Origin of the sequence: Rhabdobacter roseus (genome assembly GCF_014202275.1) — a bacterium.
GTDB classification, from domain to species: Bacteria; Bacteroidota; Bacteroidia; order Cytophagales; family Spirosomataceae; genus Rhabdobacter; species Rhabdobacter roseus.
The window spans coordinates 115,343-310,700 of the sequence record NZ_JACHGF010000006.1 but is presented as its reverse complement, the minus strand read 5'-3'; the positions used below and the strand labels follow the sequence as shown (position 1 = coordinate 310,700).

The 195,358-nt window shown below is 55.5% G+C and carries 142 protein-coding genes (1 of these 142 only partly in view); 55 read left to right on the top strand and 87 right to left on the bottom strand.

From position 1 onward, the window contains the following. Nucleotides 1–85: 85 nt before the first annotated feature. From HNQ92_RS19145 to HNQ92_RS19125, 5 genes are all read right to left on the bottom strand, one after another. Nucleotides 86–430, bottom strand: a complete 345-nt coding sequence (locus tag HNQ92_RS19145; RefSeq protein ID WP_184176209.1) for a hypothetical protein — start codon at nt 428–430, stop codon at nt 86–88. Between the two features lie 197 nt (nt 431–627). Next, nucleotides 628–1,743 (bottom strand): sensor histidine kinase, encoded by a 1,116-nt coding sequence (locus HNQ92_RS19140; protein WP_184176207.1) that lies wholly within the window; start codon nt 1,741–1,743, stop codon nt 628–630. A gap of 172 nt (nt 1,744–1,915) precedes the next feature. After that, nucleotides 1,916–3,745 (bottom strand): sulfatase-like hydrolase/transferase, encoded by a 1,830-nt coding sequence (locus HNQ92_RS19135; protein ID WP_184176205.1) that lies wholly within the window; start codon nt 3,743–3,745, stop codon nt 1,916–1,918. A gap of 243 nt (nt 3,746–3,988) precedes the next feature. Then, nucleotides 3,989–4,327 (bottom strand): hypothetical protein, encoded by a 339-nt coding sequence (locus HNQ92_RS19130; protein WP_184176203.1) that lies wholly within the window; start codon nt 4,325–4,327, stop codon nt 3,989–3,991. 75 nt (nt 4,328–4,402) lie between these two features. Further along, the gene (locus tag HNQ92_RS19125; protein ID WP_184176201.1) at nt 4,403–4,675 is read right to left on the bottom strand and encodes a hypothetical protein; all 273 of its coding nucleotides are present in this window, start codon (nt 4,673–4,675) and stop codon (nt 4,403–4,405) included. A 588-nt stretch (nt 4,676–5,263) separates the two neighbouring features. Here HNQ92_RS19125 and HNQ92_RS19120 point away from each other — a divergent pair. The 9 genes from HNQ92_RS19120 (at nt 5,264) to HNQ92_RS19080 (ending at nt 18,533) form a co-directional block, all read left to right on the top strand. Continuing rightward, nucleotides 5,264–6,826: a glycoside hydrolase family 140 protein gene (locus HNQ92_RS19120; protein WP_184176199.1), complete on the top strand. Its 1,563-nt coding sequence runs from the start codon at nt 5,264–5,266 to the stop codon at nt 6,824–6,826. A 473-nt stretch (nt 6,827–7,299) separates the two neighbouring features. Then, nucleotides 7,300–9,765, top strand: coding sequence for a glycoside hydrolase family 95 protein (locus HNQ92_RS19115; protein ID WP_184176197.1), 2,466 nt, complete (start codon nt 7,300–7,302; stop codon nt 9,763–9,765). A gap of 62 nt (nt 9,766–9,827) precedes the next feature. Next, the gene (locus HNQ92_RS19110; RefSeq protein ID WP_184176195.1) at nt 9,828–10,337 is read left to right on the top strand and encodes a VOC family protein; all 510 of its coding nucleotides are present in this window, start codon (nt 9,828–9,830) and stop codon (nt 10,335–10,337) included. 80 nt (nt 10,338–10,417) lie between these two features. Further along, on the top strand, nt 10,418–12,091 hold the full coding sequence (locus HNQ92_RS19105) for a GH39 family glycosyl hydrolase (protein WP_184176193.1): 1,674 nt from the start codon (nt 10,418–10,420) through the stop codon (nt 12,089–12,091). Nucleotides 12,092–12,113: 22 nt separating this feature from the next. Further along, entirely contained in the window at nt 12,114–13,274 is a 1,161-nt protein-coding gene (locus HNQ92_RS19100) for an esterase (RefSeq protein ID WP_184176238.1), read from the top strand. Nucleotides 13,275–13,290: 16 nt separating this feature from the next. After that, nucleotides 13,291–14,229 carry a ThuA domain-containing protein gene (locus HNQ92_RS19095; RefSeq protein ID WP_184176191.1) on the top strand — a complete coding sequence of 313 codons (939 nt, stop codon included), beginning with the start codon at nt 13,291–13,293 and terminating at the stop codon, nt 14,227–14,229. 41 nt (nt 14,230–14,270) lie between these two features. Further along, the gene (locus HNQ92_RS19090; protein WP_184176189.1) at nt 14,271–15,350 is read left to right on the top strand and encodes an alpha/beta hydrolase; all 1,080 of its coding nucleotides are present in this window, start codon (nt 14,271–14,273) and stop codon (nt 15,348–15,350) included. 40 nt (nt 15,351–15,390) lie between these two features. Beyond that, on the top strand, nt 15,391–16,509 hold the full coding sequence (locus HNQ92_RS19085; RefSeq protein WP_184176187.1) for an alpha/beta hydrolase-fold protein: 1,119 nt from the start codon (nt 15,391–15,393) through the stop codon (nt 16,507–16,509). A gap of 95 nt (nt 16,510–16,604) precedes the next feature. After that, nucleotides 16,605–18,533, top strand: a complete 1,929-nt coding sequence (locus tag HNQ92_RS19080) for an alpha/beta hydrolase-fold protein (RefSeq protein WP_184176185.1) — start codon at nt 16,605–16,607, stop codon at nt 18,531–18,533. Between the two features lie 255 nt (nt 18,534–18,788). Here the strand turns inward: HNQ92_RS19080 and HNQ92_RS19075 are convergent, their stop codons facing one another. Then, nucleotides 18,789–19,649 (bottom strand): CE1 family esterase, encoded by an 861-nt coding sequence (locus HNQ92_RS19075; protein WP_184176183.1) that lies wholly within the window; start codon nt 19,647–19,649, stop codon nt 18,789–18,791. A 223-nt stretch (nt 19,650–19,872) separates the two neighbouring features. Between HNQ92_RS19075 and HNQ92_RS19070 the strand changes: the two genes are divergently transcribed. Next, entirely contained in the window at nt 19,873–22,755 is a 2,883-nt protein-coding gene (locus HNQ92_RS19070) for a PVC-type heme-binding CxxCH protein (protein ID WP_184176181.1), read from the top strand. Between the two features lie 43 nt (nt 22,756–22,798). Further along, the gene (locus HNQ92_RS19065) at nt 22,799–24,010 is read left to right on the top strand and encodes an FG-GAP repeat domain-containing protein (RefSeq protein WP_184176179.1); all 1,212 of its coding nucleotides are present in this window, start codon (nt 22,799–22,801) and stop codon (nt 24,008–24,010) included. 89 nt (nt 24,011–24,099) lie between these two features. Here HNQ92_RS19065 and HNQ92_RS19060 read toward each other — a convergent pair whose 3' ends face one another. From HNQ92_RS19060 to HNQ92_RS19040, 5 genes are all read right to left on the bottom strand, one after another. Further along, nucleotides 24,100–24,540, bottom strand: a complete 441-nt coding sequence (locus tag HNQ92_RS19060) for a DUF1810 domain-containing protein (protein WP_184176177.1) — start codon at nt 24,538–24,540, stop codon at nt 24,100–24,102. A gap of 144 nt (nt 24,541–24,684) precedes the next feature. After that, on the bottom strand, nt 24,685–28,164 hold the full coding sequence (locus HNQ92_RS19055; RefSeq protein ID WP_184176175.1) for a PVC-type heme-binding CxxCH protein: 3,480 nt from the start codon (nt 28,162–28,164) through the stop codon (nt 24,685–24,687). A 5-nt stretch (nt 28,165–28,169) separates the two neighbouring features. Continuing rightward, nucleotides 28,170–29,405 carry an SGNH/GDSL hydrolase family protein gene (locus tag HNQ92_RS19050; RefSeq protein ID WP_184176173.1) on the bottom strand — a complete coding sequence of 412 codons (1,236 nt, stop codon included), beginning with the start codon at nt 29,403–29,405 and terminating at the stop codon, nt 28,170–28,172. 286 nt (nt 29,406–29,691) lie between these two features. Continuing rightward, nucleotides 29,692–31,632, bottom strand: coding sequence for a tetratricopeptide repeat-containing sensor histidine kinase (locus HNQ92_RS19045; protein ID WP_184176171.1), 1,941 nt, complete (start codon nt 31,630–31,632; stop codon nt 29,692–29,694). 233 nt (nt 31,633–31,865) lie between these two features. Then, on the bottom strand, nt 31,866–32,507 hold the full coding sequence (locus HNQ92_RS19040; protein WP_184176169.1) for an SOS response-associated peptidase: 642 nt from the start codon (nt 32,505–32,507) through the stop codon (nt 31,866–31,868). Between the two features lie 245 nt (nt 32,508–32,752). Here HNQ92_RS19040 and HNQ92_RS19035 point away from each other — a divergent pair, with 245 nt between their 5' ends. The 4 genes from HNQ92_RS19035 (at nt 32,753) to HNQ92_RS19020 (ending at nt 35,800) form a co-directional block, all read left to right on the top strand. Further along, nucleotides 32,753–33,388, top strand: a complete 636-nt coding sequence (locus HNQ92_RS19035) for a hypothetical protein (RefSeq protein WP_184176167.1) — start codon at nt 32,753–32,755, stop codon at nt 33,386–33,388. A 27-nt stretch (nt 33,389–33,415) separates the two neighbouring features. Beyond that, on the top strand, nt 33,416–34,120 hold the full coding sequence (locus tag HNQ92_RS19030) for a 3-keto-disaccharide hydrolase (RefSeq protein ID WP_184176165.1): 705 nt from the start codon (nt 33,416–33,418) through the stop codon (nt 34,118–34,120). Between the two features lie 47 nt (nt 34,121–34,167). Next, nucleotides 34,168–34,932 carry a type I methionyl aminopeptidase gene (gene map, locus HNQ92_RS19025; protein WP_184176163.1) on the top strand — a complete coding sequence of 255 codons (765 nt, stop codon included), beginning with the start codon at nt 34,168–34,170 and terminating at the stop codon, nt 34,930–34,932. A 259-nt stretch (nt 34,933–35,191) separates the two neighbouring features. Beyond that, nucleotides 35,192–35,800 (top strand): pentapeptide repeat-containing protein, encoded by a 609-nt coding sequence (locus tag HNQ92_RS19020; RefSeq protein WP_184176161.1) that lies wholly within the window; start codon nt 35,192–35,194, stop codon nt 35,798–35,800. Between the two features lie 38 nt (nt 35,801–35,838). On the opposite strand, the gene HNQ92_RS19015 is transcribed toward HNQ92_RS19020, so the two are convergent. Next, nucleotides 35,839–35,976, bottom strand: coding sequence for a hypothetical protein (locus HNQ92_RS19015; protein ID WP_281380764.1), 138 nt, complete (start codon nt 35,974–35,976; stop codon nt 35,839–35,841). A 344-nt stretch (nt 35,977–36,320) separates the two neighbouring features. Here HNQ92_RS19015 and HNQ92_RS19010 point away from each other — a divergent pair, with 344 nt between their 5' ends. Next, nucleotides 36,321–36,620 carry a helix-turn-helix domain-containing protein gene (locus HNQ92_RS19010; protein ID WP_343063018.1) on the top strand — a complete coding sequence of 100 codons (300 nt, stop codon included), beginning with the start codon at nt 36,321–36,323 and terminating at the stop codon, nt 36,618–36,620. A 330-nt stretch (nt 36,621–36,950) separates the two neighbouring features. Here the strand turns inward: HNQ92_RS19010 and HNQ92_RS19005 are convergent, their stop codons facing one another. From HNQ92_RS19005 to HNQ92_RS18965, 9 genes are all read right to left on the bottom strand, one after another. Further along, nucleotides 36,951–38,624, bottom strand: a complete 1,674-nt coding sequence (locus tag HNQ92_RS19005) for a sensor histidine kinase (protein WP_184176157.1) — start codon at nt 38,622–38,624, stop codon at nt 36,951–36,953. A 318-nt stretch (nt 38,625–38,942) separates the two neighbouring features. Beyond that, nucleotides 38,943–40,241 (bottom strand): kynureninase, encoded by a 1,299-nt coding sequence (gene kynU / locus HNQ92_RS19000; protein WP_184176155.1) that lies wholly within the window; start codon nt 40,239–40,241, stop codon nt 38,943–38,945. Between the two features lie 161 nt (nt 40,242–40,402). Continuing rightward, nucleotides 40,403–41,884: a hypothetical protein gene (locus HNQ92_RS18995; protein WP_246440445.1), complete on the bottom strand. Its 1,482-nt coding sequence runs from the start codon at nt 41,882–41,884 to the stop codon at nt 40,403–40,405. 75 nt (nt 41,885–41,959) lie between these two features. Next, a complete protein-coding gene (locus HNQ92_RS18990) occupies nt 41,960–42,313 on the bottom strand; it encodes a heavy-metal-associated domain-containing protein (protein WP_184176153.1) in 354 nt (117 codons plus the stop codon). A 54-nt stretch (nt 42,314–42,367) separates the two neighbouring features. Next, on the bottom strand, nt 42,368–42,934 hold the full coding sequence (locus HNQ92_RS18985; protein ID WP_184176151.1) for an AraC family transcriptional regulator: 567 nt from the start codon (nt 42,932–42,934) through the stop codon (nt 42,368–42,370). Between the two features lie 10 nt (nt 42,935–42,944). After that, nucleotides 42,945–45,167 (bottom strand): TonB-dependent receptor, encoded by a 2,223-nt coding sequence (locus tag HNQ92_RS18980; protein WP_184176149.1) that lies wholly within the window; start codon nt 45,165–45,167, stop codon nt 42,945–42,947. Nucleotides 45,168–45,268: 101 nt separating this feature from the next. Beyond that, nucleotides 45,269–45,721: an HYC_CC_PP family protein gene (locus HNQ92_RS18975; RefSeq protein ID WP_184176147.1), complete on the bottom strand. Its 453-nt coding sequence runs from the start codon at nt 45,719–45,721 to the stop codon at nt 45,269–45,271. A 97-nt stretch (nt 45,722–45,818) separates the two neighbouring features. After that, nucleotides 45,819–46,028 (bottom strand): heavy-metal-associated domain-containing protein, encoded by a 210-nt coding sequence (locus tag HNQ92_RS18970; RefSeq protein ID WP_184176234.1) that lies wholly within the window; start codon nt 46,026–46,028, stop codon nt 45,819–45,821. Nucleotides 46,029–46,152: 124 nt separating this feature from the next. Then, nucleotides 46,153–48,453 (bottom strand): heavy metal translocating P-type ATPase, encoded by a 2,301-nt coding sequence (locus tag HNQ92_RS18965; protein WP_184176145.1) that lies wholly within the window; start codon nt 48,451–48,453, stop codon nt 46,153–46,155. A gap of 243 nt (nt 48,454–48,696) precedes the next feature. Between HNQ92_RS18965 and HNQ92_RS18960 the strand changes: the two genes are divergently transcribed. From HNQ92_RS18960 to HNQ92_RS18940, 5 genes are all read left to right on the top strand, one after another. Beyond that, the gene (locus tag HNQ92_RS18960) at nt 48,697–49,914 is read left to right on the top strand and encodes an ABC transporter permease (RefSeq protein ID WP_184176143.1); all 1,218 of its coding nucleotides are present in this window, start codon (nt 48,697–48,699) and stop codon (nt 49,912–49,914) included. A gap of 59 nt (nt 49,915–49,973) precedes the next feature. Then, nucleotides 49,974–51,071 (top strand): lactonase family protein, encoded by a 1,098-nt coding sequence (locus tag HNQ92_RS18955; RefSeq protein WP_184176141.1) that lies wholly within the window; start codon nt 49,974–49,976, stop codon nt 51,069–51,071. Nucleotides 51,072–51,237: 166 nt separating this feature from the next. Then, nucleotides 51,238–53,811 (top strand): cation-translocating P-type ATPase, encoded by a 2,574-nt coding sequence (locus tag HNQ92_RS18950; RefSeq protein WP_184176139.1) that lies wholly within the window; start codon nt 51,238–51,240, stop codon nt 53,809–53,811. 130 nt (nt 53,812–53,941) lie between these two features. Beyond that, complete coding sequence (locus HNQ92_RS18945) at nt 53,942–55,246, top strand: aminotransferase class V-fold PLP-dependent enzyme (RefSeq protein ID WP_184176137.1); 1,305 nt, start codon at nt 53,942–53,944, stop codon at nt 55,244–55,246. 118 nt (nt 55,247–55,364) lie between these two features. Then, the gene (locus HNQ92_RS18940) at nt 55,365–56,234 is read left to right on the top strand and encodes a sensor histidine kinase (protein ID WP_184176135.1); all 870 of its coding nucleotides are present in this window, start codon (nt 55,365–55,367) and stop codon (nt 56,232–56,234) included. Nucleotides 56,235–56,240: 6 nt separating this feature from the next. Here HNQ92_RS18940 and radA read toward each other — a convergent pair whose 3' ends face one another. Beyond that, nucleotides 56,241–57,608, bottom strand: a complete 1,368-nt coding sequence (gene radA / locus HNQ92_RS18935) for a DNA repair protein RadA (protein WP_184176134.1) — start codon at nt 57,606–57,608, stop codon at nt 56,241–56,243. Between the two features lie 211 nt (nt 57,609–57,819). Here radA and HNQ92_RS18930 point away from each other — a divergent pair, with 211 nt between their 5' ends. After that, nucleotides 57,820–58,539, top strand: a complete 720-nt coding sequence (locus HNQ92_RS18930) for a porin family protein (protein ID WP_184176132.1) — start codon at nt 57,820–57,822, stop codon at nt 58,537–58,539. Nucleotides 58,540–58,776: 237 nt separating this feature from the next. On the opposite strand, the gene HNQ92_RS18925 is transcribed toward HNQ92_RS18930, so the two are convergent. Next, on the bottom strand, nt 58,777–59,181 hold the full coding sequence (locus HNQ92_RS18925) for a LytR/AlgR family response regulator transcription factor (RefSeq protein WP_184176130.1): 405 nt from the start codon (nt 59,179–59,181) through the stop codon (nt 58,777–58,779). Between the two features lie 333 nt (nt 59,182–59,514). Here HNQ92_RS18925 and pheS point away from each other — a divergent pair, with 333 nt between their 5' ends. Both pheS and HNQ92_RS18915 read left to right on the top strand, forming a co-directional pair. Continuing rightward, on the top strand, nt 59,515–60,561 hold the full coding sequence (pheS, locus tag HNQ92_RS18920; RefSeq protein WP_221307488.1) for a phenylalanine--tRNA ligase subunit alpha: 1,047 nt from the start codon (nt 59,515–59,517) through the stop codon (nt 60,559–60,561). A gap of 235 nt (nt 60,562–60,796) precedes the next feature. Next, complete coding sequence (locus HNQ92_RS18915; RefSeq protein WP_184176229.1) at nt 60,797–62,287, top strand: outer membrane protein assembly factor BamB family protein; 1,491 nt, start codon at nt 60,797–60,799, stop codon at nt 62,285–62,287. Nucleotides 62,288–62,355: 68 nt separating this feature from the next. Here the strand turns inward: HNQ92_RS18915 and HNQ92_RS18910 are convergent, their stop codons facing one another. Continuing rightward, nucleotides 62,356–63,087 carry an esterase family protein gene (locus HNQ92_RS18910; protein WP_184176128.1) on the bottom strand — a complete coding sequence of 244 codons (732 nt, stop codon included), beginning with the start codon at nt 63,085–63,087 and terminating at the stop codon, nt 62,356–62,358. Between the two features lie 527 nt (nt 63,088–63,614). On the opposite strand from HNQ92_RS18910, the gene clpB reads away from it, so the two are divergent. Continuing rightward, the gene (gene clpB / locus HNQ92_RS18905) at nt 63,615–66,221 is read left to right on the top strand and encodes an ATP-dependent chaperone ClpB (RefSeq protein WP_184176126.1); all 2,607 of its coding nucleotides are present in this window, start codon (nt 63,615–63,617) and stop codon (nt 66,219–66,221) included. Between the two features lie 53 nt (nt 66,222–66,274). Here clpB and HNQ92_RS18900 read toward each other — a convergent pair whose 3' ends face one another. Together HNQ92_RS18900 and HNQ92_RS18895 are read right to left on the bottom strand one after the other, a co-directional pair. Then, the gene (locus HNQ92_RS18900; protein WP_184176124.1) at nt 66,275–66,706 is read right to left on the bottom strand and encodes a CHRD domain-containing protein; all 432 of its coding nucleotides are present in this window, start codon (nt 66,704–66,706) and stop codon (nt 66,275–66,277) included. Nucleotides 66,707–66,916: 210 nt separating this feature from the next. Then, the gene (locus HNQ92_RS18895) at nt 66,917–67,405 is read right to left on the bottom strand and encodes a CHRD domain-containing protein (protein WP_184176122.1); all 489 of its coding nucleotides are present in this window, start codon (nt 67,403–67,405) and stop codon (nt 66,917–66,919) included. Between the two features lie 507 nt (nt 67,406–67,912). Between HNQ92_RS18895 and HNQ92_RS18890 the strand changes: the two genes are divergently transcribed. Together HNQ92_RS18890 and HNQ92_RS18885 are read left to right on the top strand one after the other, a co-directional pair. Next, nucleotides 67,913–68,476, top strand: coding sequence for a type 1 glutamine amidotransferase domain-containing protein (locus HNQ92_RS18890; RefSeq protein ID WP_184176120.1), 564 nt, complete (start codon nt 67,913–67,915; stop codon nt 68,474–68,476). 213 nt (nt 68,477–68,689) lie between these two features. After that, complete coding sequence (locus tag HNQ92_RS18885) at nt 68,690–69,274, top strand: type 1 glutamine amidotransferase domain-containing protein (RefSeq protein ID WP_184176118.1); 585 nt, start codon at nt 68,690–68,692, stop codon at nt 69,272–69,274. A gap of 36 nt (nt 69,275–69,310) precedes the next feature. Here HNQ92_RS18885 and HNQ92_RS18880 read toward each other — a convergent pair whose 3' ends face one another. Both HNQ92_RS18880 and HNQ92_RS18875 read right to left on the bottom strand, forming a co-directional pair. Further along, a complete protein-coding gene (locus tag HNQ92_RS18880) occupies nt 69,311–70,996 on the bottom strand; it encodes an ATP-binding protein (RefSeq protein WP_184176116.1) in 1,686 nt (561 codons plus the stop codon). A 4-nt stretch (nt 70,997–71,000) separates the two neighbouring features. Then, nucleotides 71,001–73,643 (bottom strand): response regulator, encoded by a 2,643-nt coding sequence (locus HNQ92_RS18875; RefSeq protein WP_184176114.1) that lies wholly within the window; start codon nt 73,641–73,643, stop codon nt 71,001–71,003. 289 nt (nt 73,644–73,932) lie between these two features. Here HNQ92_RS18875 and HNQ92_RS18870 point away from each other — a divergent pair, with 289 nt between their 5' ends. The 3 genes from HNQ92_RS18870 to HNQ92_RS29205 all read left to right on the top strand — a co-directional run bounded on the left by HNQ92_RS18870 (nt 73,933) and on the right by HNQ92_RS29205 (nt 76,933). Beyond that, a complete protein-coding gene (locus HNQ92_RS18870) occupies nt 73,933–76,212 on the top strand; it encodes a GH92 family glycosyl hydrolase (RefSeq protein ID WP_184176111.1) in 2,280 nt (759 codons plus the stop codon). Nucleotides 76,213–76,389: 177 nt separating this feature from the next. Next, on the top strand, nt 76,390–76,617 hold the full coding sequence (locus HNQ92_RS18865; protein WP_184176110.1) for a hypothetical protein: 228 nt from the start codon (nt 76,390–76,392) through the stop codon (nt 76,615–76,617). A gap of 130 nt (nt 76,618–76,747) precedes the next feature. Then, on the top strand, nt 76,748–76,933 hold the full coding sequence (locus HNQ92_RS29205) for a PIN domain-containing protein (RefSeq protein ID WP_184176108.1): 186 nt from the start codon (nt 76,748–76,750) through the stop codon (nt 76,931–76,933). Between the two features lie 211 nt (nt 76,934–77,144). Here HNQ92_RS29205 and HNQ92_RS18855 read toward each other — a convergent pair whose 3' ends face one another. After that, nucleotides 77,145–78,617, bottom strand: a complete 1,473-nt coding sequence (locus tag HNQ92_RS18855; protein WP_184176106.1) for a gluconokinase — start codon at nt 78,615–78,617, stop codon at nt 77,145–77,147. Between the two features lie 113 nt (nt 78,618–78,730). On the opposite strand from HNQ92_RS18855, the gene HNQ92_RS18850 reads away from it, so the two are divergent. After that, complete coding sequence (locus HNQ92_RS18850) at nt 78,731–78,919, top strand: hypothetical protein (protein ID WP_184176104.1); 189 nt, start codon at nt 78,731–78,733, stop codon at nt 78,917–78,919. 12 nt (nt 78,920–78,931) lie between these two features. Here the strand turns inward: HNQ92_RS18850 and HNQ92_RS18845 are convergent, their stop codons facing one another. Next, nucleotides 78,932–80,167 (bottom strand): metallophosphoesterase family protein, encoded by a 1,236-nt coding sequence (locus tag HNQ92_RS18845; protein ID WP_184176102.1) that lies wholly within the window; start codon nt 80,165–80,167, stop codon nt 78,932–78,934. A gap of 176 nt (nt 80,168–80,343) precedes the next feature. On the opposite strand from HNQ92_RS18845, the gene HNQ92_RS18840 reads away from it, so the two are divergent. After that, nucleotides 80,344–81,426: an endonuclease/exonuclease/phosphatase family protein gene (locus HNQ92_RS18840; protein WP_184176100.1), complete on the top strand. Its 1,083-nt coding sequence runs from the start codon at nt 80,344–80,346 to the stop codon at nt 81,424–81,426. Here the strand turns inward: HNQ92_RS18840 and HNQ92_RS18835 are convergent. After that, nucleotides 81,423–83,057 carry a lectin-like domain-containing protein gene (locus HNQ92_RS18835; RefSeq protein WP_184176098.1) on the bottom strand — a complete coding sequence of 545 codons (1,635 nt, stop codon included), beginning with the start codon at nt 83,055–83,057 and terminating at the stop codon, nt 81,423–81,425. The genes HNQ92_RS18840 and HNQ92_RS18835 overlap by 4 nt on opposite strands. An 84-nt stretch (nt 83,058–83,141) precedes the next feature. Between HNQ92_RS18835 and pgeF the strand changes: the two genes are divergently transcribed. The 5 genes from pgeF to HNQ92_RS18810 all read left to right on the top strand — a co-directional run bounded on the left by pgeF (nt 83,142) and on the right by HNQ92_RS18810 (nt 96,233). Further along, complete coding sequence (pgeF, locus tag HNQ92_RS18830) at nt 83,142–83,912, top strand: peptidoglycan editing factor PgeF (RefSeq protein WP_184176096.1); 771 nt, start codon at nt 83,142–83,144, stop codon at nt 83,910–83,912. A gap of 246 nt (nt 83,913–84,158) precedes the next feature. Then, a complete protein-coding gene (locus HNQ92_RS18825; RefSeq protein WP_184176094.1) occupies nt 84,159–87,446 on the top strand; it encodes a SusC/RagA family TonB-linked outer membrane protein in 3,288 nt (1,095 codons plus the stop codon). Nucleotides 87,447–87,503: 57 nt separating this feature from the next. After that, nucleotides 87,504–89,249: a RagB/SusD family nutrient uptake outer membrane protein gene (locus HNQ92_RS18820; protein WP_184176092.1), complete on the top strand. Its 1,746-nt coding sequence runs from the start codon at nt 87,504–87,506 to the stop codon at nt 89,247–89,249. 89 nt (nt 89,250–89,338) lie between these two features. Next, nucleotides 89,339–92,890, top strand: a complete 3,552-nt coding sequence (locus tag HNQ92_RS18815) for a VCBS repeat-containing protein (RefSeq protein ID WP_184176090.1) — start codon at nt 89,339–89,341, stop codon at nt 92,888–92,890. A gap of 97 nt (nt 92,891–92,987) precedes the next feature. Then, nucleotides 92,988–96,233: a cyclic nucleotide-binding domain-containing protein gene (locus HNQ92_RS18810; protein WP_184176088.1), complete on the top strand. Its 3,246-nt coding sequence runs from the start codon at nt 92,988–92,990 to the stop codon at nt 96,231–96,233. Here HNQ92_RS18810 and HNQ92_RS18805 read toward each other — a convergent pair. The 5 genes from HNQ92_RS18805 to HNQ92_RS18785 all read right to left on the bottom strand — a co-directional run bounded on the left by HNQ92_RS18805 (nt 96,213) and on the right by HNQ92_RS18785 (nt 100,480). Continuing rightward, nucleotides 96,213–96,824 carry an HD domain-containing protein gene (locus HNQ92_RS18805; protein ID WP_184176086.1) on the bottom strand — a complete coding sequence of 204 codons (612 nt, stop codon included), beginning with the start codon at nt 96,822–96,824 and terminating at the stop codon, nt 96,213–96,215. The two genes, HNQ92_RS18810 and HNQ92_RS18805, sit on opposite strands and share 21 nt — an antisense overlap. 96 nt (nt 96,825–96,920) lie before the next feature. Further along, nucleotides 96,921–98,633 (bottom strand): lamin tail domain-containing protein, encoded by a 1,713-nt coding sequence (locus HNQ92_RS18800; protein ID WP_184176084.1) that lies wholly within the window; start codon nt 98,631–98,633, stop codon nt 96,921–96,923. A 293-nt stretch (nt 98,634–98,926) separates the two neighbouring features. After that, nucleotides 98,927–99,289: a cupin domain-containing protein gene (locus tag HNQ92_RS18795; protein WP_184176082.1), complete on the bottom strand. Its 363-nt coding sequence runs from the start codon at nt 99,287–99,289 to the stop codon at nt 98,927–98,929. Between the two features lie 48 nt (nt 99,290–99,337). Further along, nucleotides 99,338–99,835 carry a hypothetical protein gene (locus HNQ92_RS18790; protein WP_184176080.1) on the bottom strand — a complete coding sequence of 166 codons (498 nt, stop codon included), beginning with the start codon at nt 99,833–99,835 and terminating at the stop codon, nt 99,338–99,340. 123 nt (nt 99,836–99,958) lie between these two features. Further along, the gene (locus HNQ92_RS18785) at nt 99,959–100,480 is read right to left on the bottom strand and encodes an RNA methyltransferase (RefSeq protein WP_184176227.1); all 522 of its coding nucleotides are present in this window, start codon (nt 100,478–100,480) and stop codon (nt 99,959–99,961) included. A gap of 352 nt (nt 100,481–100,832) precedes the next feature. On the opposite strand from HNQ92_RS18785, the gene HNQ92_RS18780 reads away from it, so the two are divergent. Beyond that, nucleotides 100,833–101,192 (top strand): hypothetical protein, encoded by a 360-nt coding sequence (locus HNQ92_RS18780; protein WP_184176078.1) that lies wholly within the window; start codon nt 100,833–100,835, stop codon nt 101,190–101,192. Nucleotides 101,193–101,254: 62 nt separating this feature from the next. Here HNQ92_RS18780 and HNQ92_RS18775 read toward each other — a convergent pair whose 3' ends face one another. Further along, nucleotides 101,255–102,244, bottom strand: a complete 990-nt coding sequence (locus tag HNQ92_RS18775; protein WP_184176076.1) for a nucleoside hydrolase — start codon at nt 102,242–102,244, stop codon at nt 101,255–101,257. A 41-nt stretch (nt 102,245–102,285) separates the two neighbouring features. Continuing rightward, nucleotides 102,286–105,285 (bottom strand): TonB-dependent receptor, encoded by a 3,000-nt coding sequence (locus tag HNQ92_RS18770; protein WP_184176074.1) that lies wholly within the window; start codon nt 105,283–105,285, stop codon nt 102,286–102,288. A gap of 368 nt (nt 105,286–105,653) precedes the next feature. On the opposite strand from HNQ92_RS18770, the gene HNQ92_RS18765 reads away from it, so the two are divergent. Next, nucleotides 105,654–106,949 (top strand): OmpA family protein, encoded by a 1,296-nt coding sequence (locus HNQ92_RS18765; RefSeq protein WP_184176072.1) that lies wholly within the window; start codon nt 105,654–105,656, stop codon nt 106,947–106,949. A 345-nt stretch (nt 106,950–107,294) separates the two neighbouring features. Here HNQ92_RS18765 and gltX read toward each other — a convergent pair whose 3' ends face one another. Both gltX and HNQ92_RS18755 read right to left on the bottom strand, forming a co-directional pair. Then, nucleotides 107,295–108,836, bottom strand: a complete 1,542-nt coding sequence (gene gltX, locus HNQ92_RS18760) for a glutamate--tRNA ligase (protein ID WP_184176070.1) — start codon at nt 108,834–108,836, stop codon at nt 107,295–107,297. Between the two features lie 91 nt (nt 108,837–108,927). Further along, nucleotides 108,928–109,299 carry a RidA family protein gene (locus tag HNQ92_RS18755; protein WP_184176068.1) on the bottom strand — a complete coding sequence of 124 codons (372 nt, stop codon included), beginning with the start codon at nt 109,297–109,299 and terminating at the stop codon, nt 108,928–108,930. Between the two features lie 48 nt (nt 109,300–109,347). On the opposite strand from HNQ92_RS18755, the gene HNQ92_RS18750 reads away from it, so the two are divergent. Continuing rightward, on the top strand, nt 109,348–109,965 hold the full coding sequence (locus HNQ92_RS18750) for a TIGR04282 family arsenosugar biosynthesis glycosyltransferase (protein WP_184176066.1): 618 nt from the start codon (nt 109,348–109,350) through the stop codon (nt 109,963–109,965). A gap of 126 nt (nt 109,966–110,091) precedes the next feature. On the opposite strand, the gene HNQ92_RS18745 is transcribed toward HNQ92_RS18750, so the two are convergent. The 6 genes from HNQ92_RS18745 to HNQ92_RS18720 all read right to left on the bottom strand — a co-directional run bounded on the left by HNQ92_RS18745 (nt 110,092) and on the right by HNQ92_RS18720 (nt 119,305). Further along, on the bottom strand, nt 110,092–111,894 hold the full coding sequence (locus tag HNQ92_RS18745; RefSeq protein ID WP_184176064.1) for a RagB/SusD family nutrient uptake outer membrane protein: 1,803 nt from the start codon (nt 111,892–111,894) through the stop codon (nt 110,092–110,094). A 28-nt stretch (nt 111,895–111,922) separates the two neighbouring features. Continuing rightward, the gene (locus HNQ92_RS18740) at nt 111,923–115,492 is read right to left on the bottom strand and encodes a TonB-dependent receptor (protein ID WP_246440441.1); all 3,570 of its coding nucleotides are present in this window, start codon (nt 115,490–115,492) and stop codon (nt 111,923–111,925) included. A 152-nt stretch (nt 115,493–115,644) separates the two neighbouring features. Then, nucleotides 115,645–116,739 carry a FecR family protein gene (locus HNQ92_RS18735; protein WP_184176062.1) on the bottom strand — a complete coding sequence of 365 codons (1,095 nt, stop codon included), beginning with the start codon at nt 116,737–116,739 and terminating at the stop codon, nt 115,645–115,647. Between the two features lie 69 nt (nt 116,740–116,808). Beyond that, nucleotides 116,809–117,372: an RNA polymerase sigma factor gene (locus HNQ92_RS18730; protein WP_184176060.1), complete on the bottom strand. Its 564-nt coding sequence runs from the start codon at nt 117,370–117,372 to the stop codon at nt 116,809–116,811. Nucleotides 117,373–117,716: 344 nt separating this feature from the next. Beyond that, complete coding sequence (locus tag HNQ92_RS18725) at nt 117,717–118,235, bottom strand: acyl-CoA thioesterase (RefSeq protein ID WP_184176059.1); 519 nt, start codon at nt 118,233–118,235, stop codon at nt 117,717–117,719. Between the two features lie 224 nt (nt 118,236–118,459). Continuing rightward, complete coding sequence (locus HNQ92_RS18720; protein WP_184176057.1) at nt 118,460–119,305, bottom strand: porin family protein; 846 nt, start codon at nt 119,303–119,305, stop codon at nt 118,460–118,462. A 153-nt stretch (nt 119,306–119,458) separates the two neighbouring features. Between HNQ92_RS18720 and HNQ92_RS18715 the strand changes: the two genes are divergently transcribed. Further along, nucleotides 119,459–120,019 (top strand): RNA polymerase sigma factor, encoded by a 561-nt coding sequence (locus tag HNQ92_RS18715; RefSeq protein WP_184176054.1) that lies wholly within the window; start codon nt 119,459–119,461, stop codon nt 120,017–120,019. A gap of 84 nt (nt 120,020–120,103) precedes the next feature. Here the strand turns inward: HNQ92_RS18715 and HNQ92_RS18710 are convergent, their stop codons facing one another. The 3 genes from HNQ92_RS18710 to HNQ92_RS18700 form a co-directional block, all read right to left on the bottom strand. Next, nucleotides 120,104–120,796, bottom strand: a complete 693-nt coding sequence (locus HNQ92_RS18710) for a head GIN domain-containing protein (RefSeq protein ID WP_221307487.1) — start codon at nt 120,794–120,796, stop codon at nt 120,104–120,106. A gap of 105 nt (nt 120,797–120,901) precedes the next feature. After that, the gene (locus HNQ92_RS18705; RefSeq protein WP_184176052.1) at nt 120,902–123,460 is read right to left on the bottom strand and encodes a PspC domain-containing protein; all 2,559 of its coding nucleotides are present in this window, start codon (nt 123,458–123,460) and stop codon (nt 120,902–120,904) included. A 36-nt stretch (nt 123,461–123,496) separates the two neighbouring features. Beyond that, a complete protein-coding gene (locus tag HNQ92_RS18700; protein WP_184176050.1) occupies nt 123,497–123,856 on the bottom strand; it encodes a PadR family transcriptional regulator in 360 nt (119 codons plus the stop codon). A 289-nt stretch (nt 123,857–124,145) separates the two neighbouring features. On the opposite strand from HNQ92_RS18700, the gene HNQ92_RS18695 reads away from it, so the two are divergent. From HNQ92_RS18695 to HNQ92_RS18685, 3 genes are read left to right on the top strand one after another with little or no spacing between them, the layout of a single operon-like run. Beyond that, on the top strand, nt 124,146–124,646 hold the full coding sequence (locus tag HNQ92_RS18695) for a dihydrofolate reductase (RefSeq protein ID WP_246440432.1): 501 nt from the start codon (nt 124,146–124,148) through the stop codon (nt 124,644–124,646). A 51-nt stretch (nt 124,647–124,697) separates the two neighbouring features. Beyond that, on the top strand, nt 124,698–128,618 hold the full coding sequence (porU2, locus tag HNQ92_RS18690; protein ID WP_184176046.1) for a putative type IX secretion system sortase PorU2: 3,921 nt from the start codon (nt 124,698–124,700) through the stop codon (nt 128,616–128,618). A gap of 26 nt (nt 128,619–128,644) precedes the next feature. Then, nucleotides 128,645–129,808, top strand: coding sequence for a hypothetical protein (locus HNQ92_RS18685; protein WP_184176044.1), 1,164 nt, complete (start codon nt 128,645–128,647; stop codon nt 129,806–129,808). 60 nt (nt 129,809–129,868) lie between these two features. Here HNQ92_RS18685 and HNQ92_RS18680 read toward each other — a convergent pair whose 3' ends face one another. Further along, entirely contained in the window at nt 129,869–130,168 is a 300-nt protein-coding gene (locus HNQ92_RS18680) for a HigA family addiction module antitoxin (RefSeq protein ID WP_184176042.1), read from the bottom strand. 504 nt (nt 130,169–130,672) lie between these two features. Here HNQ92_RS18680 and erm point away from each other — a divergent pair. Further along, nucleotides 130,673–131,488, top strand: coding sequence for a 23S ribosomal RNA methyltransferase Erm (gene erm, locus HNQ92_RS18675; protein WP_184176040.1), 816 nt, complete (start codon nt 130,673–130,675; stop codon nt 131,486–131,488). 130 nt (nt 131,489–131,618) lie between these two features. On the opposite strand, the gene HNQ92_RS18670 is transcribed toward erm, so the two are convergent. The 5 genes from HNQ92_RS18670 to mazG all read right to left on the bottom strand — a co-directional run bounded on the left by HNQ92_RS18670 (nt 131,619) and on the right by mazG (nt 135,078). Next, complete coding sequence (locus tag HNQ92_RS18670) at nt 131,619–132,374, bottom strand: arylamine N-acetyltransferase family protein (RefSeq protein WP_184176038.1); 756 nt, start codon at nt 132,372–132,374, stop codon at nt 131,619–131,621. A gap of 133 nt (nt 132,375–132,507) precedes the next feature. After that, a complete protein-coding gene (locus tag HNQ92_RS18665) occupies nt 132,508–133,098 on the bottom strand; it encodes a Uma2 family endonuclease (protein WP_184176035.1) in 591 nt (196 codons plus the stop codon). A gap of 36 nt (nt 133,099–133,134) precedes the next feature. Next, nucleotides 133,135–133,443 carry a HigA family addiction module antitoxin gene (locus HNQ92_RS18660; protein ID WP_343063021.1) on the bottom strand — a complete coding sequence of 103 codons (309 nt, stop codon included), beginning with the start codon at nt 133,441–133,443 and terminating at the stop codon, nt 133,135–133,137. A gap of 126 nt (nt 133,444–133,569) precedes the next feature. After that, nucleotides 133,570–134,232, bottom strand: a complete 663-nt coding sequence (locus tag HNQ92_RS18655; RefSeq protein ID WP_184176031.1) for a thiamine diphosphokinase — start codon at nt 134,230–134,232, stop codon at nt 133,570–133,572. Nucleotides 134,233–134,238: 6 nt separating this feature from the next. Beyond that, nucleotides 134,239–135,078: a nucleoside triphosphate pyrophosphohydrolase gene (gene mazG, locus HNQ92_RS18650; RefSeq protein ID WP_184176029.1), complete on the bottom strand. Its 840-nt coding sequence runs from the start codon at nt 135,076–135,078 to the stop codon at nt 134,239–134,241. Nucleotides 135,079–135,238: 160 nt separating this feature from the next. Between mazG and HNQ92_RS18645 the strand changes: the two genes are divergently transcribed. Then, nucleotides 135,239–136,054: a DUF4595 domain-containing protein gene (locus HNQ92_RS18645; protein ID WP_184176027.1), complete on the top strand. Its 816-nt coding sequence runs from the start codon at nt 135,239–135,241 to the stop codon at nt 136,052–136,054. Between the two features lie 116 nt (nt 136,055–136,170). Here HNQ92_RS18645 and HNQ92_RS18640 read toward each other — a convergent pair whose 3' ends face one another. Then, entirely contained in the window at nt 136,171–137,274 is a 1,104-nt protein-coding gene (locus HNQ92_RS18640) for a hypothetical protein (protein ID WP_425504301.1), read from the bottom strand. 69 nt (nt 137,275–137,343) lie between these two features. Between HNQ92_RS18640 and HNQ92_RS18635 the strand changes: the two genes are divergently transcribed. After that, entirely contained in the window at nt 137,344–138,072 is a 729-nt protein-coding gene (locus HNQ92_RS18635; RefSeq protein ID WP_184176025.1) for a hypothetical protein, read from the top strand. 281 nt (nt 138,073–138,353) lie between these two features. On the opposite strand, the gene HNQ92_RS18630 is transcribed toward HNQ92_RS18635, so the two are convergent. After that, nucleotides 138,354–139,601: a cation:proton antiporter gene (locus HNQ92_RS18630; RefSeq protein ID WP_184176023.1), complete on the bottom strand. Its 1,248-nt coding sequence runs from the start codon at nt 139,599–139,601 to the stop codon at nt 138,354–138,356. 98 nt (nt 139,602–139,699) lie between these two features. Here HNQ92_RS18630 and HNQ92_RS18625 point away from each other — a divergent pair, with 98 nt between their 5' ends. Beyond that, nucleotides 139,700–141,094, top strand: coding sequence for a TIGR00341 family protein (locus HNQ92_RS18625; RefSeq protein ID WP_184176021.1), 1,395 nt, complete (start codon nt 139,700–139,702; stop codon nt 141,092–141,094). 149 nt (nt 141,095–141,243) lie between these two features. Here the strand turns inward: HNQ92_RS18625 and HNQ92_RS18620 are convergent, their stop codons facing one another. The 16 genes from HNQ92_RS18620 to HNQ92_RS18550 form a co-directional block, all read right to left on the bottom strand. Continuing rightward, a complete protein-coding gene (locus HNQ92_RS18620) occupies nt 141,244–143,046 on the bottom strand; it encodes an acyl-CoA dehydrogenase (RefSeq protein ID WP_184176019.1) in 1,803 nt (600 codons plus the stop codon). A gap of 333 nt (nt 143,047–143,379) precedes the next feature. After that, nucleotides 143,380–143,715: a hypothetical protein gene (locus HNQ92_RS18615; RefSeq protein WP_184176017.1), complete on the bottom strand. Its 336-nt coding sequence runs from the start codon at nt 143,713–143,715 to the stop codon at nt 143,380–143,382. Nucleotides 143,716–144,062: 347 nt separating this feature from the next. Beyond that, a complete protein-coding gene (locus HNQ92_RS18610; RefSeq protein WP_184176015.1) occupies nt 144,063–144,863 on the bottom strand; it encodes a pentapeptide repeat-containing protein in 801 nt (266 codons plus the stop codon). An 81-nt stretch (nt 144,864–144,944) separates the two neighbouring features. Continuing rightward, entirely contained in the window at nt 144,945–145,649 is a 705-nt protein-coding gene (locus HNQ92_RS18605; protein WP_184176014.1) for an outer membrane beta-barrel protein, read from the bottom strand. A 164-nt stretch (nt 145,650–145,813) separates the two neighbouring features. Then, entirely contained in the window at nt 145,814–148,225 is a 2,412-nt protein-coding gene (locus HNQ92_RS18600; protein WP_184176013.1) for an ABC transporter permease, read from the bottom strand. Nucleotides 148,226–148,525: 300 nt separating this feature from the next. Beyond that, on the bottom strand, nt 148,526–150,955 hold the full coding sequence (locus HNQ92_RS18595) for an ABC transporter permease (protein ID WP_184176012.1): 2,430 nt from the start codon (nt 150,953–150,955) through the stop codon (nt 148,526–148,528). 130 nt (nt 150,956–151,085) lie between these two features. After that, nucleotides 151,086–153,479 carry an ABC transporter permease gene (locus HNQ92_RS18590; protein ID WP_184176011.1) on the bottom strand — a complete coding sequence of 798 codons (2,394 nt, stop codon included), beginning with the start codon at nt 153,477–153,479 and terminating at the stop codon, nt 151,086–151,088. 135 nt (nt 153,480–153,614) lie between these two features. Next, nucleotides 153,615–156,005, bottom strand: a complete 2,391-nt coding sequence (locus HNQ92_RS18585) for an ABC transporter permease (RefSeq protein ID WP_184176010.1) — start codon at nt 156,003–156,005, stop codon at nt 153,615–153,617. A gap of 102 nt (nt 156,006–156,107) precedes the next feature. Beyond that, nucleotides 156,108–158,477 (bottom strand): ABC transporter permease, encoded by a 2,370-nt coding sequence (locus HNQ92_RS18580; RefSeq protein ID WP_184176009.1) that lies wholly within the window; start codon nt 158,475–158,477, stop codon nt 156,108–156,110. Nucleotides 158,478–158,705: 228 nt separating this feature from the next. Then, nucleotides 158,706–161,114, bottom strand: coding sequence for an FtsX-like permease family protein (locus tag HNQ92_RS18575; RefSeq protein WP_184176007.1), 2,409 nt, complete (start codon nt 161,112–161,114; stop codon nt 158,706–158,708). A 137-nt stretch (nt 161,115–161,251) separates the two neighbouring features. Beyond that, nucleotides 161,252–161,374: a hypothetical protein gene (locus HNQ92_RS28955; RefSeq protein WP_281380763.1), complete on the bottom strand. Its 123-nt coding sequence runs from the start codon at nt 161,372–161,374 to the stop codon at nt 161,252–161,254. 18 nt (nt 161,375–161,392) lie between these two features. Continuing rightward, a complete protein-coding gene (locus tag HNQ92_RS18570) occupies nt 161,393–162,427 on the bottom strand; it encodes a DUF4097 family beta strand repeat-containing protein (RefSeq protein ID WP_184176005.1) in 1,035 nt (344 codons plus the stop codon). A gap of 237 nt (nt 162,428–162,664) precedes the next feature. After that, a complete protein-coding gene (locus tag HNQ92_RS18565; RefSeq protein ID WP_184176003.1) occupies nt 162,665–163,033 on the bottom strand; it encodes a hypothetical protein in 369 nt (122 codons plus the stop codon). A 35-nt stretch (nt 163,034–163,068) separates the two neighbouring features. Continuing rightward, nucleotides 163,069–163,287, bottom strand: coding sequence for a Kazal-type serine protease inhibitor family protein (locus HNQ92_RS18560; protein ID WP_184176001.1), 219 nt, complete (start codon nt 163,285–163,287; stop codon nt 163,069–163,071). A gap of 64 nt (nt 163,288–163,351) precedes the next feature. Beyond that, a complete protein-coding gene (locus HNQ92_RS18555; RefSeq protein ID WP_184175999.1) occupies nt 163,352–164,758 on the bottom strand; it encodes a GH1 family beta-glucosidase in 1,407 nt (468 codons plus the stop codon). Nucleotides 164,759–164,863: 105 nt separating this feature from the next. Beyond that, the gene (locus tag HNQ92_RS18550) at nt 164,864–165,151 is read right to left on the bottom strand and encodes a hypothetical protein (protein WP_184175997.1); all 288 of its coding nucleotides are present in this window, start codon (nt 165,149–165,151) and stop codon (nt 164,864–164,866) included. A gap of 342 nt (nt 165,152–165,493) precedes the next feature. Between HNQ92_RS18550 and HNQ92_RS18545 the strand changes: the two genes are divergently transcribed. The 4 genes from HNQ92_RS18545 (at nt 165,494) to HNQ92_RS18530 (ending at nt 172,409) form a co-directional block, all read left to right on the top strand. Continuing rightward, entirely contained in the window at nt 165,494–166,114 is a 621-nt protein-coding gene (locus HNQ92_RS18545; protein WP_184175995.1) for an RNA polymerase sigma factor, read from the top strand. A gap of 62 nt (nt 166,115–166,176) precedes the next feature. Continuing rightward, a complete protein-coding gene (locus HNQ92_RS18540) occupies nt 166,177–167,280 on the top strand; it encodes a FecR family protein (RefSeq protein WP_184175993.1) in 1,104 nt (367 codons plus the stop codon). A gap of 194 nt (nt 167,281–167,474) precedes the next feature. Further along, on the top strand, nt 167,475–170,960 hold the full coding sequence (locus HNQ92_RS18535) for a SusC/RagA family TonB-linked outer membrane protein (RefSeq protein ID WP_246440413.1): 3,486 nt from the start codon (nt 167,475–167,477) through the stop codon (nt 170,958–170,960). A 12-nt stretch (nt 170,961–170,972) separates the two neighbouring features. Next, the gene (locus HNQ92_RS18530; RefSeq protein WP_184175991.1) at nt 170,973–172,409 is read left to right on the top strand and encodes a RagB/SusD family nutrient uptake outer membrane protein; all 1,437 of its coding nucleotides are present in this window, start codon (nt 170,973–170,975) and stop codon (nt 172,407–172,409) included. Nucleotides 172,410–172,568: 159 nt separating this feature from the next. Here HNQ92_RS18530 and HNQ92_RS18525 read toward each other — a convergent pair whose 3' ends face one another. After that, nucleotides 172,569–173,252: a hypothetical protein gene (locus HNQ92_RS18525; RefSeq protein WP_184175989.1), complete on the bottom strand. Its 684-nt coding sequence runs from the start codon at nt 173,250–173,252 to the stop codon at nt 172,569–172,571. 163 nt (nt 173,253–173,415) lie between these two features. On the opposite strand from HNQ92_RS18525, the gene HNQ92_RS18520 reads away from it, so the two are divergent. Next, the gene (locus HNQ92_RS18520; protein ID WP_184175986.1) at nt 173,416–174,351 is read left to right on the top strand and encodes a response regulator transcription factor; all 936 of its coding nucleotides are present in this window, start codon (nt 173,416–173,418) and stop codon (nt 174,349–174,351) included. A gap of 32 nt (nt 174,352–174,383) precedes the next feature. On the opposite strand, the gene HNQ92_RS18515 is transcribed toward HNQ92_RS18520, so the two are convergent. From HNQ92_RS18515 to HNQ92_RS18460, 12 genes are all read right to left on the bottom strand, one after another. Then, nucleotides 174,384–175,265 (bottom strand): hypothetical protein, encoded by an 882-nt coding sequence (locus HNQ92_RS18515; protein WP_184175983.1) that lies wholly within the window; start codon nt 175,263–175,265, stop codon nt 174,384–174,386. A 339-nt stretch (nt 175,266–175,604) separates the two neighbouring features. Beyond that, on the bottom strand, nt 175,605–177,143 hold the full coding sequence (locus tag HNQ92_RS18510) for a DUF5060 domain-containing protein (RefSeq protein ID WP_184175981.1): 1,539 nt from the start codon (nt 177,141–177,143) through the stop codon (nt 175,605–175,607). A 194-nt stretch (nt 177,144–177,337) separates the two neighbouring features. Beyond that, nucleotides 177,338–178,582, bottom strand: a complete 1,245-nt coding sequence (locus HNQ92_RS18505; protein WP_184175979.1) for a hypothetical protein — start codon at nt 178,580–178,582, stop codon at nt 177,338–177,340. 121 nt (nt 178,583–178,703) lie between these two features. Continuing rightward, nucleotides 178,704–179,015, bottom strand: coding sequence for a winged helix-turn-helix domain-containing protein (locus HNQ92_RS18500; protein WP_184175977.1), 312 nt, complete (start codon nt 179,013–179,015; stop codon nt 178,704–178,706). Nucleotides 179,016–179,046: 31 nt separating this feature from the next. Beyond that, entirely contained in the window at nt 179,047–179,679 is a 633-nt protein-coding gene (locus HNQ92_RS18495; protein WP_184175975.1) for a hypothetical protein, read from the bottom strand. A gap of 251 nt (nt 179,680–179,930) precedes the next feature. Beyond that, complete coding sequence (locus HNQ92_RS18490; RefSeq protein ID WP_184175973.1) at nt 179,931–182,327, bottom strand: ABC transporter permease; 2,397 nt, start codon at nt 182,325–182,327, stop codon at nt 179,931–179,933. Between the two features lie 149 nt (nt 182,328–182,476). Further along, the gene (locus HNQ92_RS18485; RefSeq protein WP_184175971.1) at nt 182,477–182,821 is read right to left on the bottom strand and encodes a hypothetical protein; all 345 of its coding nucleotides are present in this window, start codon (nt 182,819–182,821) and stop codon (nt 182,477–182,479) included. A gap of 11 nt (nt 182,822–182,832) precedes the next feature. Continuing rightward, entirely contained in the window at nt 182,833–185,220 is a 2,388-nt protein-coding gene (locus HNQ92_RS18480; RefSeq protein ID WP_184175969.1) for an ABC transporter permease, read from the bottom strand. Between the two features lie 29 nt (nt 185,221–185,249). Beyond that, a complete protein-coding gene (locus HNQ92_RS18475; protein ID WP_184175967.1) occupies nt 185,250–187,670 on the bottom strand; it encodes an ABC transporter permease in 2,421 nt (806 codons plus the stop codon). Nucleotides 187,671–187,773: 103 nt separating this feature from the next. After that, a complete protein-coding gene (locus HNQ92_RS18470) occupies nt 187,774–190,188 on the bottom strand; it encodes an ABC transporter permease (protein ID WP_184175965.1) in 2,415 nt (804 codons plus the stop codon). Between the two features lie 159 nt (nt 190,189–190,347). Next, complete coding sequence (locus tag HNQ92_RS18465; RefSeq protein WP_246440410.1) at nt 190,348–192,807, bottom strand: outer membrane beta-barrel family protein; 2,460 nt, start codon at nt 192,805–192,807, stop codon at nt 190,348–190,350. Between the two features lie 319 nt (nt 192,808–193,126). After that, on the bottom strand, nt 193,127–193,471 hold the full coding sequence (locus HNQ92_RS18460) for a DUF6249 domain-containing protein (RefSeq protein WP_184175963.1): 345 nt from the start codon (nt 193,469–193,471) through the stop codon (nt 193,127–193,129). Between the two features lie 150 nt (nt 193,472–193,621). Here HNQ92_RS18460 and HNQ92_RS18455 point away from each other — a divergent pair, with 150 nt between their 5' ends. Together HNQ92_RS18455 and HNQ92_RS18450 are read left to right on the top strand one after the other, a co-directional pair. Continuing rightward, complete coding sequence (locus HNQ92_RS18455; RefSeq protein WP_184175961.1) at nt 193,622–194,173, top strand: RNA polymerase sigma factor; 552 nt, start codon at nt 193,622–193,624, stop codon at nt 194,171–194,173. A gap of 18 nt (nt 194,174–194,191) precedes the next feature. Continuing rightward, on the top strand, nt 194,192–194,680 hold the full coding sequence (locus tag HNQ92_RS18450; protein ID WP_184175959.1) for a hypothetical protein: 489 nt from the start codon (nt 194,192–194,194) through the stop codon (nt 194,678–194,680). A gap of 138 nt (nt 194,681–194,818) precedes the next feature. On the opposite strand, the gene HNQ92_RS18445 is transcribed toward HNQ92_RS18450, so the two are convergent. Continuing rightward, on the bottom strand, nt 194,819–195,358 hold the 3' portion of the coding sequence (locus HNQ92_RS18445; RefSeq protein WP_184175957.1) for an ion channel. Its footprint extends 426 nt past the window's final position; the window shows 540 of its 966 coding nt (coding positions 427–966); its start codon lies beyond the right edge, outside the window; its stop codon occupies nt 194,819–194,821.

The window sequence follows — 195,358 nt, the reverse complement described above, 5'->3', positions numbered from 1 at the left end:
TACCAAGAAAGCACTGTGATAGTAGATTATTCAAAGAATATTAACTTGTACCAATTTGTAGAATCCGACTCCAAGAAATAGGGGGTTAGACCAAATGCACTCGCAGTTCTCCGATAGCCTTGCTTCTAGCAGAAGAAAGCACCTTGGCCGCCTGGCGATCCGCTGCGGCATACCAGCAGACCATCCGGTTTAGCTTGCGCCGGACGCGAGCTTTCTGGATGTTGAGCCGCACCGCCGGGAACTCCTCCTCGTACACGAGTTGGTTTTGCCGGGAGTAGATCCGTACGATGGTGTAGGGCTGCTCGGCGGGGCCTACTTCTACCACCCAGTGGTGGGTAGGTACTTGGCCAGGGATAGCCGCCGAGCCGGGGCTCGTGGCCAAGCCCAGCGCCATGAGCAGGCACAGGGCACTTAGGGTTACTTTTTTCATGGCTATGGTAAAGTTGCTTTTCTACTCCGAAAGGAAGACCTCTCGTAACGCAAACAAAAATGGCGGAAGCAACCCGCGAAAGCCAGCCCTAAACGACCAGGCCCGGCAAAAGCGTACTCAATTGGTGGTATTGAAGGATGAATTGTGCATAGAAGCTGGAGAGAAAAGCCTTTGAAAAGTACCTGTAAAAGTACTCACTAGCGGTGCAGCAGTGGCAGTAGCACGGTAAAGTACTGCTCCGACTCCTCAATGAAAATCTCTGCTCCCGGAGCGGAGGCTCCTTGAAGTACCCTGGTGGGTGGTACTTCGGCCGGGCGCTGGGTCAGGAGGCGGTACTTCAAGGTGATGTTGGAGAGCCCTACCTGGTTGGAAGGTACCCGCAGGACGCGCTTCTGCAGGTTGTTCCGAACCATCAGCTGCCCCTCGGGCGTCACGCCGATCAGGATGTGGAGCGGGCGACTGGCCAGCGTCACGTTGTGCTTCACGGCATTTTCTACCAGCAGCTGTAGCGTTAGTGGCGGCAGGAAGGTACTTTGGTAGGGCTCGGGTACGTCGATCGTCACCAGTACGCCCTGGCCGTAGCGGGTGGTGAGCAAATGGGTGTAGGACTGAATAAAGGCCAGCTCGGTGGCCAGGGTCGTGAGCTCGGCCTGATTGGTTTGCAGCAGGTACCTGTACACCTTCGAGAGCTCATCCACGAAGCGCTCGGCCTGGGCGGGCTCTTCGGCAATGAGAGACGAAAGCGAGTTGAGGGAATTGAAGAGAAAATGCGGATTGACCTGGCTCTTGAGGCTATCGAGCTGGCTTTGCAAATTGCTTTTTTCCAGCTGCTCGTTTTCCAGCTTATGCTCCCGCCACTGGTCGGTGGTATAAAAGCTTTCGTAGATTCCGATCGAAATCAGGTTGGCGACGAGGTTCATCAGCAGCAGTTTCTGCAACGACTCCGGATTATAAATGTACCCAAAGAGCGAAAAGTAGTCGTAGAGGAAAACGGAGCTAAGTACCGCGCCGGTCGTGACGCCTATCACCGCCAGGAGGGTCCAGAGCACGCGCGGCCGGGTCTGGCGGAGGTCGGGGAAGCTCGTTGTGATTTTCTCGATGAGGTAGTCGAGTGAAATAAATACGCCACTCACCAACAGGAAATTAAACGCAGTGATTAGCACAAAAACCTTCGGCTCGTGCAGGTACCTATCGCCCACAAAAAAGTAGCTGGCCAGCACGACGTACCAGGGTACCAGCAGCAAATACTGCCACTTTGTTCGTCTTAAAAAACGTAACCAGTGCATGCGGAGGAAATCGGTAATCGTGGCCATGTTAAGCACCTAAATGTCGTTAGGATACCGGGCTTGGGCTACCTCTTCCCCGCTAAATTGCTCGAAACCGTGCCTGAGCTGTGGTAATCGGTGGTTGGGGTGGGTACCTTTAAGTCGGATTCTGGGCCCAAAAATACACCGAGTAGGAGGATTATCCCGCACAAATAGCAAACTACGGTTTCAGCTTCTGTACCAGACTTTCCGCCGACCGCACGTCGTAGTCGCGGTTGGGCGACAGGACCGCCGGAACCAGCGCCTGCACCAGCGCGAGCGCCGGGCGCGCCTCTTCGCCCATGTCGTCCAGGATGTTCAGCGCCAGTACCCGCGCCATGAGGTTGTCGGTTTGTAGGGCCGCCGAAAGTACCTCCAGCGGTTTTTGTTTTTCGCCCAGCCGGTAGGCGGCTTCCGCCGCCGCCAGCCGTACGCTCAGGTCGGGGTCGTCCAATTGCTTGAGTAAGGTACCTTTCAGCGGCGCGGCTTTTGAGCCCAGTATCGTACAGCCCAGCGCAGCCCAGTATCGCACCGTCGGGTCGCTATCCTGCAAGCCTTTCTTCAAGGCCGCCTGGTTTTTCTCCTGCCCCTCCGAGGCCAGCTCGGCCATGCGAAGTACCCGGTCGAGGGGGTACTTGTCGCTGCGGGCAAAAGTGTAAAGAGGTACCTGGGCGGCAAGCTCCACCATGCGCGGCTCGGGGATAAAACCCGCGTCACGCGAGGTGAGCAGCCACTGACGGTTGGCCTCGCGCAGGTTTTTGAGCGTGGCCTGGTACTTCGGATCAGCGGCCAGGTTATGGACGTTATGCGGATCGGCGGCGATGTCGTACAGCTCCTCCACGGGCTTGCTTTGCCAGAACCGCGCCTGCACTTCGTTGAGCTCGCCCCGGCGGTACGCCTCTTCCCAGGAAGCCATCGACGGTGCCCGCCAGAGGTACTCCAGGTACTGCCCGTAAATCTTGTGGGGCATGTAGTGGCGCACGTAGCGGTACCTCCCGTCCGTGACGGTGCGGCTCAGATCGAAGCGCTCGTCCATGCGGCCCCGAAACCCAAAGGCGTAGCGGGCGGGCGGGGTAGTTTGTGCCCCCAAAAAGGCCCTCCCCTGCATGTAGGCCGGAATAGGTACCTGCGCCAGGCTCAGGATGGTGGGCGCAAAGTCGGCAAAGGTCACGAGCCGGTCCTGGGTACTGCCGGGGCCACCGGGAGCCAGCGCGGCGTACGGCTCCGGAAACCGGATGATCAGCGGCACGTGCAGCCCCGACTCGTACAAAAACCGCTTGCTGCGCCCCAGCACACCGCCGTGGTCGCTGTAATAAAACACGATGGTGTTTTCGGCCAGGCCCGACTCCCGCAGCTCAGCCAGGATTTCGCCCACGCGCCGGTCCATCATTTCTACCTTGTCGTAGTACTGGGCCCAGTCGTGCTTCATGGCGGACGTACGCGGGTGGTAGGGCGGGATAGGTACCTGCTCAGGATCGTGGCGCAGGGCAGGGAGCGGCTCGTGCAGGGAGCTCTCGTGCGAAATCTCGATGTTGAAAACGGCGAAAAACGGCTGGCCCGGCTTCCGGTTTTTGTAAGTAGCTGTCTTGCTGGACTCGTCCCAGGCGTCGGGTTGGTCTTCGGTATTGTAGTCCTTTTTGGCGTTGTTGGTGGTGTAGTAGCCCGCCTGCCGTAAGTACTTGGGGAAGAAGGCGATCTCCGTCGGCAGCGGATAGGTACTTCGCATGTTTAAAGTACCCAGCGAGGTGGGATACACGCCCGTGATGAGCGTCGACCGCGCCGGAGCGCACACGGGTGCCGTGGCATAGGCTTTGGTGTAGCGCACGCCCTCGGCGGCCAGTTGGTCCAGGTGCGGCGTGGTGGCAAACGCATCGCCGTAGCATCCCAGAAGCGGACTGTTGTCTTCACTGACGATCCAGACGATGTTGGGCCGTTGCTGTGCCTGGGCGTGAACGCCACTCAGGAGTAGCCAAACGAAGCCCAGCAGGCCGAAAAGGTACTTTGAGTTCATGCTTTGATCCATTTTACTTTTACCTAAACCGCAACCTGTTGATAAAGGCAATTGCGCCGGTCTCCTACTTGCCGTAGGGTTCAAGGTACTTTCATTGATTGGCTCGCGCAACGGCAACTCGAGCGCCTTCTGCCCCGCCTAGCAGACAGCAGCGTGGAGCCGAAAGCGCGCGCGGCCAAGGCGATCAAAATGATTTACCAGGAACAGCACAACCACAAAAACGGAGAAGTCTGGTAGGGCTCCTTACTTCTCCTTTTCACTTTTCTTCCTTTTCAGCAAAAAGTAGCAGGAGGTTTGATGGGAAGAATCCTGCATGGTATAGGCCTGGACAAATTCATAGCCTTGGGCGCTCATGAAGTTCAGGGCGTCTATCATGGAGTTGAACTTCACTGGCTTATTATTCTCGTCCCTGACCTCCGTATCTTTTAATACTAAAGCTCTGTCTCGTTGGCCATAGTCGATGTCAATACTAAGCTTGGGTGATAAGAGCACATGAGTACCCTCAATTTGAAGGTACTCAGCTTCCAGCTCCTTAATAGGAATACCGTTGACGGTCTGAGCGATGGTGGGTAAGTACCGCACCAAAGTGAAGCATGAGAGTAATAGAATAGTACTTTTTTCATGGGTTGTATGGATGGAAAGATAACTAATTGTGCATCATTGTTGAATACCACTCATCAAGGGGGACAGCATAATGATGGATTCGGGTACCTGATCTGTTACACTTATTTCCCCAATCCTCTTTAAAGATATAGATTCGGGTTGAAGTACCAGATCTTGAAATGATTGCTCGTTTGTCGTCTCTATGCTGTTTGGTTTTACTTCACGGGCTTCAACTTCAAATGGGACTCCACCGGTCGTTTCTAACCTGCCTATGGGAGTAGCGCTTCTACTGAGCTTTTCATATAACTGCTCCAATGTATTTTTCATTGAATTCTTGATTAGAATATTTATCTGTAAAATCACTAGGGTAGTGAATGCTTAATCTCCTTCTGGTACCGCTTGACGTTGGAGGTACTTATAGCGGTCAGGCTTACGATTTCAGCCACAGAAAGCCCTTTGTCAAGACCTCAGCGGGGCCGCTTTGTAATACCTAAGTACCTATTCTCCCTTACTCCCCTGCCCAAGCGTCCGCACGAAATTCAGGGATGCGTTCGCCCATTTTCTTGGTTTGCCGGAGCCTTCCCGCGGGCACCAAATCCGGATTTGTGGCGACCAGGGTACTTTCGTCATTCTGCTTAGCAAGCGCGGACAGCAGAGCGGTCTATTTGGGCGCGTGGAGCTGGTTGAGACAGCGTACTGTAAAAAGTTAACAGGGTCGCGGCATTAGACCGCCCTATACTATAGCTTTATATCCCATAAAACCGTTTTTGCCTGATTTTCCTACTTGACTCTAAACCCATTGGTGTGATGCCTTTTAAAATGTACAAACATTCTTTACCGACTGCACTTGCCCTTTTCGTTTCTCTGTTTTTTCAGGCAGCCCAAGCCCAATCCGTTTTATCAAAAAACAGCCCCATGGCCCTGGAAAGAGGCGTGTATGAAGTCGCCCTGGATGCCAGTGCTACGGAAGCCAATCCTTACTATGCGATTCGATGTACCGTCACGTTCCGCAAACCCGATGGAAAAAAGGTAAAGGTAGATGGTTTTTTTGACGGGGGATCTTCCTTCAAGGCCAGAGCCTACTGTGAGCAGCCCGGAAAATGGCAGTGGGAGTCTGCTTCTGACAATCCGGGGCTGGATGGCCGAAGGGGTACCTTTGAGGTAGTACCCTCGAAACTCAAAGGAAAATTACGTGTCCACCCCGCCGATCCCCATCAGTTTGCCTATCACAATGGCGACTGGTTCCTGCACATTGGAGACACCGGCTACCGGTTCGTAGTCGCTTCCGAGCCCCACTGGCAAGCCTACATCGACCAGGCCAGCCAGATGGGCGCGACCAAAGTCCGTACCTGGTTTGCCATGGACAGGGGTAAAGTAAACAGCCTCTTTACCCACAATGGAAAAGACCTTTCGCTTTTTTACTGGAAAGAGATGGAGCGGCGAATCCTGTATACCCTCGAGCATCATCCGCATCTGATTCTGCAACTGATTCCCTACGCCGAAGACACGGACCTGATCCGAAAATACAGCGAAGGGGACTCCGCTTCACAACTGGTGGCCCGGTACGCCCAGGCGCGCTGGTCTTCCTTTCCCAATGTGCAGTGGACCATCACCAACGACCGGCAGATCAGCCGAAGTGATACGTTGAGCGGGCGGGAAGTACACTACGAAACCATCAATGCCATGGGCAAGGACATGGCGGAGCGCGAACCCTGGGGCACGCTGCTCACCAACCACCAATCGCGCTACAAAGGCTACGATCACCTCCAGGAACCCTGGTCGGATCTGATTTCTCTGGAAGACCTGGATCAGGTGACGGGCGCCCTGATCGCTGAGTACCGGCAGAAAAGAAAGCAGCCGGTGGTGTTGGATGAAGACCGGTATGAACTCTATCGCCCGGCGGCCCACCGGAGGTACTATTTCCGTCGGCTGATGTGGGCTTCGCTCCTATCGGGTGGTCATGCTACCTACGGAGGATTAAATACCTATGAACCCTACGGGGGACAGCTGTACGAAGGTCCGGAGAGTCGGGTAAAAATTGACTACCAAGCCCATGAAGGGGAATTTAAGGGGGTTTCCGGCTATTTTGATGCAAACCAAAAAGGCATATTGCACCAGGGGGGTCATGACTTTCGCCATATTCACGCTTTTTTTGAAAAAACCGGTCTTACTTTGGTCAACATGAAGCCCGACGATGCGCTGGTGGGCAACGATCCCGCCCGTTGGAAATGCAGCCACCAGGAAGGTACCTACCTCATTTATCTGGCCAATCCCAGCGGCAGGGAACCCGGTACTGACTTCCCCGGTCTTAAGCCCCCTTCCGTCTCGCTTAACCTGAAAAAAGGCCCTTATACGGTCAGCTGGTTTGATCCCGACTCGGGTTCCTGGGTATATGGAAGTACTAGCCAGGGCGGTGATACTACCCTTACGGCGCCCGGGCCCGAAGACTGGGTCGTACTCATTCAAAAGCAGCCCTAAGGGAAAAGAGAGAAGTTCGGTTCTCAGGGTTTCGCGGTTTTATAATCCGCAAAGAGTTCGCTCCTTAGGCGTTCCCCGAATACGGGTCAAGCTCAAACACGTTACACTTTTTGTAAATCTCATACGGGTATTTGAAAGGTACCTGTACACTGCATTCGAAGATTTTTGAAAGTAACGAGATGGAAGGCTTCAAGGTACCTCCAAGCCGCCTGATCCTGGCAACCGGTTATTTTTTCTGAAATAGAAAAGTAGGATCGGGGAAGAATCACATTTTATCTCTGGCACGGGAAGGTACCTGTATCCAAAGTGGCCAGGTACCTGCTGTGTGCATAAATTTAAAGTACCCTGCGGCCTTTTCGCTATTCGACGTATAGGAGCAGGGTTTAGTCACCGGTGTAACTTACCTCGGATTGTCAGTATAAACAATGTGTGGGTGGGAGCCATCACAAAGCGTAACAATCTACCTTCAACCTATGAAACTACTTTATTGCTTTTTAGTAACGATTGCCTTATCTACCGTTGGTTTTTCTCAAACTACCTCCCCACTAAAACTTTGGTACGACAAACCCTCGGGGGCTACCTGGGAGAATGCCCTGCCCGTAGGCAATGGTCGGCTCGGGGCGATGGTCTACGGGAATGTAGAAAAAGAAATCATCCAACTCAACGAGCACACGGTATGGTCTGGTAGTCCGAATCGGAACGACAATCCGGCGGCGTTGGCATCGCTACCCGAAATCCGCCGGTTGATTTTTGAAGGAAAACAAAAGGAGGCCGAAAAACTGGCCAACCAAACCGTCATCTCCAAAAAATCGCACGGGCAGATGTTTCAGCCGGTAGGTAGCCTCCGGCTCACCTTCGACGGGCACGAGGCCTATACCAACTACTACCGCGAACTGGATATTGAGCGGGCGGTTGCCAAAACGACCTATACCGCCAAGGGGGTAACCTACAGCCGGGAGGTCCTGGCATCTTTCCCCGACCGGGTCGTGGTCGTACACCTAACGGCCAGCCAACCGGGCAGCCTGTCGTTTACGGCTTCGTTGGCTACGCCCCATCCAAACGCGCTGGCAAAAACCAACACCCCTCACGAACTAACCATAGCCGGGAATACATCTGACCACGAAGGAGTAAAAGGTCTGGTGAAATTCAAAGGCATTGCCCGTATCAAAACGGAGGGAGGGCGCTTGGTGGCCGGAGATACTACCCTCACCGTAAGCGGAGCCAACACCGCCACCATCTATATTTCCATTGCTACTAATTTCAACCATTACCAGGATGTAAGCGGTGACGAGCAGGCACGGGCCGCTACCTACCTGGACAAAGCCGCTAAGAAATCCTTCCGGGACATTCTAAATCCACACGTCGCGGCGTACCAGCGCTATTTCAACCGGGTCCAGCTGGACCTGGGTACCACCGAAGCGGCCAAACTACCTACCGACGAGCGCCTGCGCAATTTCCGTACAGCAAATGACCCCCAGCTGGTAACCCTCTACTACCAGTACGGACGCTACCTGCTGATTTCTTCCTCCCAGCCCGGCGGCCAGCCCGCCAACCTCCAGGGTATTTGGAATCACCGGATGAGGCCGCCTTGGGATAGCAAGTACACCATCAACATCAACGCCCAGATGAACTACTGGCCCGCCGAAAAAGCCAATCTGGCCGAACTGCACGAGCCATTTTTGCGCATGGTGCAGGAACTCTCGGAAACGGGTCAGGAAACGGCTCGCGTCATGTACGGAGCAAGGGGCTGGATGGCCCACCACAATACCGACATCTGGCGGGCTACGGGTGCCATTGACGGCGCTTTCTGGGGCATGTGGACGGCCGGAGGCGGCTGGACCAGCCAACATCTCTGGGAACACTACCTCTACGGTGGAGATGCGGCCTATTTAGCCACCATCTATCCCGTACTCAAAGGGGCGGCGCAGTTTTACGTGGATTTCCTGGTGCAGCATCGCAACTACCCCTGGCTGGTGGTCAATCCGGGCTCATCGCCGGAAAACGCGCCCCAGGCCCACGGAGGTTCTTCGTTGGACGCCGGTACCACGATGGACAACCAGATCGTCTTCGACGTGTTTAGTACCGTAATACGGGCCGCAGCGATCCTGAAAAAGGATGCTGCTTTTTCCGATACGCTAAAACAAATGCGAAACCGACTGGCTCCCATGCACATCGGGCAGTACGGCCAGTTGCAGGAGTGGCTCGATGATGTAGATGACCCGAATGATCATCACCGACACGTGTCGCATCTGTATGGCTTGTTTCCTTCGGCACAAGTTTCTGCCTACCGCACCCCTGAACTCTTCAGCGCGGCCCGAACGACCCTCCTGCACCGGGGCGATGTCTCGACCGGCTGGAGCATGGGCTGGAAAGTAAACTGGTGGGCCCGCATGCAAGACGGGAATCACGCCTTTGCCCTCATCCAAAATCAACTCTCGCCGGTAAGAGCGAATCCCGAAGGAGGTGGCTCCTACAACAATCTGTTTGACGCCCATCCTCCCTTCCAGATCGACGGCAACTTTGGCTGCACCTCGGGCATCACCGAAATGCTCCTGCAAAGTGCCGATGGTTCCGTGCACCTCCTGCCCGCCCTACCCGATGTCTGGAAAGAAACGGGGCAGATCGGTGGCCTACGAGCGCTGGGTGGCTTCGAGGTAGTACATATGGAATGGAAAGCGGGTAAGCTGGTCAAGGTAGCTATCAAATCAGCCCTCGGCGGGAACCTGCGCCTGCGGGTTCCGAATGCCTTGCAACTGAGCAAAGGAGGTACCTTGAAAAAGGCCAGCGGGCAAAATCCCAATCCGTTTTTTTTCACCGAAGCTACCCCAACGCCTGTGATTTCCAGCCAAGCCCAGGTGTCAGCCATGGCGTTAAAAGAAACCCTCCTGTATGATATCCCTACGCAGAAAGGACAGGTGTATACCCTCGTGGCCCGGTAACGGACGGGCCTCGTACAATCAGCAAGAAAAAGAAAATTCCATTTAAAATTTCACAAAAACGTATGCTCCGAATTTCTCTCCTACTAGGTATCGTACTGATGCATTATGCGGTACAGGCACAATCCAATTTCAGCAGTAAACTAATCGGTGTCGGCGTGGTTGTCTCGGACATAGACCGCTCCCTCGCTTTTTACGTCAATGGTATTGGTATGGTAAAAACCGGCAGTTTTACCATTAACGATGAGTTTGGTAAACGCTCCGGCCTTACCGACGGGGTAGCCGTTGCGGTGACGGTATTAAAGCTGGAAAACAGCCCGGAGGCCAATGAATGGAAACTGATGAGCTTCGGAAAAAAAGCCACGCATCCTGCACAGAAAAACATTCAGGATGATACCGGCATGCAGTACATTACCATTCAGGTAAAATCTCTGAAGCCCATCATAGAACGGTTAAAGCAACAAAAGGTCGTTTTTCTGGGCACTACCCCCACCCCGCTCAACAAAGATGTACATTTTGTATTGGTGCAAGATCCGGACGGAACCTTTGTGGAGCTGATCGGGCCGCTTGAATAAAAAGAAGCAGCCAGAAAGTACCTTCGGTTTATGGGTAGTTTATTCCCAGCATGTGTATCTTTCATCAAATAACATCCACCATGAAGTACTCTTTCTTACGGGTTTGTCTGCTGCTTGGTTTCGGCGTTTGCCACGCCCAGCAAGTACCCGTGGCCATCCAGGTGGATGCTTCCACGCCCGTCGGTGCCATGAAACCCTTCTGGGCGTACTTCGGGTACGATGAGCCCAACTACACCACCCGGCCGGACGGACAGAAACTCCTGACCGAGCTGCAACAATTAAGTCCCGTGCCGGTCTACGTAAGAGCCCACAACCTACTTACTTCCAAAGGCACGAGTCCGGGCCCGGACCTCAAGTGGGGCTTTACGGATGCCTATTCAGAAGATGCCAAGGGCAATCCCGTGTACAACTGGACGGTCGTGGACAGCATCCTTGATACGTACATCCAGCGGGGCATGAAGCCGCTGATGGAAATCGGTTTTATGCCGGAAGCGCTCTCTTCTAAACCCGACCCCTACGCGCATAGCTGGAGCCAGGGCGGCAACCTGTGGACGGGCTGGACCTACCCGCCCAAAGACTATTCCAAATGGCGTGAGCTGGTATACCAGTGGGCGAAGCATTCCGTGGAGCGCTACGGGAAAGCAGAAGTAAGTACCTGGCTGTGGGAAGTATGGAACGAGCCGGATATTGCCTACTGGTCAGGTACCTTTGAAGAGTATTGTAAACTCTACGACTATGCCGCCGACGGCCTGAAACGGGCCTGCCCCGAATGCATCATCGGCGGGCCACATACCACCAGCCCGCGCAGCGAAAAGGCCTATAACTACCTGACCCGCTTCATCGAGCATTGCCTGCGCGGTAAAAACTACGCCACCGGCAAAACCGGTACGCCCCTGCAATACATCGGCTTTCACGCCAAGGGGAGTCCGGAACTGGTAGACGGACACATCCGCATGAATATGGGGGCTCAGCTAAAAGACATTCAGCGGGCGTTTGAAGCGGTCAATTCCTTTTCCGAGTTAAAAAACATTCCCATCATCATCGGCGAATGCGACCCAGAAGGCTGCGCGGCCTGCTCCGAAACCCGGGAGCCGAAATACGGGTACCGAAACGGCACAATGTACTCCAGCTACACGGCGGCTTCCTTTGCCCGCATCTACGAGCTGATGGATCAGTATCAGGTAAACCTGCAAGGGGCCGTAAGCTGGTCGTTTGAGTTTGAAGACCAGCCCTGGTTTGCGGGCTTCCGCGACCTGGCCACCCACGGGGTAAACAAACCCGTACTAAACGTATTCCGGATGTTCGGTATGATGTCCGGCCAACGGGTGGCGGTCCGTTCCACCAGCGGATTGAACGCTTCCGATATTATTGCCAAAGGGGTACGGGCCGAGGCGGACGTGCAGGCGATGGCCAGTAAAAACGGACGTTCCGTGTGGGTGATGCTCTGGCACTACCACGATGACAACCTACCTGGTACCGCTTCCCCAGTTGCCTTAACCGTGAAGGGACTGGAGGCAGGCCCGGTACAGGTACATCACTACCGGGTGGATGGACAGTTCAGCAATTCTTTTGAGAAATGGAAACAAATGGGTAGCCCCCAACAGGTAGGTACGGAACAGTACCAAGAACTGGAGCGGGCTGGTCAGCTGCAGCTCCTTACGTCGCCAGCCTGGAAGGTGGCCACCGACGGTACCATGACCCTTCCCGTTGAGCTACCCCGGCAGGCCGTATCGCTGATTAAACTTAGCTGGTAATTTCTAAACAACGCGACCTATGATGACTAAACCTTTGATGATTCTCCTGTTTGCGGGGGTACTTGGCTGCTTGGGCCCGTTTGCCGCAGCCCAGCCACCCCGCGGTCCGCTGGTGGTATCGCCGCAGGTACATGCCAACAAAACCGTCACCTTCCGTTACCTGGCTCCCTCCGCCCGGGAGGTTCTGCTCAACGGGGGGCAGTTTGGGGCATCGGCCGTGCCCATGACCAAAGAAGCCCAGGGTATCTGGAGCGTAACCGTGGGGCCGATCAAGCCGGATATATACCCGTACAGCTTTCAGGTGGATGGCGTGACGGTGATGGACCCGGCCAACGTGGCCTTCTTTCCCAACGAACGCTTTAAAGCCAGCCTCGTGGATGTACCTGGCGACACCCCGCTGGTACACGCCCTGAGGGAGGTACCCCACGGCACCGTCACCTACGAGTATTACCCCTCGGTGTCCGGCACGACGGGATCGGTGGTCATTTACACGCCGCCGGGCTACGATAAAAATACCTCCCAAAAGTACCCGGTTTTTTACCTCATCAGCGGCACCACCGACACCGAAGAAACCTACTTCAAGGTGGGCAAAACCAACTTCATTCTGGATAATCTCCTAGCCGAAGGCAAAGCCAAACCCATGATCGTGGTGATGCCCTACGGCAACGTGGCGGCCCGGATCGCCGAGCAAACCGGCAAACCCAAACCCGCCGACCCGGTGGTCAGGGACGATGCCGAAGCCGTAAGCCGGGCCAAAGCCTTTGAGACGGATTTACTCACGAACATCATTCCGTACGTCGAGAAGAACTACCGCGCCATTCCTAACCGAGAAAACCGGGCCATTGGCGGCTTCTCCCGCGGCGGTGGCCAAACCCTGCGGGCGGCTTTCGGGAATATGGACAAGTTTGCCTGGGTATGCAGCTATAGCTCCTACCTCTCGCCGCAGGAAATGGACCGTAGCTTTCCGCAGATCGGGGCCAATCCGACCAACACCAACAAGCAATTCAAATTGCTGTGGGTGAGCGTGGGCTCCGATGACTTCCTCTATCAGGGTACACTGGAGTTTATGGACTACCTGAAGGCGAAGAACGTGAACTTCAAAAGCCGGATCACGGACGGCGGCCATACGTGGATGAACGTCAAAAAGTACGTAGCCGAAACAACTCCTATGCTTTTCCAATAAAAACCCGATCGGGCCTATGAAAATGAAATCAATATTGGGCGCTTGTCTTTTTATCGTTCTTACGGGATTTTATTCAACCCTTACGATAAACCAGCAAGCTAAGCGGATCGAGGTGTTGATTGTGGATGGATTTAGCAACCACGACTGGCAACAAACTACCGCGGTTACCAAATGGATTCTGGAAAAAAGCGGACGTTTTAAGGTGGATGTTTCTACCATTCCTACCGACAGCGCCGCTCGGGCCGCCTGGTGGCCTGAATTCAAGAACTATGCGGTTATCATTCAAAATACCAACAACATCCAAAATCCGCGTTTGCGCTGGCCGCGAAAGGCCGAAGAGGCCCTGGAAGCGTACGTAAAAAAGGGCGGAGGCTTGTATATTCTTCACTCGGCCAATAATGCGTTTCCACACTGGGAAGCATACGACAAAATGATCGGACTAGGCTGGCGGCCCAGTAGCGTAGGCTATGCCCTGGAAATTGACGACGACAAAAAGATAGTCCGTAGTCCTCCCGGAGTCGGAAAAGGGACCGGACACGCGGAGCGATTTAATGCGGTTATTGAGATTCTCAACCGGCATCCGATCAATCAAAACTACCCTGACCAATGGCAAACGGCCAACACGGAGGTGTACTACTTCCCGCGCGGACCCGCCGAAAACATCACCGTGCTATCCTTTGCTTATGACAGCACGGGTACCCACAAAACGTGGCCCGTGGAATGGACGGTTCGCTACGGCAAGGGGCGCGTGTACAACTCCAGCCTGGGGCACCTCTGGAAGGGCGAAACGTATCCGCCCGCCTACCGGTGCGTCGGGTACCAAACTACCGTCATCCGGGTTACGGAATGGTTGGCTACCGGCAAGGTAACCTATCCGGTACCCGCCGATTTTCCTACCAAAGATTCCCAGAGCCTTTCCAGCGAGCAGGAGTTTATCACCCCCGGCAAGCCCTAAAAAAGGCACCCTTTCATTTTCAATCTTTCACGCTGATCCGCATGAAACACGTTCTTTTATCCCTACTAACTACCCTGCTTTTGGTGAGCCTTACCAGTGAGGCCCAAAGGCCCCCGGCGCTCAACTCGCCCGAAGTACACCCCGACCGGAGCGTTACCTTCCGCTATTTTTCCAAGAAGGCCCGTAAAGTGAGCTTGAGCGGCGAGTTTCTGAAAGTACCCCTGCCCATGAGCCAAGATACGGCCGGTATCTGGAGCGTCACGGTACCACCCGTCTCGCCGGATATCTACCCGTACAGCTTCTCGGTAGATAGCGTGCAGCTAGCCGACCCCAACAATACCTACCTTTTTGCGAACGAACGCTTTAAGCGGAGCATCGTGGATGTACCCGGTGAGCAGCCCCTGGTTCATTCCCTGCAAAACGTACCGCACGGCAAAATCAGCTACTGCTATTACCAATCCGCCACCCTGGGCACCACCCGGCCGTTGCTGGTATACACGCCGCCGGGCTTCAATCCTAACGGCAAAACCAAGTACCCCGTGCTGTACCTGATCCACGGCGGCTCGGATACCGAGGAAACCTGGACGAAAGTAGGCCGGGCTCACCTCATTGCCGATAACCTCATCGCGCAGGGCAAAGCCAAGCCCATGCTCATTGTGATGCCCTACGGCAACGTACGGCCCGCCCCCATGCCTGATTTTACGAAAGACGTAGTGAACGACCTCGTGCCGTTTGTGGAGGCCAACTACCCGGTCTTGAAAGAAAGCACGGGCCGGGCCATCGCCGGTTTTTCCGTAGGGGGCGGACAAACCCTCAACATCGGATTTACCAATCCCGGTACGTTTGCCTACGTGTGCTCGTACGCCCCCTACACCGCCACCGAAGAATTCAAGAAAAACTTTACCGACTGGTCGCCCAATGCGGATCAGCTCAATAAACAACTGAAGCTATTTACCATCAGCGTAGGTACCGACGATTTCCTTTACGAACCGGTAAAACAGAACATAGCGATGTTTCAGGACAAAAAAGTGGCGGTAAAAAGCTACATCGGGCCGGGTGGGCATACCTGGATGAATTGCAAGCAGTATTTGGCCACCACGTTGCAGGAAGTATTTAAATAAGTACCTTAGTAATACCTTAACAATCAATCAACCAACCAAGATGATTCGCTACACCCTAACAACCTTGTTCGCCTTTGCGCTGGCTAGTGCAGCCTGTCTGGCGCAGGCTGGCCAAACGGCCATCGCCGAGGATTTCAAGCCCTCCACCCTCAATCAGCCGGGGCAGGAGTACCCGCAGGTCAACTCCCAGGGCTACGCCCGTTTTCGAATCCATGCCCCCAAGGCCGACAGTGTGCGGGTAAGTCTGGGTCTGGGTGGACGGGGAGGTACCATTCTCACCAAAGGCGAAGATGGCTTCTGGATCGGCACCACGGCCGGACCGATGGATGAAGGCTTTCACTACTACAACGTAACCATCGACGGCGGTAAATTCAACGACCCCGGCGCGTTGAATTTCTACGGCTCGGTGCGGTGGGAGAGCGGCATCGAGATCCCCGCCCACGATCAGGACTTCTACGCCCTCAAGGACGTTCCCCACGGAAAAGTGGAACAGATTCTTTTCCCTTCCAAAAGTACCCAGACCTCCCGCCGGGCTTTTGTGTACACCCCGCCGGGCTACGATAAAAATACCTCCCAAAAGTACCCGGTACTCTACCTGCAGCACGGCTGGGGCGAGGACGAAACGGCCTGGAGCAACCAGGGTCGCGCCCATCTGATCATGGACAACCTGATCGCCGAGGGCAAAATCAAGCCGTTCATCATCGTGATGACCTACGGCATGACCAACGAAGTGAAGTGGGGCCGCATCCGGGATTTCAGCATTGAGCCCTTTCAGACGGTCCTGATCGACGAGTTGATTCCCTACGTGGATAGCCATTTCCGCACCCTGGCCAACCGCGACAACCGGGCCATGGCGGGCCTGTCGATGGGCGGTATGGAAACCAAAACCATTACCCTCAATAAGCCGGACGTATTTGGGTACTACGGCCTGCTCAGCGGTGGAGTATATAGCCCCGAAGACCTCAACGGCAAAGCCAAGCCAAAGCTCGTGTTTCTGAGCTGCGGCAGCAAAGAACGGCCCGACGGCGTAAAGAAGGCCGTCACCGACCTGAAAGCCGCCGGTTATAACTCCGTTTCGTATATCTCCGAAAATACCGCCCACGAGTTTCAGACCTGGCGTCGCAGCCTGCACCAGTTGGCCCCCTTGCTGTTTAAATAGCCCGAACTCAGTACAAAGTACCCTAGCGTGCTTTTCAACCTCATTGATGAATCTTGCCGGGTACCTAAGCGGCCCCGGCGCAACCCAAAAACACCATGAAGAAACGAATCATGCTGCTCATGGCCATCGTGGCGGCTAGTCACTTTGCGTTTTCCCAACCCCGCGAAAAAGAAGCGCCCAAGGGCTTCGATCAGGTACGTGCGGGGATCCCCACCGGAAAAATTGACACCATTCAGTACCCATCAAAAACGGTAGGTACCTCCCGGAAAGCGTTGATCTACACGCCGCCCGGCTATTCGGCCAAGAAAAAATACCCCGTGCTGTACCTGCTGCACGGCATCGGGGGGGATGAAAAAGAGTGGCTCCGGGGCGCCCAGCCGCAGGTGATTCTGGACAATCTGTACGCCGACGGTAACATCGAGCCCATGATCGTGGTCATGCCCAACGGGCGCGCCATGAAAGACGACCGGGCCGTGGGCAACGTCTTTGAACAGGCCAAGGTAGAGGCCTTTGCTACTTTTGAGAAAGACCTGCTCACCGACCTGATCCCCTTCATCGAGAAAAAGTACCCCGTGCTAAAAGACCGGGAAAACCGGGCCATCGCGGGCTTGTCGATGGGCGGTGGGCAGTCGCTGAACTTTGGCCTGGGCAACCTCGACCGTTTTGCCTGGGTAGGTGGTTTCTCCTCGGCTCCTAATACCAAAAGGCCCGAACTGCTGGTGCCCGATCCCGAGGCCGCCAAAAAGCAGCTGAAACTACTCTGGATTTCCTGCGGGGACAACGACAACCTCATTTCGTTCAGCAAACGTACCCACGACTACCTCTACGAACATAAGGTACCCCACGTGTACTACATCGAGCCGGGCGTTCACGACTTCAAAGTCTGGAAAAACGGTTTGTACATGTTTTCCCAATTTCTGTTCAAGCCCGTTGACCCCTCCCAATTTTCAAAATACACCCTCTTAGGTACCCCCGCCGCTACCAACGTGCGCTCGGCCAGGTACCCGCAGCTTCTGCCCGACAGCCGGGCCGTTTTTCGGCTGAAAGCACCCGACGCGCAGCGGGTACAGCTGGATCTGGGGAAGAAATACGACATGACCAAGGATGCCGAGGGCTTCTGGACCGTCACCACCGACTCCCTGGGGGAAGGTTTTCACTATTACTCGCTCGTGATCGACGGCCTGGCCGTCGCCGATCCCGCCAGCGAAACCTTTTACGGCATGGGCCGCATGGCGAGTGGCATCGAGGTACCTTTTCCGGGAAGTGGCTACTACGCCCTCAAGGACGTACCCCACGGCGATATTCGGATCAAAAGGTACTTCTCTACGGTAAGCAATTCCTGGCGTCAGTTTTACCTCTATACGCCACCGGGCTACGATGCCAATCCCAACGAAAAGTACCCCACGCTGTACCTGCTGCACGGCGGCGGCGAGGACCAGCGGGGCTGGGCTACGCAGGGAAAAACGGACTTGATTCTGGATAACCTCATCGCGGCCCAACAAGCGAAACCCATGCTGGTGGTTATGCTGGACGGCAACATGGGCGGAGCCGGTGGCCCGGCGGGTTTCAACGAAAACGTGCTACGCGCCTTCGAAAATGAGCTAAAGCAGGCCGTCATTCCCTTTGTGGAAGCCAACTACCACGCCGCCCCCGGTGCGCCAAACCGGGCCCTGGCCGGGTTGTCGATGGGGGGCTTACAAACCCTGTACGCGGGCATCAAAAACACGGATTTGTTTTCCGCCCTGGGGGTATTTAGCTCGGGCTGGTTTGCCAATAACCCTACGTTGTCCGACCCGCAGTATGCCTTCATGAAAGACAACGCCGCGACCATCAATGCAAACCTGAAACACCTCTGGATTTCGATGGGCGGCCAGGAAGACATCGCGCACGAGAACTGCCGGGTCATGATGAAGAAGTTTGATGAGCTGGGCGTAAAGTACCAGTACAGCGAATACCCCGGCGGGCATACCTGGCCCGTGTGGCGTCATAATCTGTACTCGTTTGCGCCCTTACTATTTCAATAAGGTACCTGGGGTACTTTGTACCTTAGCCTGGCTTTTACCACGGCACATTCTCCCTTTCTTTAGCAAGTGACTCACCCCAAGTACCCTCGGCCGAGGGTACTTGGGGTGAGTCACTTAAAGGTACTTTCAGGGAGCGAACCCTGGCCAGAAATATGTTTCGCACCATTCCCTTTTCAAGTACCCTCTTCCCACAGGTACCTACCCAAGGTACTTAGCTCAATCCAAAGTACCTCCCAGCCAAGGCCACCCTGGCGGCTAGAATTGCCGCTTAAAAAAGGCCCAGGCTTCCAGGTACACGTCGATGTCGCCGGGGTAGTTGTGCTCGCCACCGATCACTTTCAGGAGCGTCACCTCGGGTTTTCCACGCTTGCGAAACGTATACTTCTCGATGGTCTTGCCGTCGGTCGGGTCGGTATCGGGGAGTAATTGTTTTTTGGGCTTCCCGCGGTAGCCCGCCAGCTCCGACCAGTACCGGAAGGTACTTTCGGTGGAGCGTACCAAGCCCAGGCTAATGCTCCCCGTGCGCACTTCGCCGCCTTCGTAGGGGTTGGTGCCATCGGCGGTGCCGTTCACGATCAGGACCGGCAGCGGTACCCGTTTTTCCGCGCAGTCGAGGTTGCTGGTGTCGGGCAGGCTGGCGATGAGCGCCGTAATAGCCCGAAACTTCTCGGGTAGGGTAAGCGCCAGCTTGTAGGCCATGTGGCCCCCGCCCGAAGTACCTATCGCCACCACGCGGCGGGGGTCGGTCTGGTACTTTTGCTCGAAATAGGTAATCATGGCCTGGAAAAAGGCCTCTTCGTTGATATTTTCCAGGTTGGCCGCCGACTGCGCCGTGCGCCGACACTCGTTCCAGAACCGCTGGTAGCCGTCGGGGTACACCAGCAGGATATTTTCCTGCAGAGCCATGGCTTCCAGCTTTTGGGCACCGTTCCGGACACCCCGCCCGTTCCCGCCCGAGCCATGCAGCGCGAAGCAGAGCGCCGCTTGGGGCCCGGCGGGTTTCAGGAAATGAAAAGTACGGTAGTGGCCGTCGATCTGCACCGAATCGCTGATGAGCTGGCACCGGGCCGTAGTGGCTACCAGCACAAAAAAAGTACCTAGCAGTACGTGTTTCATGGCGTTATCTTGTCTGTCTCTAGTTAAGCACCTAAGGCTCCTGGCCCCACAGGCGGGGCGCGCAAACCGCTCCGGCAAATGTAGCAAAAAAGGGGTAGCGGCGGTCTGCCCCTGGTAGTTTGTCGCATGAATAAGTAGGTCCTGAGCTGGGGGTACTTTAGTTTTCGAAACATCCTTTTACATTAAGCTTTTACCATACTTTCTGAAAATACGTTTTTTCTTTATGTATACTTTTCGTCTTCTTTTACTGGCCCTTTTGCCGCTCTTTTTTACAACGACCTCCCGCGCCGAGCGGCCCACCCGCTTCGTGCAGGATACGCTGAAATACGACCGCGACTACGCCCTGGAAGCCACCATGCTGGGGTACTTTAGCAAAGACGGCGCCCGCAATCCTACCCTGCGCGCCAACAAAGGCGACCGGGTACGGATTACGATTACCAACGGTGAGGTCATGACGCACGACATCGCCCTGGACAAGCTGGGCCTCAAGAGCAAAACCATCCTGGAAAAAGGGACCAGTACCAGCATTACGTTTGTGGCCCAACAAAGCGACACCTACTACTGCTCGGTGCCGGGACACCGCGCGGCGGGCATGGTGGGGAGCTTTGAGGTGGTGGAGGGAGCCATTTCGGACAAAACGGTGGCCGGACAAGTACCTGCCCGCAACGGCCAGCCGCTGAACCTGAACTTTGAAACGGGTACGTTGAAAGACTGGACCGCCACCGGCGACGCTTTCGTCAATCCGCTCTTTAACCAGGACCCTTCGCCGGTGCACGAGAAGGAGATGAACATTGGCTTTGAAGGCAAGTACTTCCTGAGCAGCGGCGGCACGGTAAACGCCAAGCAAACAGGTACCTTAACGTCCGTTCCCTTCAAAATCATCCAGCCTTTTGCGGCCTTTCGGGTGTCGGGCGGGGCCTTGGTAGACACCCGCGTGGAGCTGGTGCTGGCCAGCCGGGATAGCATCATTTACCAGGTGACGGGCCAGGGCCGGGCTACCCTACAGCCCGTGGTGGTGGATCTGCAACCGTACCTGGGCGAAGAAATATTCATCCGCATTGTCGACAACGAGACGGGGATTTCGCAAATTCCGTACATCGCCGATGACAAGTGGGCGCACATCAATTTTGACGACTTCCTCTTCTACCCTAGCCGCCCCGAGTTTCCGAACGAGCTGCTGAAAAAGGATATCATCATCCTGCCGCCGCTGGACCCCGTCCTGAACGCCGGTCTTTCCGGTCCGGAAGCCGCCAAAGCCATGACCCCGCCGCAGGGCTTCAAGATAACCCTGGCCGCCGCCGAGCCGGATATTGTTCGTCCGATCGCCTTCACGATCGACGCCCGCGGTCGGCTCTGGGTAGTGGAAGCCCACACCTACCCGATTCCCGCCCCCGAAGGCCAGGGTAAAGACCGCATCCTGATCCTGGAAGATACCAACGGCGACGGAACCCTGGACAGCCGGAAAGTCTTTATCGAAGGCCTCAACCTGGTGAGTGGGATTGAGCTGGGTATGGGCGGCGTGTGGCTGGGTGCGGCACCTAACCTGCTGTATATTCCCATCGATGCCAAGAATGACAAGCCCGCCGGTCCGCCGCAGGTACTTCTCAACGGCTGGGGTACCCAGGATACGCACGAAGTACTTAACAGCCTGCGCTGGGGGCCCGACGGCTGGCTCTACGGCACGCACGGGGTGTTTACGCATTCCAACGTGGGCAAGCCAGGTACCCCCGACGCCCAGCGTACCAAGATCAACGCCGGGGTGTGGCGCTACCACCCTACCACGCAGCAGTTTGAGGTTTTTGCCGAAGGCACCAGTAATCCCTGGGGCATTGATTTCAACGACTACGGGCATCCTTTCATTACCGTCTGCGTGATTCCGCACATGTACCACGTCATTCAGGGTGCGCGCTACAAGCGGCAGGCCGGGAAGCATTTTAACCCCTACACCTACGACGATATCAAAACCCACGCCGACCACGTACACTTTGTGGGCGAGCGCGGTCCCCACGCGGGCAACTTCCGCTCGGCCTCAGCCGGAGGCGGGCACGCGCACGCCGGGGCGATGATCTACCTGGGCGGCAGCTGGCCCAAGGAGTACCGCAACGATATTTTTATGAACAACATCAACGGGGCCCGGCTCAATATCGACCACCCGATGCGGGCGGGCTCGGGCTACCAGGTCACGCACCGGCCCGACTTCATGGCCATGAACGACTCCTGGTCGCAGTGGCTGAACTTCAAGTACGACGCCAGCGGCTCGGTGTACGCCATCGACTGGTACGACAAGAACCAGTGCCACAGCAACAACCCCGACGTGCACGACAAAACCATGGGGCGTATTTTTAAGATTACCCACGAAAACGATAAGTGGGTAAAAGTGGACCTCACCAAAGCCTCTGACCTGGAGCTGGTGAAGTACCAGCTCCACCAAAACGAATGGTACGTACGACAAGCCCGGGCTCTCTTGCAGGAACGCGGCCCCAATAAAAAGGTACACAAAGCCCTGAAAGACATACTGGCGAAGAATCCGGATGAGACGCGCAAGCTGCGGGCGCTCTGGACGCTGCACGTCACCAAGGGGCTTACCGACAAGGAGCTCACCGCGCTGCTGAGCCACGAAAGTGAGTACGTAAGAAGCTGGGCGATCCAGCTATTGGCGGAAGACAAGTCTGTTTCGCCGGAGGCACTGAAACAGTTGGAAGCCCTGGCCCAAAAAGACCCCTCCGCACTCGTACGCCTCTACCTGGCCTCCGCCCTGCTGAGGCTGGAGCCCGGCCAGCGCTGGGGTGTGCTGGATGCGCTCGTGCAAAAGGTGGAAGACCAAAACGACCACAACCTCCCCCTGATGCTGTGGTACGCCGCCGAGCCCCTGGCCGAACTGGACATCAAGCGAGCCATCCAACTGGCCGAAAAGTCCAAAATGCCCAAAATACTGACTTACACCATTCAGCGCGTGGCGGCCATGGATACCGACGAGGCTAAGAAAATCCTGAAAGAACTCAACGAGCGGCTGGGTAAGCTTGATTCACACGATACCCACGAGAGTCAAATGCTGCTGGGCAAGCTCCTGGGAAGTACCCCAAACACCGCGCACCAGCACGACTAAGCAGTACCCTTTTTTCCTTTTGGGTAGTTAAAATGACCAACCAATGAATACGAAACATCACCCAACCTGGAGGTACTTGGCGGGCACCATCCTGCTGCTGGGGTACTTCTGGACGGCCTCGGCCTACGGCCAAGCGAAGCCCGCTCCTTTTACGTCCAAGGACTTCAAGAAAACCAAGCTCACCGGCGACTTCATCTCCGAAGGGGTAGCCGTGGCCGACCTCAACAAGGACGGTCGGCTGGACATCATCGCGGGCTACTACTGGTTTGAGGCCCCCACCTGGAAGCGCCACGAGCTGGCTCCTTCGCGCACCTTCGAGCCGCGCAAGGAATACAGCAATTCGTTCCTGAACCTGGGCATGGACGTGAACCAGGACGGCTGGGACGACGTCGTGATTATCGACTTTCCGGGCAAGCCTGCCTTTTGGTTCGAGAACCCCAAAAGTACCTCCGGTACCTGGAAGAAGCACATCATCGCTGACTCGGTGGGCGTAGCCAACGAATCGCCGGCCTTTGTGGACATCGACGGCGACGGGCGGCTGGATATCCTCTGCGGCGACAAAGACAAGAAGCAGATCATCTGGCTGAAATCGCCTTCCAAGCCGGGCGATACCACCTGGAAGCGCTTCGCCATGAGCCGGGAAAAGGTACCTGGCACGGAAGCTTTCTCGCACGGCATTGGCTACGGGGACGTCAACCACGATGGCATCAAGGACGTGGTGGTGCGGGAAGGATGGTTTGAAGGTACCTCTGACCCCACGGCGGGCAACTGGGTGTTTCATCCGGCCAACCTGGGCGAAGCCTGCTCGCACATGCAGGTACTGGACGTCAACGGCGACGGCAAAAACGACGTGGTGAGTGCCTCGGCCCACGCGCTGGGCGTTTGGTGGCACGAGCAGGTAGTGGACGAGCAAGGTACCCTCAACTTCGTGACCCACCTCATGAGCACCACCACCGCCCAAACCCACTCCTCCCTCATGGCCGACCTCAACGGCGACGGCCGCGCCGAGTACATCACCGGCAAGCGCTTCCTGGCGCACCACGGCCGCGACCCCGGCGACGCCGACGCGGCTATGCTGCTGTACTTTACGTTTACGCCCGGAAAGACGCCCTACTGGCAGGAGCACGTCATCGACAACGACTCGGGTGCCGGGCTCAACATCGTGGTGCAGGACATCAACAACGACCGAAAACCCGACATCGTCGTTGCGAACAAAAACGGGGTATATTTATTTGAAAACCGAATGAAGAAGTAGGTACCTGCGGTAACTCGCTCGTCCTGCTGTGCCAATCAGGGCGAGCGCCCTTTTCCTTTTTGGGGTACTTTGATCAATGACAAAAGGAGTTATCCTTGCGCCTGCATCCGGTTCAGGATCTGCTTCGTTTTATCGTCTTCCTCGCCCGCAAAGTACCGGTCAAGTACCCTTTGAAAAACCGACCCTTCCTCACTCACGGCACTAAACAACGTCATACTCGATTTCAATTTCAGATCATCGGGATAGCCAAAAATCGCTGAGGCGGTTTTGTTTTCAACCGTCAGCAAGGCTTCGGAGATTTCAACCAGCCGCTTGCCCAGCACCGGGTGATGAAGGTACCTTAGCGCTTCCTCGCGGCTCTGGATGCCGTAGTACCTGGACGTTTCGGTCTGGCCCAGCCCGACTACCTGCGGAAAGACAAACCACATCCAGTGGCTCCGCTTCCGTCCGTTTTTTATTTCCTGTAAGGCTACCGGATATACATTCTCTTGGCCCGTCAGAAACCGCTCCAGTTCATCGCTTGCGTGCATGGTAAGGGAAGTAGGGATAGGTACTTCGTAAAGTACCCTATAAATGCCATGCCAAGGGGAGGCAGTGCCCCCCTTCTTGGCTGCGTTTAAAATCCTCGGTACATTAAAAAAACTAATCAATAGCAAGTTTACACCAAAGTACCCCTACCGCCCCATAATCAACCGGGTTTGGGCCGTGCCACCGTCTAGCAGCTGCACGCTGAGGGTACTTTCTTTGAAGGTACTTCTATCCAGCGCCAGCGTAAGGACGTGGGTACCTTGCGGCAGCTCCGCCACCAGCGTTTGACCCGTTGGCTTGAGGGCTTTTGAGCCCGCCCAGGCCGTTATTCCGGCGGTGGAATTCAGCGCCAAACTCAAGGTACCTGGCGTAAGTACCTCCACCTCAAACCGGACGACGCTGTACCGCTTGTTGGGGCCTGCTTCCACGACGGGTAGCTCGGCCAGGGGCAAATCCCCGGCTACCTGGCTGTAAGCGGGCAGGTAAGGTACTTTGGTCTGGGCTTTGACAAGGTACCCCAGCCCCTCGTCCCGGAGTTTTTTGGCCAGCTCTTTGCTGTCTGGAGCGGCCTCCCAGCGGCGCACAAACCGCGCCGTAGGTACCCGGAATGATCCCGATTCGCCTAGCTTGGAGAGGTACCCTACCAGATTGACAAACTCCTCTTTTTCCAGGCTGGCGGTCAGCCCGGCGGGCATCAGCGAGCCGGGTACTTTCTCCAGTACCTGCACCTGGCTCTTGGCGATAGACACCTCTCGGCCCGACACGTCGCGCATCACGATCTCCGAGGTACCTTCACTCACCAGGTACCCCATTAGTTCGCCGCCGTCTTTTTTCACGGCCCGCTTCAGTTCGTAGCCTTCCTTGATGGATTCATTGGGGTACACGATCGAGCGAATGATGGTCTCGACCGGCGAACTGGTACCCAAGCTGCTTAGATCCGGACCGATAAGCCCCCCGGCCCCGCCGATGGCGTGGCAGGTCAGACAGCTCAGGGTACTTTTCCGAAAGACGAGCTCGCCCTTAACCGGGTCGGCGGAAGTTTTAACGGCATTGGCCAGGTTGATAATATCGCGCTCGTTCAGTTCCTGCGGCATGCGTTCCGGGGGCAAAGTACCTCCGGACGCCTCCAGTGCCTTGATCAGCAGTACAATGTTTTCGTCTTTTTGCCGGTTAAAAGGTACCTGGCGCTGCAACGTTTGCCGTCCCGCCTTGGCCATGCTTTCCGGTATTTTTTGGGTAGTGAGCTGCTCAGCCAGCGCGCGGGTTCCTTGTTTATTGGCCAAAAAAGCCTGAAAAAGATCCGACACATCCGTCTGTGGCGGCAGGGTACGCAGGAGCTCTGCTCCGATCCGCGCCGCCTCAGTCGCATTCAGCGCGACGAGCTGCGCCGTGGCCAGTTGCCGTAGCTCGGGGGTATTTTTTCCGGTGGCCATCTCGGTCAGTACCGGTTGGGCTTTGCTCTTATTCATCGCCGCCAAAGCGCCTAAAGCCGCCTTTTTCCGGTTTTTATCGCCCGTCTGCGCCAGGCGCGTCAGGCGGTCGCTCAGGGCTTCCAATTGCCAATAGCCAGTCAGCCGCAGGGCGCTGAGGGCCACGGCTTCGTCTTCATGTTCTAAAAACCGGGCAATGCGGTCCAAGTCCCGGTTGGGCTTGACGCCGCGCTGGCGGGCGGCCTCTTCGAGCGCTGCCAGTTGTGCCGCTACGTGGTTGTTTGGCGAGGTACCTGCACCTACGGCCTTATCAAAAAGCACCGTCAGATCGGCGGCGGTACCCCATTTGGCCAGCGAGCTCAGGACGTCTTTCTGGTACTCGTCGGGTACCTGGTCTTTTTGGTAAAGCTGAACCAGCTGCGCCACGGCCTCGGGCTGGCTCACCGACTTCAGCGCAAAGGTCGTTTTGCGGGCGTCGCCCAGGAAGTTCGGCTCGGCTTTCTGTCGGGCCATCCAGGCGGGTTGTAGCTCGCGCAGGGTTTGCCAAAGGGCAAAATCGAGGAATTCATCCATGGGGGCATCCAGCGCCGCCAAGGCCGTACGGGCGGCCTCCGCAGTAGGTAGTTGGCGCAGCGCGATCACGGCCTCCAGCCGTACCTGCGGGTGCGGATCGGCCACGGATTTGGTGAGTATGGCCGGTACGTCATTGATTTTGGGAGCCCACAGTTGCAGGGCCCGCAGCGCCGCCGCCCGGGCCTGGTGGCGTTGGGCGTTCAGTAGGCTTCGCAGCAAGGGCTCATTCACTACCTCCAGCGCTTGGTATACCCACAGGGCCTCCAGCAGGTGGTGCTCGTACTCCGCATCCTGCTTGTTCAGGCCATTTATCCATGTTTGTAGCGTAGGTACTACCGCCGTGGCGCCGCGTTCCTTAAGTACCTGCCGGGCCTGGTTGCGGGTCCAGTCTTCGGGCGACTTCAGGGTTTCCAGTAGCTCCGTCACGGAAGCTTTGCTGAGGGCGGGCTTTTTGACCAACGGGCGGCCTTTGGCCGTAATCCGCCAGATCCGGCCGTGCTGCTGATCGCGGCGCGGGTCGTGAAAATCGACTTCGCCGTGCTGAATGATGGGATTGTACCAGTCGGCTACGTAGATGGCACCATCGGGTCCCACGGAAATATCCACCGGACGAAACGCCACGTGATCCGTCCAGAGCAGATCTTCGGCCTGCTTGGAGGCGTAGCCACTCCCCTGCTCTTCGAGTTTGAAGCGGTTGATGCGGTTGGCCCGGAAGTCGTTGGTGATCAAACTACCCTGCCAGGCCTCCGGCAGGTGCCGGCCCGAAATAACCTCCAAACCACTGTGCTTGGGCTGGCCGGGATTGAGGCCCCGAATGATCCGCTCGGCTCCGGGGGCCGTAACGAAGGTAGCGCCCGGAAAAGCGTAGTTGATGCCTTCACCGCCCGCGCCGTCGGTCAGGAAAGACTGCCCCCAGCGGTCGAAGAGTAAGCCCCAGGGATTGATCAGCCCCTTGGCGTACACGTCCAGCTCCAGGGTTTGGGGCTGTAATTTCCACACCCCGCCACCTTCCAGGCGCTTGATGCCCGCGGGCGTCTCGACGTGGCTATAGATGTAGATCGACTGGTTGAAGTAAAGCCGCCCCTCGGGCCCCCAGCGAAAAGTATGGATGAGGTGGTGGGTATCGGCGGTACCGAAGCCGGTAAGTACGCGGCGTTTCTTGTCGGCTTTGCCATCGCCATCGGTATCCATGAAGTGCAGGATTTCCGTCGAATTGGCCACGTACACGCCGCCATCGCCGGGCAGAATGCCGGTGGGCGTCAGCAAGCCCTCGGCAAAAATGGTGGATTTGTCGGCCTTGCCGTCGCCGTCGGTATCTTCCAGAACAAATATCTTGTCGTTGGCCTGTTCGCCCGTCTTTAGGTGCGGATAGGCCGTGCTGCTCACGACCCACAGCCGCCCGTCGGCGTCCCAGTTCATCTGGATGGGCTTGGCTACCAGCGGCTCCGCCGCAAAGAGCGTCACCTCAAAGCCTTCCGCCACCCGAAACGACTCCAACTCGCGCTGGATGTCCGGACGGGGTACTTCCTTTTGGTAATTCTGCTGAATCAGGGCCGTAACAATCAGTAACACCGGAATACTAAGTACCCCGTAAAAAAATCGTTTATTTTTTATTTCTTTCATGATAACTACTTGAGGAGGGTAAGCTCATAAACGGGTGATTTCGGCTGGCCTTGCAACGCAATTTGTCCTTCCAGCCATTTGATAATAAGACCCAGCTCCGCCAGACCCTGCACGTGCCGGCCTTGCTCATAGGAGCGGAACCCCAGGATGTAGGTGCGGTTTTGGGGACGATACTGGTGAAAAAACAATTCGTTCTTTTTGAAGATCATTTCCTGTAGCTGGCTCACCTGCCGGTAGGATGGCGCGTGGCTCAGCGCTACGCCCGCCGCCCAGTCCTGAGCCGAGGCCGTCGCCACCGGCGCGCCGTCGGCCGTGAGCGTATAGAATCCTTTCTTGAGCCCAAGTACCTTAAGTACCTGTTCCTGACGGACCGGGGTACCGCCTTCTTTCGGTAGTGGGAGGGGTAGGTTTTTTTCTTCGATGGTGAATCTCAGGCTTTCGCCCGGCTTGGTAGCCGCCAGGATTTTGGCCGGAGCCGAGGCCTGCGCACTGTTTTTACTGACGGTCAGGGTCGTTTGCCCGCCGCGCTGGGCCAGGCCCAGCCCTTTTTCCAGCGCCAGCGCCAGGTAGTAGTAGCCGGTTTCGTTGAGGTGAATGCCGTTGTCGGACACAGGTACCTGCGCGGCCGCTTCCCGCATGGGACCGTACAGATCAATGAACGGCTTTCCGCGCTCCACGGCCATTTTGGCCACCGCCGAGGCGTACATTTCCAGCTTGGCGTTGCGCTCGGCGGCCGTCGCCACGGCGGCCGTGGCCGTCGTGACCGGAATGGGCGACAAAAGTACGGCTCTAGCTCCGAGCTCATCTACCTTGTCGAGTAGTTTTTGGAGGCCTTCCCGGAAGCGCGGCAGGCCCGCTTCGCCTTCCAGGGCCTCGATGCCGCCGTAGGCAATGAACACTACCGTGGGCTGCGCCTTGGTCAGCTGATCCATCAGCAGGTCGTAGGCGGTAGGTGGATTGGTAAAATAGCTGCGCGCCTCGCCCCAGACCGTGTCGCCGGTCCAGCCGAGGTTGCGGTAAGTTACGTTGCGGTGGGGCCAGCGGGTGGCCAGAGCCAACTCCAGGTACCCGTACGGCAGGTCGTTTTCGAACAGGGAATTTCCCAGAAAAACCACCCGGTCGCCGTCTTTGAGCTCAAAAGTACCCGGAGGCTTGGGCTGGGCCAGGACCGAGGCGGTTGGAAAAGCAATGAACCATAGTAGCATATAACCGAGCGCGGTCGATGCCTTTTTCTTTTTCATGCAGGCGTTAGAAATAGGAATGAATGGAAGTAAGCGTATGACAATTTGGTAAAGTACCCGGCCGGAGCCGCTGCTTTTGGACAAGGGTGTACTAGTTAAAGACTGAAAAAGCCGGAAATTAACCTTATTCCCATAAAAAATAAAATGAGAGGTACCGGGATTCCCGCTCCTGAACGGCGACGTCGAGCAGGATTTAATTTGCAAATCGCGGCGGGAAGTTGCGGTTTAAGATACCGCAGGCTACGATTTAAAACACGGCTGGAATGCTATCGGCACGAGATCGGCTTCACGGCTCGCTGACCACCGTTTCTGATTCCTCCTGCGGCTGACATGCGGGCAGCTTCACGTAGAAAGTACTACCCTGGCCGGGGGTACTTTCTACCTTGATGGTTCCTTGGTTCAAATCGAGCAAATCGCGCCCTATTTTCAAGCCCAGGCCTGTTCCTTTCTCGTGAGCCGTTCCGGGGGTACTTTCTACTTTGAAGGAAAATAACCTTGTGAGTTGCTCCTCGACCATGCCCACGCCGGTGTCGTGCAGGGCTAGGGTTACATCCGACCCTGACCGGTACCCTTTTAGTTCAATGAGTCCACCCTGGGGCGTAAATTTAATGGCGTTGACCAGTAGATTCCGGACTACGATCCGGATCATATCCCGGTCGGCCCAGGCGACCAGAGACCCTGGGATAGTGCAAACTACCCGTAGTTCTTTTTCACGAATCTGAACCTGAAGTACCTCCACTGTATCTTGTACTAAAGCGCTCAGGTTGAGTTCTACGGGCCTCAGCTGAAAGCCGTTCATCTGGCTCTTTGACCATACCAATAGATTATCCATCATGTCCAGCGTTTGGCGCGATTCTTTGTTCAGGGCGGGTAAGAAATCGGTAAGTTCTTCGAGGCTGATGAGTTGATTTTCCATCATATCCAGCAGATTGATAAGCTGTATGAAAGGCCCTCTTAGATCATGAGCTACTACGGAAAACAGCTTATCTTTAACCCGGTTGGTTTCTTCCAGCTGATCGTTTTGTTGCACGACGAGCTGATTACTCTTTCGTACCTTCTGGTGGAGGTTTTTTAGTCGAAAAAAGGATATTCCTACCACGGCCAGGCTGATAAGGGTCAGGAAAAGTACCAGGCGTTGGTAAAAAATAACCTTCTCGTCCGTGCTTCGGGCCAGTAGCAATCGTTTGTTCTCACTTTCGTGTTCTTCGAGCGCAAATCGAACCTTATGAAGCGCTATAATGGTATTTTTATTTTCGTTCAGCAGGCTATCGGTAATAAGCTGATACCGCTTAAAATACTGAAGAGCGCTGGCATGGTTGCCGGCAATGGAATCTAGCAGGTGAAACTTGTAATACACCGTAGCCATGTTTTCCCGGCTGTTCATTTGTTGGGCCAGCACAGCACTCTTTTCGTAGTACTCCCGAGCCCGCGGGTAGTGCCCAAGTTGGTAATTAATATCGCCTAGCAAAAGATGAATGGCCTGGACATTGCGGGGGCTGATATTCTGTTTGTTGATGAAATACAGCGCTTCGGTGCCTATTTTCAGGGCTGTTTCATATTTCTTTCGAGCCACAAGAAGCGACGCCGAATGATAGTAAGAAACAACGACCCAGTCGTTTTCTTTTACGGCCTGAGCCAGTTCTTTTACGCGTTGATAGTACTTTTCCGCCTTTCCAAATTGCCTTAGATCTTCGTAACAAGAGCCCGTGTTGGATAAAATCGTCAGCCGGATCGGGTGTGTACGGTTTCCCAATAGCTTTTCGGCTTTCAGAAAATACGGCAACGCCTGCTTATAATCTTTTAGCGTAGCATAGTAGCAGCCTATGTAGTTTACGGTTCCCGCCAGGCCCACGGTATCGCGCAGCGCTTGAAAAAGCCGTTTAGAATGCTCCAGGTACCGTAAGGCCGTTACGTCTCCGTGGATGAGCATATAGGATAACGCCAGGTTTTTGTAGGCGGTTGCTTCGCCACGCGGGTAGTTGAGTTTTCTGGCCAACAGCAGCGCCTGCTGACTATACGCAGCCAGGTCCTTGGCATCGTAAGAAAAGCTTTTATAAGCCAGTTCGTTGAGTTGAATCACCTTCAGCGTATCCTCCCGAGGGTTGTTCCGCACAGCGTCCCGGAGGCTATCGAGCGCATCCTGCTGGCCGTAGCTTTTTGGGCAAAACAAAATCAGGAGAGGCAGTATCGTCCATACTACGAGCCGTTTGCTTTTAGCTGTACTCATGCCGTTTGGAAAGAGATCCTGTAGTCTAAGGGGTGAAAATCAGTTATGTATCTAACAGTGCGGTTGGCCGCTGACTAGTCTTGGGCAAAGGGCGTCGCCAGCGGCTACGCATACGATCAAAAGAGGCTCAATACAAAAGCATTTCTCGGCCACAAATGTAGCCTATAGGTGAATAGAAACAAAAAATCCTGGAAGAGACCAAGGCTTTTCCAAAACCCAGGAAATAGGCCAAGCTACCCCTCCATGACCTCCGCCCGCATGAGTTCCTCGGGCAGGGGCTGCATCAGGGCTTCGATCTCGGCGCGGGGCAAGTCGCGCGCAATCCAGCGGCGCTCGTGCTCCGGCGGCAAGATGAACGGCATCCTTTCCTTGGTGTTATGGATGTAGGTCATCAGCGGGTTGGCCGGGGTGGTGATGATGGAGCAGGTTTGGTAGGTTTGGTGGGTGGTGGGGTGCGTCCAAAGGGCATAGAGCCCGCCCAGCGCCAGGGGCTGCTCCGCTTGCAGCCGAATGAAATAGGGTACTTTCTTTTTACCCTCGTGGCGCCATTCGTAGAAACCATCCACCAGCACCAGGCAGCGGTGGTACATAATCGAGCCCTTGAAACTGGGCTTCTCAAAGAGCGTTTCGCTGCGGGCATTGAGCGTCATGCGGGCCAGCTCGTCGGCTTTGTCGGCCCGGGCCCAGACGGGGATGAGCCCCCAGCGCATAAACTGGATGTGTTGGGGAAACTCCGTGGTAATGACGGGTACCGTCGGCAGCGAAAAACCCGACACCTTACCTTCCGGCTCGTAGGCGTCGATCTCAACCGCCTGGGCCCGAAAGCGCTCCTCCAGCGCCTCCTTTTTGGATTGACTTAGGATATAAAAACACATAGCCTTAAAGGTAGCAATTCTCCCGGATTTATTCAACCGTGCCAATCACCCTAAGCGATACCCCTTTATCTTTGTGTTCAAAGTACTGAGGTACCTAAAGGTATTTGCGAGGTACTTTGTCGCGAAGTACCTCGAGGCCTTACGAATAAATTCTTCCCCACCAACTCGATACCTCCGGCAAAACAATTTACTTTGGGTAAAAAAACGCAAGCTCCCTCACTGTAGCACCCGAGCCGGAAGTACCTATGGAGAATCCGTACCGCAATTACAACCCCCTCGCCAAGTTGTACGAGTACCTCAAAACCCACGAACTGGGTATCACGATTTCGGTGGGGGCCTACCTGCTGCTGGTTTCCATCGGGATGGTATTTAGCTTTTTTTATTACATCACCTTTAAGATCAACATCTTCCGGTTTTCCAACCTCAACGACTTCATCATGGCGCCCTTCCAGGAGATCGCCGCCATTTTGTTTGTGGCGGCCAGCCTGCTCATTTTGGGGGGACTTTACAAGCTCAACGAGATCCTGTATGACAAGTTTCCGGTCATCCGCAAGTGGACTTTTTACAAGAATAAATCCGAAGCACACCGCAACAAAATCCGGGACCGGATGGGGTTCGCCATGATCGGCCTGTACGTCTTCGTGGCCGTGCAGTACTACGCGCTCTACCAGGCCAACCAGGTTCGGCACGATACCCGGAAGTTTAGCTACCAGGTACTTTACGAAGATTTTCCCGCCGACAGTACCCACTACCAGTACCTGGGCGACAACTCTACCTACTTTTTTTTGTACAATCCCAACATCAAACAGGCCGTCGTAGTACCGCTGGGAAAAGTAAAGACCGTCTCGATCCATAAGAATCCCAACGGTTCCTTCTTTTAACCAAAGTACCTTACTGAAATTGCTTCCATGAAAAAAACAACAACCTGCCTGGCCCTGCTCCTGGGGGTACTTTGGGCCTGCCAGCTGCCCGCCCAGGGCCAATCCAAAAGCCTCTTCAACGGCAAAGACCTCAGCGGCTGGCACGCCGACGTGCCGGATATGGACAAAAATCCGAACCTGAAAACGCCTTTCCTGGTGCGCAACGGCCTGTTGGTAAGTATGGGCACGCCCGGCGGCCACCTCATCACCGACGCTACCTACCAGAACTACCGCCTCGAGCTCGAGTACCGTTTTGCGGCCAAACCCGGCAACTGCGGTGCGCTGGTCCACGCCTCGACGCCCCGGGCGCTGTACGACATGTTTCCGAAGTCCATCGAAGTACAAATGATGCACCAAAACGCGGGCGATTTCTGGTGTATTCAGGAAGATATCACCGTGCCCGACATGGAAAAACGGCGCGGCCCGCGCGAGAACTGGGGCGTCAACGGCAATAAGCTTCGCCGCATCCCGAACCTCACCGACGGTTCCGAGAAGCCCGTGGGCGAGTGGAACGCCCTGACCATCGAGTGCCTCAACGACGAGGTCAAGGTTTGGGTCAACGGTGATTTTGTCAACCACGGCTTTAATTGTACCGTACGGTCGGGCCAGATTGCCCTGCAAGCGGAAGGCTCGGAGGTGGAGTTCCGTAAGGTACTTTTAACGCCCATCGCCAAGCTTTCTGAACAGCCATAGCGGCGCGTTTTTTATCTTTGTTAGAAATAATTTTAAAAAAAGTACCTATGTCCATTACGTCCCAAGCCGAACTCGACGGCATGAAGGCCATCAGCGAGGCCGTCGGCGCTACGCTCAAGCAAATGCGCGACTACGCCCAACCCGGCATGTCCACCCAGGAACTGGACGATTTTGGCGGGGAACTCCTGCGGCAGTACGGGGCGCGGTCGGCCCCGCGGCTTACCTACGGCTTTCCGGGCTGGACCTGCATCAGCCTCAACCACGAAGTAGCGCACGGCATCCCCTCGCGGCGCAAGATCCTCCAAGAAGGCGACCTGGTCAATATCGATGTATCGGCCGAGCTGAACGGCTACTGGGCCGACAACGGCGGCTCGTTTGTGCTCGGACCCGACCTGCACGGCCACCAGCCCCTCGTGGATGCCTCGCGGGCCATTTTGCGCAAGGCCATCGGCCAGATCAAGGGCGGCGTGCGGATCGCCGAGATCGGGCGGCTCATCGAGACCGAAGCGCGTAAGGCGGGCTTCCGGGTGATCCGGAACCTCGTAGGCCACGGCGTGGGCCGAAGCCTGCACGAGGAGCCCAGCGAGATACCCTGCTTCTACGACTCCCACAATACCCGGCGCTTCAAGCGCCACTCAGTAGTGGCCATCGAGACTTTCATCTCCACCCGCGCGGCCTACGCCCACGCCACCAACGACGGCTGGACGCTCATGACCAAAGACCGTAGCTACGTAGCCCAGCACGAGCACACCATCGTCATTACCGACGCGGAGCCTCTGATCCTGACCGCCGCCAACCAGCTCTGGGGTTAAAAAGTACCCTTGTCACCCTCTTTTCTTTAAAAAAATTAAAAATAGCTCGTGATTTTTACAAAAAAACCCACAAAGCTGACTTTTATCAGTTATTGTAACTTTGATTTTTAGTTACTTGCACCTTACTATTTTGTAACGTTATAGTGTGAACAGCCCGGCCGTCTTATGATCGGGCTTGTTTTTTTGTAAAAGGTACCTGCTGAAAGTGCTGGGCGGCTATCTTCCGCACCCTATTTTAGGTACTTTTCTTCTTCAAAAAATGAAGACTGACGGCTATCTTTGCCGCTCTACCAGCTACTTCTCTGTGGAATACTACGACCAGATTTTTGAAAATATCAACTACGCCGGACAGGTACTGGCCCAGCTGGAATTTGAGCAATGTACCTTCATCAACTGCACGTTTGAAGGAGTGCGGTTTCCCAAAACAACCTTCATGGACTGCGTCTGCCAAAACTGTAACTTCGGGCTGGCTGACTTCAAAGGTACCGGCCTCAAGAATGTTACCTTCGAGCAGTGCAAAATTACGGGCGTGGACTTCGGACAGTGTCAGGATTTCATGCTGGCGTTTACCTTCGTCGGCTGTAATTTGAGGTACTCAAGCTTTGGCCCACAAAAGCTCAAAAAGACGCGCTTCCAGGACTGCGACATCCAGGATGCCAACTTCCTGAACGTGGATCTGACCCAGGCTACGTTTCAAAACTGCAACCTCGACCGTTCCGTTTTTTCACGCTGTGTGCTGAAAGGAGCCGATTTCTCGACCGCCTACTCGTTTGTCATTGATCCCGAAGACAACCAGCTCGAAAAGGCCCGCTTCGCGCGCGACGGCCTGGCCGGACTGCTGCAAAAGTACCGGCTCCAGATCGTGTAGGGGTACTTAGAAGAAGGGTACTTTAGGTACCAAGTACCTCAGTTGACGCTTTCCAGCATCGGGAACTGCTGCTTCCACATGTCGTAGTACTTGCCTTTTTTGCTCAGCAAGCGCTTGTGGGTACCTTCCTCGACGAGTTTGCCCTGGTGAAGTACCACGATCTTGTCGGCGTTCATGACGGTGCTGAGCCGGTGCGCAATGATGATGATCGTTTTCTGCTTCTTCCGCAGCGACTGTACCGCCAGCTGAATGTGCTGCTCGGAGTGGGCAACGGCCAGGTACTTCCGGCTTAGTGGGTCAGTGACTTGGGCATCCCTCCAGATCCAGGGCTCAGGCCGGCGTCGGTTTTGAAACTACCTGCTGGAACCGCAAACAAGCCTGGAAAGAGAAGTCCTGGGTATAAGGTACTTGCGGATTAATTATTTATTTCTTCCCGTCTGTTTTCATCTAAGTACTTTACCTGGGCCGTATGTTTAAGTAAACTATGTTTCACCAATAAAAGTACCTTATGCAAGTTTTCGTGGAATCAAAAATACGATCAGTAGCCGCCAACATAAGGAAAATCAGGGAGTTTAGAGATTATACGCAGGAGTACCTGGCCATGAAACTGGGGATTTCGCAGAATGCTTACAGCAAGATAGAACTCGCCTACACACGCCTTACCCTGGAACGTTTGCTTCAGATAGCCTACATTCTGGAAGTAGATACGCTGGATCTGATCCGGTGCGAGGGAGAAGAACTACTCCAGCTCCGCTTACGAAACGACGCCACGAGTGATTCCCTCTGCGGCCTGAAACCTTTGGTTGCCAGCCAGGCGTAGCAGGTAGGTACCTGGCTGCCTGCTGGGAGAATAAAAAAACGTAGGTACCTTTTCATCCTTAAATAAGAGAAGAGGTACCTACAAACTCGGCGGGGATATATAAGATCGTTTTATTGTCTTTTCGGCCAATAAAGTACCCACGGCTAACAGAAGTACCTATCAACGCTCTTACTTTCGTAAAGCAACGGACGGCACACTCCTAGTCAGACCCCGTTTCGAGCCAAAGGGTTGGAAACGTCTTGCTTTTTTTACAGAATAGTATTCTTAGGATAATGGCTGCGGCCAAAGAAAACACAAGGAAGGTACCTGCACTACTGAGCTGGCAAGTACCTAGGCCGGATGGCGCAGGGGCAGGTAGATGAAGAAGGTAGTCCCCTCATTTAATTCGCTTTCGGCAAAAACAACGCCCTGGTGATTTGCCACTATTTTTTTGCAAAGGGCCAGTCCAATGCCGGTACCGCTGTAGGCTTTGCTGTGGTTCAGTCGCCGAAAAATGGTAAAAATCTGCTGCGCGTACTTTGGCTCAAAGCCAATGCCGTTATCCTTAAATATGATCTCTGCGTAGTCAACGCCTGGCCGCAGGCCGAGCTGGGCGTCCATTTCTGGGCCGGAAAGTACGCGGGCCGAGATCTCGATGGCTGGCTTTTTGTCCGAAAATTTGAGGGAGTTGCTCAGCAAATTTGAAAACAGCTGGTTTAGCTGACGGGGAATGCTGTCAATCACCGGAAGCCGGTTCAGCTGAATGGACGCCTGTTTTTGTTCGATCATCAACTCGAAGTCTACCAGCACCGTCGCCATGATCACGTTCAGGTCCGTGGGTACGTACTGTTCGTCTTTTTTGGCCAAACGTGAATAGTCGAGTACATCCTTGATGAGCTCGACCATACGGCGGGCCGACGAATTGATCTTGCCGAGGTAGGTTTTGGCCGTTTCTTCGGAGTGCAGGTTATCTCCCAGCAGCTCGGAAAAGATCTGGATCTTGCGCAGGGGTTCCTGAAGATCGTGGCTGGCGATGTAGGCAAACTGCTCCAGCTCCTGGTTGGTTCGGAGCAGCGCCTCGTTGGACGTATAGAGCTCCCGGGTTCTTTCTTCCACGAGCTTTTCCAGCCGCTGCTCGTTTTCTTCTAGCCGTTGCCGGGCCAGTACCTGGTCCGTTACTTCCGTAGCCACCACCATAATCCCCCTTACGCGATTGCTTTCCTCCGTAATGGGCTCGTACAAAAAATTAACGTAGATGGTTTCCATGATCCCGTTACGGAGCAGCTCCAGCGGGCGCTCGTAGGCCACCACGCGCTGCCCGGAAGTGTACACGTTGGCCAGCAGCGCTTCCAGGCCCTGGCCTTTGGCGTCGGGTAAGCCTTCAAAGATGGGCTTGTTTATAACCTGTTTGGGCGACTTCCCCCATATTTCCAGGATCCGATCGTTGGCAATTTCCACCACGTGCCGGGGCCCCATAAGGGTAGCAATGGCCACCGGAGCCTTCACAAACATTTCGTTGATTTGCTGCTGGTGCAGCGCCAGATCAAGCCGGGCCTTTTCGCCTTTTTCCTTCAGCAGGATCTGCTCGGTAATGTCCGTAGTGGTATTGAGAATATACGCTACCTGACCGTCCTCGCCCAGAATCGGGACGTTGCAGTTGGACCAGTAAAATGGCTCCAGTTTACCGCTGGCGGGTGAAATTATTTCGTACTTATAAATGGGCAGATCCACCTGTTGCCTGGTTTCGATCACCTCCATGAAGGCCCGAAACGCGCTGAGTGCGCCGCTGGGATCGGTTTCGTTATCCGTAAAGACTTCAAAAACGCCCTTCCCGATCAGGTCTTCCCGCTTACAGGCCGTCATCTTCAGGTACTGATCACTCACCGCCAGCATGGTGAAGCGGGGCGGGTCGGCCTTAATGACCAACGAAGCGGCCGATTTTTCAAATACGGCTAAAAAATTAATGTCTTTCCACGGCGCGCTTGAATCCTTTTCTCGTTCAAATGGATTGGATTTGTCGTTCATAGTGAGGGTTATTTCATTAGGAAGCTTAGTAGCATGAAAGTCATCCGCTTACTAAGCAAAAAGAGTGTGCTACTCTCAATATGATTGCACCAGTATAAAAAAAATGGGGCAAATCGGCTAGCCAGCAAGCCAGTTAGGGAACTATTTCCACAATGCTTCTTACATATATGGAAAAAGAGATCAAAACGATGTTGGTTACGGTTCATCCGCACTCGTTCAAGGGTACTTCCGGCAGCTGTTAATATTCATGTACCGCTAATTTGAAAAAATGTTGGGTTTGAACCTGCGTGAGTCCCAAAAGGCCCCTTACGAAAAAGCCTAGAAAGGGTACCTGGGTCGTGAAGCCGCATAAAATGTATCCAGTGCCTCCCCTACCCGCCATACCTCTTCAAAGGTATTGTAGAGCGGTGCCGGAGCCAGGCGAATGCAGTTGGGCTCGCGCCAGTCGCCCACGATCCCGCGCTGCCCGAGGTAGTCAAAAAGTACCTTTCCTTCTGCCCGTACCAGCCACGACAGCTGACACCCCCGCTCTTCGGCGCGTGGCGGCGTCATGAGCGTGATGGGCGCGCCGTAGCGCTGGTTGATGTCTTGTAAAAGAAACTCCAGGTAGCCCGTCAGGCGCAGGCTTTTTTCCCGTAGGCGCTCCATCCCCCCCGCTTCTTCAAAGAGCCCCAGCGCCGCCCGGTGCACGGCCAGCGGCAAAATGGCCGGGGTACTTAGCTGCCAGCCCGCCGCCCCCGGCATAGGCACGAAGCCTTGGGTCATCTCGAAACGCCGCGCTTCGTCGTAGCCCCACCAGCCCGCCAGGCGAGGTGCCTGGGCCTTGTGGTGTTTTTCGTGCACGAAGAGTCCTGCCACCCCGCCCGGCCCCGCGTTGAGGTACTTGTAAGAGCACCATACCGCAAAGTCCACGTCCCAGTGGTGCAGGTGCAGGGGTACATTGCCCACGGCATGAGCCAGGTCGAAGCCCACCGGAATACCCAGCGCACGGGCCTTTTGGGCCAGCGCCTGCATCGGAAGTACCTGCCCGTTGTAGTAGTGCAGCCCACTCATCACCACCAGCGCCAGGGTGTCGGCCTGCTGGTCCAGGACTTGCAGGAGGTCTGCTTCGCGCCAGTGAAACTCGCCCGCCCGCAGGGGTACTTCTACCAGTACCTCCGCCGGGTCCAGGCCCCGGCTGCGCACATGGGTTTCGAGGGCGTACTGGTCGGAGGGGAAGTCACCCGCCAGCGTCAGGATTTTGGTGCGGGTACCCGTTGGCCGGTAAAAGGTAGTCAGCATCAGGTGCAGGTTCACGGTGAGGTTGTTCATGGGGCACACCTCCGCGGGCCGCGCACCCACCAGTCGGGCCAGCGGCTCCTGGCAGCTGCGGTGGTAGGACAGCCAGGGCGCGTCGCCCTCAAACCAGCCCTCTACGCCCCGCTGTTGCCAGCTCATTAGCTCCCGTTCCAGCGCTTGCCGAGCCCGCCGGGGCTGCAAGCCCAGCGAGTTGCCACAGAGGTAGGTAAGCGGCTGGCCGTCCCGCTCGGGTACCAGAAACTCGGCCCGGAAGTGCCGCAGTTCGTCGGTTTCGTCAAGGTACCTGGCGTAGTCGAGGCTGTTGAGGTAAGTGGTCATGAATGGGGTCGTTGAATAAATGGTGAAAGAAACGATACTGGCCGCATTGCAAAGTACCCCTATTTTCTGCAAACCTACTTTCTCTATTTTTTTTACAAGACTAAAAAAAAACGCCCCCGAAAAATCCGGAGGCGCTGTGCGGCTTGCTTCGGTCAAGTACCCTAGTTCATGCGCATGCGGGCGGGGGTGAGCCGCAGGTACACTTGGGCCGACACGGGATTAGCTCCGTAGAAAGGTACCAGGGCCTCACTCTGCCGGTGAAAAGTACCCTGTGCGCCCAGCTGCAACAGCGTATGGGCCCAGTACCCCAGCTGACGGTTCAGCCCCAGGGTCAGGCCCTGCACCACAAAGACGTCGTCGTGGTGGAAGCCCGCGGGCTCCTGCACAAAGAGCTCCTCCGCGGTTTTCTGAATCCACTCGTAGCGTCCGTACACGGCCCATTTATTGAGCTGTAGGTTCGACTCCAGCAGCAGGGCGTTGTCTTTATGATCAGCCCCTGCGTCGTTGAGCCCCCACACCAGCGAGGTAGCCAGCCAGCGGTCTTCGCCGGTCAGCGGCAGCGAATGCTGCACCGAGGCCGTAGTACGGATCACGTCTACGTCGGGATGAAGTACCTCGGGGTTTTTGATCCAGCCGCGCGAAACCTGCAAGGCCCAGGCAGCCGAGGGATTAAAGAGCAGCCGGTAGCTGTGCGAATCGAAACGGGGTTTGTCGAAGTTATAGCGGTTTTCGTCCGGCTCGCGGCCCGTGAAGCGCGAGGCCTCCGCCTTAAATTTGCCGTAGCGCACGCCCGCCGTCACTACCCCAAAAGTGATGTGGGTGGCGTCCTGCCAGTGGTGGCCCAGCACGGCGTCGGGGTTGTTAAAGGCCGACATACGGTGCATGAAGGCCGTCGGACCCAGGGCGGGCTCTCCGGGGTACCCGGCGTAGAGCGTTAGGTCCAGTTTCGGGCCCAGCCGCTGGGTATAGGCCACGGCCAGCTCCGAGACCAGGTCGTGTGGGTGCTGCCGGTCGATGAGCGGCACGCCCCGCCACGTCTCGCCCGACTGGTACAATAGCGGGTACCCGGCCCCGCCGTCGAAGGGGCGGTCCAGCGACATCATGCCGCGCAGCGTCAGCAGGCCGTTTTGTCCCACCTGCCGCTGCGCCATGCCCATCACCCAGTTGGGTACGCTCACGCGCGCATCGGCCCCTTTCCGGCCTGAGTTGTTGAGATTCTGGGCTGTGTAGCGCAAAAAAACGCTGGCGTGCAGCATGTAGTTCCAGCGGGAGCCGTGCCGCATGTAGGCGTACATGGGGGTGGCGTCGGGCTGCCAGCCGGTACCGGAGCCGTTGCGGGTCATGGGTAGGCTCAGGGAAAAGGCGTGCGTCATGGTGTATTCGCCCGCCATCGTGGTATCCACCGTGGCGGTATCCACCGTGGCCGCGTGGTCGTGGTGTTGGGTGTGGTCGGTGGTATCGGGCCGGGTAGGATGATGGTGCTCGTGCTGCGCATAGCCCGAGGGCATGCCGACTACCAGACACAAACCCGCGCCCAGCGCAAGTACCTGACCGGTCCTACGAAGTACCTGCCACAGCGAAAACGAGAAGCGGGGGGTACTTGAGCGAGCCTCAGGTACCCCTTTCGGGTTCAATACTGTCATTTTTTTTATGCGTTGATGAAGAAGTCAATAGCCGTTTGGGCCAAGTACCTTAAACTAAGTACCCCTGCCGGGTACTTAGTCTACGTGCGGAGCCGCCGTTTTTTGGCAGCACTTGGGTAGTTTGTCGTGCGCTTTTTGGTCAGCCACGAGGTCGTTGGCGTCGTAGCCGGTCTTCACGATGGTGGCCTTGATGGCGGCCTCGTCGGTTTTGCTGGGGTTATACTTCACCGTCATCACCTTTGTTTTTAGGTCCAGGTTGGCTTCTTTTACGCCTTTAGACAGCCCCAGGTTACGCTCCAGGCGCGACTTGCACATGCCACAAATGGCCGACGTTTTGACTTTCACTACCTTCTCCTTGTCGTCGGTGGCGTGGGCCGCGCCCAGGGTCATGGCAAAGGCAAAGAGTACAGAAAAAAGAATGGTCTTCATGATCGTTGGATTACATTAGGGTTATAAAAATAAGATTAAAAGGTACTTGCTACATTAAATTTCGTCCAGCGCTTTGCGGCGGGTACTGGCGTTTTTTCGGTACTGGCCGGGCGTTTGGCCCGTTACTTTCTTGAACTGGTTGGCCAGGTGCGCCGCGCTGCTATAGCCCAGCCGCCAGGCCATTTCGCTGATGCTCAGCTCCCCGTACGAAAGCCACTCCTTCACCTTTTCGATGCGCTGGGCAATCAGGTACTGCTCGATGGTCGTGCCCGTTTCGGCCGAAAACAGGTGGCTCAGGTACGAGTACTCGTAGCCGGTTTTTTCCACCAGGTAGTCCGAGAAATTCATGGCTCCGGGCTTGTTTCCTTTCAGGTGCTGCACTTCCTCGATGATGAGGGTTTTGATGAATTCCACCAAGGCCCCGCGGCGATCGTCGAGGAGTTCGAAGCCCGCCTGCTCCAGGGCCGCGCGCACGCGGGTACGTAGGGGATCTTCCAGGGTACCTTCTACTTCTACCTCCCCCAGCTCCACGCGCAGTACGCGCAACCCCAGCCCCTCCAGCTCCTCCCGCACTACCCGCTTGCAGCGGTCGCACACCATATTTTTGATGAGTAGTTTCATGGATCTGCTTTTACTTGATCTTGTACCGAATGCCCGCGTAGAGCGTACGCCCCACTACCGGCCCCCACACCTGCCCCGCGTCAAAATCGCGGCCAAAGGGATTGCTAGCGCCCAGAATGGGGTTGGCCTGCCGAAAGTTGTTCAGGTTTTCGCCCCCCAGGTACACGTCCCACTTCGGAAACGTACGGGTCACCTGGGCGTTCAGGTTGTAGAAAGCCGGTGCCAGCTCCGCGGCCATGTTTTGGTAGGTAAAAGTACCGTGTTCATGTTCCGTCCCCATTCTCGGAATGCGCCGCGTACCGTTCCACTGCACCGTCAGGTCAAACTTCCACTTGTCGTAGGGCAGCGCGTAGCCCGCGTTGAAAAGTACCCGGTCGCGGTTGATCATCATGCGAGGCAAAAGTATCTGCTCGTCAAAAGGTTTACCCAGGGTTTGTTTTACATCAAACAACCGATAGGCTAGTTTTAATTCAAACCGCTTGGCCGGAGTCACGTTCAGCTCGGCCTGAAAGCTGTTGGCGTAGGCCTGATCCTGCAAATTATAAAAGTACAGGTACCCCGGCCGCTCCATGTCGGCCACGAGTTGGTTCTCAAACTGGGTGCGGTAGTAGTCTACAATGAACGTAGCGTGCATCCCGCCCAGGTGCAGGTCGCGCGTCAGGCTCAAGCCGTAGTTCCAGGACACCTCGGGCCGTAGCTGCTCTAAGAATACCACCGTGCGCGAGCTCACCAGGTTGCCGTAGTACTCGGCCAGCGGATTGGCCATCCTAAAGCCCCGCCCCGCCGAGGCGCGTAGCGTCGTGTGGGCGTCGAGGTCGTACTTGAGGTGCAGGCGGGGCGTAAACTGAGTACCGACTAAATTATGGACATCCAGGCGCGTACCCGCCACCAGCACAAACTTGTCGAGGTAGTTGTAGGTATATTCAAAGAAAGTACCCGGTACCGACTCGGTGCGCGCCAGCGTGGTGTCGCGGTAGGTCTCGTGGTAGTCGTCCAGGAGGTAGCTCAGGCCCGTTTTGAACGAGTGGTTGGTATTGCTAATGATGGACTGGTACACCAAATTGCCGTAGAAGGTACCTTGGCGGCCGTCGTAGCGGGTGCGGCCAAAGTACGAGCGACCGTCGTAGACCGAGGCGTTCACGATCAGCCCCAGGCCTTTGTAGGGCTGGTGGGGGAAGAGCTTCGCTACCTTGGAAAATACCTCGTAACGGCTGACGTTGTTGCCAAAGCCATAGACCGGCGAGGTACCTTCCTGCCCCGGCCGAAAGGCCATTTGTCCGCCCTGGCGGGTTTCGTGCAGGGCCTTCACGCCAAACTGCGCCATCAGGCCTTCGCTCTGGTACTTCCAGCGGTTTATGGCATTAAACTGTGTGTAGAGCGGCAAATCCAGGAAACCGTCCCGGTTGTTATCGACGCGGTTGCGGAGGGTACTGGCGTGCGAAAGCAGCCCCACGCTCCATTTATCGGAAAGCTCGTGCGCCAGGTTGAGGTTGAGCTCGCCCCGGCCAAAGTTATTGACGTAGGCATTGAAGTGCAGCTTTTCGAGGCCGTCGGGCTTTTGCAGCTCCACGTTGATCTGCCCGGTCATGCCTTCGTAGCCGTTCACGACCGAGCCTGCGCCCTTGCCGATGTCGATGGACTCGATCCAGGTACCTGGCACGTAGTTGAGGCCAAAGGTGGTGGCCAGGCCCCGGATGGCCGGGATGTTCTCGACGTTGGTTTGGATGTAGGTACCGCTCAGGCCCAGCATCTGGATCTGCTTCGCGCCCGTCACGGCGTCGCCGTACGAGACTGACACCGAGGCGTTGGTCTCGAAACTTTCCGATAGGTTGCAGCAGGCGGCCTTGGCCAGCGCGCGGCTGGTGATGATCTCGGTTTGGGTGGGCGAAAGGCGGTCTATAGCCGTGGAGTTTCCTTGTACTACCACTTCTTCGAGCGTTTGCTCGCTCTTAAGTACCACTTCCCACTCGCTTTCGGCACCGATGGTTAGGGTATCGTTGATGTACCCTACAAAGCTGACCACGAGGCGGTTGGACTGGGTACTTCGAGGCATGGAGAAGCGTCCCTGCTCGTCGGCCGAAGTACCCAGGGTGGTACCGGCCCAGTAGACGTTGGCACCGGGCAGGGGTACTTTCCCGGTTGGTCCTTGTTCGTATACGGTACCCGTTACCCGCTGTGCCTGGGTTAAGGTACCTAGCAGGACCAGTAGCCCCGCCAGTAAATAAATGCGCATGGTTTGGATTTAGATTCGTTGAAGAAAGCAGTAAAAGCCGGGGCGCTGGCCATCCCGGGCGGGATTAGCCTAAAGTACCTCAGCCAACCAGTGCTAACGATCTAAATCAGGAAGGATTGAACGAACGACAGCATACTGCGCCCGTGAAGTAAGGAAGAAAAGGAAACCGCGACGGACGAACTACCCGAAGCCGGAAGCAGCCAGCCTACCAGCGTCAGTACTACCGCTTTCACGGCCGCAAACACTGCTTCAGCAAAGGCTTTGAGGAGCTTGGCCAGCAGCTGCGAAAACGAAGACACCACGTCTACCTTCTGGTAGCTTTGGTCGTCTTTGCAGCAAGCGGCTTTCTGAAGAGTAGGTTGTTGGGAAGCAGAAGCGGCCACCTGGCTTTTGGAAACGCAGTGCTTGCAGCTATCGCCTTTACCAATCGTGACAAACTGCGTAGACTTACCGCGCATCATACAGTGATGCTCCACCAGCCCCACGCCGGTGCTGGTTAGCAGCACCACGCAGGTCATAAGTACCGTCAAGCATCTGTAGATAGCCGTTTTCATAACAGTTCAAAAGTAGGCAATAACCGCGGTAAGCGCAAGTATTTCAACCCGTTTGTTTTTGTAAAGAGTACATCTGATGGCGTTGTCCACCAGGCACCTAGCTCACGGGCTCGGCCGTATAGCCGGCCTGGTTCACCACGGCCCGCACCGCCTCGGCCGGTTGTTCGGTTTGTACCGTCAGGGTGCGGTCGGGATTTTGCAGGTCAACCTCCCAGCCTTCAATGCCTTCGGCGGCGTCCAGAAAGGGTTTTACGGTGGCTACGCAGCCGCCACATTTAATATTGGTTTTAAATTTCAGCGTTTTCATGGTCATGTTTTTTTATTAAAATATAGGTACCTGAAGTACCGGGACAAAGTACGGGAATTTATTCAGGGGCATTATTACACAATTTTTGCTTAGGGTTATAGAATTTTCGATTGCGCGGACCAGGTTACAGCTTCAGGCCGCGCAGCCGCAGGCTGTTGGTCACGACTGATACGGAGCTCAGGGCCATGGCTGCTCCGGCGATCATGGGGTTGAGCAGGAAGCCGTTGAGCGGATAAAGTACCCCCGCCGCGATGGGAATGCCGATGAGGTTGTAGATAAATGCCCAGAACAGGTTTTGCCGAATGGTCGTCACCGTGCGGCGCGAGAGCCGCAGCGCCTGGGGCAGGGCCAGGAGGTCGGAGGTCATGAGGGTCATTTTGGCCACGTCCATCGCGATGTCGGAGCCTTGGCCCATTGCCACGCTGAGGTCGGCCTGGGCCAGCGCCTGCGAGTCGTTGATGCCGTCGCCCACCATGGCCACTACCTTTCCCTGCTGCTGGAGCTGCTGCACAAACTGCATTTTGTCGTCGGGCTTCACCTCGGCCTGATAGTGCCGGATACCCACCTGCTGCGCCACGGCGGCGGCGGTTTGGGGGTTGTCGCCGGTGAGCATGTACACCTCAATGCCGTTTTTCTGCAAGGTACCTACGGCCTCTGCGGAGGTACTTTTGAGCCGGTCGGCGATGGCAATCAGGGCTATTTGTTCCTGCTGCCACCCTACTCCGATCACCGTTTCGGCCCGTTGGCGGTGTGCCTCGGCCGCTTTTTGCAAATCAGGATCTAATAGAATCCCTTCTTTTTCAAGAAAAGAAGGCGTACCGATCAGGTAGCGCTCGCCGCGCACCTGCGCCACAACCCCACGGCCCGTCACCGACCGAAAATCGGAAATATCGCCCTCGGGTGCCGCTTCGTGCAGGTACCTCACCACGGCCTGCGCCAGGGGGTGCTCCGAGCGGGCTTCTACGGCCCGGATCGCCGCCGCGTGCGCGGAGGTACTTTCCAGGCCCGTCTGCCAGTGCCAGGCCGTCACCTGCGGGTGCCCTTCGGTAAGGGTACCCGTTTTGTCCAGAATCACGGCGTCTACTTCGTAGGCTTTTTCCAGGCTTTCGGCGTCGCGGATCAGGATGTGGTGCTCGGCCCCCTTGCCTACCCCTACCATGATGGCCGTGGGCGTAGCCAGCCCCAGCGCGCACGGACAGGCAATCACCAGCACCGACACCGAGGCCAACAGCGCGTGCGTAAGGGCATTCTCGCCCCCTACCAGCAGCCAAATTACGAAGGTGAGTACCGCGATGCCAAGTACCACGGGCACGAAGATCCCGGCGATTTTGTCCACCAGGCGCTGCACGGGTGCTTTGCTGCCCTGCGCGTCCTGCACCGTGCGGATGATCTGCGCCAGCACGGTACTTTTCCCGACCTTCTCGGCCACAAACCGAAAACTACCCTGCTGGTTGAGAGTACCTGCGTACACCCGCGCGCCGGGCTGCTTCTCGGCGGGCATGGGCTCGCCCGTCATCAGGCTTTCGTCCACGTAGGAGCTGCCGCTTACCACCCGGCCGTCGACGGGGATTTTCTCGCCCGCCCGTATCACCACTTCGTCGCCCCGAAGTACCTCTTTGACGGGTACCTCGCGCTCCTGTCCGTCGCGGAGTATGCGCACGGTTTTGGGTTGCAGGCCCATGAGCTTTTTGAGGGCCGAGGAGGTGTTGGTTTTGGCGCGTTCTTCCAATAATTTTCCCAAAAGAATAAAGAAAATAATGGCCGCGGCGGCCTCAAAGTACACGTGCGGCTCCAGGCCCCGCCGCAGCCAAAACGCGGGATAAAACGTATTGAAGGCGCTGAACAAAAAGGCAATGCCCGTACTGAGCGCCACCAGGGTATCCATGTTGGCCCGCCCGTGGCGCACCTGCTTCCAGGCATTCACGAAAAAATCCTGACCAAAAACAACCAGTACGGGTAGCGTCAGCGCCAGCATGAGGTAGTTTACGTACGAAGTACCCCCATGCCCGGACATGTCCGACATGCTATCCATGAAGGCCATGCCGAGTACGACAACCGGCAGCGCCAGCGCTCCGGCCCAGAGGGTACGTTTCTTGAGTTGTTGGTAATGTGCCTGCTGGATTTTTTCCTGCTCCTCGGCGGCTTCGTCTTCCTCCTCGGCCAGGATCAGCCCGTAGCCCATGCCCCGAAGTACCTCGTCGAGCTCGGGCAGCGTCACGACACCGGGCTGGTACGCCACCGTGGCCGACTGGTTGGCGTAGTTGACCCCGGCCTCAAGTACCCCTTCGGTATGCTTCAGCATGGACTCCACGCTGGCGGCGCAGGCCGCGCAGCTCATGCCCGTCACGGGCAGCGTGAGGCGGCGGGCTTCCGGCGAGGCTTCCTGGTGCCGGGTCTTTTTTTGTTCTATTATAGTCTCTTTCATGATCTTCGGTTCCTACCTTTTTACGAACACAAAGGTACCGGGCTTGCGTTCGGGAAGCGTTACAGAATTTGGGCCGGGCGTTGTAAGGTTTTGCTTTTTACAATTGAATTAAAAACGGGCTTTGCCAAGGGTACTTCCCCCCCTTCAGCCCGCTTAGCGTACGTTTATCCCAAGTCCGTAGGAAATGTGCCTGCGAATGAATATCATAGCCGTCTCGTTCACACGCCTACCGACTCGATTCCTATGCTCAAAAAAACCTTACTTTCCTTTGCCCTGGCGGCCCAGACCATCCGCACGCGCTTTTTCCATACGGTGCTGTCGGTGCTGGGCATCGTCATCGGCGTGGCGGCGCTGGTCTCGACCCTCTCGCTGATCGACGGCCTGGAAGAATACGCCAACGAACAGATCAGCCAGACGACCTCCCTGAAGGCCATCGCGATTTACACCAAACCCTTCAAAACCATCAACAACGTGCGGGTACCCAAGGAAAACTTTGCCATGCTGAGTCCCGCCCAGATCAACCAGCTGCACGCGTCGCTGAGCCAGCCCAGCCAGCCCTACATGGTGGTGAGCCAGGGCAACGAGGTAACCATGCCGGGCGATACGCAGCGGATCGGGGCGATGATCAGCGGCACGCTACCTACCTTGCAGCCCAACACCAAGCTCACGCAGGGACGTACCTTCACGGCGGAGGAGCTGACCGCCCAAAAGCCGGTGGCGCTGGTGAATGAGAGCTTTCTTCGGCAGCGTAAAAGTACCTCCCCGCCGCTGGGGCAAACGATCCGGACGCCGCAGGGCGAGCTTACCATCGTGGGGGTCGTGGCCTCCGACACCACCCGGCCCGCGCAGGTATTCATGCCCGCCTCGCTCTACCCGCTGGAGCAGCTCCGGAGCCTGCGCGTCGACTACGCCTTCGAGGCCGGGCAGGTGGAGCAAGTACCCCTACTTAAGAAAGAAATGCAGGATTGGTTGAAGAAAAATAGTCCGCAGGGCGGGGAAGATTTCGAGATCGTCACGAACGAGTTTCGGGTCGAGCAGGCAGCCCAGGGGTTTCTGGTGTTTCGGATCATCATGGGCTTCATCGTGGGGCTCTCGGTGCTGGTGGGTGGCATCGGGGTCATGAACGTACTCCTGATTTCGGTCACCGAACGTACCTCCGAGATCGGCGTGCGTAAGGCCGTGGGGGCCAAAAAGCGGGACATTCTGCTGCAATTTTTGTCGGAGTCCATCACGGTATCTACCTTTGGGAGCCTCATGGGGCTCGTGCTGGGTGTGCTGGCTACGATGGCCTTTGTACCCATCGTCAAAACCTTCGCCAAAGTACCTTTTCAGGCCGCTTATACGCTGAATACCTTCCTGATCATCAGCGTTATTGCGGTACTCATCGGGGTTATTTTTGGTACCTACCCCGCCCTGCGCGCCGCCAACCTGGACCCCATCGAGGCCATCCGGCGGGAGTAGAAAGTACCCCCTGGCCCGGTTTTAAGTAGGTATTCTTTAATCAAATGAATTGGTCTATCATGAAAAAAGTACTTTCCATGGCTTTGTTGGCGAGTTTGGCTTTTACCTTTCCCCAAAAAGATACCCTGCTTTTCTACGTAGGTGCCCAGGGGCCCAACGCGGCCATAACGCTCTGCGAGCTCAACCTCGCCACGGGTGCCATCACAACCAAAAGTACCTTCTCTGAGCTCAAAGGACCGGGGTACCTGAGCCTTGCGCCCGACCAGAAAACGCTCTACGCCGTCACGCAGGACGACAAGATCAATGCGCTCGCCGTCGGGCCCAACGGCGAGCTGAAGTACCTCAACAGCCAGTCGTCAGAGGGCCGCAACCCCTGCCACGTGTCGGTACACCCCACGGGCAAAATGGCCTTTCTGGCCAACTACACCGGCGGTAGCATGGCCGCCTACCCCGTGCAGAAAGACGGTACTTTAGCGCCCGCTTCGGCGACCAACCAGTTCAGCGGCAAAGGCCCCAACCCGCAGCGGCAGGAAGGTCCGCACGCCCACTGCGCCCTAAGTACCCCCAACGGCAAGTACCTCTACGTGTCGGACCTGGGTACCGACCGCCTCATGAACTACGTCGTGGACGCCGGTAAAGCGCAGCTTTCGGCCAATCCGGCGCAGGGGTACTTTTCGGTGAAGGCGGGCGCTGGGCCGCGTCACATGGTACTTCACGGTTCGGGCAAGTACCTTTTCCTGCTCAACGAGCTCGATGCCACGCTGGTATCGTGCCGGATCAGCGACCAGGGGGTACTTTCGGAAATTCAAACGGTGAATACCCTCCCGGCGGACTTCAAAGGGGCCAACAAGAGCGCGGCCATCCGGCTGCACCCCAACGGCAAGTACGTGTACGCGTCGAACCGGGGCTATAATGGCATTACGGCCTACCGCATCGGGACCGACGGCCGCCTGGAGCAGGTCGATACCCAAACGCAGGGCATTGATACGCCGCGCGATTTTAACGTAGACCCCACCGGCAAGTACCTGCTGGTAGCCAACCAGGAAACCAACGACCTGGTGGTATATGACATCGATGCCCAAACCGGTACCCTGCGCTTCCGGCAGAAGGGGCCTACCGTGGCGGGACCTACCTGCATTGTTTTTAAGGATAAATAACCTATTTTGAAGGTACTTTTCCAGCAGCCTCCCGGTTTCTAAAACAAGGGAGGCTTTTTGGTAGTATAGTACGTATCTTACCAGGAGCTAAGACTCGGATTTTTTCAAAAACGCCTCCTGCACCTCTTGCAGATCACTTCAACTCGACTAGCACCGACCCCAACTCATGAATTGGCATCAATCCGAAACCGACGCAGTACTTTCCGAGCTCAACACCCAAACCCAAGGCCTCAGCGCCGACGAAGCCCAGAAGCGGCTGGACGAACACGGTAAAAACGAACTGACGGCCACCGATGGGAAGTCGGTCTGGAAGCTCATCGTGGGGCAATTCACCAACGTCATGATTCTGATTCTGATGGTGGCGGCGGGCGTATCATACGCCGTGGGGGAAATCAGCGATGCCATCATCATCCTGGTCATTGTGGTCCTGAACGCGCTCATCGGGTTTGTGCAGGAATACCGCGCCGAAAAGGCCCTGGAAGCCCTCAAAAACATGTCGGCCCCGCAGGCTACCGTGCGGCGCGACGGCCGCGAAACCCAGGTAGAAGCCCTGGAGCTGGTACCCGGCGATGTGGTACTTTTGGAAGCCGGTAACCTCGTACCCGCCGACCTGCGGCTGTACGACGTAGCGTCGCTGAAGGTAGAAGAAGCGTCGCTGACCGGCGAATCGGAGGCGGTAGAAAAGCAGGCAGGTACGTTGAGGGACGAAGATCCGCCCCTGGGCGATCGCCTCAACATGGCCTACAAGAATACCATTGTGAAGCACGGACGGGCCGAGGGCGTGGTAGTAGCCACGGGCATGAACACCGAAATGGGGCGCATCGCCCAGCTGCTGCAAGGCGAAGAAAGCCAGACGCCCCTGCAGAAGCGCCTCGCCAAGTTTGGCAAGCAGCTTTCCGTGGCGGTACTGATCATCTGCGGACTGCTCTACGGCGTGGGTATTTTGCGGGGCGAAGAACCCCTCCGGATGCTGCTGACGGCCATCTCGCTGGCGGTGGCGGCCATTCCGGAAGCCCTACCGGCGGTGATTACCATTGCGCTGGCACTGGGTGCCAAGCGCATGGTGGAGCAGGAGGCGCTGATCCGGCAGCTCCCGGCGGTGGAGACGCTGGGCTCGGTGACCTACATTTGCTCCGACAAAACCGGGACCATTACCCAAAACCGCATGACCGTGCAGGAAACCTGGCAGCCCGAGGCCGTGGAGGTACCCGCCGGGCTGGACCTCCCCGCCGACCAGCTGCTGCTGCTGGCCATGAGCCTGAACCAGGACGTGAAGCAGGAAGAAAACGGCAAGTACCTGGGCGACCCCACGGAGATAGCGCTGGTGGATTATGTACAAAAACAGGAAGGCTATCAGGAAGACTGGCCAAGTACCTACCCCCGGAAGCAAGAACTCCCCTTCGACTCCGACCGCAAACGCATGACGACCTTCCACCAGTTTGGCGACAAGTACCTCATGATCACCAAGGGAGCGGCCGAAGCCCTGGCTACGGTCATCGACCAGGAGCCGGAGCCGATGCTGGAAAAAGCCGAAACGCTGGCCGCCGAAGGCAAGCGGGTGATTGCGTACAGCTACCAACTCCTCGATACTCTTCCCGAAGAATTGTCGGAAGAGCTCGAAACGGGCCTGACGTTTCTGGGGCTGGTGGCCATGATCGACCCGCCCCGCGAGGAAATACCCCAGGCCATCGAAGACTGCTTCCGGGCGGGCATTACGCCCGTGATGATCACCGGTGACCACCCGGCTACGGCCCGCGCCATCGCGTCGCAGGTGGGCATTATCCGTTCCGACGATGACCAGGTACTGACCGGTGCCGAGCTCGGTAAGCTTTCGCCCGAAGCCTTTGAACAAGAAGTAGAGTCCATCAAGGTATACGCGCGGGTATCGCCCGAGCAAAAACTCAACATCATCGATGCGCTCCAGAAAAAGGGTCACTACGTGGCCATGACCGGTGACGGCGTCAACGATGCCCCGGCGCTAAAAAAAGCCAACATCGGCGTGGCGATGGGTATTACGGGTACCGACGTCACCAAGGAAGCTTCGCACATGATCCTGCTCGACGACAACTTCGCCACCATCATCAAGGCCGTGCGCGAAGGCCGACGCATTTTTGACAACATCAGCAAGTTTATCAAGTACACCCTCACCAGCAATACCGGCGAGATCTGGACGCTCTTCCTGGCCCCGCTTTTTGGGTACCCCATTCCGCTGCTACCCATTCACATTCTGTGGGTCAACCTGGTGACGGACGGCCTGCCCGGCCTGGCGCTGGCCGCCGAGCCCGTCGAAAAAAATACCATGAGCCGCCCCCCGCACGATCCCGGCGAGGGGATTTTCACCCGGCCGCTGATCATCCACATCGCGTGGGTGGGCCTGCTGATGGGCGTTATCTGCTTGCTGACGCAGGCCTATGCCCTGGGCCAGGACAACGAAGGCTGGCAAACGATGGTCTTTACGGTACTTTGCCTCAGCCAGATGGGCCACGCGCTGGCCATTCGGAGCAACCGCCGCTCGCTCTTTGCGCAGGGGCTATTCAGCAACCCGCAGCTGGTGGGGGCCATTGGTACTACACTGGTGCTGCAGCTGGCGGTTATTTATGTACCTTTTTTACAAGAACTGTTTCATACCCGGGCGCTCAGCCTGCCCGAACTCGGCGGCTGCGTGGCCGTATCCAGCCTGGTATTTTGGGGAGTAGAGGTCGAAAAATGGGTGAAGCGGCGTAGCTCCAAGTCGGCCTAGAAAGCGAAAAGTACCCCGCGGGCGGAGAAGCAAACATTTAAAAGCGTCATACGTTTTGCGCCAAAGTTAATTTTGCGTAAACTTGAAGCATGGCCGCCTTTATTTGTTAAAATTCTCTTTCTACCAAATCATGAATTCACGTCGTACGTTCCTGCGCCAGCTGGGTGGTGCTACTACCGGAGCCCTGGCTCTGCCCGCTTTTCTCGAAACCGCCCGCGCCGAAAGCTTCGTCCAGCACAACCAGCGCCTGCATGGACTTTCGCCCCAGCAAGCCGCAACCGACGAAGACTACTGGGGCTGGATCAAAAACGAGTACACGGTATCGCCCAACCTGCTCAACTTCAACAACGGCGGCGTGTGCCCGCAGCCCAAAGCCGTGCAGGACGCGCACATTCGGTTTTATCAGTATTGCAACGAAGCCCCCAGCTACTACATGTGGCGGGTACTGGACCAGGGGCGCGAGGCGCTGCGCGAAAAACTGGCCGAGCTGGCGGGCTGCGAGGCCGAAGAGCTGGCCATCAACCGCAACGCCACCGAAGGGCTGAACACCATCATTCTGGGGCTGAACCTCAAACCCGGCGACGAGGTAGTGGTATCCAAGCAGGACTACCCCAACATGCTCAACGCCTGGCGGCAGCGCGAAAAACGCGACGGTATCAAGCTCGTGTGGATCAACCTGGACCTACCCCGCGAAGACGACCCCTACTTCGTCGAAAAGTACGTGAGCGCCTTTACACCCCGCACCAAAGTGGTACACATTACGCACCTGGTCAACTGGATCGGGCAGGTGACGCCCGTGCGCAAAATCGCCGACGAAGCCCACCAACGCGGCATCGAGGTACTGGTGGACGGCGCCCATACCTTTGCGCACCTCGATTTCAAGATTCCCGACCTGGGCTGCGACTACTTCGCCACCAGCCTGCACAAATGGCTCTGCGCTCCCTTTGGCAGCGGCATGATGTACGTCAAAAAAAACAAGATCAAAGACGTGTGGGCGCTGCTATCCAGTCCCGAGCCCGACGGGCCCGACATCCGTAAGTTTGAAAGCCTGGGTACCCGCTCCTTTGCTTCCGAAATGGCCATTGGCACGGCCGTTGACTTCCACAACGGCATCGGTAGTGCCCGCAAGTTTGCCCGGCTGCACCACCTCCAGCGCTACTGGACCGACCAGGCCCAGCAGATTCCGGGCGTAAAGATTCACACGCCCAAAGACGCCCAGTACAGCGGGGCCATCGCACTGGTGTCGGTGGAGGGCCTCAAACCTTCAGAGGTTGATAGCGGTTTATTCGCCAAAAAGATCCACGCCGTAGGTATTGTCTGGGAAAACATCAGCGGTGTCCGCGTGACTCCTCACGTCTATACGAGTCTTAAAGACCTGGACCGCCTCCTGAATACCCTGGATGGCATTGCCAGGGCGGCCCGCACTAAAAGTTGAAAAGTAGCTGGGTCGTTGTAAGGCGTGCTGGTAAAAAAAGGTTCTGTTTTAATTATAATCCCTAATTACTTTACTTTTGTAGCAAGTTTACTCACGTTATATACGCATTGCCGCTCTAATGAAGAAAAAAAGAGCCCGGTGGGGGTTCATCGGATTAGGTACATTGGCCCTGCTTTGTGCTACGATCCTCTCCACCAGTTTTGCCGAATCTTTCGGGCCGGATGCGCAAATCTGGTGGACCGGCTTTTTATTTGGAGGGCTTTTTACTTCCATTGCGGGCATGGTAGGGCTGGGCTGGTACACACTGGAAATGAATGACTCATCCCGCGACCAGATGGACTTCATGTACAAAATGACGCACGAGCTCCAGACGCCCGTGTCGAGCATCCGGCTGGCGGCCGACATGCTGGTGGTGCCCGCCGTGGTAAGTACCCCCGAGCGGCTGCAAAAGTACGTCAGGATCATTAAGGAAGAAGGGCAAAGGATGCAGTCACACGTGGAGAATGTCCTCAACATTGCCAAGGCTGAGAGCAAGTCGCTTTGCCTGAATCTGGAGGCTACCCCGCTCAACGACCTGGTACACAGCGTCGCCGAGCGCTACCACGGGAGCATCCAGGCCGACTGCCGCGCCCAGGAACCCCTGGTAGCGGCCGACCGCCTGCACTTCACCAACGTCCTGCACAATTTATTTGAAAATGCCATCAAGTACTCCAAAGGTACCCCCAGGGTACGCGTAAAAACCTACGACCGGGCCGATACCTACGTGGTGGCCGTGCAGGACGAGGGCATCGGGATTCCGAAGGAGGAGCAGCGCCGGATCTTTCAGAAGTTTTACCGCGCCCCCGGTACCAACGGCAGCGTGAAGGGTTTTGGACTAGGCCTGAGCTACGTGCAGCAAATTGCGCAGGCTCACCACTGGGCACTGGAGCTGGAAAGCGAGGTGGGGAAAGGCAGCGAGTTCCGGCTCATCATTCCCAAAATGACGTAGGGTACTTTACACCAGCAGTTCCGCAAAGATTTCGTCCAGCCGCGCCACGGGTGAGATCTTGATCCGGTATTCGTCCAGGTGTAGGCCTTTGGTGTTGTACTTCGAGACGTAGATGCGCTTAAAACCCAGCTTCTCGGCCTCCGCAATCCGGCTTTCGATGCGGTTGACGGCCCGCACTTCCCCGCCCAGCCCTACCTCCGCCGCAAAGCAGATCGAGTCCGGAATGGCGATGTCTTCGTAAGATGACACGATGGAGGTCACTACGGCCAGGTCAATGGCCGGGTCTTCTACCTTGAGGCCTCCGGCTACGTTCAGGAATACATCCTGAATGCCCAGCCTGAAGCCGCCGCGCTTTTCCAGCACGGCCAGGAGCATCTGCAGTCGTTTGCTGTCGAAGCCCGTGCTGCTCCGCTGCGGAGTACCGTAGTTGGCCACGCTCACCAGCGACTGGATCTCGATCTTGAGCGGCCGGTTGCCTTCCATCATGGAGCCGATTGCGATGCCGCTCAGGGGTTCGTCGCGCTGCGAAATCAGAATCTCCGAAGGGTTGGTCACCTGCCGCAGACCGGTACCCAGCATTTCGTAAATACCCAGCTCGGAGGTACTTCCGAAGCGGTTCTTGACGGTGCGCAGTATCCGGTAGGTGGTGTGGCGGTCGCCCTCGAACTGAAGTACCGTATCCACCATGTGCTCAAGTACCTTGGGGCCCGCCAGCGAGCCGTCTTTGGTAATGTGGCCAATGAGGAAAACGGGTACCCCCGACTCCTTGGCGTACTTCATCACCTCGGCCGTGCACTGCCGTACCTGCGACACGCTCCCGGCCGCCGACTCGATCAGCGGCGACTGCATGGTCTGGATCGAATCCAGGATCAGGACGTCGGGCTGGAACTCCTCTACCTGCTTGAACACGTTTTGGGTGGAGGTCTCCGTCAGGATAAAACAGTGCTGACTCTTGGTTTCCAGCCGCTCGGCCCGCATCTTAATCTGCTGTTCCGACTCCTCGCCCGACACGTAAAGTACCCGTTTATCGCTCAGCGTAAGGGCGATCTGCAGCATGAGTGTGGATTTGCCAATGCCCGGCTCACCACCAATCAGCACCAGCGAGCCCTGCACAATCCCACCGCCCAGTACGCGGTTGAGTTCCTGGTCGACTGTCCGGATGCGAGGTTCCTCTTCGTACTGTATTTCGGCAATGGCTTTGGGGCGGCTAGCCAGGCTAACCGACTTCCACACCACCGGATTTTTTTTATCTTCTTTCTCAACGATCTCTTCTACGAAGGTATTCCATTCGCCGCAGGAGGGGCATTTTCCCAGCCATTTGGGCGAATTGTGGCCGCATTCCTGACAGAAATAGGCAGTTTTGGCTTTAGCCATAGGGGTATATTCCTTTTCGGTTGTCCTGATGAGGATGGTACGGTACTTGTAGTATTTAATGAAAAGTACCCTCGCTTGGGTAAAAGTACCACCGCTAGCAAAAGTACCGCCCTTTTTAACACCCTATACGAAAAAAAGGTGCCGCCGTGTACCGGAGAAAAATGAGCATTCGTTATTGAACCAATCATTCTTTAATCAACATCAGAAAGCCATGAAAAATACCTTGCGTGTAGCCCTGGGGCTCGCTCTTTACGGTTTAGCCCTAAGTACCTCCTACGGCCAGTCGAAAGGCTTCGCCTTTGGGCTGAAGGGTGGAGTCAACCTCTCCAAGCTCTCGATGGGCGATGTACTTACCACCCGCTACGACAATAACGGGAATCCCTATTTGAACTACAACGGCCAGGAAGTACGCGACAACCTCCGCGAAAGCTACGACAGCCGGACGGGCTTTTCGGGCGGAGTGTACGCCCGCTTTGGCCGCCACCTCTTTGTGCAGCCGGAGGTACTTGTATCGACCAAAGGGGGTACTTTTGATATTATTCAGAACAACAACGACGCGCCGATTACCCAAAAAGTAAACGTACGCTACAGCAGCATCGACGTCCCGATCCTGATCGGGCTCAAGGGCGGACCGTTCCGGATCAACGCCGGGCCCATGGCTTCGTTCCGGATCGGAGACGACCAGCGGCTCCGCGACGCCTTCCGCTACTATACTTCGGGGAGCATCAACGACGCGCTGTCGCAGGCTGTGTACGGCTACCAGCTGGGCGCGGGGCTGGACATCCTGGGCGTGAGCGTGGACGTGCGCCGCGAAGGTACCTTCACCGACCTGGCCACCTTCCGGGTGAATAATACCCAGCTGGGCGGATCGAGCACCGTACGTCAAAAGCTGAACTCGTGGCAGGTTACGCTCGGCTTCAAGATTATTTAAGAGCACGAATCCCTCCCTTGAAGAGCGTCTCTTTGGCAACAAAGGGGCGCTTCTTTTTTGGGGGGCAATGCTATTTTCTCTTCCCAAGGTACCTCGCAGCTAGCAGCCGTACTTTCGCGGCCAGCCAGGTACCTGGCCAAAAACAAAACGAGCAGCCATCGTACATTGCGATAGCTGCTGTTTGGCGATTTAACCCACTAAAAATGAAAAGTCTTGATGGCAATTACTGCCCTCCGATCACGCGCTTATCCGGTTCTCGAATCCATCGAGCACAGCGGCGATTTCTTTGATTTTGCGTCTGGAAACGATCACTTCTTTTCCGCAGGACATCCGGATCACCCGGTCGTCTTCCAGGCGCTCGGCGATGTAGTCGGTATTGATCATGTATGATTTGTGTACACGCAGAAAACTCTCGTCCAGTTGCTCCGTCAGGCTTTTTAGCGTGCGCGACACCAGGTAGCGCTTGCTCCGGCAAGTGTAGATGTAGGTGTAATTTCCTTCGCCCTGCAGGCAGGTGATTTCTTCGGGCGTAAGCCAGATCGTTTGACCTAGGAGGTGCACCGCGATGTCGGTATTTTTGAGCGACTTGGCGTAGCTAGGACTGGCACCCGCTTGGGCGGGGTAGCTGATGAGTGTTTCCATGAATGTAAAAGGTTCGTCGTATGTGAAATATTGATGTTCAAATTTAGCTGATTCAAGTACATAAATAAAGTAGGTAAAAGTACCTATTCTAGTATAAGTTACTATATATGAGCATTTTAAATTTATTTGCAAATCCAAAAAGCGTAAGGCCACTTACTAAAACACGTATTTTTACGTATTGCTTTAAAGAAAGCTTTCGTAGGGCTCCAATCCGGAATTCTACGTATAGGTACCCTTGAGATCACGTATAGGCCGATATACGGTATATACCAAATAACAGATCAGCCGTTGCCAAACTTTTTTATCTTTGCGCCAGAATAACCATACGAAGCGATGAGCATTACCGAGCGGGTAAAAGAATTAATTTCCGAAATAGAGAAAAGTACCCTTTCCAGCTCAGACGAGCTGGAGGCTTTCCGGATGCGGTACATCAGCCGCAAGGGCGCCGTTACGGAGCTCTTTGAGCAACTCAAAACGGTACCCCAGGAGGAGCGCCGGGCGGTGGGCCAGGAGCTCAATACCCTCAAGAATCTGGCGCAAAGTCGCTTCCAGGAATTTACGGCCCAACTGGAAGCCGCGGCAGCCAGTGAGGCTGCGGGCCCCGGCCTGGACCTGACGCTCCCCGTAGTACCCAACCCGTACGGGAGTATTCACCCGCTGACGCTGGTGCGCCGCCGCATCATCGAGATCTTCGAGCGCATGGGCTTCAACGTGGCCGACGGCCCCGAGATCGAAACGGACTGGTACAACTTCAGCGCCCTCAACTTTCCCGACAACCACCCGGCCCGCGAAATGCAGGATACGTTTTTTATCGAAAAAAGTACCGGGGCCGTGCAGGATGACGTGCTGCTGCGCACGCACACCTCCAACGTGCAGACCCGCCTCATGGAGCACGGAAAGCCGCCCTTCCGCTCTATCATGCCGGGGCGGGTGTTTCGCAACGAGGCCATTTCGGCGCGGGCACACTGCGTGTTTCACCAGGTAGAGGGGCTGTACGTGGATAAAAACGTGAGCTTCAAAGACCTGAAAGATACCCTCTACCACTTCGCCAAGGAGATGTTCGGGAAGGATTCGCGCATTCGGCTGCGTCCCTCCTACTTCCCCTTCACGGAGCCCAGCGCCGAGATCGACGTGACGTGCTTCATCTGCAAAGGCAAGGGCTGTAACGTCTGTAAACATACGGGCTGGGTAGAAATAGCCGGCTCGGGCATGGTAGACCCGCAGGTACTGCAAAACTGCGGCATTGACCCCGAGGAGTACACGGGCTTTGCCTTCGGCATGGGCATTGAGCGCATCACCATGCTGCGCTACGGCATCAAGGACCTCCGCCTCTTCACCGAAAACGACGTGCGCTTCCTGCGGCAGTTTGAGGGGGCCTGATCCTATTATTTTGATCTTGATTTTCTGAGCGGAGGTACCTTGAGATGCAGGTACCTCCGCTTTTTTTAGTTTGGAAGTACCTAATAAAAGGGCTATCACCGGGCCAGTCCCCGGCATGAAGGAAGGTAGGTACTGGGTGAGGTAATCGGTAAAATTTTCTAAAGGGTTTTGTACTTTTTTGAAGAAATAAGTAACTTAGGGTACTTGCTAGTCATCCTAAACCACACCATAATACATGAAGCTAGGAGCCATTCTACTCAGACTTCGTAAAAAACAACGCCTATCCCAAGCCGAAGTAGCCGATTACATGGGCGTCAGCCAAAGTACCTACTGCGCCTGGGAGAGTGAATATTCATCCTGCCAGGTACCTTTTCCCTGCTCGTCTGCTCTCGCCAACCTTACCTGGCCAGGTACTTATCTGAAGGTACTTCTTACGGTACTGTTAATAAGCTACGTCTCTCTAAGCTGTCAGCAGCCCGACCACTCCCTGATCGTCAACGAGCAGGGGGTGGTTACCCGTCTGCCCCATCTATGGAAGTCCTCCATCAGCCTGGATGGTGGCTTTACTACCACCATGCACGCCCGGCACATCTACCAGCAGCGCTACCTGCTCACCGCCCAGCGCACGGCTCCCCTCCCCACGGCTGACAACCTCTGCTTCAAGGACCTCGAAACCGGACAGAACCACTGGGTCTGGAGCGACCGCTTCCAACCCAACGAAGGAGCCACGATATTCCAGTATAGTATCTACGCCCACCAGAACCTACTGCTCTACAACTACGGCCCCCGCGCCTACTGCATCGACCAGGAAACCGGACAAACCCGCTGGCGCAAGCAGTGGCCCCTGGGCATTAGCCGCGTCATCACCACCACCGGCTACGGCCCCCACTTCTACTTCACGGGTACCCCCGCCGAGCTGCGCCAGCAAGACCGCCTTGAGGAGTATGTCTACCAGGGCGATATGCTCACCGGCGAGATCCGCCCCCTGGCCAAGCTGGCTACCCTGCCCGGGCAGGTTATTCACGACCCCAGCGGGGTCGACCTGCACGCCATCGGCCACCACCTTTCGGTCTTCACCCACCAAAGCGATACCCTGCTGCTGGTCAGCTACAGCCTGCCCGACCCCCGCCCCGAATTTGCGGCGGACCTATCGGGGTACCTGAGTCTGTATAACCTTAGCCAGCGCCACTGGGTTTACGAGCAGAAGCCGCTGGTTAACCAGGATGAATCGGGCGTGGGCGGCTCTGCTGTTATCCAAGGAGATAAAGTGTTTTTCCAGATCCTTCGCTGGGTAGGTTGCTTCGATCTATTCACCGGCCAGCGCCGGTGGATGCAACGCGTTACCCCCGCTGGCTTCATCAGTGACCTAATCCTGGTGGAAGGCAAACTGCTGGCTAACGGCATGAATGCTACCCTTTACTGCCTCGACCCACAGACGGGAAACGTCCTGTGGACTCAGAAATCCAGCGGTATCGCCAGCCGCCTGCACTACCAGGATGGGGTCGTATACTACATCGCCAGTCAAGATCTGCTGGCCGTGGAAGTAGCTACCGGTAAGCTGCTGTGGCAGCTCCAATGCCCGGATGTCTACACCGAAAACCAGCCCCAATCCTGGTTTATGGGCTTTGTAACGGGCCTGCCCGCCCAGGGCAGCCAGAAGGGCCGCATCTTCGCCAGCACCAATCTGAACGTGTATTGCTTTGAGGCCGCTAGTGTGGGGAAGTAAAAGGGGTACTTGATCAGCCGAGGTGAGGCAAGTACCCCGGCTGATCAAGTACCCGCCAGCAGGTACTTTCAGAACCGCGTTTCCAGGTAGTAGGGCAGCATCCGGTGCCATACCCACCACTCGTGCGGCATATCCGCCCCCCAGATGTCGAGCTCGTGGGGTACATTTTTGGACGTCAGGATGGCCGACAGGTGCCGCGCCGAATCAGGATCTTCGTAGGCCCCTGCCCCCGACACCAGGTGGATGTTGCGAGACTCGCGGTACAGGTTCAGGTGCCACTCGGCCTTCAGGTTGGGGAGGTAGTGAATCGGCGAATTGAAGTAGACGTTGTCGTCAAAGTACCCCTGGGTGTAGGCCGTCAGGTCATAGCAGCCGCTGAGGGCCAGCAGCCCGTTGATGTAGTCGGGGTACTTAAAGAACAGATTGGCGGCGTGCAGTGCGCCAAAGGAAGCACCCGAGGCAATGATGGGCGTAGTGGGGCTGGTACTTTCCTTGATAAACGGGCACACTTCCTTGATCACGTACTCGTTGAACTGCTGGTGCCGCGTCGCCTTATCGTAGCCGTGCATGTGCGGATTCAGCCAGCTCTCGTCGTTGATACTTCCAATACAAAATACCTTTACTTTTCCGGACTCAATAAACGGACGGATGCTTTCGATCAATCCGTGGCGCTCGTATTCCAGGTAGTCGGAGGCGGCGGTCGGGATCATTAACAGCCCAAACCCGTAGTGCCCATACACAGCTACCTCCATGTTCTTATGGAGCGAAGGGCTGTACCAGCTCATTAGTTGGCGATTCATGATCGAAAAGGATTAAAGTTCATGTTCTAAGGTGCTGTTGCTTAGGTAAAAAGGCTTAATCAATAAATAAGATTCAGGTATACACTTCAAGGAGCCAGCGCGCGGGCTTCCTCCCCTCCCGTATTCTCTGTATAAAGATGAATTTCTTTTTTTAGACCCTTTATACAATTCATTTTTAATACTTGTTTTTCTTCTAAAAATTCAAGCCAAGCTGCACGTACCGCTTGCCAGGGGTACTTTGCCCGGCAATAAGTACCTTCATAACCCGGCCAGGTACCTACTTTGTTTACTGATTTTCCTCATAGCCCAGGTACCTTTTTATCCGCATTTTTGTTTTTAGTCAGGCCAGAAACCCTTGTGGAATTCACCCCCAAGGTACCTTGCCCCGAGGAGGTACCTGCTATGACGAATTGGCACGATAAAGTACCTTACACGATTCCTTTCGGTCAAAATTTCCGGTTTTGAGCTCGGGTACGTACTTTGATGGTATTCAGTTACTATACGTAATGCATGAACCACAAAACGCCATGAATTTTAACCAATATACCCTAAAAGCGCAGGAGGTGATCCAGCAGGCCGCACAGATCGCCCAGGGCAACCAGCAGCAGGCCGTAGAAACGGGACACGTGCTGAGGGCCATTTTACAGGAAGACGACAACACCTCGGGCTACCTCATGAAGCGGCTGGGCGTGAACCAGCTCCGCCTGGAACAGGCAACCGAAGCCATCGTAAACGGCTACCCGCGCGTGAGCGGCGGCCAGACGTACCTGGGCAGCGACTTGTCACAAACCCTGCAAAAAGCGCAGGGGTACCTGAAAGAATTTGGCGACGAGTACGTGAGCGTGGAGCTGCTCCTGCTGGGGCTGCTCAGCGGCAAGGATGCCGTAGCCCAGCTCATGAAAGACGCCGGGTTTAAGGAGAAAGAATTGAAGGAAGCCATCAAAGAACTTAGAGGAAAAAATAACCCCGTGAAAGACCAAAATGCCGAAGCCAAGTACCGCTCTCTGGAGCGCTACAGCAAAAACCTAAACGAGCTCGCTCAGGCGGGTAAAATCGACCCCGTGATCGGGCGCGACGAAGAGATTCGCCGGGTACTTCAGATCCTGAGTCGCCGTACCAAAAACAACCCTATCCTGCTGGGAGAACCGGGGGTTGGTAAAACGGCCATCGTGGAAGGTCTGGCCCAGCGGATTGTGCAGGGTGACGTACCCGAGCAGCTCAAAACCAAAATCATTGCTTCCCTGGACATGGGGCTGCTCATTGCGGGCGCCAAGTACAAGGGGGAGTTTGAGGAGCGCCTCAAGGCGGTGATCAAGGAAGTGACCGACTCCGACGGCGAGATCATTCTCTTCATCGACGAGATCCATACGCTCATCGGGGCCGGAGGAGGGGGCGAGAGCGCCATGGATGCCGCTAACCTCCTGAAACCCGCCCTGGCGCGCGGCGAGCTGCACGCCATTGGAGCCACCACGCTCAAAGAGTACCAAAAGTACATGGAGAAAGACAAAGCCCTGGAGCGCCGCTTCCAGGCGGTGATGGTAGACGAGCCCGACGTCCCCGATGCCATCAGTATCCTGCGGGGTATCAAAGACAAGTACGAACTGCACCACGGGGTGCGGATTCAGGACGACGCCGTCATTGCGGCCGTGGAGCTTTCCAACCGCTACATCACGGACCGCTTCCTGCCTGACAAGGCCATTGACCTCATGGACGAGGCGGCCTCCAAGCTCCGGCTGGAAATGGACAGCGTACCCGAAGAGCTCGACGAATTCAACCGCCGCATCATGCAGCTGGAAATTGAGCGGGAGGCCATTCGCCGCGAAAACAACAAGGAGAAAGAAACCCTGCTCAACCGGGAAATTGAGGACCTGAGCGAAGAACGCAATGCGCTTAAAGCCCAGTGGGAAAGTGAGAAAGGCATCGTGAACGAGATCCGGAGCCTGAAAGAAAGCCTCGACCAGCTGAAATTTGAAGCCGAACAGGCCGAACGCAGCGGCGACTTCGGCAAGGTAGCCGAGATCCGCTACGGACGCGTGCCGGAAGCCCAGAAAAAGCTGGAAGAACTCCAAAAGTCGGAAGGCGAACGCAAGCTGATGCAGGAAGAAATTACCGCCGAGGAAATAGCCGAGGTAGTAGCCAAGTGGACGGGTATTCCCGTGAGCAAAATGCTCCAGAGCGACCGCGAAAAACTCCTGCACCTGGAAGAGGAGCTGCACCGCCGCGTAGCCGGGCAAGACGAAGCCATTCAGGTGGTGTCTGACGCCGTTCGGCGGAGCCGGGCGGGCCTGCAGGACCCTCGCCGCCCCATCGGTAGTTTCCTGTTTCTGGGCTCGACGGGCGTCGGCAAAACGGAGCTCGCCAAGACGCTGGCGCAGTACCTCTTCAACGACGAAAACGCCATGGTGCGCATCGACATGAGTGAGTACCAGGAGCGCCACGCCGTGAGCCGCCTGGTGGGAGCGCCTCCGGGCTACGTGGGCTACGAAGAAGGCGGACAGCTGACCGAAGCCGTACGCCGCAAACCGTACAGCGTTATCCTGCTGGATGAGATCGAAAAGGCCCATCCCGACGTGTGGAATATCCTGCTACAGGTACTTGACGACGGCCGCCTCACCGACAACAAAGGACGCGTGGCCAACTTCAAGAACACGATCATCATCATGACGTCCAACATCGGCAGCCACATCATCCAGGAGAAATTTGCCGAAGACGAAGGCTGGAACCGCACCCTGATCGTAGAGGAAGCTAAGCAGGCAGTGCTGGATCTGCTCAAAGCCACGGTACGGCCGGAGTTCCTGAACCGGATCGACGAGATCGTACTCTTTGAGCCCCTGACGCAGAAGAACATTCGCAAGATCATCGAAATCCAGTTTAAGGGTATCCAGCGGATGCTCATGGAGCAGGGAATCACCCTCGACGCCAGCGAGGAGGCCCTCACCAAGCTGGGCGAAGAAGGCTTCGATCCGGCCTTCGGGGCACGACCGCTCAAACGGGTACTTCAGCGCCGCATCCTCAACGAGCTCTCCAAGCAAATCCTGAACGGGAGCATTGCCAAAGACTCCGTCATTATGATGGAGCTAGGCCCCGACGGAGAACTCCAGTTCGAGAACGTCAGCGGCGGCGTGGAGATTTAATATTTTTTGCTTAATGCGCTAAGGGGGTACCTGACCAAGTACCCCCTTTTTAGTTAAGGTGCTACGCCAAGTTGGCCGCGTATCTCACCCGCTCTGTACGTAGCGGAGTGTATATTCACGTAGTATAAGCCTGCCTTCAGGTCGGCCTCCTGCTCGGCGGTAAGCGTAGTCGAGTAGTTAAAGGGCGAGCTAAAGGCCGTTCCAAAGTCAAACAACACACTGCCATTGGTACCTGCTGCTGCTTTGTGAATATGCCAGGCTACCGGCGTAATACCCTGGTACGTCACCGTCAATTTGAGTTCCTTTGTCTCGTTGTTGAAGGTACCTTCTGCCTTACCCGTGGCCGTTGAGGTGTTGGCAGGTACTTCGGAGGCACCTGACAGCGTAGCCATCACTTTCACCTCCGGCGAAACCTCTTCTTTGTCTTTGCAGCCGCCCATCAGCAACCCTACCAGGGCGATTCCTACCAGTACATACGTTTTCATACTATTGAATGTTATTAGAGTTTATTTTTAAACCAGCTTGGTTTGCTCGTGTATACGTACTTTCTGAGCCGTAGGTTGCGTGGCCCCCGGAATTAAAATATGCTATGGCAGGTACTTGATTAAAAAGGGCTGCCCCGTTGTGGGAGCAGCCCTTTTTAAAGGTACTTTAATCAAACTTAAAGATTTAAATCTCAGTAACTTACCCTTAGATTACTCCACGCGTAATTGCCCCCGGATTTCTCCTTCCGGGTAGGCGGCGGTATGTACGTTCAGGTAGTAAAGGCCATCCAGCAAGTCACGTTCCTGCGCTTCGGTCAGGGTATCCGTGTACTGGTAAGGCGAGGAAAAGGTACTTCCCAAGTCAAACATAGACTCTCCCAGCTCGTTGGCGGCCGCTGATTTATAAATGTGCCAGCCGGTGGGCACAAAAGCCATCAGGCTGTCTCCCGTCAGGGTATCACCCACCATCATACTATCCTGGTAGGTTACGTTGAGCCGTAGGATGTTGGTGGCTTCGTTGTAATTACCATCCACCGCGCCCATAGCCGCCGAGGTATTGGTAGGCACGGCCGAGGTACCATTCAGCGTAGCGGTGACCCGCCGGTCGGGCGATATATCATCACCACCGTCGTTGTTGTCGTTGTTACAACCGCTGGCCAGCAGCATGACGCACACTCCCATCAATACGATCCTTCTCATAAGCGTTTTAGTGTTGAGTTTGTAAAATAAAAGATTGATTTAGAGCGCCAATCGCTAAAAAATAGTGCCTCTGGGGTGGGGAACGTACCTACCCTGGCCTACTCAGGCCTGCTTTTCCCGGCGGCGTAGGCAATTCCATTTGCCTAATAGTAAGACACTTACAGACAATACATTAGACCATTATACGTAATAAGTAACCAGCATATACGTACCCTAGCTTGTGCCCGGATAGCTAAGTACATTGACGAAAATTTCCCCAAAGAGACCATGGATGCCGCAATCTGGCTTAGGAAATGTTGGCCAGCGCGTCTTCTCTTATCCGAATAACTAACGGTCATGAAGATAGGCGCTTGTATAAATAAGTATACCTGCGTAGCCTACCCAACAGAGCGAGGAATTCCTGCCCGGTTTACCCACGTAAAAGGCCCGGCTATCCGCTTGGAATGTCGTTTTTACCCATGGGTTATCGTTGAAAATCAATCGAAAGCAATAAACAGAACGTGAGTTATGGAAACGAAGTTGAAAGAAAAAAAAGTAGCGATTCTGGCCACGAACGGCTTTGAACAGGTAGAATTGACCGAGCCTAAAAAAGCCCTGGAAGCCCAGGGAGCCGAAACCCATATCATTAGTCCCGAAAAAGGTACCATCAAGGGCTGGGATAAAACCGACTGGGGCGACTCTTTTCAGGTAGATAAAACGGTCGACGAAGTGACCTGCGAGCAGTATGATGCTTTGCTACTACCGGGCGGCGTGATGAACCCCGACAAGCTCCGCGCCGATAAAAAAGCGGTGCAATTCGTACGTGATTTCTTTGCGGCCGGCAAGCCCGTAGCGGCCATTTGCCACGGCCCACAGGTACTCATCGAGGCCGACGTGGTCCGGGGACGGAAGCTAACCTCGTATCCGTCGGTGAAGACGGACCTTAAAAACGCCGGTGCTCACTGGGTAGACGAAGAGGTAGTAACCGACCAGGGCCTGGTAACCAGCCGCAAGCCGGACGACATTCCGGCCTTCAACCGCAAAATGATCGAAGAGATTCGGGAGGGCGTTCACGAAGCCCAGCACGCTTAATATAACGTACTCCGTTAAGTACCGGGAGGCACTGCATTTATAAAGCATGCCTCCCGTTTTTCTATCCCTTTTGGTCAGCATGTGTAGCCAAAATGCTACGTAAAATTTCCCATTTTTTTACATTATATCTTCAAAAATTCCTCTTTTACCAGTGGTATACTTTTAGGTACCTTTCTTTTACTTTCCCAAAAATTCCTAACCCTTATACGTACCATGGAACTTAAATTAAATGGTCAAAAGGTGGCGATTCTGATCACCGATGGCTTTGAACAAGTGGAGATGACCGAGCCCCGCCTGGTATTGAATGAAAACGGGGCCGTAACACATATTGTATCGCCCGCTAGCATTGTGTCGCCTAGTAGCACGGTTGTGAAAGGCTGGAACAACGTAGACTGGGGCGAGATGTTCGAGATAGACGTACCTTTAGAGCACGCCCGGGCCGACTACTACGACGCCCTGCTGCTGCCCGGTGGAGTCATGAGCCTGAATCTGCTCCGGGAAAATACGCGGGCCGTGGAGTTTGTAAAGGCCTTTGCGGAAGCCGGCAAGCCCGTAGCGGCCATTTGTTACGGGCCCCAGATTCTTATCGACGCCGAAGTAGTGGGCGGACGGAAGCTGACGTCCTACCCGTCGCTAAGGAAAGATTTTGAAAATGCGGGAGCCAACTGGGTGGATCAGGATGTGGTGGTGGACAACGGGCTCCTGACCAGCCGTAAACCGGATGACCTACCGGCGTTTAGTCAAAAAATGATCGAGGAAATCCAGGAGGGCATACACAACAGGCCTGAGCACGCCTAGGGCATTCGCTCCCAAAGAGGTACTTAGGGAGTTTCGTTAAGAAAGCACCAGATTTAGTACCAGGAGCTGGTAGAGATGGCTCATCACGTAGGGTTTGGAAAGGAAGCCATTCATGCCGGAGTCTTGCACCAGCCGGGCGGTCTCCAGGCTATTGTCGCCGGAGAGCGCGATGATAGGTACCTGCAGCTCCGCTTCCCGAATCCGGCGACTGAGCTCAAAACCCGTCATGCCGGGCATTTGAAGATCCAGCAGAACAATATCGTACGCTTGGCTTAGGGCCGCTTCCAGCCCCTCAAAAGGCGAGGAAAAAGTAGCTACGTCCATGCCTTTTTTACGGAGGTTATGTCCCAGCAGTTTGAGGTTCATTTCGGTGTCATCCACCACCAGTACCTTATACCCGCTCAAATCCACTTCTTCCAAAGCCATCGCTTGCGTAGTAGCGGGCAGGGCTTTCCGCAGCGTGAGCTCAAACGAAAACGTGGTACCGACTCCGAGCTGGCTTTCTACCTGAATTTTACTGTCGTACAAGGCCAGTATCTTCTGGGTAATGGAAAGCCCCAGTCCGGTCCCGCCGAATTCGCGGTTGATGGCCGTAGAGGCCTGGGCAAATTCCTCAAAGATGGTACCGAGCGCATGAGCAGGAATACCAATGCCGGTGTCCGATACCCGAAGGAGCAGGGCCACTTCCGACGGGTTTTGCCGAAGTACCTTGGCCGATATAGTCACACGCCCGTTTTCGGTGAATTTTACGGCGTTGGAAAGCAAGTTGGTAACGACTTGCAGTAAACGCACCGGATCGCCCAGTACCTGCTCGGGTATGGATTCGTCGTAATGGCATTCCAGGGTATTATCCCGCTCGCGGGCCCGGTGCATATTGGCTCGCACCGAGTTTTCGAGCAGCTCGCGCAGGCTGAAGGGTATTTCTTCTAGCACCACTTTCCCGGCATCCAGCTTGTTGATGTCCAGGATGTCATTCACCAGCGCCAGGAGCGTTTCGCCCGAGAACTTAAGTACCTTCAGCGAAGGCAACTGATCGTCCCGTGGATCTTCTTCCAGCAGCAGCGTGGTATAGCCCAGTACCGCGTGCAACGGATTCCGGATTTCGTGGCTCATCACCGATAAAAACGCAGACTTGGCCTGGTCGGTCTCCTCAGCCTTTTGCTTGGCCAGGTGCAGCTCGTAATTCATCGCTACGAGCTTCAACTGTATTTCTTCCAGCTCTTTGGCTTTTTTACGTAGTTCGAACTGGCTGATTACCTGCTTGCTTAGCGCACGTAAAGCTTCTATTTGAGTGGGTGATAGCTCCCGGGGTACTTGGTCAATGACGCAGAGTGAGCCCAGCGCGTAGCCATCGTAGGTGACCAAAGGCACGCCCGCGTAAAAACGAACATAAGGAAAACCTATAGTATGGGGGTTATCGAAGAAGCGTTCGTCCTGAGCGGTATCCGGCACAATCATTACTTCCAATGGATTCAGGATGGCATGGGCGCAAAACGATTGCTCACGCGGCGTCTCGGGATCTTCTATGGGCCCCTGTTTAGCTTTAAACCACTGCCGGTCCTTATCCACCAACGAGATCAACGAAATGGTAGTCTGGCAAATCTCAGAGGCAATTCGGGTTATATCATCAAAATCCTGCTCGGGTAAGGTGTCCAGAATCTGGTACCCAAACAAAGCATTTAGTCTTTCTTCTTCGTTGGAGGGTAAATAGGCTGCTTTCATTTCATCAGCGTATTTTGTACAAATTACGGGCTTCACTTAATTCAAGGGCGGCTCGCTCTACTTCTACTCGGAGTGAGTTCAGTATTTCTCCCAGATCGGCCGTTGTATTTTTCTGCGTCAGGGCTATTTCGATGGCCTTGTAGCGGTCGGCGGTAGCGAGCATGCCCACCGAGTGAAGCGACGACCGAAATTTATGAATTTCTGCGCGCAAGAGCTCCCATTGTTGCTCCGAATACGCTTCCCCGATCTGGCGCAGGCGCAGGGGGTAGTCTTCCTCAAACAGGTTGATCAATTCATTCAGCAGCTCATCGTCTTCGCCCGATATTTCCCCCAGGTACCTGAGGTCGAGTAAACTACCCGGCACATCCGCCGGAGCGTCTGCCTGCTGGTTCGGCTCAAGCTCAGGGGGTACTTTGCCTTCGGTGAGTCTCAGGATCGTAGCCACCAGCTCCGACTCTTTGAATGGTTTCGAGATGTAGTCATTGGCTCCAATCCGAAGGCATTCTTCCCGCTCGCCGATCATGGCGTGGGCGGTCATGGTGATGATGGGTACCGACAGCTCCAGCGAGTTGCGGATCTGGCGAATGGCCGTGTAGCCGTCCATATCCGGCATTTGCAGATCCATCAGCACAATGTCAAACTCCTTTTTGCGTAGGCACTCCAGCGCTTCCAGACCGTTGCTTACCAGGGTAATGGTAATACCCATGCGTTCAAACAAGGCCGTCAATAGCTTTTGATTTAAGGTATTATCCTCGGCGGCCAGAATCCGCAAGGAGCTGCTCAACCGGGCACCGCCATTGGCCGGGCGCTGGGTATCGCGCCTTTCCAGGTCGCTTTCGTCAAGTACCCGGAACGGAATGTCCATGGTAAACGTACTTCCGGTGCCCACCTGGCTTTCGGCTTTGATGGTACCACCCAAGAGCTGTACCAACGACTTCACGATAGAAAGCCCCAGGCCCGTCCCGCCAAATTTGCGGGTAGTATCCTCCGAAGCCTGCACAAAGCGTTCAAAGACACTGTGTAGTTTTTCATCGGGTATCCCTATGCCCGAGTCAGTCACCACAAACCGGATGGTTCGTTCCGTAGCACTTTCGGAAGCGGCCGGAGGCAAGGCCGTGATGGATAGCTTCACGGTACCTTTTTCCGTAAACTTCACCGCATTGCCGCAGAGATTCAGGAGGATTTGGCTGAGCCTTAGCTTGTCGGTCTCTACGACGGGGGGTAGTTGCGGGTCGAGGTACCTTTCGTACTGAACGCCTTTTTCCTGCGCGCGCTGCATCACAATCACCGACACCGACTCCACCAGATCATGAATGGAGGTAGGTAGTTTGTCGAGCTGCAGCTGCTCGGCCTCGATCTTGGATGAATCCAGAATATCGTTAATGAGCTCCAGTAGGTTTTTGCTGGCCAGCTGGATGTACTTTACGTAGTTGTGGCTTTTTTCTTCCCGAACTTCCTCTTCCAGCAAATTGGTAAAACCAATGATGGCGTTAAGGGGAGTCCTGATTTCGTGGCTCACATTGGACAAAAACACGTCTTTCACCCGTACCGACTGCTCCGCCAGTTTTCGGGCTTTCTCCAGCTCGGTTTCGTAGGCTACCTGTAGGCTTATATCCCGAAAAACCGAAATGGCTCCGGCCACCTGGCCTTCTGTGTCAAAAATAGGTTCGGCGCTGCTACCCAGGTTTACCGATTGGTCTTCTTTGGTAAAAAGGATATCCTGGGTTTGGCTTCGGGTACCTTTCAAAGCTCGCTTCAGGGGCAAATTTTCCGGATCGTAAGGGGTTTTGCCAGCTGTTGTCTGAAAATTTAGCGAACCTACCAGCTCCGATAGCTGTAATTCCTCATGCTCAGGATGGTGGTTGGTCCCCAAAATGGCTTTCCCGGAGTGGTTCAGGAAAACGACCCTTTGGTCAGGATCTACCACGATGATGCCGTCCGGAATGGCCTCCAGGTACTGGTTGAGAATTTGCTCCCTTTCTTTCAACTTTCGCCGCAGGTTTTCGCGCTTGCGAATATCGATGCGCATGAAATACAGAGCCAGGACCGTCAACAGGATCGCGATGGCGTTGGTGCCGTTCGCCAATAGTTCGGTACTCTGCTGAGCCCGGGCCAGGGTATCTTTCCGTTCCTGAAGGAGCTGACTTTCGTACTCATCGATTTCCTTGATCTGGGTACGTACTTTATTGCTGAGCTCAATCCCAAAACCCTCCCGAATATTCTGAACGGCCGCCTCGTATCCCTGTGCTTCGTAGAGGCTGATCACCTCGTTGGAATAGTTGATGCTCTGATGGGTCAGCTGCAGGAGGCCTTGCACCTTACTGTTTTGTACGGGATTGTCTTCGACCATACTTAAAAGCGTATCACTGAGCATCTTGGCCCGTTGTTCAGCCCGCGAATTGGTAATCAGCAGCGACTCCTTACCCGTAAGTACGTACCCCCTCAAACTAGACTGCAATTCTTTGGTCGCGAGCTCTAGTTCGTTGGTAAGGTTGATCACATCAAACGTATGATTTACCCACTGGTTATGATTGTTCAGGTCTCGTATACTACGAAAAGTGATATATTGCACCCCTAGTAGCAGAAGCAGCCCCAAACCAATTCCAATGACCGACCAGTATCTTGTTTTAAGTAGGAATTTTCGCATAACGTTGAGTAAAAGTAAGCTTGCTCTAATGCTTCCAACTGTTTTGGTTGTAGCCCGTACCAGGCAAACTCACTTGTCACTGAAATTAACAACAAAGATATTACTTTGTGAATAACTACCATTCACAGCCCGTATGATTTTAGTGATTCAATGGTTTAAAGGTAGACGTTTCTGCGTCAAAAGCTCGATTTTCTTGATAAGTCATCATGTTATCTCGCTAAATTACCAGACTGCCGTTCGCCCGCGCACAAGTACCATTTCCATCTTTTAACTACCCGCTTTTTTTGTTATGAATAGCCTATTTTTTCGTCTTCTGTTGCTTTGTGTCGCAAGTACCTCTTTGCGGGCCCAAAGTACCCCTGACCCCGTCGACTGGGTAAATCCGCTGATGGGTACCCAATCCAAGTTTAGCCTCTCGGCGGGCAATACCTACCCGGCCATTGCGCTGCCCTGGGGCATGAATTTCTGGATGCCTCAAACCGGTAAGATGGGCGACGGCTGGGGCTACACCTACGACGCCGAGAAAATCCGGGGCTTCAAACAAACCCACCAGCCCAGTCCCTGGATCAACGACTACGGCCAGTTTGCCATCATGCCCGTCACGGGCCGCCTCCGCTTTGACGAAAACAGCCGGGCGTCGTGGTTTTCGCACAAAGCTGAAACCGTAAAACCACACTACTACAAAGTGTACTTGGCCGACCACGACGTCACCACGGAGATAGCCCCTACCGAGCGCGCCGCGCAGTTCAGGATCACCTTCCCCCAAACCGACAGCGCCTACGTGGTACTTGATGCCTTCGACAAGGGCTCCTACGTGAAGGTACTTCCCGCCGAGCGCAAGATTATTGGATATACGACCAAAAACAGCGGCGGGGTTCCGGCCAACTTTAAAAATTATTTTGTGCTGGTTTTTGACAAACCCTTTAGCTTCCAAAGTACCTGGCATGGAAAGCAGCTGGCCAAGGATACGCTGGAGTACCGCGCCGACCACGTGGGGGCCGTGGTGGGCTTCAAGACCAAGCGCGGCGAGCAGGTGGGGATCCGGGTAGCGTCGTCGTTTATCAGCCACGAACAGGCCGAGCGCAACCTGGCCCAGGAGCTCGGTACCGATAGCTTTGAGCAAACCCGGCAGAAAGGCCATGCCAGCTGGCAGAAAGAACTATCCCGCCTGGTCGTTGAAGGAGGTACCGAAGCCCAAACGCGTACGTTTTACTCCTGCCTGTACCGGGTACTTTTGTTTCCCCGGAAATTTTACGAGCTCGACGCCAACGGCAAAGTCGTCCATTACAGCCCCTACAACGGCGAGGTACGCCCGGGCTATATGTTCACGGACAATGGATTCTGGGATACGTTCCGGGCGGTGTTCCCATTCTTTGCACTCATGTACCCTACCCTCGACGCTCAGATCATGGAAGGCCTGGCCAACGCCTACGACGAGAGCGGTTTCCTGCCCGAATGGGCCAGCCCCGGCCACCGCGACTGCATGATTGGTTCCAACTCGGCCTCGCTCATCGCCGATGCCTACGTGAAAGGCATCCGCGGCTACGACGTCAACAAGCTCTACGAAGCCGTACTTAAAAACACCGAAAACGCCGGGCCCGTGAGCTCCGTGGGGCGCTTCGGGCACGAGTACTACAACGAGCTGGGCTACGTACCCTACGACGTGAAGATCCGGGAAAATGCGGCCCGTACGCTCGAGTACGCTTACGCCGATTTCTGTATCGCGCAGCTAGCCCAAGGCCTGAAACGCCCGCAGGCGGAGGTAGACATGTTCCGGAAGCGCAGCCAAAACTACCGGAACCTCTTCGACCCGGAAACGAAAATGATGCGTGGCAAAAACCAGGATGGTACTTTCCAGAAACCCTTCAACCCCTTCAAGTGGGGCGACGCCTTTACCGAAGGCAACAGCTGGCACTACACCTGGTCGGTGTTTCAGGACGTACACGGCCTGGCCGAGCTCATGGGGGGGCGCGAGGCGTTTGTACAAAAGCTGGATTCGGTCTTTACGCTTCCGCCCGTCTACGACGACAGCTACTACGGCTTCCCGATCCACGAGATCCGGGAAATGCAGATCATGAACATGGGGCAGTACGCCCACGGCAACCAGCCAATCCAGCACATGATCTACCTCTACAACTACGCCGGAGCGCCTCACAAAACCCAGTACTGGCTACGGCAGGTGATGCAGCGCCTCTACCAGCCCACGCCCGACGGCTACTGCGGCGACGAAGACAACGGCCAGACCTCGGCCTGGTACGTATTCTCAGCCCTGGGTTTTTACCCCGTTACGCCCGGTACTACGCAGTATGTACTCGGTACGCCGCTGTTCAAAAAAGCGACGGTGACGCTCGAAAACGGCAAGAAATTTACGCTGGAAGCGCCCAAAAACAGCGAAACTAACCTGTACATTCAAAAGACCAACCTCAACGGCAAGCCCTACACGAAAACCTACCTGGATCATTTCGATATTCAGAAAGGGGGTACTTTTACCTTTGAGCTGGGAAGCCAGCCCAGCCAGCAGTGGGGCACCGGCCTCAACGATGTACCCTGGTCGATGTCGAAGAAGTAGAGTATTTAGAAGAATAATAGCAATATTCTCGCCGCCACGGGTCGAAAGTCGCGTGGCGGTGAGATTTTTGGAGAGTAACTCACTCAAAGACGTAGTTTTGGAAACTACGCTATGTTGAACGGGTTAAAAATAGAAATACGTTATAGTAGCATTGAAATCCAACCGGCAGTTAGAGGAATGACCATACAAGAACAAATACAGCGTGATGTAGCCCTTATTTCCGAGAACAGCTACTTACAGACTCAGCTTTATGATTTCCTAAGGCTGCTAAAAGCCAACATGCCGCGTAAGAGCAATGTTGATGAAGTATTGGCCTTAGCAGGGACGATTGATAACGAAGATACTCAGGAAATTACCCAGATCATAAATGAAGAGTTCAATAAAATAGACGGTGACTGGAATTGAGTAATATAGCATTAGATACAAACATTGCTATTGAAGTCCTCAACAACAATGAGTTAACTATCAGCCCTTTAAGACAGTTTGACCTAGTTTACCTGCCCATTAATGTCAAATACTTGATACAATAGAGCCTGTGGCGGCAGAATATTCCGACATCAAAAAATACCTCAAAGACATAGGTTCACCAATCCCAGAGAATGACATCTGGATAGCAGCTATCTGCAGAATATATGATGTTGGGCTTTTCACCCGTGACGGGCATTTTTCTAAAATACCGGCATTAATACCGGCATTAAGGTTGTTCATCTCTACGTTCTGATCTTTATCTCTACCTTGCATTTAATTTGGTTATGATGAGTATATCCCCGGAGGCTGGCATGTTGCTATGAACTGACAATAGCTGCGTGGCTACTGTCGTTCCGAGAACCACAAACGCCAGCGAGTTTCTACTCATATCTCGTATCCCTGCCGGTCACTTATTTAGAATATTACCGCAAAAGAGGCTACTCCATTCGCTCCCGCCCCACCATTTAAAGGGTACTTGGGTACTCCCTGGTCACGGTTTTCACCCACTGCTCAAAACGCGCGGCCAGTAGCTGGTAGCCGCGGTGGCGCATCCAATTAGGCTCTACCGTGCGCGCGACGGGCGTAAACTGGGGTACTTCGTCGTACTCCCGAATGTGCCCCAGCGCTTTGAGGCCCATCATCATGGCCCCCATTGCACCCGTTTCGGCGGTTTCGTTCAGCGCAATGGGTTTACCGAATACATCGGCCAGGAGCTGTACCCAGGTGGTACTTTGGGTAAAGCCCCCGTTGGCGTAGACGGTATGGATGGGTTGCTGTTCCATCAGAATTTTGCCAATGCTGTACAGGTTCAGGATGATCCCCTCCATCACCGCCCGCACAAAGTGCGCCTGCGTATGCCGGATGCCCAGTCCCGCAAAGCCTCCTCGTACGTGCGAGTCCCACAGGGGAGCGCGCTCTCCAAGTAAGTAGGGCAGAAAAACCAGCCCATCGGCCCCCGGCTCGATGGCCTCAGCCCGGGCAAATACCTGCTCGTAGGTTTCGTTGGCAAAGAACGTATCCTTGAGCCACTGAAAAATAATGGCCCCGTTATTGGTAGCTCCCCCGATGATATAGGTTTGCTCCTCCAGCAGGTAGCAAAAAGTACGCATCTGATCGTCGGAGTAGGCCCGCGGGGCACTGATTCGGGCCGCGCCGCTGGTACCTATGGTGATGGCCATAGTACCCGGGTCGGTAGCACCGCTCCCTAGGTTAGCCAAACAGCCGTCGCTGGCACCAATCACCAGGGGCGTACCGGCCGGGAGCGAAAGTACCTCGCTGGACGGAAGTTCCTGCACGTGAAAAGGTGAAACAGGCTCCGAAAGCTGACTGATCTCCAGTCGGAGTTGGTCCAGGGTCCAGGCGTCCCAACGGAGCTCCCGGATGTTAAACAGCCCCGTAGCCGACGCCACCGAGTAGTCAATGAGGTACTTGCCCGTGAGCTTATAAAAAAGGTACTCTTTGATCCCCACAAACTTTGCCGCCCGCCGAAAAACGACCGGCTGGTGCTCATGGAGCCACCGCAGCTTGCAGGCGGGTGTCATAGCGTGGATGGGCGTGCCGTTGCGCCGGTACATTTCTTTACCAATGGCGGTGGGGCGTAGGGCGTCAGCGATGTCCGCACTGCGGTTGTCGGCCCAGATGATGAGCTTCGTGAGCGGCTGCCCCTGCTCTGTAAGCGCTACCAGGCTGTGCATGGCCGAGCTAAACGAAATACCCAGCAACGGACCGTACGACTTTGTGGTACTATATACCTTATGGATGCACTCCAAGGCCGCCGCCACGATTTCGTCGGGGTCCTGCTCGGCCCAGTCGGGCTGGGGGTACTGGACTGAGTAGCCCACGCTGTGGGTAGCCAGCAGGTTGCCTGCTTTGTCACAGGCTATGGCCTTGGCGTTCGTCGTACCCATATCGATCCCGATCAGGAAGGGCGTATTCATGGTCTGCTGGTTGTAAAATAAAAGAGATTTTTATGCGATCTGCGCGATCCGATCTGCCCGATTTTTACTATTTTCGCCCCGAATTCATTGTATTCCAAATCCATTCAAGACTTATGACTCCGTCTTCACATACCGAATCGAACGAGCTACCCTCTTGGGCAAACATTGGCATTTATTTGTTTCTTTTGGCCATTCTGGCTGTTTTTGGCGATCTATTCGTTTTTATTGTGGGTTTCCTGGGCCTTACGGTCATTTTTACCAGCTATTTTTCGGGTAAGTCTTCCCACGAAGAGCACCACTGATCTTTTGCTTACTTAGGTACGAATGGTCAATTCGGGCAGGGCGTAGGTTACGTTCCAGTCGAGTTGGCCATTTTTTGTATCTACCACCCACTCCTCTTCCAGCACCCGGGTATCTTCCAGGTCGCGGTACTCGGCCACGAGCTTCTCCTGCCGGAAATGCAATAGCACAAACCCATTGTACCCCAGCGTATGGCGTCCGATGGTTTTCCGAATCCGCCGGTCATAGTACATGATTTTCTCCGTATCAGTGGCCTTTTTGGGCAAGCGGGTTTCGACGGGCATGCCGCCGTGCCCAATGCAGCGCCCAAAGGCCCGCACACCTTTCCGGTTTTGGGCCATATGGTACACGACGAGCCGGTGGTCGTGCCCCCAAAACCACACCACGGGGCGGTCGGCCTCGCCCAGGAGCTCGCACAGCTGCTCGCCCGGCTTGAAGTAATCATCGCGGAAGGACGAGACGTTGGGGTGGTGGCTCAGGAACACAATTCCGCGCTGGTCGGTAGGGTCGCCCAGGCGCACCACGTCGCGGAGCCAGTCGAGCTGCTCGGTGCGGAGGTGGCAGTCGGGCGGGGAAAGTACCTCCAGGAACGGCCGCCCCACGGAGGTGTAGCCCGTATCGAGGCCAATAACCCGCCAGTGATCGTTTTCCAGGCAGAAAAAACCCGCCTGCTGGGTTTTGCGTACTTCGCCTTCGCACACGTACATGGCGGGCAGTAGCTGCTGAAAAAACGCGTCGCCGTTGGAGTACATCTCGTGGTTGCCCGAGAGCGCCAGGCTGCCCGAGGCCCCGTAGTACCAGGAAGCGTGCGGGGCCGTAAAATTTTCTTCCACCTCTTTTGGGGTACCTACAAAGTACACATCCCCCAGGTGAACGCTGTAATCCGGCGCGTAGCGGGCTACCAGGTGCGCCACCGCATCAGACTCGTCGGTGTCGCTGCCCCAGTCGGAGAGCAGGGCCACGCTGATTGCCTCGCGGGTGGGAATGGAAGACTGCATCTGGTACACGCCGCTGTCGCCGTAGCGGGGATAGGCCTGGTAGGGATGCCGTGGTCCAAACCGACTTTTTAGGTAATGAATGGTAAAGCCCAGCAGGTTAGTCTTGAAAAATTCGGAAAGTACCCGCGTGACCGAGGTAGTCCGTTCGACGTGCTCTTCGTAAAGTTTTTCCTGCGCCTTGGCGTGGTTTTCGGCTTCGGTGTGGCCTAGATCCAAATACTTTTCCGCTTTGTTCTCGGAGGTCTCGGGCATAGCTTTTCGTTTGAATACGTACTATTAAGCGCCTAAATTAAGGATTTGTTCAGGTATCCTATTTTAAAAGTACCCAAAAACCCTAGATTTGCGCCAGTATAAAAAAACGGCTGCTATCCATGCGCCTTCCTGCTAATTCTTTTTAAGACAGCTCCCTGGCTCAACTATTTTTCGCTATGATTGCCCCGGCTATTATTTATACGGTAGGTACTTTCCTTTTTTTGGCTAGTCTGATGCCCCTTATTCAAAGCGACTACTGGGCCTTCCGGGTATTTGAGTACCCCCGCTTACAGAAGTGGCTGCTCACCGCTGCTACGCTGGTAGCTACCGTTTTTTTTCTGGATCTGAGCGAGTATGTCCCTTTGGGGTTTGCCGGAGCGCTACTTATCAATCTGGTCTACCTGAGCTATCAGGTTTATCCTTTTCTGCCGGTGGCCCGGATACAGGTAAAGGCTCCGACCAAAGCGGATTCTGCCAGGTGCCTGCGCATCATGATCGCCAACGTATTTCAGGAAAATATACATACTGATAAATTGGTACAAATGATCGTCCGGCAGCAGCCCGACGTGGTGGTGGTGTCCGAAACCAACCAAACCTGGGTAGATTCCTTTCGGCCGCTGCACGAAAAGTACCCCTACCGGGTGGAAGTACCTCAGGAAAACACCTACGGCCTGGTGCTGCTCTCGCGCTACGAACTGCACGAATCCCAGGTACATTTCCTGGTGGAGGACGATATCCCTTCCATTTTTGCGCAGGTAGAGCTGCCTTCGGGCGAGCGCGTGCAGTTTTACTGCATTCACCCTACCCCGCCCGTCCCCAACGAAAACCCCCGCTCCACCGAGCGTGACATTGAAATACTGCTGGTGGGTAAAATGGCCAAGGAGTCGACCCTGCCGGTGGTGGTAGCCGGTGATCTCAACGACGTGGCCTGGAGCTACACCACCGGGCTTTTTCAGAAGATCAGCGGGCTGCTGGACCCCCGCCGCGGGCGCGGATTTTTTAATACTTTTCACGCCAAGTACCCCTTTCTGCGCTATCCGCTCGACCACATTTTTTGCTCGGAACATTGGCGCCTGGGCGCTATCCGCCGCCTGCCCTACTTCGGCTCCGACCACTTCCCGATGTGGGTGGAGCTGTACTACGAGCCCGAAGTAGCCGCTCAGCAGGAAAAACCCCAGGCTGACGCCGAAGACCAGCAACTGGCCGAAGAAAAAATACAGGAAGAAACCCGGGACGAGAAAGCCCATAAGGACAGCTAGCGGATCAGCCATACCACGCCTCTTTTCTCTGAAAAGGCGTCTTGGGTTTTGCCCAGAGGACGGTAGTTGGCTTTCCAGGGGTAGGCTCCGGGCGGGCAAAGTACCCCTTGGTAGTAGCCGTCCCAGCCTGCTTCCTGGCCATTCCCCACAAAGATGACGTTGCCCCAGCGGTCGTAGACCATCCAGCGCAGGTCGATAGCCCGCCTGCTGATAATCCTGAACAGATCATTGTGGCCGTCGCCATTGGGCGTAAATGCCTCCGGTGCCACGGGAGGAGCCGGGCATTGCTCATCCACGACGAATGTCTCCCGAAACCGGCAACCGTAGCGATTGGTACTTATAAGCTCGTACTCACCGCCCCGGCTCACGTAAACCGCCGCCGCGGTTTCCTCCGAGTGGGGCCAATAATAGTCCTGCCTTTCTTCCGCGAGGGCCGAGGATAATTGCAGGGCATCCTCATAAAAGCAGTGAAAGGTACTTGGCAGGGTACTTTCGTGGTCGGCGGGATAAAGAACTACCTCGACGGAGTCGGTGATATAGCAGGCGTCGGCGCGGAGAGTCAGTTGGTACCAGCCTGCCGTCTGCGGCAAAATGGTCGGCAGCGTGTCGCCCGTGGACCATCGGTAGTGTAGCTTCAGGGCCGGGTCGGCGGCCGATACTTCCGGTACCAGCTCCCAGCTGTTCTCCCCGCAAAAGACCCGCTTCTCGCCCAAATCCAGCGAGAAAGGCTGGGCTACCTGCACAAAAACGCTATCCTGCACCAGCCTGCCGCAGTAGTCCTGGTAGGTTACTACAAACAGCTGGTCCTGCGTAGGCCGCGCCAGCGGGTTCTGAATGGTGCTGGAATTGACCAGTCCCGCCGGGCTCCAGCTGTACTGGTTGCTGGGCGAGCTGCGCGCTACCAGCTGCACGGCTTCTCCCGGGCAGATTTCAAAGGTATCGCGCACCACGATGTCTTTGCGCAGGCAAACGCGCTGTGTGTTGCTGAGCTGGCCGGTACCACCCGTAAAGCCCCACCATACTTCCTGCTGCCCGCCAAAGATGCTCGCCATGTCCACCCGGCTGCTGAGGCGAAGCGCACAATCGAAGTACACGTCAAGTACCTGGCTGGTAACGTCCCACCTGACTCGTACCAGATGATCCCGGCCGTCTTCGATGTTATCGCTCAGGGCCGAGGCCGGCACGGGTCCCGCCAGGTTTTGGGGACTCTGGTGGTTGATGATGCCATCCTGTACCAGCGCTAGGTGGTCGTAGGTAGGATCTTGCTCGTCGGTGTTGCGATGCGTATCAAACTCGATCCCTAGCGACGGCGCAAAGCCCTTAAAACCAATGCCCTGACCGGGGTTTCCGAGCGCTCTGTTGCCCTGTGTCTGTAGCACCAGTACTATGCCATCCGCCCCATTGCTATTGTGATTGCCAAAATTCATAGTAAATTCCAGCTCAAACGACGACGCGATGGAGAGCTTGTCGGCATACCACACGGCTCCGTTTTGCCAGGGTACATCGTCGGTAAGGCGGTAGCAATCTTCTCCGTACGCCACGGCATCGCCCACCAGATTATAGGCTTGGCCGTAGAGCTTATTCATGAAAAGTAACCAAAGTACCCCCCACGCCAGGGTGCGCATGAGCATAGTAGATTTCTTTCAGTCTAGGATATAACTTTTTGATTTTGAATTGATTTAGTAAAAGTAATATACTTAAGTAACTTTTTCGCTATGTCTGCGCCTCTTTTCCCTGCTGCCCCTTTGTTTCGTAGCCCCGCTGTATTCGCTGATTTTCCGGCGCTGGTAGCCGCCGAAAGTACCCGGCACGGGGGCGTGAGTCCGGCCCCGTACGCCTCCCTCAACCTGGGCCTTTCCACCGCCGACGACGCCCAAAACGTGGCCGAAAACCGACGCCGGTTCTGGGATAGCCTGGGCATTGCGGCCGCGCAGGTCGTGACGACCTATCAGGTACATGGCGCGGAGGTACTTTGTCCAACCGAGCCTGGCCACTACCAGGGCTTCGACGCCCTCATCACCCGCCAGGCCAACCTTTTTTTGGCAGTGAACGTGGCCGACTGTACGCCGGTGCTGATCTACGACCCGGTCGGGAAAGCCGTTGCCGCCGTTCATGCGGGTTGGCGGGGTACTTGCCAGCAAATAGTAGCCAAAACCCTGGCCCGGATGCGCCAGGAATGGGGTACCGACCCGGCAAACTGCCGGGCGTATATAGGTACATGCATCGACGAATGTTCCTTTGAAGTAGGCCCCGAAGTAGCCGAACACTTTGCCCTTGCATACCAGCGCTTTGAACCCGGTACCCAAAAGTATTTCATCGACCTTAAAGCCGCCAACCAGTCTCAGCTTTTGGCCGCGGGAGTATTACCGACTCATATCGAGGTTTCGTCCTATTCTACAGTTCTTCACAACCACGACTATTTTTCGCACCGCTTTGAAAAAGGGATAACCGGTCGTATGCTGGCATTAATTGGCTTTACGCACTAAGTACCACTTCCCCCGCAGGTTCAAAAAAAATATATTAATACTGACACAATAATACCACTTTTGGATAATCTAGTGTTAAAGTTAGAATATATTAATCAATAAAAGTGTTAAATTTGTACCCTGTTGGGATTATTTAGAATAATGTCCATCTGGTGTTTTTTTTGTTGTCTTTCACATCAGGTTTCTCCCCGGATTTTACTCTCAATAAAACCTCCCTTTAAATCAATCAACCTAATCAATCTTTTTATGAAAACAAAAATCTACTGGGTTTTCCGTAGTACCATTTTGGTGCTGCTCATTACGGTAGCTTTTCAGGAATTGGCCCTCGGCCAAGCCCGAAGAGTTACGGGCCGGGTCATTGGTTCTTCTGACCAACAGGCCGTCCCTGGTGCCACGGTGGTGGTAAAGGGTACCCAAACGGGAACTTCTACGGACAGTGAAGGAAATTTTGCCATCAGCGTACAGTCGGAAAACGACGTGCTGGTGTTCAGCTTTGTGGGCTACCAGTCCACGGAGGTAACGGTTGGAAACCAAAGTACCATCAACATTACTTTAAATGATGATATATCCAACCTGGAAGAGGTGATTGTAACGGGTTACTCGGTGGATAGCCGCCGGGAAACCACCGGTGCCGTATCGACCGTTAAATCCAAGGATTTGACCGTAACACCGTCGGGTAACGTAGAACAACAGCTCCAGGGGAGGGTAGCTGGGGTAACGGTTATTACCAACGGTCAGCCCGGAACGGCCAGTCAGATTCGCGTACGGGGTTTTGGTGCTTTTGGTGGTAACAACCCGCTGTACATCGTGGACGGGGTACCCACGGACAATACGGACTTTTTAAGCCCTGACGATATTGAGTCTACCACTGTGTTGAAAGATGCGGCAGCGGCTTCCATTTACGGAGCTCGCGCAGCCAACGGGGTGATTGTATACACCACCAAAAAGGGACTTAAAGGAGCTAAAAAACTGAGTATCACCTACGATGGCATGTACGGCCTCACGGATCCCGGCCGAGGCCAGGATATGCTTAATCCTACCGAGTTTGCCCAATGGACCTGGATGGCCGAGAAACATGCCGCCATGCAGGAAGGAAGACAACCCGACTACCAACACCCCCAGTTTGGCAACGGTACTACACCCGTGATTCCTGACTTCCTACGGGTAGGTTCGCGCTCTGGTGTGACTGGAAACGTTGATCTGGCGGCTGAGAGAGAACGTTACAACGTAAATCCCGATGCGGGCGCGGTGTACCAGGTGATTCGGGCCAACAAACAAGGTACCGACTGGTACGACGCCATTACGCGGGTAGCTCCCCTGATGCGTCACACACTGGGTTTTTCGGGCGGTGGTGAGAACAGCCGTTACTACATTAGCTTCAGTGCGCAAGACCAGCAGGGAATCCTGCTCAATAATAGCTTCAAGCGGTACACCATCCGTACCAACTCCGAGTTTGACATTCTGAAAAACCTTCGCTTCGGGGAGAACATCCAGTTTACGTACCGGTCGGTACTTGGCCAGGGTGGTGCAGCCAATGGACAGGGCGTAGCGGCGGACGAAAACGACATCCTACAGGCTTTCCGGATGCCTTCTATTATCCCAGTATACGATGAGTTCGGGGGCTACGCCGGTACAGTGGCCGCCGGTTTTAACAACCCTCGGAACCCCGTCGCCAACCGGGATGGGTTGATTAACAACCGCGGCTTCGGCATCAATGGCTTCGGTAACCTTTACCTGGAATTCGAGCCCATCGAAGGCCTGACACTGCGCTCGAGCGTAGCGGGTGGCGTGGGCAATTTTTACAACTGGGGCTACACGCGCCGTCAGTACGAAAACTCCGAAAACAACTCCGCCTTTAGCTACAACGAGGGTGCAGGCTACGGCTTCGGCTGGACGCTAACCAATACCGCTGCTTACAAGAAGCGTTTTGATTTGCACGGCGTGGAAGTACTGGTAGGCCAGGAAGCCTTGAACACGGGTGCGGGCCGGAACATGAGTGGAAACGGAATTAACCCCTTCTCGCAGGACATTAACTACGTAAACCTAAACACCGTAGGTTCTCGCCAGGTGGGTAGTGGCTTGGGTAGAGGAGTTAACTTCTCTTCGCTGTTTGCCCGGGCCAACTACATCTACAACGACAAGTACATCCTCACCGGGGTGATCCGCCGCGACGGTTCGTCTCGCTTTGGGGTAAACAACCGGTACGGGGTATTTCCGGCCTTCTCGGCCGCCTGGCGCGTATCGTCCGAAGAATTCATGAAGGGCATCCCCTGGATTACGGACCTCAAGATTCGTGGGGGCTATGGCCTCATGGGTAACTCCAACAACGTAGATCCCAATAACCAGTACAGCCTCTACGGCACGAACCTGGGCGAGTCGGTGTATGACATCAACGGTACCAACAGCAGCGTGGCCGAAGGCTACTACCGTACCCGGATCGGTAACCCGAACGCCAAGTGGGAAACCTCCGTCACCAAGAATATCGGGATCGACGGGACCTTCTACAACGGCAAGCTCGACATCATCGTAGATTTCTGGCAAAAAGATACCCGCGACCTGTTGTTCCAGGTACCTATTACTGCTACCGCGGGTTACCGCGCGGCGGCTCCGTCGGTGAACGTGGGTGAGATGCAGAACAAGGGGATTGACCTGCAAATAATCAACAAGGGTAAATTTACCTCTGACCTGGGCTACGAGCTGAATGCTACCGTTACGCTGCTGGACAACAAAATTGTTTCGCTGGCCCCCGGCTTGGATTACCTGACCACCGTCAATCCGGGCTTCCGGGGTATTTTCCCCATCCGTAACCAGATCGGCTACTCCCTATCTTCCTTCTACGGCTACCAGGTACTGGGCTTGTTCCAGAGCCAGGCTGAAATAGACGCGGCGCCCTTTCAGGAAGGGGTAACCCGGACGCAGGATGCTAACGAAGAAAATGTACCCAACGGCGTTGGTCGTTTCCGCTACGCGGACATCAACGGAGATGGCAAAATTGATGCCGATGACCGTACCTACCTGGGAAGCCCGGTACCTAAGTTCACGACGGGTTTCAACTTTACGCTGAACTACAAGAATTTTGACCTGGTGACGTACCTGTACGCCTCCATTGGCAACAAGATCTTCAACCAGTCGAAGTGGTTTACGGATTTCTATCCTTCGTTCTCGGGAGCAGCCATCAGCGCCCGTGTGAAAGACTCCTGGACGCCGGAAAACACCAATACGGACCACCCGATCTTTGAAAAAGCCTCCAACTTCAGCACCAACACCCAGGCCAACTCCTGGTACGTAGAAGACGGCTCGTACCTGCGCCTGCAAAACATAACCCTGGGCTACACCCTGCCCCGGAATCTGCTGAACAAAGCGCGTATGACAAAACTTCGGGTCTTTGTTTCTACGAATAACCTGTTCACCATTACCAAATACTCTGGGCTAGACCCAGCTGTAGGCGGAAACGCGGATACCAACTTTGGGATCGACGTAGGAAACTACCCCATGACCAGAAGCTTCACGGCCGGTTTGAACCTCGGTTTCTAATTTGCTTCTTAAAAAATCCTAACGTCAAGTCGTTAAAACAAACTTTTTTAAAAAAATATGAAAAAATTAATAACCATAGGAGCTACGGGGCTAATGCTGGCATTGATGCTATTTGCCAACTCCTGTAGTGACGACTTTCTGACCATCTTGCCTGCGGGCCAATTGGATCAGGCTCAGTTATCGAGTAAAAATGGGCTCGAAGGCGCGCTGATCGCGGCCTACGCGCAGCTCAACGGCCGGGCCAACCGGATGGCCAGTGCCTCCAACTGGGTGTGGGGTAGTATCCGGGGGGGCGACGCCAACAAAGGTACCGACCCCGGTGACTTCCAAACCATCAACCCCATTCAACGGTTTGAAGCGCTAACGACCCTGGATGTAATACGGGATGCGTGGTCAGGTACTTACGAAGGGGTGGCCCGAACCAACAACGTGCTGAACCTACTTACCATGGCGCAGGCCGAAGTAACGGACGCCGATAAAGCTCGCATAGGAGCCGAGGCTCGTTTTCTGCGGGCGCATTACTACTTCCAGTTGAAGCGTAACTTTAACAATGCTCCTTACATAGATGAAACCATCGACGTGGGCACGGGCATTGAAAAAGTACCTAATAACGTAGACCTATGGCCTAAGATCGAGGCAGACATGAAATTTGCCTACGATAACTTACCTGCCACGCAGAGCTCCGTTGGACGGGCCAATAAGTGGGCGGCGGCTTCGTACCTGGCCAAGATCTACATGTACCAGAAAAAGTACGCTGAGGCTAAAGCGCTGTTTGACCTGATTATTGCAAACGGAACCACCACCAGAGGCACAAAATACGCTTTGGTACCCCGCTATGCCGATATTTTCAAGGCTTCCAATGACAACAACGCCGAGTCGGTATTTGCCATTCAGGCCGCCGCCAATACTGGTAGCGTCAACAACGCCAACCCCGAATTTGACCTGAACTTTCCGTACAATACGGGACCAGACGGTCCGGGTAACTGCTGCGGTTTTTTCCAGCCTAGCTTCGATATGGCGAGCTCGTTCCGTACCGCCAACGGATTGCCCCTGCTGGATGGCTCGTACAGAACGCCCGCCAATGAGCTTAAAAACGACATGGGTATAGCCGCGAATGCTCCCTTCACGCCCGATACCGGCCCCGTCGATCCCCGCCTCGATCACTCCATCGGACGCCGGGGTATTCCGTACCTCGACTGGATCGACCACCCCGGTATTGCCTGGATTCGTAACCAGCCCAACGGTGGCCCCTACTCGCCTAAGAAGTACACCTACTACAAGTCAGACGTAGGTTCTTTGCAGGATAACAGCACCTGGACCCCCGGCTACACCGCCCTCAACGTGACCATCATTCGCTACGCGGATGTACTCTTGATGGCCGCCGAAGCCGAGATTGAGGTAGGTAGCCTGGAAAAAGCCCGGGAATACGTCAACCTGGTTCGCGCCCGGGCGGCCAACCCCGCCGGTTTCGTGATGAAGGGAAGCGCCCCCGCCGCCAACTACGTGATCAGCACCTATACGACGCCTTTTGCCAACCAGGCGGCGGCTCGCGACATTGTTCGTTTCGAGCGGAAACTTGAGCTTTCCGGAGAAGGACACCGCTTCTACGATTTGCTGCGCTGGGGTATTGCCGAGCCGACGCTCAACGCTTACCTGACGTACGAAGCCGCCCGCCTACCCGGCGCGTTTGCCGGAGCCCGGTTTACCAACAACCAGGATGAGTACCTGCCCATTCCGCAGGATCAAATTGACCTCTTGGGAGCCGAAGGCCCCACCATCCTGAAGCAAAATCCTGGCTACTAAGACTACCAATTCTTGAATGACACCGAAAAGGCAGGCCAGGTGGCTTGCCTTTTCGGTTATATTTGCAGAACCTAATGACCTAAGTACTTATGCCCTTCCTTCGCCTACCGCTCTTTCTGCTTGCCACTTTCCTGTTCACCGCCTGTCGGGAGAACACCCTCTTTACCCAGCTTACCCCTTCAGAAACCGGCATCGCCTTCGCCAACCGCATTACCGAAAACGATACGATGAACATCATCGACTTCGAGTATATCTACAACGGCGGGGGCGTGGGCATTGCCGACCTGAACGGGGATGGCCTGCCCGATGTAGTGTTCTCGGGCAACCAAGTCAATAGCCGCGTATACCTAAACCGCGGCACGATGAAGTTTGAAGAAGTAAGCCAGGCCGCGGGGCTGTCCAACCAGGGCCGCTGGTGCTCAGGCGTGAGCCTGGTAGACATCAACGCCGACGGCCGCATGGACATTTACCTGTCCGCTACTACGTTCAAAACCCCTGCCCAACGGGCCAACCTGCTGTTTGTAAACCAGGGCAACGACGCCCAAGGTACCCCTATCTTTAAAGAAATGGCCGCCGAATACGGTGTGGCCGACACGGGCCATTCCATGCACGCCGCTTTTTTTGACTACGACAATGACGGCGACCTGGACCTGTACGTATTGACGGACGTCATCGAGCAGTACCCCAATCTCTACCACGCCAAACTACGTGACGGTAGCTCCGGCACCACCGACCGCCTTTACCGCTGCGACTGGAACGATGCCCTGGGCCACCCGGTGTATACCAATGTATCCAAAGAGGCCGGTATCCAGATCGAAGGCTACGGCCTGGGTATCAACATTACCGACTTTAACCAGGACGGCTTCAAAGATATTTACATTACCAACGACTACCTCTCCAACGATCTGCTGTACATCAACAACGGCGACGGTACTTTCACCGATCGCGCCCAGGCGTACTTCAAACACACCAGCAACTCGGCCATGGGCAACGACGTGGCCGACCTCAACAACGACGGCCTGATGGACGTGGTGGTCCTGGACATGCTGCCGCGCAACAACACACGCAAGAAGAAGCTCATGCCACCCAATAGCTACCAGGCTTACCTCAACAACGACCTCTACGGCTATACCTACGAGTACGCCCGCAACACCATGCAGATCAACATGGGGCCCCGGCCCGGTACCAACGAGCCGGTCTTTGCCGACGTGGGCCTGCTGGCCGACGTCGCCGAGACTGACTGGAGCTGGTCGCCGCTCCTGGCCGACTTCGACCACGACGGCTGGCGCGACCTCATCGTCACCAACGGCTTTCCGAAAGACGTAACGGACCGTGATTTTGCCCAATTTCGGGCCCAGAGCAGCAAGGTAGCCTCCAAAAGCTACATGCTGGAGCAGCTCCCCGTCGTAAAAATCAAGAACTACGCTTTTCGAAATAAAGGCGATCTGACCTTCCAGAATGCCACCGAGCTGTGGGGACTGGGTCAGGAATCGTTTTCCAACGGCGCGGCCTACGCCGACCTGGACGGCGATGGTGACCTGGACCTGGTGATCAATAACATCAACGACTCGGCTTTTGTGTACCGCAACAACCTCGTGGAAAGTAAGCCCGAGAAAGCCAACTACCTGCGGGTGCAGTTTAAAGGTACCCAGCGCAACACGCAGGGACTGGGCGCTACCGTCGAGATTCGTTACGGCAAGGGCATGAAGCAGGTCTACGAGCATTCGCCCTACCGGGGGTACCTGTCGAGCGTGGAGCCGGTAGCCCACTTCGGTTTGGGAAACATCCGGGTGGTGGAACAGCTAACCGTGCGCTGGCCCAACGGCAAGCAGCAAACGCTCAAAAACGTCCCGGTTGACCAGGTACTTACCGTCAATCAGGCGGACGCCACCGAAGACTACACGCCCGCAGCTCCCCAAAGTACCCCTTGGTTTAGCGAGCTGTCGGATTCGCTGGGCGTGCAATGGGTCCATCAGGAACCCGAGTACATTGATTTCAACGGCCAAAAACTACTGCCGCACAAGCTCTCGCAGTACCCCCCCGCCGTGGCGGCGGGCGACGTGAACGGCGACGGGCTCGATGACTTCTTCGTGGGTGGCTCCCGCCAGCACAAGGGGCGCTTTTTTATTCAGCAAAAAAATGGCTCTTTTACCCTCAAAGACCTACTGCCCGGCTCGGACGGCCCCGGCAAGGAATCCGAAGACATGGGCGTGCTGCTGTTTGATGCCGATGGCGACGGCTACAACGACCTCTACATCGCCAGCGGCAGCAACGAGTACCCCGCCGGCCACGCCAGCTACCAGGACCGCCTCTACCTCAACGACGGCCAAGGCAACTTCCGCCCGGCCGAAACGGCCCTGCCCGCCGCGCTGGTAAGTACCTCCTGCGTGCGGGCTGCCGACTTTGATGGGGACGGTGACCTGGATCTTTTCGTGGGTGGGCGCGTGGAGCCCGACCAGTACCCCAAGCCCGTGAACAGCTTTATTTTACGGAATGATTCCGCGCCCGGCCAACCCAAATTTACGGATGTGACCGCCCAGGTAGCGCCGGAGCTTCAGCAGGCCGGGCTCATCTGTGACGTACTCTGGACCGACTACAACAACGACGGCCAGGTGGATTTGCTGCTGGCTGGCGAGTGGATGCCCCTGCGGATACTTCGCAACGAGAAGGGTACTTTTAAAGCCGACCAATCCCTAAATACCTACCTGGCTAGCTACAAAGGCTTCTGGAATAGCCTGGTGGCGGGCGACTTCGACAACGACGGCGACACCGACTACCTGGCCGGGAACCTGGGCCTCAACGCGCTCATGCGGGCCTCCGACCAGTACCCGCTGACCATTCTCGCCAAGGATTTTAACAACGACGGCAGCTACGACGCCATCCCGTTGGTGTACTTCCCCAACGAGGAGGGCAAGCCTACGCAGGTACCTTTCCACGGGCGCGAGGACCTCATTAAGCAGATGATCCCCATGCGAGCGCGTTTTCATACCTACGACGATTTTACCAAAGCTACCTTCGAGAATTTATTCAGTGAGCAGGAACGAAAGGAGGCCCTGCTGCTACAGGCCAACTACCTGGCGTCGGTGTACATCGAAAACAAGGGCAACGGGCAGTTTGAGCTCCGGGCGCTGCCTACGCTCGCGCAGCTGGCCCCCATCAACGGCATGATCGCCGACGACTTCGACGCCGACGGGAACCTGGACGTGCTGCTGGTGGCCAATGACTTCGGCAACGAAACCAGCACGGGCCGCTATGACGCTGCCAACGGCCTGCTTCTCAAAGGCGACGGCCAGGGAAACTTCCAGCCGCTGACGCATCCCACCACCGGCTTCTACGTACCCGGCAACGCCAAGGGACTAGCCCAACTACCCGCCGCCAACGGCCAAAGGCTGGTGGTAGCTACCCAAAACCGGGGCGCGTTGCACATTTTTGGTCAGGCTACCCGCCCGCGCCAGTGGCTACCCGTGCAGCCGCAGGACGCCTACGCGCTGCTCCGCCTCAAAAACGGACGAACCCGCCGCTGCGAGCTCTCCTACGGCACGTCGTTCTTGTCGCAGTCGGTGCGACAGCTAGCCCTCGACGAGCAGGTCGTGTCGGTAGAAATCGTGGATTACAAAGGCAAGAGAAGGAAGGTACTTTGAAACAAAGCGGAAGACAAATACGTGGAGCTTCGATGAATGAGTATCACGCATAAGTCTTATATTGCGGCTCGAATGCGGCGCAAACTCATGGATTGTTTTGAAAACTACCTCCTCCGTAAAGCATAGAGACCGGGACCAGCTTTTCCTTTTTTTTCTGCATAATTTCTTTATCAGCCTGGGTACCATTTTCGTCTACGTGTCGGCGAACGTGATCCTGCTGGAAAACCATCCCGAGTACTCGCTGCCCATTGCCTACGTACTTTCGACGCTGGCGATGATGGGCGTCGGTAAAATTTACGAATACTACGAGCACCACTTTCTGCTCAAAAAACTAAGCGGGCGCGTGTTGGTGGCCGTATTGCTGCTGGTAGTGCTGCTCATAGGGGTACTTGGGGTGAGCCACCTTGCCCAGGCCACCGGAGCCAGCATAGCGGTAGCCGTGGGCATCATGGTAGGGTACCGGGTCATCTACCTGCTCACCAACCTGGAGTTTTGGGGCGTGTCGGCGCTGGTATTTGACGTGCGGCAAAGCAAGCGCGTATTCAGCATCATTGGCTCGGGCGACGTCCCCGCCAAGGCCGTCGGGGCCATTCTGACGGTCCTGATCCACTCCGAAGCCGCGCTGCTGCTGCTGTTGGTGATGGCGCTGGGGGCTTTTTTGCTGGCGCTGTACATCCAGCAACGTACCTTCCGCCGGGCCGACGTCCCCAACCACCACCACGGCCGCATCCGCACCCGCTCCGACGCCCAGTCGCGCGTGGTGGAGCGGCTTTTCGGGGGCAATCCGCTCGTGTTCCAGATGTGCCTGGGCCTGGTAGCCGTGGCCGCCGCCGGTACCTGGATCGAGTACAATTTCTTCGTCAACGTCAAGTACAAGTTTCACGCCCAGCACGACGTCATTACCTTCATAGGGTACTTGCTCGCCATTACCTACTCGGTTTCTACCCTCGTGAAGCTGGCCCTCTCGGGCAAGGTTGTGGAGCGTTTTGGCCTGCGAAACACGCTGCTGCTGCTGCCCGTAGGTACCTTGCTCATCTCCCTGTTGCTGGTGGTGCTGTCGGCCGTAAGCTCCGACGAAGCCTCGCTGCTACTTTACTTCAGCGCGGCCTACCTCTGCTTCGAGGTACTTCGCCGCACGGTTTTTGACCCGGTTTTTTTGGTGATGTTTCAGCCGCTTTCCACCCAGCTTCGGCTCAAAGGCCACACGCTCGCGAAGGGTTTTTACGAGCCCCTGGGCATGGGCATTGCCGGGTTGCTGCTGCTGCTGGCGTACTACGTCCATTCGTCCGAAAACGCGCTTGTTTTTGGACTCACCGCTCTCTTCTCCTTGCTGGGGTACCTTTTTTTGCACAAAGCCTACCGACAGTACCTTTTGGAATTAAAAAATGCGCTGAGTAAGCGGTTCTTGCGCGGCGGCGAGCTGGCGCTGGAAGGCGACGCGCTCGGCATTCTGATCCATAACCTTCGTAGTGAAAAAGCCGAAGAGGTACTTAGCGCGCTGGACTGGCTGGAACGAAACCACCCGGCACCCATTGCCGAGCAAGTACCCCAGCTGCTGATCCATGCGTCGGGCAAGGTACGGCTGCGGGCGCTGGAGGTGATCCAGGCGGCGGCGCTGCCTTACGAACCTCCCACGCTGTACTACCTGGCTACGCACGAAACCGACCCGGCCACGCGCCAGCTGGCGGCGCAGCTCATTTGCCGCTCCAACCAAACCACGCCTGACCTCATTCTCGAATTACTGCATAGCGAAAACCTAAGTACCCTGGAAGGTGCACTGGTGGGTTGCCTACAGACCAACAAAGTACCCACGCTGGTGGAAGAAAAACTCCAGCGCCTCTGCCAATCCGTCCGGGCGGAGGAACAGCTCGTGGCGCTGACGATCATAGAAACCGTGGGGCTCCGGGCCGAGCAAGCCTTTGTGAAAGCTTCGCTGGCGAGCACCGACCCGCGCGTCAAAGCCCGAGCCATTGAAGCCGCCGGAGCTCTGGGCACCCCCGAGCTCCAGGGCGAGCTGATCCGGCTGCTGGCTCACCGCAGCTGGGATAAAAAGGTACTTGCGAGCCTGATCCGGCTCGGCGACCAGGGCTTGTCGCTGCTCCTGGAAGCCACGGATCAGCCGCCCGGCCGCAGCGGGGTTCCGGCTGGGCTGTCCAAGGTTATTTTTTTCTGTGAGCGCTTTCCGAGCGAAAAAAGCCGAAAGGTACTTACCGACCTGGCCCAACGGCCGGACCTGGCCCTGCGCCAGGCAGCCCTGAAGGTACTGGCCGAGCATGGCGAACCGCCCGAAAGTACCTCCACGCTGTTTGAGATCCTGATCCGGGAAGAGCTCACGCACGCGCACCAGCTCCTGCACAGCTACGACCTGGGGGCCGACGAACCCGAAGGCTGGGACGATCAGATTGACTACGAACTACGCCAGGCCACCACGCGGCTGTTTTACCTGCTCATGCTGCAATACGACCAGGAAACCGTGCGCGACGCCCGGCGGGGTACCGAGCACGCCTCGCGGGAGCGGCGCGCCAACGCCCTCGAGATCCTGGATAACATCATTCCGCGGCCCATCTACCGCTGCTTTCACGCCCTGCTGGACGACAGCCCCCTGGCGCGTAAAAGTACCTTGTTCCGGGCCTACCTGGGCGAGAGCCTGCCCGTGCTGCCCGTAGTGCCTTACGTCATCGAGCGGGGCGATGCCTACTTCGGTGCCTGGACGCTGGCGCTGGCGCTGCGCCAGTGGCAACCCACCGAGGCTGACATGCCCCTCGTGCAAAGGTACCTGGCGCATCCGCGGCCGCTCTTCCGGGAGGCCTTGGCCACGGCCCTGGCAGATCATGCTGCTTTTAAGTACCTTGTGCAAGAATCAATTCCCCAAACCGCTACGACCATGCATTCGACCAGCTACCCCGACAGTGTCTCCGAAATGGAACGCGTGCTGGTGCTCAAAAACACGCGCCTCTTTGAAACTACCCCCGAGAACGTCCTGACGGCCATTGCGCCCATCATGAAGGAAGTACCCGGCCGGGAAGGGGAGCTGCTGGTGAAAAAAGGCGACATAGGTACCTTTATGTACATCATTTACGCCGGCGAAGTAGGGATTTATGACGGGACCAAAGAGCTGGCCCGTTTTACGAAGGGGGATATTTTTGGGGAACTGGCCCTGCTGGACGCCGAGCCCCGCTCGGCCAGCGCCGTGGCCGAAACCGACGTGCTGCTTTTCCGCATTGATCAGGACGACTTCTACGACCTCATGGAGGAGCGCAGTGAGGTACTTCGTAACGTGCTACATATCCTGTGCCAGCGCATTCGGCTACAAAATACCAAGCTAAGCGGCGCCGTTGGGTAGCGCGTCGTAGCCCTGCACGATCTGCCGAAGTACCATCAGGTGCTGCTGCTTTTGGTTTTCGCGCCAGCTGTTGGCGGTGGCGGTCCAGTAGCGGTGCGCTTCCAGAAACTGCACCTGAATGCGGTTCCAGGCGGGCTCGTCGGGCACCAGCTGGCGTTCTAATAACTCTCTGAACAAAGTACCCGCAATGGGCTCAAAATCGTCGCGCCCGAGGTAGTCCAGGTCGGCGTCGCAGAGGATACGCCCCAGGGCATCGCTGGGCGTTTGGGGAATTTTCGTGGCCAGGATCATCCGGCAAATGTGCTCGATCTGGTCGGTGGTGTAGCGAAAGCCCGGAAGTACCTCCCGGACGATCCGGCAGCCTTCCTGCTCGTGCCCGGCGTAGACGTGCATAAAGCCCGCGTCGTGGTAAAGCGCCGCCGTATGCAGCAGCAGCAACGATTCTTCGTCCCGAACGCCCTCTTCGGCGGCCAGGCTCAGCGCCGCCCGCACCACGTCCTGCGTGTGCCCCAGGCTATGGTAGTAAAGCGTGGGGGGGAGTTGTTGTTCCAATTGCTGGAGAATGTACTGTTGGGCTCCGAGAAAATCCATGGTTACGGCGTTGTTGTGCGCTAACCTAAGTAAAAGCATTGGACCAGAAAAATTACCCGCTCGTTTTTTCTTTCTTACAGAAAACCTAAAGGTACCTTACCGCCGCACCACCACCACGCGCTTTTTGTACTGCTGCGAAGTACCCCGGGCGTCGTAGGTGTCGATCAACAGTAGGTAGTAGCCCATCCGCACCAGCTCGCCGCGCTCGTCGGTGCCGTCCCAGCGTACTTCGCCTCCGGTACCGATGAGCTGATTCTGCACCAGGTTTTTGATCAGACGGCCGTGCTGGTCGAAGATCCGGATGGTGGCCACGCGGCCCGCCGCGCTGAGCGTGTAGCGCACGTAAGCGTAGTCGTCCATGCCGTCGCCGTCGGGCGTGAAGGCCTCCGGCTCCACCACAAAGCCATCTTCCGCGCCCGGCCGGGTACCTTGCGAATTGGCGTAGCCGGGCGTAGCGTAGCCCACCGTCGAAGCCGCCGAGTGCCAGTTGGTGCGGTCGTGGCTGGGCGCGGCGGGGTCGAGGCGCTCCAGCGAAACCCCGTCGCGGTCGGTCAGGAGGGCGGCGTGGAACGTTTCCTGGTAATCGAAGCGATCAAAAATTCGTTCTTCCGCATCCCGAAGTACCACGCCCCCGGCGGCGTTGGGGTAAGAGGGCAGCGAAGGTACCTCCAGCAGCTGGCGTGGCCGGTCGGTGGGGTACTGCTCCGTTACTAGGGTGGCGTCGGTTGTAAGCGCCAAAAGGCCGTAGGGCGGCAAAAGTACCTCGTCGGCCGTGATGAGCCGGAAGTTAGCGGGCTGGTCGTTTTGGACGTTGCCCAGCGTCCAGCCCCGCAGGCTTAGGTACTTGCCCGTGCGGTTGTAGATTTCCACAAAATCGACGCCGTTGGGGCGGGGATTGAACAAAATCTCGTTGAGCACTACCTCGCCGGGCTCGGCGCGCGAGGGCAGCCCCAGGCTCATCTTCGCCTCCCGCAGGTAGTTGCCCAGGCAGTCGGGTACTTGCCGCACGGTGAGGGTGTAGGTTTGGGCTTCCTGGAGCGGCGCGCTCAGAAGCAGCGTTACGGCCCGGAAGGAGGGCGTCTCGAGCGTTTTTTGCACAATGCTCCGGCCGGTCAGTTCGAAAGTACTGCTCTGCAAGGTACCCAGGCTATCCAGGCGCTCGCTGAAAAGTACCCGGAGGCGGTCCGGAGCCAGTACTTCCACCCGCTCCACCGCGGGCGGGGTGCGGTCGGGGTTGGGGCCGCGCACGGCGTTGGGCTGGCCGGGGGTGCCGCCCCGGCCATCGGTGGAGACGCGCCAGTTGTCCAGCTCGCCGCAGGGATTTTCCACGTCCACCATTTCGAGGGCGTAGCCGCCGTCGCGCTGGCCGACGGGCCACCAGCGGTCGGCGTAGGTGATAGAATAAATGAGCTGTCCGCGGGCGTCGCGCAGGCTCACGGTGGCCCCCGCGTTGGGCAGGGAAACGGAGCTCAGGCCCACTACCCTACCCAGCGGCCGGAATAGCTCCAGTGCCGAGCGGGCGCAGAGGATGCTGTAACTACCCGGCGGCAGTACCGAGTCTGGCAGGGTGACGGTGCGGCTGCCCATGGTGAGGCGCCAGTTGCGCAGCGACACGGGTTGGGTACTTCGGTTGTAAAGCTCCAGGTACTCGGCGTCGGGCAGGCCCACCACGGGCGTGGGGTCAATCATCAGCTCTGTCACCACCACGGCGTTGTAGCCCTGCGCCCAAACCGGAGCACTTCCGCCCAATAGCCCGAGCAAAAGGGCAAGTACCCATCCGTTTTTATCCAGCCGCTGCCGTTGCTTCATGAAGGCTTATTTTTCAAGTAGTAACTTTTTACTAGTTTAAGTACTTATCTAACAGTATTTTACTAGTTTATACAATACCCATAGAGCCAGAAAGTACCCTGCGTTTTCTATACACGGGAGACTACCCCGCGGTCTGCTCAGGCGCTGGCAAAAGATACTTTGGCGTTCTCTGGAAGTACTAACGTGCGCGTTGCGCTTCCTGGTACCTAGCGGCTTTAGGTACCTGCTTAAAAGCAAAAAAGCAGACTTCCTTTCGAAAGTCTGCTTGGTAAATGATGGCCTTAACCTGGTCGTCAGGATGCTTCCCGCCGCACGGTGTCGGGTGAAAAAGCGGGCACGCACAGCGACCAGTACTCGGCGGGCTCGTCGAACGGATTGGCGTAGCGGACGCGGGTACCTCCGGGCACCAGGAAGGTCTGTCCGGCTTCGAGCGTGAGGGTGTCGCCGTCCACCTCGATTTGTTTTTTACCCCGGATCATGATCGTCACTTCGTCAAAAGCGGGCGTCTGAAACGGCTCGCTCCACCGCGGTGGCGCTACCATGTGCGCCACGCTGAACGCTCCCCCGTGGGCCGAAGCCAGACCGAAATGCTCTTCGATCAGCTTGCCGTCGGTGGTAGGTACTACGAAGGGAGTGGTTTGTTTGATGTAAGGCACCGGAGTTGAGAACGGGGTACGGATTATGGTATTTTGCTGGCCTCGGGGCTAAGCTTTATCGGCTCCGGAGGTTTCCGGGGTAGCTGGCGTAGCGCGCGACTTGCGGGTGCGGGAAGCCGCCGCTCCGGGAGCCGCCGCGGCGGGCTTAGCAGCGGGGCGGGAAGTACGGGGTTTGGGGGCCGCAGCGGCGGCTCCGGGAGTAGCGGCGGCCGAAGCAGGGGTACTTTTCAGGTTTGCGGCTACCTCGGCGTTTTTGGCTTTTTTGGCGGCGGTCCGGGCGGCGTTCTTAGCGGCTTTGTCGGCGTTTTTAGTGGCTTTCTTGGCCTCTTTTTTTACCTTTGCCTCGGCGGCTTTCTGCACCTTCTTTGATTTCTTCTCTTTTTCTTTGTTCTCTTTCTCCAAGAGCTTCGCTACCTTTTTGGCCAGCTTAGCGGCGGTTTTCTCAATGGATTTCTTGACTTTTTTAGACTTCACAGACAGCTGGTCCAGTTTGCTTTCCAGTGTACTTGTAATTTCAGCCGTTAATTTTTTTGTCGACGATTTCATACTTTGAAGATTAATGTAAGGTAACTCGTTATGTACCCTACCGCTTGTTGGGAAGGTGGTAGGCCAGTGAGAAATAAATCTACAAATACCTACGTATTTTTTCGGATAAACAAAAATAGCGCGTTATTTTTCTGTTAACTTTTTCCGAACAAACTCCCACAGTACTATGCCCGCTGACACCGATACGTTCAGGGAGTGCTTGGTACCAAACTGCGGAATCTCGACGCATTCGTCTACCTGGGCCATCACTTCGTCGCTGACGCCTTCCACCTCATTTCCAAACACAAAGGCATAAGGTACCTCGGGACGAAGCTCAAACACCGGCAGTAACGTACTGCCCTCGGCCTGCTCCACCGCTACTACCCGGTAGCCCTCCGCCCGCAGGTGCTGCACGGCCTCTAGGGTACTTTCCGCCTTTTCCCAGGCCACCGACCGCTCCGCTCCCAGGGCAGAGCGGGTGATCTCGCGGTGCGGCGGGGATTGTGTGTAGCCACAAAGGTATATTTTTTCGGCCCGGAAGGCGTCGGCGGTCCGAAAAAACGATCCGACGTTATTAAGACTACGGATGTTGTCCAGCACGATCACCAGCGGGAACTTGGTACTTTGCTGAAAACCCTCCACCGAAAGGCGGTTCATTTCTTCCATGCGTAGCTTGCGTAGCGGATTCGTCACGATATCGTATTGGTTGCTCAGGCCAGTAAGTACCCAGAGGCTGGTTTTTACAAAAATTAAAAGCCAAAGGTAGGTAGCTTACGTATTTTTTTAGGTACTTGTACCACTCTTTTAGCGCCTGAGAAGCCGATCCGCCAAGTCGCTGCTGGCTTTAAGGCAAACCACCCTCGTTCTAGATAAAACCATGATCCATACCGCTACGTTTCGCTTTGCTTTATTGACAGGCTGGCTGTTTTTCAGCCTAACCAACGCAAGTGCGCAACGTATGTTGCAAATAAAAAATTACGAGACGGGACGGGTTATAACGGCTAAACCAGGGGACTATATGCAGTTTTATTACGCGGCCATGCCCACGGGCGAGCCCCTTTTTCTTTTTGGCAGACTAAGGTACCTTACCGAGTCGAGTATCGTCCTTAGCAGCGGGGCTGAACTAGCCCTGGATAAAATTACGCACATCGACCGGGTGCCGCTACTGAAGCGGACCTTGTGGACCTCCCTTATCTTGGGAACTGCCACGGGTGTAGCGGCCGTGGCCACCCAAGCCTCCCCAACCACCACCGTTCTTATGATGGCACCCGCCATAAGTCTCAATCTGCACTATGGGGTAAAGTACAACCGGAGGCATCTCAAAAGAAACCAGGTAGGCTATGTGGTTGATGTAACCATTCTACCCGAAAGTCCCTGACCGGTTTTTCCCAGGATCAGGCAAAGTACCTCCGGAGCACTCAGCTACCCTTGCCCGCACGCCTACTTCTTCTTCTTCATCAATTCGATGACGATCTCCTCGAAGCCGGGTAGCGTTTTGTAGGCGTAGTCGCAGGTCCACTTGCTGGGGTAGTCGTAAGACACCTCCAGAAAAGGCTTCGGACCCTTGGGAGCATTGGGTGTGGTGGCGTCGTTTTCCCGCCGGTTGATCTGCACCGGGATGTTCCGGTGGTACTTGAAGTACTCCGGATGAGTAATGTGGCCCAGGGGTGTGGTGTCGTAGGGAATGAAGCCATCGACACCAAAAACCCGCTGCCCCCGCAGCGACCATGGCCGAAACTGCGCGTGCAGCCACCGGTCGCCCTCGGAGCCATCGGCCAGGAAAGCCAGGTCGGTTTGGCCCAGAAAAAGGTAGGCACTGCACTCAAAGCCCGACAGGATGACCTTCACACCCGAGTCAAAAATAACCCGAAAAGCTTCTACGTCTTTTTCAAAATTATAGTCCGATACCGTCATGGTTTCGAGCCCGGGCCGGAAGGCAAATCCGGGCGTACGACCGGCACAAAAAGTGATCTCCTCGATTTGCCCGACGAGCTCGGGGTGATTCTTGATGACGGTCGCTACGTTGGTAGCGGGGCCAATGGCCGCAATGGTGAGCTTCTGCCGCCGGAGTGCTTCGGCCAGCGCGCGGGTCGCGTCGTTTTCTACGCCCACATCCCCGCAGAGGTCGGAGCCTTTGTACAGGGGAATCGTCCGGTCGGGTGCGTACCACTTCAGTAGTTTTTGCCCTACCTCGTAGCCGTAGTCTACGTAGGTAACCAGGCTCACGCCCGTCAGCTCCACCTTGTCCGAAAGCCGCAGGGCCATCAGCAGCGCCACGGCGTCGTCTACCTCGCGGGGCGCGCGCTCGGGAAGCCCCACCATCAGGTCGGTATCCAGCCAGAATTTCCGGGGTACTTGTGCCTGGGTAGCAGAGGCCAGCAGCAGTAAGAGGAAGAGGGTACTTTGAAACCGTCGATGGAAAGAAAGCATTGGTCAATGAATTAAAAGTACATGGAAATAAGAAAAAGTACCTACCAAAAATACCGGACGCCAAACTGGAACTGACGCGGCGGAGCCGCCGAGCGCACCACAAAGGTACTTCCGTACTGGATTTGGTTGCTGGCGCCGCGCGTTACGTTATAGCCCGAAATATTGGTGGTGTTGAGCACATTGAAGACATCGGCCGACAGCTCCAGGCGCGATTTGCCAACCACCGGCAGGGCGTACTTGACCGACAGGTCCAGCGTTTTGGCCCAGGGCAGGCGGCGGCCGTGGCGCTTTTCGCCGGGCGAATAATCCGCCGGCCAGAAAAACTCGGAGTCGCCGTTGAGGTCCGAAGTACCCAGAGCCTGGGCGTCGGCCAGGATGGTGTACGGCTGCCCACTTTGGAGCAGAAAAGCCGGAGTGATGGTGAGGTTCCGGACGGGCGAGTAGAACAACATGCCGTTGAGGACATGGCGGCGATCCTGCTCGTCGTAGGAGTACTCCGCTTCGAAATTATTGGAGTCCTGGGCACGGGTGTTGAGGCTGCTGGTGTTGCTCTTGACGAGCGCCAGGGCGTAGTTGAAACGGTAGCCCAGCTTGCCGCCTTCGGGTAGTTTGTGAAACACAAAGTTAGCCGCCCAGTAGCGCGCCTTGCCTTCGGGTGTGGTGACGTACACGTTGCGCGAGATCCCCCGCAGGGTATCTCCGTTCACGATGGCGATGTTGCCGGGCAGGATGGGTACCGGCCGGGTAGCGTCCGCTTCCGCCACGGTCCGCTTTTTGGGCTCGTTGGGGTCGTTGTTGGGAAAGGGCGCGGCCGGATTCAGGTTCCGGATCATGTACAGGTCGTTGGTGGCGGTATGGACAAAATCCACGTAGAAGAGCGTTTTTTCGGTAGGCTTGTACTGGTACCCCAGCGAAAACTGGTGGGAGTACGGATTACGAAACCCGTTAGGATTGAGCACGCGCAGGTTGTTGGTAAACTGCCGCTCGCGCCGCGCCTGGAGCTGCTCGGCCTGCGGGCCGTTGAGGTAGCTCACGTTGGTAGCCGTGGCCCGTATGTTGCCGGGAAAGGTGATCCGGTTCAGGTCGGCGGCGGGGTCCAGCAGGCCCAGGCGCTGCAGCTCGCTCAGTTGGCGTTGGTAGTCTGCCGAGGAGCTGTTGAACTGCAACGCATCGCTGTAGGCCGAGTACTTTATTTTGTCGTAAAAAAGCCCGTAGCCGCCCCGAATCACGCCGCGCCCACCTACCTTGAGGTTGAAGCTCGCGCGGGGTGCCAGGTTGTTTAGGTCGCCGCGGGTACCTCCGCCTTTGGAGAGGTTGTCGTAGTCGTAGCGCAGCCCAAAATTCAGATTCAGCCGGTTGTTGACTTCGAAGTTGTCTTCCACGTAGATATTAAACACATTCTGGGTAGTACCAAAGGTAGTAGGCCGCAGCTCCACGTCGTAGGTAATCACGCGCACATCGCGCGGAATATCGCCCACGTCCAGCGCGCCACCGAGGTTTCGGCTTCGGATTTCTTCCAGTTGCGCGTCGGTGAGGCGTACGGTGTAGGTACCGTTGGGATTGCCGCCTCCCAGCAGGCTGAAGGCTGAGCTCATGAATTCTACCCCTGCTTTGAGGCTATGCCTTCCCGCGCTGTAAAATAGCTTTTGCTGCAGCTGGTGGGAGTACTCTTGGCTGTCGAAAATAGATCCGCTCTGGCCCAGTACAGCAATGCCCGCTCCGGTAGGTGCCTGCACCGTCACGGACGGGCTATTCGGATTAACCGGCTCGCGGTAGTTCCAGCGAAAGTACGAGTGCTGGTAGTTGGTTTCGAGAGTAAGCTGGTCGGTGAGCGAGTAGCTGTTTTTGAGCGCAATGAGGTAGGTACGGTTGCGCTGGGCCGAGGCCGACGACGGAAAATTAACGCCCCCTTCGAGCCCGCCGCCCTGGCGGTCGATGTCGAAGCGACCTACATTTACCCGCACGGTCGACTTAAAACGGGTACTCCACAGCTGGTCGATCTTGCCCGAGGCGTAGCTGAATTCATTGCGGCCCGTCACGATTTCGTTCACCCCCAGCAGCGGGGAGTTCAGCAGGTTATCTTTTTTGTCCAGCGTCTGCTCGAAGTTGAGGTAGTAAAAGGTTTTGTTCTTTTTAAGGGCTCCCCCCAGCGCTACGCCCAGCTGGTGCCGCTGGAAGCCATCCTTTACCTGATTGCCCGACAGGTCCAGTGTGGCGTAGGCCGAGCTGGCATCCAGGATACTACCGGGGCGCGTCAGGTAAAATACTTCACCGCTGAAGTCGTTGCTGCCCGAGCGGCTCGTGACGTTCACGACGCCGTTGCTGGTGTTGCCGTACTCCACGGAGTAGTTGTTGGTCAGTACCGTAATTCCCTCCGCAAAGCCCACGGGCGTGTTGAACTTCATGTTGCCCAGGAAGCGCTCATTGTTGTCCAGGCCGTCAATCATGTAGTTGGTGTAGGTACCATTGAGGCCGTTGATGGATACATTGGGCGCTTCGGCGTAGCCCAGGGTAGCCAGCGTGAGGTTGGGGAGGCGGTACAGCGAGCGGGTAATGTCCCGCCCCTCGATGGGCAGCGCCTGAATCTCCTTTTTGGTCACGTAGTACGACACCTGCGCATCCTTTACGTTGAGCTGGGCCGTACGCCGGTCGCTCACCACCACCTCATCCAGGATCGACTCCCGCCTGGAGGGTAGTTCCAGCAGTACGGTGGTGATACCGCTCGTGAGCAGGCTTACGCTACTCACCTCGGTGCCCGCCAGGTTGGCCTGGCTTTCGGCTACCACCCGGTAGCGCCCCGCTGGGGGTAGTTCGGCAAAGACGGCCTTGCCCGCTTCGTTGGTTTGGGCACTCGCTTCAAACTGAGCCGCCGCATTCAGCACCCGAACGGTAACAAATGGCTGCGGTTGGCGAAGCAACAGGTCTACAACCTGAACTTCCAACTGGGCCTGGGCGTAGCCCGACGCCGCCAGCAGGAGCAGCAGGGTCAGGAGCCCACTCGCCCAAAAAGTACGTAGTGTAGGTAAAGATTGTTGGTGCATAAAGGGTAAGCCGGAGAAATGATAAGGGATGTTATATCCACTAGGTACGAGCAATAAACCCGTTCGGATTTCGATGGTTCGAGGTTTTAAGCAAAAATCTTTGGAGTACTCGGGCTTTCCCGAAGGTACTTGTTCGCTTAGCTATACACGACGCCCGGCGCTTGTCTTATACATTTGGTACTTGTGGCCAATCCCGTAGCCCGATATACAAGTGAGTTACCGCTTTTTGGTATAGCACTCCACCCTTCTACTAAAAAATTAGTTAATTTAGTAACTACCAAACTTTCTTTTTGGTACCTTGCTCCTAGGTACTTCACTGCTGCGGAGGTACCTGTGCGTCCATGAAGTATCCACCTAAACCTACTGGTATGCTCGCTATGTTTCTGTTTTGGCTGTCAGGCTTTTCGTCGGTTAGCTGTCCGCCCGATACGCTCCGCCAAGATTCTATGATCATCAGCGGCAGCTGCTGGGATGTCACGACGGGTCTAGACCTGAAAACCCACATCACGGCTCGTGTGGAAGGCGGCGCGTGGATGGCCCACCACACCGACGCCAACGGGCTCTTCTCGATCCAGGTACCTTCCCATACCCAGCAGCTAACTTTTGATATAATTGGCTACGAAACGGTGGTTTTCCCCGTAACGGCCCTCGGCGAAATGGACAGAAACACCCGGTTTCGGCTTTCGATTCCCGTGATTCGTAAAGACTCCCAACTGCTCGTAGGTACCTACAATCCGCCTCCCAAACAAAACCCGAAATCCGTCGCTAAAGGTACTTCGTTCTTTAGGGTGCGTAATGCTCATAGCGGTATACGCCTACAAGCAACTGTTTGCTTAAAGTACCCCAACACCGGCCGCGCCCACTGCTTCGAGGTAGATTCCACCAAAGTACCTACCGGCCTGGCGCTGGCTCGGAGCGAAGCCATAGCAATAGAGGTAAACGTCTCGGGCTACCAAAGCTACCGGGGCAGCATCACGGCCAGTCCCGACGGGCTCGAAAATCAGCTCTACCAAATCAGGCTGTTGCCCCTCAACCACACCATCCTGGCTCTGGCTTATGAGGTACCCGAAAATCAGCAATTCCGGTACGAAATTCGTAAGCCGGGGCATTCTACTTTTGTGTCCAGCTTCACCGCTCCGATACCGTATCTGAGCAGCAATTCCGTTCGGCCCGACGAAGACTATCAACTCACCATCTATGATAAAGGGAATCAGCTCGTGCGGCAAGAAACGTTTACGATCAAACCGGGCCTTAATTTTAAAACCATTCGCCTGAAAAAACCGGCGGCAAGTACCCCGGCGGCGTCGATCATGCACCGCGACTACGCGACTTACGACAGCGTGGTGCTTTACTTCGACCAAAGTACCTACCATTTGCGCCAAGCGACCCAGCCTACCCTCGACTCCATCTCCTGGCTGCTGGCCCGCCAACCCGGCCTCCGGGCACACCTCACCGGCCATACCGACAACGTCGGCCAGCGAGCGCTGAACCAAACGCTGTCGGAGTACCGGGCGCGGGTCGTGGCCCACTACCTCAAACAGCGGGGCGTCGCGCCGGAGCAGCTGGTACCCACCGGCCGGGGCCCCGACTCCCCCGCCGCGCCCAACGATTCCGAAGTTAATAAAGCTAAAAACCGCCGCGTGGTGGTGCGGCTGCAGCCTTAAGGAGTTAGGGCGGTAAAGTACCTAAATTCAGGTTTTTCTTATAAAAAATAGTAACCCTGAAAGGGTGCCAGGATTATAGAAATAATAGGAATCCAAGCCTGACAGAACCCCGAATGGGGTGACATAATTCATCACTGCCACCCCATTCGGGGTTTTAATCAAGGTGTTTTGAATACATCTATAATCCTATCATGCCTTCGGCATTTTTGTAAGAAAGCCCTCTACCCAACTTGTAACGCCCAGGCTTTATTGGGATCATCACAGGCCTCAGTAGGGCTACTTCATCAAACATCCCGGCAGCTACAAGTACCTGCCGGGATGTTTGATGAAGTACCCAAAAAGTACCTACGACGCGCTGGACAGCCGCTCCGGTGCGATGCTCAGGCGGTGTACCACCTCCGCCTTGCCCAAAATCTCCATCGTCATCATCAGGTCGGGGCCCGCGCCCAGGCCGGTAAGGGCCAGCCGTAGCGCCTGCATCACCTTACCCATCTTGATCCCGAGGCTTTCCAGGGTCTGGGCCAGCAGGTGCTTGATCTCCTCGGCGGCGAAGGTACCTTCGTAGCTCAGGAGGGCGTCGCGGAAGCCCGCGATGGCCCGCGCGGCCTCTTCGTTCCAGCGCTTGGCGGCTACGTCGGGGTCGTAGGTAGTGGGGGCACTGAACAAAAACGCCGACTCGTTCACGATTTCCCCGGCAAAGTGCACGCGGTCTTTGAGCAAGTGGACAATCTTGGTAGCCTGCTCGGGGCTGAGCTCGATGCCGTTCTGCCCAAACTGCGGCAGGATCTGCTCCGCCAGGGCGGCGTCGGGCTGGGCCTTGAGGTACTGCTGGTTGTACCACTGCGCCTTCTGGATGTCGAAGCGCGCACCAGCCTTGTGTACCCGCTCCAGGCTGAAGGCACGGATGAGCTCCTCCATGCTAAAGAGCTCCTGCTCGGTACCGGGGTTCCAGCCCAGAAAAGCCAGGAAGTTGGCCGTGGCGTCGGGCCGGTACCCTTCCTCGCGGAAGCCCAGCGCCCGCTCGCCCGTGCGGGGGTCGGTCCATTCCAGCGGAAAAATCGGGAAGCCCCCCAGGTCGGCGTCTCGCTTGGAGAGCTTGCCGTTGCCGTCGGGCTTGAGCAGCAGCGGCAGGTGCGCAAACTGCGGCATGGTATCCTGCCAGCCCAGGTACTTGTAGAGCAGCACGTGCAGCGGGGCCGACGGCAGCCACTCTTCGCCCCGGATCACGTGCGTAATGCCCATGAGGTGGTCGTCGACGATGTTGGCCAGGTGGTAGGTAGGCAGCCCGTCGGACTTCACAAGTACCTTATCGTCGATCTGCGACGAATGCACGGCCACCCAACCCCGGATGAGGTCATGAAAGCGGATTTCGTCCTTGGGCTGTACCTTCATCCGGATCACGTACGGCTGGCCGCTTTCGATGCGCTCCTTGATTTCGCCCACGGGCAGGGTGAGGGCGTTGGTCATCTGCATGCGCGTGATGGCGTTGTACTGCGCGGCGGGTACGTTGGCCTCTTCGAGGCGCTTGCGCATGGTATCCAGCTCTTCGGGCGTGTCGAAGGCGTAGTAGGCTTTGCCTTCCAGCACCAGCTGCTCGGCGTACTGCCGGTAGATGTCCTTCCGCTCCGACTGCCGGTAGGGCGCGTGCGGGCCGCCGTGGCGCGGGCCTTCGTCGATCTGGATGCCCAGCCACTCGAGCGCGTCCAGGATGTAGGCTTCCGCGCCGGGCACGAAGCGGTTTTGGTCGGTATCTTCGATGCGGAGCAGCATTTGGCCGCCCTGCTGGCGCGCAAAAAGGTAGTTATAGAGCGCAGTACGCACGCCTCCAATGTGAAGCGGCCCCGTAGGACTGGGGGCGAATCGTACGCGAACGGGAGATTGACTCATAGAGCAATGGGTAATTAAAAACGTATACTAGTTTGAAAAATGAAGTCGGGAAAGGTACTTTATTTAAAAAGAGCTGGGCCAAAGTACCCCGCTACTCTTTTACCGCCACCACCGAAATCTCTACGTTAACATCCTTGGGCAGGCGCGCTACCTGCACGGTTTCGCGGGCGGGGGGCTCACTCGTAAAAAAACTACCGTAGACTTCGTTTACCTGCGCAAAATCATTCATATCTTTCAGGAAGATGCTGGACTTCACGATGTGGGAGTAGTCCATCCCGGCGGCTTCCAGGATGTAGCCCAGGTTTTCCATGACTCCCTTCGCCTCCGCTTTGATGTCCCCCGAGGTAGCCAGCTCCAGGGCAATTTGCCCGGATACGTACAAAGTACCGTTGATGAGCACCGCCTGGCTGTAAGGCCCGATGGGCGCCGGGGCTTTTTCGGAAAAAATAATCTTTTTTGCCATACAATTCGTTTATTGAAGGTAGTTAGAAGTGCACAAAAGTACCAAAATATGCCACGCAACGCCCTTATTATTTTTGTAAAAAACCCCATCGAAGGAAAAGTAAAAACCCGGCTGGCTCAAACCGTGGGGCACGAAAAAGCCACGGCGATCTACCGGGAGCTGCTCAGCTACACCAAAAGCGTAACCGACTACCTCTTGCCTACCGACGTACAGGCTACGGTGTATTACGGCGATTTTGTAAACGAAAACGACCTCTGGAACGACTATCCCAAGGCCTTGCAGGTGGAGGGAGACCTGGGCCAACGCATGAAGGAAGCTTTCCGGGAGCAGTTTGCGGCGGGGGCGCAGCGCGTGGCCATCATCGGGAGCGACTGCCTGGAGCTACTGCCCCACCAGCTCGAAGCGGCCTTTCGGGCGCTGGAGCAAGACGAGGTCGTGATCGGAGCTTCCACCGACGGCGGCTACTACCTGCTGGGGATGCAGCGGCTCCACGAGGTACTTTTTGACCACATGCCCTGGAGCCAGCCCACGCTGCTGGAAAGTACCGTGCGGGTACTGCTGCGCGGCGGCCTCAGCCACGCCTTCCTGGACACCCTCTCCGACATCGACGAATGGGAAGACTACCTCACTTCAAAGCTGGTGCTGGAGATGCAGCAACTTTCCTGAGTTCACGACCAAGTACCCCCTAAAGTAGCCCATTACTGGATTTGTTTTTACATACATCAGCCTGACTTCATGCTTCGAAAAGAAGGAAATCAGGCTGATTTTTTTTCTCAAAAGGTACTTACACCACTACTGCCAGCCGGGATTCTGCCCCAGGGCGGGGTTTACGAGCAAATGCGCTTCCGGAATGGGATAAAGGTACTTTTTATCGTCGAATTTTCGCGGAATATTGGCCAGCCAGGTTATCTCCCCGGAGGTACCGTTGGTGAGTCGCTGGGCCTCCGTCGCTACGTTCAGGTAGGTTACTCCGCTGATCTGCGTAGCGGGCAAGACGGTATAAAAGTACACATCCGGAGTACCGTCTTCGTTCAAGTCCATGAGCTTGTTGGCCTCCGGTACATAGATACCCCGCCACGGCATTTCAAAAAGACTGCCGCGCTTCCAGCGCACAATGTCATAAAAGCGGAATCCTTCCAGCGCCAGCTCAATGCCCCTTTCCCGACGTACCTCCAGAATGACCGGATTGGTAATGCCCGGAAAATAGGTCGACTGCAAATACGGATCAACGACCGTAGGCAGCGTGGACAAGCCCCCCGTGATGCCCGCCCGGCTGCGCAGGGCCCCGATGGTCTTGGCCCAGTCTTCGTTGGTGAGGGTACCTAGCTCGGCCTTTGCCTCGGCGTAGTTCAGAAGTACCTCTGCGTAGCGAAAAACCGGGACGGTGTTGGTGTTGTTATTACCGCCGTCGATGGCTACGTTGTCTACGGTCCATTTGATGGGTTGGTAGCCCGTGTAGGAGTACGTAAAAGCCGGGGGAGCCGCTACGGGCGTACCCGCGTTGGTTCTCGTATAGCCGGGCGTACGGATGGTCTGCTGGAGGCGTTTGTCGCGCCCCTTGGTCTCCTCCATGAAGGTTTTGGTTTGGTAGCCACTCTCGTTGGTAAAGGGCGTACCGTCCAGCTTGAGGTAAGTATGAATAAACGGACGGATGAAGCTAAACCGGGTACCTGTGGTGGAGCTGGTAAAGTACCAGTTGGCGGCGTGCCTTACGCCCAGCGTCACGCTGGAGGCCACGGTGAGCAGGACTTCCGCAGCCACGGGGGCGTCGCCCACAAAGAGCTGCCGGTAGGCCTGGTCGGTACCGCCGCTGGTGTTGAGCCGGTACCGCCCGCCGTCCATGATCACTTTGGCGGCACTTTCGGCCTGTCCCAGCCAGGTATTGGCCGAGCTGGCAAGTCCCTTGTCGGTATGGTACTTTCGGAAGGTACCTTCAAAGAGCGCCACCCTGGCTTTCAGCGCCAGCGCCACATCTTTGGTAATCAACGTACGGGAGGCGTTGTCGACGGTTCTGATGTTGGCAATGGCAAAATCCAGGTCGGCCAGGACGTTGTCCATCACCAGGGTGCGCGAGTCGCGGCCTCCGTACAGCTGCGGATCGGCCACGTCGAGGGGTTTGTCGATCCAGGGTACATCGCCGTAGCGTTTTACTTTTTCAAAATAAAACCAAGCTCTGAAAAAACGCGCTAGCCCGTTGAAGTGTTGGCGGGTCGGCTCGGGTACTTTGGGGTTTACGTTATTGGCCAGGAAAAAATTAAGGTTGCGCAAAGTACCCCACCCCCAGTTCCAGTCGCTGCCCATCGCGATCAGGTCGTAGCCCGAGGCCGAGGTGTTGTCGTTGGTGCGGGAGCTGTACACGCCGTCGCGCAGGAAGTCGGGAGCGTTGCGGCGGGTCGAGTAGTCCGAGATGGCGTCGGCCTGGTGGATGTTGTTGGCGCTGGGCATCCACTCATAAAAAGAATTGGCGTAGAGCTGCAAGCCATTTTCACTGCCAAATACCGCGTTCTTATCGGCCGTATGCTGAGGTACCTCTTCCAGATCACAGCCGGTCAGGAGCAAAGTACCTAGTAAAAGTCCTATATAGCGAGTCTTCATGTTTGTATTTCTTTAAATGATTTTTACCTTAAAACGTGACGGAAAAGCCCAGGGTCAGGGTTCTCAACATCGGGTAGTTGTAGCCGTCGCCGGCATTGCCGTCCGTAAAAAGCTGATCGGAAGGTGCGTTGGCGTTCTCCACATCGACGTTGGTCACGATCCGGAGCAGCGGCGACCAGGTCCAGAGGTTATCGGCCGAGAAGAAAACCCGCGCGGCATTCATGACTTTGGTTTTGGCCAGGAGCTGTTTAGGAATGTTATAGCCCACCTGGAAGTTCTTTAGCCGTACGTAGGCGGCATTCATGGTATACTTGGTTTGCCGGACGGTCAGGATGCCGCCGCTGCGGTTGGCCAGGCGCGATACGTACCTCGGGAAAAAAGAATCCGGGTTTTCTTCCGACCAGATGATGCCCTCCTTGAGGTGCCACTGGGGTATATCGCCGTAGGGCCGGTTGTACATACCCCAAAAGGTATTGGCCTCCGTGCTGGGGTACCAGTCCTGCTTGCCTACGCCCTGGAAAAAAGCGGTAAAGAAGAAGCCCTTCCAGTCGGCACCCACGTTTACGCCGAAGGTATAGCGGGGGCTCGAGTTGCCGATGATCCTGCGGTCGCCGGGATTATCCACCGTGTTGTCGCCGGGCGTGATGCTCCCATCGTTATTCAGGTCGCTGAGCTTGATGTCGCCGGGCAAAATCTCGCCCCGTGCCGTCGAAAGGAACAAATTTTGCTTGGCATGGGCGTCGATCTCGGCCTTTGACGTAAAGAAGCCTTCCGTCACGTAGCCCCACATCTCCCCTATTTTTTGGCCAACGTAGTAATCGTTCAGGAATCGGTTGGGATTGTTGTAGCGCAGGATAACGGACTGATTGTCGGCCAGGTTTACGCCGATCCGGTAGTTGAAAGCCTTCGACGCCAGGCTGAAGTTATCCCGCCAGGCTACGATCAGCTCCCAGCCGGTGGTCTTCAGGTCGGCGTAGTTTCCGCGCGGCGACGTAGCCCCAAAGGTAGCTGGCAGCGTGAGGCCAATGGTGTACATATCGGTGGTTTTACGAATGTAGGCGTCGGCGTTGAGCTGGAGCTTCCCGGAAAACATCGCCAGGTCCATACCCACGTTGCTGGTGGTGGCTGTCTCCCAGGTGAGGCCGTCGGGAAGTACCGAAGGCCGGCTGGTACGCTGGGGCTGAATACCGTCCAGAACGCGGCTGGTTTGGGAGATGGAGAAGGTTTCCTGAAAAGCGTACGAGCCAATGTTACCATTGCCCAGGGAGCCGTAAGAACCTCTGAACTTCAGATCGGAGACGATTTTATCCGATACGGGCCAGAAAGGCTCCTGCGACAACCGCCAGCCCAGCGAGACCGAAGGGAAGAAGGCGTAGCGCTCGTTCTCCGGAAACTTCGAGGAGCCGTCGTAGCGGCCGTTGAATTCCAGCAGGTACTTGTCGTTAAAAATGTAGTTCAGCCGCGTGAAGCCGCCCAGGATTTTCCAGCCTTCGTAGTTGCCGGAGGTGGTGATGGCCTGCCCCAGGGCCAGGTTGATGTTGGTGGCATCTTCGAAGATCAGTCCGTTGCGTTGTACCTCCAGGCGGTTGTACACCGACTGCTCGTAGTTGGTACCTACCATGGCCTTGAAGTAATGCTTGCTGCTGAAGGTTTTTTCGTACTCGGCGTACAGGTTGGAGGCCAGGTACTTGGTGCGGTTGTGGTACTCACGGAGGTCGTTATACTGTATGCCCAGGTACTCGATCACGCCCGGCTCCCGGCTAAAAGGTACCTGCACCCGCCTTCTGGATTCGTCGTTGTAGATATTCTGGAACGTAAAGTTACCAATCACCCGCAAGGAATTCTCGAGAAACCGGGCCTCGAACCCGGTGGTATTACGAATAATACTACGCTCGGTGTCAATGCCATTTCGGCCGTAGTAAAAATCACCTACGGTGTACGCCCCGGAGTGCGTAATGGTGCCGTCGGGATTGAGCATGGGTGCCAGCACGTGCCCCTCGTCCGCAATGTTCCGCCAGATCCCGCTGCCCTCGCCCACGTTGAGCGGGTTGTAGTAGGTCCGGTTCGAATAGTCAAAATTGTTGTTGACCTCCAGCCAGCGGTAGAGTTTGATGGCCCCTTTGGCCCGTAGGTTATAGACCCGGAAATCGTCCGAGTTGTAGCGAAACAGGCCGTCCTGCCCGTTATACCTACCCGAAATCATGAAATTGGCTTTGTCGGTACTGCGCGAAAGCGATACGTTATGCTCTCTGGAGCTCAGCCGGTCTTTGTATAAGAGCTTAAACCAATCGGTGTTTTCGTAGTACACGTACTTGCCGTCGGGCCCAATGTCGGTCTTGGGCAGGCTGGGATCTTTGGAGCGGCGTTCGAGCTCGGCCAGGTACTCCTGCGAGAACGTCAACGTTTTGTTCACGTTTTGCGGATAGGTATTTTCCCAGGCATAAAAAGACTGATTGTACATCGACGCCCACAGGAAGCCGTCGGTCACGTAGTTGGGCAGTACCGTGGGCTGCTTAGAACCGAAGTTGGCGTTGTAGGTCACCGAAAACGCATCTTTGGCGGGCTGCTTGGTGGTGATCAGTACCACCCCGAACGCACCCCGGGCACCGTACACGGCGGCGGAGGCGGCGTCTTTCAGTACCGTCACGGTCTCGATGTCGTTGGGGTTGATCATACTTGGGTCACCTTCTACGCCGTCAATCAGAATAAGGGCACTACCGCCCTGCCCAATGGAGGTCGTGCCCCGCACGTTGATGCTGGGCGACTGGGTCGGCTTGCCGTCCAGGAGCCGTATGTTCACGTTGGGAAGTACCCCCTGCAAGCCCTGCGTGAGGTTGGGTAGCGGTCGGTTTTCAAACACCTCTTTGCCGATCTGGTCCACGGCGCCCGTCAGGTTCGCCTTCTTCTGGGTACCGTAGCCTACCACTACCACCTCTTCCAGGGCCTTGGTATCTACCTGAAGCAAAACATCCAGCGTGGTGCGGTTGCCAACTACTTCTTCTTTGGTTAAGTACCCTACCGACGAAAACACCAGCACCGTGGCGGCGTCAGGTACCTGGATGGTGTAGTTGCCTTCTACGTTGGTGTTGGTACCTTGCAGCGAGCCTTTGATGATCACGCTCACGCCCGGCAATCCTTCCCCTTTTTCGTCCGTCACTTTGCCCTTTATGGCTACATCCACCGGCGGCTGTACCAGCGTTTCCAGGCTTTTTATGCCCGAGCCGGTTGGTTTAGCAGCTTGCTCTGTACTCAGCAAAATGTACTTGCCAGACACTTCGTACTTGATGTGCAGCGGGCGCAGCAGCTTTTCCAACAAAGTACCAAACCGCTCTTTTTCCACGTTGAAGGTTACTTTCTGATCGGCTTTAATGACCTGCGGACTAAACACAAACTTGATGTTGGTCTGGGTTTCCAGGCGGCGCAGGGCGGCTGTCATCTCCTGATCTTCGACCTGAAGGGTTACTATTTTGTCAAGTACCTGCGCGCCCAGGTCATGGGCCACCATCCGGCTGCTACACAGCACCAGCGCCAGTACCTGCACTAGCCCGACGCGTAGTACTTGCTGCCAGCTAGCTCGAGACTGTAAAGTTTCTTTCATAGTTTTACTTTGATTAATGATAGGTTAAACATTGGAATAAAGTCCCCCGTACCAAGTACCTTGGCCATGCCTGCATTGGTAGGGAAAACCGCCCGAGCCGCCAGGGGATACACCTGCGAACTCAGGTACTTAGGGAGTAAGCGTATTTTTCTTCAATCGCAACCCTGACTTGAGATAATGATCTGGGCATCAACTACCTCGTAGGAAGCCCCGATCACCTTACAAATCAAGTCCAGCTTTTCGTAGAGCGTTTCGTTCTCCAGGGGGGCCATCAGCGTACAGTTTTGGAGCACATCATGGTCGTACACGATCGTGACCCCGTAGCCCGCTTCCAGCTTCTTGAAGACCAGCGGGAGGGGTGTGTTCATGAAATTGAAATCGCTGGGCTTGGTGTGAGAAGACTTGATCAGCACCGGATGCTCCACCAGGGTTTTGGTCAGCTTTTCGGGCGTGCGGGCGTACACCACCATTTGGTTGGGGGTCAGGATCACGCCCTCGGCTTCACTAAACGCAGGGTTGTCGTTTTTTACTTTGCCCGAAAGTACCGATACCCGCCCCGTCACTACCTTCACTACTACGGTGTTATCGTGCTCATAGGCTTTCACCGAAAAGCTGGTTCCCAGTACTTTCGTGACAATCTCGTTGGCATATACCAGGAACGGACTATTCGCTTTTTTGGCTATGTCGAAAAACCCTTCCCCGGAAAGGTAGACCTCGCGCTTGTCCGGCGCAAATACTTCCGGGTAGCTGATCTTGCTGTGGGGCTGGAGGGTAATCACCGAGCCGTCGCTGAGAGCTACCTTCAGAGGCTGCGTTGAGGTATTGCTTTTTTCGATTGTGGGGCCGGTCTGAGCCAGTACCATTTCCTGGTACTTGGTGGGCACAACCGTTTTTAGACCTCGGCCCAGGTACCATCCCAGCCCGGCCAGCACTACCAGCGCGGCCGCCACCCGGTACCAACCCGACGGCGAAAACAGGTACCAGGTACCCGGTTCGCGTTCCGTGAGTTGAGCAATGCGGTGAAGATTCTCGGCCATGCGCGGCTGGTCCAGGGTAGCCTCTTCCATCGCCAGGGCTTTTACCATCCAGGTGGCCTGACGAATGGTTTCCGCCTTTTGAGGGTGCTGCCGCAGCCAGGTATCCCAAAAGGTATCTTCCGGCGGCAGCTGCCCGTTTACCCACCTTCGAAAATGGTCGTCGAGCACAAAATCTTCGGCAGAATAGGCGGAGAAATCAGTATTATCCATGATAAAATTGGCTTATACCTATACATAGGTCCAATTTTCAGGTTTGTACTGAAAAAAATTAAAAAAAAGTTAGGGCTCCTGGACCCAGGCTTCTTTGAGCTCCCGAAGGGCGGTATGCAGCAGGTTACGAACCGACTGGTAGTTGATGGACATCACGTTGGCGATTTGCTCGTAATCCATTTCCTGGTAAAATTTCAGATAAATAATCTCCCGCTGTCTTTTGCTGAGCTTGGCCAGTACGTGGTGTAGCTTTTTCAGGTGTAGCTCGCTGGTTTCCAGGTCAATAATATTCTTCTCAACCGAGAATTCACCCACGAAAGCTTGCTCATCCTGCGCTTCTACGGCCTGGGCGTTCCACTTATCCTGGGTCTTTTTTTCGTGGTATATTTTGCGGCGGAGCGCTTTAAGCAGATAAAACTTCACGTGCTCGGTAGCTCCCAGGAAGGTACGGCGTTGCCACAATTCAAAAAACAAATCCTGGATGCAGTCCTCCACCAGTCCGCGGTCGGGCGTGAGTTTGGTGCCGTAGCTATAAAGCGTTTGGTAGAAAAGGCTCGCCAGCCGGTTAAAAGCCTCTTTATCTCCTTTTTTGAAAGCAAGCCAAAGTTCTGTTACCTCCGTAGTAGTTGACATGGGCTTCTGTTACTAAAAGGCAAATCTCCCTTTTCCTCAGGATATTTTCATACTTTTTAATGAAAATAGTAAATATTATGGCCTTCAGGTCCGCTACTTCCCAATAAACTCCCGCTGGGGCAGGTGCGAAGGGCTGGGTACTTTCCCGCCGGTGGCGTTGGGAGTATATCAGCGGGGGTAGCGGTCGGCCTGATGGCTCTTAATGGCCTGGGGGGTACTTAGCCCAAGCAAATCGGCGGCGCGCCAAAAGGGAAAAGTTAAAGTTAACAGCACTACAAGTAAGGCGGATAAGTACCTGTTAGTACCTGTAAGGAGGTACTAACAGGCAAAATCTACCGGTTGGCCTAGGGTAGTTCAAAAAGCGCTTTGAGCTCCGTGGCTTCCGCGGGTTTCAGGCGCCCGGCCAGGACCAGCCGGAGCTGACGCCGCCGCAGGGCGCTGGCGTACAGGGCGTCCTCTTCCTCGGTTTCGGGAAGTAGCTCAGGCACCTCAATGGGCCGGCCGTTTTGGTCTACGGCCACGAAGGTATAAAAGGCGCGGTTGGTACTGATGCGCTGCCCCGCCGGAATGTCCTCGGCCCACACGTCCAGAAAAACTTCCATCGACGAGTTGAAGGCCCGCGTTACTTTGGCTTTCATGGTCACGATGTTGCCCAGCTTAATGGGTTCCGTAAACGATACGTTGTCTACCGAGGCCGTCACGACGATGCGGTTGGAATGTTTTTGGGCCGCAATGGCGGCGCAGATGTCCATCCAGTGCAGGAGCCGTCCTCCCATGAGGTTGTTCAGGGTATTGGTATCGTTGGGAAGTACCATCTCGGTCATGGTGACCTCCGACTCCTGGGCGCGTTTAGGTTTGGGCATACACTAGGGTTTGGGTTTTATATAGGAAAACAGACTGGGTAATGGCCGGGCCGGGGTTGGTAAAAATGACGCCAGGTATTCCCATATTGTCCCTGCTTTTACTCAGTTTTTAATTAAAAAGTACTTGGCCCAAGGTACCTGTTTTTTTGCTTACCCGGCCGGGAGCCAAACTTTATACAATCTTAAAAAAATATTCGGTCGCTTCTTTTCGTATCACCGGCGGCTCAAAATCTAGGACACCGTACCTTCCGGCGCTCGGCCATCTGGTGCCGCGTGGTGAGTAGGTACTGCGCTCGTAACGAGAAAAACAGGTAGGTGTCGTTCAGGCCGGGGTTGCCCCGAATCCAGCCCGGCTGGGGGGCGGGTTGGCCGATCTCCTCGCTGCGGTTGGACAAGCGGCGGGCGAGGTCGGAGGGGAGGTCATCCGGATTGGGAAATACCGTACTGGCGTCGTCGAGGTAGTCGGACTGGAGGTAGTTGTTGCTCAGCTCCAGGCCCAGCCTCCAGCGGGTGGAGGTCCTGTACATTAGGCCAATACCGCCCGAAAAAAAGAATGGGAGCCGATTGTACCGCACATTTTCGGTGGTGAGGGGCGCAAGGCTGTACCACTTGTTGTCCAGACGAGCCTTGGGCGTAAGGTAGGTTACGCCTACGCCCAGCACCAGATACGGGTTGAACCGCGCCTGTCGGCTGAAGGAAAACAGATCGGCCTGAAGACCCAGCTGCAGGTCCGGGTTGGTGGTTCGAAACGAAAGATTGTTCTGAAAGTTGCGGGAGTAACGCTGATCGGCCGAAACACTGTACAAGCGGAGCTCGCCCCGAGCGCTGAAATGTTCGGTGAGGCGGTAGGAGGCCCCTAGGGCCAGCGTGGGGCCCAGCCCGAGGTGGGCAAAATCGAGGTCATCGCGGAGGTCACCCATGTAGTAGGCTACCCCCACACCGCCCACCAGCGAGATCACCCCGCGCGCCGGTACCTTATGATTAGTGAAGGGGTCTACCGACTGAGCGCCAACCTGAAAGCTGCAAAAACAAACGAGTACCTGAAAAATAGAGCGCAAAAAATGGTTCATGTCCTGGTGGTTTCCCCCGCAAAGAACGAAGATTATAAAAATAAATATGCAAAAGGGGGGCGGTTTACTTTAGCCGGGGCAAACTTTTTATAGCATTTATTTTATGGCAAGTACCACAACCTCGGGCACTCCTATCAAAATACTACACACTTCATGGCCATTTCACCCACCAAGTACTCAGAAGAAGAGTTGATCCCTTTGTTGAAGCGAAGCGACAAGCAGGCCTATCAATACCTGTACGATCACTACGCGGGTGCCATTTACAGCGTACTTTGTAAAGTACTGAAAGATACCACCAAGGCCGAAGACGCCTTACAGGATGCTTTCCTGAAAATATGGAAAAACATGGATGCCTACGACCCCCAGAAAGGGCGGCTCTTTACCTGGATGCTGAACGTAGCCCGCAACAGCGCCATCGACATGCTACGCTCAGAAAGCCGGAAACAGTGGGAGGCACTGTCGCCAGGCTGTACCTACAATGAAGCCATGATTACGTACCAGCCTCCCATTTCGGGGCTGGATCTGCGTCGGTACGTGGATGAGCTGCGGCCCGAACGAAAAATACTGGTGGAGATGGTGTACTTTCAGGGCTATACCCACGAAGAAGCTTCCGAAATCCTGAAGGTACCTTTGGGTACCGTTAAGTCCCGGATTCGGACCGCGCTCCTGGAACTACGCGCCTTTTTTGCTCCGGCCGAGCTGGCCTTTTCCTAGTCTTTTTTTGATCTCTTCCCCACACGCAAAAAGCCGGTCATCCCGGCTTTTTGCGTATTCCATTAAGAGGTCCCTATTTCTTTTTTAATTGCTACGGCGGATCGAGCTGGCCCCGGAGGTACTTGAACGTACTTCGCGGGCGTTACCCGAGTAGCTGATGGTACTGGCACCGCTGGCTTCGGCGGTTAGGGAAGCGTTGGCTACGATGGCCGCGTTGCTGGCGCCCGACGCGTCCAGATTGGCCTCTTTTACGGGAAAATCCTTGCCTTTAAATACCGAAGCGCCCGAAATCCGGCCGTTGAGTACGTTGCCTTTGCCGTTGAGCGTAAGCACCGAAGCCCCCGACAAGTCCAGCGATACCCGCTCGGCCGACACGTCCATGGTTACTTTAGACGCCCCCGAGATGTTAATCGCCATGCTCTTGGTGTCGTTGAACCCGCTGACGTTCACCTGGCTGGCTCCCGAGAAATCGACGCCTTCCAGCGTGGGCATGGTGATGGTAATGCTGATGCGCTCGCGGCGGTTTCTCCGCTTGTTTTCCTGGTACCGCACCCGCAGCGTACGGTTAGAGACCGAGGCCTCCAGGTCGTCGAGGTCCTGCTGGTCGCCGGTGGCCTTCAGGCTGTACTGGCTTCCCTGCCGTACCTCCACCTGGAAGGCGCTTCCCATGGATAGCCGCGAGAAGTTGGACACGTTGAAGGTACGGGTACCTTGGGCGGCTACGAGCGATACGCTGGCCAGCCACAGCAAGCAAAGTAATACGAGGTTCTTTTTCATGATACGTTGGACCGTTCGTTTAGTTAAGGTAATGGTTGTTTTCGTGAAAGATGCCGGAAACTCCGAAAAAGTTGCACGAAGCCAGGTACTTATTTCCCGGCCAAGCTAGGGCTGTACCTGGGCCTCGATCTTACTGGCACCCGAGCTGCGTTTACGGAGCGACCGTACAGTACCCAGCTCGGCCTTGCTAGCTCCGGCGGCATCTACGTCGGCATTTTCAATGCTCATTGCGGTAGCGTCCAGCTTACAGGCTCCCGCCAGATCGGCCTTCAACGACTGGGCCTTGCCTTTCAGGATCATTTTTGATGCCCCCGCTACGCCGATGTCCAGGCGGTTTACCTCCACGTTTAGCTCGGTAGAGGTGGCTCCGGCGGCAGCTATTTTCAGTTCGTTCAGATTCTTAAAACCCGAGACGCGCGTTTTGTTAGCTCCCGACAACTCCAGCGACTTGATAGTAGGCATGGTAATCACCAGCCCGATCCGCTTGGATTTACCCCCGAAGAGCCGGAATTCGCCCGGGCGCTCGACGTGCAGTACATTGTCCTGTACATACACCTTGAGGTTATCAATGGCTTCTTCGTCGTCGCTATCCACACTTACTTTAAAGGCCTCGCCCTGCCGAATATCCACGGCGTAGGCACCGCCCAGATCCACGCCTTCAAAGCCCGCCTCCGAAAACTGCTTGCTGTACCGGCCCCGGTTGCCCAGGTTAAGACTGGATGATTCGTTGTCGTATTCGTTGTAGGAGTACTCTTCTTCTTCGTCTTCTTCCTCTTCGGTCTCGCTTTGGATAAAATCAGCCGGTATATTGATACACACCAGGCCGGAGTCGCGCCGCACCACCCAGCGCAGGTTGCGCCAATCTACCTCGTCGCGGTCCAGGTTGTAGGTACGCAGGTACTTGTGCGGACCGCGCCAGCGCTGCAACTTACCGTGGTAGAAGTCGTGCGTCATGGCAAAAGGCTGGTTGTAGGGCAGGTAGAGCGTCATTCGCAGCTCCTGGTCGCGGAAGCGACTGCGCTCGTTGAGTAAGGCTTTTTCGTCAAAAATCAGCAGCGAGTCGCTCATCACCACGGCGTACTCCAGATCCGTCGCAAACCGGCGGGCGTCTTCCAGGCTCTGTCCCCGGGCGCTCATGATGCGGTCCAGCCGGATACTATCCGACTCGTCGTAGCCCAGCAGCTCTACCCGCGGCTCCCAGTTGGACTCCAGGTCGTTGCTGCGCTCATCAAGCGTAAGTACCCCTCTGGGTTTTGAGAAATAATCGGTTTCAACCACCTCTCCCCGGCGGGCAAAGTTGCGCTGGTAGGCAGCCCCGGAAATGGCCGCGCCCAGCAGGCCCACCACCCACAGCCCGGCCAGCGTCAGCCACACCGAGCCGCTCGTGATCCGGCGGTTGGCGATGAGCGTCAGCCCCAGTAACAAAATGACAATAAAGGGAATGACCGTGATGAGTACGATGGAAAGAATGAGCGTGGAGGGCATCTCGTTCAGGATCATCAGGGGAGGAATATCGGTAAAGGGCAGTACGTTGCGCATACCCAGGCCAATTCCCCCGCCGATGAGCATCCCCAGCAGCGACACCACCGCCATCGCCACCAAAAACGCGCCGATCACCACCCGCAGAATGGGCCCGATGCCCTTAAGTATTTTCCCCAATGCCCCAATGATGAGCGCAATGGCCCGAAAGGGCAGCAGCAGGATTTTGGTCAAGGCACTTTCCTGCGCTTCGGTCTCGTTCAGGTTGAGGCCTTTTTTAATATTCGTTTCAATGTTGGAAAGCGTAATGGGCTCCCCCTGCATTTCCATTTTCTCGGTGAGAGTATTAGCGGCGGGCGAAATCACCCACAAGATGATGTAAAACAGGAAGCCCGTACCGAACAAAAAGATGGCCAGTACCCACAGAAAACGCACCACACCCAGGTCTACGCCGAAGTAGGAGGCCACGCCACCCGCTACGCCCCCTACTACCTTGCGGTCAGGATCGCGGTAGAACTTCTTGATGCGGGTATCTTCTTCCAGCGACGCCGAGCCCGGAAACGCCACCCACATGGCAATGTACAGAATCACCGACATTCCGGCCAGGGGGCCAAATACCTCGTCGAGGTTAAAAATACCGGCCCCCACGGGTAAGCCGATCACGGTGATCAGAAACGCCAGCCGCACCCAGAGCGGATCGATGCTAAAGTAGTGGGCCAGGCCCGCCGCTACGCCACCCAGCAGCTTCCGGCGTAGGTCGCGCACCAGACGACGGGTACCAGCGAAGGTACTTTGCTTTTCGGCTTTGGGAGGGCTGGTACGAGGCGCGGTAAAGTCCGGCTCCGCTTTTGGCTGGGCCGAAAACGCTTCTTCCCGGACTGGTTGTAGCGGCTCGGACAGCAGGTCTTCGGCTTGGTCGATGGCCTCAAAATCGGCCACGGTACCCATAGCCGCAATGAGCTCGTCCACGTCTTCCAGCGAGATCACCTGCTTGCTTTCGGTTTTTTGTTTGCTTAAAAAGCGCTCGGCGATGCGCCCCTCAATGTCGGAAAGAATCTCCTTGCTGTCCGCAAACGACGAGAAGTACTTCTGAACGGAATTGAGGTAGTTCTTTAATTTATCGTAGCCATCTTCCTCAATATGAAAGATAATGCCACTGATATTGATGCTTATGGTCTTCTTCATGATTTTGATAATCGTATGTCAGTGAGGCACCTAGGATCAGGAGAGAGTGTTCGATTGCCCGGATTCGCCGGTTTTATGGATAATGGTCCGTACCGAATCGGAAAGATCAAACCAGGTAGCTTCCATGGCGTCCAGAAATAACTTGCCGTTTTCGGTCAGGACGTAGTACTTGCGGGGCGGCCCCGACGACGACTCCACCCACTTGTAATCGAGTAGTCCGGCGTTTTTGAGGCGGGTCAGCAGCGGATAGAGGGTACCTTCCACTACCATGATGCGCGCCGAGGTGAGCTCGTCCAGCATGTCAGAGGCGTACACTTCTCCGCGCGATATGATGTGCAGAATACAGAACTCCAGGATCCCCTTTCGCATCTGCACTTGGGCGTTTTCGATATTCATATCATTTTAAAAGGGTTTTTAAAAACACTAAAATTTTTCATGGCTAATAGATCCTTTGCCGGGTCGCTTCTACCCGACTCTACAAAGGTATGCAAAGGTACTTTGCTATGCAAGGTACCATGTTAAAGTATTTTCGGATCAGGGATGAATGGTTAGAATAGCGGGTTGAACGGACGATACTTTTGATTAAGTAAATAAAGGAAAGACTAGAAAGCCCGCCGACAACGTTAAAAGGGCCAGTAAAGTACCTTCAAACTATTTTAAGCGCGTGCATTCAAAGTACCCTTCTTTGTCCATTATCGTCGCCATGAGCGAAAACCACGTCATCGGGCGTAACGGCCAACTACCCTGGTCCTTACCCGACGAATGGGGATACTTTCGGGAAGTGACGGCGGGCAAGCCCTTTTTGATGGGCCGCAAGAGCTACCAGGCCGCCGACGCGCTCCACTCCACCTACCGCAACGTGGTCCTTAGCACCCAGCCCGACTTGCCCCTGCACGAGCGCAGCGAGCGCGCCGGTACGTTACCGGAAGCGCTGGCCTTGCTGGCGGCGGAAGAAGAGGTATTTGTGCTGGGCGGCGTGGCGGTATTCCGGGAGGTACTTCCGCTGGCGCAAAAGCTGTACCTTTCGGTGGTGCACGCTGAACTGGACGGCGATGCCTTTTTTCCGGTACTTGACTGGGCCGACTGGAAGCTCACCGCTTCCCGCCACCACGGCCCCGACCAGCGCCACGCCTACGGCTTCACCATGAACCAATACCAACGAATACCCAACCCGCCCATTAGCTGATCGCCAAGTTTGTTCGTACTTTTGGTCTGTTTTCGGCTTCTACCGTTTTCTATGTGCACACCTATACGTCATTTTATACTCCTCGTGGCGCTGCTCTGGCTGGCAGCGGGGGTACTTCCGTCGGGGGTACTTTATGCCCAAAAAATCTACGGCAACGAATGGATTCAGCCCCAGCAAACTTACCTGCGCATTCCGGTAACCCAAACGGGCTGGTACCGCCTCACGCCCGAGGAGCTCCGGCAAGCGGGCCTGGCACCGGACGCCGTTCCGGCGCGCTCGTTGCAGCTCTTTAGAAGAGGAAAGGAAGTAGCCCTGCACGTAGCGGGTGAGGCCGACGGCCGCCTCGACGCGCAAGATTTCATTGAATTTTACGGCGAACGCAACGACGGCGCGCCCGACTCCCTGCTGTACGTAACGCCCCGCGCCCTGCCGCACCCACACTATAGCCTTTTCTCCGACACCGCCGCCTACTTCCTCACCTGGCGACTCGACGGTCAGCCCGGCCTACGGGTACCGCAAGTACCCCCTCTTGCCGCCAGCCCGACGGCTTCGTATCACCGCGAGGAGGTACTTCAGCTCTTCACACAAGAATACCCCGCGGGCAACATCTACCCCCTGGGGGCGGGCTACGACAACGGCTACATCCAAACGCCCTACGATGTGGGCGAGGGCTGGACCGGTCGTACCCGCACGTCGGGCCAGTGGGAGACCCTCCGCCTGGCGACCCAGCGCGCCCGGCGCGATTCGTTCCAGCTTGCAACCGTGCAGGTACTGTTGGCCGGGCGCAGTGCCGGTACCCACCGGGTGGAGGTCTGGACGGGGGAAGCCACCGCGCCAAAACGAAAGCTGGGCGAAATCAGCTGGGAAAACTACGGTACGGTACTTTTTATGGCCACGCTCCAGCCCGACGATCTGGCTACGGACGGCGCGGTAGTGGTGTCGCTGGTGCCGCGCGCAGCCCCTGACGCCGTGTCGGTATCTTACGTCCACTGGAAGTACCCACAAGAGGTATTTTTACCCGAAAGTACCCCTCAGAAGTTTTTCTACGTTCAGCCCGGTACTACGATCCAGGTACCTGCCACCACCGGCTGGACCTACTATGACGTCACCAACCCCCACGTACCCCGGCGCCTGGCCCCAGGTACCTCCACTGCCCCGGAGGTACAAAAAGTGCTGGCCGTACGCGAGCCGCTGCGGGCGGGTACTTTGCGCCGGATGGCCTTTGGGGTACTCGATCCTTCGGCCATCAACTACCTCATCGTGAGCCACCCGGCCTTGCGCCAACCTACCCACGGCCTCACCGACCCCGTGGCCGAGTACGCCCGCTACCGCGCCTCGGCGGCGGGGGGTAGTTACGTGCCGCTGGTACTCAACAGCCAGGACGTCTACGACCGCTTCAACTACGGCGAGCCCGGTCCGCTGGGGATTCGGCGGCTGCTCGACTGGCTCCATACGCGCGGCCAGCTCCGGCACGCCTTCCTGATCGGGCGCGCCCTTGATCCCCAAACGGCCCGTCCCCGCGCCACCCGCTGGTTCGAGGACATGGTACCTACCGCGGGCTGGCCCGGCTCGGACGTGGCCCTGGCCATGGGCCTGGACCCCGCCGCGCCCCACGTGCCGCTGGTACCCGTGGGGCGTATCAACGCGCTGTCGGCGGCCGACGTGGCCAACTACCTCGAAAAAGTAAAGCAGCACGAGGCCCAGCCCGCCGCCGCGCCCTGGCGCAAAAAGGTACTTCACCTCAGCGGCGGCCAAAACGCCAGTGAGGTAGGTACTTTCAAAACCTACGTGCGGGATTATGAACAAAAATGGCAGGGCACCGGCGTGGCCGCCGCCATCCGGACCATCTCGAAGCAAACCGACGCCCCTGTGGAGCAATTCCCCATAGCCCCGCTCGTCAACGAAGGGGTGGCGCTCATGACGCTCTTTGGCCACTCCAGCCTCAACGTTACCGACATCGACATTGGCAATGCCACCGACGACGCCCGCGGCTACCGCAACGAGCACCGCTACCCGGCCGTGGTGGTAAACGGCTGCGCGCTGGGCAATTTTTACTATACGCCCAACGTCATCAGTTCTAACTGGGTCCTGGCCCCTAAGCGCGGCGCGATACTTTTTCTGTCGCACACGCACAACGGGCTTTCAACTTCCATGCAGCGCTACTCCAACGCCCTCTACGAGGTACTGGCCGACGCCGCTTACACCAGCGAGTCGTTTGGGACCATCCAGAAAGAGGCCATCCGGCGGTACATGCGGCTGTATCCGTTGCTGTCGGACATCGTGACGGCGCAGCAGATGAGCCTCCAGGGCGACCCGGCCATCCGGATCTTCCCGGCCCGCCAGCCCGACTACGCCTGGCAAAGTACCTCCGCTACCTTCACCGACGCCCAGGGCGGTCCGCTCACGGCCTGGAGCGACTCGCTGCGCGTCCGGATCGTGGCCGCCAACCACGGCCGCTACCAGCCAGGTACCTACCAGCTGCAGATCCGCCGGTTTAAAGACGACGCCCTCACGGCCAGCTACCTGCTCACGCGCCCTACCTTCCCCCTGGCCGATACGCTCAGCGTGCTGCTGCCCAATACCTCGCACTCGGGCGGCGATGAGCGCTGGGAATGGGTACTTGACCCGGAAAATCGACTTTCGGAAGAAAACAAAAACAACAACCGCCTCACGCAGGTACTTAGCCTGCCCGAGGGCGGAGCCGTGCCGCTCCTGCCCGCCGCGGGCGACACCCTTACCCAGCGAAACGTCACGCTCGTGGCCCAGGTACCCGCCGGGCGCGCCGGGCTGCGGGTGGTTTTTGAGCAAAGTACCTTTGCTGACTTCCGCACCCTCAGCCGCGACACCGTCACGGCCGATGGCCTCGTGGCCCGGCTGTCGGTGCAGCTGGCGGAGGCTAGTCCTCAGGTAGTGTACTGGCGCGTGCGGCTGGTGGGTGATACGGCCCGGCAGAGCCGGTGGTTTAGGTACGCGCCCGCTACGCCCCCTGCGTCTCCGCGCCTGCCCGAAGGCATCGCGTACGCGTCGGAGCTCTTTGCCCAGGTACCCGCCGGGGCCGATTTTCGGCCCGTTTTTTCTTTCCAAAACCTCACGCAGGTACCTTTCCGGGATTCGCTGGTGGTGGTGGTGCGCGACGAGGCCCAGGAAGGTACTTTCACCGAAACCCGCTTCCGCATTCCGCCGCTGGTGGCTGGGGCTACCTACACCTACCAACCTACCCTCCCGACCCAGCGCCGCCTGGGCAACAACCGCCTCTCCGTCAGCTTCAACGCCACGCGGCTACCCGAGCTACAGTACGAAAACAATACGGCCGAACTATACTTTGAGGTACTTCCCAACCGCACCCCACCTACCCTGGACGTACTCGTGGACGGCCGCCGCCTCACCGACGGCGAAGTAGTAGCGCCCCGCCCGGCCATCGAAGTACTTCTGTCCGACCACAACGCCTACGTAGCGCCCAGCGACACGACGCACTACCGGCTGTGGCTGCGCGAAGACTGCTCTAACTGCCCGGAGCGTCGGCTTTGGCTGTCTGAGGCGCAGTGGGCGCAAGTACCCGGCCAGGGTTTTACCCTCACCGCCCGTCCGCCTGAAGCCCTGAAGCCCGCCCGCTACCGCCTGCGCGTTGAAGGGACCGACGGCAGCGGCAACGTCGCTGCCCCCTACCAGATCCGCTTCCGGGTCACGGACGCACCACCGCTCGTAACCGTGGTGGCCTCGCCCAACCCGGCCCGCGACTGGGTGCGCTTCCAGCTCGATCTCGAAGGCTCTGAGCCACCGCCGCACTGGCAGGTCACGCTTTTCGACGCCAGCGGCAAGCAGCTCGCCGTCCTGAAAAAAAACGCCCACCTGGGCCGCAACGAGCTCTTTTGGGACATGGCCCACCTACCCGCCGGGCTTTACATATACCGGCTGGAGGTCCTCGGCGGCCCCTGGCAGGAAGTACGCAGCGGACGGCTCATCAAGCAGTAAGTGGATTTTAAATAAACGCAAGTCCCTTGAACCCCCTCCTCGCCCGCTCTGCTCCGCTCGTGTGGCTCTGGCTCGTCCAGAGTGCACTGGTGCTGGCGCTGGCCGGTATCAACCCCAACCACTTCACCACCATCGACTCGGGCTACTACCTGGCCGCCGCCCAAAACCTGCTCGACGGCCGTGGCTACGTAGTACTTGAAGAGGGAAGGCTGGTCTGGAACGGTACCTTTCCGCTGGGGTACCCGGCGGCCATTGCGCTGGTTTCTTTGCTTACCACGCTGCCCGTGCTCTGGGCTTCCAAGGTACTTAACCTGTTGGCCTCGGGGTACTTTCTGTATTTTTTGGGCAACACGCTAGGTACCCGCCGGGCGCTCGTCACGGGTAGTGTGCTGCTGCTGGGCCCCTTCCTGAAGCTCTGGGCACACACCTGGTCCGAGCCGCTTTTTCTAGTGGTACTTTTCGTATGGGTCAGGTACTTTTTTGCCGAAAACCGCCGCTGGCCGGGTACTTTCCTGCTGGGCCTGGCGCTGATGCTGGTGCGGTACGTGGGGGTATTTATCGTGCCGCTGGCGGTGGGTGCGGCGTTGTACTGGAACTGGAAAGAGCAGTTTCATCGCGCGGGGCGCGCGGCTGCGTTGTCGCTGGGCTGGGCGCTGAGCTTCGGCGCGTATCTGGGGCTCAACTACCTCCAAAGTGGGTTCTGGTACGGCGGCGACCGCTTCACCGAGCCCAACCCGGCTGGACAGGTACTTATCCTGCTTGGGCAAGGTCTGCTCAACGAGCTTTTCCTCTTCCGGGATACCGATTTCCAGCAACTCGACGTACTCTTCCTACTGGGGGTACTTATACAGGTACTTTTAGGTACCTGGCTTTACCTAAAAAGGAAAGACCTACCGCGGCTCCAGCGCCCCCGCTCCGCCCCTACTACCTACGCCTGGCTCACGGCGGCGGGGTACCTGCTGTTTCTCTTGGTACTCCGGCTGCTGAGCCCCTTTGATGCGCCGGGCTACCGCCTGCTCTCGCCCTTTACATTCCTTATACTTTGGGGGGTACTTTATCAGCTTACCGAAAGTACCTCCCGCCTGCGTTCCCTACGCTGGCTAGGCTTACTAATCATCCTGGCCTCCTGGCTGCACCTGCTGCCCCAAACCGACCTGGCCGCGAAGCTATCTGGGCTGTGGGGAGCGTAAGGAGAAGCACTTCGACTAATAAACGTCGCTTATAGGAGAGACAATACTAGTTAAACCTCCTCAAGCAGCGCTTTTCTCGAATCTTCGGATGCTTTCTAACTCTTTCAGCTTATTTACTTTTTCTTCTTCTAAATCATAATCGTCTTGTAAGCCAAGCCAAAATTTAGGCGAGTTCCCAAAGTAGTAACTTAGCCTCAGCGCCGTATCGGCCGTTATCCTTCTATTTCCTTTCAAGATTTCGGAGATTCTGGTTTGGGGAATATGGATGTCTTTAGCTAGCCGATAAGCGGTTATTTGTAGCGGAATTAGGAATTCTTCCTGCAACACTTCCCCCGGATGAATATTAGGTAATTTTTCCATAAGCTTTCAATGATAATCTACAATTTCTACTTCTGAAGCCTGTCCGTTGTTCCACCGAAAGTTGTAATCATAGTCTTGTTTTACGGTAGTAACGTCAAAAGCTAAGTAAAATCGCCTGATTTTTATTCTAAAACTTCATTTTTTCAGTCTGCCGGGCTATTGCCCTTGATTTCCTGGTGCTTTGGGTGGTAATCGATCAACATTACCAAAAGTACCTCCCGCCCCGTCAGGGCTTTTTTTGTTATATTTGCGGCGGTCCTATTATTTACTATACTGCTTCATAGTATGTACTTCCCCCGGCCTTGGCTGACTGTCTAAGTGATAGGCAGTCTTCCGTTATCTTCTAAATTCCCCTTAAATTATATTTAAGGCCACCAGCCTATGCCTTCTGACGGCTCCCTCCTTTGGGTCGAGCGCCGCCATGTCATGGCTATTTCTCTCAGATAATACTGCCTGTTCACTTCCTGTGATTTGCTCGTAGTGTTAATCCGAAAGAAGTAGGCAATGAAACGACATAAAGTACCTGTACGGTTTACAGGTCAACATTTTACTATAGATCCCCTTTTAATCCGCGACGCCATCCGCCTGGCCGATATTAAAAAAGAAGAGTTGGTTTTAGATATTGGGGCCGGGCTGGGTTTCTTAACCGTCCATTTACTTAAGCATTCCGAAAACGTAATCGCGGTAGAAAACGACCCGTATTTAGTAGCAAAATTGCGGTCGAAATTTCGGGATCAGTCCCAGCATCTTACCATCGTGGGGGCCGATTTTAGAACGTATACGATCCCCCCAAAAAGCTTCAAGGTAGTGGCCAATATCCCCTACGGCATTACGACTGATATTCTGAAGAAACTTCTCTTCACCCACCTGGAAACGTTTGCGGGTGGGTGTTTGGTGATGCAGCTGGAGCCCGCCCAAAAACTGACGCGTGGTAACCGCTTCAATCCGTATACCGCTTTTTACCACACCTTTTTTGAGTTGGAACTGATCTACGAAGTACCCCCGATCAGCTTCCTTCCGCCTCCGACGGTGAAGTCGGCCTTGGTACGCCTAAAAAAGAAGGCTTGTGCGGATGTCAGTATAGATGCCAAGCAAAAGTACCTTGACTTCCTTGGCTTTATGCTGCAATCTCCCACGGCACCGGCAAGAACAGTTTTGAAAAAACTATTTCAGAAACGACAAATCAGAGCTCTCTCCCAACAGTACCGACTAAACCCAGATGGCCCGATCTATGACTTGTCGCCCTCACAGCTGTCGGGCTGTTTCCGCGAAATGCTCAGGGTAGTACCGCCGCCGTTTCATCCCAAAGAGAAGCTTTGACTTTTTCGCTGGTCCGTGAATAGGCTTGTCATGCTCTTGGTAGTTTCCTATCTTTCGATCATTAGTTCGTTCACCAGCTATCTCTTCATTTGTGGCCCCGTTCGCTAGTACATTATTGATCAGTTAGTTTTTACTCAAAAACAATATTAAAATGACTTTTCAGAATTTCTTTACAATGCTCTTCTCCTTCGATTAAGTACTCCACTTTTTGTTCTCCCATCTTGTGGATGAACTTGTCATTGAACACCGTCATTCTGCCATCAGGAGTAACCCTGGTACAAATCTTGTTCTTGACAAAGTGGGAAGTAGGATTGGTTTGTTTCTCCTGGCACATGAGGGCAAAGTCGGAGGGGCGGCGGGGCGTTATACTGAAGGTATACTTTCGTTCAAAGGTCGTTTTGTCCGAGGACATGAGCAGTAAATACTCCTCCTGGGCGTATTTCTCCACCTTAAAATAATTTCGACCATCCGTCTGAATTATAGCCTCATGCATGGCGATGGGTTGCAGAAACAGATCACCAAAACCTACATCCACCAGCCAGAGCTGATCTAGCTCGACGAGCAAAAACAAATGATCAAAAGGCGGCCCTAACTCCCCTTCAGTATTAAAAACACGGGCGGCTACGATGCTGCTCGTAAAGCCCAGCTCCCCTAGTAACTGATGGAACAACAAATTCAGTTCGTAACAAAACCCACCCCGCTGCTTCTCCACTACCTTATGGTAAACCATCGGGGCATCCATGGAGACTCCTTCGCCATACCAGATCGCTACGTTCTCAAAGGGCACGTTGCACAAATGATGCTCATGAAGGCTTCTAAGTACTTCCAGGCTCACCTCCAAAGTACCTCCGTACCCGATGCGGTCTAAATAAGCTTGTATGATCATGGGCTAATGCTTAATATAAAAAAATGGTAGTGAGAACACCAACATGAGAATAAAGGAATCGAACTAAATCTACCTGTTGACTAGGTCCCGAATCAATGATCCGGGATGAGCTAGTCTTATTCCCCTTCATTGATCAATCATTACCTTCCGGCTCCAAAAACTCGATGTGCTCGTACAGCGCTGATAGGGGAAAGGAATAGTCGAGTCGGCTGAGCTCCACGACTTGCTCAGGCTGGTCGTATACGTGGTAGGTCCAGGCGTTGGGCTCGTCGGTACGGCCGTACAGTTCTACTTTGGTTTCGTACTGCGACACCAGCAGGTAGTATTGAAGGGAGGGCAGCTGCTGGTATCGCTCCCACTTGAAGACGCGGTCGTGGTAGTCGCTATTTTTGGAAATCACATCCACCAGTACGCTGGGGTACCTTACCACGTAGCGCTCGCGCTGGTCCAGACCGTGGCAGGTCACCATCACGTCCGGGTAGGGGTAGTACTCGTTCCGGCTCACCTCCAGCTTCACGTTTTCGGCAAATACCCGGCACCCTCGCCCACGGAATTCATCCTCAAATAGCCGCCGCATGTTACCAATCAGCTCATTATGATTGAGGGTACCTCCGGCCATGGCGAAGACCTCGCCCCGGTAGTACTCGTGCCGGATCTCGTTCTGCGCTTCCCAGTCGAAGTAGGCTTCGGTGGTCAGTCGTGTTTTCTCAAGAGCATCTCCCATGCTTTTTGTTTTTACTAAGTGTGAAGTACCACAAAGCTACGCTGATTGCTCATGCAGCGGCCAAAAGTGGTGAATCGTAGACCGGTTCACCTTTTTTTCGGCATGCCAAAGCGCATAGTCGCTCTGTAGTTTCATCCAGAAACTAGGCGGTGAACCAAAGGCTTCCGATAGGCGAATGGCCATTTCGGAACTAATACCTTGGTGTTCATTCAAAATCCCAGATAGCGTTTTAGGGGTAGTCCCTAAGCCTTCTGCAATTTGGCGAATGGTCAATTCTTGCCCGGTTTCCTCCTTGATTCCCTCAATCAGATCCCGAATCATGGATCCTGGATGAGGTGGTCGCATTCCTCTTTTCATAATTATTCTAGCTAATAGGCAAGTACCTTCCCAATCTTTACTCTCTCCGGTGCGTCTCCCATGCTTTTTGTTTTTTTATTAAAACTACAAAATGCTTCGGAAATACGAAAAAACTCAGTCCCAGCATTCCATGATGAGCAGGTCGCCGGTGTGAGCCGTGATCCGGACGAAGCCATCGGCGGCGACTTCGTTACTGCTGCCGGTTCGGTAGCCCAGGGTGAGGGTTTCGTGGTGCAGGTTGTACTTGAGGCCGCTCGTGACGATGCCCTGCACAGTACCCACCGGAATGAGCGACAGCGGCGTACCGGCGGCGTACCACTTCTCGAAAGTACCCCGGAGCGGGAAAATCTTGGAGTGGTCGTCGAGCATGACGAGCCGGATCTGGTCTTTGTAGCGCACCAGGTCGGTGAGGTTGGTGATGGCGTGGTCGGCGCGGCGGCCGGTGGCCCACACGATGTTGGCGGCCGGAAAGCCGCGCTCGATCAGAAACTCGATGGCTTTGTTGAGGTCGGTTTTGTCCTGGTCGGGCGTATGGATGATTTCCAGCGGGTGCTGCTGTGCTAGCACGGCCTCAAAATCGTGGCCGTGGTCGAAGTCGCCCAGCCAGGCGTCGATCTTGATGCCGAGCGGAAGTACCCGGTGGATGGCGTGGTCGAGGACGAGCACGTAGGGACTCCACTCCAGGAGCTGGCCCAGCAGCTCCTCGCTGCAGGCTTCGCCGTTGGCGATGATGAGCGCGGGCTCCTGTTTTTCGCGGACGATGTGGTGTGATGACATAGGTACTTACAATTCCGTTTTGGCGCGGTTCCAGTATTCGTCCATCTCGGCCAGGGTCATGTTTTGCAGCGTTTTGCCGTCAGCGCGGGCGTGCTCTTCGAGGTACTGAAAACGCCGCAAAAATTTCTTATTGGTCCGTTCCAGGGCCGTTTCGGGATTGATGTCCACGAAGCGCGCGTAGTTAACCAGCGAAAATAGTAGGTCGCCGAACTCGCCTTCGGCTTCTTTGGCGTCCAGTACCTCGCCGGTTTCGGCGTCGAAATGCGCCTTGAACTCCGTCATTTCTTCCTCCACTTTTTGCCACACCTGCTGCTTTTCGTCCCAATCGAAGCCCGCTCCGCGCGCTTTTTCCTGCATCCGCATGGCCTTCACCAGCGCCGGCAGCGACTGCGGAACACCCGAAAGCACCGAGCGGTTGCCCTCTTTGAGCTTGAGCTGCTCCCAGTTTTGCTTCACCTGCTCTTCGGTGTCGGCCACGACGGGGCGGCCGTCCGCGTCGCCGTAGATGTGCGGGTGGCGCGCAATGAGTTTCTCGCTGATACCGTGCAGCACGTCGGCGATGTCAAAGCGGGTTTCGTCCGCGGCTTCGGAGCCTATTTTGGCGTAAAATACCAGGTGCAGCAGCAGGTCGCCCAGCTCTTTTCTGACCTCGGTGCGGTCGTTTTCCAGAATGGCGTCGGAGAGCTCGTAGGTTTCTTCGATGGTGAGGTGGCGCAGGCTTTCCCAGGTTTGCTTGCGGTCCCAGGGGCACTGTGCCCGCAGCTCGTCCATGATGGTGAGGAGCCGGTCGAAGGCCATCAGCTGGGCCTGGCGGCGCTCGGGAAGTTCGTTGAATTGCTTTTCCATGTTACAAAGGTAGTTGCTGGCACGCATAGTTGGGCGGCCTTCCTCTCAACTACCCTCCAACCTGTTCTTTACGTGGCTTTTATATACTAGATGCACGTGCACGTACGTTGAGTTTTTTATAAGGTACTTACCCATCTTTCCCTAAACCTACGGACTCATCATGAAAAAACTGTCCACCGTACTATGGCTAATCCTGATTGTGGCCTGTCGGCCCAGCTCAGACGCCCCCGTCGATCCGATCAACAGCGCCCAGGAACAAGCCGAGGCCTTTGCCGCCGCCCAGGTACCCATCAACGCCCCCGAGCTAACGCCCATTCCTTTCAAATCGGTTGACCTTACGCTGGAGGTACCTTCGCAGCCGGGTACCGCACTCAACTACCGCTTTCAGTACGACAACCAGCAGAAGCTACAAACCATCAGCGCCCAAACGGCCCCCATTTTTCAACTAGAAACGATGGGCACCACGACCGTGCGCCAGACGCTGGACCAGCTCACGGGCGAGTACACACTCAATGCCGAAGGCTTAGGTACCCAGGTCAATGGGGTACTTCCCGGTGGGGTACCTTTCGTGCGCAACTACCTGTACCGCAACGGCTACCTGGTGAGCTCCTACGGCTCGGGCTCCCAGCTCACGACGCGCCATTTTTCGCCCGAAGGCGACCTACTGGCCTGGAAGGGCGAGGCGCACAACGGCCAGTTCGTCAACGCTATCTATACGTATACCACCTTCCCCAACACCATCCGGCAGGAAGTATTCCGCTGGGAAGCGGCCCATTTTGCCTTTCGGGGTGACTTCCTGGGCAGATACAGCACGCACCTGGTCGAGCAGGCACAGTTTCGGGTAGCCGGGCAAGCCACTCATACGCTCAACTTTAGCTACACGTTTGATGAGCAGGGACGCGTCGAAACCATGTCGATTGCCCGTACCGAAGGGAGCGCTCAGCTCCCGAACGCCCTGTACCGCTTTTCGTATTGAGCTTGGTAAAAGTACCCCTTTCAAAGAGGTACTTGGTTGATCGAAAAAATGTCCGAGCGTCCGTTTGGCTGACCAAACGGACGTTTCTTTTGCTTAAAGTACCCCTGATCAGGTACCTAGAGCTCAGCCCCTGGCGAGGTACCTTGCGCCTGCTGCCAAAGTACCTCGTACTCGGCCAGCAGCGCCCAGTTGTGGGCGGGGCACTCCCAGTACATGTGAAACACCGGCCAGATGGCCAGGCGATACAGCAGTGGGTGCTCGTAGGCCGTCAGCAGTCCGGCAATGAAAAAGTAGAAACCGCTAAAATCTTTATCCGTATAGTGCTCCACGGCCAGGCGCGGCGGGCGTTGACCGAGGCGCAGCAGGGAGGTACTTAGCAGCACGCGGTCCATGGGGTGGGTACTTTGGTGTAATACTTCCTCCGTATCAGCAATTAGTTTTTCCTGAATACCAAGTAATTCCGGCGGCCGGTGCGCGGCCAGCAGCCGCGCCACGTGGTAGATGATCAACGGCGTGCGCGGGTACTGGTGCGCGCACCGAAACGGCTCGGTACGGTAGCGGTCGGTCTCGATCACCGAGCGGATGTAGGCCAGGCTGTCGGTGTCGTGCTGGTTGAGGGGTAGTTGGTACTCGTAGATACAGTACAGGATGTTGCTGAGCACACAGGCGTCAAACTCTACGTACATATTTTTGCCAAACCAGGTGGAGTAGGCCCGCAGCGTGCGGTACTCGGGGTAGGTGTTCCGGATCCAGAGCTTGGTGCCGTTGGCGTGCAGGGCCAGCTTTTCTTTGAGCCAAAGTACCTCCGGGCGGCTGGGCTGGCTAGTGAGGTACACAAAGGCAGTGTCGTCAACGTCGTCGGGGATGCGGAAGTGCTCGAAGTGCCGGAACAGGTACCCATTCGGAAAGTGGCGCGAGGGCTTCGTGCGCCAGAAGTTATAGGTTTTGAGGCCGTCTTTGTTTTGAAAATCGGGGTAGTTGGCCGTTATTTTTTCAATGATCTCATCAATAAGTGCCTGGCTTTCGGTACTGAGCCTGGGCCGCAGGGATTGTAACGTAAAGGCCATGATACCCGAAAAAAACAGGGTTGTATCGGGCCGGTGGTAGCCCACGAGGCGGTTGGTCCGGTAGGCCGGAAACAGCCCCGCCGGAAAGTACCGCTGCCCGCGCGACTGCAACCCGGCGATGTTCTGAATGAGGGTAGTTAGCAGATTACTCACTATCAGGTATTTATAAAATTGGCACAGTAGTTGATAGTACAGAGGGGTACCTTAATCCTGAAATGCCCCATGAAACGACTACTACTCCTACTTGGCTTGATAGCCCTGGTCGCCGAAAAATCCGCGGCCCAGCAATCCTTTATTTTGTCCATGGTAGATAAAAAAGGCTTTATCAACGCCACGGCCGGTTACAGCCTGCCCGCGGGCTCGCCCTTTGGCAAAAATAGCGAAAAACTCCTGGGGCCGGGGCAATCGGTGCAGGTTTCGGTAGGGTACCGTCCGGGCAGGCAATGGGGCATGACGGCCTCGTACACCTACGTCACCAATTTATTCCGGAAAGAATCCCTGCTGGGTACCTCGGAAGCAGGCCTCGGCGGCCGCAATCCCTGGGAACTGGTAACAACCAACTGTACCGTACAAACCCTTCTGGCGGGCCCCATGGTGACGCTTCCGGCGGGCCGGGTACTTTTTGATTTGCAACTTTCGGGTGGTTATGCCTTCGCCTCCAATCCCGGCAGCGAGCTCTACACGGAGTTTGCCCGCCTGCCGCTATCCATGATCACGCCCTCGCGCCGTGCTAGTGCGCTGGCCGCCGGAGCGGGCGTGACGATGCGCTACAAGCTCACCCGCTGGCTGGCCGCCAATGCGTCGGTACAGTACCTGACGGCCAACTTCAAGTACGACCAGGACCTGGTGAATGAAATTCAGATCGGCGCGGAACGTACCACCCAGTCGGTGAACGCACACCAGCCGGTTGGCTTTGTCAACCTGGGCGCGGGGCTAAGCTTTTTATTTTAGGGGTACTTGGGGTCAGAAGCCTAGTGCGACCGCCCTGCGGTCGAGCTGTTTAAGGCAAAGAATTTCTATAAACCTGTGACCCCTCCGGGGTCTTTCTATCACTTGCCGGGCCGATGGAGACAGGCATCATCCCTGATTTTTTACCATTGAATTCACAAAGCATTACCCCTCTCTCTGGCTATGTAGCAACGGGATTGATAGGCATGAAGCAATCAAATGCATCCAAACTTTATAAAAACTACTACTACTCAGACCCAGGCTTTTGAATATACACCCATCCCCTACAAATTATACTTCACTTTAACCCGTTTTACCACAGCCCCCAGGCTTAGCCCCTGCACCAGAATGGAGAAGATGACAATGCAGTAGGTGATGGTCAGGATGATGTCTTTGTTCATGGCGGCGGGCAGCGATAGCGCCAACGCAATGGAGATACCCCCCCGCAAGCCGCCCCAGGTCATGATCAGGGGGGTTTGGGGCATGAAGTTGGCCGACTTTCGTAAAAACAGGATCGGTACCGAAACCGAGATCCAACGGGCCAGCAGGTTGATGACAATGCCCAATAAACCCAGCAGCCAGTAGTCTTCCAAAAAGGTAATGATGACGATCTCCAGGCCGATGAGCACAAACAGCATGGCGTTCAGGAACTCATCCACCAGCTCCCAAAACTTATCGACGTACTCCACCGTGGCGTCCGACATGGCCTCGGTACGGCCCCGGTTGCCAATGAACAGCCCCGCCACTACTACCGCCAGCGGGCCCGAGAAATGCAGGGCCGAAGCCAGCGCGTAGCCCCCCATTACGAGCGCCAGCGACAGCAGTACCTCCGTTTGGTAGTGATCGATGGAGCGCATGAGGCGGTACGTCAGGTACCCCAGCACGAGGCCCAGCACAATACCCCCGCCTACTTCTTCCAGAAACAAAAGACCAATTTCGCCGGGCGTGACCTCAGAAGGCCCCAGCGTGGCGATTTGCAGGATCGTGAGGAACACCACGACGCCCACGCCGTCGTTGAAGAGCGACTCCCCCGTGATAACGATCTCCAGGTTTTTGGGTACTTTGGCTTTCTTCAAAATACCTAGCACGGCAATGGGGTCGGTGGGGGAAATGAGCGCGCCCAGCAGCAGGCAGTGGATGAAAGGTACCTGGTATTCCAGCGCCCCAAACAGGTAGTAAAAGAAAATACCGACCAGGAACGTAGACAAAAGTACCCCGATGGTGGCAAAGCTCAGGATGGTCCATTTTTGCTCACGCATCAAATCAATGTCGGTGTGCAGCGCGCCCGCAAAGAGCAGGAAACTCAACAGTACTTCCAGCAGTACCTGCGGAAAATCAATGCTGGATACCAGCCCTTTCACGCCTTCCAGTACCGCCGGGTTGTAGTGCCCTACGATCAGGATCACGATCGAAAATAGCAGGGCAATGAGCATGAGCCCAATGGTGGTGGGTAGCTTGACAAAACGGTAATTGATGTAGGCAAAGAGGGCGCAGACGGTGGTGAGAATAGCAACAATGGTAAACAAATCCATGGATAATACCTGTTAGGTTGGGAGCGTTTGTTATTCAATTCAACAAATCAAATATATCCATTTATCTTTGACGCCCCATTCCGTTCCGCTTTTTTACCATGGAAAAAAGACCCTCCGCCTTTCATACACCCGATTTCCTTAGACAAACCAGGGATTTCCTGGTGCATATTTTTAACCTGGAAGAAGGCAGGGCGCGGGAGGAAGACACCATCGAGGAAATCAAGAAAGGCGTTGTGTTTCGGGGTACGAATCTCTGGATTTTGATCTGCGCCATCTTCATTGCGTCCATTGGGCTCAACGTCAATTCCACGGCCGTCATCATTGGGGCCATGCTTATTTCTCCGCTGATGGGGCCCATCATCGGCATTGGGCTGGGCATTGGGATCTTCGACGTAGCGCTCATTCGCAAGGCCGTCAAAAACCTGGCGATAGCGGGTATTATCAGCGTCATGACCTCCACGATCTACTTCCTGATCACTCCCCTCAGCGACGCACAAACGGAAATCCTGGCCCGAACCACCCCCACGCTCTGGGATGTCCTCATTGCTCTGTTTGGCGGTTTTGCGGGGATCATCGCGGGCTCCCGGCTGGAAAAAAGCAACGCCATTCCGGGCGTAGCCATCGCCACGGCGCTCATGCCGCCGCTGTGTACGGCGGGCTACGGACTGGCCACGGCGCAGTGGAATTTCTTCTTTGGCGCGATCTACCTCTTTTTCATCAACTGCGTTTTTATTACCGTGGCTACGATCCTCATTGTGAGGTACCTGAAGTTTACGCCCGTCCATTACGTAGACGACCGCACCGAGCACCGCGTTCGGGTATCCGTCGGTTTTTTGGTAATAGCTACCATGCTACCCAGTATTTTTATTGCGTACAACGTGGTCCAAAAAAGTCTTTTTGAACGCAAGGCCCGCACTTTCATCGACCAGGAGATGAACTACTCCTCGACGCAGATTATCAACCAGCAGCTGTTGTTCCGGCCCGACACCTCCCGCATCATAGTGACCTGCATCGGGCAAACGATCGACAGCGCGCGGATTCGAACCCTGGCCAGCCGCCTGCCTACCTACGGCCTTCCCAGGACTCAGCTCATCATTCGGCAAGACTATAATGAATTAAACGCCAACAAGCTCCAGGAGCTGAACCAGCAGCTCCGAACGGGCATTTTGGAAGATTTGTACACCAAAAACGAAGAGATTATTCAGGATAAAGATGCGCGCATTGAACGCCTGGAAAAAGAGCTCGCCCGCTACCGCTCGCTCAACACGCAGTCCAGCGACATTGGTCGGGAAATGAAGGTGGAGCACCCCACCGTTACGGAGTTTTCGCTCTCGTTCTCGCCCGTGTACGACCTCACCACCATGAAGCCCGACACCGTGTCGCTGGCCTACGTGCGGTTTAGCCGCCAGCCCAGCCGGGCGGAAGTGCGGCGGCTGGAAGCATGGCTGAAAGTACGAACCAAAACCGAGAAGCTACGGCTGGTGATGCAGTAGTTGGCTACTTATTCTAAAACCGGGACGCTGTGTATTTAGCAAGCCTTCTATAAAAATAAAACCCCGCCACGCGGCGAGGTCTATTTCTACTGCTTAGGTTTCTAGTTGTTGCAATGAATGATCTTGAATTTCTTGAAAATAACTTTCTACTACATAAGTACCTGCTTTTCTGAGGCAATGGTAAGTACCTCCGGGTCGGTGAGGCGGGTAGCGAGGGCCAGCGTTTTGGGTACTTCGTAGTGAAAGAAGTACTTCATGGTATGTACCTTGCTTTCGTAAAAAGCCAGCTCGTCGCCCTCGGGTGGCCGGGTACTAAGTACCTGCTGGGCCACCTCGCCCTGCTTGAGCCATTGCCAGGCCACCACCACCAGCCCAAACAACTCCATGTACAGGGTAGCGTCCATCAGGAAGCGCTCCGTGTCGCCCCGCTGGGCGTAGGGTAGCAGGGCTCCGGTCACGGTCCTGAGCCGCTCTATTTCTGCCTCCAGTTTATCGGCATAGGGTACCAAGGCTTCGTGGGTACGGGCCTGCTGGGCCGTTTGGGTCATTTCGGCCAACAGCAGTTGTAGCGCCTTTCCGCCGCCCATAGGTACCTTGCGCCCCAGCAGATCCTGCGCCTGAATGCCCGTAGTACCTTCGTAGATGGGCGTGATCCGGATGTCGCGGTACATTTGCTCCAGCGGGAAGTCCTCCGTGTAGCCGTAGCCTCCCAGTACCTGCAGCCCCTCACTCACCGACCGCACGCCCTGCTCGGTGGGAAAAGTCTTGGCCACGGGCGTCAGCAACTCCAGCAGCAGCCGGTAGTTTTCTTTCGCTTCGCCCTCGGCCACGTGGGCCAGGTCGGCCAGGCGGGCGCTTTCCAGCAGCAGCGACAGCGAACCCTCCACAACGGCTTTCTGGAACAGCAACATGCGGCGCACGTCGGGGTGGTTGATGATGGGCGTTTGCGGCGCATCCAGCTGATTTTTTTCGTTCAATCGGCGGCTCTGCGGGCGCTCTTTGGCGTAGGCCAGCGATGCGTAGTAGGCCGCCGAGGCAATGCCTGCGCCCGTGATCCCGACCGCGATGCGAGCCTCGTTCATCATCTGAAACATGTAGCTGAGGCCGCGATGAGGCTCACCCACCAGCCAGCCGTGGCAGTCGCCCCGCTCGCCCAGAACCAGGTGCATGGCCGGGGTGCCTCGCTGGCCCAATTTATGGTAAATGCCGGTAGACGTAACGTCGTTGTCGGTCAGCTCACCGGAGGGCTCCAGCCGGTACTTGGGTACCACAAAAAGCGAGATGCCTCTGGTACCTTTGGGCGCGCCCGCGATTCGGGCCAGCAGCAGGTGCACCACGTTGTCGACGGCGTCGTGGTCGCCCGCCGAAATGAATACCTTCTGGCCCATGATGCGGTAGGTACCGTCGGGCTGTGGCTCGGCGGTGCTGGTGATATCGGAGAGCGAACTACCCGCCTGCGGCTCGGTGAGGGCCATTGTGCCCTGCCACTGCCCCGCCAGGAGCTTGGCTACGTAGGTACTTTGCAGATCGGGCGTACCGAAGGCATTGATGAGGTTGGCGGCACCGGAGGTAAGCCCCGTGTACAACATGCTGTTGTTGGCCGCCGTGAGGATGTACCCCAGGCAGGCGTTTACGAGCTCGGGAAGTTGCTGGCCGCCGTGCTCGAAGGAAAAGTTGGCCCCGATCAGGCCGGCCTCGCCCAGGGCGCGCAGCATGTCGCGTACCTTAGGGTGCACGCTCACCCGGCCCTGCCGAAGCTCGGGCGCGTGGCGGTCTACCTCACGGTAGTAGGGGTACATGAGGGTATCAGCGATGTGCGTTACCGAGTCCAGGCTCATGGCGAAGGTTTCGCGGTCGTGCGCTTCAAAGTGGGGGTACCTGGTGAGCGCCGTGGCGTCGAAGACTTCATACAAGAGGAAGTCAATGGTACGTCGGCTGAAATAGCTGGCCATGAGGATCGTTTTGCGCGCTGGGTTTAGTCAAACAAGTATGCTCGCATACTATTCACCAAAAGTACGTTCTCTTCTTGAATTTTTACTACCAGTAGCGTAAAATTTTCTATTTGGCGGGGCGGGGGTACCTTTCAAAGTACCCTTTCGGGGAAGCTTCGCCCGGTTCGGACTGGGAAGGCAGTTCGCGTTGCAAACGCGAACCAACATCATTAAGGGCGGCGCTCGTGCTATAAACGTTTGATACCTCCGGTATCAGCAGGCGGAAAGTACTTTTTTGGGCAAGAACCCGTCGTCTGGGCATGGCCAGCGGTTTTTTAAAAACCATTTCTAAAGTCAATGCTGCTCTACCCAGAATTCAGAAGCTTTCCCATTCCCGTCCAATTTAATGACTAGAAAGTTCGGGTCCATAACAGATTGACCAACTGGATACAGCATTAGTGTATCGAGCTTAGAATTTAAGCGGTGAAACTCATCAAGTTCTTCAAATTTTTTATCTCTGATTTTACCTTTTAAGTTAACTAAGGTATTGATATCAAGTGAGTCAGGGATCACTATATCTTTAGGAAGCCTTGGCCCGATTCCATCTGTATAAGGTTTGCCCAATAAAGCTAAAATTGAATCTTTTTCAAGTCCAGGTTTTAAATAATTCTCAAGTAAATCATCTATCATGTATGCCCGAGGATTATACGTTTCAAGAGTATTGTGTTTCAGCCATTTATCCCTATTAAAGCTTTTGTCAGGAGAACAGGACAGAAGAACAATAATAAATAGCACGGATAAACAGGAGAATTTTAAAAATGAGTTTAATCTTACCATTCTGTTATTTTATATTATTCGTAATGAGCAAAGTACCTTTTTAGGCAAGTACCCGTCGTCTGGGTACAGCTAGCGGTTCGCGTTGCAAACGCGAACGAGCACAAATTCGCGTTGCAAACGCGAACTAGCCCCATATCCCTAAAAACAAAAAAAGTACCCCAACCTACTCAGGGTACTTTTCACTAAATAGCTTTGCCCCTTTACCGCCGGGACGAGACGTAGCGGCTGCCTTTGGCGTACTTGAAATCATTTCCGGAGCGGAAGCTCACGTCACTAAAACTACCCTCGCGCCGGAACTCCGCGTACTTGAAGTCGGCAAAGCCGCGGAAGGTCGTCTGGTTAAAACTCACGCCGTCGGTGAAGTGGGCGTACTTGAAGTCGGCGTAGTCAGCGATGCGGTTGTCGGAGAAGTCGGCCAGGTCGCGGAAGTGCGCGTACTTGAAATTGGCCGTGTTGGTGTATTCGGCATTGGCAAAGGCGGCGCTGGCTTTGAAGTCGGCGTACTTGAAGTTGGCCGACTTATGAAAGGTACTTTTCGCAAACGACACCCGTTCGGCGAAATGGGAGTACTTAAACTCCGTCAGGCCTTCAAAGGTACAGTTCTCAAACACCACGGCCTCGGCGAAATCGGCGGTGTAAAGTACCTGGGTGCTGCCGTTGCTCAGGATGCTGCCCAGCAAGCTCCGCTCCTTGCCATCCTCGTCAAGTACCTTGTAAGCGATCACATTGCCCCGAAACGTACAGTTTCGGAACGTCAGGGGTACTTCCACGGTACTTTTGTATTCCTCGTTGCCGCCGCGGTTTTTCTTCACTTTCTTGTTCGAAAGCTCAGTCAGATCCAAGGTACCCCGGATGGTGGCGTTGCTGAGGCTGACGGCTTGCTTGCGGTTGATTTTCTGGACAATGTCCTCCGCCGAAACAGTAGATTGAGCCGAAGCGCCGGTGGCATTGAGCAGCAGTGCCACCAAGACGAGCAGAATAGCATAAAGAGCATTTTTCATGGCTGTACGATTTATAGTTTCATGCTTTTTTTAGGTAGATGGCATTTCCTACCCGCAGGTTGCACAGCTTCGTAACTTTTTTTATTTCAAGCGGTACCGCAGGCCCGCATTCACCCGCAGCGCGTTGATTTTTATTTCTTCCGCCACGGTGGTCAGGGGGTACTTGTTGTACTCGTTCAGCCCGAGGTAGTACCGCGCCCCTACCTGCACCGCCACGCGCGCGCCTAGAGGGTACTCCGCGCCCAGCCCGGCCACGCCGCTCAGGCTAATGAACCTGACGTCGCCCCGGTAAAGGGTACCTTCTTCGTAGATGGAGTCAGGGCTTGGCGAGCCCGCATAGGGTACATTTTCAAGGGTGTAGTCCGCATCTACAAAAAAACGGGTATTCAGGCCCAGCTCTCCAAAAACGGCCACGCGCTGGCCCATCTTGTAACGGAGCAGCAAAGGTACCCCCAGGTACTTCAGGACGTACTCTTCCTTGATTTGACGGCTGAATGCGTTCGTTTGGGGCTGTGAGCTCATCGAAATCGTATAGCGGTCCACAAAGCCGACGGTTTCGTAGTTGGCCTCGGCTACTACCGACAGGTGCTGGCTCAGGCCTACCTCCAGGTTCAGCCCGAAGGTACCCCGGTTGAGGCTACTGGCTTGTTTATCCAAACCCGCATACGGCGCGGTTTTGTTGGCACGGGAAAAAAGCATCCCGTAATCCGCCCCCACCCGGACCGACTGCCCCTGCGCCAGCCAGGGTAACGTACTTAGCAAAACCGAAAGGAGAATTGTTTTCATAGCCCAAAGGAAAAGAAGGTGAAGTACTTGTTGCTTCCCCAAGACCAGTCCTCACCCGAAAAGGTTGGTAGCGTGGTAGCTTTTTTTTGTAAAAAGCCTCAATTCCATTGCGGCAATTCCATTGTGGCAATCCCCCCCCGCCCCATGCCCACGGCCCTCTGCCATTACTCGCTTCGCAGGCTTTTCACGGGGTTCATGAGCGCGGCTTTGGCCGTTTGCACGCCCACTATCAGCACAATCACCAGGCCGAAGGCCAGCGCTACCAAGCCCAGCGTCAGCCAGCTCAGTTCCACGCGGTAGGCATAATGGCCCAGCCAGCGGTTCATACTCACCACCACCAGCGGGAAAGCAACCACCAACGCTAGGATCATCAGCGCCAGGAACTCCTTCAGGAAAAGTAGCACGATGCTCACCCCCGATGCACCCAGGACTTTCCGAATACCCAGCTCGCGGGTACGGCGCGCCACGCTCAGCGACACCATGCCCAAAATCCCCAGAAGTACCATCACCAGCGCCAGCACGGTAGCGACCCGCGACGCTTTCTGCAGCCGTATTTCCGACTGGTACATGGTTTGAAGGGTGTCGTCCAGGAAATGGAACGTAAAGGGGGCGTCGGGCAGGAGCTGGTTCCACCGCTTCTCCAGCACGGCTACCGCCTTGCTGACCGAGGCCGGCTGGAGGCGTAGCGACAAAAAGCGGTAGGTGTTGGTATCGCGCACGTGCATGAACATCAGTGGCTTGATGGCCTCGTGCAGGGAGGTGAAGTGAAAATCCTGAAGTACCCCCGCGACGGTCAACTCCTGGCTGCCCGGCTGTAGGTACACCTTCTGTCCCAGCGCGGCCTCCGCGCTGGCGTAGCCCAGGGCTTTGGTGGCGGCGTCGTTGAGTACGACCTGTCCCGGCCGGAAGGTACCTTCCGCCGCGTGAAAGAACGTCCCGGCCCGCAGCGGGATCTGGTAGGTTTCGGCAAAGCGCTCGTCGGTTTGCAGCACCGGTACATAGATGGCCTGCGTCGAATCCCGGCCCGACGGGTACACGCCCAGGCTGAAGCCGTTTTTGCCGTTGGGGATTTCGTAGGAAAAACTCGCTTGCCCTACCTCCGGCAGCTGCCGCATCTCTTCCCGGATGGTTTCCATCGAAAGTACCCCCTCCGGCGACCAGTCGCGCGGGAGGGCCACGGTCAGTACCGATTCTTTATTATAGCCCAGGTCTTTGGTAAAAAAGTAGCTAACCTGCTGCGAGACAATCACGGCGGCCCCAAAGACAAACAACGCCACGGTAAACTGGGCGCCCACCAGCAGGCGGCGAAACAGGATATTTTCCCGAACGGTAACCAAAGTACCTTTCATGGAAGCCACCGACGGCAGCGACGCCAGCACCAGTGCCGGATAGCTCCCCGCCAGCACACCCAGCAGCAGCGCCAGCAGCCCGGATACGAGGTAGAACGTGGGGGGTACCTCAACCAGCGAAGGGATGGGCCTACCCAGCACCTCACCAAAGTACCCCGCGCCAAGCTGGTACAGCAGCCACGACAACAACATACTCCCCCACGCCATCAGCACCGACTCCACCAGAAACTGCCGCGCTACCTGCCGCTTGCGGCTCCCAAGTACCTTGCGCACCCCGATTTCCTTGAGGCGGGTGGACGAATGCCCGATGGAAAGATTAATGAAGTTGACTACCGCCATGAGCAGAATGAAACCCGCCACCGCCGTCAGCGTCAGGAGGGTCTTTTGCACCAGGCCGTTGTTGGCTTGGCGGTAGTAGGCTTTCAGAGGGTTGAGATACACCTCCAGGTTCTCCTGGATGGCAGCGGGCGCGTGGGTTTTTAGCAACTGGGCCATGGGCCCGGCCAGGTCGGCGGGCGTAACGCCCTCCTGCAGCTCCAGGTAGTTGACGATGTACACGTTGGCCCAGTTAGAAAAGTCGCCGCGGCCAAAGAAGGCCAGGCTGCTTTCGGGTACCAGCAGCGGGCTGATCGTCGGGTCGAGGAGATTCAGTACCGAGTTTTGGGGTACTTTATCGAGCACCGCCGTAATCATGAATTCCTGTTTTTGGCCCGAAAACGAATCCAGCGTGAGCGATTCGCCCACGACGTCCGTTTTGCCAAAGTACTTCACGGCCAGCTCGGCGGGGATCACCAGGGAGTTAGGCTGGCTCAGGGCCGTGGCGGCGTCGCCCGCCAGCAGCGGAAAGCCGTACATGCTCAGCAGCGTGGAGTCGCCCAACTGGATATCTTCCCGAAAGTGCTTCGTCCCCTTAGAAACCGTAGCCGAGATCCCGTCGAAGCGGTAGTAGTTGGCCACCAGGCGGGGGTAGTTTTCTTTCAGCGCCCGGCCCAGCGGGGCCAGGGTGGTGATGTCCATGCCCATGGCGGCCTGCTTCCAGGTACTTTGGAGCAGGTACTGGTGGTCGGCGCGGCGGAGCTGGGTATTGACCCGCAGTTCGCCCCACACAAAGCTCCCGATCAACAGCAAGAAAGCCATCCCGACGGATAGTCCCAGCACCGACAGGGCCGTATAAAATTTGCGCTTAACGAGCTGCCGCCAAGCCATCTTGAAGTCGTTGGTAAGCATAGAATAAATCCGTAAAGTACCTCTTTTTGATTTATTCCAAAACTACCAAAACCAAACTATCCCACCCAGCAGCCGGGCGCTATTTAACTCTTTTTAACTACTTTATGGTAGGGGGGAAAGGGCAGAGGGCGTGGGGCAGAGGGTAGTTAAAAGTGTAAAGTACCCCATCCCAAGCTCCCTTTCGCCGCCGGAGAAAGGGCGGGGGGATAGAGGCAATTCCATTGAGGCTTTGTTAAACTACCCTATGCCCTCTGCCCCACGCCCTACGCGGGTCGCCCCATGCCCTCTGCTCCCTGCCACTCATTCGCTCCGCAGGCTCTTGACCGGGTTCATGAGGGCGGCGCGTACCGACTGGTATCCGACCGTCAGCAGAGCGATGGTGATGGCCAGTAATGCCGCCAGTGCAAAAATCCACCATTCGAGGTCGATGCGATTGGCAAAATTCTGTAGCCACTGCTCCATCAGGTACCAGGCAATGGGCGAAGCTACCGCGATAGCAATCAGTACCAACAACAGGAAGTCTTTCGAGAGCAGCGCCACGATACTCCCCACACTGGCGCCAAGTACCTTTCGAATGCCAATCTCTTGGGTACGCTGCTCTACCGTAAAGGCCACCAGACCAAACAAGCCCATGCAGCCAATCAGGATAGCCCAGAGCGAAGCCGTAGTAAACAACTGGCCATACTCCTGCTCGGAGAGATACTGTTTGTTAAAATTTTCATCTACGAAAAAATATTCGAACGGATTCCCCGGAAAAATACCCTTGTAAAGCCGCTCTACGGCCGCGATTTTCTCGGGCAAGGGGCCGGAAGTAAGCCGTAGCGTGTAGTAGTTATTGTTGTTTTGTGGATAAAAAATAATGGGATCAATGGCGCGCTGTACCCCCGTGTGGTGGTAGTCTTGTATCACTCCGATAATTTCTAGCGGGCGTTCGTCCCACATAATGCGGGTGCGAATGGCCTCCTCGGGCGTCACGAAACCCAACTGCCGGATGGCACTTTCGTTCATCATTACCTTGCTGTTCTGGTTCCAGGAGACATTGCATTCCTCGGACGTAAAGTTCCGGCCCGCCTTCAACGTCATGCCGTAGGTACCCAGGTAGCGGTTATCAATGATGGCGAAAGAGTAGCTTTTGTGCTCGTCGCCGGGGCGGGGACTGGGTTTTGTGAAGCCCGACGTAGCAAAATTGAACCAGCTACTGGGCACGCTGCCCGACACGCAATAATCGCTGATGAAGCCTTGCTGCGTTATATCGTTGATGAATCCGGTTTTTCGGTTGGCGTAACTGCTGTCTTTCCCCACGTCGGGCCCCTTGACCACCAGCAACCGCTCGGTATCAATGCCCAGATTTTTGTTTTTCATGTACCGGAGCTGGCTATAGATAACCAGCGTGGCCAGTACCAGCACGATAGAAATCGTAAACTGCACCACCACCAGCGACTTCCGTAACAGGATACCACCCGTAGAGCCGCTCAACCTGCCCTTCAGCGCCTGCATCGGATTGAAGCCCGACAGGCGAAAGGCCGTGAAGGCTCCGGCCCCCAGCGAGCCTACTACTAGTATCGCCAACCCCACGGCCCAGGTGGTAGTATAGCCGAGCACACCCAGCGACAGCTCTTTCCCAACCAGCGTATTAAAGAAGGGTTGCAAAACCTGAATCAACAGAAAAGCCACCCCTAACGCCAGTACCGTTACCAGCAGCGATTCGCCCAGAAACTGCCCCATCAGCATTCGCTGTGTGGCTCCGATGACCTTACGTACCCCTACCTCGCCGGCTCGCCTCAGCGCGTGGGCGGTAGAGAGGTTGACGTAGTTGAACCAGGCAATCAGAATGATCAGGAGGGCAATCAGCCCCAGCATGTATACGTATTTTAAGTTCCCCGTGGTATGCAGGGTGGCCGAGAGGGATTCGGCCAGGTGGGTATATCTGAAGGGCTGCAGCCGGAATTTCACGCCGTCTTTCTCCGGCCCTAGCTCAGTTCGTAATGTATTCAGTTTTTTCTCAAAAGCGCCGAGGTCTACCCCTTCATGCAGGAGGAAAAAGGTATTGATATACTGCGAGTCCAGGTTGTCCAGGGTAGCCCAGCCATTGCCTTCGAGGTAGCTTTTGCTTTTCATCGTAGCCAGCGAGAACACCATGTCGTACCGGATGTCGGAATTCAGGGGCATGTCTTCGTAAATTCCTTCTACCCTAAAGGGAGCCGTGCCAAACTGGTTGGATAACGTAAGTACCTGCCCCAGCGGGTCCTTCGCACCGAAGTACTTCCGCGCCACCGACCCCGACAGGAACGCCACGTTTGGCTCGGCCAACGCCTGGGGCTGTCCTACCCGCAGCGGGAAGCTGAAAAACTCGAAGAAGTTTTCCTCTACAAACCCAATACTTTTCTCCCGGAATGGCTCCTCACGACCGCCCGCGGTTTTAACGACGCCCTTAGATACGCCGTACTCAAAGCGACAGTAATCCTTTACTTCCGGAAAACGCTCCTTGATACGCGGCGCCCAGCCCGGCTCTATCTCCGGCCAATTCTGCCCTTTTACGTCTTCATTGAGCAGCCGTACCATGTGCGGCAGTTGGGCGTGAAACTGGTCATAGCTCCGCTCGAAGCTGATGTATTCCAGGATGAGCAGAAAGGCCGTAATCCCCAAGGCCAGCCCTACCACATTGATAAAGCTATACATCTTGTTACGAATCAAGTTCCGCCAGGCGATTTTAAGGTAGTTTCGGATCATGAGTTTTAATCGTTTTTATCATACCCCAATGGAATTGCCTCTATCCCCCCGCCCTTTCTCCCGCGGAGAAAGGGAGCTCTTCCAGGGGGTACTTTGAGAAAAGTACCCAACGCCCTCTGCCCCCTGCCACTCACTCGCTTCGCAGGCTCTTCACCGGGTTCATGAGGGCGGCGGAAATGGAGCGGTACCCCACCGTGATGGCAGCGATGAGGAGCGTGGTACCAATGGCCAGGACAAAGATGTCGGCTCCTATTTCAATTTTGTATTTAAACTCGGCGAGCCATTTATTCATGACCCACCACGCCAGCGGCGCGGCCACGACAAAAGCCAGAACCACCAGCCGCACAAATTCTTTTCCGAACAGCCACAGGATGTTTTCTACGCTGGCTCCAAGTACCTTCCGGATGCCAATTTCTTTGGTCTTCTGGGCGGCCATGAAGGAGATGAGCCCGTACAGTCCCAGGCAACAAATAAAAATAGCTACCCCGGCGAAGAACTGAATAAGCTGCAACATGATGGCATCCAGCTCGTAAAACTTAGCGATGCGTTCGTCCAGAAACTCCTGCTTGTACACAAACTCGGGAAAGGTTTCGCTCCATATTTTTTCAATGGCCGTCAGCGTGGGCTTGACGTTATCCAGGTTAATTTTTACGCCGTAGTTCTGGTATCGGTTCAGGTCAGACATGATACAGATCGGGCTGATGTCGGTGCGGAAGGAATAGTTGTAAAAGTCTTTGACTACCCCCACGATGGGGGCCGTCATGGTACCTCCGTTGACGCTAAGCCGCTTCCCTATTATTTCCTCCGCCGACTTCAACCCCAGTTTTTTGACCAGCGTTTCGTTAACCACAAATTCACGCACGGTATCCGACGGCAGCACGTTACGGCCAGCCACCAGTTGTAAATTAAAGGTAGACAAGTACTCCGCATCGGCTACTTTCATGTTGATCGAAAACACCTCGTCTTCGGTGCGGGTATCGTAGCGCAGGCCGGTGTTCATGTTGGACGTGGACGCCGGGGCCTGAAAGCAAAAGGAGCTTTCGTTGACGCCCGCTATTTGTTCTACGCGGCTTTTTAGGGTACTTAGCTTGGCCTGGTCGCGGACGGGTACGGGCAGCATCACCACCGCATCTTTATCAAAGCCCAGATCGGACTCTTTGGAAAAGCGCATTTGGTCCGTTATCACAATGGTACCGATGATCAATACCTGCGAAATGGCAAACTGAGTAATGACCAGCCCGCGCCTTAAGGTAAAGCCTCCGACATTCTTTTGGGCTAATTTTCCCTTCAAGGCCTGCATGGGCTGAAAACCCGCGAGGATCAAGCCGGGATAAGAGCCCGAGAAAAATACCACCACCACCAGCAATACCGACACAAAAGCCAGCAGCCAGGCGTCTTGGAAGAGGTTTATCGACAGCTGGGATTCAAAGAGCTGATTGACCGATGGCAAAGCTACTAACGCCAGACCAAAGGCCACCACCAGCGCAAAAAGCGTGATCAGGGCGGTTTCGGCGATAAACTGCCAGAAAAGCTGCGCCCGCAAGCCGCCCAGTACTTTACGTACGCCTATTTCTTTGGCCCGATTCAGGGCCTGCGCCGTAGCCAGGTTTACGAAATTCACGCAGGCCGTAATGACCAGGAATAGCCCCACCAGCGCCAGTGCCCATAGGTTTTTCTTTTCTACGTAGCCTCCCAGTTCAGGATTGAAGTGGATGTCGGCAATGGGCTGTAGTTTAAACTGAAACACCTTGGCACCTTCGGCATCGTAGTATTTTTTAGACATAGACGGCAACGCTTTCTCCACCGTGGCCTGCGTGACGCCCGGCTTGAGCAATACAAAGCAGTTCATACTACTAAATACCCCGCCCCAGCTATCGTCACCGGCCAGCCAGGCGTTCTGATCTTTCAGGTTCGCATACGACAGGTAGATCTCCTGACGGCGATCGGTGGTGGCAGGCAGGTCCTTAAGTACCCCCGTCACTTTAAAATCAAACCGGTTGTCGAGCCGGATGGTCTGATCAATGGGATTTTCGCGGCCAAAGTACCTCGTGGCGACGCTTTGCGTAATAATTGCCGTGTTGGGCTCCTTCAAAGCGGTCTTTTTATCGCCCTGTACCAGGGGAAAGTCCATGATTTCAAAAAACTCCGGATCGGCATAGGCTACGCCTTGCTCCTCCTGAAACTTCTTGTTGTCGCGCGACAGGGGCAACGACAGGAGCTGGTCATCGTAGGCAACCACGCGGGCTACTTTTTCGGCGAAGGAATAGTCGTTACGAAAAGCCTTGCCCAAAGGCCCCGGCACGCCTCCGCTCAGGCTCACTTCTTCGCTATGGAACTCCGTAATCACGCGAAAGATCCGATCTGAATCCGCGTGAAAGGTATCGAAGCTGAGGTGGTACTTGACCAGCGTGAAGATCAAAATGGCACAGGCAATGCCCATTGCCAACCCAACGACGTTGATGAACGTATACGCGCGGTGTCGTTTCAAATTTCGGAGGGCAATCTTGACATAGTTTTTAATCATGGCTTGTAGTGGTTATGGTTATTTTTTGGCAGAGGGGGTTGGGCCTGGGGCAAAGGGTAATGGTGTGGGGAAAAGGGTATGGGGTACTTTACACTATTAACTCTAAACTACCCTTTGCCCTCTGCTCCTCGCCACTCACTCGCTCCGCAGGCTCTTCACCGGGTTCATGAGGGCAGCCCGGATGCTTTGGTAACTGATGGTCAGGATGGCAATAAAAATGGTGCTGGCTCCGGCCGCGGCAAATAGGAGCCAGTGCAGGTGTATCCTGTACTCAAAGCCTTCCAGCCATTGGCTCATAAAATAGTAACCAATGGGCGTAGCTACTACGATGGAAATCAACACCAGAAGAACGAAGTCGGTCGCGAGCAACGAAACGATGGCGGCCACCGAAGCGCCCAGTACTTTGCGTATCCCTATTTCTTTGATGCGTCTTTCGGCGGTGAACGTGGCCAGACCGAACAAACCCAGGCAGGAAATAAGGACCGCTATGATCGTGAAGGTGTTGAACAAGGTAGCTGTACGCTGGTCGCTTTTGTAAAGCCGGTCGAAGGTGTCGTCCAGGAATTTATATTCCAACGGATACAAGGGAATCAGCTCATCCCACATTTTTTCTACCGCCCGAATCGCCTGTGCTTCTTTCCCCGGCTGGGCCTTGACATAAACTCCGTAGCTCCAGGAGGTATCGTTAAACAGGATCAAGGGCTCGATCTTTTCCCGAAGGCTCTTAAAGTGGAAGTCCCGAACAACGCCAATCACTACGCCCTTCCGGCCCTGGAAGTCAAACCGTTGGCCAATGATGGGTTTCGGTAAATTTAGCTTTTTAACGGCCGTTTCATTCAATACCACGTTGTCTTTATCCGCGGGGCTGTTGGCGGCAAACCAGCGGCCTTCTGCCATTTTCAAATCAAACATGGTCTGAAAATTGTCCTCGACGGCTATGTGGGAAAAAGTGGGATTAAAGTCTTCGGGGCGGCCATCCCAATCGTAAGAACCGCTGGTACTGCTGCCAATCTGAACGATGCTCTGACTCGCTACCGTAACATCGGCAATAGTCGACTGGTGTAGCAGCCGGTCCTTGACCGTCGACGCTTCTATTTTGGGCTTCATGGCCCAGGGGAGCCGAAAGGTAAAGGTGTGCGCACGGTCATAGCCGAGCTCTTTTTCCCGAATAAATTTCATTTGCTGGTACACTACCAGCGTAGCCAGTAAAAAAACAACCGTCACGGTAAATTGCAGCACGACCAGCCCTTTTCGAAAACCGGCGTTGGTAGAGCCAAGCACGTTGTTTCCTCTTAAAGTCTCAAAGGGTTTAAACGAAGACAGCAACAAAGAAGGGTACACGCCCGTGAGCAGAATGGCCGCCAGCGTAGTTCCGAGCAGTACATACCACAGAGATGCATTGGAAAGAGACAGCACGAATTCCTTTCCCGTCAGGGCATTGAAGGCTGGTAGCAGGGTAAAGACCAAGCACAGCGAAAGGCCCAAAGCCGTGAGGCACGTCAGTACGGACTCGGTCATAAACTGGCCGAAAAGATGCGCGTGATTGGCCCCCAATAGCTTTTTCACCCCTACCTCTTTGGACCTGATGCTGGCCCGCGCCGTCGTCAGATTCACGTAGTTGCTGCAAGCAACCAGCAAAATCACCAGCGCCAAGCCCATGAAAATGTAGATGGTCCGGCGGTGGCCTTTATCCTGGCTGTCCCCTTGAATCTGGTTATTAAAATGAATATTCGCCAGCGGTTCCACTTCCAGCACCGTGTCCGTGGAAGCATTGCCCGCCTCGTCTTTTTTAAGTTTGGAAATGATGGCCGTAAGCTTTTGCCCCACTTTTTGCCGGTTGGCATCTTTCCTCAAAACAACAAAGGTTTCATAATTGAATTGATGCCAGTTGTTGTCGTTTTGAAAGTTTTTTGGATTAGACCAAAAAGCCGCCAGCGGCACTATAAAGTCGTATTGAAAGCTGGAGTTTGCGGGATTGTCTTTGAAAACGCCCGAAACGGTATAGTCCAGCGTATCGATTCTGATGATTTTCCCGGCGGCCTGGGATTTCCCAAATAGCTGCCTTGCTTTGGACTCCGTGAGGGCTACGTTTCTTATTTCGGAAGCAAACTGCGCCGCCGAGCCTTCCACAAAGTGATAATCAAACACCTCAAACCAATTCGAGTCCACATACACCGCGTTTTCGCCGGTAAGCTTCCTGTCTTCGATCTTGATGGGCAACGTCCCCACAATGTTTTTCCGCACTACCGATTCCACTTCCGGTAGTTTTTTTAACTCCGCAGCCAGTACCAGGGGCGTGCTAGACCAGTGCCAGGTCTCCTCTTTGCTGACCTGGAGGTGGGTTACGATGCGGTTGATTTGCTCGGCTTTTTTATGGTAGGTATCAAAGCTCAGTTCGTTCTGAACCCACACTAAAATAAATACTGCCGCCACCATACCACTCGTCAGACCAACAATGTTCAAGGTGGTAAAAAGGCCGGAATTCAACAGATTCCTGGACGCGATTTTAAGGTAATTCGTGATCATTCCTTTTAGAATATGTTAGGGGGTACTTTGCTCAGGACGTAACGGTGCTCAACGCGATTCAGGCATTCACAAAGTACCCTGAAGGGCCTCTGCGCTTAGTCGTTACTCGCTCCGCAGGCTCTTCACCGGGTTCATGAGCGCGGCCCGGATGCTTTGAACGCTCACGGTCAGCAGTGCCAGCATGACCGTGACGCCCGCCGCGCCCGCCAGCATCCACCAGGCGATGTCGATCCGGTAGGCGAAGTTTTGCAGCCATTTTTCCATGAAGTAGTACGCCAGCGGACTCGCCAGCACGATGGCCACGAGCAGTAGCTTCATGAAGTCTCGCGACAGCAACAGCACGATGCTCTCCACGCTAGCCCCCAGTACCTTCCGGATGCCAATCTCCTTGGCGCGCGTCTCCACAGCAAAGGTGATCAGGCCCAGCAGCCCCAGGCACGCCACCAGGATGGTGAGCCCCGCGAAGCCGTTGAAGAGCCGCGCCAGGCGTTCTTCCTTGGCGTAGAGCTTGTGGTAGGCATCGTCGAGGAAGTAGTAGTCGAAAGGTACCTGCGGCTGGTGGCGGTCGTAGATGGCTTTCAGCTCGGCGAGTGCCTTGGGTACTTCGGTACGGGCGTTGAGCCGCACGAGCAGGTAGGTACCTTCACGATACAAAGCACGGCTGGTATCGGCCAGCACGCTCAGCATCATGGGGTCCGTGGCCGCGTGCAAACTACCCACGTTGAAATCGGCAAAGACGCCGTCGATCTCCATACTTTTAAAGGGCTTTTCCGGCTGGGCTGGATCGTACGTTGGTATACCGGCTTCTTTCAGTACCGTTTCGTTGTAAACGGATAGCTCACGCGTGAGCGGCTTTTGTCCCCAGCCTTCGGGCGCCACTTTCCACTGCACGCCCATCATCTTGATAAAATTTTCGTCTACGCTCATTACCTTCACCATCAAGTCTTTCTGGGTCTTGTCGGTTTTGAGAAAATAGGTGGAGATATAAGGCGTAAAAAGCGCCGCCTGGCTCACCGCCACGTTTTCGGCACCCGCCCACTGCCGCAGCTCGTCGCGCAGTACCGGGAATTGGGCGCTCATCCCCTCGTCGATGTTCACGGCCACTACCTGGGCGCGGTCGATCCCCAGGTTGGTGGTATGTAGGTAGCGCATCTGCGCGGCCAGCACCGCGCAGCAAATCAGCAGCCCCACCGCCGCGGTAAATTGCAGGGTGGTGAATACCCGCCGCACCACACTCCCCGAGCGGCCCGTACTCAAGGTACCTTTGAGCACATCCTGCGGCTGGAAGTTGGACAGCAGCAGGGCCGGATACGCCCCCGCCAGCAGCGAGCATACCAGCCACAGCCCCAGCAAAAGTCCCCAGTACATCCCCTGCCGAAGTACCTGCTGGTCCATGCGTAGATCAAACACACGGCTCGCCCAGGGAAATAGCAGCTGAAGCAGCACCAAAGAGAGCACAAATGCCAGGGTAGTGGTGAGGAAAGATTCGGTAAAAAACTGGCCGATCAGCTCCCGGCGCTGACTCCCTACCGCCTTGCGCACGCCTACCTCCCGCGCCCGCTTGGTGGCCCGGGCGGTGGTGAGGCTTAGGTAGTTGATAATGGCCAGTGAAAGTACCAGCAGCGCCACGGCCAAAAAGACATAGAGCGTCTGGCGGTTGCCCGCCTTATTTCCCAGGTGCAAAGAAGACAGCGGCTCCAGAAAATTCTTGTCTTTCACGCTCGCAAACTTAATCCCGGCTTTCACGGCTGTAATCTTCTTCGCCACCGCTTCGGGGTCGGCGCCGGGCCGAAGTACCACGAAGGTTTCCAGAAAACCGGCGCTCTCGTAAATACCCTTCCGGTTGGGGCCCAGGCTCGGCATCGAGCTCAGGGAAACCAGCGCGTTGAACTGAAAGACGGAGTTGGTGGGTAGGTCCTCCAGTACCCCGGAGACCGTCAGCGGGTAGTGTTTGTCAAAAGTAAGTACCTGGCCCAGGGGGTTCTGAGGCCCGAAGTACTTCTCGGCCAGCGGGCGCGTCAGCACGATCTGTCCCGGCTCGGCCAGGGCCGTCTGGAGGTTTCCGTAGCGCATTTGGCCGCCCATCAGTGCCAGTGCGGGGGCGTCGGCGAAGCCAATTTTCTCTTCCTTGAAACGGTGGTTTTCGTCGGTTTGCAACAGCACACCCAGCATCCCGCCGTTGTAGCGCATGACCTCAAGTACCTCCGGTACCTGCTTCTGCACCTCGGGCCCAAACGACTCGTGAAGAGAAGCAAACCGCACCTCCTCGCCCCCGTAGTCCGACAACGAAATGATCCGGTACATCTGGTTTGCCAGCGGCTGGAAGCGGTCGTAGTGCAGCTCGTGCCATACGTACATGGCAATGAAGGAACTCACCGCCAGGCCCACCGTCAGCCCCACGATGTTCAGAGTACTGAAAAGCTTGTTGGCCAACAGGCTCCGGACGGCAATTTTGAGGTAGTTTCTGAGCATCGTGTATTGCTGTTAAAGTATTTTTTGCTTAGGGTAAAGGGCATGGGGCAGTGGGCATAGGGTACTTTAGCTTTGCATAATTCCATTGCAGTTACCCGACTCTTGCTCCCTCGAAGAGAAGAATCATAGTTTGGCAAGGTACTTCTCAAAAGTACCCTCTGCCCCATGCCCACTGCTCTATGCCGCGCGGCGGGCCGTCCCGAACCCTCTGCCACAAAGTACCCTCTGCTACTCACTCCGCAGCGCTTTGGTGGGGTTGGTGAGGGCGGCTTTCAATGACTCGTAGCTGGCCGTAAGACCCGCCACGACGAACGTGAGGCCGATGGCCAGCAGCAGAATGCCCGCGTTGATGGGGATGCGGTACTCGTAGTCCTGGAGCCATTGGTTCATGAAGTACCAGCCCAGCGGTCCCGCCACCAAAAAAGCGATTGCAATCAGCACCGCAATTTCTTTTCCGAACAGCCCCAGAATATTGCCTATACTGGCTCCAAGTACCTTGCGCACCCCAATTTCCTTGGTTTTTTGCGAAGCCATGAACTTGATGAGCCCGTACAAGCCCAGGCAGCCAATGAAAATAGCCAAGCCCGAAAACACCCGGATGAGCTTCAGCATGATGTTCTCCAGAATGTAGCTCCGGGCTATCTCTTCGTCCATAAATGACTGCTCGTAGAGGTAGTCGGGGAAGTACTCGTTCCAGAGCTTTTCGACCGCCCCCAGCGTTTGGTGCATGTTGGAGGTACTTAGTTTAACGCCGCAGCTGTAATGAATGTCTTTCATGGTAAAGATCGCCACGGGGTCAATGCCGCTTTGGAAGGAGGTGTTGTTCCAGTTTTTAAGTACCCCGTAGATGGGCGCATCCACCCCCCACACGCGCAGGTTTTTACCGACGGCCTCCTGCGGGCTTTTCAGTCCCAGCCGTTCTACCACTTTCTCGTTGATGAGGTACCCCCGGATGGTATCGCTGGGCGGAATATTCTGCCCCGCCACCAGCTCCAGGCCGAAGGTCTCGATGTAGTGGTCATCGGCGTTTTTGGTGTTCATCTGCCACACCTCGTCTTCCTGGCGGGTATCGAAGCGGAAGTTGCTGGTGTTGTTGGACTGCGTCGTGGGCAGAAACAGGCAAAACGACGCATTGGCCACGCCCGGAATGGTCAGCAGCCGCTCGCGGAAGGTACTTTGGTTGATTTTGCCGGGCTCCGGCACGGGGATCTGCACCAGTCCCTGGGTGTTGTACCCCACCGAGCGGCTGAGCATGTAGTCGACCTGATTATTGACCACGATGGTACCAATCACCAGGAGCTGAATCAGCATAAACTGAAACCCAATAAGTACCCGCCGGATGGACATCCCGCCGATCTGCCGGGCCGTAACGCCCCCCTTGAGCGCCAGTACCGGCCGAAACCCCGCCAGGATCAGGCCCGGATACGACCCCGCCAGCAACACCACGACCCCAAACAAGGCGATCAGGTACCCCCAGAGTAGGGTATCGTCCCAGCGAATGGACTTGGGCCAGCCTCCGGCCTCTTCGAGCCAGGTATCAAAGTGCGGCAAGGCGTAGGCCGCCAGCGCCACACCCAGCACCAGCGCCACCAGCGTGATGAGGGCCGTCTCGACCATAAACTGAATGAACACCTGCCCGCGGGTACCCCCTACCGACTTCCGCACCCCTACCTCTTTGGAGCGGCGCAGCGCCTGGGCCGTGGCCATGTTGATGAAGTTGAAGCAGGCCGTCACGATCAGAAAAACCCCGATGGCCGCCATGATGTAGATCCACTTCATGGGCATGGCCCCGTAGTAGATCTCCGAGTGGTGCATTTCTTGGTAAGGTACCAGCGGATGCGCGTAGCTTTTGTGGCCATCGCCGTGGTACTTTTTATTGATCGCCGCCAGCTGCTTTTCGTAGTGTGGCAGGTCGGCGTTTTCGGGCAGTAGCACAAAGCAGTAGGTATTGGAGTTTACCCCGCCCCAATGATCAATTCCGGACCCGCCGTAGCGAAACTCAGGATGGGCCGTGAGCGTAGCAAACGACACAAAAAACTCGTAGGGTAGGTCCGTGCCTTCGGGCGGGTTGTTCACGATGCCCGTCACTTCCAGGTCCAGCTGGTTGTCCAGCCGGATGATCCGCCCCAGCGGGTTGGTTGTGCCAAAGTACCTCTGGGCCATCGCCTCACTCAGCACGATGGCATTGGGGCGGCCGAGGGCTTTTTGGGGTGCGCTCGACAGCCATTGGTAGTCAAAAATAGAGAAGTACTCCGGCTGTACGTAAGCCCCTTTTTTGCCTTTTTCCTTAAACTTCTTCTGGGGCTTACCGGCGTTGTCGAGCGTAGCGAGCAGGGCGTTCCGGTTGTCGATGCACATGCTCGTGGTTAGCTCGGGTATCTCCGTCCGGACGGCCTGCCACATGGGTGTAGGTACCCCCCGGCTGTGCGACACGCCGTCGAAATGAAACTCGGTGGTAATCTGGTAGATGCGGTCGAGCTGGGCATGGTGGGCGTCGTGGGTCGTTTGAAAACGAATAAACCAGAATACCAGCAGACCGCAGGCCAGGCCCAGGGAGAGGCCCACCACGTTGAGTAAGGCGTAAGCCTGGTTGCGAAGCAGGTTTCGCCAGGCAATGGTAAGGTAGTTTCGGATCATGGGGGTTGGTCGCTTAGGCAAAAAAGGTACTTGGGCCTTACGAATGAAAAAGCCATGCCATCCTTTTAAGCACACTGATTACCAATACACTACCTACAAGCACCCTTTAAATACTGTCCGTTTTCGGACAGCGCTGTTCAGAGCCGAACGCGCCGGACCGTAGTGTTGAGTTTGATCTTCAAAGGTACCTCATAAAAATCAACGGAGCATCCCAAAAAAAAGCGAAGTACCCCGCTAAGGGTACTTCGCCAACGATGCATGGGTGTATCTGCCTGTTGTTAGTTCACATACACACTGCCGCTGCTGGCCGAGAGCGTAACGGGGATACCGCCGCCGTTCATGCTGCCCTGCACGCGGTCTTTGTCGGCGCGGCCGTCGAAGTTTTTCAGCGGGATCGACACCTTGTTGCCGCGCAGGTCCAGGTCGAGGCCTTTGTTGAGGGGCATGTTTACGCGCACGCTACCCGCCGAGGTACTTAGCGACACGTACTCGCCCAGGCGGTCGAAGTCGGCCTCGATGCTGCCCGCGCTGGTGCGGGCTTTGACGCTGGCGGCCAGGTTACTCATTCGGATAGAACCACCCGACGTGCTGGTGTTAAGGGCACCCTGGATGCCATCGGCCCGGATACCGCCGCCGCTGGTGGTAGCCACAATATCACCGTTCAGGGACGTCAGTGCGATGCTACCACCGGAGGTTTTTAGCGAAATTTGCCCTTCCAGCTCGTTGGCTTTGATGCTCCCGCCGCTCGTAGCCAGGTCGATGTATTGGGTACAATTGGCTACCTCGATGCTACCGCCCGAGGTACGTCCTTTGATGTTGCCGCTCAGGTCGTTGGCTTTGATGCTGCCGCCGCTGGTGGTAAAGTGCTGCTCGCCGGTCAATGAGGCAATCCGGATGCTCCCGCCGCTGGTGCGGAGGTCGGTGGCGAAGGTACGGGGCGTATATACTTTAAAGCCGATGGACAGGCTCCGCTTCCAGTCGTTGTTCATTTTATTTTTGCGCTCCGCGCGGGCCACTACGGTATTTCCCTCTTCCCGGATCGTAATGATGTAGTCTTCCAGGCGCTCTTCAATCTCTTCTTTGCTGAGGGTACTTTTGCCGTTCCAGTTGTTGGGATGAATGTACATCTCCACTTTCACGCCGCTGCTCTGGTCACCCACAACGGCGATTGAGCCGCCGGATGTCTCCACGCGCAGGTTGCTCAACGAGCGGCCCGAAAACGTTTTGGTGAGGTAAGGACTGTCGGACTGGGCGTAGACGCTGGCCGTCACGACCAAAGCCCACAGCAGGGATAGGAAAAGTTTCTTTTTCATGGTTTGCTTGGTTAGTTTATAATAGAGATGAATAATAGATCGTACTAGTTGCTTCTTGCTTAGCCAATTTAGTAAAAATTGTTATGCCACACAACACTGTCTATTGATAATCAATAAATTAACCAAACCAAGAAAGTACTTTATTGTCCGGATATGAACAATAGCCGTCCGGTTTTGGAAGGTACCGGACGGCTAGCGTAGTGTGTACGTAGTGTTGAAAGAGCAGGAAGCAAGTACCTACTTGCGTTGTATTTCCAGGATTTCGATTTCGGTAAATTCGGCCTTGTTGCCCCAGCCGCAAACCACCTGCTGCTTATTGGCGGTAGTGCGGTACTTGAGGCGCACGGGCGTGAAACTGTAGGCGTCGTCGGTACCGTAGGCGGGCACCGCAGCTTTTATTTTGGCGGCCGAGCTGGCCGTAGCGGCGTAGAAGAGCGTCGAATCGGCCTGTTTGAGTTCAAAATGCCACGAGCAGCCGTCGGCAGCCAGGGTATTGACGACCTGGGCATCGGCCTCGATAACGGTTTGTTCCAACTTCGTGGAGGGTTCGTCCTGACAACCGATGTAACCCAGCACGAGACTAAGGAGGAAAAAGGTACTTCGCATGGCGTTGGTTGTTTAAAAATAGGTTTTAGGATCGTTTAGTTTTCGCGGCAGGCACCCTTAGAAAAATCCGTAATGCCCACGGCCAGCGCCTCGCAGCTGTTCGAATACGTTTTGCCGTTGCAGCCGCAGACGGGATCGTACAGGGCGTAGCAGCCACGTTCGTCGCGCGGCTTTTCCTGGCAGTTTTTAGGTACTTGCCGGGGTTCACAATTTGAAAAAGCCAGTAATACCAACAGGCTACTCCATCGTTTCATGTTTCTGAGTTTACGTTCTTTTTCTTAAGATTCAGCCGGACGAAAAAAGGTTGGAAAGCCCTTTTTATTCTTTTAAAAAATCGGCAAACCAGTAGCCCGAATCCTTCACGATGCGCTGCTGCGTGGGGTAGTCTACGTACACCAGCCCGAAGCGCGGACGGTAGCCTTCGGCCCACTCGAAGTTATCCAGAAAAGACCATACCAGGTACCCGCCTACGTTCACGCCTTCGCGCTTGGCTCTGAGCACACTCGCCAGGTACTTCTGGAAGAAGTCGATGCGCTGACCATCATGAACGCGTCCGTTTTGTACCTCATCAGCAAAAGCCGCGCCATTTTCAGAAACGATGATCTCGCGCACACCGGGGTACTTGCCAAACTGCTTCAGGATGTGGTACAGGCCGTCGGGGGCTACCTCCCAGCCCATGTCGGTGAGGGGTACCTGGCGCTCGCGGGCAGGTACTTCGCGCGCCCAGAGACCCGGCGTTAAGTACGAGTGCTTCACTACCACCCGGAAGTAGTTTTGCAGGCCCACAAAATCGAAGTCGAACGCCAGCCGCTCGTCGTCACCGGGCCGCAGGTACTTCTCGATTTGGGTCAGGTACGGGAAGGCGTCGGTCGGATAGCCCAGGCCCAGGCTGGGCTCGATGAAGAGGCGGTTGAGCAGGGCGTCGGCGCGGCGGGCGGCCTGGAGGTCTTTGTAGCGAAGCGTGTAAGGCTCCACCTGCGAGCAGGAGAAGGTAGTACCCACGTAGGCGTCGGGTACGTTTTGCCGGACGACCCGCCCGCCCTCGGCCTGGCAAAGCGCCAGGTGGTGCACCACCGGCAAGAAGTGGTACAGCCCCCGCTGGCCGGGCGCGTGCAGGCCGGTGACGTGCCCCAGCGCCGCTACGGCCATGGGCTCGTTCAGGATGATCCAGTTTTTTACTTTATCGCCAAAGGCCTGGGTGCAGAGCGCCACGTAGTCTGCGAACCAGCCGACGACGTCGCGGTTTTTCCAGCCGCCGAGGTTTTGCAGCGCCTGGGGCAAATCCCAGTGGTAAAGCGTGATCCAGGGCTCGATGCCCAGCTCCAGGCAGGTATCAATGACGCGGTGGTAGTAGTCCAGCCCAGCCTGATTCACCGCCCCCCTACCCGCGGGCAGCACGCGCGACCAGGAAATGGAAAACCGGAATTGGTTGAAGTTCAGGGAACGAAGCAGCTCTAGATCCGACGCATAGCGGTGGTAAAAATCGCAGGCCAGGTCGGCGTGGTGGTTCTGTTTTATTTTCCCCCGCGTGTGGGTGAAGGTATCCCAGATGGAAGGTCCCCGGCCGTCTTCGCGGACGGCTCCTTCTACCTGGAATGCGGCCGTGGCCGTTCCCCAACGGAACGTTTGTCCGAAGTCGGCTTTGGTAAATGCCTCTTCCGGTGCAAAGCCGGGAGCCGGTGGCTGAGCAAGCGGGGCGTTGGCTAAAAAGTCAAGATTTTTCAAAGTATCCGGGCGTTTACGTTTTCCTGGGGGTACAGAAAAACGTAAACGTCGCCGGAAAAATTTCCGTTACCTTAACCATTTGGTAACATTCGGAAAAATTTAACATTAGGCCGTAGCGCCCTTCAACAACCGTCGGCTCTCTTTCTTAACAAACGTAATAGGCACAAACTCATCGGTAGGTGCGCCAATGTAGTAGACCGTCCACTCCGGGTCGTGGTGCGCCAGCATTTCGCTGATGCAGTCGGCGCGGTGGGCCGTGGGATTGGCGCAGTCGTCCCAGTAAAACACCTCGACGCGGTAGTAGAGCTGCTGCTTCAGGCCGTTGATGGTCACCTCCACCTGAATATCCTGTTTGCCTTGCAGCGGCGGGATGGGTATAGCAATGTGGCTCATAGGGTAAATATGGGGAAAAATGAGAGATAAGGCGGTACTGATCAGATGCTTACAAATACAATACCAGTGGCTCTCCCAAAGGGTTAATTCCATGATTATCAATTTTTTATTTTGTAATCAAACCCACAAAAAATGTTCATAATCGGACACCGCTGTTCGTTTTTGAGCAAGGGTACTTGGTGGCTTACCAAAGTACCCTATGCCCAAAGCCCCATGCCCTCTGCATTACCTAGCTGCCTGCTTTACATTTAGTCAGGAAGTTTAAATAATAGAATTTTATCTTTTTTGAATTTAAATACTTTAATATTGTACTTTACTTTTAAGTAAAAACGCATTCCTTCTATGCCTCTATCTACCCGGAAAAATGCTTTTCCCCTTAGGTACCGCGCTGATACCGATCTTTGGTCGGCTTTTCGGCAGGGCGACCGGGTAGCTTTGGGGAAGCTGTACGACGCACACATTCAGGAGCTGCTATCGTATGGCTATCGCATTACGAACGATCGGCAGCTCATCAAGGACAGTATTCAGGATTTATTTCTTCACCTCTGGAATCATCGCCAAAATCTTTCGGACACCGATTCCGTCAAGTTCTACTTGTACCGTTCGTTGCGAAACCGCATCCTCCGCAACACCGACAAGCACCCCAGCCTGGGCCTGGATGCCGAACGGCTGCCCACGCTGAGTGACTTACCGTTTGAGAGCGAATGGATTTTGCAGGAAACAAAGCAAGAACAACTCAATAAGCTCCGGCTGGCGCTCGCCACCCTTCCCAAGCGTCAGCAGGAGGCCATTCAGCTCCGCTACTACCACGATTTCGATCCGGAAGAAATCGCCCAGCTCATGCAGATCAATAACCAATCCGTCCGGAACCTACTACACCTGGCCCTGCACCGTCTGCGGGATCGTTTTGGCATTTTGTTGCTAATCGTTGCTAGCGTACTGGAGGTATTCAAGAAAATGTAATTTTTTTGACCCCTCATACAGTACAAAGGCGCACTCTTCCGATTTAGGGGGGTAGAATAGAAATGACCATGTATCAACACTACGCTTCTTATGAGTCCGCCGACTTCGTGGGCGACGAGTACTTCATCCAGTGGGTAAAGCATCCCAATTCGCAGTCTGACCAGTTCTGGCACGAATTCCAGGAGGTATTTCCCCACCAGAAAGCCACGATCGAGCAAGCCCGCCAACGGGTACTTTTGCTCGGAGAGGCGAGTGTGCCTCCCATCCAGCAAGACGAGGCGCGGGAAATCTGGGATAGCATCGACCGGCAGCTTGCCTCTTCTCTGGAAGAACGTCGACGTACTTTGCCTCCAGGTACCTGGCTGCCGTGGGCGGCGGCCGCTTCGGTGGTGCTGTTGGTAGGGCTTGGCTGGTGGCTTAGCGGTACTAAACTTCCCAAAAGCGCCTCCACGTATCACGGCCTGGTTGAACTAGCCGCGCAGGAACACCCCCTCGAAGAGGTAATCAACAACACATCCAGCTCTTTTACCTTGCGCTTACCCGATGAAAGTACCGTTATTCTGGAAAAAAACAGCCGCCTGAGCTACGTAAAATCCTTTGAAGGGGCCAATCGGGAAGTATTCCTAACGGGCTCGGCTTTCTTTGAGGTAGCCAAAGATGCGGGAAAACCTTTCCTGGTGTATTCCCACGGGCTGGTTACGAAAGTACTGGGTACGAGCTTTCATATTTCGGCCCTCGAAAAAGAGCGTGAAGTACGGGTATCGGTCAAAACCGGGCGCGTATCGGTCTACGCCAATAAATCCAGCCGTACCCCCGACCCCGAAACGGCTGGCCTAGTCCTGTCACCCAACCAGCAGGTACTTTTTCTCCGGGATGAAGAGCGTTTTAACCGCACCTTGATCGAAATCCCACAGGTACTTCTCTCGCAGCACGAGCTGGAGAAGTTTGCGTTTGAAGACGCCCCCGTAGCTGAGATTTTCGAAGCCTTGGAAAAAGTATACGGCATTGAAGTGGTGTTTGATGCGGAGGCCCTGGCGCCCTGCCATCTTACCACTACCCTGGCGGTAGAAACCCTCTTCGATAAACTGGAAGTGATCTGTGAAAGCATCGGAGCGAGCTATAAAGTAGTCGATGCGCAGGTTATTATCAGTAGTAAAGGATGCTAAAACCATGTATAACCCAACTACCCTAACCCTTATGCCCCTAAACCACTAGTAACGAATGCCTAAAAAAGGCCGGCGACGTTGCAGCGTCGTCGGCCCGGTACTTTTCCACGGCCGTCCTTGTCAAACGAATCTCCTCCTAACGAGGAGTGCCTGGAATGTTTTTGCGATGTTGAACCTCAAAAACCATCTAAACAATGAAAAAAACAGTACAAAACCAAAAGAAAATAGCCTACCTTATGAGAATCTCGCTGATTCAGCTCTGCTTTGCGGTGATTTTTGTGAGTGTTTCGCTGGCACGGGACGCCACGGCTCAGGAGCTATTGAATAAAAAAATAAGCCTAAAAGCCAACGACAAGGAAATCCGGACGGTATTGGCCGATATTGAGCGCCTGGCCGGTGTAAAATTTACGTACCGAACCAAGCTCCTGGATGCCGATCAGCGAGTAACCCTACTGGCAGCCAGTGAGCCGCTCTCGGTAGTGCTGGAAAAAGTACTTACTCCTCTGAACATCAAGTACCGGGTCATTGGCAAAGAGATAGTGCTAAGCCGCCTTTCGGCCTCACTTACGCGGCCTACTTTCAACCCCAGCTTTATTTACGACGCCTTACCGGCCGATCAGACGGTCTCCGGGACGGTGACTGACGAAAACGGAGACGGCCTGCCGGGGGTAAGTATTCTGGTAAAAGGTACTACCCAGGGCACTACCACCGACAACGAAGGCCGATACTCCCTTTCGGTACCCGACGCCCGAGCCATTCTGGTATTTAGCTTTGTGGGGTATGAGTCTTGGGAAGAAGTAGTAGGTACTCGCTCGCAGATCAATGTCTCGCTTAAAGCCGACGTAAAAGCCCTGAGTGAAATCGTGGTAGTGGGTTATGGCACCCAAAACCGCAAAGACCTGACCGGCTCCATTGCTTCCCTCAGCACGCAAACCATCAAGGATATGCCCGTGACCAACATCGGCGAGGGCATGGCCGGACGTATGCCGGGAGTATTGATCCAGCAGGCTTCGGGCGCTCCGGGTAGTGGCCCTTCCATCAAAATCCGGGGATTAGGCTCCATCAGTGCCGGTAACGGCCCCCTGATCGTTGTGGACGGCCAGCCTTTGAACTCCGGCGATCTGATTAACGGGAGTGGCTTGAACCTCATCAACCCCAATGACATCGAAACTGTAGATGTACTTAAGGACGCCTCCGCTACGGCCATTTTTGGTTCCCGGGGAGCAAACGGGGTAGTGATGATCACGACCAAGCGGGGAAAAGCCGGCAAAAGTACCATCAACTTCGACTACTATACGGGCATTCAGGAGGTGAGCAAGACCATGAACATGCTCAACGCCCAGCAATTTGCGGAGTTCAGCAAGGAAGCTACCAACAACGCCTACCTGGAGCGGGTACCCGGCTCGTCGGCCAGCGACCCCAACAGCGCCCGCCCGGCGGGCCAGCGCTACCGCTACCCGCGCGGTGAATTTCCGTGGCTCAACTTCGACGACCCCGCCAACCTGACCAGCTACAACTACCAGGATCTGATCTTTCAGCGAGCACCCATCAGCAACTACCAGCTATCTGCTTCCGGTGGCTCCGACAAGGTACAGTACATGGTATCGGGCAACTACCTCAAGCAGGACGGGATCATCCGGGAGTCGGGGATCAATCGCTATACGTTCCGCTCTAACCTGGACGCCCAGCTCAGCCCCAACATAAAGGTAGGGATGAGCATCAGTCCCAGCTACACCATGGACCGCCGGGTACGTGCCGCCGGACACTGGGCCGACAACGGAGTGATCAATGCCGCCCTCGCTCAGGTACCTCTCATTCCTATTTATCAGGCTGACGGCATTACGTATAACTCACAGGCATCCGTGGCTGCTCCCTACGACTGGGCTGGTGTAACCAACCCCGTAGCCAACATCACCGAAGCCGATAACTTTGTCAATACGCTGCGCCTGCTGGGCAATACCTACGTGGAGATAGGCATCTGGAAAAGCCTCAAGTACCGTGGTAGTGTGGGCGGTGACCTCACTTTCTGGCGACAGAATGAGTTCCGGGCTTCTACCATGCCGCTCAACCAACTCCTGCCGCCTAATATTAGCACGGGTGCTTCCGCCACGAACCAAAACATCAACTGGGTCACCAACCACACCCTCGACTACGCCTTCGAGCTAGGCACCGCGCACCGTTTCAGCGCGTTGATCGGTATGGAAGCGCAGCAGAATACGCTGGAATCCAATCGGGTGGAGGCTAATAATTTCCCAAATGACATTGTCCGGACCATCAACGCCGGGGTTATTTCGGGGGGTACTTCGCTCAAAGAAGAATGGTCGCTGGCTTCCTATTTTGGGCGGATCGGATACACGTTCAACGATAGGTACCTCTTCAATGCTTCCATTCGTACCGATGGTTCCTCCCGCTTTGGGGCCAACCAGCGCTACGGGATCTTCCCCTCGGCTTCGGTGGGCTGGCGCGTGAGCGAAGAGGCTTTCCTGAAAAACGTGGCGGCGATCTCTGAATTGAAACTGAAAGCCAGTGTGGGGCTGGCCGGAAACAACGCCTTCACCAATTACGGAGCCATCGGGACGCTGGGTATCGATAACTACGTGATCGGAAACGGACTAGCCAGTGGCTTGGCGACCAACGTAATCGGCAACCCTAACCTGACCTGGGAAAAGAGCCTCCAAACCGACATAGGTATGGAATTAGGTTTGCTTCGAAATCGGATTTTCGTGGTAGCCGACTACTATTCCCGCATTACGTCTGATCTTCTCCTTTCGGTACAAGTACCTAGCATCACGGGTTTTACGTCGGCCAATCAGAATATTGGTAAAGTCGAAAACAAAGGAATGGAACTGGGCCTTACCACGCGCAATACGGTAGGAAAATTTGCCTGGACAACCGATCTGAACATTTCCTTCAACCGCAATAAAGTACTGGCACTGGGGCCCACGGGTGATGCCATCCGGAGCGGCTCGGGCGTAGGCGAAACCAACATTACCGTCATTGGGCAGCCCTTGGGCAATTTCTTTGGTTACCAACAAATTGGCGTCTTCCGTGATCAGGCCGATCTGGACGCTTCGCCCCGCTTTGCGGACGCCCGCCCCGGTGACGTAAAATTTGCGGATGTTAATAACGACAACGTCATCGACGCCAACGACCGAACCCTCATCGGTAACAACCAGCCCGATTTTATCTACGGCTTCAACAATACCATTTCCTTCAAAGGGTTTGATTTGAGCATTGCGGCGCAGGGAGTACAAGGGGGGCAAATCCTGAACCTGAGCCGTCGTTTTATCGAGAACCTGGAGGGAAACCAAAACCAACTCTCTACCGTCCTGGATCGCTGGCGCTCACCCGACCAGCCTGGCAACGGAGTAGTACCTAGGGCCAACATACGTACCACGGGCAATAGCAACGCCATATCAAGCCGCTGGATCGAAAGCGCCAGCTACTTCCGAATCCGGAATATTACGCTGGGCTACCAGGTACCCCGGGCCTTGTCGGAGCGCATAAAAATCCAGAACGCCCGGGTGTACGCCGGTGTACAGAATGCGCTTACGTTTACGAAGTACCTTGGCTTCAACCCCGAAGTGAGTGGCTACGAAGGTGCCCTCACGGGTGGCGTGGACTACGGCTCGTACCCGCTGGCACGTACCTACACCATTGGCCTCAATCTCTCCTTTTAATCCTGAATCAACATGAAAAATAAATTCATACTGACTTTATTGGCTACCCTGAGCCTCACGGCCTGTCAGGAAGAATTCCTGGACCTGGCCCCGATTTCTTCCGCCAGTACGGTAACTTTTTTTCGAACCCAGGCCGACATGATCACGGCCATCAATGGCGCATATGCTAGTTTACAGGCGGGAGGGCAGTACGGCAACTACTACATTCTGGGCGAAATCCCTTCTGACAATACGACGCCCGTGCTGTCGGGCTCCGTAACCGACCAGGACGAATTCGATAAATTTTACATCCGAACCACCAATCCGGTACTTTTGGCCCGCTGGAACGACGGCTACCGGGGCATCTACCGTTGCAACACCATCCTGGATCGGATCAACCCGGTACCCATGAACGAAACGCTTAAAACGCGCATTAGCGGAGAAGCGAAGTTTCTGCGGGCTCTGATGTACTTCAACCTGGTGCGGGTCTTTGGCGATGTACCTTTAGTACTAAAAGAAATCACCGACCCTGCCGAAGGCTACGGCTACGAACGGGCACCCGCCGCGGATGTATACCGGCAGATCATCCAGGATCTGCTTGATGCCGAGCAAGCACTACCTGCCACCTACCCTAGCGCGGACATCGGGCGAGCCACGCGCGGAGCCGCCAAAGGACTGCTCGGCAAGGTATATCTGACCAACAAGCAATACAACGAAGCCGCCGCCAAGTTGAAAGAAGTCATCGATAGTGGCGTCTATGATCTGTTGCCCAATTACGCCGACCTATTCAATGCCGCCAACAAAAACAATAAAGAGTCTTTGTTTGATGTACAGTACAAGAAAGGGTTGGTCCCGCGTGAAGGCAGCGGATTTGCTAACTCCTTTGCGCCCGAGAACTCGGGCAACGCGGTGGTGCAGTTTGGCGGTGGAGGCAACAACCGCCCTACGCCCGACATAGAGCAAGCCTACGAACCCGGCGATGTGCGTAAAAACGTATCCATGGCCACCAACTACACCAACGCACAGGGCAACCGGGTGGACTACTACTTTGTAAAAAAGTACCGGGACACGCCTGTTGTATCCGGCGATTCGGACGACAACTGGCCCGTACTGCGTTACGCCGACGTGCTGCTGATGTACGCCGAATGCCTCAACGAAACGGGCCGAACCGCCGAAGCCCTCCCCTACCTCAACCGGATCAGGACGCGCGCCGGCCTGGGTGAGCTGGCTATCAGTAGCCAGTCGGCCATGCGCCTGGCCCTGGAGCAGGAGCGCCGCGTGGAGCTGGCCTTTGAAGGCCACCGCTGGTTCGACCTCGTCCGCACGGACCGCGCCCTACCCGTGTTGCAAGCCAAAGCCGCCGCCATCGGGATTAAAACTACCCTCAGTGCCAATAACCTCATCTGGCCCGTTCCGCAGAGCCAGATCGACATCAACCCTACCAGGATTCGACAAAATCCGGGTTATTGATGGGTACTTTGGGGCATGGGGTTCGGGGCAAAGGGTACTTGGTGGATGCCGGAAAGTCCCTATCCTAGTGGTTCGGGGATACTTGGGTATTTTTCAAAAAAGTACCCAAATACCCCCGAACCCTTTGCCCAAAGCCATTACCCCTCTGCCACCAGGTACCTACAGCTGAGCCTCGGCGGGCAGTTCGGGCGAGTCGGCCTCGCCCCGTTCTATCAGGACGGCTTCGTAGAGCGAGGCAAAGGAGGCCTTGATCCAGATCAGGGCGGGCAGTATGCCTACGATAAAGCATAACAGGCCCAGGAAGAAAATAAAGACCGCCGTGGCCCCCAGCCCAAAGATACGCCAGCCGTGTCCGCTGGTCATTTTCCAGCTGGTCTCTACCGCCGCGATGGGGTCCAGGCCTTTGTCCATCACGAGGTAAGAAGTAAACGCCAGGCGGCACGCCACGATAATACCCGGAATAATGAGTGCTATCATACTAATGCCTATCAGGGCCGTCACCAGCAGGTGCGTCAGTACTACGTTGAGGTAGTTTTTGAAGGCCACCACAATGTCTTTCAGGTCCAGCTTTTGGTTGCGGATGGCTTGTATGAACAAGAGGTCGGCGCTGTAATCAAATACCGGCAGCAACAAAAGCCAATAGGCTACCGCGAGTATCTCAAGAAGTACCCAGGTGGCGGTACGATCGTAGGTACTCTTTTTCAGACTTTCCAGGGGGGCGTCGGCTATGCACAGCACCAGCACCACCAGCAGCAGCGGCAGAAAGTACTGCTTCATTTTTTGCCAGCCGAACGACAGGCTACCTTCCCAACGCGGGGGTACTAAGATGCTTCTATTTTCCATGACCTACTTGTTTTTTTGATGCGTTATTTTTGGTTCAAAGGTAGCCCCGGCCGCCCCGCCAAAACAGCTACTTAAGTAGTGATTTTCATAAACACTACTTAAGTATGGTAGTAGGAAAGGTAGGGTTGGATATTTTTGAAGCAAGAAATCGCCCGTTCTGTTCATGGATGTCAGTAGACTGTATAGCTGGATTGTATTTATGTTTTGTTTGGCCCTCACCGCCGGCGGAATCCTGGTTCTGTTCCGGCGTAGGGCGTACCAGCAGTACCCGGCATTCCGGTACTTTCAATACTACCTGATCCTGATCTATACCTTCGGTTTTTACGCGCTGTGGAGTCAGCGGTGGTTTCGCACCCTGTTTTTAACCTCCGACCGCTACGATACCCTGGCCCCGGCGGCCGACTTCCTGGTGGTGATCAGCGCCCCCTTTCTACTGGCCGGGAAGCTGATGTTCATTTTGTGGGCCGTACAACTGCTGGATGCACCGCGCCGCCGGGTTTTTGTTTATCCCGTGCTAACAAGTACCCTGCTGCTGGCCCTGCTGCTGTACGGAGCCTGGGCGCCGGGCCAACTCCCGCAAAGTACCTACCCCTGGTATGCCGGGCTGGTGCTGGTCGTTATCGTTTTCGTGGGTTCGCTGCTGGGTTTTGCCAAGCTTAGGTACTTTACCGGTGCCGCCAAGGCGAAGCTCGTGGGGCTGGTGGTGGGGCTGGGTGGCCTGCATGTGCCTTTGCTTTTCATCGTAGCGGAGCAGCCCACCTACGAGCTGGCGTTCCTTTTTCTTTATTTTCTCGGCCAAACGGCGCTGGGTATTTGCTTTGTTTACGCGGCCAAGCTTCCGCCGCTCCCCCAAGTACCCCTGGCAGGTACTTGGTCAGAACCGGCTACGTTTGCTTTTTTTGTGCAAAAATACGGCATTACGGCCCGGGAGGCGGAGGTAGTGCGGGAGATCTGCGCGGGCAAAACCAACCAGCAAATAGCGGATCATTTATTTGTGACCGTCCAAACCATCAAGGACCACACGCACCGCATCTACCAGAAAACCAACGTCAAGAGCCGTACGCAGCTGGCTTCCATGCTACGCGATTTTTCGAAGTAAACGGATCGGACCTGACTTGTAGGGGGGTACTTTCAGCGGACCGCCGCAACGTCATTGACCCGCTCCAGCTCTTCGTAAAACATCCGTTTGAGTAATTCCGAATGCTCAAAATCATTTACTTCCACTTCCGGATTTTTGTTCGTCCGGAACGAGCGCGTATAGACCGTCAGGATGGTTTTGGCGCTGGAGTAGTACGGGTGCGCAAAGTAGGAAAGGTAGGCTTCCACGCGGTAGGGTACTTCCCGATAGCCCAAGAAACGTTTTTCCCGCAAGGAAGTCTTAAAAATAAGCGTCACTTTTCCGGGCTGTTCGGTATGGAGGCTTAGCTTGGTGTTTTCGGAGGCCAGAGCCTTATGCAGTACATCGCTAAAGGCAGCGGGCGGAATCGAAAACTCCATATCGCCAATTTTGATCATGCTCACCAGCGACTGAATCTTCGTCAGCTCCTGGTGGCTCTGCTGGTAGCGGCTGGTGTTGATTTTCAGCGAGTCTTTCAACACGTAGAGCTGCTTTTCGAGCCGGGCACTCTGCTGCTTTCCTTCCTGCTCTACCTGCACCAGGTGGCCGGATATTGTCCGGATCTGTCCTTGCAGGCTGGCGGTATCTTTTTTGAGCTGCCCTAGCTGAGCCAGCACGCGCTTATTTTCGCGGTTGTGCTGCAAGAGACGTTCTTCCAGTTTTATCTGATTGCTTTCCAGGGTACTTATGACGCGCCGTAGCTGGCCGTTGAGGGAAATAATCGAGCGAATGCTATCCTTCAGGGCTTGGTTGTCCTGACTCATTTGCAGCCCCTTTTGCCGCTCGGTTTCGTATTTTTCCTTGTATTCATTGGAAAAAAAAGAAAACTGAGCCAAGCCGGGCGTCGATACGAGCCACACCAGCACCAATAAGCCGGACCATTTGTACTTATACATGTAGAGAAGAGCAGGATTAAGCAAAGCGTAAACTTGCCCAAAAATAGGTATAAAAAATAAATAAAGTACTTAACTAACGTCCAATTAGTTACTTAATGGCAGCCGGAAGGGGTACCTTAAGCCAATACGAAGAACCCGGTAGGTACCAGGCAGGTAGTTGATAAAAAGTAGGAAGGCTGCGAATTGCCCTTACTAGAGCAGGCGTGAATGGCCTACCTTCGTGCGTTTTTAGGTACTCCGTAGTTTGAGCGATCAAAAACCGTCAAAAAACCACCCCGCTGGGCGGCGCTCCGCCGTGCGGCATTCAAGCAGCAAAGTACCTTCCGCCAAGTACCCCTTCTACTCCCTGGTAAACCGAAAGGCCGTGTAGGGCATGGTGGTTTTGTAGGTAAACCGGCCCGGTTTTACCGTTGTTTGCTCGGTTATTTTCATGGCCCAGGTATCGATGATCTCCATTTTGTAGGGCGCGTTACCGCTCAGGTTTACCTCCACGGGCTGTCCGGCTTCGGCTACGTAGGCCAGGTAGTACGCGCCGGGTTTGGCAAAAACATGGAGGTTGGTAGCGAGCTTTTTCGGCTCGCCGAGGGCCGTGAACGCGGGCGTCATTTCAGACACGGGTGCCTGCTCCATGATGGACCTAAAGTACCTGATCCGTTCGGGGCTTTCGCCCACCAAAGTACCCCCCTTGGCCCACCAGCGTACTTCGGTGGCGTCGTCGGCGTCGTTTACAAAGGTGTCGCCGTGCGTGGGGTAGCCGCCGCTCAGGCCCGCCATCCAAAAATAACTGGCCATGTCTTGGCCCTTGAGATTGCCCCAGCCGCTGGGTACGTCGCCTTCGTAGCGCATCTCGTCGAAGAGCAGCGGTTTTTGGTAGCGCTCTCGCCATTTGATGGCGTTGTAGTACTGGGCGGTTTGGGTACTGACGTGCGTGACCCAAGGCCGCGAATGATCATAAAAATGATCCTCGGAGTCGTACCAGTTATGAATGCCGCGCAAGCGCTGGTGCGGATCTTCTTTTTGAAGCAGCGCCCCGATGCCCTCCCAGTCGATGGCCGTCTTGATCTTGGGCTCGTCCCATTCGTTGGCCAACGACCACCACACATTCCGGTAGGCCGACAAGCGGGCGATCATGGTACGGACGTACTGCTCGTTTAATTCCTTGCCCATGTTGCAGTACCCCCACGAATCGTAGGGATGAAACAGAATGACGTCGGCCTGGATGCCCATCTCGGAAAGCTGCGCGACCCGCTTTTCGAAATTCTGGAAGAATTCGTAGTTGGGCTGGGAGAAATCATTTTGGGTACCTTCCCTCTTGTAGGGGTACATCCACGGCTCCGACTTGTTGCCGTACTGGTACGACTTCGGAAAGACGCACATCCTGATTTTATTAAAAGGGGCCTGGGCCAGGGTAGCCAGGGTTTTGGCCTGGATGGACTGCTTCACGCTGGTCCACTGGTAGGCGGTGGTACCCACGCCATAGTAGGGAGTGCCGTCGGCGTATTGCAGGTAGTAGGTATTGACAATCCGGACCGGGCCATGATTGGTCCCCGTCGGCGGTACGCACCGAAAGGTACCTTTTTTGTTGGTCAGCTTGGGCGCGTTGCTTTTGGTTTGGTACGTCCAGCGGCCTTGGCTGGGCGGCGAAAACCGAACGCGGTAGGTACCCTGGCCGTCGTAAAAGCCCGGAATCACCAGGCTTTCCTGGCCCTTTTTAAAGGTAGCTTCGAGCTCCACTTCCAGAAACGGATTTCCGGCAGTGGGACCTTCCAGTACCAGCTCATACACCGCCCATTGCTCCACCGTAGATTCCTTATTGCGCTGGTGCAGACTCATCAATAAGACCACCAAAGGGAGTAGCCCACAAACGATTCTCTTCATGTTCGGTAGGGGGTTTAGTAAGTTCAGTACCAGCCAAAAGCAAGCTCCGACCGGAAACTACCCCTGCGGAAGGGTGAAATTACCTCAGCGCGCGGGAGGTTTCTCCGGCGGACCGCGCCCTAAATCCCCCGCTCCTTTCCGAAGCGGGGGATATTTGAAGTACCTTCCCGGAGGTACTTTAAGGGTACTTTGGCTTACTTAAAACCAAAAAGCAGCGGGAATAAAAAGGCAACGACGGCCGCCCAGCCTAGATAAATGGGCAAGAAAGCCGAAATAGGCTTCCCTACTTCGCTGAGCGGTACCTGCCGCCGAAGTACCCGTAAGAGCTGGGCCGTAACGAGCAGGAGGTTGATCAGGATCAGGATATTGCTCCCCAGCACGGCGGCCCGGTTGGGCGTAAAGCCCCACGCCGACACCCGAAACAGAATGGCCGAGAGCGCGACGCCGTTGACGAGTACCGTGACGACGGACAGCAGAAACAGCACCAGTACCTCGGCCCGGTGGAGGTTGGACTGGGTACCTTCGGCCACCGAAAAGAAAATGAGCGCCATCACCCCCACCAGCACGGCGTTGAATAGCAGCAGAAATTCACGGTCGTTGTAGGGATCTTTGCCCGAAAAAAGAATAGCGACCAGGTACACCACCAGGGTCACGAGCACCAGCGGACTAAACAGCCGGGCGATCACGGGCGACACTTTATGCACCACCTGCGGAATGGCCTGCGTCAGGTAGGTACCTACGAGCGGAGCCGCCGCCAGCCCAAACACCACGACGTATTGCGCGTAGAACTCTTCGATTTGGTACCCGATCAGCGAGAAAAGCCCGATGGTGACGGCGGTCAGTAGGCCCCCGGCCAGCAGCAGGATGGCACCCATCACCACCAGGTCGCCGTTGTAGCGCAGGTACCCCAGCCGCCGGTCGGCGCTAGTGGGCTTCGGCCCCACAAAAGCGTAACCAACCAGCCCCCATAAAAGTACCTGCAGGTACCCGCAGGCCAGCAGCAGCGTGTCGCTCTGGGGGTACCTGGGCAGCACATTGATATAGACCAGCGCCAGCAGCATGGCTCCTCCGATCAGCCCGATTTGCTGCCCGGAAAGTTTGTTTTTGCGGACAAAGTAGGCGGCCAAAAAGGGAAATACCAGGAAGCCGATGTTGCGCGTGTAGAAGTATTCTTCGTCGATGGAAAAGAGGACCGGCAGCTTGGCCAAAGTACCCGCAATTGCCGCAGCAACGAGTACAAAAAGCAAATCCCGGCCGCTGCTCAAGGTACTTTCGGGCGAGGGGTAGTTGAGCCGTTCGTGCCAAAAGGTAGCGCCGGGGGTACTTTTGAGCTCGGGATACAGCGCCTGGAACGCTTGCCGGAAGGTGGCCGTATCGCTCCGGTACAACTGCTCAAGCTGCCGGGGGTTTTCCAGATTCACTAAAATTTCGTCTTTCATGGGGCTTTGTTTTTGGGGTAAGTGTTTGTTAAAAAGAAGGGGTACTTAGAGAGTCGAATTAATAGGCTTTGCCAATAAACAAAGCACTTTGTATTTCAAAGTATGTAGGCAAAAAAATAGCCTACGGTTTATTGGTCATAATAAGGCGCTCCAGGGCATCCAAGTGGCTGACGAAGGCGTCTCGTCCGGTGGGGGTAGCACCGTAGCGGGTGTTGGGTTTGCGGCCCACAAATTGTTTCTCTACCCATATATAGCGCTCCTCTTCCAGGGCACGCAGGTGGCTGGCCAGGTTGCCGTCGGTGAGTTGAAGTGCTTCTTTCAGGTAGGCAAAATCGACGCTTTCCTCCACCATGAGTACCGACATAATACCCAGGCGAGCCCGGCTCTCAAAGCTTTTGTTGATGTCTTTCAGGTATTCCTTCACGTTTTCCATAGGTACTTTCCAATCAAATCCCGACCGTCTGCTACCGCATGCCGGCCTTTTCGTATTTGTAATAAATTAACGCCCCGTAGGCCACGTGCAGCGCCCCGAAGCCCAGCGTCCAGGCCAGCAGTCCGTGCGCCACAAAAAAACAGGCCAGCAGGCCCAGCACGGTTTCAAAAATACCCAGGTACCGGATCTCGTCGAAGGTGTACTTGCTGCTGTTGATGAGGGCCAGGCCGTAAAACAGCAGCATCGACGGGGCCACCAGGTACAGCAGGCCGTGGTAGTACAAGGCCAGGCAGAAGAGCCCGCCAGCGGCCATCGGGATACAGAGGTTGATGACCAGCCGCCGCCCCTGGCTGTGCCATACCGGCTGCTTGGTTTTTTGGGCTTTGAGGTAGGTAAAATACACGGCGCTCCCGGCAGCCAGCACCAGTACCGCCGCCGCCGTTAGCGCCAGGAAGGTCACCGCCCCGGCGTTTGGGTTAGGGCCGTAAATAGCCTGGTAGCTCAGCCCGTGCCGATTGAAGTACCAGCCAACTACCCCCGCCCCCACCAGCGCGATCAGGCCTACCGTCATTCCGGACCATCCACTGAGGGCGTGAAAACGCGAGGAGCGATCCATGAGTTGGCGGATCTCCTGCAAGGCGGCCAGAGGTTCGTGCTTTTGCATAAAAACAAAGTACTTTGAGAAACAAAGTTAGAATAAAAGTTTATTTATTCATCAGTACAAAGGTACTTTTTTTTAAAAAGCCTCTATCCCCCCGCCCTTTCTCCGGCGGAGAAAGGGAGCTTAGTAGGGTACTTTTAAATAAAAAGTACCCTATGTCTACAGCCCTTTGCCATAAAGTACCCCTTTACCCAACGCCCCAAAGTACCCAGCGCCCAATGCCCTCTGCCCAAAGCCCTTACCCCTCTGCCCTATCATTCGCTCCGCAGGCTCTCCACCGGGTTGAGGAGGGCGGCCCGGACGCTTTGGTAGCTCACCGTCAGCAGCGCCAGCGTCACCGACAAAGTACCTGCCAGCGCCAGTACCCACCAAGGTAGCTCGATCCGGTAGGCGAAGTCCTGCAGCCACTGCTGCATCAGGTACCAGGCCGCGGGCGTAGCGAGCAGGATGGCCAGCAGCACCAGTTTTACGAAGTCCTGGGAAAGCAGCACCACCACGCCCATGACGCTGGCCCCCAGTACCTTCCGGATGCCGATCTCCTTGGTGCGCTGAAGTACTACGTGCGACACCAGCCCGTACAGGCCCAGGCAGCAGATCAGGATGGCCAGGCCGGTGAAAGCGTTCGTCAGGCGCGCCATTAGGTTTTCGGTTTGGTAAAAACGTGCTACCTGCTCATCCAGAAACTCGTAGGTAAATACGTCGTTGGGGTACAGCTGCTGCCACGTCTGCCGGATCTGCGCCAGCGTCCGGGCCGGATCGTGGCCCGAAATACGGATACCCGCGTGGATATACCAGTCGGCCCGGCTGGCAATGATGCAGGGGCCTATTTCCTCCCGCAGGGATTTTTGGTGAAAATCCTTCACCACACCTACAATGGGCAGGGGTACTTCGGAGAGGTAGTATTGCAGCTTTTTGCCCAGTACCTGCTCCGGATCGTGAAAGCCGAGCCGACGGAGCAGGGTTTCGTTGATGAGGTACTCCCGGATGGTATCGCTGGGCGCGATACTACGGCCCGCCAGCAGCCGCAGTCCGTAGGTACTTAGGTAGTCGGCGTCGGCCAGGCGGTGCCGCACCGGAAACAGCTCCCAGTCGGGTTTTTCGTCGAATTTAAAGGAGCCCCCGTAACCAAGCTCGCTGGCCGGTGCGTGGTGGCTCAGGCTCACGGCCCGGACGTCGGTGTACTGCGCCAGCTTTTGCTTGAAGGCATCCTGCGCCGACTTGGTGCCGTAGGGTAGCGGCACCACGACTACGTTTTCTTTCTGAAAGCCCAGGTCGGCGCGCTGCATGTACCTTACCTGCTGCGCCACCACCAGCGCCCCCAGAACAAGTACCTGACACACCGCAAACTGGGTCACGACAAGCACCTTGCGCACCGTAAAGCCCCGGCCCGAGGCCGCCGATAGCTTACCCCGCAGCGCCGCCCAGGGCGAAAAGCCCGAAAGTACCCCCGCGGGGTACCCGCCCGCCAGCAGTACCACTACCCCCAGCAGCAAGCCCACAAAGGCCAGCGTGGGGCCGTCGGGTCGGAAGGCCAGCCGCAGCGCTACCCAGCGGTTGAATACGGGCAGGGCCAGCCACGCCAGCAAAGTACCCAGCGCGGTAGCCACCAGGATGACGAGGGTCGTTTCGAGCAAAAACTGCCTGATCAGCTGCCCGCGCGAGCTCCCCAGGCTTTTGCGTACCCCTACCTCCTTGCTCCGCCCGAGCGCCTGCGCGGTAGCGAGGTTGATAAAATTGATGCAAGCCGCCCCGATCAGCAGCGCTCCCACCACCGCCAGCGACACCAGCAACGAAGCCCGAATGGCCCCGCCGCCCCGCGCCACGTCGAAATGAAATTCCCGCATGGGCTGCACCACAAACTGAAATACGGAGGCGTCGGCCCCGTAGTGTTTTTGGGCTAGCGCCGGGAGCGCCTGCTGGAGGCTACTGGCCGCGGCGGGGTCTTTCAGCGTGAAGTAGAGCCGGTGGGTACTGTTGAGGTAGTACCAGTCGTTCGGGTCAAAATCGGGGTACAGGCTTTTCAGCGTAGCCAGAGAAATAAATAGCCCCACTTCGGTGTCTGTCGTTGGGGGCGGGTCGGCCAGCAGGCCCGTCACGGTGGCTTCGGTTTTATTGTTTAGCGTAAGTACCTGGCCGATGGGGTTTTCGTTGCCAAAGTACCTCCGCGCCCAGGTTTCGGTCAGCACCACGCTGTTGGGCGCGCGCAGGGCGGTTTCGGGGTTTCCCCGCAGCCAGGTGTAGCTCAGGATCTGGAACCACTCGGGCTCGGTGAGGGCCGTTCGGCCGTGCTCCAGAAACCGCCTGGGGGTACTTGCGCCCGCCCGCCGCACACTTACGGTCAGGTCGCGGTTCATCATCAGGAAGGCCGCCTGCTCTACCTGCGGGTACTCTTCCCGAAGTACCCGCGCCATCGGCAGGGGCGCTTCGGGGTTGTATTCTACCGAGCCATCGGCCAGGTGCAGGTCGGTGCTGATCCGAAAAAGGCGGTCGTACTGGGCGTGGTGCCGGTCGAAGCGCAGGTGGTACTGCACGTACAGGAAAATCAGCAAGGTACCGGCTATCCCCACCGAAAGCCCCAGGGTATTGAGCAGCGCGTAGCTCCGTTGGGTACGCAGGTTGCGCCAGGCGGTTTTGAAATAATGCTTCCACATAAAAATGTCCGTACGCGGATGATTGGCCCATCAAGGTACGGACAAATAGGCATGGCGGGCTGTTAAAAAAAGTTAAGGTGGAAGCCCTATTCCCTCACCTCCTACCCGCCCCTTCTTTTCCGGCTTTGTTATCTCGATCTATTTCAGTACTAGATCGTTGGAATACCCAGCTCCCGCTCCGTTTCCTCGATCAGCTTCTGAATTTCTTTTTTGGTTTTACCCGGCGTATTGATGGTACGTTCGTAGACAAACTCTTCGCCGTCGAGGATATATTCATACCGGAGTTTTAAGCGCCCGGCTAAGGTATCTTCTTCCGTCGTTTTTCGGAAATCGGGATGGCCGAAAATAGCCGCCGCTCGTGTCTGTACCAATTCGGGCGCATTCTGGCTTATACTTCCCCGTTTGATGGGGTCCGGCCTTTGCAAGGAAGACGACTGCGCCTGGGTACTCAGACAGGTACCTAGCAATAGCACGAATAGAATGGATCTTTTCATTGTTTTCTTGGTTATTCAGTTCTTAATGATTTCACCGGGTTCATCAGCGCCGCCCGGATGGCCTGGAAGCTAATTGTCAGTAAGGCCAGGGTTATGATAACTACTCCTACCAAGGCAAAAATCCACCAGCTTATTTCCGTACGGTAGAAAAAATCCTGTAGCCATTTATCCATTCCATAATAGGCTATTGGCAAAGCAATCACGATCGCAACGGCAACTAACTTTACAAAATCTACGGACAACAGCCTCACTACTCCGAGCACATCGGCTCCCAGTACTTTCCGGATACTTATCTCTTTCAAACGAGCCTGAGTGGTAAAGGTAATCAGGCCAAATAACCCCATGCAGGCTACAAAAATAGCTACAGTCGTAAAAATCCGAATCATTTTTAGCATTCGCATTTCGGCTAAAAAAGAATTGTTGAAATCTTCATCCAAAAATGAATATTCAAAAGGCCGCTCCGACTCATACTTCTTGTAGAGCCTTTCGAGCAGGGCAATCTTTTGTTGAATATCATCTTTGGGTCCTAGACGAACTTGCAAGAATCGAAACCCTTTTTTGGGCTCTTTGCCGCTATGAATTCGTACGATGAAAGGCTTATTTTCACTTCGGGCATTTCCTATATCAAAATCTTCCAGCACGCCCGCTATTTTTATACTGTTACCGACCGGGTCAGTGGATAGCTCTTGCCCGATGGCTTGGCTACTGGTAAGCCCCAATTCTTTTAGCGCCAATTCATTAATCACGAGATAAAAACCCTCATGGTTCGGCAATACATTTTTATCGAGCTCTATTTTCCAGCGCATACCCATATTCTGAACAAAATCCTCATCTACATCAAACTGCCCGATCGTTAACTCCTTTTTATCACGCGGATTCAAATAAGGATAACCTGCGTACCCTCTATGAAAAAAAGCATCAGAGGTACTTACATGTTGTATTCCGTATTGGTCAAATAGTTCATTTTTGAATGTTTGGCTTCTCTTTGCTCCCATTGCGCCTAAGCGAATATTCAAAACCTGATCTCTGTTAAAGCCCGGGTCTTTTTCTTTCATATAGGTAACTTGCTTCTGAATCACCAGGCTGCTCAATACCAAGGCCGTGGAAACTACAAATTGTAAGACAATAAATATATGGCGTAGCGATCCGCCGTTATTCTTACTCAGGAAATTTCCTTTCAATACTTTGGCCGGAGCAAATTTTGATAAAACAAGGGATGGGTAGATGCCTGCTATAAAGGTACTTCCCATAAGAATAATGACCAATGCCACTATGAAGGGCAGACTTTTAAGAAAAGCGAGGTCTATCTCTAAACCTAAAAGCTCATTGAAAGGCTGACGAAATACCCCTATCAAGCTCAAAGCCAGTAGAAACGCGACCATAATTACCAAAACGGATTCGGTAAAAAATTGACCTACTAAGCCTAGCCTGTTCACTCCTAATGTCTTACGAACGCCTACTTCCTTTGCCCGAGCAGTGGACCTTGCGGTAGTGAGGTTGATATAGTTAAAGAGCGCCAGAAACAGGATGGAAGCGGCAATCCAGAAAAAAATCCCGACCAGTTTGGTGTTCGATTTATTATTATAGGTATAACTAGCTCCGAAATGCAAATTCTTCAAGGGCTCCAGGAGGTACATGTCCTTCTCTTTATAATTCATAGCCTGTAAGAATTTGCAGGCAGGTGCAATGCTTTTTTCTACCTTGTCTGCCGATCCCTGTGCGTCAAGGAGTAGGTACGTTTCAAAATTGGCCAAAAAATCAAAGGCGAATTCATTTAAAATGGAAAACGTCTTAACGGAGGAGATAAAATCAAATTGAAGCGTAGCGTTGGTTGGAGGATTATCCATTACACCAGTCACCTCGAAGAGATGCTCTCCTTTGTAGAGCATCTTCTTACCCAACGGATTTTCGTCACCAAAATATTTTTCTGCGATCCGCTTTGAGATGACTAAAGTAAAAGGATTCGCTAGAAAAGTTTTAGGATTTCCCTGGCGAATGTTAAAAGTAAAGATTGAAAAAAAAGTACTATCTACAAAGGCGAACGATTTCTCCGCCTTCAGCTCGGTTGATTGGTCGGGATTTCTTATAAGTACCTCGCTATCTCTCCATATCCGGGTGTATTTCTGGATTTCCGGATTATTTTCGGCCAGATGCGGGGCCAACTTGCTACTAAATCCGGGATAGGAGACCTCCTTGCCCTTCTCTACGTTCCAGCTTAGTATCCTGAAAATCCGTTCTTCATTTTCATGAAATCGGTCATAGCTCCATTCGTGCAGTACAAATTGTACAATAAGTATGGAAACAGTCATTCCCACGCTTAGCCCTAAAACATTGATCACGGAAAACAATCGACTTTTCCAGAGGTTTCTAAACGCTATTTTAAAATAGTTGTGGATCATAGCTGAATTAAGGGGTTAGTAGGTTGTAATCACTCCGTCTTCAATGATTTCACCGGGTTCATCAGCGCCGCCCGGATGGCCTGGAAGCTCACCGTAGCCAGGGCGATCAGGACCGCCGACATGCCTGCCAGGGCAAAAACAGACCAAGAGATGGTCGTTTTGTACGCAAAGGCTGACAGCCACTTGTGCATGATCCACCCAGCCAGAGGCGAGGCGATGAGAATCGCTAGTAATACCAATTTGAGGAAATCGAACGAAAGCAACTGGGCGATTCCAAACGTGGATGAACCCAGTACTTTCCGAATACCGATTTCTTTGGTACGCTGCTCGGCCGTAAACGTGGCCAGTCCAAACAGCCCCAGGCAAGCGATAAAAATCGCCATAAGCGCGAAATAGCGGATTAGCTGCGCGGTTCTTTCTTCTTTTTCGTAGTTTTTTTGAAAGTCTTTATCCAGAAACGAATACTCAAAGGGAGAGCCGGGATTGATTTTCTTCCATACGCCCTCAATGTGGGTCAATATACGCTCGTAGTTGGCACTTTTTATATCCAGAATGGCGTAGTTGTTTGTAGAGCTAAACAAAGGCAAAACACTGAGGGCTAAGGGCTTTATTTCGTGCTGTAAGCCTTCGAAGTGGTAGTTCTTCACTACCCCGATGATCTGCATCGTCTTCTGCTGACCCTGAAACTCAAAGTAGATTCTCTTGCCCACCGCATTAGCCTGCGAATAGCCAAGCTTATTCACCGCTGCTTCATTAAGTACCAATGCCGTAGAATCCGCCGTAAACGCTGTCGAAAACCCTCTTCCTTCGATCAGTTGAATCCCCAAGGTTTTGATATAATCGGTATCTACGTAGGCCATACTAATCTCTAAGTTCTCTTGGAGGGACGTATTTTCTTTATAAAAGAGCATAGAGATTACATTTTCTATCCCAGGGTAGGTCGCTCCCTTCGTCGAGGCTATCACCTGAGCATTCTTCGTCAGCTCAGTTTTCAAAACGTCATAATTCGCGAAGGCTTCGGTACTTTGCAGGGGAATGACCAATTTCTGATTTTTGTTAAATCCTAAATTTTGGGTACTTAGGTACTTCATCTGCTGGTCGATCAGGATGGCTCCCAGAATCAGGACGATGGAGATCGTAAACTGAAACACCACCAACCCTTTGCGAATTAAAACCTCAGAAACGCTGGTTTTTAGTTTGCCTTTCAGCGAAGCAATGGGTGTAAAAGAAGACAAGTAAAACGCCGGGTAAATTCCTGCTAGTAAGCCGGTCACCATCGCCATGACCACCACCCCAAAGACTACTGGGGGGTGCTCAAAGAAGGACAAACTTTTGCCCGTCAGTTGGTTGAATACCGGAACCAGTACCTGGATAAAAAACACCGCAAGGAGCAGCGCCAGAAAACTCAGCAAGACCGATTCGCCCAGAAATTGTCCGACCAAGGTACCTTTTAAGGCCCCGATGGCTTTTCTGATGCCTACCTCTTTGGTTCTTTTTCCGCTCCGAGCCGTGCTTAGATTCATAAAATTAACGCAGGCGATCAGCAGTAAAAAGGCCGCGATGGAACCTAGTATATACAGGTACTTACTATTGCCGTTTGGGGCAATCTCAAACCCAAAGTTTGAATGAAGATAAATAGACCGAAGCGGCTGCAGAAATAACCTCCGGCTGTAACCGGCTGCCTTGTAATCGTCCCCGCCGTTCCGGTTTAGAAAAGGCTCAAGTTTGGCTTCGAGCGGTTCCGGGCTACTTCCTTCACGGAGCTTGAGGTAGGTATGAAAAACGGTATTGGCGGCCCAGTTGGTCTGAGATTTGACCCACTGCCCCACGTCATCGTTGTTCATCGACAGGAAAAGATGCGCCGGAATGTGTGACTTGCGGCCGGAGTTGGCCAATACGCCCGTTACGGTATAATCCGTAGCTCCAAAAGGAAGCGTTACCTGAATGACCTGGCCAATCGGGTCAGCGCTCCCAAAGAGCTTCGAGGCCATTTGCTCCGATATAATAAGGGAATTGGGCTGGTTTAGCGCCGTACTTTTGTCGCCTACCTTGAAATCGTAGCTAAAGAGTTGGAAGAAGGTAGAATCTACATAAAAGCCGTTGACTTCATAAAACTGCTTTTGGGTCTCTTTATTTTTAAGAAGAAATTTATCAACGCCCGGCATCCGTAATAAACGGGTCGTTTGCTCCACCTCCGGAAAATCTTTTTTTAACCCTGCGGCCACCGGAGCGGCGGCCGCTACCCAGGTTTCACCTTTTACTTCGGAGGCAATCCGGTAAATTCGGTCTGCCCCCTGATGATGCAAATCGTAGCTAAGCTCATCAACGACATACAACGCAATGAGCGTACAGGTCGATATCCCGATGGCCAGCCCCAGCACATTGATGAAGGTATACAGCTTACTATGCAGTATGTTCCTCAGGGCTATTTTGAAGTAGTTACGGATCATGGCGTTACTTGCTTTAAATAATCAAGGTACTTGGTGATCAAGGGTACTTTATTCATGAGTTATGACGAAACTACCTATTGCGGTCAGAGCCCCTCGGCCTTACTCACTCCGTCTTCAATGATTTCACCGGGTTCATCAGCGCCGCCCGGATGGCCTGGAAGCTCACCGTAGCCAGGGCGATCAGGACCGCCCCCAGCCCGACCGCCACAAACACCCAACCGCTGATCGGGCTGCGGTAGGGGTAGCTTTCGAGCCACTGCTGCATGAAAAACCAGGCAAGCGGCGTAGCCAGCCCGATGGCCACCAGGACTAGCTTCACGAAGTCGCGGGAGAGGATGAGCACGATGCTACCCACGCTCGCGCCCAGTACCTTGCGTACGCCAATCTCCTTGGTGCGCTGCCCGATCATCATGAGCGATACCGCAAACAGCCCCAGGCACGAAAGCAGAATGGCAATGCCCGACGCCACGCTGAACATCCCCGCCAGCCGCTGCTCCGACTTGTACCAGGCGTTGATGTTCTCGTCCAGGAAAGTACCCCGAAACTCCGCGCGGGGCGCCACTTTCTTCCAGGCACCTTCGAGCTTTTCCATGGCCGTCAGCAGGCTCTGGGGCGCTACCCGCACAAAGATGTACTCAATAGGTTCGTCGTGCGAGAGGTACATGGTAATGGGCTTCACCTCGTCGCGAAGCGAGTACAGATGAAAATCCGACACGAGGCCGATGATCTGGATGCGCTTGCCCGCCGAGTCGGTTTGAAAAAAGGTACCTACGGGATTTTTTTCGCCCAAAGCCCGGGCCATGCTTTCGGTAATAATGACGTGGTCCAGGGAGTCGGTGGCGAAGGCGGGGTCAAACTCCCGTCCGTCCAGCAGCTTGATGCCTAGCGTTTTGAGGTAGTCGTAGTCGATGTGCAGCCAGTCGGTGGTAATCTCTTTTTCTTTATACGTAAAGCCGATCATACTGCGGGAGCTGCTGCCGTCCTTGCCGCGCCCAATATTGACTTCACTGCCCGAAATAGCCACCACGCTGGGGTCGTCGGCCAGCTCGTTGCGCAGCCGCTGAAGTACCTTCTGGCCGTTTTCCTGGTTGCCTACCGGAATACTGATGACCTCATCGCGCAGGTACCCCAGCGGCTTTTGGCGCAGGTACTCCACCTGCCGAACCGCAATGAGCGTGCAGGAGATCAGCAGGCAGGAAAGACAAAACTGGGTCACGATGAGCGAATTGCGAAGTACCCCCGGCCGCTTCATGCTGACTTTGCCCTTAAGTACCTCCACGGCATTAAAGCGCGACATCTGCCAGGCGGGGTACCCACCGGCCACCAGCGTAACGAGCCCGAAGATGGCCAGGATCAGCGCCAGCTTGTCCCACTCCAGCAGGTAGGCTACGCTGAGCTTGGCCTGAAAGAACGCGTTAAATTCCGGGATAAGCACATACAGCAGCACGGCGCCCAGCAGAAAACCCGCCAGGCAGATCAGCACGGCCTCGGACCAGATCTGGAAAAAGAGCTGCTTTTTCAGCGCCCCCAGCGACTTCCGTACCCCGACCTCCCGTGCCCGAATGAACGAGCGCGCCACGTTCAGGTTGATGAAATTGATGCAGGCAATGAGCAGAATAAAAAACGCAATGCCCACGATGGCGTATACCGTACCGACCGCCCCGCTCCCCGAAATGTCGGTATTGAAGTGCACGTTGGCCAGCTTTTGCAGCCGAACGGCAAACAGATCCCCGCGCTCGTCGGGCTTGGCTCCCTGGCGCTTAAGGTTCGTGAAATTTTCGGCAAAGTACTTCTGCGCGAAGGGCTTGAGGCGTTTTTCAAACGACGCCTGGTCTACCCGCGGTGCTAGCTTGATAAATACCGTATGGTTCGAAGCGTCCCAGCGGTCTTTGTCCTGGTGGTAGTTGCCGGCATTTTCGGTCCGGATGAAGGCGTCGTATTGCAGCGAGGAGTTCTCCGGGAAGTCGGCCAGTACCCCGCTCACTACGTAAGCTTTTTGGTTGCCCTCACCGCCCAGGAGCAGCTGCTGGCCCAGGGGGTCTTGGGTACCAAAAACCGCTTTGGCCATGTGCTCGCTGATGACGATGCTGCTCAGGTCGGTGAGGGCGGTTTGGCGGTTGCCTTTTTTGAGTTCAAAAGAAAATATGTTCAGGAAATCCGCATCCGTGAGCCGCACCATTTTATCAAAATGCTTGCCCTGGTAGGTCACCATGCTGCTGCCGTTCATGACGCGCGCCGCGGCTTCTATTTCGGGAAATTCGGCCTTGAGCGCGGGCGTCAGCGGAAACGGCATACTGCTGCCCTTGCTGGGTTTGTCGGGGTTATTCGAGAAAAAGTAAGTTTGGTAAATGCGGTCGGCGTCCTGGTGAAAGCGGTCGAACGAAAGCTGGAAGTAGGCCGTTAGCAAGAGCAATATACTGACGCAAAAGGCCACAGAAAGCCCCACGACATGCAGGGCCGTATAGCCTTTGCTTTTCCAGAGGGTTCGTAAAGCTATTTTGAGGTAGTTTTTAATCATGGCTAGCGGGAATTTTTTCTGGATTATTAAAAATGTATACCAAGACCAAATACCTTTTGACAATCAGCCACTTAACTACCAATACTTGAACAAAACTGTCCGAAATCGGACAGTTTTGTTCAAGTATGAACGCGGCTTTACGCGCTCGAAGGTACCTGGCTAGTTGCCGTTCTGGACGTCGTCATTGCGGATGCCCCGCTTGCTTTTCTTGATTCCTTCCTTCAGCTTACCGAATTTGTAATTGAAACTACCACTGAACGTGCGAAAATAATCCCAGCGCTCGTTGCTTTGAATAAAGTCCGGCCCGAAGGATTCGCGGTAGTCGCGGCGGAACTTGGTGAAGGGATTATTCACCGAAGCCGAGAAGGACAGCTTGTCTTTGACCACGTCTTTATTGACGCTAAACGAGGAGGCAAACATGCGGTTGGAGGTACCTTGCAGGTTCACGTTGGGGCCGTTGAGGTTCAGGTTCGCGTTCACGCGCCAGTCTTTTTCCAGTCGGTAGCCGGTCGAGAAGTTGACGTTGTACATCAGCCCCTGGTTCTTGATCAGTACCCCGTTCACCAGGCCTTCCACCATGCCGTAGGCCGCCCGGCTGTTCAGGCTCATGTTCCAGCGCTTGGTCACGGGGTAGTTGATGTTCAGGCTCGCGCTGGGTAGTTTGGCCCGGCCGGTGTTGCCAAAGGAGGTGCGGGTGATCTGCGTCGTGGAGTCATAGACCGACACGGGGAAGATCAGGTCGCGAAAAAAGGTAAAGCCCAGGCCCCCGTTCACCGACGCCTTCTTGGACCAGTTGAAGCCCAGCTGCGCGTCGTTCACCAGCGCGGGGCGGAGGTTCGGGTTACCGGTGCGTTCGAAGTTCGGGTTCGAGCGGTCCACGAAGGGGTTGAGCTGGTAAATCCCCGGCCGCTGGATGCGCTGCGTGTACCCCAGGTTGAGGGCTTTGTTGCCTTTCAGCTTGCGGTTGACCGACACCGACGGAATGACGTTGAAGTAGTTTTGCCGCACCCGCAGCTCCGACGACAGGAAGTCGGCCTGAATCACCGTTTGCTCCACGCGCACGCCCGCTTTCACGCTCCATTTCTTGAAGTTGTACTGGTAGGTATTGTAGGCCCCAAAGACATTCTGCTCGTTTCGGAATGTATTGCTCAGGCCGGGCTGGACTTCAAACTGACCGGTTTCAGCATTTTGATTCCGGTGCTGAAAATCACTCGCGTTGGTGCGGAGAATGGCCTTGGCCCCTACCTCGACGCTCAGCTTCCGGACCGGGTACACGTAGTCTACCTGGTAGGTTTGTTCCGAAAAGCGCTGGTCGTTGAGCTGGCGGTAGTTGGGCAGAAAGTACCTAACGGCCTCGGTGATGGCCAGGGCGTTTTCCTGTTCGTTTTGGTACGAAAAATACCGGTACGAAAACGTCAGCAGTCGGTTTTTATCCGCTTTGAATCCGCGCTGGTAGTTCAGCGCCGCGTCCATGCCGATGCCGTTGCCCTCCGAAAGGTTGTCGAGATAGTATTGCTGGAGCAGCACCCCGGCTCCCGTAAGCCTGCTTTCCTGCCCGTTACGCCCGTTGGAGCGGCTGCCGTTGATATTAAACTGCCCCGAAAAAAGGTTGAGGCTGTCCAGCTCGTAGCTCAGCTCGTAGCCCAGGTACCCGTTTTGGCTTTCGGAGCGCTGGGTACCATCCTGCACCAGGTAAGTGGGCTCCAGGCCTGTGGTAGTGCGGCGGATGGCGTTGCGGGTTGTGGGCGCGGCGTAGAGGTTGGCCCCACCCAGGGCCGACAGCCCCCACTTACCCAGCTTGGCCGTAAAAGTACCCCCCAGGCCCGGTCCGCCGATGGGGAAGCGCTCGCTCACGTTTACCGAGCCGTTGTATCCGTTGTCGATTTTTTTGTTAGTAATGATATTGATAATCCCCGCCAGCCCTTCGGCGTCGTACTTGGCCGGGGGTGTGGTAATGACCTCGATGCGCTGAATCGTCGAGGCCGGCATGGCCCGCAGAATATCCTTGTAGCTGCGCTCCACCATGCTCGATGGCTTGCCGTTGATCAGGATCCGGAAGTCGGTGTTGCCCTTGAGCAGGATGTTGTCGTCGGCGTCCAGCGCCAGCAGGGGTACTTTGCGCATCATTTCCAGCACATTGAATACTTTATTCTCCGGGTCGGCCTGGATGTCGTAGGTAAGGCGGTCTACCTCCTGGGTAATGATGGGCTTCGCGGCCGTGACGGTCACTTCCTTGAGCCCCACCGTGGCCGGACTGAGGTCAATCCGGCCCAGGTCCACGCGCCGCTGGGTACTATCGGTGAGGTCTACGGGTAGGTTCTTGGTAAGGTACCCCACGCCCACCACCGACACCACGTAGCGGGCCGGGGCCAGGCCCGTGAAGGTAAAGGTACCGTCGGCCTTGGTGTAGTCGACCTTCGCGGGGGTACCGGGGCCGGTTAGCAGGTGCACGGTGATAAAATCCAGTTTTTTTCCGCTGGCCGAGTCGGCCACCGAGCCGGTGAGGCTGGCAGCAACGGGGGTACTTTGCGCCCAGGTACCTGGGCTAAGCAAAAGGAGTACGGCAACGGCCAATGCGGCCATCCAGCCTTTGGGGGTACTTTGTAAATTCAGGTTCATGGCTAATTAAGGTAGTTGGCTAATAGATGCAAACGGCGTAGTTCTCCCGGCGAAAACCGACGGATTTTCGGGTACTTTGAAGGTACTTTCGGTGAGAGGCTGCTGTGCTTCGGGCGGAGGTACCTTCCGCCTTTTCTGCCTGCGCCACCCCTCACCTCAGACCTTTCTCCAAGAAATGGACAGAACAAATGTATAGAAAGGTACTTTGTTTAGCAAGGTACCTTGCTAAAGTTTAAGCTATAAGTGACGAGCGGTCAGATTTTTATTTTAGTGGTAAGAATACGCCGAGAACGACCAGCGGCGCGAGGCAAAAGGTACCTTACTTTTTTTCCATTTTTCGCTCAATGACGAAATTGATGATCAGGCTGAAGCCGCCCACCAGGAACACCATCGCCAGAGGAGCAATGGGTTTGGGCGTTCCGTAGTAGTCGTTCAAGGTTTCGCCCAGGGGTATTCCTATCAGAATTCCCAGCCCTATTCCTACGCAGAGCATTCCGAATTTGAGGGTAGGTGAAATAGAAGGCTTACCTTTCGTGACCAACATGGAGGCATCCACGCCGCGTTCGATCATGGTTATACGTTCTTTGTGTCGCGTCACTAAATAAATGTAAGCTATTCCGAAAATGGCGGCAAAGCCTCCTAGAAAAATAAGGGAAGGTCCCATAGATTTGAGTTTTTGATGGTTGTATACCCCATAAGACCCCGGTACCTTCGGGCTGGTTACAGCTTTTTGAAAAAATAAATTTTCTGGTCCGTTGCTGTAACCTGCGAGCAAAAAGTACGGTCTTACGAGTGCGCCTCTACTCACTAATGCATGAAAGCGACAGAAGATCAGGTTTATATCGATAGGGTACTTCAGGGAGATCTGACGGCTTTCGCTTTTCTGGTAGAGCGCTACAAAGCCATGGCCTACACCCTGGCGCTGAAGATCATGCGGCACGAAGAGGAGGCCGAGGACGTAGCGCAAGAGAGCTTCGTGAAGGCCTACCAGCAGCTGTACCAGTTTGCGGGCAAGGCCAAGTTTTCGACCTGGCTGTACACCATCGTGTACCGCACGGCGGTTTCCAAACGGCAGAAGCAGGGGGTACTTACCTTTTCCCTCACCGACGCGCTCCACGACAACTACCCCGACGACACGGCCCCACCGCCGCTGGAGTACCTCCAGGCTGCCGAGCGGCAAACGTACGTGCAGCAAGCCATCGCCAAACTACCCGAGCTCGAAGGGATTGTAATTACACTGTTTTATATGAACGAAAACTCGATCAAAGAGATTGAAGAAATAACCGGGCTAACGGCCGCCAACATCAAGGTAAAACTGTTTCGGGCCCGGAAAATACTGGAGAATGAATTGCGTTTTTTGTTGTGAAAGCTAGCAGTAGCAGGTATGAAAAAGAAAGACGATAACCTCCGAAAACTCATCCAGCAGGCCGGGCCGGACCAGCCCGCGCCCGATTTCAACGAGCTCGTGATGCGGGCCGTCCGGACGGAGGCCGAGCGCGCTAGTAGTCTGCACGCGCTGCTACAGCAAAGTACCCCCGAGCCGCCTTCGCCGGCCTTTGTCCAGCGTGTCATGGCCCAGGTGGAAGCCGCCGCGCCCAAGCCCGTGGAGCCCGTGATCAGTAAAAACGCCTGGTACTGGATCGCCGCTTGCTTCGTGCTGCTCGTGGTGGCCAGCCTGGTGGTAGCGCCCGAAACACAACCCGCCGCTTCCGCCTTTTGGAACCAAACGGGACATGCATTTTCTGGTTTCACGCAGGCTATCGCCAAAGTACCCCTGCTGTACCCCCTGACGATCATCGCCGCCTGCGCGCTGCTGCTCCTCGACTACTTCATCCGGCAAAGGGTACTTTACAGCCGGGAGCTCGGGATGTAGGGTTCGAGGTATTGGGTGTATCCAAATCAGATGGTTCAAAGTACCTCACTAAGACTCAATTCCGTTGCCTCAATGGAATTATGGTAATTCCCGCCCTTTTCCTCAGCCGGAAAAAGCAAGCTTAGCAAGTACCCCACACTAGTGCTGCCACGTCACTGTTTCCGTGTCATTGAGCTTATCGAGAAGGGCGTGCAGGTACTTGCCGTCTTTGGACTGCTCGTACATGGGCAAAAACCGAGCCCCATACACCATTTCTTGTTGTATATACGACGTCCGCTGCTGCACCGTATTGGAAAAATGGTCGTCAAAGGCTCGGATGGTGATCATCAATTCCAGCCTGCCTGCCGTGAAATCCTGCTGGGTAAAATCCGAAAACGGGCTATTTTCATCGAGCGGATGTACGACCGTCCAGCTCACCCCCAACGAATTGATCTTGCTAAACTCCAGAGCCAGCTGATAAAACTTGGTAGTGGCCTTGCCGTGTTCCGTGACGTGAATAGCGGCGGTTACTTCGGCCTCTACGTCGGTGAGGTGGTTGTTTTTGGTAGTAGCCAGCCGGAACATCAGCGCCTTGCCCTCGCGGTAGGGAGCCACCAGAAAATGGTCACTAAACCGGATGTAAGCCTCGGGCCGGGAAAACCGCGCGTAGAACATCCCCGTCACCAGCGCGAAAGACAT

Bases quoted from the DNA above. Each gene is read 5' to 3' on its own strand.
- HNQ92_RS18565 (WP_184176003.1), bottom strand. From the start codon at position 163,033: ATGCGAAGTACCTTTTTCCTCCTTAGTCTCGTGCTGGGTTACATCGGT.
- HNQ92_RS18970 (WP_184176234.1), bottom strand. From the start codon at position 46,028: ATGAAAACGCTGAAATTTAAAACCAATATTAAATGTGGCGGCTGCGTA.
- HNQ92_RS18495 (WP_184175975.1), bottom strand. From the start codon at position 179,679: ATGCAAAAGCACGAACCTCTGGCCGCCTTGCAGGAGATCCGCCAACTC.
- HNQ92_RS19065 (WP_184176179.1), top strand. From the start codon at position 22,799: ATGAATACGAAACATCACCCAACCTGGAGGTACTTGGCGGGCACCATC.
- HNQ92_RS19055 (WP_184176175.1), bottom strand. From the start codon at position 28,164: ATGAAAGAAATAAAAAATAAACGATTTTTTTACGGGGTACTTAGTATT.
- HNQ92_RS18670 (WP_184176038.1), bottom strand. From the start codon at position 132,374: ATGATCATACAAGCTTATTTAGACCGCATCGGGTACGGAGGTACTTTG.
- HNQ92_RS19075 (WP_184176183.1), bottom strand. From the start codon at position 19,649: ATGAAACACGTACTGCTAGGTACTTTTTTTGTGCTGGTAGCCACTACG.
- HNQ92_RS18865 (WP_184176110.1), top strand. From the start codon at position 76,390: ATGACCATACAAGAACAAATACAGCGTGATGTAGCCCTTATTTCCGAG.
- kynU (WP_184176155.1), bottom strand. From the start codon at position 40,241: ATGACCACTTACCTCAACAGCCTCGACTACGCCAGGTACCTTGACGAA.
- HNQ92_RS19005 (WP_184176157.1), bottom strand. From the start codon at position 38,624: ATGAACGACAAATCCAATCCATTTGAACGAGAAAAGGATTCAAGCGCG.
- gltX (WP_184176070.1), bottom strand. From the start codon at position 108,836: ATGAGTCAATCTCCCGTTCGCGTACGATTCGCCCCCAGTCCTACGGGG.
- HNQ92_RS18980 (WP_184176149.1), bottom strand. From the start codon at position 45,167: ATGCGCATTTATTTACTGGCGGGGCTACTGGTCCTGCTAGGTACCTTA.
- HNQ92_RS18655 (WP_184176031.1), bottom strand. From the start codon at position 134,232: ATGTCATCACACCACATCGTCCGCGAAAAACAGGAGCCCGCGCTCATC.
- HNQ92_RS18475 (WP_184175967.1), bottom strand. From the start codon at position 187,670: ATGATCCGTAACTACTTCAAAATAGCCCTGAGGAACATACTGCATAGT.
- HNQ92_RS18900 (WP_184176124.1), bottom strand. From the start codon at position 66,706: ATGAAAACGTATGTACTGGTAGGAATCGCCCTGGTAGGGTTGCTGATG.
- HNQ92_RS18460 (WP_184175963.1), bottom strand. From the start codon at position 193,471: ATGGGACCTTCCCTTATTTTTCTAGGAGGCTTTGCCGCCATTTTCGGA.
- pheS (WP_221307488.1), top strand. From the start codon at position 59,515: ATGAGCATTACCGAGCGGGTAAAAGAATTAATTTCCGAAATAGAGAAA.
- HNQ92_RS18575 (WP_184176007.1), bottom strand. From the start codon at position 161,114: ATGATCCGAAACTACCTTACCATTGCCTGGCGAAACCTGCTTCGCAAC.
- HNQ92_RS18910 (WP_184176128.1), bottom strand. From the start codon at position 63,087: ATGAATCGCCAACTAATGAGCTGGTACAGCCCTTCGCTCCATAAGAAC.
- HNQ92_RS18805 (WP_184176086.1), bottom strand. From the start codon at position 96,824: ATGGATTTTCTCGGAGCCCAACAGTACATTCTCCAGCAATTGGAACAA.
- HNQ92_RS18700 (WP_184176050.1), bottom strand. From the start codon at position 123,856: ATGAATATCGAAAACGCCCAAGTGCAGATGCGAAAGGGGATCCTGGAG.
- erm (WP_184176040.1), top strand. From the start codon at position 130,673: ATGAAACGACATAAAGTACCTGTACGGTTTACAGGTCAACATTTTACT.
- HNQ92_RS18915 (WP_184176229.1), top strand. From the start codon at position 60,797: ATGAAGCTAGGAGCCATTCTACTCAGACTTCGTAAAAAACAACGCCTA.
- HNQ92_RS18960 (WP_184176143.1), top strand. From the start codon at position 48,697: ATGCTCAAAAAAACCTTACTTTCCTTTGCCCTGGCGGCCCAGACCATC.
- HNQ92_RS18945 (WP_184176137.1), top strand. From the start codon at position 53,942: ATGAATTCACGTCGTACGTTCCTGCGCCAGCTGGGTGGTGCTACTACC.
- HNQ92_RS19080 (WP_184176185.1), top strand. From the start codon at position 16,605: ATGAAGAAACGAATCATGCTGCTCATGGCCATCGTGGCGGCTAGTCAC.
- HNQ92_RS18660 (WP_343063021.1), bottom strand. From the start codon at position 133,443: ATGCGACCACCTCATCCAGGATCCATGATTCGGGATCTGATTGAGGGA.
- pgeF (WP_184176096.1), top strand. From the start codon at position 83,142: ATGTCTGCGCCTCTTTTCCCTGCTGCCCCTTTGTTTCGTAGCCCCGCT.
- HNQ92_RS19045 (WP_184176171.1), bottom strand. From the start codon at position 31,632: ATGAGTACAGCTAAAAGCAAACGGCTCGTAGTATGGACGATACTGCCT.
- HNQ92_RS18750 (WP_184176066.1), top strand. From the start codon at position 109,348: ATGCCACGCAACGCCCTTATTATTTTTGTAAAAAACCCCATCGAAGGA.
- HNQ92_RS18770 (WP_184176074.1), bottom strand. From the start codon at position 105,285: ATGCACCAACAATCTTTACCTACACTACGTACTTTTTGGGCGAGTGGG.
- HNQ92_RS19145 (WP_184176209.1), bottom strand. From the start codon at position 430: ATGAAAAAAGTAACCCTAAGTGCCCTGTGCCTGCTCATGGCGCTGGGC.
- HNQ92_RS18600 (WP_184176013.1), bottom strand. From the start codon at position 148,225: ATGCTTACCAACGACTTCAAGATGGCTTGGCGGCAGCTCGTTAAGCGC.
- HNQ92_RS18485 (WP_184175971.1), bottom strand. From the start codon at position 182,821: ATGAAAAGATCCATTCTATTCGTGCTATTGCTAGGTACCTGTCTGAGT.
- HNQ92_RS18520 (WP_184175986.1), top strand. From the start codon at position 173,416: ATGGATGTCAGTAGACTGTATAGCTGGATTGTATTTATGTTTTGTTTG.
- HNQ92_RS18605 (WP_184176014.1), bottom strand. From the start codon at position 145,649: ATGAAAACAATTCTCCTTTCGGTTTTGCTAAGTACGTTACCCTGGCTG.
- HNQ92_RS19050 (WP_184176173.1), bottom strand. From the start codon at position 29,405: ATGAAAAAGAAAAAGGCATCGACCGCGCTCGGTTATATGCTACTATGG.
- HNQ92_RS18800 (WP_184176084.1), bottom strand. From the start codon at position 98,633: ATGAAGCAACGGCAGCGGCTGGATAAAAACGGATGGGTACTTGCCCTT.
- HNQ92_RS18620 (WP_184176019.1), bottom strand. From the start codon at position 143,046: ATGGCCAGCTATTTCAGCCGACGTACCATTGACTTCCTCTTGTATGAA.
- HNQ92_RS19030 (WP_184176165.1), top strand. From the start codon at position 33,416: ATGAAAAAAACAACAACCTGCCTGGCCCTGCTCCTGGGGGTACTTTGG.
- HNQ92_RS18590 (WP_184176011.1), bottom strand. From the start codon at position 153,479: ATGATTAAAAACTATGTCAAGATTGCCCTCCGAAATTTGAAACGACAC.
- HNQ92_RS18735 (WP_184176062.1), bottom strand. From the start codon at position 116,739: ATGGATAATACTGATTTCTCCGCCTATTCTGCCGAAGATTTTGTGCTC.
- HNQ92_RS19015 (WP_281380764.1), bottom strand. From the start codon at position 35,976: ATGAACGCCGACAAGATCGTGGTACTTCACCAGGGCAAACTCGTCGAG.
- HNQ92_RS18635 (WP_184176025.1), top strand. From the start codon at position 137,344: ATGAAACGACTACTACTCCTACTTGGCTTGATAGCCCTGGTCGCCGAA.
- HNQ92_RS18490 (WP_184175973.1), bottom strand. From the start codon at position 182,327: ATGTGGAAGCATTATTTCAAAACCGCCTGGCGCAACCTGCGTACCCAA.
- radA (WP_184176134.1), bottom strand. From the start codon at position 57,608: ATGGCTAAAGCCAAAACTGCCTATTTCTGTCAGGAATGCGGCCACAAT.
- HNQ92_RS18730 (WP_184176060.1), bottom strand. From the start codon at position 117,372: ATGTCAACTACTACGGAGGTAACAGAACTTTGGCTTGCTTTCAAAAAA.
- HNQ92_RS18755 (WP_184176068.1), bottom strand. From the start codon at position 109,299: ATGGCAAAAAAGATTATTTTTTCCGAAAAAGCCCCGGCGCCCATCGGG.
- HNQ92_RS28955 (WP_281380763.1), bottom strand. From the start codon at position 161,374: ATGCATCGTTGGCGAAGTACCCTTAGCGGGGTACTTCGCTTTTTTTTG.
- HNQ92_RS18815 (WP_184176090.1), top strand. From the start codon at position 89,339: ATGCCCTTCCTTCGCCTACCGCTCTTTCTGCTTGCCACTTTCCTGTTC.
- HNQ92_RS18990 (WP_184176153.1), bottom strand. From the start codon at position 42,313: ATGAAGACCATTCTTTTTTCTGTACTCTTTGCCTTTGCCATGACCCTG.
- HNQ92_RS18870 (WP_184176111.1), top strand. From the start codon at position 73,933: ATGAATAGCCTATTTTTTCGTCTTCTGTTGCTTTGTGTCGCAAGTACC.
- HNQ92_RS18530 (WP_184175991.1), top strand. From the start codon at position 170,973: ATGAAAAATAAATTCATACTGACTTTATTGGCTACCCTGAGCCTCACG.
- HNQ92_RS18705 (WP_184176052.1), bottom strand. From the start codon at position 123,460: ATGAAGAAGACCATAAGCATCAATATCAGTGGCATTATCTTTCATATT.
- HNQ92_RS19085 (WP_184176187.1), top strand. From the start codon at position 15,391: ATGATTCGCTACACCCTAACAACCTTGTTCGCCTTTGCGCTGGCTAGT.
- HNQ92_RS18535 (WP_246440413.1), top strand. From the start codon at position 167,475: ATGAAAAAAACAGTACAAAACCAAAAGAAAATAGCCTACCTTATGAGA.
- HNQ92_RS18955 (WP_184176141.1), top strand. From the start codon at position 49,974: ATGAAAAAAGTACTTTCCATGGCTTTGTTGGCGAGTTTGGCTTTTACC.
- mazG (WP_184176029.1), bottom strand. From the start codon at position 135,078: ATGGAAAAGCAATTCAACGAACTTCCCGAGCGCCGCCAGGCCCAGCTG.
- HNQ92_RS18585 (WP_184176010.1), bottom strand. From the start codon at position 156,005: ATGATCACGAATTACCTTAAAATCGCGTCCAGGAATCTGTTGAATTCC.
- HNQ92_RS18545 (WP_184175995.1), top strand. From the start codon at position 165,494: ATGCCTCTATCTACCCGGAAAAATGCTTTTCCCCTTAGGTACCGCGCT.
- HNQ92_RS19115 (WP_184176197.1), top strand. From the start codon at position 7,300: ATGAAACTACTTTATTGCTTTTTAGTAACGATTGCCTTATCTACCGTT.
- HNQ92_RS19125 (WP_184176201.1), bottom strand. From the start codon at position 4,675: ATGAAAAATACATTGGAGCAGTTATATGAAAAGCTCAGTAGAAGCGCT.
- HNQ92_RS18450 (WP_184175959.1), top strand. From the start codon at position 194,192: ATGAAAAAGAAAGACGATAACCTCCGAAAACTCATCCAGCAGGCCGGG.
- HNQ92_RS18880 (WP_184176116.1), bottom strand. From the start codon at position 70,996: ATGAAAGCAGCCTATTTACCCTCCAACGAAGAAGAAAGACTAAATGCT.
- HNQ92_RS19020 (WP_184176161.1), top strand. From the start codon at position 35,192: ATGAAGACTGACGGCTATCTTTGCCGCTCTACCAGCTACTTCTCTGTG.
- HNQ92_RS18505 (WP_184175979.1), bottom strand. From the start codon at position 178,582: ATGAAAGACGAAATTTTAGTGAATCTGGAAAACCCCCGGCAGCTTGAG.
- HNQ92_RS18615 (WP_184176017.1), bottom strand. From the start codon at position 143,715: ATGATAGATGATTTACTTGAGAATTATTTAAAACCTGGACTTGAAAAA.
- HNQ92_RS18890 (WP_184176120.1), top strand. From the start codon at position 67,913: ATGGAAACGAAGTTGAAAGAAAAAAAAGTAGCGATTCTGGCCACGAAC.
- HNQ92_RS18765 (WP_184176072.1), top strand. From the start codon at position 105,654: ATGCTCGCTATGTTTCTGTTTTGGCTGTCAGGCTTTTCGTCGGTTAGC.
- HNQ92_RS18885 (WP_184176118.1), top strand. From the start codon at position 68,690: ATGGAACTTAAATTAAATGGTCAAAAGGTGGCGATTCTGATCACCGAT.
- HNQ92_RS18580 (WP_184176009.1), bottom strand. From the start codon at position 158,477: ATGCTCAGAAACTACCTCAAAATTGCCGTCCGGAGCCTGTTGGCCAAC.
- HNQ92_RS18680 (WP_184176042.1), bottom strand. From the start codon at position 130,168: ATGGAAAAATTACCTAATATTCATCCGGGGGAAGTGTTGCAGGAAGAA.
- HNQ92_RS18710 (WP_221307487.1), bottom strand. From the start codon at position 120,796: ATGAAAAAGAACCTCGTATTACTTTGCTTGCTGTGGCTGGCCAGCGTA.
- HNQ92_RS18715 (WP_184176054.1), top strand. From the start codon at position 119,459: ATGGCCATTTCACCCACCAAGTACTCAGAAGAAGAGTTGATCCCTTTG.
- HNQ92_RS18725 (WP_184176059.1), bottom strand. From the start codon at position 118,235: ATGCCCAAACCTAAACGCGCCCAGGAGTCGGAGGTCACCATGACCGAG.
- HNQ92_RS18465 (WP_246440410.1), bottom strand. From the start codon at position 192,807: ATGAACCTGAATTTACAAAGTACCCCCAAAGGCTGGATGGCCGCATTG.
- HNQ92_RS18940 (WP_184176135.1), top strand. From the start codon at position 55,365: ATGAAGAAAAAAAGAGCCCGGTGGGGGTTCATCGGATTAGGTACATTG.
- HNQ92_RS18745 (WP_184176064.1), bottom strand. From the start codon at position 111,894: ATGAAGACTCGCTATATAGGACTTTTACTAGGTACTTTGCTCCTGACC.
- HNQ92_RS18500 (WP_184175977.1), bottom strand. From the start codon at position 179,015: ATGGAAAACGTGAAGGAATACCTGAAAGACATCAACAAAAGCTTTGAG.
- HNQ92_RS18895 (WP_184176122.1), bottom strand. From the start codon at position 67,405: ATGAGAAGGATCGTATTGATGGGAGTGTGCGTCATGCTGCTGGCCAGC.
- HNQ92_RS18550 (WP_184175997.1), bottom strand. From the start codon at position 165,151: ATGAGCCACATTGCTATACCCATCCCGCCGCTGCAAGGCAAACAGGAT.
- HNQ92_RS19060 (WP_184176177.1), bottom strand. From the start codon at position 24,540: ATGCACGCAAGCGATGAACTGGAGCGGTTTCTGACGGGCCAAGAGAAT.
- HNQ92_RS18455 (WP_184175961.1), top strand. From the start codon at position 193,622: ATGAAAGCGACAGAAGATCAGGTTTATATCGATAGGGTACTTCAGGGA.
- HNQ92_RS18780 (WP_184176078.1), top strand. From the start codon at position 100,833: ATGCAGTTTTATTACGCGGCCATGCCCACGGGCGAGCCCCTTTTTCTT.
- HNQ92_RS18625 (WP_184176021.1), top strand. From the start codon at position 139,700: ATGGAAAAAAGACCCTCCGCCTTTCATACACCCGATTTCCTTAGACAA.
- HNQ92_RS18515 (WP_184175983.1), bottom strand. From the start codon at position 175,265: ATGTATAAGTACAAATGGTCCGGCTTATTGGTGCTGGTGTGGCTCGTA.
- HNQ92_RS18840 (WP_184176100.1), top strand. From the start codon at position 80,344: ATGATTGCCCCGGCTATTATTTATACGGTAGGTACTTTCCTTTTTTTG.
- HNQ92_RS18930 (WP_184176132.1), top strand. From the start codon at position 57,820: ATGAAAAATACCTTGCGTGTAGCCCTGGGGCTCGCTCTTTACGGTTTA.
- HNQ92_RS18975 (WP_184176147.1), bottom strand. From the start codon at position 45,721: ATGAAAACGGCTATCTACAGATGCTTGACGGTACTTATGACCTGCGTG.
- HNQ92_RS18855 (WP_184176106.1), bottom strand. From the start codon at position 78,617: ATGAATACGCCCTTCCTGATCGGGATCGATATGGGTACGACGAACGCC.
- HNQ92_RS19120 (WP_184176199.1), top strand. From the start codon at position 5,264: ATGGCCCTGGAAAGAGGCGTGTATGAAGTCGCCCTGGATGCCAGTGCT.
- HNQ92_RS18825 (WP_184176094.1), top strand. From the start codon at position 84,159: ATGAAAACAAAAATCTACTGGGTTTTCCGTAGTACCATTTTGGTGCTG.
- HNQ92_RS19095 (WP_184176191.1), top strand. From the start codon at position 13,291: ATGAAAATGAAATCAATATTGGGCGCTTGTCTTTTTATCGTTCTTACG.
- HNQ92_RS18645 (WP_184176027.1), top strand. From the start codon at position 135,239: ATGAAAAAACTGTCCACCGTACTATGGCTAATCCTGATTGTGGCCTGT.
- HNQ92_RS19035 (WP_184176167.1), top strand. From the start codon at position 32,753: ATGGAGAATCCGTACCGCAATTACAACCCCCTCGCCAAGTTGTACGAG.
- HNQ92_RS18595 (WP_184176012.1), bottom strand. From the start codon at position 150,955: ATGATCCGAAACTACCTTAAAATCGCCTGGCGGAACTTGATTCGTAAC.
- HNQ92_RS18630 (WP_184176023.1), bottom strand. From the start codon at position 139,601: ATGGATTTGTTTACCATTGTTGCTATTCTCACCACCGTCTGCGCCCTC.
- HNQ92_RS19070 (WP_184176181.1), top strand. From the start codon at position 19,873: ATGTATACTTTTCGTCTTCTTTTACTGGCCCTTTTGCCGCTCTTTTTT.
- HNQ92_RS18820 (WP_184176092.1), top strand. From the start codon at position 87,504: ATGAAAAAATTAATAACCATAGGAGCTACGGGGCTAATGCTGGCATTG.
- HNQ92_RS18665 (WP_184176035.1), bottom strand. From the start codon at position 133,098: ATGGGAGATGCTCTTGAGAAAACACGACTGACCACCGAAGCCTACTTC.
- HNQ92_RS18525 (WP_184175989.1), bottom strand. From the start codon at position 173,252: ATGGAAAATAGAAGCATCTTAGTACCCCCGCGTTGGGAAGGTAGCCTG.
- HNQ92_RS19100 (WP_184176238.1), top strand. From the start codon at position 12,114: ATGACTAAACCTTTGATGATTCTCCTGTTTGCGGGGGTACTTGGCTGC.
- HNQ92_RS18835 (WP_184176098.1), bottom strand. From the start codon at position 83,057: ATGCTCATGCGCACCCTGGCGTGGGGGGTACTTTGGTTACTTTTCATG.
- HNQ92_RS18470 (WP_184175965.1), bottom strand. From the start codon at position 190,188: ATGATTAAAAACTACCTCAAAATAGCTTTACGAACCCTCTGGAAAAGC.
- HNQ92_RS18875 (WP_184176114.1), bottom strand. From the start codon at position 73,643: ATGCGAAAATTCCTACTTAAAACAAGATACTGGTCGGTCATTGGAATT.
- HNQ92_RS18995 (WP_246440445.1), bottom strand. From the start codon at position 41,884: ATGACAGTATTGAACCCGAAAGGGGTACCTGAGGCTCGCTCAAGTACC.
- HNQ92_RS18540 (WP_184175993.1), top strand. From the start codon at position 166,177: ATGACCATGTATCAACACTACGCTTCTTATGAGTCCGCCGACTTCGTG.
- HNQ92_RS18790 (WP_184176080.1), bottom strand. From the start codon at position 99,835: ATGAAATCGTCGACAAAAAAATTAACGGCTGAAATTACAAGTACACTG.
- HNQ92_RS18775 (WP_184176076.1), bottom strand. From the start codon at position 102,244: ATGCTTTCTTTCCATCGACGGTTTCAAAGTACCCTCTTCCTCTTACTG.
- HNQ92_RS19140 (WP_184176207.1), bottom strand. From the start codon at position 1,743: ATGGCCACGATTACCGATTTCCTCCGCATGCACTGGTTACGTTTTTTA.
- HNQ92_RS18845 (WP_184176102.1), bottom strand. From the start codon at position 80,167: ATGCCCGAGACCTCCGAGAACAAAGCGGAAAAGTATTTGGATCTAGGC.
- HNQ92_RS18850 (WP_184176104.1), top strand. From the start codon at position 78,731: ATGACTCCGTCTTCACATACCGAATCGAACGAGCTACCCTCTTGGGCA.
- HNQ92_RS18925 (WP_184176130.1), bottom strand. From the start codon at position 59,181: ATGGAAACACTCATCAGCTACCCCGCCCAAGCGGGTGCCAGTCCTAGC.
- clpB (WP_184176126.1), top strand. From the start codon at position 63,615: ATGAATTTTAACCAATATACCCTAAAAGCGCAGGAGGTGATCCAGCAG.
- HNQ92_RS18785 (WP_184176227.1), bottom strand. From the start codon at position 100,480: ATGGAAGAAATGAACCGCCTTTCGGTGGAGGGTTTTCAGCAAAGTACC.
- HNQ92_RS18985 (WP_184176151.1), bottom strand. From the start codon at position 42,934: ATGAAACTACTCATCAAAAATATGGTGTGCGACCGCTGCAAGCGGGTA.
- HNQ92_RS18560 (WP_184176001.1), bottom strand. From the start codon at position 163,287: ATGAAACGATGGAGTAGCCTGTTGGTATTACTGGCTTTTTCAAATTGT.
- HNQ92_RS19110 (WP_184176195.1), top strand. From the start codon at position 9,828: ATGCTCCGAATTTCTCTCCTACTAGGTATCGTACTGATGCATTATGCG.
- HNQ92_RS19105 (WP_184176193.1), top strand. From the start codon at position 10,418: ATGAAGTACTCTTTCTTACGGGTTTGTCTGCTGCTTGGTTTCGGCGTT.
- HNQ92_RS19040 (WP_184176169.1), bottom strand. From the start codon at position 32,507: ATGTGTTTTTATATCCTAAGTCAATCCAAAAAGGAGGCGCTGGAGGAG.
- HNQ92_RS18570 (WP_184176005.1), bottom strand. From the start codon at position 162,427: ATGAAAAAGAAACTTTTCCTATCCCTGCTGTGGGCTTTGGTCGTGACG.
- HNQ92_RS18740 (WP_246440441.1), bottom strand. From the start codon at position 115,492: ATGAAAGAAACTTTACAGTCTCGAGCTAGCTGGCAGCAAGTACTACGC.
- HNQ92_RS18720 (WP_184176057.1), bottom strand. From the start codon at position 119,305: ATGAACCATTTTTTGCGCTCTATTTTTCAGGTACTCGTTTGTTTTTGC.
- HNQ92_RS18950 (WP_184176139.1), top strand. From the start codon at position 51,238: ATGAATTGGCATCAATCCGAAACCGACGCAGTACTTTCCGAGCTCAAC.
- HNQ92_RS18510 (WP_184175981.1), bottom strand. From the start codon at position 177,143: ATGAAGAGAATCGTTTGTGGGCTACTCCCTTTGGTGGTCTTATTGATG.
- HNQ92_RS18480 (WP_184175969.1), bottom strand. From the start codon at position 185,220: ATGATCCACAACTATTTTAAAATAGCGTTTAGAAACCTCTGGAAAAGT.
- porU2 (WP_184176046.1), top strand. From the start codon at position 124,698: ATGTGCACACCTATACGTCATTTTATACTCCTCGTGGCGCTGCTCTGG.
- HNQ92_RS19135 (WP_184176205.1), bottom strand. From the start codon at position 3,745: ATGAACTCAAAGTACCTTTTCGGCCTGCTGGGCTTCGTTTGGCTACTC.
- HNQ92_RS19090 (WP_184176189.1), top strand. From the start codon at position 14,271: ATGAAACACGTTCTTTTATCCCTACTAACTACCCTGCTTTTGGTGAGC.
- HNQ92_RS18610 (WP_184176015.1), bottom strand. From the start codon at position 144,863: ATGAAAAATGCTCTTTATGCTATTCTGCTCGTCTTGGTGGCACTGCTG.
- HNQ92_RS18965 (WP_184176145.1), bottom strand. From the start codon at position 48,453: ATGAAAGAGACTATAATAGAACAAAAAAAGACCCGGCACCAGGAAGCC.
- map (WP_184176163.1), top strand. From the start codon at position 34,168: ATGTCCATTACGTCCCAAGCCGAACTCGACGGCATGAAGGCCATCAGC.